219 protein-coding genes, 6 tRNA genes and 1 pseudogene (2 of these 226 running past the window's edge) are annotated in these 230686 nt (G+C 58.1%); 155 read left to right on the forward strand and 71 right to left on the reverse strand.

The features are described 5' to 3' along the window. Positions 1-743: the 5' portion of a 3-methyl-2-oxobutanoate hydroxymethyltransferase gene (gene panB / locus AADH44_RS05890; protein ID WP_341954694.1), read on the reverse strand. Its footprint begins 88 nt before the window's first position; the window shows 743 of its 831 coding nt (coding positions 1-743); its start codon is at positions 741-743; its stop codon lies beyond the left edge, outside the window. A gap of 151 nt (positions 744-894) precedes the next feature. Here panB and glnA (AADH44_RS05895) point away from each other — a divergent pair, with 151 nt between their 5' ends. After that, complete coding sequence (glnA, locus tag AADH44_RS05895; protein ID WP_341954926.1) at positions 895-2232, forward strand: type I glutamate--ammonia ligase; 1338 nt, start codon at positions 895-897, stop codon at positions 2230-2232. 16 nt (positions 2233-2248) lie between these two features. Next, entirely contained in the window at positions 2249-5179 is a 2931-nt protein-coding gene (locus AADH44_RS05900) for a bifunctional [glutamine synthetase] adenylyltransferase/[glutamine synthetase]-adenylyl-L-tyrosine phosphorylase (RefSeq protein WP_341954695.1), read from the forward strand. An 84-nt stretch (positions 5180-5263) separates the two neighbouring features. Here AADH44_RS05900 and glnA (AADH44_RS05905) read toward each other — a convergent pair whose 3' ends face one another. Then, on the reverse strand, positions 5264-6700 hold the full coding sequence (glnA, locus tag AADH44_RS05905; RefSeq protein WP_341954697.1) for a type I glutamate--ammonia ligase: 1437 nt from the start codon (positions 6698-6700) through the stop codon (positions 5264-5266). A 136-nt stretch (positions 6701-6836) separates the two neighbouring features. Between glnA (AADH44_RS05905) and AADH44_RS05910 the strand changes: the two genes are divergently transcribed. Continuing rightward, positions 6837-7241, forward strand: a complete 405-nt coding sequence (locus AADH44_RS05910) for an RDD family protein (RefSeq protein WP_341954698.1) — start codon at positions 6837-6839, stop codon at positions 7239-7241. A 31-nt stretch (positions 7242-7272) separates the two neighbouring features. Here AADH44_RS05910 and AADH44_RS05915 read toward each other — a convergent pair whose 3' ends face one another. Beyond that, entirely contained in the window at positions 7273-7989 is a 717-nt protein-coding gene (locus tag AADH44_RS05915; protein ID WP_341954699.1) for a DUF4191 domain-containing protein, read from the reverse strand. Between the two features lie 180 nt (positions 7990-8169). On the opposite strand from AADH44_RS05915, the gene AADH44_RS05920 reads away from it, so the two are divergent. Beyond that, positions 8170-9687, forward strand: coding sequence for a hypothetical protein (locus tag AADH44_RS05920; RefSeq protein WP_341954701.1), 1518 nt, complete (start codon positions 8170-8172; stop codon positions 9685-9687). Between the two features lie 10 nt (positions 9688-9697). Here the strand turns inward: AADH44_RS05920 and AADH44_RS05925 are convergent, their stop codons facing one another. The 3 genes from AADH44_RS05925 to AADH44_RS05935 form a co-directional block, all read right to left on the reverse strand. Further along, positions 9698-11308: a 2-oxo acid dehydrogenase subunit E2 gene (locus AADH44_RS05925; protein WP_341954703.1), complete on the reverse strand. Its 1611-nt coding sequence runs from the start codon at positions 11306-11308 to the stop codon at positions 9698-9700. Between the two features lie 60 nt (positions 11309-11368). After that, positions 11369-12742: a dihydrolipoyl dehydrogenase gene (gene lpdA / locus AADH44_RS05930; RefSeq protein ID WP_341954704.1), complete on the reverse strand. Its 1374-nt coding sequence runs from the start codon at positions 12740-12742 to the stop codon at positions 11369-11371. A 97-nt stretch (positions 12743-12839) separates the two neighbouring features. Beyond that, positions 12840-14327 (reverse strand): leucyl aminopeptidase, encoded by a 1488-nt coding sequence (locus AADH44_RS05935; RefSeq protein ID WP_341954706.1) that lies wholly within the window; start codon positions 14325-14327, stop codon positions 12840-12842. A 101-nt stretch (positions 14328-14428) separates the two neighbouring features. Between AADH44_RS05935 and AADH44_RS05940 the strand changes: the two genes are divergently transcribed. From AADH44_RS05940 to AADH44_RS05950, 3 genes are all read left to right on the forward strand, one after another. Further along, positions 14429-15364, forward strand: coding sequence for a PAC2 family protein (locus tag AADH44_RS05940; protein WP_341954708.1), 936 nt, complete (start codon positions 14429-14431; stop codon positions 15362-15364). Positions 15365-15505: 141 nt separating this feature from the next. Next, entirely contained in the window at positions 15506-16885 is a 1380-nt protein-coding gene (locus AADH44_RS05945) for an RNA polymerase sigma factor (protein ID WP_341954710.1), read from the forward strand. Positions 16886-16892: 7 nt separating this feature from the next. Further along, positions 16893-17597, forward strand: coding sequence for a coenzyme F420-0:L-glutamate ligase (locus tag AADH44_RS05950; RefSeq protein ID WP_341954711.1), 705 nt, complete (start codon positions 16893-16895; stop codon positions 17595-17597). Positions 17598-17614: 17 nt separating this feature from the next. Here AADH44_RS05950 and AADH44_RS05955 read toward each other — a convergent pair whose 3' ends face one another. Continuing rightward, the gene (locus AADH44_RS05955) at positions 17615-18616 is read right to left on the reverse strand and encodes a sugar-transfer associated ATP-grasp domain-containing protein (RefSeq protein WP_341954713.1); all 1002 of its coding nucleotides are present in this window, start codon (positions 18614-18616) and stop codon (positions 17615-17617) included. 61 nt (positions 18617-18677) lie between these two features. After that, positions 18678-18908: a hypothetical protein gene (locus AADH44_RS05960; RefSeq protein WP_341954714.1), complete on the reverse strand. Its 231-nt coding sequence runs from the start codon at positions 18906-18908 to the stop codon at positions 18678-18680. A 215-nt stretch (positions 18909-19123) separates the two neighbouring features. Here AADH44_RS05960 and AADH44_RS05965 point away from each other — a divergent pair, with 215 nt between their 5' ends. After that, positions 19124-21202: a DNA topoisomerase IV subunit B gene (locus AADH44_RS05965; protein ID WP_341954715.1), complete on the forward strand. Its 2079-nt coding sequence runs from the start codon at positions 19124-19126 to the stop codon at positions 21200-21202. A gap of 24 nt (positions 21203-21226) precedes the next feature. Here the strand turns inward: AADH44_RS05965 and AADH44_RS05970 are convergent, their stop codons facing one another. Next, positions 21227-23686 carry a DNA topoisomerase IV subunit A gene (locus tag AADH44_RS05970; RefSeq protein WP_341954716.1) on the reverse strand — a complete coding sequence of 820 codons (2460 nt, stop codon included), beginning with the start codon at positions 23684-23686 and terminating at the stop codon, positions 21227-21229. Positions 23687-23698: 12 nt separating this feature from the next. Between AADH44_RS05970 and AADH44_RS05975 the strand changes: the two genes are divergently transcribed. After that, positions 23699-24838 (forward strand): alkaline phosphatase family protein, encoded by a 1140-nt coding sequence (locus AADH44_RS05975; protein WP_341954717.1) that lies wholly within the window; start codon positions 23699-23701, stop codon positions 24836-24838. 77 nt (positions 24839-24915) lie between these two features. Here the strand turns inward: AADH44_RS05975 and sepH are convergent, their stop codons facing one another. Next, positions 24916-25932, reverse strand: a complete 1017-nt coding sequence (gene sepH / locus AADH44_RS05980; protein WP_341954719.1) for a septation protein SepH — start codon at positions 25930-25932, stop codon at positions 24916-24918. 200 nt (positions 25933-26132) lie between these two features. On the opposite strand from sepH, the gene AADH44_RS05985 reads away from it, so the two are divergent. Beyond that, positions 26133-26426 (forward strand): DUF4193 domain-containing protein, encoded by a 294-nt coding sequence (locus AADH44_RS05985; protein ID WP_040800223.1) that lies wholly within the window; start codon positions 26133-26135, stop codon positions 26424-26426. Here AADH44_RS05985 and AADH44_RS05990 read toward each other — a convergent pair. Further along, on the reverse strand, positions 26401-26856 hold the full coding sequence (locus AADH44_RS05990; protein WP_341954721.1) for a DUF3093 domain-containing protein: 456 nt from the start codon (positions 26854-26856) through the stop codon (positions 26401-26403). The two genes, AADH44_RS05985 and AADH44_RS05990, sit on opposite strands and share 26 nt — an antisense overlap. Before the next feature lie 69 nt (positions 26857-26925). On the opposite strand from AADH44_RS05990, the gene dut reads away from it, so the two are divergent. From dut to dxs, 5 genes are all read left to right on the forward strand, one after another. Further along, positions 26926-27390 (forward strand): dUTP diphosphatase, encoded by a 465-nt coding sequence (dut, locus tag AADH44_RS05995; RefSeq protein ID WP_341954723.1) that lies wholly within the window; start codon positions 26926-26928, stop codon positions 27388-27390. Further along, positions 27387-27998 carry a DUF3710 domain-containing protein gene (locus tag AADH44_RS06000; RefSeq protein ID WP_341954725.1) on the forward strand — a complete coding sequence of 204 codons (612 nt, stop codon included), beginning with the start codon at positions 27387-27389 and terminating at the stop codon, positions 27996-27998. Before dut ends, AADH44_RS06000 begins: the two co-directional genes overlap by 4 nt. Then, positions 27995-28726, forward strand: coding sequence for a DUF3159 domain-containing protein (locus tag AADH44_RS06005; RefSeq protein WP_341954727.1), 732 nt, complete (start codon positions 27995-27997; stop codon positions 28724-28726). The genes AADH44_RS06000 and AADH44_RS06005 overlap by 4 nt, the downstream gene beginning before the upstream one ends. Before the next feature lie 175 nt (positions 28727-28901). Beyond that, a complete protein-coding gene (locus tag AADH44_RS06010; protein WP_341954729.1) occupies positions 28902-31718 on the forward strand; it encodes an aconitate hydratase in 2817 nt (938 codons plus the stop codon). Between the two features lie 141 nt (positions 31719-31859). Next, a complete protein-coding gene (gene dxs, locus AADH44_RS06015) occupies positions 31860-33818 on the forward strand; it encodes a 1-deoxy-D-xylulose-5-phosphate synthase (protein WP_341954730.1) in 1959 nt (652 codons plus the stop codon). Between the two features lie 105 nt (positions 33819-33923). Here dxs and AADH44_RS06020 read toward each other — a convergent pair whose 3' ends face one another. The 4 genes from AADH44_RS06020 to AADH44_RS06035 form a co-directional block, all read right to left on the reverse strand. Beyond that, on the reverse strand, positions 33924-36047 hold the full coding sequence (locus AADH44_RS06020) for a 3-hydroxyacyl-CoA dehydrogenase NAD-binding domain-containing protein (RefSeq protein ID WP_341954732.1): 2124 nt from the start codon (positions 36045-36047) through the stop codon (positions 33924-33926). A gap of 2 nt (positions 36048-36049) precedes the next feature. Next, a complete protein-coding gene (locus AADH44_RS06025) occupies positions 36050-37246 on the reverse strand; it encodes a thiolase family protein (protein ID WP_341954733.1) in 1197 nt (398 codons plus the stop codon). Between the two features lie 78 nt (positions 37247-37324). Continuing rightward, a complete protein-coding gene (locus AADH44_RS06030; protein ID WP_341954735.1) occupies positions 37325-38581 on the reverse strand; it encodes an HRDC domain-containing protein in 1257 nt (418 codons plus the stop codon). Then, complete coding sequence (locus tag AADH44_RS06035; protein ID WP_341954736.1) at positions 38574-39170, reverse strand: DUF3000 domain-containing protein; 597 nt, start codon at positions 39168-39170, stop codon at positions 38574-38576. Before AADH44_RS06035 ends, AADH44_RS06030 begins: the two co-directional genes overlap by 8 nt. Before the next feature lie 79 nt (positions 39171-39249). Here AADH44_RS06035 and AADH44_RS06040 point away from each other — a divergent pair, with 79 nt between their 5' ends. After that, on the forward strand, positions 39250-40461 hold the full coding sequence (locus tag AADH44_RS06040; RefSeq protein WP_341954739.1) for an alpha/beta fold hydrolase: 1212 nt from the start codon (positions 39250-39252) through the stop codon (positions 40459-40461). On the opposite strand, the gene AADH44_RS06045 is transcribed toward AADH44_RS06040, so the two are convergent. Both AADH44_RS06045 and AADH44_RS06050 read right to left on the reverse strand, forming a co-directional pair. Next, positions 40458-40895 (reverse strand): SufE family protein, encoded by a 438-nt coding sequence (locus AADH44_RS06045; RefSeq protein WP_341954741.1) that lies wholly within the window; start codon positions 40893-40895, stop codon positions 40458-40460. The genes AADH44_RS06040 and AADH44_RS06045 overlap by 4 nt on opposite strands. Before the next feature lie 9 nt (positions 40896-40904). Next, positions 40905-41804 (reverse strand): sulfurtransferase, encoded by a 900-nt coding sequence (locus tag AADH44_RS06050; RefSeq protein ID WP_341954742.1) that lies wholly within the window; start codon positions 41802-41804, stop codon positions 40905-40907. A 139-nt stretch (positions 41805-41943) separates the two neighbouring features. Here AADH44_RS06050 and zapE point away from each other — a divergent pair, with 139 nt between their 5' ends. Both zapE and AADH44_RS06060 read left to right on the forward strand, forming a co-directional pair. After that, positions 41944-42954, forward strand: coding sequence for a cell division protein ZapE (gene zapE / locus AADH44_RS06055; protein ID WP_341954743.1), 1011 nt, complete (start codon positions 41944-41946; stop codon positions 42952-42954). Between the two features lie 413 nt (positions 42955-43367). Then, positions 43368-44162 carry an ammonium transporter gene (locus AADH44_RS06060; RefSeq protein WP_341954744.1) on the forward strand — a complete coding sequence of 265 codons (795 nt, stop codon included), beginning with the start codon at positions 43368-43370 and terminating at the stop codon, positions 44160-44162. Here AADH44_RS06060 and AADH44_RS06065 read toward each other — a convergent pair. Both AADH44_RS06065 and AADH44_RS06070 read right to left on the reverse strand, forming a co-directional pair. Then, positions 44088-44918: an EI24 domain-containing protein gene (locus AADH44_RS06065; protein WP_341954746.1), complete on the reverse strand. Its 831-nt coding sequence runs from the start codon at positions 44916-44918 to the stop codon at positions 44088-44090. The genes AADH44_RS06060 and AADH44_RS06065 overlap by 75 nt on opposite strands. 105 nt (positions 44919-45023) lie before the next feature. Beyond that, positions 45024-45096 (reverse strand) — tRNA-Val (locus AADH44_RS06070). Positions 45097-45211: 115 nt separating this feature from the next. On the opposite strand from AADH44_RS06070, the gene AADH44_RS06075 reads away from it, so the two are divergent. From AADH44_RS06075 to AADH44_RS06150, 16 genes are all read left to right on the forward strand, one after another. Continuing rightward, positions 45212-45283, forward strand: a tRNA-Gly gene (locus AADH44_RS06075). A gap of 40 nt (positions 45284-45323) precedes the next feature. Next, a tRNA-Cys gene (locus AADH44_RS06080) sits at positions 45324-45394 on the forward strand. A gap of 31 nt (positions 45395-45425) precedes the next feature. After that, positions 45426-45497 (forward strand) — tRNA-Val (locus AADH44_RS06085). Positions 45498-45652: 155 nt separating this feature from the next. After that, entirely contained in the window at positions 45653-47566 is a 1914-nt protein-coding gene (gene thrS, locus AADH44_RS06090) for a threonine--tRNA ligase (protein ID WP_341954927.1), read from the forward strand. A gap of 3 nt (positions 47567-47569) precedes the next feature. Beyond that, entirely contained in the window at positions 47570-48133 is a 564-nt protein-coding gene (locus AADH44_RS06095; protein WP_341954747.1) for an HIT domain-containing protein, read from the forward strand. A 51-nt stretch (positions 48134-48184) separates the two neighbouring features. After that, positions 48185-49087 (forward strand): pyridoxal 5'-phosphate synthase lyase subunit PdxS, encoded by a 903-nt coding sequence (gene pdxS, locus AADH44_RS06100; RefSeq protein ID WP_341954749.1) that lies wholly within the window; start codon positions 48185-48187, stop codon positions 49085-49087. Further along, entirely contained in the window at positions 49038-49688 is a 651-nt protein-coding gene (gene pdxT / locus AADH44_RS06105; RefSeq protein WP_341954751.1) for a pyridoxal 5'-phosphate synthase glutaminase subunit PdxT, read from the forward strand. The genes pdxS and pdxT overlap by 50 nt, the downstream gene beginning before the upstream one ends. Positions 49689-49706: 18 nt before the next feature. Next, positions 49707-50321 (forward strand): hypothetical protein, encoded by a 615-nt coding sequence (locus tag AADH44_RS06110; protein ID WP_341954753.1) that lies wholly within the window; start codon positions 49707-49709, stop codon positions 50319-50321. Between the two features lie 51 nt (positions 50322-50372). Further along, a complete protein-coding gene (locus AADH44_RS06115; protein ID WP_341954755.1) occupies positions 50373-51131 on the forward strand; it encodes a YebC/PmpR family DNA-binding transcriptional regulator in 759 nt (252 codons plus the stop codon). A gap of 9 nt (positions 51132-51140) precedes the next feature. Further along, positions 51141-51740, forward strand: coding sequence for a crossover junction endodeoxyribonuclease RuvC (ruvC, locus tag AADH44_RS06120; protein ID WP_341954929.1), 600 nt, complete (start codon positions 51141-51143; stop codon positions 51738-51740). Further along, complete coding sequence (gene ruvA / locus AADH44_RS06125) at positions 51737-52354, forward strand: Holliday junction branch migration protein RuvA (protein ID WP_341954757.1); 618 nt, start codon at positions 51737-51739, stop codon at positions 52352-52354. Before ruvC ends, ruvA begins: the two co-directional genes overlap by 4 nt. Further along, on the forward strand, positions 52354-53385 hold the full coding sequence (ruvB, locus tag AADH44_RS06130; protein WP_341954758.1) for a Holliday junction branch migration DNA helicase RuvB: 1032 nt from the start codon (positions 52354-52356) through the stop codon (positions 53383-53385). Before ruvA ends, ruvB begins: the two co-directional genes overlap by 1 nt. A 64-nt stretch (positions 53386-53449) precedes the next feature. Next, complete coding sequence (locus AADH44_RS06135; protein ID WP_341954760.1) at positions 53450-53887, forward strand: preprotein translocase subunit YajC; 438 nt, start codon at positions 53450-53452, stop codon at positions 53885-53887. A gap of 91 nt (positions 53888-53978) precedes the next feature. Further along, complete coding sequence (gene secD, locus AADH44_RS06140; RefSeq protein ID WP_341954762.1) at positions 53979-55724, forward strand: protein translocase subunit SecD; 1746 nt, start codon at positions 53979-53981, stop codon at positions 55722-55724. After that, complete coding sequence (gene secF, locus AADH44_RS06145) at positions 55724-56740, forward strand: protein translocase subunit SecF (RefSeq protein ID WP_341954763.1); 1017 nt, start codon at positions 55724-55726, stop codon at positions 56738-56740. The genes secD and secF overlap by 1 nt, the downstream gene beginning before the upstream one ends. 112 nt (positions 56741-56852) lie before the next feature. Continuing rightward, on the forward strand, positions 56853-59099 hold the full coding sequence (locus AADH44_RS06150; RefSeq protein WP_341954764.1) for a bifunctional (p)ppGpp synthetase/guanosine-3',5'-bis(diphosphate) 3'-pyrophosphohydrolase: 2247 nt from the start codon (positions 56853-56855) through the stop codon (positions 59097-59099). Here AADH44_RS06150 and AADH44_RS06155 read toward each other — a convergent pair. The 3 genes from AADH44_RS06155 to AADH44_RS06165 all read right to left on the reverse strand — a co-directional run bounded on the left by AADH44_RS06155 (position 59078) and on the right by AADH44_RS06165 (position 61866). Next, positions 59078-59668, reverse strand: a complete 591-nt coding sequence (locus AADH44_RS06155) for a hypothetical protein (RefSeq protein ID WP_341954766.1) — start codon at positions 59666-59668, stop codon at positions 59078-59080. The genes AADH44_RS06150 and AADH44_RS06155 overlap by 22 nt on opposite strands. An 82-nt stretch (positions 59669-59750) precedes the next feature. Next, positions 59751-60980 carry a DUF349 domain-containing protein gene (locus AADH44_RS06160; RefSeq protein WP_341954768.1) on the reverse strand — a complete coding sequence of 410 codons (1230 nt, stop codon included), beginning with the start codon at positions 60978-60980 and terminating at the stop codon, positions 59751-59753. Positions 60981-61065: 85 nt separating this feature from the next. Then, entirely contained in the window at positions 61066-61866 is an 801-nt protein-coding gene (locus AADH44_RS06165) for a peptidylprolyl isomerase (protein ID WP_341954769.1), read from the reverse strand. Between the two features lie 152 nt (positions 61867-62018). On the opposite strand from AADH44_RS06165, the gene AADH44_RS06170 reads away from it, so the two are divergent. The 44 genes from AADH44_RS06170 (at position 62019) to pyk (ending at position 108762) form a co-directional block, all read left to right on the forward strand. Continuing rightward, entirely contained in the window at positions 62019-63350 is a 1332-nt protein-coding gene (locus tag AADH44_RS06170) for a replication-associated recombination protein A (protein ID WP_341954771.1), read from the forward strand. A gap of 254 nt (positions 63351-63604) precedes the next feature. Continuing rightward, positions 63605-64234, forward strand: coding sequence for a 30S ribosomal protein S4 (gene rpsD, locus AADH44_RS06175; RefSeq protein ID WP_341954773.1), 630 nt, complete (start codon positions 63605-63607; stop codon positions 64232-64234). A gap of 117 nt (positions 64235-64351) precedes the next feature. Beyond that, complete coding sequence (locus AADH44_RS06180) at positions 64352-64714, forward strand: DUF948 domain-containing protein (protein WP_341954775.1); 363 nt, start codon at positions 64352-64354, stop codon at positions 64712-64714. A gap of 68 nt (positions 64715-64782) precedes the next feature. Then, positions 64783-65010 (forward strand): hypothetical protein, encoded by a 228-nt coding sequence (locus AADH44_RS06185; RefSeq protein WP_341954777.1) that lies wholly within the window; start codon positions 64783-64785, stop codon positions 65008-65010. 46 nt (positions 65011-65056) lie between these two features. Continuing rightward, the gene (gene alaS, locus AADH44_RS06190) at positions 65057-67711 is read left to right on the forward strand and encodes an alanine--tRNA ligase (RefSeq protein WP_341954779.1); all 2655 of its coding nucleotides are present in this window, start codon (positions 65057-65059) and stop codon (positions 67709-67711) included. Positions 67712-67714: 3 nt separating this feature from the next. Further along, a complete protein-coding gene (gene ruvX, locus AADH44_RS06195; protein ID WP_341954781.1) occupies positions 67715-68176 on the forward strand; it encodes a Holliday junction resolvase RuvX in 462 nt (153 codons plus the stop codon). A gap of 3 nt (positions 68177-68179) precedes the next feature. After that, positions 68180-69505: an endolytic transglycosylase MltG gene (gene mltG / locus AADH44_RS06200; protein WP_341954783.1), complete on the forward strand. Its 1326-nt coding sequence runs from the start codon at positions 68180-68182 to the stop codon at positions 69503-69505. A gap of 20 nt (positions 69506-69525) precedes the next feature. After that, on the forward strand, positions 69526-70383 hold the full coding sequence (locus tag AADH44_RS06205; RefSeq protein ID WP_341954785.1) for a shikimate dehydrogenase: 858 nt from the start codon (positions 69526-69528) through the stop codon (positions 70381-70383). Positions 70384-70448: 65 nt separating this feature from the next. Beyond that, entirely contained in the window at positions 70449-71654 is a 1206-nt protein-coding gene (aroC, locus tag AADH44_RS06210; RefSeq protein WP_341954787.1) for a chorismate synthase, read from the forward strand. Further along, positions 71644-72153 (forward strand): shikimate kinase, encoded by a 510-nt coding sequence (locus AADH44_RS06215; protein WP_341954789.1) that lies wholly within the window; start codon positions 71644-71646, stop codon positions 72151-72153. Before aroC ends, AADH44_RS06215 begins: the two co-directional genes overlap by 11 nt. Beyond that, positions 72150-73229 (forward strand): 3-dehydroquinate synthase, encoded by a 1080-nt coding sequence (gene aroB / locus AADH44_RS06220; protein ID WP_341954791.1) that lies wholly within the window; start codon positions 72150-72152, stop codon positions 73227-73229. Before AADH44_RS06215 ends, aroB begins: the two co-directional genes overlap by 4 nt. A 28-nt stretch (positions 73230-73257) precedes the next feature. Further along, complete coding sequence (locus AADH44_RS06225) at positions 73258-73713, forward strand: type II 3-dehydroquinate dehydratase (protein WP_341954792.1); 456 nt, start codon at positions 73258-73260, stop codon at positions 73711-73713. Positions 73714-73784: 71 nt separating this feature from the next. Next, on the forward strand, positions 73785-74348 hold the full coding sequence (efp, locus tag AADH44_RS06230; RefSeq protein WP_341954794.1) for an elongation factor P: 564 nt from the start codon (positions 73785-73787) through the stop codon (positions 74346-74348). Beyond that, on the forward strand, positions 74349-74762 hold the full coding sequence (nusB, locus tag AADH44_RS06235) for a transcription antitermination factor NusB (RefSeq protein ID WP_341954796.1): 414 nt from the start codon (positions 74349-74351) through the stop codon (positions 74760-74762). Between the two features lie 121 nt (positions 74763-74883). Then, positions 74884-75411 carry a bifunctional pyr operon transcriptional regulator/uracil phosphoribosyltransferase PyrR gene (gene pyrR, locus AADH44_RS06240; RefSeq protein ID WP_341954797.1) on the forward strand — a complete coding sequence of 176 codons (528 nt, stop codon included), beginning with the start codon at positions 74884-74886 and terminating at the stop codon, positions 75409-75411. Beyond that, positions 75408-76355 (forward strand): aspartate carbamoyltransferase catalytic subunit, encoded by a 948-nt coding sequence (locus AADH44_RS06245; protein ID WP_341954799.1) that lies wholly within the window; start codon positions 75408-75410, stop codon positions 76353-76355. The genes pyrR and AADH44_RS06245 overlap by 4 nt, the downstream gene beginning before the upstream one ends. A 58-nt stretch (positions 76356-76413) precedes the next feature. After that, a complete protein-coding gene (locus AADH44_RS06250) occupies positions 76414-77739 on the forward strand; it encodes a dihydroorotase (protein WP_341954801.1) in 1326 nt (441 codons plus the stop codon). Further along, entirely contained in the window at positions 77732-78226 is a 495-nt protein-coding gene (locus AADH44_RS06255; RefSeq protein ID WP_341954803.1) for a hypothetical protein, read from the forward strand. The genes AADH44_RS06250 and AADH44_RS06255 overlap by 8 nt, the downstream gene beginning before the upstream one ends. Next, positions 78223-79362, forward strand: a complete 1140-nt coding sequence (carA, locus tag AADH44_RS06260; RefSeq protein ID WP_341954805.1) for a glutamine-hydrolyzing carbamoyl-phosphate synthase small subunit — start codon at positions 78223-78225, stop codon at positions 79360-79362. The genes AADH44_RS06255 and carA overlap by 4 nt, the downstream gene beginning before the upstream one ends. After that, a complete protein-coding gene (gene carB, locus AADH44_RS06265) occupies positions 79362-82676 on the forward strand; it encodes a carbamoyl-phosphate synthase large subunit (RefSeq protein WP_341954807.1) in 3315 nt (1104 codons plus the stop codon). The genes carA and carB overlap by 1 nt, the downstream gene beginning before the upstream one ends. Continuing rightward, complete coding sequence (gene pyrF, locus AADH44_RS06270; protein ID WP_341954809.1) at positions 82669-83511, forward strand: orotidine-5'-phosphate decarboxylase; 843 nt, start codon at positions 82669-82671, stop codon at positions 83509-83511. The genes carB and pyrF overlap by 8 nt, the downstream gene beginning before the upstream one ends. Beyond that, entirely contained in the window at positions 83511-84440 is a 930-nt protein-coding gene (gmk, locus tag AADH44_RS06275; RefSeq protein WP_341954811.1) for a guanylate kinase, read from the forward strand. The genes pyrF and gmk overlap by 1 nt, the downstream gene beginning before the upstream one ends. Then, entirely contained in the window at positions 84433-84693 is a 261-nt protein-coding gene (gene rpoZ, locus AADH44_RS06280) for a DNA-directed RNA polymerase subunit omega (protein ID WP_341954813.1), read from the forward strand. Before gmk ends, rpoZ begins: the two co-directional genes overlap by 8 nt. An 11-nt stretch (positions 84694-84704) precedes the next feature. Further along, the gene (coaBC, locus tag AADH44_RS06285) at positions 84705-85904 is read left to right on the forward strand and encodes a bifunctional phosphopantothenoylcysteine decarboxylase/phosphopantothenate--cysteine ligase CoaBC (protein WP_341954815.1); all 1200 of its coding nucleotides are present in this window, start codon (positions 84705-84707) and stop codon (positions 85902-85904) included. 29 nt (positions 85905-85933) lie between these two features. Beyond that, the gene (metK, locus tag AADH44_RS06290; protein ID WP_341954817.1) at positions 85934-87130 is read left to right on the forward strand and encodes a methionine adenosyltransferase; all 1197 of its coding nucleotides are present in this window, start codon (positions 85934-85936) and stop codon (positions 87128-87130) included. Positions 87131-87132: 2 nt separating this feature from the next. Further along, positions 87133-89109 carry a primosomal protein N' gene (locus AADH44_RS06295; RefSeq protein ID WP_341954819.1) on the forward strand — a complete coding sequence of 659 codons (1977 nt, stop codon included), beginning with the start codon at positions 87133-87135 and terminating at the stop codon, positions 89107-89109. Positions 89110-89163: 54 nt separating this feature from the next. After that, positions 89164-90084: a methionyl-tRNA formyltransferase gene (gene fmt / locus AADH44_RS06300; RefSeq protein ID WP_341954931.1), complete on the forward strand. Its 921-nt coding sequence runs from the start codon at positions 89164-89166 to the stop codon at positions 90082-90084. Beyond that, positions 90081-91445: a transcription antitermination factor NusB gene (locus AADH44_RS06305; RefSeq protein ID WP_341954821.1), complete on the forward strand. Its 1365-nt coding sequence runs from the start codon at positions 90081-90083 to the stop codon at positions 91443-91445. Before fmt ends, AADH44_RS06305 begins: the two co-directional genes overlap by 4 nt. A 13-nt stretch (positions 91446-91458) precedes the next feature. Continuing rightward, positions 91459-92121 (forward strand): ribulose-phosphate 3-epimerase, encoded by a 663-nt coding sequence (gene rpe, locus AADH44_RS06310; protein WP_341954823.1) that lies wholly within the window; start codon positions 91459-91461, stop codon positions 92119-92121. A 36-nt stretch (positions 92122-92157) separates the two neighbouring features. Next, positions 92158-92532: an FKBP-type peptidyl-prolyl cis-trans isomerase gene (locus AADH44_RS06315; RefSeq protein ID WP_341954825.1), complete on the forward strand. Its 375-nt coding sequence runs from the start codon at positions 92158-92160 to the stop codon at positions 92530-92532. 61 nt (positions 92533-92593) lie between these two features. Beyond that, a complete protein-coding gene (locus AADH44_RS06320; RefSeq protein ID WP_341954827.1) occupies positions 92594-92857 on the forward strand; it encodes a phosphoribosyl-ATP diphosphatase in 264 nt (87 codons plus the stop codon). Between the two features lie 43 nt (positions 92858-92900). Further along, the gene (gene hisG, locus AADH44_RS06325; RefSeq protein ID WP_341954829.1) at positions 92901-93743 is read left to right on the forward strand and encodes an ATP phosphoribosyltransferase; all 843 of its coding nucleotides are present in this window, start codon (positions 92901-92903) and stop codon (positions 93741-93743) included. A 2-nt stretch (positions 93744-93745) separates the two neighbouring features. Continuing rightward, positions 93746-94498 carry an imidazole glycerol phosphate synthase subunit HisF gene (gene hisF, locus AADH44_RS06330; protein ID WP_341954831.1) on the forward strand — a complete coding sequence of 251 codons (753 nt, stop codon included), beginning with the start codon at positions 93746-93748 and terminating at the stop codon, positions 94496-94498. Next, positions 94495-94872, forward strand: a complete 378-nt coding sequence (gene hisI, locus AADH44_RS06335; RefSeq protein ID WP_341954832.1) for a phosphoribosyl-AMP cyclohydrolase — start codon at positions 94495-94497, stop codon at positions 94870-94872. The genes hisF and hisI overlap by 4 nt, the downstream gene beginning before the upstream one ends. Continuing rightward, positions 94865-96391 (forward strand): anthranilate synthase component I, encoded by a 1527-nt coding sequence (locus AADH44_RS06340; RefSeq protein ID WP_341954833.1) that lies wholly within the window; start codon positions 94865-94867, stop codon positions 96389-96391. The genes hisI and AADH44_RS06340 overlap by 8 nt, the downstream gene beginning before the upstream one ends. Further along, positions 96388-96957, forward strand: coding sequence for a Trp biosynthesis-associated membrane protein (locus tag AADH44_RS06345; protein ID WP_341954834.1), 570 nt, complete (start codon positions 96388-96390; stop codon positions 96955-96957). Before AADH44_RS06340 ends, AADH44_RS06345 begins: the two co-directional genes overlap by 4 nt. 60 nt (positions 96958-97017) lie before the next feature. Next, complete coding sequence (locus AADH44_RS06350) at positions 97018-97248, forward strand: DUF6704 family protein (protein ID WP_341954835.1); 231 nt, start codon at positions 97018-97020, stop codon at positions 97246-97248. A 1-nt stretch (position 97249) separates the two neighbouring features. Then, on the forward strand, positions 97250-98020 hold the full coding sequence (gene trpC, locus AADH44_RS06355) for an indole-3-glycerol phosphate synthase TrpC (RefSeq protein WP_341954837.1): 771 nt from the start codon (positions 97250-97252) through the stop codon (positions 98018-98020). Beyond that, on the forward strand, positions 98020-99249 hold the full coding sequence (gene trpB / locus AADH44_RS06360; RefSeq protein WP_341954838.1) for a tryptophan synthase subunit beta: 1230 nt from the start codon (positions 98020-98022) through the stop codon (positions 99247-99249). Before trpC ends, trpB begins: the two co-directional genes overlap by 1 nt. Further along, positions 99249-100031, forward strand: coding sequence for a tryptophan synthase subunit alpha (gene trpA / locus AADH44_RS06365; RefSeq protein ID WP_341954839.1), 783 nt, complete (start codon positions 99249-99251; stop codon positions 100029-100031). The genes trpB and trpA overlap by 1 nt, the downstream gene beginning before the upstream one ends. An 84-nt stretch (positions 100032-100115) precedes the next feature. Further along, entirely contained in the window at positions 100116-101147 is a 1032-nt protein-coding gene (gene lgt, locus AADH44_RS06370; RefSeq protein WP_341954933.1) for a prolipoprotein diacylglyceryl transferase, read from the forward strand. A 71-nt stretch (positions 101148-101218) separates the two neighbouring features. Then, a complete protein-coding gene (gene gltB, locus AADH44_RS06375; protein WP_341954841.1) occupies positions 101219-105793 on the forward strand; it encodes a glutamate synthase large subunit in 4575 nt (1524 codons plus the stop codon). Further along, on the forward strand, positions 105786-107243 hold the full coding sequence (locus AADH44_RS06380; protein WP_341954843.1) for a glutamate synthase subunit beta: 1458 nt from the start codon (positions 105786-105788) through the stop codon (positions 107241-107243). Before gltB ends, AADH44_RS06380 begins: the two co-directional genes overlap by 8 nt. 73 nt (positions 107244-107316) lie before the next feature. After that, the gene (pyk, locus tag AADH44_RS06385; protein ID WP_341954845.1) at positions 107317-108762 is read left to right on the forward strand and encodes a pyruvate kinase; all 1446 of its coding nucleotides are present in this window, start codon (positions 107317-107319) and stop codon (positions 108760-108762) included. Positions 108763-108884: 122 nt separating this feature from the next. Here the strand turns inward: pyk and AADH44_RS06390 are convergent. Then, a tRNA-Leu gene (locus AADH44_RS06390) sits at positions 108885-108967 on the reverse strand. A 39-nt stretch (positions 108968-109006) separates the two neighbouring features. On the opposite strand from AADH44_RS06390, the gene AADH44_RS06395 reads away from it, so the two are divergent. Next, complete coding sequence (locus AADH44_RS06395; protein ID WP_341954847.1) at positions 109007-109612, forward strand: response regulator; 606 nt, start codon at positions 109007-109009, stop codon at positions 109610-109612. 58 nt (positions 109613-109670) lie between these two features. Here the strand turns inward: AADH44_RS06395 and AADH44_RS06400 are convergent, their stop codons facing one another. Next, a complete protein-coding gene (locus AADH44_RS06400) occupies positions 109671-110102 on the reverse strand; it encodes a hotdog fold thioesterase (protein WP_341954934.1) in 432 nt (143 codons plus the stop codon). 59 nt (positions 110103-110161) lie between these two features. Between AADH44_RS06400 and polA the strand changes: the two genes are divergently transcribed. The 4 genes from polA (at position 110162) to rpsA (ending at position 116596) form a co-directional block, all read left to right on the forward strand. Next, positions 110162-112828, forward strand: coding sequence for a DNA polymerase I (gene polA / locus AADH44_RS06405; protein ID WP_341954849.1), 2667 nt, complete (start codon positions 110162-110164; stop codon positions 112826-112828). A gap of 47 nt (positions 112829-112875) precedes the next feature. Beyond that, positions 112876-113142, forward strand: coding sequence for an HPr family phosphocarrier protein (locus AADH44_RS06410; RefSeq protein WP_341954851.1), 267 nt, complete (start codon positions 112876-112878; stop codon positions 113140-113142). 46 nt (positions 113143-113188) lie between these two features. Continuing rightward, positions 113189-114907, forward strand: coding sequence for a DUF885 domain-containing protein (locus AADH44_RS06415; protein ID WP_341954852.1), 1719 nt, complete (start codon positions 113189-113191; stop codon positions 114905-114907). 222 nt (positions 114908-115129) lie between these two features. Beyond that, positions 115130-116596 (forward strand): 30S ribosomal protein S1, encoded by a 1467-nt coding sequence (rpsA, locus tag AADH44_RS06420; protein ID WP_341954854.1) that lies wholly within the window; start codon positions 115130-115132, stop codon positions 116594-116596. A 165-nt stretch (positions 116597-116761) separates the two neighbouring features. On the opposite strand, the gene AADH44_RS06425 is transcribed toward rpsA, so the two are convergent. Continuing rightward, the gene (locus tag AADH44_RS06425; RefSeq protein WP_341954856.1) at positions 116762-117352 is read right to left on the reverse strand and encodes a DUF4126 domain-containing protein; all 591 of its coding nucleotides are present in this window, start codon (positions 117350-117352) and stop codon (positions 116762-116764) included. Positions 117353-117391: 39 nt separating this feature from the next. Between AADH44_RS06425 and coaE the strand changes: the two genes are divergently transcribed. Both coaE and uvrB read left to right on the forward strand, forming a co-directional pair. Beyond that, positions 117392-118009, forward strand: coding sequence for a dephospho-CoA kinase (gene coaE, locus AADH44_RS06430; RefSeq protein ID WP_341954857.1), 618 nt, complete (start codon positions 117392-117394; stop codon positions 118007-118009). A gap of 34 nt (positions 118010-118043) precedes the next feature. Further along, on the forward strand, positions 118044-120116 hold the full coding sequence (gene uvrB / locus AADH44_RS06435) for an excinuclease ABC subunit UvrB (protein ID WP_341954859.1): 2073 nt from the start codon (positions 118044-118046) through the stop codon (positions 120114-120116). A gap of 10 nt (positions 120117-120126) precedes the next feature. Here uvrB and AADH44_RS06440 read toward each other — a convergent pair whose 3' ends face one another. Further along, on the reverse strand, positions 120127-121179 hold the full coding sequence (locus AADH44_RS06440) for a glycosyltransferase (protein ID WP_341954861.1): 1053 nt from the start codon (positions 121177-121179) through the stop codon (positions 120127-120129). Positions 121180-121246: 67 nt separating this feature from the next. On the opposite strand from AADH44_RS06440, the gene uvrA reads away from it, so the two are divergent. The 10 genes from uvrA (at position 121247) to AADH44_RS06490 (ending at position 132586) form a co-directional block, all read left to right on the forward strand. Further along, entirely contained in the window at positions 121247-124120 is a 2874-nt protein-coding gene (gene uvrA / locus AADH44_RS06445) for an excinuclease ABC subunit UvrA (protein ID WP_341954863.1), read from the forward strand. A gap of 72 nt (positions 124121-124192) precedes the next feature. Further along, entirely contained in the window at positions 124193-126115 is a 1923-nt protein-coding gene (uvrC, locus tag AADH44_RS06450; RefSeq protein WP_341954865.1) for an excinuclease ABC subunit UvrC, read from the forward strand. Between the two features lie 12 nt (positions 126116-126127). Next, positions 126128-127003, forward strand: coding sequence for an RNase adapter RapZ (gene rapZ / locus AADH44_RS06455; RefSeq protein ID WP_341954866.1), 876 nt, complete (start codon positions 126128-126130; stop codon positions 127001-127003). Between the two features lie 45 nt (positions 127004-127048). Further along, entirely contained in the window at positions 127049-128029 is a 981-nt protein-coding gene (gene whiA, locus AADH44_RS06460; RefSeq protein WP_341954867.1) for a DNA-binding protein WhiA, read from the forward strand. Between the two features lie 108 nt (positions 128030-128137). Next, entirely contained in the window at positions 128138-128764 is a 627-nt protein-coding gene (locus tag AADH44_RS06465; protein ID WP_341954868.1) for a superoxide dismutase, read from the forward strand. A 108-nt stretch (positions 128765-128872) separates the two neighbouring features. Then, entirely contained in the window at positions 128873-129880 is a 1008-nt protein-coding gene (gene gap, locus AADH44_RS06470; RefSeq protein ID WP_341954870.1) for a type I glyceraldehyde-3-phosphate dehydrogenase, read from the forward strand. A gap of 12 nt (positions 129881-129892) precedes the next feature. After that, the gene (locus tag AADH44_RS06475; RefSeq protein WP_341954873.1) at positions 129893-131110 is read left to right on the forward strand and encodes a phosphoglycerate kinase; all 1218 of its coding nucleotides are present in this window, start codon (positions 129893-129895) and stop codon (positions 131108-131110) included. Next, positions 131098-131895: a triose-phosphate isomerase gene (gene tpiA, locus AADH44_RS06480; protein ID WP_341954875.1), complete on the forward strand. Its 798-nt coding sequence runs from the start codon at positions 131098-131100 to the stop codon at positions 131893-131895. The genes AADH44_RS06475 and tpiA overlap by 13 nt, the downstream gene beginning before the upstream one ends. Before the next feature lie 46 nt (positions 131896-131941). Then, positions 131942-132190, forward strand: coding sequence for a preprotein translocase subunit SecG (gene secG / locus AADH44_RS06485; RefSeq protein ID WP_010202547.1), 249 nt, complete (start codon positions 131942-131944; stop codon positions 132188-132190). Positions 132191-132223: 33 nt separating this feature from the next. After that, positions 132224-132586, forward strand: coding sequence for an RNA polymerase-binding protein RbpA (locus tag AADH44_RS06490; RefSeq protein ID WP_341954877.1), 363 nt, complete (start codon positions 132224-132226; stop codon positions 132584-132586). Positions 132587-132667: 81 nt separating this feature from the next. On the opposite strand, the gene pgl is transcribed toward AADH44_RS06490, so the two are convergent. Genes pgl through tkt form a run of 6 tightly spaced genes read right to left on the reverse strand, consistent with a single transcriptional unit; the run spans position 132668 to position 140840 of the window. Next, positions 132668-133471 (reverse strand): 6-phosphogluconolactonase, encoded by an 804-nt coding sequence (gene pgl / locus AADH44_RS06495; protein WP_341954879.1) that lies wholly within the window; start codon positions 133469-133471, stop codon positions 132668-132670. Continuing rightward, complete coding sequence (locus AADH44_RS06500; protein WP_341954881.1) at positions 133468-134442, reverse strand: glucose-6-phosphate dehydrogenase assembly protein OpcA; 975 nt, start codon at positions 134440-134442, stop codon at positions 133468-133470. Before AADH44_RS06500 ends, pgl begins: the two co-directional genes overlap by 4 nt. Further along, a complete protein-coding gene (zwf, locus tag AADH44_RS06505) occupies positions 134439-135980 on the reverse strand; it encodes a glucose-6-phosphate dehydrogenase (protein WP_341954883.1) in 1542 nt (513 codons plus the stop codon). The genes AADH44_RS06500 and zwf overlap by 4 nt, the downstream gene beginning before the upstream one ends. A 35-nt stretch (positions 135981-136015) precedes the next feature. After that, complete coding sequence (locus AADH44_RS06510; protein ID WP_341954885.1) at positions 136016-137614, reverse strand: glucose-6-phosphate isomerase; 1599 nt, start codon at positions 137612-137614, stop codon at positions 136016-136018. Beyond that, positions 137611-138723 carry a transaldolase gene (gene tal, locus AADH44_RS06515; RefSeq protein ID WP_341954887.1) on the reverse strand — a complete coding sequence of 371 codons (1113 nt, stop codon included), beginning with the start codon at positions 138721-138723 and terminating at the stop codon, positions 137611-137613. The genes AADH44_RS06510 and tal overlap by 4 nt, the downstream gene beginning before the upstream one ends. 23 nt (positions 138724-138746) lie before the next feature. Beyond that, positions 138747-140840, reverse strand: a complete 2094-nt coding sequence (tkt, locus tag AADH44_RS06520) for a transketolase (protein WP_341954889.1) — start codon at positions 140838-140840, stop codon at positions 138747-138749. A 236-nt stretch (positions 140841-141076) separates the two neighbouring features. On the opposite strand from tkt, the gene AADH44_RS06525 reads away from it, so the two are divergent. After that, a complete protein-coding gene (locus tag AADH44_RS06525; protein WP_341951875.1) occupies positions 141077-141997 on the forward strand; it encodes a heme o synthase in 921 nt (306 codons plus the stop codon). Positions 141998-142012: 15 nt separating this feature from the next. On the opposite strand, the gene AADH44_RS06530 is transcribed toward AADH44_RS06525, so the two are convergent. Continuing rightward, a complete protein-coding gene (locus AADH44_RS06530) occupies positions 142013-142954 on the reverse strand; it encodes a COX15/CtaA family protein (RefSeq protein WP_341951876.1) in 942 nt (313 codons plus the stop codon). 247 nt (positions 142955-143201) lie between these two features. On the opposite strand from AADH44_RS06530, the gene sufB reads away from it, so the two are divergent. Genes sufB through AADH44_RS06555 form a run of 5 tightly spaced genes read left to right on the forward strand, consistent with a single transcriptional unit; the run spans position 143202 to position 147275 of the window. Continuing rightward, positions 143202-144620 carry a Fe-S cluster assembly protein SufB gene (gene sufB / locus AADH44_RS06535; protein ID WP_341951877.1) on the forward strand — a complete coding sequence of 473 codons (1419 nt, stop codon included), beginning with the start codon at positions 143202-143204 and terminating at the stop codon, positions 144618-144620. Next, positions 144621-145808: a Fe-S cluster assembly protein SufD gene (gene sufD, locus AADH44_RS06540; RefSeq protein WP_341951878.1), complete on the forward strand. Its 1188-nt coding sequence runs from the start codon at positions 144621-144623 to the stop codon at positions 145806-145808. Beyond that, a complete protein-coding gene (locus AADH44_RS06545) occupies positions 145805-146140 on the forward strand; it encodes a non-heme iron oxygenase ferredoxin subunit (RefSeq protein WP_341951879.1) in 336 nt (111 codons plus the stop codon). Before sufD ends, AADH44_RS06545 begins: the two co-directional genes overlap by 4 nt. A gap of 36 nt (positions 146141-146176) precedes the next feature. Next, positions 146177-146941, forward strand: a complete 765-nt coding sequence (gene sufC / locus AADH44_RS06550; protein WP_341951880.1) for a Fe-S cluster assembly ATPase SufC — start codon at positions 146177-146179, stop codon at positions 146939-146941. A 4-nt stretch (positions 146942-146945) separates the two neighbouring features. Further along, complete coding sequence (locus tag AADH44_RS06555; RefSeq protein ID WP_341951881.1) at positions 146946-147275, forward strand: metal-sulfur cluster assembly factor; 330 nt, start codon at positions 146946-146948, stop codon at positions 147273-147275. Between the two features lie 45 nt (positions 147276-147320). On the opposite strand, the gene AADH44_RS06560 is transcribed toward AADH44_RS06555, so the two are convergent. Then, a complete protein-coding gene (locus tag AADH44_RS06560) occupies positions 147321-147506 on the reverse strand; it encodes a hypothetical protein (RefSeq protein WP_341951883.1) in 186 nt (61 codons plus the stop codon). 160 nt (positions 147507-147666) lie between these two features. Here AADH44_RS06560 and AADH44_RS06565 point away from each other — a divergent pair, with 160 nt between their 5' ends. After that, positions 147667-149265 (forward strand): ABC-F family ATP-binding cassette domain-containing protein, encoded by a 1599-nt coding sequence (locus AADH44_RS06565; RefSeq protein ID WP_341954935.1) that lies wholly within the window; start codon positions 147667-147669, stop codon positions 149263-149265. 41 nt (positions 149266-149306) lie between these two features. Here AADH44_RS06565 and AADH44_RS06570 read toward each other — a convergent pair whose 3' ends face one another. From AADH44_RS06570 to AADH44_RS06580, 3 genes are read right to left on the reverse strand one after another with little or no spacing between them, the layout of a single operon-like run. Next, positions 149307-150143: an SURF1 family protein gene (locus AADH44_RS06570; protein ID WP_341951884.1), complete on the reverse strand. Its 837-nt coding sequence runs from the start codon at positions 150141-150143 to the stop codon at positions 149307-149309. After that, positions 150140-150382, reverse strand: coding sequence for a hypothetical protein (locus AADH44_RS06575; protein ID WP_341951885.1), 243 nt, complete (start codon positions 150380-150382; stop codon positions 150140-150142). Before AADH44_RS06575 ends, AADH44_RS06570 begins: the two co-directional genes overlap by 4 nt. Next, positions 150379-150681 (reverse strand): DUF3099 domain-containing protein, encoded by a 303-nt coding sequence (locus tag AADH44_RS06580; protein ID WP_341951886.1) that lies wholly within the window; start codon positions 150679-150681, stop codon positions 150379-150381. The genes AADH44_RS06575 and AADH44_RS06580 overlap by 4 nt, the downstream gene beginning before the upstream one ends. Before the next feature lie 70 nt (positions 150682-150751). Here AADH44_RS06580 and fabG point away from each other — a divergent pair, with 70 nt between their 5' ends. Next, positions 150752-151474, forward strand: coding sequence for a 3-oxoacyl-[acyl-carrier-protein] reductase (gene fabG, locus AADH44_RS06585; protein ID WP_341951887.1), 723 nt, complete (start codon positions 150752-150754; stop codon positions 151472-151474). A gap of 32 nt (positions 151475-151506) precedes the next feature. Here the strand turns inward: fabG and serB are convergent, their stop codons facing one another. Further along, positions 151507-152145 carry a phosphoserine phosphatase SerB gene (gene serB, locus AADH44_RS06590; protein ID WP_341951888.1) on the reverse strand — a complete coding sequence of 213 codons (639 nt, stop codon included), beginning with the start codon at positions 152143-152145 and terminating at the stop codon, positions 151507-151509. A 128-nt stretch (positions 152146-152273) separates the two neighbouring features. On the opposite strand from serB, the gene AADH44_RS06595 reads away from it, so the two are divergent. Both AADH44_RS06595 and AADH44_RS06600 read left to right on the forward strand, forming a co-directional pair. Further along, on the forward strand, positions 152274-153056 hold the full coding sequence (locus AADH44_RS06595) for an ABC transporter ATP-binding protein (protein ID WP_341951889.1): 783 nt from the start codon (positions 152274-152276) through the stop codon (positions 153054-153056). A 75-nt stretch (positions 153057-153131) separates the two neighbouring features. After that, positions 153132-153383 carry a type B 50S ribosomal protein L31 gene (locus AADH44_RS06600; RefSeq protein ID WP_341951890.1) on the forward strand — a complete coding sequence of 84 codons (252 nt, stop codon included), beginning with the start codon at positions 153132-153134 and terminating at the stop codon, positions 153381-153383. Between the two features lie 117 nt (positions 153384-153500). On the opposite strand, the gene AADH44_RS06605 is transcribed toward AADH44_RS06600, so the two are convergent. Next, on the reverse strand, positions 153501-154199 hold the full coding sequence (locus tag AADH44_RS06605; RefSeq protein ID WP_341954936.1) for a 3'-5' exonuclease: 699 nt from the start codon (positions 154197-154199) through the stop codon (positions 153501-153503). 130 nt (positions 154200-154329) lie between these two features. Between AADH44_RS06605 and AADH44_RS06610 the strand changes: the two genes are divergently transcribed. Together AADH44_RS06610 and AADH44_RS06615 are read left to right on the forward strand one after the other, a co-directional pair. Continuing rightward, on the forward strand, positions 154330-155241 hold the full coding sequence (locus tag AADH44_RS06610; protein WP_341951891.1) for an alpha/beta hydrolase: 912 nt from the start codon (positions 154330-154332) through the stop codon (positions 155239-155241). After that, positions 155238-156323 (forward strand): glycosyltransferase family 1 protein, encoded by a 1086-nt coding sequence (locus tag AADH44_RS06615; protein ID WP_341951893.1) that lies wholly within the window; start codon positions 155238-155240, stop codon positions 156321-156323. Before AADH44_RS06610 ends, AADH44_RS06615 begins: the two co-directional genes overlap by 4 nt. 22 nt (positions 156324-156345) lie before the next feature. On the opposite strand, the gene AADH44_RS06620 is transcribed toward AADH44_RS06615, so the two are convergent. Beyond that, entirely contained in the window at positions 156346-156978 is a 633-nt protein-coding gene (locus AADH44_RS06620) for a histidine phosphatase family protein (RefSeq protein ID WP_341951894.1), read from the reverse strand. A gap of 46 nt (positions 156979-157024) precedes the next feature. Continuing rightward, positions 157025-157855 (reverse strand): Sir2 family NAD-dependent protein deacetylase, encoded by an 831-nt coding sequence (locus AADH44_RS06625; protein ID WP_341951895.1) that lies wholly within the window; start codon positions 157853-157855, stop codon positions 157025-157027. A gap of 83 nt (positions 157856-157938) precedes the next feature. On the opposite strand from AADH44_RS06625, the gene AADH44_RS06630 reads away from it, so the two are divergent. From AADH44_RS06630 to AADH44_RS06640, 3 genes are all read left to right on the forward strand, one after another. Then, on the forward strand, positions 157939-158742 hold the full coding sequence (locus tag AADH44_RS06630) for an RNA methyltransferase (protein ID WP_341951897.1): 804 nt from the start codon (positions 157939-157941) through the stop codon (positions 158740-158742). Between the two features lie 34 nt (positions 158743-158776). After that, complete coding sequence (locus tag AADH44_RS06635) at positions 158777-160003, forward strand: D-alanyl-D-alanine carboxypeptidase (protein WP_341951898.1); 1227 nt, start codon at positions 158777-158779, stop codon at positions 160001-160003. A 110-nt stretch (positions 160004-160113) separates the two neighbouring features. Further along, the gene (locus AADH44_RS06640) at positions 160114-161220 is read left to right on the forward strand and encodes an acyl-CoA desaturase (RefSeq protein WP_341951899.1); all 1107 of its coding nucleotides are present in this window, start codon (positions 160114-160116) and stop codon (positions 161218-161220) included. Positions 161221-161286: 66 nt separating this feature from the next. On the opposite strand, the gene AADH44_RS06645 is transcribed toward AADH44_RS06640, so the two are convergent. Next, positions 161287-162048, reverse strand: a complete 762-nt coding sequence (locus AADH44_RS06645) for an SGNH/GDSL hydrolase family protein (protein ID WP_341951900.1) — start codon at positions 162046-162048, stop codon at positions 161287-161289. Between the two features lie 151 nt (positions 162049-162199). Between AADH44_RS06645 and AADH44_RS06650 the strand changes: the two genes are divergently transcribed. From AADH44_RS06650 to AADH44_RS06660, 3 genes are all read left to right on the forward strand, one after another. Beyond that, entirely contained in the window at positions 162200-162463 is a 264-nt protein-coding gene (locus AADH44_RS06650; RefSeq protein ID WP_341951901.1) for a GlsB/YeaQ/YmgE family stress response membrane protein, read from the forward strand. Between the two features lie 142 nt (positions 162464-162605). Beyond that, entirely contained in the window at positions 162606-163853 is a 1248-nt protein-coding gene (gene dinB, locus AADH44_RS06655; protein WP_341951903.1) for a DNA polymerase IV, read from the forward strand. 69 nt (positions 163854-163922) lie between these two features. After that, complete coding sequence (locus AADH44_RS06660) at positions 163923-165692, forward strand: DEAD/DEAH box helicase (RefSeq protein WP_341951904.1); 1770 nt, start codon at positions 163923-163925, stop codon at positions 165690-165692. Between the two features lie 115 nt (positions 165693-165807). Here the strand turns inward: AADH44_RS06660 and AADH44_RS06665 are convergent, their stop codons facing one another. From AADH44_RS06665 to AADH44_RS06680, 4 genes are all read right to left on the reverse strand, one after another. Then, positions 165808-166011: a cold-shock protein gene (locus tag AADH44_RS06665; protein ID WP_009772173.1), complete on the reverse strand. Its 204-nt coding sequence runs from the start codon at positions 166009-166011 to the stop codon at positions 165808-165810. 155 nt (positions 166012-166166) lie between these two features. After that, the gene (locus AADH44_RS06670) at positions 166167-169610 is read right to left on the reverse strand and encodes an error-prone DNA polymerase (RefSeq protein ID WP_341951906.1); all 3444 of its coding nucleotides are present in this window, start codon (positions 169608-169610) and stop codon (positions 166167-166169) included. Between the two features lie 27 nt (positions 169611-169637). Beyond that, positions 169638-171242, reverse strand: a complete 1605-nt coding sequence (locus AADH44_RS06675) for a DNA polymerase Y family protein (RefSeq protein WP_341951907.1) — start codon at positions 171240-171242, stop codon at positions 169638-169640. Further along, the gene (locus tag AADH44_RS06680; protein WP_341951909.1) at positions 171239-171961 is read right to left on the reverse strand and encodes a hypothetical protein; all 723 of its coding nucleotides are present in this window, start codon (positions 171959-171961) and stop codon (positions 171239-171241) included. Before AADH44_RS06680 ends, AADH44_RS06675 begins: the two co-directional genes overlap by 4 nt. A gap of 171 nt (positions 171962-172132) precedes the next feature. On the opposite strand from AADH44_RS06680, the gene AADH44_RS06685 reads away from it, so the two are divergent. The 3 genes from AADH44_RS06685 to AADH44_RS06695 all read left to right on the forward strand — a co-directional run bounded on the left by AADH44_RS06685 (position 172133) and on the right by AADH44_RS06695 (position 174876). Next, positions 172133-173164, forward strand: a complete 1032-nt coding sequence (locus AADH44_RS06685) for an ATP-binding cassette domain-containing protein (protein WP_341951910.1) — start codon at positions 172133-172135, stop codon at positions 173162-173164. Further along, positions 173161-174006, forward strand: a complete 846-nt coding sequence (locus AADH44_RS06690) for an ABC transporter permease (RefSeq protein WP_341951912.1) — start codon at positions 173161-173163, stop codon at positions 174004-174006. The genes AADH44_RS06685 and AADH44_RS06690 overlap by 4 nt, the downstream gene beginning before the upstream one ends. Before the next feature lie 156 nt (positions 174007-174162). Next, the gene (locus AADH44_RS06695) at positions 174163-174876 is read left to right on the forward strand and encodes a GDSL-type esterase/lipase family protein (protein WP_341951913.1); all 714 of its coding nucleotides are present in this window, start codon (positions 174163-174165) and stop codon (positions 174874-174876) included. Between the two features lie 32 nt (positions 174877-174908). Here the strand turns inward: AADH44_RS06695 and AADH44_RS06700 are convergent, their stop codons facing one another. Then, the gene (locus tag AADH44_RS06700) at positions 174909-175607 is read right to left on the reverse strand and encodes a LysR family transcriptional regulator substrate-binding protein (RefSeq protein WP_341951916.1); all 699 of its coding nucleotides are present in this window, start codon (positions 175605-175607) and stop codon (positions 174909-174911) included. Between the two features lie 37 nt (positions 175608-175644). Between AADH44_RS06700 and AADH44_RS06705 the strand changes: the two genes are divergently transcribed. From AADH44_RS06705 to AADH44_RS06725, 5 genes are all read left to right on the forward strand, one after another. Beyond that, on the forward strand, positions 175645-176007 hold the full coding sequence (locus AADH44_RS06705) for a DUF5997 family protein (RefSeq protein ID WP_341954938.1): 363 nt from the start codon (positions 175645-175647) through the stop codon (positions 176005-176007). A 122-nt stretch (positions 176008-176129) separates the two neighbouring features. Beyond that, positions 176130-177293, forward strand: coding sequence for a GAF domain-containing protein (locus AADH44_RS06710; RefSeq protein ID WP_341951918.1), 1164 nt, complete (start codon positions 176130-176132; stop codon positions 177291-177293). Between the two features lie 51 nt (positions 177294-177344). Then, complete coding sequence (locus tag AADH44_RS06715; RefSeq protein WP_341951919.1) at positions 177345-178094, forward strand: DarT ssDNA thymidine ADP-ribosyltransferase family protein; 750 nt, start codon at positions 177345-177347, stop codon at positions 178092-178094. A gap of 21 nt (positions 178095-178115) precedes the next feature. After that, a complete protein-coding gene (locus AADH44_RS06720; RefSeq protein ID WP_341951920.1) occupies positions 178116-179435 on the forward strand; it encodes a GNAT family N-acetyltransferase in 1320 nt (439 codons plus the stop codon). Positions 179436-179495: 60 nt separating this feature from the next. Continuing rightward, positions 179496-180794 (forward strand): M18 family aminopeptidase, encoded by a 1299-nt coding sequence (locus tag AADH44_RS06725; protein ID WP_341951921.1) that lies wholly within the window; start codon positions 179496-179498, stop codon positions 180792-180794. Between the two features lie 58 nt (positions 180795-180852). Here the strand turns inward: AADH44_RS06725 and AADH44_RS06730 are convergent, their stop codons facing one another. Together AADH44_RS06730 and AADH44_RS06735 are read right to left on the reverse strand one after the other, a co-directional pair. Continuing rightward, the gene (locus AADH44_RS06730) at positions 180853-181605 is read right to left on the reverse strand and encodes a ZIP family zinc transporter (protein WP_341951923.1); all 753 of its coding nucleotides are present in this window, start codon (positions 181603-181605) and stop codon (positions 180853-180855) included. A gap of 106 nt (positions 181606-181711) precedes the next feature. Continuing rightward, positions 181712-182176, reverse strand: a pseudogene (locus AADH44_RS06735) (RNase H family protein); the annotation flags it as partial. 126 nt (positions 182177-182302) lie between these two features. Here AADH44_RS06735 and AADH44_RS06740 point away from each other — a divergent pair. The 3 genes from AADH44_RS06740 (at position 182303) to AADH44_RS06750 (ending at position 184999) form a co-directional block, all read left to right on the forward strand. After that, a complete protein-coding gene (locus tag AADH44_RS06740) occupies positions 182303-183076 on the forward strand; it encodes an ABC transporter ATP-binding protein (protein ID WP_341951925.1) in 774 nt (257 codons plus the stop codon). Next, a complete protein-coding gene (locus AADH44_RS06745; protein ID WP_341951926.1) occupies positions 183058-184629 on the forward strand; it encodes a transporter in 1572 nt (523 codons plus the stop codon). Before AADH44_RS06740 ends, AADH44_RS06745 begins: the two co-directional genes overlap by 19 nt. Positions 184630-184699: 70 nt before the next feature. Next, a complete protein-coding gene (locus AADH44_RS06750; RefSeq protein WP_341951928.1) occupies positions 184700-184999 on the forward strand; it encodes a hypothetical protein in 300 nt (99 codons plus the stop codon). A gap of 4 nt (positions 185000-185003) precedes the next feature. Here AADH44_RS06750 and AADH44_RS06755 read toward each other — a convergent pair whose 3' ends face one another. Further along, on the reverse strand, positions 185004-185288 hold the full coding sequence (locus AADH44_RS06755; RefSeq protein ID WP_341951930.1) for a GNAT family N-acetyltransferase: 285 nt from the start codon (positions 185286-185288) through the stop codon (positions 185004-185006). 9 nt (positions 185289-185297) lie between these two features. Continuing rightward, entirely contained in the window at positions 185298-185783 is a 486-nt protein-coding gene (locus AADH44_RS06760) for a glutathione peroxidase (protein ID WP_341951931.1), read from the reverse strand. Between the two features lie 121 nt (positions 185784-185904). Here AADH44_RS06760 and AADH44_RS06765 point away from each other — a divergent pair, with 121 nt between their 5' ends. The 3 genes from AADH44_RS06765 (at position 185905) to AADH44_RS06775 (ending at position 188982) form a co-directional block, all read left to right on the forward strand. Continuing rightward, positions 185905-186858: a DnaJ domain-containing protein gene (locus tag AADH44_RS06765; RefSeq protein WP_341951932.1), complete on the forward strand. Its 954-nt coding sequence runs from the start codon at positions 185905-185907 to the stop codon at positions 186856-186858. Positions 186859-186958: 100 nt separating this feature from the next. Then, on the forward strand, positions 186959-188227 hold the full coding sequence (locus AADH44_RS06770) for an amino acid permease (protein ID WP_341951933.1): 1269 nt from the start codon (positions 186959-186961) through the stop codon (positions 188225-188227). Between the two features lie 38 nt (positions 188228-188265). Continuing rightward, positions 188266-188982 (forward strand): endonuclease/exonuclease/phosphatase family protein, encoded by a 717-nt coding sequence (locus tag AADH44_RS06775; RefSeq protein WP_341954939.1) that lies wholly within the window; start codon positions 188266-188268, stop codon positions 188980-188982. A 26-nt stretch (positions 188983-189008) separates the two neighbouring features. Here AADH44_RS06775 and AADH44_RS06780 read toward each other — a convergent pair whose 3' ends face one another. From AADH44_RS06780 to AADH44_RS06790, 3 genes are all read right to left on the reverse strand, one after another. Then, positions 189009-190475: a SulP family inorganic anion transporter gene (locus tag AADH44_RS06780; RefSeq protein WP_341951934.1), complete on the reverse strand. Its 1467-nt coding sequence runs from the start codon at positions 190473-190475 to the stop codon at positions 189009-189011. 274 nt (positions 190476-190749) lie between these two features. Beyond that, positions 190750-192450 (reverse strand): AarF/UbiB family protein, encoded by a 1701-nt coding sequence (locus tag AADH44_RS06785; RefSeq protein WP_341951935.1) that lies wholly within the window; start codon positions 192448-192450, stop codon positions 190750-190752. A gap of 37 nt (positions 192451-192487) precedes the next feature. Then, positions 192488-193054, reverse strand: a complete 567-nt coding sequence (locus AADH44_RS06790) for a PadR family transcriptional regulator (protein ID WP_341951936.1) — start codon at positions 193052-193054, stop codon at positions 192488-192490. Between AADH44_RS06790 and AADH44_RS06795 the strand changes: the two genes are divergently transcribed. Next, on the forward strand, positions 193053-193217 hold the full coding sequence (locus AADH44_RS06795) for a hypothetical protein (RefSeq protein WP_341951937.1): 165 nt from the start codon (positions 193053-193055) through the stop codon (positions 193215-193217). The genes AADH44_RS06790 and AADH44_RS06795 overlap by 2 nt on opposite strands. 132 nt (positions 193218-193349) lie before the next feature. Here the strand turns inward: AADH44_RS06795 and AADH44_RS06800 are convergent, their stop codons facing one another. The 3 genes from AADH44_RS06800 to AADH44_RS06810 form a co-directional block, all read right to left on the reverse strand. Further along, on the reverse strand, positions 193350-193661 hold the full coding sequence (locus AADH44_RS06800; RefSeq protein ID WP_341951938.1) for a DUF998 domain-containing protein: 312 nt from the start codon (positions 193659-193661) through the stop codon (positions 193350-193352). A gap of 34 nt (positions 193662-193695) precedes the next feature. Further along, a complete protein-coding gene (locus AADH44_RS06805; protein ID WP_341951939.1) occupies positions 193696-193827 on the reverse strand; it encodes a hypothetical protein in 132 nt (43 codons plus the stop codon). A gap of 250 nt (positions 193828-194077) precedes the next feature. Further along, positions 194078-194161 (reverse strand) — tRNA-Leu (locus AADH44_RS06810). 152 nt (positions 194162-194313) lie between these two features. On the opposite strand from AADH44_RS06810, the gene AADH44_RS06815 reads away from it, so the two are divergent. Next, on the forward strand, positions 194314-195645 hold the full coding sequence (locus AADH44_RS06815; protein WP_341951940.1) for a M20/M25/M40 family metallo-hydrolase: 1332 nt from the start codon (positions 194314-194316) through the stop codon (positions 195643-195645). Positions 195646-195669: 24 nt separating this feature from the next. Next, positions 195670-196521 carry an undecaprenyl-diphosphate phosphatase gene (locus AADH44_RS06820; protein ID WP_341951942.1) on the forward strand — a complete coding sequence of 284 codons (852 nt, stop codon included), beginning with the start codon at positions 195670-195672 and terminating at the stop codon, positions 196519-196521. Positions 196522-196573: 52 nt separating this feature from the next. On the opposite strand, the gene AADH44_RS06825 is transcribed toward AADH44_RS06820, so the two are convergent. Beyond that, positions 196574-197509 carry a PAC2 family protein gene (locus AADH44_RS06825; RefSeq protein WP_341951943.1) on the reverse strand — a complete coding sequence of 312 codons (936 nt, stop codon included), beginning with the start codon at positions 197507-197509 and terminating at the stop codon, positions 196574-196576. 65 nt (positions 197510-197574) lie between these two features. Here AADH44_RS06825 and AADH44_RS06830 point away from each other — a divergent pair, with 65 nt between their 5' ends. From AADH44_RS06830 to AADH44_RS06885, 12 genes are all read left to right on the forward strand, one after another. Beyond that, the gene (locus AADH44_RS06830; protein ID WP_341951945.1) at positions 197575-198246 is read left to right on the forward strand and encodes an HAD family phosphatase; all 672 of its coding nucleotides are present in this window, start codon (positions 197575-197577) and stop codon (positions 198244-198246) included. Next, positions 198243-199229, forward strand: coding sequence for a tRNA (adenine-N1)-methyltransferase (locus AADH44_RS06835; RefSeq protein ID WP_341951946.1), 987 nt, complete (start codon positions 198243-198245; stop codon positions 199227-199229). Before AADH44_RS06830 ends, AADH44_RS06835 begins: the two co-directional genes overlap by 4 nt. 10 nt (positions 199230-199239) lie before the next feature. After that, complete coding sequence (locus AADH44_RS06840; RefSeq protein WP_341951947.1) at positions 199240-200241, forward strand: FKBP-type peptidyl-prolyl cis-trans isomerase; 1002 nt, start codon at positions 199240-199242, stop codon at positions 200239-200241. Positions 200242-200288: 47 nt separating this feature from the next. Next, entirely contained in the window at positions 200289-201272 is a 984-nt protein-coding gene (locus tag AADH44_RS06845) for a WYL domain-containing protein (RefSeq protein ID WP_341951948.1), read from the forward strand. Then, on the forward strand, positions 201265-202248 hold the full coding sequence (locus tag AADH44_RS06850) for a WYL domain-containing protein (RefSeq protein WP_341951949.1): 984 nt from the start codon (positions 201265-201267) through the stop codon (positions 202246-202248). The genes AADH44_RS06845 and AADH44_RS06850 overlap by 8 nt, the downstream gene beginning before the upstream one ends. Before the next feature lie 8 nt (positions 202249-202256). Next, entirely contained in the window at positions 202257-202604 is a 348-nt protein-coding gene (locus AADH44_RS06855) for a hypothetical protein (RefSeq protein WP_341951950.1), read from the forward strand. After that, the gene (locus tag AADH44_RS06860; RefSeq protein ID WP_341951951.1) at positions 202605-202976 is read left to right on the forward strand and encodes a hypothetical protein; all 372 of its coding nucleotides are present in this window, start codon (positions 202605-202607) and stop codon (positions 202974-202976) included. It begins immediately after the preceding gene. A gap of 77 nt (positions 202977-203053) precedes the next feature. Then, positions 203054-203281 (forward strand): Sec-independent protein translocase subunit TatA, encoded by a 228-nt coding sequence (tatA, locus tag AADH44_RS06865; RefSeq protein ID WP_341951952.1) that lies wholly within the window; start codon positions 203054-203056, stop codon positions 203279-203281. A gap of 51 nt (positions 203282-203332) precedes the next feature. Further along, on the forward strand, positions 203333-204091 hold the full coding sequence (gene tatC, locus AADH44_RS06870; protein WP_341954941.1) for a twin-arginine translocase subunit TatC: 759 nt from the start codon (positions 203333-203335) through the stop codon (positions 204089-204091). Between the two features lie 55 nt (positions 204092-204146). Then, positions 204147-206579: a DEAD/DEAH box helicase gene (locus AADH44_RS06875; protein WP_341951953.1), complete on the forward strand. Its 2433-nt coding sequence runs from the start codon at positions 204147-204149 to the stop codon at positions 206577-206579. A gap of 9 nt (positions 206580-206588) precedes the next feature. Further along, positions 206589-208157: an apolipoprotein N-acyltransferase gene (gene lnt, locus AADH44_RS06880; RefSeq protein ID WP_341951955.1), complete on the forward strand. Its 1569-nt coding sequence runs from the start codon at positions 206589-206591 to the stop codon at positions 208155-208157. After that, complete coding sequence (locus AADH44_RS06885) at positions 208150-208875, forward strand: polyprenol monophosphomannose synthase (protein WP_341951957.1); 726 nt, start codon at positions 208150-208152, stop codon at positions 208873-208875. Before lnt ends, AADH44_RS06885 begins: the two co-directional genes overlap by 8 nt. Here AADH44_RS06885 and AADH44_RS06890 read toward each other — a convergent pair. The 4 genes from AADH44_RS06890 to AADH44_RS06905 all read right to left on the reverse strand — a co-directional run bounded on the left by AADH44_RS06890 (position 208872) and on the right by AADH44_RS06905 (position 211621). Beyond that, entirely contained in the window at positions 208872-209237 is a 366-nt protein-coding gene (locus AADH44_RS06890; protein ID WP_341951958.1) for an RNA polymerase-binding protein RbpA, read from the reverse strand. The two genes, AADH44_RS06885 and AADH44_RS06890, sit on opposite strands and share 4 nt — an antisense overlap. A 128-nt stretch (positions 209238-209365) precedes the next feature. Further along, a complete protein-coding gene (locus tag AADH44_RS06895; RefSeq protein WP_341951959.1) occupies positions 209366-210163 on the reverse strand; it encodes a glycerophosphodiester phosphodiesterase family protein in 798 nt (265 codons plus the stop codon). After that, complete coding sequence (locus AADH44_RS06900) at positions 210138-211052, reverse strand: SPFH domain-containing protein (RefSeq protein ID WP_341951960.1); 915 nt, start codon at positions 211050-211052, stop codon at positions 210138-210140. Before AADH44_RS06900 ends, AADH44_RS06895 begins: the two co-directional genes overlap by 26 nt. Beyond that, the gene (locus tag AADH44_RS06905; protein WP_341951961.1) at positions 211049-211621 is read right to left on the reverse strand and encodes an NfeD family protein; all 573 of its coding nucleotides are present in this window, start codon (positions 211619-211621) and stop codon (positions 211049-211051) included. Before AADH44_RS06905 ends, AADH44_RS06900 begins: the two co-directional genes overlap by 4 nt. 54 nt (positions 211622-211675) lie before the next feature. Between AADH44_RS06905 and AADH44_RS06910 the strand changes: the two genes are divergently transcribed. From AADH44_RS06910 to AADH44_RS06920, 3 genes are read left to right on the forward strand one after another with little or no spacing between them, the layout of a single operon-like run. Next, entirely contained in the window at positions 211676-212452 is a 777-nt protein-coding gene (locus AADH44_RS06910) for an SDR family oxidoreductase (protein ID WP_341951963.1), read from the forward strand. A 10-nt stretch (positions 212453-212462) separates the two neighbouring features. After that, on the forward strand, positions 212463-212918 hold the full coding sequence (locus tag AADH44_RS06915) for an NUDIX domain-containing protein (RefSeq protein ID WP_341951965.1): 456 nt from the start codon (positions 212463-212465) through the stop codon (positions 212916-212918). Beyond that, the gene (locus AADH44_RS06920) at positions 212915-213400 is read left to right on the forward strand and encodes a heme-binding protein (RefSeq protein ID WP_341951967.1); all 486 of its coding nucleotides are present in this window, start codon (positions 212915-212917) and stop codon (positions 213398-213400) included. Before AADH44_RS06915 ends, AADH44_RS06920 begins: the two co-directional genes overlap by 4 nt. Before the next feature lie 682 nt (positions 213401-214082). Here the strand turns inward: AADH44_RS06920 and AADH44_RS06925 are convergent. Next, entirely contained in the window at positions 214083-214865 is a 783-nt protein-coding gene (locus AADH44_RS06925; RefSeq protein WP_341951969.1) for an SDR family oxidoreductase, read from the reverse strand. Between the two features lie 550 nt (positions 214866-215415). On the opposite strand from AADH44_RS06925, the gene AADH44_RS06930 reads away from it, so the two are divergent. The 10 genes from AADH44_RS06930 (at position 215416) to AADH44_RS06975 (ending at position 223370) form a co-directional block, all read left to right on the forward strand. Then, positions 215416-215658 (forward strand): hypothetical protein, encoded by a 243-nt coding sequence (locus AADH44_RS06930; RefSeq protein ID WP_341951970.1) that lies wholly within the window; start codon positions 215416-215418, stop codon positions 215656-215658. Between the two features lie 720 nt (positions 215659-216378). Further along, a complete protein-coding gene (locus AADH44_RS06935; RefSeq protein ID WP_341954943.1) occupies positions 216379-218307 on the forward strand; it encodes a heavy metal translocating P-type ATPase in 1929 nt (642 codons plus the stop codon). 36 nt (positions 218308-218343) lie between these two features. Then, positions 218344-218850 (forward strand): DUF6153 family protein, encoded by a 507-nt coding sequence (locus AADH44_RS06940; protein WP_341951971.1) that lies wholly within the window; start codon positions 218344-218346, stop codon positions 218848-218850. Between the two features lie 90 nt (positions 218851-218940). Beyond that, a complete protein-coding gene (locus AADH44_RS06945; protein ID WP_341951972.1) occupies positions 218941-219531 on the forward strand; it encodes a DUF305 domain-containing protein in 591 nt (196 codons plus the stop codon). Positions 219532-219603: 72 nt separating this feature from the next. Then, complete coding sequence (locus AADH44_RS06950; protein ID WP_341951973.1) at positions 219604-220479, forward strand: hypothetical protein; 876 nt, start codon at positions 219604-219606, stop codon at positions 220477-220479. A 46-nt stretch (positions 220480-220525) separates the two neighbouring features. After that, positions 220526-221800, forward strand: a complete 1275-nt coding sequence (locus AADH44_RS06955; RefSeq protein ID WP_341951974.1) for an APC family permease — start codon at positions 220526-220528, stop codon at positions 221798-221800. Between the two features lie 14 nt (positions 221801-221814). After that, positions 221815-222123: a metalloregulator ArsR/SmtB family transcription factor gene (locus tag AADH44_RS06960; protein ID WP_341951977.1), complete on the forward strand. Its 309-nt coding sequence runs from the start codon at positions 221815-221817 to the stop codon at positions 222121-222123. Further along, a complete protein-coding gene (locus tag AADH44_RS06965; RefSeq protein WP_341951978.1) occupies positions 222123-222413 on the forward strand; it encodes a hypothetical protein in 291 nt (96 codons plus the stop codon). The genes AADH44_RS06960 and AADH44_RS06965 overlap by 1 nt, the downstream gene beginning before the upstream one ends. Then, a complete protein-coding gene (locus AADH44_RS06970; protein ID WP_341951979.1) occupies positions 222379-222786 on the forward strand; it encodes a hypothetical protein in 408 nt (135 codons plus the stop codon). Before AADH44_RS06965 ends, AADH44_RS06970 begins: the two co-directional genes overlap by 35 nt. Beyond that, positions 222780-223370, forward strand: coding sequence for an MFS transporter (locus tag AADH44_RS06975; RefSeq protein ID WP_341951980.1), 591 nt, complete (start codon positions 222780-222782; stop codon positions 223368-223370). The genes AADH44_RS06970 and AADH44_RS06975 overlap by 7 nt, the downstream gene beginning before the upstream one ends. A gap of 296 nt (positions 223371-223666) precedes the next feature. Here the strand turns inward: AADH44_RS06975 and AADH44_RS06980 are convergent, their stop codons facing one another. The 8 genes in view from AADH44_RS06980 to AADH44_RS07015 are tightly spaced (at most 53 nt apart) and all read right to left on the reverse strand, a layout consistent with a single transcriptional unit that may run on beyond the window. Beyond that, entirely contained in the window at positions 223667-225259 is a 1593-nt protein-coding gene (locus tag AADH44_RS06980) for an ABC transporter substrate-binding protein (RefSeq protein WP_341951981.1), read from the reverse strand. A 26-nt stretch (positions 225260-225285) separates the two neighbouring features. After that, complete coding sequence (locus AADH44_RS06985) at positions 225286-226092, reverse strand: alpha/beta fold hydrolase (protein ID WP_341951982.1); 807 nt, start codon at positions 226090-226092, stop codon at positions 225286-225288. Further along, positions 226092-226910: an ATP-binding cassette domain-containing protein gene (locus AADH44_RS06990; protein ID WP_341951983.1), complete on the reverse strand. Its 819-nt coding sequence runs from the start codon at positions 226908-226910 to the stop codon at positions 226092-226094. The genes AADH44_RS06985 and AADH44_RS06990 overlap by 1 nt, the downstream gene beginning before the upstream one ends. Beyond that, positions 226903-227805: an ABC transporter ATP-binding protein gene (locus tag AADH44_RS06995; protein ID WP_341951984.1), complete on the reverse strand. Its 903-nt coding sequence runs from the start codon at positions 227803-227805 to the stop codon at positions 226903-226905. Before AADH44_RS06995 ends, AADH44_RS06990 begins: the two co-directional genes overlap by 8 nt. Next, entirely contained in the window at positions 227802-228617 is an 816-nt protein-coding gene (locus AADH44_RS07000) for an ABC transporter permease (RefSeq protein WP_341951985.1), read from the reverse strand. Before AADH44_RS07000 ends, AADH44_RS06995 begins: the two co-directional genes overlap by 4 nt. A gap of 53 nt (positions 228618-228670) precedes the next feature. Next, complete coding sequence (locus AADH44_RS07005; RefSeq protein ID WP_341951986.1) at positions 228671-229630, reverse strand: ABC transporter permease; 960 nt, start codon at positions 229628-229630, stop codon at positions 228671-228673. Continuing rightward, complete coding sequence (locus AADH44_RS07010) at positions 229627-230376, reverse strand: FCD domain-containing protein (RefSeq protein ID WP_341951987.1); 750 nt, start codon at positions 230374-230376, stop codon at positions 229627-229629. Before AADH44_RS07010 ends, AADH44_RS07005 begins: the two co-directional genes overlap by 4 nt. Beyond that, positions 230373-230686, reverse strand: partial view of a M20/M25/M40 family metallo-hydrolase gene (locus tag AADH44_RS07015; RefSeq protein WP_341951988.1) — the 3' portion only. Its footprint extends 961 nt past the window's final position; 314 of the gene's 1275 nt are visible here — the last part of the coding sequence; its start codon lies beyond the right edge, outside the window; it ends in the stop codon at positions 230373-230375. The genes AADH44_RS07010 and AADH44_RS07015 overlap by 4 nt, the downstream gene beginning before the upstream one ends.

Consider the following 230686-nt stretch of genomic DNA (forward strand, 5'->3'; position numbering starts at 1 on the left):
TCGGCGTACTGTTTGACGAACTTAGGGATGCGTCCCTTGGTGAGCCCGGCCCAATCTGTCCATACCAGTAGCTGGCCATCGACGTGAGGACCTGCGCCGACACCAATTGTCGGAATCCGAAGTGCCTCAGTCACCTTGGCCGCAGCCTCCGCAGGCACCATCTCGAGCACGACGGCGAATGCGCCGGCCTCTTCCACGGCATGGGCATCCGCAAGCAACTGCTCGAGCTGGTCGCCGCGACCCTGGATAACGTGGCCGCCAAGACCGTGTTCGCTCTGCGGCGTGAAGCCAATGTGGGCCATCAACGGGATGCCAGCATCCACGATGCGACGGATTTGTTCGGCGCTTCGAACGCCGCCCTCAAGCTTCACTGCGTGCGCGCCAGTTTCTTTCATGAAACGGAACGCGGTGTGCAGAGCTTCATCTGGCCCAGTTTCGTAAGAACCGAACGGAAGGTCCGCAACAACAAACGCGCGCGTGACAGCCCCGGCCACAGCCCGAGTCAGAGGGATCAAGTCGTCGATTGTGACCGGGAGAGTCGTGTCGTAGCCATAGACATTGTTTCCGGCAGAGTCGCCGACGAGCAAAAAATCGATGCCCGATTCATCAAAAATTCCCGCAGTCAACTGGTCATAACTGGTGAGTCCAACAATCTTGATCCCATTCTCTTTTGCCGTCTGAAAATGGCGAGTGCGGACACGTTTGAGGTTTGCTTGCGCGGCAGCAGCGGCTGGGTCAGTCATAGTCGCCAGTCTAACGACTCGGATGCAGCGGATGATTGGTTCAGCGCGACGGCGCGTGCGCTGCATTGAGGCTTCAGAGGAAGTAGCCTAAGAAGGGCATAATCGAGGTCGCGAACCAGCGACACGGAACGGATCGAGGGACTCTATGTCAATGGACAAGCAGCGTGATTTCGTTCTTCGTACAATCGAAGAGCGCGGAATCAAGTTCGTTCGACTCTGGTTTACCGACGTCGTAGGAACGCTCAAGAGCGTTGCTGTTGCTCCTGCCGAAATCGAGGGCGCATTCGCCGAGGGTCTTGGCTTTGATGGCTCAGCCATTGAGGGCTTTACTCGTGCCTATGAAGCAGACATGCTCGCGCATCCCGATCCCACAACTTTTCAAATTTTGCCATGGCGCGGAGAAATTGATCCAACGGCACGGATGTTCTGTGACATCACGACGCCAGATGGACAGCCGGCAGCATCCGATCCTCGCAACGTGCTGAAGCGCGCGCTGGCGAAGGCAGCCGACCGGGGATTCACCTTCTACACCCACCCCGAGATCGAGTTCTACCTGCTCAAGTCGAGCAAGCTCAAGAATGGCAGCCCCCAGCCCGTCGACTCCGCAGGATTCTTCGACAACGTTCCCGGAGGCACTGCGCATGACTTCCGTCGTCGTTCGGTGCGGATGCTCGAAGATCTCGGGATCTCTGTCGAGTTCAGCCATCACGAGTCCGGCCCAGGACAAAACGAGATTGACCTCCGCTATGCCGACGCGTTGACCACCGCCGACAACATCATGACGTTCCGCACCGTGATCAAAGAGGTCGCAATCGAGCAGGGCGTGTACGCAACGTTTATGCCAAAACCGATGTCTGGCCAGCCAGGGTCGGGAATGCACACCCACATGTCGCTCTTCGAGGGCGACCAGAACGCCTTCTACGATGCCAGCGGGCACTACCAGCTTTCGAAGATCGGTCGTCATTTCATGGCGGGCGTACTCAAGCACGCCCCTGAGATCACCGCAGTCACGAACCAATTCGTGAACTCCTACAAGCGCCTCTGGGGCGGGGACGAAGCGCCCAGTTTCGTCACGTGGGGTCACAACAATCGTTCGGCGCTCATTCGAGTTCCGCTGTACAAGCCAGGAAAAGGGCAAAGCGCACGAATTGAATACCGCGCGCTTGATTCCGCGGCGAACCCCTACTTGGCGTACTCGCTGCTACTTGCGGCAGGCCTCAAAGGCATTGAGGAAGGCTATGAGCTTCCCCTTGAAGCGGAGGATGCCGTCGGCGAGCTTTCGGAGCATGAGCGTCGTGCGCTTGGCTACGAGCAGCTGCCTTCGAACCTCAATCATGCCCTCAGCATCATGGAAAACTCGGAGCTCGTCGCCGAAACGCTCGGCGAACAAGTGTTCAACTACGTGCTGCTTAACAAGCGTCGCGAGTGGAAGGCATACCGGGCACAGGTCACGCCATACGAGCTGGAGAGCAGCCTAGAGATTCTCTAAAGGTTTCGGTCTACTTATGTCTAGGTCTCCGTACACTCTGACCGAACTCGCCAAGCTCGGCTTTGTAGAGTTGGGTGAGGCACGCGAGCGGCTCGTTGCGCTCAATCGGCCCGAAGTACCGCGCCTTTTTGCGCGAGCAGCAGACCCGGATCAAGCCTTGCGGCTGCTTCTGTCACTCTCGGAGTCAGTTCCAGAGAAGCTTGAGCCGATTCTTGAAAGCGAAGACGCTGCCGTGCGGCTCGTGCAGATTCTGGGCGCATCCTCGGGCTTAGGGGACTACTTCGTTCGGCACCCGCAAGAATTGGATGCATTACGTTCGCCTATTGCAGGCCCATCTGCGCCCGAAGAGTATGTTTCCGTGCTCGCAGAGGCTACGGATGGGCTTGAGGACGAGGACGCATGGGTGGCCCTGCGCATCCGGTATCGACGCGAGCTAGCCAAACTGACGGGATGGGATCTCGCTCAAGAAGACCCACTTTCCGCCGTCGACCGAGTGTCTATGGCGCTGGCAGATCTCGCCGGTGCTGCACTCGAAGCGTCGCTGAGTATCGCGCGCCGCACCGTTAACTTTCCGGCGTCCGACGTTGCTGCTACCAGACTCGCCATTATCGGAATGGGCAAGGCGGGAGCCCGTGAACTGAACTACGTGTCGGATGTTGACGTCATCTTTGTTACGGAGCCCGACGGTATCGATGCCGATCGTGCAGTCGACATCGCCACCAGTCTTGCTGTGCAGACCATGCGAGGAATCAACGACCTCACCCTCGAGCCAGGGTTGTGGGAAGTCGACGCAAATCTTCGTCCCGAGGGCAAGGATGGTGCGCTGGTCCGCACACTCGAATCACATATTGCCTACTATGAGCGTTGGGCTGACAGTTGGGAGTTCCAGGCACTCCTCAAGGCGCGCCCGATTGCTGGCGATCAAGATTTGGGTGCGCGTTACGTTGCCGGCGTGGCCCCGATGGTGTGGTCGAGTGCATCTCGCGAGAACTTTGTTGCGTCAGTTCAGCGGATGCGCGAGCGCGTAACCGAGAACATTCCGCCCGACGAGCGTGACGTTCAACTCAAGTTGGGCCGTGGCGGCCTGCGCGATATCGAATTCACCGTGCAATTGCTTCAACTAGTGCACGGGCAAAATGATGAACACGTGCGGCAAACTTCGAGCCTGCGCGCACTAATTGCACTGGCTGAGCAGGGCTACATTGGCCGCACCGAGGCGGGGGAGTTTGCCCGCGACTACCGCTTCTTGCGGTTGCTGGAACACCGAATTCAGCTGTCGCGATTGCGACGCACCCACATAATGCCTCGGGATTCCGATGATCTTCGTGTTCTCGCCCGAGCAACGGGTGTGGCCAAGAGCGCAAGCGATCTGACAGAGCAGTGGCAGCGAACGAAGATTGCCGTTCGTCGATTGCATGAGCGTTTGTTCTATCGACCACTCTTGTCGGCGGTTGCAGCACTTCCCGACGAGGGACTCGCGCTTTCCAGCGATCAGGCCGCTGCGCGACTTGCCGCGATTGGTTTCCTCGACCCCAAGGGAGCGCTGGCGCATATTGCAGCGCTCACCGGGGGAGTCAGCCGCAGAGCGACTGTTCAGAAGACTCTCTTGCCTGTCATGCTGCAGTGGTTCTCCGATGGCGCTGACCCTGACTACGGGCTGCTCGCGTTCCGTCGGCTCAGTGAAGCTCTCGGCGAGGCGTACTGGTTCTTGCGAATGCTGCGTGATTCCTCAGGTGCGGCCGAGCGACTCACCCACGTGCTGTCAGCATCCAAGTATGTCGGTGGGCTCTTTGAGCGGATTCCCGAAGCTGCAGCGTGGCTGGAGTCAGAACAGGAGCTGCGCCCGCGGTCAGCAGACGTGCTTCGTGATGAGTCTCGCGCCATTGTTTCTCGGCACCGAGGCGATGAGGAGGCTGCAGCAGCGGCACTTCGAACAGCGAGACGCCGTGAAATGCTGCGACTTGCTCTCGGATCGATCCTCGGCGTTACCTCAATTCAGGAGTTGGGTCGTGGTTTGAGCGATGTTACGACCACAATTCTTGAGGGCGCGCTGCGGGTGCTGCGGCCAGAGCCAGATGGCATCGAGTTCGGCGTTATTGCGATGGGCCGCTACGGTGGCGCAGAGTCAGGCTTCGGTTCAGATACTGACGTCATGTATGTCTATCGTGCGATCGATGCTGCCAGTGAAGATGCCTCGAAGCGTGCTGAATCGATCGTCAAAGGCTTGAAACGCATCACCGAAGACGTGAAACTGCCGTTGGATCTGGATCTCGATCTGCGCCCCGAGGGAAAGAATGGGGCAATTGTGCGCTCGTTGGACTCCTATGAGGCCTACTACAAACGTTGGTCGCTGACGTGGGAGGCACAGGCACTGTTGCGTGCGCGCGGCGTAGCGGGCGACCAGACGCTTCTGAGGGACTTTGAGACTCTCGCCAACCGGGTGAGATATCCGGAGGCGATTTCGCCCCAGGATGTGCGAGAAGTGAAGCGGATCAAAGCTAGGGTGGAATCTGAACGACTTCCGCAAGCAGCAGACCCGTCGCGACATCTCAAGTTGGGCCGCGGTTCGCTGAGCGACGTGGAATGGTTTGTGCAATTGCTTCAGCTGCAGCACGGCGCTCGTGTTGCGGGGCTTCGCACTACCTCGACGCTGGACGCGCTAGACGCTGCGGTGGCAGAGAAACTGGTGATCGCGTCAGACGCTGCCCGACTCCGTGAAGCATGGATTTTGGCTTCCCGGGCGCGCTCGGCGATCACGTTGTGGACGTCGAAAACGTCTGATGTGCTCCCCACCGACCGATTACAGCTTGAAGGAATTTCGCGGATGCTGGAGTACCCACCGAGATCGGCAAGCAAGCTCGAAGAAGACTACCTTCGTGCGACTCGACGCGCCAGACGCGTGTTCGAGCGTCGCTTCTACGGTGTCACAAACGCTGTGCGCTCCTAGCCGTGCGTTGACGGGGTTTCGATGCTGAACGCAGTTCGGGCCGCACCCCGAAGGATGCGGCCCGAATCAGTGCTCTGTTAGCGCTTAGACGCCGAAGTACAGTTCGTACTCGTACGGGTGCGGGCGCTGTGCGAATGGAAGCAGTTCGTTCGTACGCTTGTAGTCGATCCAGGTTTCGATGAGGTCCTTGGTGAAGACGTTGCCTTCCATGAGGAACTCGTGGTCAGCCTCGAGCGCTACGAGTGCTTCCTCGAGCGACGCGGGAACCTGAGGAATCAGGCGTGCCTCTTCGGGGGGCAACTCGTAGAGGTCCTTGTCAACGGGCTCGTGCGGCTCAATCTTGTTCTTGATGCCGTCGAGGCCAGCCATGAGCTGGGCCGCGAACGCGAGGTAAGGGTTACCCGATGCGTCCGGTGCACGGAACTCGATTCGCTTTGCCTTGGGGTTCGTTCCGGTAATCGGGATGCGAATGGAAGCGGAACGGTTTCCTGCCGAGTACACGAGGTTCACGGGTGCTTCGAATCCAGGAATCAAGCGGCGGTACGAGTTGACGGTCGGGTTGGTGAACGCGAGCACAGCAGGGGCGTGCTTGAGCAGTCCACCGATGTACCAGCGAGCGGTGTCGCTGAGTCCGCCGTAGCCCTTTTCGTCGTAGAACAAAGGGACGCCGTCGTTCCACAGTGACTGGTGGGTGTGCATTCCTGAACCGTTATCGCCAAAGAGCGGCTTCGGCATGAACGTTGCGGTCTTGCCCCACTCGTTGGCCGTGTTCTTAACGATGTACTTGAACTTCAGGATGTCGTCACCGGCGTGAACGAGGGTGTCGAATTTGTAGTTGATTTCTCCCTGACCCGCTGTGCCCACTTCGTGGTGGCTGCGCTCAACGTCGAGTCCAACCTGAATCAGCTTCATGACGATGTCGTCACGCATATCCGCATGCTGGTCAACGGGAGAAACGGGGAAGTAGCCACCCTTGAAGGGAGTCTTGTTGGCGAGGTTTCCGCCTTCCTCAACGCGACCCGTATTCCATGCACCTTCGCTGGAGTCGACCTCGAAGAAGCTCTTGTTGGCCTTCACTTCGTAGCGCACGTCATCGAAGATGTAGAACTCGGCTTCGGAGGCAAAGAAAGCTGTGTCGGCGATACCGGTCGACGTAAGGTACTTCTCGGCCTTCTTGGCAACTTGGCGCGGGTCGCGAGCGTAGATCTCGCCGTTGCGGGGGTTGTAGATGTCAAAGATGATGATGAGGGTGCGCTCGACACGGAAAGGGTCAACGTACGCGGTGCTGACGTCGGGAATCAGTTGCAGGTCCGACTCATGAATTGACTGAAAACCTCGCATGGAGGAACCGTCGAAGAGTTGACCTACGGAAAAGAAGTCTTCGTCGACGGTGGCGGCGGGAATGTTGAAGTGCTGCTGAATACCAGGAAGATCAGTAAACCGGATGTCGAGAAACTTCACGTCTGTGTCCTTGATAAATGCAAGAACCTCAGACGAATTGGCAAACTTCGGATGAGACATTGAGTGGAACTCCCAGGGGTTCATTGGCGATCGGCTGTCGTTACAACCACCTCTAAGAGTACAGAACCCGAGTTTCGCAAGCATCACCGGATTGTTTCCGGCGTGTTACATGCGCCAAATTCGGTAGGCTGAGGCAGTGAATCAGCAGCTAAACTCGAACGACCAGTGGCCGGGCAAACACATCGGACTTCCCGCGGAAGGCCCGCGCTCGATTGCACGACTGGGCCGACGGCTTGTTGCCCTCGCTATCGATTGGGCTTTCGCTGTCGTCGTATCGATTGCGTTCTTTGACTATGACGCTCTCGCTACTCTTGCAGTGTTTGTCACAGCACAGACCGTATTGCTCATCACCGCGAACGGAAGTTTCGGCCACCTCATCATGGGGATGCGAGTTGTTCCGCTCGCCGGCGGATCGCTGAGTTTCTGGCGCCCTATCGTGCGTACTCTGCTCATGGCGATCGTTATCCCTGCCGTGATTTGGGATGCTGATCAGCGCGGAATGCACGATCGGCTCGCTGGGACTCTGCTCGTTCGTCGGTAGCGCAAGACGACGCGAGCGAATAGCCTGCGTTCTAGGCGCGTTGTGAGCGCTGCGCGCGAGCCTTCATTGGGTCAATTCCCTTGGGAATTGGCAGGCCGTTCTTGTCGAGCGAGGTCAGGCGGTTCGAGATAGCAAGAATCTCGGGCTTGCGGAGAAGGTTCTTGAGGCGACCGAGAGTCGGTGCCAGCTTGTGCAGTGCCACCGATTCAGCATCGGGCCCTACGTAGATGAAGTGCACCGGCACATTCGGCAAAAACCGCACCAGCTTGCGCCGCTCGTCTTCGAGCATCTTCTGAGTTCGGCTTCGGGGGCCTTCGCCAATCAAGGCGATTCCACCTTTGCCTACAGCACGGTAGACCGCATCCTGAGTTTTCGGGCTGATCGCCACGGGCATTTCACTTGCGGTCCATCCGCGTCGCAGCGAACTTTTCAAGACGGCGCCGACGGCACCGGGCTGCCCTGCAATTTGCGAGTAAGCTGCGCGCTCTGCGCGGCGTCCTAAGACGATCAGGAACGCGAGGAGACCTGCCATTACACCAGAGACGATGTAGAGCACGAAGCCCAAGACGTTGCCAGCAGAGACCAGGAATGCAAGTGCGAGCCCTACAAAGATCGGGAGCAGGAATGCAAGCAAGAAGAACCAAATCGCGAGGTTGTCGTACCGCCTCGTCATCTGGAAAACCTGGTACATCTGCTTGATGCGGCCGGGTTCTTTCGGAGCCTTCTTCGTCTTTTCTCTGCGTGCCATGCTTCTAGGATACGGCCTCAAGGCCGAAGCTGAATTCCCGAGTTGAGTCGGCACCTCAATCGCGACGCTTCCGCACCGGCGCTCAGTGCACTTCGCCTACACGGCTCAGTGAATCGGGGTAGTTTCCACAGCTCGCTAGCCAGTCGGAGCTCGTTCTCGCGGGCAGCCCAAGATTGGACTGTGACTGATGACACTGTGGTTGGATACCGGACGGTTCGTGCTCTGAGCGAGAGTGCGCGAGCCCGCGTGATTTTGGTACACACTCACCACCCAGACCACAATGATGTCTTCAGTGAGCGCGCAGCCTCGGTGCAGCCCGACAAACGCATCCCGCCGGTGATCCGCGCTATAAAGCGGTTCGCGATCGGTACCGCAACCAAACAGGTGCTTAATGAGGTCGATTGCCTATCGCGTGCTGTCGGGGAACACATCGCAGTCATAGACGACCTTGCTGCTGCTATCGATGACTCGCCGATCCTTGTCTTGCGGTGGGCTGGAGCAGGCTCTCTTCGACGCCTGTTGCGTGAACGGCGTTCGTTGCGGCCTGGTGAAGCGATCACCATCATTGCACCGCTAGTTGGTGCGTTGACCCGCGCCCATGGGGCGGGAGTTGCGATTGGAGAAGTGAACGTGGATGCCGTGCACTTTGACGATACCGGTCGGCCTTTCTTTACTGACTTTGGTGGGGCGCAACTGTGGGCCACTATTCCAACGCCCGCGCAATTGCAGCACGATGAGGCTTTCCGCGACGACAGGCGTCAGTTTGCAACTCTCGCAAATAGCGTGCTCGCGGCGGTTCATGTGGATCGGGAGGGACTGCGAGTGGTTCGCGGGCTGAGCGACTGGCTTAGTGAGGAAGCAAACACCAGCGTGCCTGATTGGGATCAACAGGTTGAGCGACGTTTATTCGGCATTGGGGCGCCAGAACCTCTGCGGCTGACCGCAGCTAAAACTGATGTCGCCACGGAAACACAGAATGCGCCGCGGTTGATCGCGACGACTGACAACACCGGGGTAGCACGAGCGTCTGCTGAGGCGCGCTCCGTACTTGCTTTGCCGCCGTGGTTGGACAGCCACATTGCTGACGCTGTGCGTAGTGCGCGATTGAGTCTTGCACGCTGGTTTCGCGGCATAGCTGCGTGGTGTCGTACTGTGCGTGTGCGAACGTGGGTGATTGCCGCGATCGGGCTAATTTGCATGCTGGCGGCAGGCACAATCATCGTGGCTGAGGCGGTAGATGGCGAAGATCCGCTGATCACGTCGCCGCTGTCGTCGGAGTCATTGCCGGAGTCGGAGTCATTGCCGGAGTCGGAGTCCATGTCGGGGGCTGAACACCTGCCCTCGAACGCGCCTGATTCTCTCGAGGTGCTCCCGAACGATCCTGTACTCGCCTTGCCCGTGCTCCTCAAGACCAGGTATGGGTGTCTGCGGGATCTCTCCGTGGTGTGTCTGGAGTCAGTTTCTCCCGTGGGCACGCCAGCATATTCCAGCGATACCGCCATCGTTGACGCGATTCTTGCCGGCGGCGAACTGCCGACAGAAGCCCTGTTCGATGCAGCGTCAAGTGTCGAGCTGCAACAGCTCGGCGATAGCGTTCTCTTTGAGTTTGTCGACGCGGACATAGGCAAACCGGCCTCGATCCTTCTGGTGAAGGGCGAGGCCGGTTGGCGAATCAGGAGCTATACGCTGCCGGAGTGATCCGTGTCGGCTAGATGCCTAGCTTGTCAGCGAAGTCGCCACCTTCGAGGCGTTTCTTCATGTCTACAAGGAAGCGAGCTGCATCGGCGCCGTCCACAATGCGGTGGTCGTAGCTGAGAGCTAGGTAGACCATTGAACGGATTCCGATTGAGTCACCGTTCGCGTCGCTGATAACAACAGGTTTCTTGGTGACGATTCCCGTTCCGAGGATGGCTGACTGCGGCAGGAACACGATCGGAGTGTCGAACAGTGCGCCGCGCGAACCAGTGTTGGTTAGCGTGAAGGTTCCGCCCGAAAGCTCGTCAGGCGTGAGTTTGTTATCGCGAGTGCGCTGCGCAAGATCGGCAATCTGTGCGGCAAGTCCAGCCAGATCGAGAGCTGCGGCATCGCGGATAACCGGCGTGAGGAGTCCACGCTCGGTGTCGACAGCAATACTGATGTTCTCGTGAGGCGGGTACACGATCGAGTTGTCTTCGATCGTCGCATTGATAATCGGATTCGAGGTGAGCGCTTCTGCTGCGGCAAGGGCAAAGAATGGCAAGAACGAAAGCTTCGTTCCGGTCTTCTCAAGGAATTTGTCTTTCACCGAATTGCGGAAGTTCGCAACAGCTGTGACGTCGACTTCGACAACCGAAGTGAGCTGTGCAGATGACTGCATCGAGATGACGGCACGCTCTGCGATTACCTTGCGCAGTCGCGACATCGGCACTGTCGTGCCGCGAAGTGGTGAAACCTCGCGGGCAGCGGGCGCGGTGGGCGCCGCATCGGGCGTTTCGGTACTTGAGGCTTTCTCGCTAGCTTCGAGCACATCCTGCTTACGAATTCGACCCCCGACACCGGTGCCGGTGATTGTGCTCAGGTCAACACCACGCTCGTTGGCAAGCTTGCGAACGAGAGGGGTGAGGTACGCGGCCTGAGAGTCGTCAGAATCTGAGTCGTCAGAATCTGAGTCGTCGGATTCTGAATCCTCAGATTCTGAGTCGTGTGCGTCGGACTCTGCGCTAGTCTCCGACGGAGCTTCTTCTGCCGCAGGCGCAGCAGGCTCGGTCGCTTCTGCTGGAGCGTTTTCGGTCTCAGCAGCAGGAGCTTCCTCAGGTGCTGGAGCCTCGGTCGAGGGAGTTTCAGCGGCAGGCGCAGAAGCAGCCTCGGCTGAGGCAGGGGCATCCTCTTCTGCCGGAGCCGCTGCGGGCTCTTCGGTTGCAGGAGTAGAAGACTCTTCGACCGGGGTGGAAGCCGCCGGGGCGGAAGCCTCCGGAGTGGGCTCAGCTTCAGCAGCGGGGGCTGCTTCAGGCTCCGCAGGTGCAGCAGCTTCAGGTTCGACAGCTTCAGGTTCGGAAGCGGCGGGCTCGCTCTCGGCGGCAGGAGCGGCATCTGAGCCACCCGATCCGTCGCCGATTCGTACCAGCGCAGTGCCCACTTCAACTGTCTCGTCTTCGGCAACCAAAATCTCTTCGATGACACCGGCGACGGGAGAAGGAATCTCCGTGTCGACCTTGTCCGTCGAGACTTCGAGCAGGGGCTCGTCGACCTCTACACGCTCGCCGACTTGCTTCAGCCAGCGGGTCACCGTGCCCTCGGTGACACTCTCGCCGAGTGCCGGAAGGTTAACGGATTCGCTCATCAGTACTGCTCCTTTGTGATGCTTGTCATCAATAGCTTAGTTCCGTGGTTGAGGCGGAGCCTATACCGCGTGAAGCGGCTTTCCTGCCAGCGCGAGGAATGCCTCGCCGAGGGCCTCATTTTGAGTGGGGTGTGCGTGTAGCAGCGGTGTGATGTCTTCTGGATGTGCTTCCCAGTTGACGATGAGCTGTGCTTCACCAATCTGTTCCCCTACGCGTGCGCCAATCATGTGCACACCAACGACGGGGCCATCGACAACGCGAACGACCTTGATCGATCCTGCGGTGCCAAGAATGGAGCTCTTACCGTTTCCGCTGAGGTTGTAGTCGTAGGCCTTGACGTTGTCCGCGCCATGGAGTTCGACTGCTTTGGCTTCGGTGAGGCCGATCGATGCAACCTCAGGGTCGCTGTAGGTGACTTTGGGGATGTGCAGGTCGTCGATCACGATTGGCTTGAGGCCTGCGATCTCTTCCGCAACAAAGATTCCTTGCTGGAATCCACGGTGCGCGAGCTGCAGGCCGGGAACGATGTCGCCCACGGCGTAGACGCCGGCAATGTTGGTTGCGAGCCGATCGTTAGTCACGACGAAGCCGCGATCCATCTCGACGCCGACCTCTTCGAATCCGAGGCCGGCAGTTGATGGGCCGCGGCCGACTGCAACCAGAAGAAGCTCAGCTTCGACGGTTTCACCATTTTCGAGAGTAACGACCACGCCATCGTCGTTCTGTTCGACGCTCTTGAATCGCACGCCGGTGTGAAAGTTGATGCCACGTCGGCGGAAAGCGCGCTCGAACTGCTTGCTTACCGATTCGTCTTCGGCAGGAACAAGGTGGGGGAGACCTTCGATGATCGTCACGTCGGTTCCCCAGCTCTTCCAGACGCTGGAGAACTCGACGCCGATTACGCCACCGCCGAGAACGGCAACTTTTTTCGGTACGAAGTCGAGCTCAAGGGCCTGTTCAGAGGTGATCACGCGGCCGCCGATCTCGAGGCCGGGAAGCGAACGTGAGTACGAACCCGTCGCAAGAATCACGTTCTTACCGATAACATTCTCTTCGCCGACCTGAACCGTGTTGGGGGCGACCAGTTTGCCTTCGCCCTCGATAACGGTGATTCCGCGCATCTTGATGAGGCCCTGGAGTCCCTTGTATTTGCTGGCAACGATATCTTGGCGGTATTTCGTAACGTCGGCAATATCGATGCCCTCAAGGGTGCTCTTTACGCCGTACTTGGCTGCTTCCCGAGTCACGTCAGCAACTTCGGCCGAGTGGAGAAGAGCCTTGGTCGGGATGCAACCGACGTGGAGACAGGTGCCGCCAAGCTTGCCTTTCTCGATCAAACCGACGGTCATGCCTAGTTCAGAGGCGCGCAACGCAGCTGCGTAGCCGCCGCTTCCTCCACCAAGAACGACAAGGTCAAAATTTTGCTCAGCCAATACAGCAGCTCCTCTGTAAGGAAAATGTTCGCCGGCCCGCAGAGTTTGTTACGGTGCGACCGGATGGTGCGGAAAAAACCCGCATAAAAAAACCTTACTACGGTCGAGAAAATTCCTCGGCCAGTTCAATGAGTGTTCGAACTCCGATTCCGGTAGCGCCCTTGCCGACATAGCCCCAGCCGCCGCCGCGATTATCGGACGGACCAGCGATATCAATGTGTGCCCACGGAATCGTCTCGGAGCTGTCCGATCGCTTTCCGACAAAGTCCTTGAGGAAGGCCGCGGCGATAAGCATGCCGCCAGCAGTATTACCGGCCTTGATGTTTGCGATGTCGGCGATGTCCGATGCGAGCATGGGGCGCAGCTCAGGACTGATGGGCATTGGCCAGAAAGGCTCCCCCACCCGATCCGCGACCGCAACGACTTGGTTCACAAGCTCCTTATCGCCCATTGTGCCGGCGTAGCGGTTGCCCAGGGCGACAACGGCCGCTCCCGTGAGCGTCGCGATGTCGACAATTGCGTCAGGGTTTTCTTCGCTCGCAGCGACAAGTCCGTCAGCCATAACGAGTCGGCCTTCAGCATCAGTATTCAATACTTCGACGGTCTTGCCTCCGCGAATGGTCAGTACATCGTTCGGACGAATTGCGGTTCCTGATGGCATGTTCTCAGCGAGGCAGAGCCACGCCGTGAGACGCACCTTGGTGCCGAGCTTTGCGCATGCTTCGATCACGGACATCACTGTTGCTGCGCCGCTCATGTCGAACTTCATGCCGATCATGCCGAGACCTGGTTTTAGCGAAAGGCCTCCCGAATCGAAAGTGATTCCCTTGCCAACTAGTGCTAGGTGCTTGGCGGCGCCAGCGGGGGTGTAGCTGAGTTTCACGAGACGTGGACCTCGGCTCGATCCTTGACCGACACCGAGGATGCCGCCATACCCGCCTTCTTCGAGTTCCGTTTCCGCAAGAACTTCGACCTCTACATTGTCGAGCGCAGCAAGTTCGCTAGCGCGATCAGCAAAGGTCGCAGGATAAAGCTCGCGAGGTGCCTCGTTGACAAGATCGCGAGTTACGTGCGTTGCGTGCGCAATGATCGTGGCCCGCTCGATCAGTGCAGCATCATCCACCGGGCTCAGGACGGTGATTGAAGTGGCGGGGCTCTTGGATGCTTCGGGCTTAGTCGAGCGGTACGCGTCATAGGAGTACGCCCCGATTGCTGCGCCTTCGAGCGCCGCAAGGGTGTCGTCGCGTGAGTCGATTCCGAACGCGAACGCGATGTGTGCGGCTCCGCGCAACTGGCGTGCAGCTGATCCGGCGGCGTAGCGAACGACCTCCGGGGTAAGTTCAGTGTCGCCGAGACCGATGAAGGCTACCGAGGGCGCTGAAATACCGGATGCGGGGATGCGGTAGAGCTCGTCTTGAGCGCCGGTTGCGCCAACGATGCTTAGCGCGTCCGCGAATGGTGCGAGAGCGGCAGAGGTGTCGACCAGTTGGGGTCCAGATTCTGTCTTCACCACCCCGATGACGAGTACGTCGGTTTCGATCTGGGAGGCGGAAAGGGTGGACAAATGCAGCGTAGCAACGGTCATCTCCCCATGTTATCGAGCATCCGCCTGCATGTTCGCTAGCAGCTTGACGTTGTGGGTGGTAAACCTCAGGATGCGAGCGTGCACGCGATTAGAGTTGGACTATGCGAGATCCAGCCGGCCTATATGACATCGTGACCGATGTCGTTGCGGTGCCGCGCGGTCTCCCGCTCGTCGCGGGCCTTACCGGGTTTGCCGATGCGGGTGGAGCGGTCAGCCAGCTCAGCCAGTACCTTCTCGATACTCTCGAACGCACAGTTGTTGCGTCGTTCGACAACGATGCGCTGCTTGACTATCGTGCGCGCCGCCCGACGATCTATTTTGATCAAGATCATTTGAGCGACTACCGCCCGGCCAAACTTGAGCTGTATTTGGCGAAGGACGAGCTGGGACAACCCTTCTTGCTCCTCACGGGATACGAGCCAGACTTCCAATGGGAGCGGTTCTCGGCTGCTGTCTTGAGGCTCGTCGAAAAATTCGACGTGAAGTCCACGACGTGGGTTCATGCGATCCCGATGCCTGTGCCGCACACGAGAACTATCGGCGTGACCGTTAGCGGAAATCGCAGTGAGCTGATCGACTCGTTGTCTGTGTGGAAACCACATACTCAGGTGCCAGCGAACGCAATGCATCTGATCGAATATCGCCTGCAGGAGCTGGGGCATCCGACCGCCGGATTCGTTTTGCTCATTCCCCATTATCTGGCCGATACTGAATGGCCGACCGCGGCCGTTGCGGCGCTCGAGAGCGTTAGCGCAGCAACGGGCTTGATCTTCCCCACAGACAGACTTCGTGAAGAAGGCCGCGAGTTTCTGGCAAAGATCGACTCTCAAGTCGAAAGCAACCAAGAACTTGCGCGGCTAGTGGGCACCCTCGAAGAGCGCCACGACAACTACATGGAACAGAACCCCATGCGGTCGCCGTTAACAGATGAGGATGGCGAACTGCCGTCTGCCGACGAAATAGCGGCAGAACTTCAAAAGTTCCTTGCAATTAGGCGTGCTGGCGACGACAACAGCAACCCGGGACTGCCTCTCTAGCTCTGGTGTTTAACACCCAAAAAGCGTGGCATACTAGTAGTAAGACCCGGTCTTGTTCTAGATCCGTTTTGCCTTGTGCAGCGTATTCAGATACTTGACATGGGTCTTAGTACTGCCCGAAAACCTCGGAAAGGTGTTCACATGGCTACCCGAACTAAGGCTGCGGAGTCCGTAACCGCAACAACAAAGGCTCCTGCTAAGGCAGCGGCACGCACGAAAGCCGCCGACGCGGTAGACGAGGCGACTACAGCGGCAGAAGGCGCCGTGAGCACAGCGAAAAAGCCAGCAGCCAAGAAGCCAACAACCAAAAAGGCAGCGACGACGAAGTCGACCGCCGAATCGGCCACGGCAAAGAAGGCAGCTGCAGTCACAAAGCCTGCGGTTGCGAAGGCGCCCGCCAAGGCCAAAGCGCCGGCGAAGTCCAGAAAGGCCGTCGCTGCATCCGCTGTAGAAGTCGTCGAGGCTGACGGCAACGAGGAGCCGAAAGACGAAGACCAAGAAGAAAAGTCGACAAGCAAAGACGAAGCACTGCCCACAGGCGCACTTGTACTTTCCCTCGTAGACGACGAAGACGACGTTCCTGTTTACTCGGCTGCAATCACCGGTGCTACCGCTGACCCGGTGAAGGACTACCTAAAGCAGATCGGTAAAGTCGCACTGCTCAACGCAGCTCAAGAAGTTGAGCTTGCCATGCGAATCGAAGCTGGACTGTTTGCCGAAGACAAGCTTGCGGCTATGGCGCCCGCCGAAGTTCGCTCGACCCTCGGTCGTGAGCTTCAATGGGTTGCCAAAGACGGTCAGCGCGCAAAGAGCCACTTGCTCGGTGCGAACCTTCGACTTGTCGTATCGCTCGCTAAGCGCTACACCGGTCGTGGAATGCAGTTCCTCGACCTGATCCAAGAAGGAAACTTGGGCCTCATCCGTGCTGTCGAAAAATTCGACTACACCAAGGGTTTCAAGTTCTCTACATACGCCACGTGGTGGATCCGCCAGGCAATCACCCGGGCCATGGCCGACCAGGCCCGTACGATTCGTATTCCCGTGCACATGGTTGAGGTAATCAACAAGCTCGCTCGTGTGCAGCGCCAAATGCTTCAAGACTTAGGTCGCGAACCCACCCCAGAAGAGCTGTCTCGCGAACTGGATATGACTCCTGAAAAGGTAGTCGAGGTTCAGAAGTACGGTCGCGAACCCATCTCGCTTCACACCCCGCTTGGCGAAGACGGCGACAGCGAATTCGGTGACCTAATTGAGGACACCGAGGCTGTCGTACCGGCTGATGCGGTGGGCTTCACGATGCTGCAGAAGCAGCTCGAGAGCCTGCTCGACTCGCTCTCCGAACGCGAGGCGGGAGTAATCCGCATGCGCTTCGGACTGGGCGATGGAATGCCCAAGACCCTTGACCAGATTGGTGACACGTTCGGTGTAACTCGCGAACGTATCCGTCAAATCGAGTCCAAGACGATGGCCAAACTGCGCCACCCGTCACGCTCACAGTCACTGCGCGACTACCTCGAATAGGCCAACAATGGGTGCTGAAGCAAACGCTGGTAAGAGTCTCACCGTCGAAATTGACGGAGCCGTTTTTGAACGACTTCCTATCAAGACTCGACTGGTGGTTCGCGACGACGACATCGTCCAAGTGGTGTCGGAGTATGCAAAGGATGTCGTGCGCGATGGCGATATTCTCTTCGTCACCGAAAAAATCGTCGGGATTACGCAGGGCCGTGCATATCCGATTGACGAGATCACGCCACGCAAACTTGCGACAACACTCTCGAAGTACGTCACCAAGACCTCGCATGGTATTGGACTAGGCATGCCAGAGACCATGGAAATGGCTCTGCGCGAATGCGGCACCCCACGCATTCTTTTCGCAGCGGCAGTCGCTGCGGTAACCAAGGCTGTCGGGCGACGTGGCGACTTCTACCGCATCGCTGGACCCAAGGCTCGTGCGATTGACGGACCCACCAAAAACACGATCCCGCCGTACGATTCCCACGTTGTGCTTGGCCCGGCGCGGCCGAACGGTGTCGCTAGCGATATCGCTCAGGCGCTCGGCGGATCGATCACAGTCGCCGTTGTCGATATTAATGACTTCGGTGGCAACATCCTGGGGTCCACTGACAAATCTACCAATGGTCTAGTGCTGCGAGTACTGAAAGACAACCCCTTGGGGCAAGATCATCAGAGCACTCCGCTCGGCGTAATCCGTCACGCAACACAGGCCTAGTTGGCTAGGTCAGCTCGCTAGAAGTCGATGATTTCACGGAACTTGGGCAATAGCCCTGTCTTGATTCCGGTGAGGCTGGGCTTCATTTGAAAGACACCAGTGTTGTAGTTGCCTTCGATGATGGCGGGGCCGGTCGTGGAGATTGCGATGTCCCAACCGACGTAAGGAATCTGCGGAATAATCCGGGCCACTGTGTCGAGCGTGCTTAGTACCTCGTCATACAGCGGAACGTGAAAGCCGACGATGGGCGTACCCGTTTGCGGATGTTCGGTGAACGTGTTGGCGAATTTATCGAACGCTCCGTAAGGGGCGATGCCTGTCTTCTCGTCAAGCACGGTGTACATGCCTCCGCGACCATAGTTGTCGACGTCGGCACCGTTGCCCATCCGCAGCACAGCCTCGAGCACGTGCACGTCGCTGCCGTCAAAAAAGGTGATCATCCGGAGCGAGTTGACACTCGTTGGGCACAGGGCTGACATACCGGCGTGCTGCTGGATGAACGCCTCAACGAGAAATTGGCGGTTATCTATGAGCTGGCGATACAGGGCGTGCCCATCAGCGAGTTCGTCGCCGGAATGTTTTTCGATACCCGCGCCACTCATGCTGTCGACAACTTTGACCATGATTGGATCATGTAAGCCGACAAACGCCACGAATTCTGCTTCGCTCGCTGTTCTTAGATCAAGCCATTCGCGACCGAGCCATTCGTTGAACGTTGCATTAAACGTTGGCTTGTCGTAAAAGCGTTCTCGAAAATCGCGCTGGTTGTACTTCACGACGATTGAGTTCGCGTTTCCGCTCGTAATCCATGTGCGCCGTTCAGCACGGCTCAGCGCGGTGAACTCGAATTCCTCATAGTCGAGGTAACCAGCTTGATAAACCAGAGAGCACCACACCATGTCGAGCAAAATGAGAACTACCGGGGTGCCGCTTCGTCGGCTAATGGCGCGTGCAACGGACAACATGTTCGAGACATCGAGCGAAACAAGACGTGACACGTAGTGTCGGATGCGCTTCACAGTTCTCCTACGAAGGTCACACCGACACGCGTGCCGGCAATGAGCTAACTAGCTGACGATGCTAAACGGTGCGTCCAGCACTCAGGCGGCTCGTCTCGTCGACCCAATTCAGAGCGGTAGGGAAAAGCTTTTCCTTGAACTTGGCTCCATGATGGGCACAAAAGAGGAGATCGCCGCTCGCGAGTGTCGCGCGAATGTATGCTTGCGCGCCACAACTATCACAGCGATCGAGCGCCGTGAGGGTGTAGTCCATCTCATCGACTGTGGTGTCTTCTGTTGCAATGTTCGACATGGCCTACTCCTTCTTGCTTGCGGTCGTTAATCCGTACACCTATACAAGCATGCGGACCTGCAGATTGTTCCTATATCGCAGGCATTTCGCTCAGCGCGTATCAGAACGGATCAACTCCAGCATGCCGCGGCCGATGGGTGTTGATGAGCGGCAATGTCGTTCGAAGAACGTAGTCTTAACTCCGGTCTTCCGTCGTCAAACCCTAGGAGCGCATCATGGCGAGCTCTGACTATTCAGCCCGTCACCTCTCAGTTCTTGAGGGGCTCGAAGCTGTTCGCAAGCGTCCAGGAATGTACATCGGTTCAACCGATTCACGCGGTCTCATGCACTGCCTCTGGGAGATCATCGATAACTCAGTCGACGAGGCCCTCGATGGGCACGGCTCGGAGATCAGCGTAATATTGCACGCCGACGAGAGCGTTGAGGTTCGTGACCAGGCACGCGGCATCCCGGTCGACATTGAACCCAAGACGGGGCTCTCGGGGGTCGAAGTTGTTTTCACGAAGCTCCACGCTGGCGGAAAATTTGGTTCCGGTTCTTATGCAGCATCCGGTGGACTCCACGGCGTTGGTGCCTCAGTGGTTAACGCACTCTCAGAACGACTCGACGTTGAAGTTGACCGTGATGGCAAAACCTGGGCCATGTCGTTTCATCGCGGAGAGCCAGGAACGTTCGCCGATACCGGCGAACCCACACCTGATGCGCCATTCACGCCCTTCGTGTCCGGCAGCGAACTGCGAGTAGTGGGAAAAGTTCCCAAGGCGCGAACAGGAACCCGCGTTCGCTACTGGGCTGACCGCCAAATTTTCACTAAGGGTGCCGCATTCCAATCAGACGGACTGATTGATCGACTGCGTCAAACTGCATTCCTGGTGCCCAACCTCACGCTGAACGTTTCTGATGAACGCGGCGATGAGCCTCGCCGCGAGAGTTTTGCGTTCGAGGGAGGAATCTCTGAATTCGTTGAACACCTCGCTATCGACCCGCCGATTACTGACACATGGCGGCTCACAGGTGCTGGGGGATTCACCGAGAGCGTCCCCGTTCTCCAAGAGAACGGCCACATGGTTTCGACCGAAGTCTCGCGAGACTGTGTGGTAGATGTCGCTCTGCGCTGGGGTACCGGCTACGAAACGATTGTCAAAAGTTTTGTTAACATCATCGCAACGCCCAAGGGGGGAACTCACTTGGCCGGCTTCGAGCAGAGCCTTCTCAAATTTTTGCGTTCGGAGACAGAGAAGAACGCGCGTCGGTTGAAGCTTGGCAATGACAAGCTCGACAAAGACGATGTGCTTGCTGGACTCACCGTCGTTCTAACCGTGCGCTTGCCCGAACCGCAGTTTGAGGGTCAGACTAAGGAAATCTTGGGAACGCCAGCAGTTCGTGCGATCGTCGCGAAAGTCATTGGGGCAGCTCTCGCCGAAAAGTTTTCGTCAACGAAACGGGACGACAAGGCACAGTCTTCGCTAGTGCTCGACAAGGTTGTTGCCGAAATGAAGTCGCGCATTTCTGCCCGCGCACACAAAGAGACCCAGCGCCGCAAAAACGCACTAGAGAGTTCGAGTTTGCCGGCAAAACTCGTGGATTGCCGCTCCAACGATGTCGCAAACAGTGAGCTGTTCATTGTGGAAGGTGATTCAGCGCTCGGAACAGCAAAACTGGGTCGCGATAGCGAATACCAAGCCCTTTTGCCCATTCGAGGCAAGATCCTCAACGTTCAAAAAGCATCCATTAGTGACATGCTGTCGAACGCTGAATGCGCGTCGATCATTCAAGTGATTGGGGCGGGTTCAGGGCGAAGCTTCGACCTCTCGACTGCTCGCTACGGCAAAGTCATCATCATGGCCGATGCCGACGTTGACGGCGCCCACATTCGCACCCTATTGCTCACTCTTTTCTTCCGCTACATGCCTGACATGATCCGGGATGGTCGCGTGTACGCGGCAGTTCCGCCACTGCATCGGGTCGTTGTAATGAACCCCGGTTCGAAGCCGAACGAGACGATCTACACCTATTCCGAGAAGGAACTCAACGCAGTTCTGACCGGACTCAAGAAGTCAGGCAAGCGCTACCAGGATCCTATTCAGCGTTACAAGGGTCTGGGTGAGATGGACGCCGACCAGTTGGCGATCACCACCATGGACCGCAATAACCGAGTGCTTCGCCGCGTGAATATTTCCGATGCCGAACAGGCCGGATTAGTCTTCGAACTGCTCATGGGCAACGAGGTCGCCCCGCGCAAGGAATTCATCATTCAGGGGCAGGGCCTCGACCGCGACCGTATCGACATCTAGGGGCTCGGTTGAGTTGCACCGCAGCTATGGGGTAGTCCCTATTGAGCCGATCACGCTGTCGAGAGGGGCTCCAGAGGCATCACGTTTACCTAGTTCGGTCGGTAGTTGGCGAACGACGCCATCGGGCGCTACAGCGGTTGCAGGAGCCGCTCCGACCCAACCCAGAGTCAGCACGTCTTCGCCCTTGAGCAGTGAGTGTGCACGCACACCACCGGTGCCGCGGCCCTTTGCTGGGAACTGATCGAATTCGCTGACCTTTGCCCGCCCAGGATCGGTGCCGGCAATTGTCCCGCTCGAACCAGAAACTGTGACCGCGACCGTATCTGAGCCAGGGGCGACGGAGTCGAAGAAGATCACACTGGCACCGGCATCCATTCGAATGCCGGCCATTCCGCCGGCGCTGAGTCCTTGAGGGCGTACAGACGATGCGACAAAGTGAAGCAATTGGGCATTTGACGTAATGAATGTCAGCTCATCGCCGTCGCTGCTGTGTGCTGCACCCACTAATTCGTCGCCGTTCTTGAGAGCAATGACCTCAAAGTCAGGCCGCGACGGCCATGAGCCAGGAGTGACCCGCTTCACAGTGCCCTGTCGTGTTCCCAAGGCGATCGGTTGATCGCTTTCGAGGGAGACAAGCGCCAATACTTTTTCTTTACTATCGATCGCCAAGTACTCGTTGATCTTCGCGCCAGCGCCTAACTGCACAGAGCTTGATGGCACGTTTGGAAGCTCCATTGCCGTAAACCGGATGAGGCGGCCGCGATTGGTTATCGCTCCGACTTCGGTGCGGCTGGTCGTTGTCACGCGCGAACGAATCGCGTCATGCTTTGACCGACGCGGGGCGGCAAGTACGGTCTCACCCTCGGCGATGCCGACACGGATTACACGGCCCGTGGTAGAAAGCAATATCACACACGGCTCATCAACAATCTCGAGGACGGGCAAGTTCTTTCGTGCAGCCGAACGTGATGTTGTTGCGAGGGATGCCGGTGCCTCTGTCAGCAGGGTGCGACGCGGCGTTCCGAATTTCTCGGCAACGTCTTCGAGCTCATCAGACACGAGAGCTCGAATCAGTGTGTCGTCGGCGAGTAATGCTTCGAGACGTGCGATCTCTGCGCGCAACTTGTCGGCCTCGGCTTCAAGCTCAATTCTGCTGAACTTGGTCAGGCGGCGCAGTCGGAGTTCAAGAATGTACTCGGCCTGAAGTTCGCTCAGGTCAAAAACGTCGCGCAGTCGAGTGCGCGCCTGATCGCTGTCGTCGCTCTGGCGAATAACTTGGATGACTTCATCGATGTCGACAATAGCGACGAGCAGTCCTTCAACCAGGTGCAACCGCTCGCGGTGCTTCATCAGACGGAATGTGCTTCGCCGCGTAACGACCTGGAGCCGATGCTTGAGGAACACTTCCAGCAGTGACTTAAGGCCGAGCGTCTGGGGACGACCATCGACGAGGGTGACCGCGTTGATACTGAAATTATCTTCTAGGGGAGTGAGTCGATAGAGCTGCTCGAGTACGGCATCCGGGCTGAAGCCGGTTTTGATTCCGATGACGAGTCTCAAGCCGTGGTTGCGGTCGGTGAGATCAGTGACGTCAGAGATGCCAACAATCTTCTTCGCGTTAACACCATCTTTAATCTTCTCGATGACGCGCTCGGGACCAACCAGGTAGGGGAGCTCGGTTACGACGAGACCCATCTTGCGCGCGGTAATGGACTCGACCGACACTTTCGCTCGCGTCTTGAATGCGCCGCGACCGTTTGCGTAGGCGTCTTTGACTCCGGCAAGGCCAATGATCTTGCCCCCGGTCGGAAGGTCGGGGCCGGGAACGAACTGCATGAGTTCTTCGAGTGAGGCGTCAGGATTCGATAGCAAGTGCCGTGCGGCGCCGACTACCTCAATGAGGTTGTGCGGTGCCATATTTGTGGCCATTCCGACGGCAATTCCGCTTGCTCCATTGACGAGCAAGTTGGGGAACGCGGCAGGAAGCACCTCAGGCTGAGTGGTCGAATTGTCGTAGTTCGGTACGAAGTCGACAACATCTTCGTCGAGGTTATCTGTCATCGCGATCGCTGACGCCTGCAAGCGCGCCTCGGTATAGCGCGGGGCAGCCGGCCCGTCATCCAATGACCCAAAATTGCCGTGACCATCAATCAGCGGGACCCGCAGAATGAAGCTCTGGGTCAATCGCACCATCGCGTCGTAAATGGAGGCGTCGCCGTGGGGGTGCAGCTTTCCCATCACATCGCCGACAACACGCGAGGACTTCACGTGGCCCCGCTCGGGACGCAGTCCCATCTCACTCATCTGGTACAGGATGCGGCGTTGAACGGGCTTCAGACCGTCGCGTGCGTCGGGAAGAGCGCGCGAATAAATCACGGAGTACGCATACTCCAAGAACGATCCCTGCATTTCGGTCGTTACATCGATGTCTTCAATGCGTTCGCCGGCGGGGGAGTCTGGGGTGGGTTTCGTGGGAGTAGCCATAGGATTGACCTAATGTTACCGGCGCTCAACCCAGACTCAGCGAACCTTACCGATGTGTTGTCAAGTTCACTTCAGGCAATCGAGGGTGGCTCTAATCGCTTGGGCTTGCCGCCGGTCAAGCATGCCGTCGTGTTGCTGGTTGACGGACTGGGAGCGCATAGTCTTAAAGCTCGCTCGGGTCATGCTCGCACTCTGAGCTCGGCGTTCTTCAAGAACTCTGTAATTCAGTCAGGATTTCCCACCACAACAGCGTCGGCGATCGCTAGTCTCACTACAGGCGCCCGGGCCGGTCAGCATGGGCTGGTTGGCTATAGCGCACTCGATACTGTCAATGACCGCGTTCTCAATCAGCTTTCTGGATGGGATGCTCGGCTTGACCCTGCAGTGTGGCAGAGGACTTCAACGATCTTCGAACGCGCTACTGCACGTGGGCACACCGCTGTGGCCGTTGGTGCGGCGCGGTACCGAGACTCCGGGTTCACACGAGCAGTGTTGCGCGGAGCGAAGTACATCGCGGCAGGATCGTTGGCCGAACGGCTGCGCGCAGCGGTCGCGGTTGCCGAAACGAGCGACGCGGCATCCCTCACCTATGTTTATGCGCCAGAGCTTGACATGGCCGGTCACGCTCATGGTTGGCAATCACCCCAGTGGACGCATGCGCTTGAAGCGCTTGATGCGGCACTGGCGGGTGTTGTCGGCCACCTTGCCGATGACCAAGGGATGCTGGTCACCGCTGATCATGGAATGGTCGACGTTCCGGCTCACTCACACGTGCTGTTTGATACTGCCCCAGAACTGCTCATCGGGGTGCGACACATTGCTGGCGAACCGCGGTGTATCCAGCTTCATCTCGAACCGAGCTTGGGCGCGGACGAACGATCGCGCGTACTCGATCGCTGGCAGGTCGCAGAGGGCCATCGCTCGTGGGTCGTCAGTCGTGAGGACGCGATCACCGCGGGCTGGTTTGGAGAAGTCAACCAGGATGTCGCGCCGCGCATCGGAGATATCATTGTCGCGGCGCGCAAGGCAATTGCCTACTACGATTCGCGCTCACTAAACGATCACGGTCGACTCATGATCGGTCAGCATGGTTCATGGTCAGATGACGAGCTGCGCGTTCCTCTGCTGCGGTTCGGGTCGTACGCCGGATAGCACGGCACGCGACGCGGCGTCGCCCGGGGGCTGGGGCGGACTGTGCGGCTTTGCTGCGCCTAGGGTGTTTTAGACCCTTAGGCGGGGTCGTCGTCTGGCTTAGTGCCAAAGACGATGTCGTCCCAACTGGGCATCGCTACGCGGCGTCGCCGCGACTTCGAGGTCGTTTGCGGCGCTGTGATCTGAGGCGGTGCGGGAGCATCGCGGCGCTCATCAGCAGTCGGAGGGTCGAGGAGTCGCATTGACGGCTCGGAGTTAGTTGACGCCGACTCATTGTCATCGGCATCGGCATCGTCGAAACTGGCGGGCTCGCGTTCGCCACGGCGGCGGCGCAGCGCGTCCAGGAGGTCCGCGGTTTGGTTGCCCACTCCGGCCTCTGCGGTGCGGTCGCGCATGACCGGAAGCTCTGCTGGTCGAATCGGTTCGGGTTCGTCGTCGAGATCGTCAATGTCAAAGGCTCCGCTATCGAAGCGAGCCGCGTCTGTTGTGTGTTCAGCCGATGCCACCGCGCGAAGCCGCGGAATCAGTGCTCCGCTGGATTCACCCTGCTGAGAGAGAGTCTTGGCTTCGTTATTGAGGGGAACTAGCGACTGGCGTTTGGGATCGAATTGCCAGCGAGCATCATGATCGATCTCGCTGGCGGTGAACGCGAGCTTAACGATCCAGCCAGTCTCCGGCTCTTTCCAGCTTGCCCACCGCTCGTCTGCGGCGCGCAACTCAAGCAAACGCTCTCGAATCGCAGAGCCGAATGTGCGTGACGATGTGAGCGAATCAGTCTCGCCGGCGACGTGAACGGGAACGCCGAGAGCAGATTCAATGACGAACTCACGCTCCGCCATCACGGGGCCTTCAAATCGAAGAATATATTCGAGATCAGCACCGGTGACGCTTGCGACATCTTGTGCCGACATTCCGGCACGGATATGCGCTTGAATTTCGCGGGGAGCCAGTTTGGTGGCTGCCCCAATGGCGCCTCGACTTTGCCGGAGGCGCGACTGCAGCACGCTGTCGACGGCGAGGCGGTACTGCGTTCCATTAGTGCCTGAGACGATCAGTGCACCGTCTTGTACTTCGACTACCCGAAGGTCTTCCATAGTGAACTTCTCCAGCCCTGACGATTCCGCTTCAGGATCGCACGGACTGACCCTGAAACGTGGGAATAACACGCCCCCGATAACAGTTGTCACAGGCGCTGCACAGTGATGCAGATTCGGCGGTTTGCAATTCGGCTAGCTTTCATGCAAACTGTGGCCGCCGATTCCGGTGATTCAACGTAAAAAAGAAGTGGATGGGCATGGCCACCGACTACGACGCACCTCGTAAGACCGACGACGACTCCGAGTCGATCGAAGCTCTTAAAGAGCGTGTTCCTGACAAGATGTCGGGCTCGGTTGATGTCGAGGATTCAGATAACCCGGCGAACTTTGAACTCGCAGGGGCAGACCTTTCTGACCTTGACCTCGACGTTGTTGTTCTGCCTCCTCAGGCCGACGAATTTACTTGCGTAAGTTGCTTCCTTGTGAAGCACCGCTCGCAGGTAGACCACAACACCAAGCTCGGCGCTATTTGTCTGGAGTGCGCAGCTTAGACTTCGCAATTGCTTCAGCAAGCAACTCGGGAGTGCGACTCGACAGCAACCAATATGGTGTCGGGTCGCCCTCATCGACGACCTCGAGTTTTGCGACCGGTGAAACCCAGCCGCGAATCATTAGCCAGGCACGCGCATCAAGCCGCTGCCCTCGTTCGAGAGTCGCTTCGGCACCGTCGAATGTAGAAACCGCGCCGATTATTGAGAGCGGCAGCCGAGCCTTTCCTGCGCGTAGTTCATTTTCATCAACTTCGATTGTTGGCGCCGTCGACAAGAGGAACAACACGATTCCTCCGTACAGCACGGCAGCGGTGACGTAGCCCGCCACGATGTTGATCGGCATGAAGACCAGGATGCTCGCGGGGATGACGAGTGCGGTGCTGATGTATAGCCAGGCTGTCGGCCACAAGCGTTCACGGTAGATAGTCACCCATCTATTACACACTGCTTTTCGGTACACCGTTTCGAGGTCCCTACCGATCTGGACTAACCTCGACTCGTGATTGACAACGTAGAGGTGCTCATCGCTGGAGGGCAAGTGCCCGCCTATGCGCATCCGGGTGACGCGGGAGCCGATCTGTATTCAGCGGGCCACTACACCCTGCCCCCCGGTCAACGTGACACGATTGCTACTGGTGTCTCAGTCGCGCTTCCCGACGGATACGTCGCTTTTGTCGTACCCCGGAGTGGTTTGGCGGCACGACATGGCATCACCATCGTCAATAGTCCTGGAACAGTTGACGCCGGCTACCGAGGCGAAATCTTCGTTACCCTACTAAACACTGACGCGGCATCCACGTTCGAGATCGAGCCGGGGGATAGGATCGCTCAATTGATCGTTATGCCGGTGTCCCGTGCGCGCTTCATCCCCGTTTCGACACTTCCCGGCAGTCATCGCGGTGAGTCGGGCTTTGGCTCGACGGGATACCGCGCAGATTCAACCCAACAAGGAGCTACTTCGTGAGCGACAGCACTGAATCTCTTGAACCCCAAGATCACCCCAAGTCCGCACCGGAAAATCGTGCAAGCGAGGGCCCACTCGATGAAAGCGAAGCCAACGCGGTTCGTCCCTATGTTGACCTGGGCGGCGTAAAGATTTTGCCGCGTCAAGAACTTCACTTGCGTCTCGAGATTGAGGAGGCGAGCAAGCGCGTTGTTGCGGTCGGTCTTGACTATTCGGGCTCAACATTGCAGATTCAGCCGTTTGCTGCCCCGCGCTCGAGTGGCCTCTGGCATGAAATCCGTCAGCAGATTATCGACCAGGTGCACACTCAGGGGGGAACAACCAAAGTCTCTGAGGGTCCTTTCGGGCCAGAGGTTTTTGCTGAAATCCCCGTCGCGGGCGGCAAGTCAGACGAGAAGCGCATCGCGCGTTTTGTTGGCGTCGATGGCCCACGGTGGTTCTTGCGCGGCGTCATCGCCGGTGAGGCGCTCACTAACGCGGATGCCGCAACCAAGGTTGAAGACCTGTTCCGATCCATCGTGGTTGTTCGAGGTAACACGCCTATGCCCCCGCGCGATCTGATCCCGCTTCACGTGCCAGCAACGGGTGAGAAAGAATCTCAGGCGTGAGTTCAGCCGACGAGTCTTCGATTTCGGCCAGCGATGAGCCGCCGCAGGGAGATCCTTCCGTTCGGGACGCGTTGATGTCTGCTGCGCGCCGCTCGGCGGTCGGTCACGTGGCGCCGGGGGAGACTCCGACCGCGGGGGCGCTGTTAGCAGCGATGGGAGGAATTCGCGGACTCGTCGAATCGATTCTGCCCGGGTTGAGTTTTCTGGTCATTTTCACTCTGACTCAGCAGCTTGTGGTGTCAGTTGTCGCCCCTGTCATTGTGGCCGTGGGGTTCGTCGCTGTCCGCCTGATTTCTCGGACACCGGTGTCGTCGGCGCTCGTGGGGGTGCTCGGTGTTGCGCTCTCGGCCGGTTTGGCGCTCATAACCGGGCGCGCTGAAGACAACTTCTTACTTGGGTTCGTTATTAATGGGGCGTTCTTGACCGCAATAGTCATCAGTCTGATAGCTCGAAGACCTCTAGTGGGGGTTATCGCTACGCTGCTGGTACCTGAGGCCAATGATTGGCGCGAGGACAAGGCAAAGTTTTATGTCGCGCTGATTGCGACGCTCGTCTGGGCGGGCATGTTCGCGTTGCGGCTTGCGATCGAGCTTCCGCTGTACTTTGCCGAAGCAACGCAGGCTCTTGCCACGATGAAGTTGCTATTGGGCGTTCCGCTCTATGCGGGTGTGCTCTGGGTGACGTGGTTGTTGATGCGTGCCGCGTACGGTAGACGGGCATCCGACTAGTTCGTCACCGTCGCGACTCTGCCGTCGGGCATGGATGGTGTACATTTATCTTGACGTCAAGATACTTTTGACCTCATTCGCGGTTCACAAACTGTGATTCAGCCTTAGGCTTACCTTGCTGGATGCAGCACACGCTCCGCGCAAGGATTGAAGAACCGTAGCAAGGGAGATGACAGTGTCGACAGTCAATAGTTTTGGGTCGAAAGACACCCTCACCGTCGGAGCAACCGACTACGAGGTGTTCCGCATCGACAAAGTGGCGGGATACGAAAAGCTGCCATTCAGCCTCAAGGTTTTGCTTGAGAACCTGTTGCGTACTGAAGATGGCAAGAACGTCACCGCCGCTCACATCACGTCGCTCAGTTCGTGGGTTCCCACGGCGGAGCCAGACACCGAGATCCAGTTCACTCCGGCACGAGTCGTTATGCAGGACTTCACGGGAGTCCCGTGCATCGTAGACCTCGCCACCATGCGTGAAGCAGTTGCCGAGCTTGGGGGAGACCCCACCAAGATCAACCCTCTGGCGCCGGCCGAGCTTGTTATTGACCATTCTGTCATTGCCGACCTTTTCGGCTCCGAGGATGCGCTCGAGCGCAACGTCGAGCTGGAATACCAGCGCAATGGTGAGCGCTACCAGTTCCTTCGCTGGGGCCAGTCCGCCTTCGACGACTTCAAAGTCGTTCCTCCCGGAACCGGAATTGTTCACCAAGTGAACATTGAACACCTCGCGCGCGTCACGTACACGCGTGAAGTCAACGGCAAGACTCGCGCTTTCCCTGACACCCTCGTCGGCACCGATTCGCACACCACAATGGTCAACGGCCTCGGTGTTCTTGGATGGGGCGTTGGCGGCATCGAGGCTGAGGCCGCGATGCTTGGTCAGCCCGTCTCGATGCTCATCCCTAAGGTTGTCGGCTTCAAGCTGAGCGGATCAATCCCCGCCGGCGTCACCGCTACTGACGTCGTTCTCACGATCACCCAGATGCTCCGCTGGCACGGTGTCGTCGGCAAGTTTGTGGAGTTCTACGGTGAAGGCGTCGGCGCAGTGCCACTCGCCAACCGCGCCACCATCGGAAACATGAGTCCCGAGTTCGGATCCACCGCCGCAATGTTCCCGATCGACGACGTGACCCTCGACTACCTGCGCCTCACTGGCCGCAGCGAAGAGCAAGTCAATCTCGTTGAAGCGTACTCAAAGCTTCAGGCCCTCTGGCACGACCCCAGTGTTGAGCCCAACTACAGCGAGTACCTTGAGCTCGACCTCGGGACTGTTGTTCCTTCGATCGCCGGACCCAAGCGTCCGCAAGACCGTGTCGAGCTGACCAATGCAAAGAGCCAGTTTGAGATCGATCTTAACAACTATGCATCGACGGATCACTCCAAGGTCGATGCCGCAGTTGAAGGAACATTCCCGGCATCCGACCCCATTGGCCTGACGCCACAGGACGAAGATTCAGCGCACGAGCGTTCGCACAGTCACTCCAGTCACGCGCCATCCACCGCCTCGAAGCCCACCTCGGTAAGTGTTGATGGCGGAGACTCCTTCACGATCGATCACGGCGCGGTTGCGATCGCGGCGATCACGTCGTGCACCAACACGTCGAATCCGTCCGTGATGCTCGCTGCTGGTCTTCTGGCCCGTAACGCTGCAGCAAAGGGATTGAAATCGAAGCCGTGGGTCAAGACCACGCTGGCGCCTGGCTCAAAGGTAGTCACCGACTACTACGAGAAGTCTGGGTTGAACGTCTCGCTTGAGGCACTCGGCTTCTATACCGTCGGTTATGGCTGCACCACGTGTATCGGTAACTCCGGACCGCTAGAAGACGAGATTTCCGCCGCGATCAACGAGAACGATCTCGCCGTCACAGCTGTTCTCTCCGGTAACCGCAACTTCGAGGGTCGCATCAACCCTGACGTGAAGATGAACTACCTCGCCAGCCCGCCACTGGTTATTGCTTACGCTCTTGCCGGATCGATGAACTTCGACTTCGATAATGACGCACTCGGTCAAGACCAGGAAGGCAACGATGTCTTCTTGAAGGACATCTGGCCTGACGCATCCGAAGTTCAGGCCACGATTGACTCGTCAATTGACCGTGACATGTTCATCCACGAATACGCCGGTGTGTTTGATGGCGACGAGCGCTGGCGGAACCTACCGACGCCGACCGGGTCCACTTTTGAGTGGGACGATGAGTCGACCTACGTTCGCAAGCCTCCGTACTTTGACGGCATGACCATGGAGATTACGCCGGTCACCTCGATCACGGGGGCCCGCGTTCTTGCAAAACTCGGCGACTCCGTGACGACTGACCACATCAGCCCTGCTGGTTCAATCAAGGGCGATAGCCCGGCCGGTCTCTACTTGGCTGAGCACGGCATCGACCGTAAGGACTTCAACTCCTACGGTTCGCGTCGGGGAAACCACGAGGTCATGATTCGTGGAACCTTTGCGAATATTCGCCTCAGGAACCAACTGCTCGATGGCGTTGAGGGCGGCTACACGCGGGACTTCACGACGCCGGATGCCGCACAGTCGTTCATTTACGACGCAGCTCAGAACTACGCGGCACAGAACACTCCGCTCGTCGTACTCGGTGGCAAAGAGTACGGATCCGGCTCTTCGCGTGACTGGGCGGCAAAGGGCACCAGTTTGCTCGGCGTCAAGGCGGTCATTTGCGAGAGCTTTGAGCGTATTCACCGCTCGAACCTGATCGGCATGGGCGTTCTTCCCCTGCAGTTCCCTGAGGGAGAGTCCTGGGAATCGTTGGGTCTCGACGGAACTGAGAGCATCAGCATCTCAGGTGTCGAAGAACTTAACAACGATCTCATTCCGAGCACCCTGCACGTAGTAGCCGAGCCGACTGCGCACTCGCCTAAGGGCAAGTCGACGGTGGAGTTCGATGCGAAACTGCGCATCGACACCCCCGGTGAAGCGGACTACTACCGCAACGGCGGCATCCTGCAGTACGTTCTGCGCTCACTGGTCTAGCTAGCAGCGCAGCCAGAAGGCGCGTGGTGCAAGTGATGACTTTCACCACGCGCCTGCTGCGTGCGCTGAGCGGTGATTACGCCACCTCAGATCCTCGTGCACAATTGTCAGCATGCCAGCGAAGAAGCCTAGACTGAGGGAATGAACTTACTCGAGGGAATCAACAGTCCCCGAGATCTTGACGGTCTCTCCACCCCGCAGCTTGTCGAGTTAGCCCAAGAGATCCGCGAGTTTCTGATCGAAAACGTCTCTCGAACCGGCGGACATTTGGGCCCCAACTTGGGAGTGGTCGAGCTGACAACGGCTATCCACCGGGTCTTCGACTCGCCGCGTGATGCCATCGTCTTCGACACCGGCCACCAGAGCTATGTTCACAAGATCCTTACTGGCCGAAAGGACTTCTCGAAGTTGCGCTCTGAAGGCGGACTCGCCGGGTACCCGCAGCGTTCCGAATCTGAGCATGACATCGTCGAAAGTTCTCACGCTTCTAGTTCGCTGTCTTGGGCCGACGGTATTTCGCGAGCCTTCGAGATGACAGGCCAGGGGGACCGCCACGTTGTCGCCGTCGTCGGCGATGGTGCACTTACCGGCGGCATGACGTGGGAGGCGCTCAACAACATCAGCGACGACAACAGTCGCAACCTGATAATTGTTGTCAATGACAATGGCCGCTCCTACGCACCCACAATTGGTGGAATGGCCCATTTTTTGAATAGCGTGCGAACTCGCCGTTCGTACCGTTCGCTGTACAGCTCAAGCCAGCGATTCTTCGGAGCTTTCGGTGGACCGGGGCGCGCACTGTATCGCGGTATTCGGGGTGGCACACACGGATTCCTCTCTCGATTCAGCAACAATGAGGCCCTCTATTCGAATCTTGATATCAAGTACTTGGGCCCGGTTGATGGCCACGACATCGGTGCGCTGAACGAAGTGCTTGAACAGGCTAAGTCGTATGGTGCGCCCGTAATTGTGCACGCGATTACCGAAAAGGGCCGCGGCTACGAGCCGGCACTGTCGGATGTTGCAGATCAGTTCCACGCCGTCGGCCAGATTGATCCGATCACCGGGGAGCCCGTTCAATCGGGTGGAGCTGCATCATGGACGTCAGTGTTCTCTCAGGAGGTTGTCACCCTTGCAGACGAAAACCCCCGCCTAGTGGGGATTACTGCCGCGATGCTGCGCCCCACGGGGCTCCACCTCTTTGCCGAAAAGTATCCGGAACGCGTTCATGATGTCGGTATCGCAGAACAGCATGCTGTTACCTCTGCCGCAGGGCTGGCATTCGGAGGTTTGCATCCTGTCGTTGCGCTCTACGCCACCTTCATCAATCGTGCGTTCGACCAGGTGCTCATGGATGTCGCGCTGCACCGCGCCGGGGTCACTTTTGTTCTAGACCGCGCGGGTGTCACAGGCCCTGATGGCGCAAGTCATCATGGTATGTGGGATCTCGCCCTGCTTCAGGTGGTTCCGAACATCAGGATTGCTGCACCTCGAGACGCTGAGCGACTGCGTGAGGAGCTGCGGGAGGCCGTCGCTGTTGATGATGGGCCGACGGTAATTCGCTTCGCCAAAGGCACTGTGGGAACCGAATACGATTCTGTCCGTCGCACCGACGACGGTGTGGATGTGCTCCGCGAGGATGACCAGCATGATGTGCTCATCGTTACGGTTGGCTCGATGGCTAAGACTGGTCTTCAAGTTGCAGAACTTCTTGCAGCGCAGGGCATTGGAGCAACAGTGATTGACCCGCGATGGGTCGTTCCGGTTGCGCAGAGTGTGATCGATTTCTCGGCACAGTACCGAATAGTGATCACGATCGAAGACGGCATTCGAGTTGGGGGAATCGGCACCCGAATTCGCCAAGATATGCGGGCACAGGGCGTCGATACTGCGGTCAACGAACTCGGTTTGCCGGCAGAGTTCCTCGACCATGGCAGTCGCGACTACGTGCTCGAGAAGGCAGGGCTCACGCCTCAACACATCGCTCGCGATGTGGTTGCCCAGGTGCTCGGGAGCAAAATTCCTATTGCGCGACCGCTGAGTGACATCGACTCGCAGCCGCAGCCGCAGCCGCATCCGCTTTCCGCCAAACGAGGATAGCGCGCGACGCCCTAACGGACTGACCGACCAACAGCGAAAGGGCCGGCCCAGATACTATCTGGACCGGCCCTTTCGCTGTTGATGTACGGTGCTAACGCGGGATTCCTAGTGGACTCCGCGAATCTGCGGATCGTGGAAGGTTCCTCCGAACGCGCGTTCGGAAGCTCCCGCACGATCGAGATACGGGGTGACACCACCCATCTGGAAGGGGTAACCGGCGCCGAGAATGAGACACAGGTCGATATCTTCCGCAGCGGCGACGACGCTGTCTTCCAGCATGCGATGAATCTCGTCGGCAAGACCATCTTCGATGCGGATCTGAAGCTCCTCTGCCGTCATGGGCGACTTTCCACCCTTGACGATCTCGACAGCCTTCTTCGAAATGCCCTTTGACTTACCCTTGCTGTCACGGTCGAAAATGAAACCCAGTTCAGCGAGTTTGTGCAGATTCTTGCTTTCGAAGAACCGCTCGGGAAATGCTGCGTGATGAGTGTCGAGCACGTGTGCTCCGACCTTGAGGCCGACGAGTTCGAGAAGCTCGAAAGGGGTCATCGGTAGCCCAAATGGACGAGTCGACTCCTCGACAACCTCAAACGGCGTTCCTGTGTCTACGGCGTGCATCGCCTCGCCCAAGACCTTCGCAAGAATACGGTTAACGACAAAACCTGGGGTGTCCGTCGTGATGACAGCGTTCTTACGCAGATTCTTTGCTGTGACCATTGCCGTTGACAGCGTCTGATCGTTTGTGTGCGGAGTCTTTACGACTTCAATGAGCGGCATTACGGCCACTGGGTTGAAGAAGTGGAAACCGACGAGGCGCTCGGGGTGTTTGAGCTGTGCACCGATCTGCTCAACCGACAACGATGACGTGTTCGTTGCCAGGATTGCCTCATCAGAAATGTACTGTTCCACCTCGGCGAACACTGCCTGTTTGGCCGTGAGCTCCTCAAAGATCGCTTCGATGACCCAGTCACAGTCGCCGAAGTCAGCCTTGTCGGTCGTGCCAGTGACAAGCGCCTTGAGCCGGTTCGTGTCATCGGATGACAATCGTCCCTTCTCGTGCAGTTTGTCGATCTCCGCATGGATGGCGGCAACACCGGCATCTGTGGCGGCTTGATCTAGGTCGGTGATGACCACCGGCACCTGTAAGCGACGCACAAAGAGCAGCGCGAACTGGCGAGCCATCAGACCGGCACCAATGACGCCGACCTTCGTGACGGTGCGGGCAAGTTCCTTGTCTGGCGCTCCGGCAGGTCGTTTTGCTCGCTTCTGCACGAGGTTGAATGCATAGATGCTCGCCTGGAACTGATCTCCGGAGATCATTTCTGCCAGAGCGTTGTCTTCAGCTTCGAAGCCGGTCTTCTTATCCGTGTTCTTTGCTGCCTTGAGCAGGGCAAGCGCAGCGTAAGGCGACTTGGCGACGCGGCCGATTCGGTTGGCAAGCATTTTCTCTGCGATGCCGATCGCAACATCCCACTTGACGGTACGTTCGATTTTGCCAGGCTCGTTCTTGCGCTTTACCTTTGTGGTGCCGGAGATGACATCGTCTGCCCAGCGCACTGAGTCCTCGAGGAAGTTGGCTGGCCCGAACATCGCGTCAGCGATACCGAGTTCGAAGGCCTCAGGGCCTTTGAGCATCCGGTTGTTCTTGAGAGGATTTTCGATGACGACCTTGAGAGCATTCTCGATGCCGATCAGGTTCGGCAGTAACCAGGCGCCGCCCCACCCGGGAATGAGACCAAGGAAGACCTCGGGAAGAGCTAACGCGGGAACCGAACTATCGATAGTGCGGTAGTCGGCGTTAAGTGGAACTTCCACGCCGCCACCGAGTGCAAGCCCGTTGATGAACACGAACGACGGAACGCCGAGGTCACTAAGCTTTCCGAGTGACCAGTGACCGAGCTGCGCCATCTGTTTGCCGGTCTCACGATCCGGGATTTCGCTGACCTTCGAAAGATCAGCGCCGGCAGCAAAGATGAACGGTTTACCGGTAACGGCGACACCGTGGATTTCGCCTGCGGTTGCCCGCTCCTTTTGCTCATCGAGCACTCGTGCAAACTCCAACAGGGTTGCAGGACCGAGAGTGTTAGGTCGGGTGTGATCCTTCCCGTTGTCGAGGGTGATAAGCGCAAGTGTGCGCCCCTGCGACAGCGGTACATCCCGCACAAAAGAGTGAGTGATGACTTCGTCTTTGGACAGGTCAGCCAGACGTGCAAACTGCTGGGTCATTGTTACTTTGCTCCCTTGTAGTTGGGGTTCTCCCAGATAACGGAACCACCCTGGCCAAGACCGACACACATGGCGGTAAGTCCATAGCGCACCTCAGGGTGCTGTTCGAACTGGGCAGCGAGCTGAATCATGAGCCGCACACCGGATGACGCCAATGGGTGGCCCATCGCGATTGCGCCGCCCCACTGGTTGACGCGGGGGTCTTCATCATCGATTCCGAAGTGGTCAAGGAGCGAAAGCACCTGCACAGCAAAAGCCTCGTTGAGCTCGAAGAGGCCAATGTCGTCCATCGAGAGTCCAGCCTTGCGGAGTGCCTTCTCAGTTGACGGAATTGGGCCAATGCCCATGATCTCGGGTTCCACACCGGCATAGGCGAAACTGACCATACGCATCTTGGGCGTCAAACCGAACTCGCGTGCGGCATCCCCGCTCGCAATGATGCTTGCCGTTGCGCCATCGTTCAGCCCCGATGCGTTGCCGGCTGTGATTCGGCCGTGGGGGCGAAATGGCGTCTTGAGTCCCGCGAGACCGTCAAGAGTTGTTTCGGGGCGGAGACCTTCGTCGCGCGTTGCCATTCCCCAACCGGCGGCGCTCTTTATCGCAACGGAGATCAGATCAGGCTGGATGTTGTTTGCTTCGTAGGCGGCCGTCGCGCGCTGCTGGCTGCGCAGAGCGAAGGCATCGGAACGCGCCTTCGTGAGGTGAGGGAACCGATCATGCAGCTTCTCTGCCGTGTTGCCCATATTGAGGGCTTCGGGGTCGACGATCTTTTCGGCGACGAAACGAGGGTTGGGGTCGACGCCCGAACCCATTGGGTGATGACCCATGTGCTCTACGCCGCCGGCAATCGTCAGATCATAAGCACCAAAGGCGATTCCGCCAGCCACGTTAGTGACGGCAGTCATCGCGCCAGCACACATGCGGTCAATGGCGTAACCAGGAACCGACGTTGGCAGTCCTGCGAGAAGTGCTGCGCTTCGGCCGATCGTGAGGCCCTGATCGCCTGTCTGGGTGGTTGCAGCGATAGCAACTTCATCAAAGCGATCTTTGGGAATCTGGGGGTTACGTTCCAGTAGTCCGATCATCGCCTTGACGACGAGGTCATCAGCCCTGGTATTCCAGAACATGCCCTTCTCGCCAGCACGTCCAAATGGAGTACGGACTCCATCTACGAATACAATCTCGGTTTCCTTGGCCACAATGCCTCCACTAAATCCTTGGATGTAGCACTGATCCTAGGCGGCCAAGTTTTGGGCTGAGGAATCCTTTGACTGTTCCTACGAATCGGCCTCGCCGGACTCCTCCGGCGTTTGGCTAGCTTCGACAAAGGCTTGGGCGATTGACTGTGCAGAAACGTCAATTTGCCATTGCCGTGCACCTAGGCTCTCAAGTGCTTCAGAGACGCTTTGTGGCGTGATGTCAGTTGGTGGTGTCCATGAAACTCGCCTCAAGTAATCGGGCGTCAGTAGATTCTCGATCGGGATCGACAACTCTTCGGAGTGCTCGCTCATCACCGCACGAGCAGCTTTAAGTCGAAGGTCGGCTTCTGGGTTCTTGTCTGACCACACTCGCGGCGGCGGAAGAGCATCGCTTGCGACTCGAGATGCCGGGATGTCTGTGGAGGCGAGGCCGCTTTGGATCGCATTCCACCAACGATCAATTTGGGTGCGACTCGCGCGCCCGCTGAATTCCTTCAGCACAGAAAGCTGACGTTTGGTCTCCGGAAGCACGCGCGCAGCGGCAAGGAGTGCAGAATCGGGAACCAACCGACCGGGGGCAGTGTCGACTTCTTGAGCGTAAGTGTCCCGAGCTAGCCACAGTTCACGCGCAACCGCGAGATTCTTGCCGCCGCGAATGGAGTGCACACCACTGAGTCGACGCCACGGTTCTGAGCGCACATTGCTGAGATCTCGTACCAACACAGAGTCAAACTCTTGTTGAGCAATTTCGTGCTTATTTGCTGAGTCAAGCAGCTCGCCCAGAGCTTCGCGGAGATCGACAAGTAGCTCCACATCGAGGGCTGCGTACACCAGCCAGGGCTGCGGAAGGGGACGCGTTGACCAATCCGCCGACGAGTGTTCCTTAGCAAGGTGGATCCCGAGGAGATGTTCAACGACCGTGCCAAGCCCGACCCGGGGAAGTCCAGCAAGACGCGCGCCGAGCTCGGTGTCGAACAGCCGAGTGGGATGCAGCCCGACTTCACGCAGACAGGTCAGATCTTGCGTGGCTGCGTGCAAGATCCATTCTTCGTCGGCAATAATATCGTTGAGTTCGCCGAAATCGCCTATCGCTGGTGGATCGAACAAGAAGGTTCCTGCGCCTCGCCGGAAGATTTGGATCAGGTATGCGCGTTGCGAATAGCGATAGCCGCTCGCGCGTTCGGCGTCGATAGCGATGGGACCGCGGCCCTCGGCGATAGTCGCGACAGCGGCGCGGTAGTCGTCCCAGTCATCAATGACGATAACGGGCTCATGAGGGGCTTGGGTGGCGTGCAACTCGCCCTCAGGGTCTGCACTTTCGGATGCGCTACTCACGTCCAACTTTATGGGCCGACAATAGGGTGACTCCTTCAATCGCGGGTGGTAGTCCAGCTAACATGCAGACCAGTTCACTCCAGCCTTCCACATGTGCGGACATGCTGAGATCTTTGGGGCTCCACGATGCTCGCAATTCAATCTGTGCACCGTCAGGCTGAGACTCTAGTTCGCCGAATCCCGTGGACAGTATGCGGGTCGCGGTGCCAGACACTTGATCGTAGGTAGCGCCGCGGCTGTCTAATGCGTCAGTGAGCCACGACCACGTGACTGCACTGAGGAACGGATCGACGCCGATTTCTGGTTCTAGGGGAGCTTGCGCAAAACAAATGATTCGGAACGCGCTGTTCCACGCATCCGGAACTTCTGGGTCGTAAAGGAGAACGAAACGACCAGTGCCAAAATCTGAGTCTTCCCCGTGGCGTGCTGGCGTGACATCCGCAGCAAGAGCAAACGACCACGGAGCGATCTCAGAAGGAGCGGTAATCTCGGTCACAGCCAACTCAGAACGCAAGACTGCGCCACGAACGGACTCAACCGCTGACGCGAATGCCGCGGGTGGGGTTGGTCCAGCTGGCGAATCGGGCACGACAGAAGATTAGGCTTTAGGCGAACGATCGCTGGTGAGGCACGCCGAACGATGGCGGCTGCGAGACGGAGGTAGTTGGATGCGGGAAGCAAGGAACGTGCGCATCATCGTCGGAGTGCTCAGCGGCATTGCTATCGGCGCTGCAGCAATTGGTACGATCGGGCTCGCACTAGCCGCAGCGCTTTCAGTGCTCTTAGCCCGACGGTTCGTCACCCCGCCGGGGCGTGCCGAAAGCGGATTACGTGTGCTGGCGGTGGGAGAATCGACGATCGTTCTCTCTGGATCGGTTGAGAGTCGAGCACCGGGCCGTTTCAGTCTGTGGTTTGCCGACGAGACAGGGCACGCTCGCATTGGCGCCGTGATCTCTCAGAGTGCCAAGTGGGTTGCTCGTGAATTGCTCACGGTGACACCAGGGCCGCCAGTTGCTGGCGACAATGCTCGCACCAGCGGATGGTTCTATTTGAGTCCCGCTGACTTAGGCCTCGATTTCGCTGATGTCGTCATCGACACTGAGCTAGGTCCGGCGCCTGCGTGGTTGGTGCCGGCTGCGCAACCCCATTCTACGTGGGCAATTCATGTTCACGGTCGTGGCGTCCAACGCCCGGAGACGCTGCGAGCATTGAGCGAATTCTACGATGCAGGGGTGACTTCGCTCTCGGTGTCGTATCGAAACGACACGGAGGCACCAGATTCCGCCGACCGACGTTATGGCCTAGGCACGACCGAGTATCGCGATGTCGATTCTGCTATTACTTTTGCGCGCGCGGCCGGCGCGAAGCGCATCGTCTTGATGGGGTGGTCAATGGGCGGCGCGACAGTGCTTCAAACACTCATGCGATCTGCCAACCGAGACATGATTATTGGGCTGGTGCTCGATTCGCCGGTCGTTGCCTGGGGACCGACCATTGAAATGCACGGCACTATTAACCATATTCCGACGCGTATTCAACACGCGGCTCAGACGGTTCTGGGTAGTGAGCAAGCACAACTTCTTGTGGGCATCGCTAATCCGGTTGATCTGTCTGCGATGAACTTTATTGAGCGCGCTGCAGAGCTGGACAGGCCCATCCTGCTCATGCACAGCACACATGACGCCTACGTCCCAGTCGAGCCGTCCCGTATGTTGGCAGACCTGCGCCCAGACATCGTGACCTACGAAGAGTTTGATACGGCGGGTCATACGAGACTGTGGAATTACGACAGCGAACGCTGGCTCGGCGCGATTCGTGCTTGGCTGAGCATCCACGTTGGCGACGTGGCTGCCGACGAGCCTGTCGGGGATGTTGGCTAAGTGAGGCTCTTAAGGCGAATCTGACGTTTTGCTCGTGCGAGCATCCCCGTCATTCCCCGCAGGCGTAGCGGGCTGACTGCTTTGGCAAGGCCAAGTGATTGAGGAAAGTCATCTGACAGTTCCAATACCTCCTGCGTGCTGAGACCAGAAAGCCCTTGCGCCAATATTGACGCGAAGCCTCGCGTAGTCGGTGCCTCGGGAGGTGCGGTTGCGTACATGTGCACGGTGTCGTTTTCAACCTCAATGAAGATGAAGACGGGGGACTGGCACTCTTCGACCCGTTCGAACAAATCTGGATGATCCCGGTAGCGTTCCGGCAGCTCCGGCAGCTCGTTCGAAAATTCGAGGAGAAGCTGCAGCCGATCCCGCAGCTGGAGGTCCAAAAAATCGTCGCGAATTTCGGCCAACTGGGTCGGGATCTGCTGCTCACTCATCGGTTAAGTCTAACGCGAAGGAACCTCTCCCGGCTCGGTGCCTATGACGATGGGAACAGCGACCAAGGAACCCCATTCGGTCCACGATCCGTCGTAGTTGCGCACGTTCTCGAAGCCCATGAGGTAGTTAAGTACGAACCAGGTGTGGCTTGAGCGCTCACCGATGCGGCAGTAGGCGACGATCTCGTCACCATCCTTCAGCCCTGCACCAGTGCGGTAGATGTCATTCAGTTCGCTGAGGGGTCGGAAGGTTCCGTCGTCGGCGACAGCCTTCGACCATGGCACGCTCTGAGCGCTGGGAATGTGACCGGCTCGCAGTGCACCTTCTTCGGGGTACGCGGGAGCAGTGGTGCGCTCTCCGCTGTACTCCTCTGGGGAACGAACATCGATTAGCGGGTTACCGAGGTGAGTGAGCACATCGTCACGGAACGCACGAATTGTGGAGTCATTGCGCTCGACGATCGGGTACTCAGTGGCTGCGGGCGTTGGAACATCGAGTGTGTACTCTCGACCATCCGCTTCCCATTTGGCGCGGCCGCCATCGAGCAAGCGAACGTCGTCATGGCCGAAGAGGGTGAACACCCATAGGGCATACGCAGCCCACCAGTTGGTCTTGTCTCCATAGATGACGACCGTGGTGTCACGCGAAATACCGCTGCGCGACATGAGCTCGGCAAAAGCTTCGCCGTCAATATAGTCACGAGTCACAGGATCGTTGAGGTCCGTATGCCAGTCAATTTTCACGGCACCGCGGATGTGTCCGGTCTCGTAGAGCAGAACGTCTTCATCGGATTCAACGACAACCAGTCCAGGGCTCTCGAGGCGTGCTTCAAGCCAGTCCACAGAGACCAGTCGTTCAGGGTTGGAGAACTCAACGAATTGAGGGGCCGGGTCGCGTTCGATAGTCATAGCTACCTCCGATTAGTGGATGAAAAACTGGTGCGGACTTCAAACTAAGCTTGATTAGTCCCTTGCCCAAGAAAATTACGCACTCGCCGCTGATTACACCGCGTTGCCGTAAGACTGCGAAACATAACCGAGGCTGAGAATGAGCGCTACCGCGCCGACGACTCCTGAGCGTCTAGTCGATCGTATCCCGTCGTTGACCGGAGCGCAGATGCTCGCCGAACTTGTGCCTCCGCGCCAGTTCACCGAAGCGACTCTCGATTCGTATCGGCCAGACCGCGACTACCCATCTCAGGGCGCTGCTGTTGCCGCTATACGCAACTTTTCGGCAAACCCGAGACAGGGTGGGCTCTTCTCGCGCAAGAAGACTCCCGTAGCTAAGCCTGGGGTGTACTTCGATGGAGGGTTCGGTGTCGGCAAGACTCATTTGCTCGCAGCGCTCTGGCACCAGATGCCGGGTAGAAAATATTTCGGCACCTTCATTGAGTACACAGCCCTTGTTGGCGCGCTCGGGTACGCACAAGCCGTCCACCTATTGAAGGGTGCATCGCTCGTCTGCATTGACGAATTTGAGCTCGACGATCCGGGCGATACGCGCCTGATCTCTCGACTGTTGTCGGAGCTCGTTGCCTCCGGGGCGAAAATTGCGGCAACGTCGAATACGCCGCCAAATGCGCTCGGCGAAGGTCGTTTTGCCGCTCAAGACTTCTTGAGAGAGATCGACTCGCTCGCCGCCAAATTCGAAACTCTTCGTATCGATGGGCTTGACTACCGACGCCGCGACACGGGTGCACACGCCATCGCGGTTGATAGTGCTGCTGCTGCGGTCGCTGCGGTCGCTGGCACGGTAACTCTTGATTCGTTCGACGAGGTTCTGAAGCATCTTTCCGGGGTGCATCCCTCCCGCTACGTCAAACTGGTTGAGGGCATCGATGCGATCGGAATGACGGGCGTACATCCATTCAAGAACCAGACGGATGCACTGCGATTTGTCGCATTCGTCGACCGACTCTATGACGCTCAGGTTCGCATCTACGCAGAGGGAACACCGCTCGACGATGTATTCCCCGACGACATGCTTGCGGGCGGCTACAGCAAGAAGTACCTGCGTGCTGTTTCTCGACTTATCGCCCTAACCTCGAACAATAGCTAGACCACATCAGCACTGACTAGACCACATCAGCGATAACGGGGGGTCAGATGCGCGCTACGGCGGGTGGTTCTCGGCATATCCATTGTGTATGTGCTCGTTGAGGCATAAGACTGGTTGGGGGGAGGTTCACTGTGGCGGAAGAGTTCACGGCGGCGACCATTGGGGTGATTGCTCTTGCGGTTCTGCTGACTGCGCTAATCGTGTTGTACGCCCCCATATTGCCCGCTGCCTCGTGGACGCGAATCATGACAGAGTCCCTGGGATGCGCAGCTCCCGGCGTAGCTGCTTGGCTGCTACTTGGGCCGATCATATCGACGGGCCTGAGGGGCGTCATGATGCCGTCACTAGCGCTACTCGGGGGAATCTGTTGCTATCTGGTGACTCTAGTGGCCCGAAGCGCGGGGGCTTCGTTCGTGCGCAGCATAATCTATGGCTGCATTTGGGCGGTGGGTGTGTTTGTTCCGACTGCGGTGCGCACGTTTGAACCCTTCGGCACGATCGCCGCCCCCGGGCTGAGTCCCATTGATCACGGAGGCGCTCTAGTGATGAGCGTCGCCGTCGGAGCAGCCATGTTTGCCGTTCTGGTCGTGGAGCGAAAGTCTCTGATCCGCGGCGCTCGAATGTCTGTACCGGCCCCTGTGGGCGTTGTCGCCTTGGTCATGGTCGTTCTGTCGTGGATCGGATGGCTGGTTGGCGCTGAGTTTGCCATTGATGATGTTGCAGCACCCATCATCGTTAACGGTGCAGTGAGCTCGATTGCGGGTGCTGTCGGCTGGGTCGCAGTGCAGTTGATCAGCCATGGTGTGATCAGTCTCAGGTCTCTCGCCGGGGGGCTCGTCAGCGGTTTGATCGCGGTAACTGCAGGTGCTCCGCTTTTCACTCCAGTCTCGGCGGCAGTTGCCGGTCTGATCGCCGGCGGCGTTGCGTGTGTCTTCACTGTGCGGCGTGGCTCGCCGCTGGGCAATCAGTTGCGCTTTCTTGTTAACACACATTTGCTCGGAGGCAGCCTCGGTGTCATGTCCTTGGGAATCCTGGCGACTGGTTCAGGATTTCTTTTCACCGGTCAAACAGCGGTATTCCAGGAGCAGCTTCTGAGCGTTGTTGCAACCGCGAGCTGGTCATTTGTGTTTTCGTCAGGCTGCTGGTGGTTGCTCAGCAAGGTTGGCAGGGACATCCGGGTAGGCAGGGTCCGAGTCTTCGCCGAGTAGTGATCGCGTGAGCAGAGTTGCCCCGGCCACCGCGGCGGGCATCGCGATCACGGCGCCGAACGGTATAAGGAATACGAGGTAGGTGGCTGCGCCTAGTCCGAGAGATTTTGCTCGTGACGCCCTGAGCACGCGCCGCCGGGCCGTGAGGTGCATCCCTCGCGACTCACAGGGAATGTTGGCAAGCTCGACCACCAGGAGCCAACCACCCAGGAGGGCACCGGCCATGGCGGCCACAATCGAGCCAGCGACGGGGATGAACCCGACTGCGAATACTAGGAGTGCTAGGCCGATCGTGGGAAACAGGAGCCGTAGCCCTTCACCCAAACCGCGGCGCGCGTCCTTCCAGAACCCTGGAGGGTCGGGCGCGGCAGGGGCCCCGTGACGCGTGTCCACGTGGCCAGCTATTTTGCGATAGAAGACATCCCCAATCATCAGGGTCACTGTCGTGTAGGTGTTCACGATGATCAGGATGCTCGCTAAGAGCAGAGCTAACCCAGCAGCGAAGCGGATTGCAGCCCGGGGAAGTTCATCCCAGTCGTTAGCGAAAGGGGTGACGAAGGTAGCTATGGGCTCGATGGTCACGATGAGAGTGACAAAGAAGGCAATCGCAACCGCTCCAACAATGGCCGCTGGAATCATTCCCAGAAACATCAAGCGCGGGGCTGTGACCCAGATGTGAAAACCACGGAACAGGAAACCTACGCCTGCAAAAAAATCCCGAAGTGGCGTTGCCTTGTCGGCGTGCGTTGCGTGCATGAAACAAGGGTAGCGGCTGCAGAATTGCGCACTGTCGATCACAATATTCGGAAGAAGAGCACGGAAAGGACCGAGACTTTGCAATGACTGTGAGAGGGTGCGAAGTGGGCGATACCGGACTCGAACCGATGACCTCTTCCGTGTGAAGGAAGCGCGCTACCAACTGCGCCAATCGCCCGCAAAGCAATCTTCGCATATCTTCGCGACACGCTCGCGACCGAATTGGCTCTCAGCGTAGACTTCGTATACAGTCATCTAGCACGCGAAAACGGGTAACCGAAGCGAGTGCAAATGCGGATGTGGCGCAGTGGTAGCGCATCACCTTGCCAAGGTGAGGGTCGCGAGTTCGAATCTCGTCATCCGCTCGAGTGAGAAGTGTCAGCCTCGCTGGCTCTTCTCATGTGCGGTGGAGTGGCCGAGAGGCGAGGCAGCGGCCTGCAAAGCCGTATACGCGGGTTCAAATCCCGTCTCCACCTCGGTAACTAGTGAGTATTAAATAAATAGCATGAGCGATTGGCGCAGCGGTAGCGCGCTTCCCTGACACGGAAGAGGTCGCTGGTTCGATCCCAGTATCGCTCACTCGAAACAGCCCGGCATTAGCCGGGTTTTTTCGTTTAACTCCTGCCCGCCCTTGCTCGAGCCCGAGTGTGAAATTACGGGTGTACGATCGCCGCTAAAGTTGTTCTGTGAGTAAGACTGGATTTGAGCTGTACACCGACCGCAACGTCGTCGCTATGCGCGTTAATGGCGAGCTGAAAGATCTCGCCGCGACAGTTACCGATACGGATGAAGTTGAGGCTGTCACTATTGACTCGCCTGATGGGCTCAACATCCTTCGCCACTCGGCAGCCCATGTGGCGGCTCAGGCGATCCAAACAATCAACCCTGAGGCGAAACTCGGTATTGGTCCTCCCATCACTGATGGCTTCTACTACGATTTCGACGTTGAAGAGCCGTTTACGCCCGAAGATCTCAAGGCGATCACCAAGGCGATGGATCGCATCATCCGTCAGGGGCAACGTTTTCAGCGTCGCGTCGTGACGGAGGCGGAAGCTCGAGCAGAGCTCGCTAGCGAGCCGTACAAGCTTGAATTGATCGGTCTCAAGGGTTCGGTCGGCGAAGGCGATTCAGATGGCGACAACGAATCAGTTGAGGTCGGCGGTACCGAACTGACGATCTATGACAACGTCGACGGCAAGACCGGCGAGGTCTACTGGAAAGATCTGTGCCGCGGACCCCACCTGCCAAACACTCGGATGATCGGCAACGGCTGGTCCCTGACTCGCACCGCCGCCGCCTACTGGCGCGGTTCAGAGAAGAACAAGCAGCTTCAGCGGGTCTACGGTACTGCGTGGCCCACTAAAGATGAACTTCGCGAATATCAGGCGCGTCAAGAAGAGGCACTCAAGCGCGATCACCGCAAGCTCGGTGCTGAGCTTGATCTTTTTTCGTTCCCTGACGAAATTGGTTCAGGACTAGCGGTATTCCACCCTAAGGGCGGCATCATCCGTCATGAGATGGAGGACTACTCGCGCAAGCGTCATCTGCAGGAGGGCTATTCCTTCGTCAACACGCCTCACATCACTAAAGAGGCGCTGTTCGAGACTTCTGGACACCTCGCTTGGTACAAAGACGGCATGTTCCCTCCGATGCACCTCGATGAGGCACGCAACGAGGAAGGCGAAATCACTCGCCAAGGTGCTGACTACTACCTCAAGCCCATGAACTGCCCGATGCACATCCTCATCTACCGTTCGAGTGGACGCTCGTACCGTGACCTACCGATGCGCCTCTTCGAATTCGGTACGGTCTACCGCAACGAGAAGTCCGGCGTTATTCACGGCCTGACTCGTGTTCGTGGACTCACGATGGATGACGCTCACATTTTCACCACGAAGGAGGGGATGAAGGAGGAACTCAGTAAGACTCTCAACTTCGTGCTCTCGCTGTTGCGGGATTACGGCCTCACCGATTTCTATCTCGAGTTGTCGACGAAAGATCCCGAGAAGTACGTCGGCGACGACGATATCTGGGATGAAGCGACACAGACACTCGCCGAGGTTGGTGCTGAGTCCGGACTTGAACTGGTACCAGATCCAGGCGGAGCCGCATTCTATGGCCCCAAGATTTCGGTACAGGCACGCGATGCCATCGGCCGTACGTGGCAGATGTCAACGGTGCAGCTCGATTTCAATCTTCCCGAGAGATTCGATCTCGAATACACGGCTGCGGATGGCTCACGCCAACGTCCGGTGATGATTCATCGCGCACTATTTGGGTCAATTGAGCGATTCTTTGGAGTGCTCACCGAGCACTATGCCGGCGCGTTCCCCGTGTGGCTGTCGCCCGTTCAGGTTGTCGGAATTCCGGTCGCTGAAGCGTACGAAGAGTACTTGGGCGGCGTCATCGACCAACTCAAGACTCTCGGCGTACGGGCCGAACTTGACGCATCCAGCGAACGGATGCAGAAGAAAATTCGCACTCACACTAAGTCGAAGGTTCCGTTCCAGCTGATCGCAGGTGAACAGGATCAAGCGGCAGGTTCTGTGAGTTTCCGCTTCCGAGACGGGAGCCAGGAGAACGGTATTCCGATCGCGGATGCTGTCGCCCGCATTACTGATGCGATAGCGACTCGAGCGCAGGTTTAGCTCGTGCGCGATTACGACGGTTCAGAACTCCCTTCGGGGGAGTCGAGTAACGACTTTGCCGCAGTACCAGATTCTTTTCAGCGACTCTGGACGCCTCACCGAATTGCCTACATTATGGATCAGACTCAGCCTGAGAAAGATGATTGCCCGTTCTGTGTCGCGCCAAGTTTGGATGATGAAAAAGCGCTCATCGTTGCTCGCGGCACGCATGCGTACGTGCTTCTGAACCTCTTCCCGTACAACAGTGGCCACCTGCTGGTGTGTCCGTACCGCCATGTCGCCCTCTACGACGAGGCGACGGATGACGAGGTCGCGGAGATCGCGTCGCTAACGCAAACAGCGATGCGAGTTCTTCGGGAAACGTCAAAATCACACGGCTTCAATATCGGCATGAATCAGGGTGTTCTCGCGGGCGCGGGGATTGCGAACCACTTGCATCAGCATGTCGTTCCCCGGTGGGCAACAGACTCGAACTTTTTCCCGATCGTCGCTGGAACGAAGGCTATTCCCCGTCTTCTTGGTGAGGTGCGAGACGAGCTCGCACAGGCGTGGCCGACAAACCACTGAGTCTAAATTGGCTGCATTCTTTGCAGCTTTCCCGCCGTAGATTTAATAACTATGAGCGAGAACACATCATCAAACGAATCGGGCACGAGCCGCGTCAAGCGCGGACTCGCTGAAATGCTCAAGGGTGGCGTCATTATGGACGTCGTCAACGCAGAACAAGCGAAGATCGCTGAAGACGCTGGCGCGGTTGCAGTCATGGCTCTTGAGCGAGTTCCTGCCGACATCCGCTCGCAAGGGGGCGTAGCCCGAATGAGCGACCCAGACCTGATCGATGGAATCATCGACGCTGTTTCGATTCCGGTCATGGCTAAGGCCCGCATCGGTCACTTTGTCGAGGCACAGATTCTTCAAGCACTCAAGGTTGACTACATTGACGAGTCCGAAGTGCTGAGCCCTGCTGACTACGTCAACCACATTGACAAGTGGAACTTCGATGTCCCCTTCGTGTGTGGGGCAACCAACCTGGGGGAGGCCCTCCGTCGGATCACCGAGGGTGCCGCAATGATTCGCTCGAAGGGAGAGGCTGGTACCGGTGATGTTTCTGAAGCGACCAAGCACATCCGCACCATTAAGGGTCAAATCAACGAACTTCGTTCGAAGAGCGCTGATGAGCTGTATGTTGCCGCAAAAGAGCTTCAGGCTCCGTACGAACTCGTTCGCGAGATTGCTGAGACAGGAAAGCTTCCTGTCGTACTCTTTACCGCTGGTGGAGTCGCGACTCCTGCTGACGCGGCATTGATGATGCAACTCGGAGCTGACGGAGTCTTCGTTGGCTCGGGAATCTTCAAGTCAGGAAACCCGGCTCAGCGTGCGGCGGCAATCGTGAAGGCGACTACCTTCTTCGATGACCCCAGTGTGCTCGCTGCAGCCTCCCGTGGACTTGGTGAGGCCATGGTTGGGATCAATGTCTCCGATCTCGCTGCTCCCCACCGTCTCTCTGAACGTGGCTGGTAGTCCAAACGTCGATCAACTCCCCATCGGGGTTCTTGCTCTTCAGGGTGATTTTCGTGAGCACATGCATGTGCTCCAGCAGTTGGGCGAAATCGCAATAGCGGTTAAAACGCCCCAACAGTTGGAGCACATCGCAGGCCTCATCATCCCCGGTGGCGAGTCCAGCGTGATCGATAAATTGTCTCGCCTCTACGGGCTCGCTGAGCCAATCCGCTCGGCCATAGCCGCAGGTCTGCCGGTGTACGGAACCTGCGCTGGACTGATTATGCTCGCTGACACCGTGCTCGATGCGATTGAGGGGCAACAGTCCTTTGGTGGTCTCGACGTGGCGGTGAGGCGCAACGCTTTTGGCTCGCAAACCGAATCTTTCGAAACTAACCTCACGGTCCCCGAGCTGGGAGAACTGCCCATGACGGCAGTGTTTATCCGAGCTCCCATCGTCGAGTCTATGGGGTCTCAGGTCCGGGCACTCGCTACCCTCGACGACGGCCGTATTGTCGCCGTCGAGCAGGGCAAACTCATGGGCACGTCATTTCATCCCGAGATCACGGGCGACACCCGTTTTCACGAGTATTTCGTATCCCGAGTGCGCAGCACCAACTAGTTCCTGCATCATGGGTGGATGCAACTGTACGCAGATCACGCTCCGCGCCGAGCCCGCCAATTGACCGGAGACATCGTCGCATTGGTATTCATCGTTGTATGGATCGCACTTGGTGTGTGGGTTTACCAATTAATAGCGGCTTTTCAGCAGCTGGGAATCCAGATGCAGGAGGCCGGAGCCGGATTCAAATCGACGATGGTCGAACTGGGGGATACCCTCGGCTCGGTCCCACTGATCGGCACCGGCATCCGCGTTCCTTTTGATGGCGCGAGCGATGCCGGCGCCGCGCTCGAGAATGCCGGTCAAAGTCAGCAAGATACCGTGCTCGCTACCGCGACCTCGGTAGGCCTACTCATTGCATTAGTTCCCATCGTCATGATCCTTCTGTTGTGGTTGCTGCCCCGTCTACGGTTTGCGCGTCAAGCAACCGAAGCGAAAAACCTACTAAGCTCACCTGGCGGTGCGGATCTGCTCGCTCTGCGCGCGCTATCAACCCACAACCTCGGGCAACTTGCCGAGATCGCACCAGACGCAGTATCGCTCTGGAGAGCTGGCGATCCCGCGACCGTCGCGCGGCTCGCTCAACTGCAGTTACGTTCGCTCGGCGTTCGTAGCGCGCTAGTGGACCAGTAGCGCGGGGATTCGCGCAGGCAGACAGCCGTCTCGCCCGTTAGAATGGTGCGTATGTCAGGGCATTCTAAATGGGCAACGACCAAGCACAAGAAGGCGATTATTGATTCTCGCCGCGCGAAATCATTCGCGAAACTGATCAAGAATATCGAGGTTGCCGCCAAGATCGGTGGAGCTGATCTCGCTGGCAACCCCACTCTTGTCGATGCCATTCAGAAGGCAAAGAAGACATCGGTTCCTAACGACAACATCGACCGTGCCGTCAAGCGTGGTTCTGGTCAGCTCGGTGACGCTATCGAGTACCTGAACATCATGTATGAAGGCTACGGACCCAATGGTGTTGCACTCATGGTCGAGTGTCTTACAGACAACAAGAACCGTGCTGCTGCGGATGTTCGCACGATCATGAGCCGCAACGGCGGATCGCTCGCAGACCCAGGCAGTGTTGCCTACAACTTCGAACGCAAAGGCGTCATCTCGATCGCTCAAGTCGACGGCGTCACTGAAGACGACATCCTGCTGGCTGTGTTGGACGCCGGCGCTGAAGAAGTCAAGAACCACGGCGAAGGTTTTGAAGTAATCACCGACACCGCTCACCTTGTTCAGTCTCGCGAAGCTCTGCAGGCTGCAGGAATCGACTATGACTCGTCAGAAGCGGAGTTCGTGCCGCACCTCACCATCGAAGTCGATGCTGATACGGCGCGCAAGGTTTTCCGACTTATCGATGCGCTTGAAGAGTCCGATGATGTTCAGAACATCTACTCGAACTTCGACATCACGCCTGAGGTGCAGGCAGAACTCGACGAGGACTAGTCGATGGCGCTGCGCGTAATCGGGATCGACCCCGGGCTTACGCGGTGCGGCATCGGAGTTGTCGATGTCGGGGCAGACCGGCGCGCAACCCTGGTGCACGTTGATGTAGTTCGTACGCCACCCGAAATGGCGCTCGAAGAGCGGTTACTGCTCGTCGGAGCAGGTATTGATGCAGTCATCGCGGAATTTGCACCGCAGCAGCTCGCCCTCGAGCGTGTCTTTGCACAACTCAACGTCAGCACGGTCATGGGCACAGCGCAGGCTAGCGGAGTCGCAATGTTTGTTGCGGCGCAGCGAGGCATTTCGGTCACGCTCCATACGCCCACTGAAGTGAAACTAGCGATCACCGGCTATGGCGGTGCAGACAAAAAGCAGGTCGGCGCGATGGTCGCGCGCGTTCTTGGACTTTCTGAAGCACCCAAGCCAGCAGATGCTGCGGACGCCTGCGCTCTCGCCATTTGCGGAGCATGGAAGGGGGCATCTTCTCTGCCGAGTCGATCTCGCACAGGGTCCGAACAAGCACCTGTTCGACCGTCACCCTTGACGCCTGCCCAGGAGGCGTGGCGGTCAGCTGAGAAGTCGGCGGGTGCTCGTAGGCTGAACCTATGATTTCTTCCCTTCGTGGCACCGTTCTCGCCGCGGCAGGGACCTCGATCGTTATCGAGGTTGGGGGAGTCGGCCTCTCTGTTAGCGTCACCCCCGAGCACGCACTCGCTGTTCGAATAGGCGCGGAGACGCAGATTAACACCGCACTTATTGTGCGCGAAGACGACCTTTCGCTCTACGGATTTCGAACTGCAGACGAGCTTGACGTGTTCACCCTTTTGCGCGGAGTCACCGGAGTCGGGCCCAAGAGCGCAATGGGAGTTCTCGCTGCGCTCGCACCCGATGACATCGCCCGTGCGGTTGCCGAAGAGAATGACTCTGCGTTTCGCAAGGTATCGGGCATCGGACCGAAGACTGCGAAACTTATCGTGCTGAATCTGACGGGCAAACTTTTCGTTACCGCACCTCAGCGAGGCGCCGCCCCCGTTGTTTCCACGCCGGTGTCCGAAAGCGTGTCGATGGCGCTTCAGGGTCTCGGCTGGTCGGAGAAGCTTGCCCGACCTGCCGCTGAGGCTGCGTTCCGCGAAGCTGCCGACGCAGAAAAGGGTAATACTCAGGCGGTCCTGCGGCGTGCGTTGATTCTCGTCGGTTCTCAAGCGATAAACGGTGGTTCATAGTGTCTGAAAACGATGAGGTCGTGGCCAACTCTGCGGTTGAGTCTGACGCGGAGCTAGCATTCGAAGGTGCTCTTCGACCGAAATCTCTTGCAGAATTCGTAGGGCAAACCAAGGTTCGAGGTCAACTGCAGTTGCTCCTGCGAGCTGCAGCAATGCAAAATCGCAGTGCAGATCACATCCTGTTGGCCGGGCCTCCCGGTCTCGGAAAGACGACCTTGGCGATGATCGTCGCCCACGAGAGTAATCGTCCGCTGCGCATGTCGAGTGGTCCAGCGATACAGCACGCGGGTGACCTCGCGGCCGTTTTGTCGTCGCTCCTTCCCGGAGAAGTCCTATTCATCGACGAGATTCATCGGATGGCACGCTCGGCTGAAGAGATGCTTTACCTCGCGATGGAAGATTTTCGCGTCGACATCATGGTGGGCAAGGGAGCTGGAGCGACATCCATCCCGCTCGATATCGCACCGTTCACACTTGTCGGTGCCACGACCCGTTCGGGTTTGTTGCCCAATCCGCTTCGCGATCGTTTCGGTTTTACCGCTCACCTCGAGTTTTATGATGAACCAGAGCTTGAACAGGTACTCGTTCGCGCAGCAGCAATGCTTGAACTAGATATCGAAAGTGAAGCAATCGCAGAGATTGCCGGTCGTTGCCGGGGAACGCCGCGAATCGCGAACCGACTGCTCCGGCGCGTACGTGACTTCGCACTCGTTAACGACATCCCCGCGTCTCGGGATGCGGTGCGTGCGGCCCTAGAACTCTACGATGTAGACGAGCGGGGTCTTGATCGCCTTGACCGTGCCGTTATGCAGACCGTCTTGACCCGCTTCGATGGGGGACCAGTCGGCCTCAGTACCTTGGCGGTATCTGTCGGCGAAGAAGCAGAGACCGTCGAGGCAGTTGTCGAACCATTCCTTGTGCGAGTTGGCCTCTTGTCCCGCACCCCACGCGGCAGAGTTGCTACTAGAGCAGCATGGGAACACTTCGGAATGGCTGAACGCAATTCGACTCTATTCAGTGATGAACTATAGTTTTACTGGCTTATCACGCGCCTCAGCTTGAGCGCCAGGCCCACAGACCACCGAAAGGTACCTCATGGATCCTCTTTCTATTGCGATGCTCGCCATCCTCGGCGTGCTCATTTTCTTCATGTTCCGCAACAGCCGCAAACGCAAAGCTCAGATGGCTGAGCTTCGCGACCAGATGGTTCCTGGGGTCGAAGTTATGACCAACTTCGGACTCTTCGGAACGCTCGTCACCAACGACACCGTTGCAAACTCGGCCGAAATCGAAATCAGCAAGGGCGTCATCGTCAAGGTGCACAGCCAAACACTCGCGAAAGTCGTCGTTGAAGAAACGACAGAGGAAGGTGCTCCTCGTTCAGTTGAAGAAGCAATGGAGATCGCCAACCGCGAAGCCGCGGAACGCGAAGGTGGCACCGCTGATTCGACCGTTGATGCGAAGCCAGAATTTGGCGAGCTGTCAGATACGAAGCCTGCGACCTCGACTGAGTCAAAAAAGGCGTCCGAGTAACCCACTAGTGTTGAGAGTCGCCCCTCCCGAGGGCGAGTGTCCAACGGCGTGCGTTTCTGCACTGCTCTGTTAAGAAAGCTGAGTCAAATAGGTGGCAAGAACTACCCCTGTGAAAAACGCGTGGCGAGCCATTGTGTGGCTCACAGCAATCACGGTGGGGCTCACCGTTTTGATCGGTGCTGGCTCCATATTCGGTGCGGCATCGTGGGCTCCGAAGCTCGCTCTAGACCTTGAGGGTGGAACGCAAATCGTTCTTTCCCCTCAGCTTGAGAGTGGGCAGACGGTGTCTGCTGAGCAGTTAACCCAGGCGGTCTCGATCATCCGTGATCGTGTCGACGCGAGCGGTGTGGCTGAGGCTGAGGTGACTACTCAGGGCGCAAGCAATGTCGTGGTTTCGATACCGGGCGTTCCTGACGAAGAGACGCTAAACCGCATCCAGTCGTCAGCAAAACTTGAGTTCCGCCCCGTTCTTTACACTGAGGTTTCCTCGTCTGCGAGCGCCGAGCCCACTCCTGCGCCAACAGATGGTGCAGTTACGCCGGATGGCGAACCAGCAACGGCTACCCCAGAGCCGACACTCGCGACTACCCCGACCGCAGCTCCGACTGACCCCAGCGACCTCAACTGGATCACTGAAGCGCTGTTCGACGAGTACAGCAACTTCGACTGTGCATCACTAGACAGCTTCAGCGTGGCCCCGGCAGCGGAGCCGCTCATCACCTGTGACTCGGATGGTGCGTTCAAGTACATTCTTGGTCCAGTCGAGGTTGAGGGCAGCACGATCACCGACGCTAGTAGCGGCTTGATCACAAGCTCGCAGGGCGTCAGTACTGGACAGTGGGGCGTGTTCCCCACCTTCAACGACGAAGGCACGAAAGACGTCGCAGCGATGACGACACGGCTCTTCGGCTTTGACCAGACTGACCCACGCAACCGATTTGGCATCGTGCTCGATGGGCGTGTTATTTCGGCGCCGACCACTCAGGGCATCATTACAGGTGGTAACCCTCAGATCTCTGGTTCATTCACTCAAGACACGGCAAAAGTTCTTGCTGATCAACTGAAGTTTGGCGCACTGCCAATCGGCTTTGAAGTGCAGAGCAACGAGACGATCTCCGCGACGCTGGGCACAACTCAGCTCAATTCTGGTCTGATCGCCGGATTGATCGGTCTGCTCTTGGTCGTCATCTATTCACTCTTCCAATACCGTCTTCTTGGTTTGGTTACGGTTGCTTCGCTCATCGTCGCCGGTGTTCTCACGTACCTCGTGATTGCTTATCTTTCCTGGCGTCACGGCTACCGGTTGTCACTTGCGGGTGTCGCTGGACTAATCGTGGCAATTGGTTTCACCGCCGACTCCTTCATCGTCTACTTTGAGCGAATTCGAGATGAGCTCCGCGATGGTCGGTCATTGACGGGGGCGGTCGAGGCGGGCTGGAAGCGCGCTCTCCGCACGATCTTCGCGGCAAAGGCAGTCAACTTGCTCTCCGCTGTTGTGCTTTTCGTGCTCGCTGTAGGAAACGTCCGTGGCTTCGCCTTGACTCTGGGAATCACTACCGTCATCGACGTTCTTGTCGTTGTGCTCTTCACCCACCCAATGTTGCAACTGTTGGCCACGACCAGGTTCTTCGCCAGTGGACACCCCATTAGTGGCCTTGATCCCAAGGCTCTGGGCGCTGTCTACCGCGGTCGTGCACAGTTCCGCACACCGGTTGCCACCAAGGGCACGGCAGGCGCTAGCCGAGAGGCAGCGCGGCGCCAAACTATTGCTGAACGAAAAGCTGTTGAGATGGCGGGAAGCGCCAAAGATTCCAGCTCAGATGGAAAGGAATCCTGATGGCTAGCTTCTCGAAGTTCGGCAACGACCTCTACACCGGTGAACTATCGGTGAACTTCATCGGCCGCCGCCGAGTGTGGTACATCCTTGCGGCAGTATTGCTCGTTATATCGATCGTTGTTCCCGCACTCCGGGGTGGCTACGTTTTCGGCATCGAATTCACTGGCGGCTCGCAGTTTCAAATTGATTCGGTAGAAGCTCTCGCAAGCCCAGACACGAGTGCGGAAGCGCAAAACTTGGCCAGTGACACCGTAACTGGTGTTGTTGCCGATGCTGCCCCTAAGGTCACTGTCGTCGGCACCAATTCTCTGAGAGTTCAAACTGAACAGCTCGAGTCCGATCAGTCGAACGCTGTACGCGACGCACTCGCCGGTGCGTTCAATGTCGACAATGATCAAGTGGCGGCGTCGTTTGTTGGCCCCTCCTGGGGTGCCGACATCACCAGTTCGGCTCTTCGCGCTTTGCTCGTGTTCATCGCGCTTGCCGCGATCATGATGGCGATCTACTTCCGTACCTGGAAGATGTCGATCGCCGCGATGATTGCTCTGCTCCATGACATTGTGATCACCGCCGGCGTCTACGGAATCTTCGGGTTCGAGATCACCCCATCTGCAGTCATTGGCTTTTTGACAATTCTCGGCTTCTCGCTGTACGACACAGTGGTCGTATTCGATAAGATTCGTGAGAACACGTCAGAAGATGGTTCTGAGTCTCGACGTACGTTCTCGGAGTCAGTCAACTTGGCTGTCAACCAGACTCTAGTTCGGTCGATTAACACGGGAGTTGTTGCGGCCCTGCCCGTTGCCGCAATTCTCTTCATCGGTGCCTACGTTCTCGGGGCAGGCACGTTACGCGATATTGCGCTCGCGCTCTTCATCGGAATCTTGGTCGGTACCTACTCGACCATCTTCATTGCCGCACCGCTTTACGCTCAGTTCCGAGAGAACGAGCCAGACATCCTCAGCCGGACCAAACGGTTGACAGCGGCGCGTGCCGTAGAGAAGGACCGCAAGTAGTCAGCACGAGCGGACGCGTGTTCACGCGTCCGCTGAGCAGTGCGCACCGGCGAAACGCTGCGGTCATGACTATGTCGTCACGCGACCTAGAATTGTTCTGGGAGGTAGCGGAATGAGTGAATCACCACAGTCGTCTGCCTCGTTCCGAGCGCTATTGCCTCGGATTTTCTCTCGAGCACAGCCTGCGGGCGCGGTTGAGAATCTTCTGCGTACGGTAAAGACCCATCACCCCAAAGCAAACCTAGCTCTCATTGAGCGTGCTTATGCTGCCGCATTCCGTGCGCACGATGGCCAGAAGCGCAAGAGCGGTGAGCCATACATCACGCACCCGGTCGCGGTTGCACAGATTCTCGCGGATCTTGGCATTGGTGAAAAGACCATCGCTGCGGCCCTGTTACACGACACAGTAGAAGACACTGCCTATTCGCTCGATGAACTGCGCGTTGAGTTCGGCGATGAGATTGCCATGCTGGTCGATGGCGTGACCAAGCTCGACAAGGTCAAATACGGCGATAGCGCGCAGGCAGAAACCGTGCGCAAGATGATCGTCGCGATGTCGAAAGACATTCGTGTTCTCGTCATTAAGTTGGCCGACCGCCTCCACAATGCCCGAACCTGGGGCTTCGTACCGCAGGAGTCGGCGGCGCGAAAAGCACAAGAGACGCTTGAGATCTACGCTCCGCTCGCACACCGTTTGGGTATCCAAGCGATCAAGATCGAACTTGAAGACCTTTCTTTCGCGGTCTTGCATCCCAAGCTCTATGTCGAGATCGACAGCCTAGTTACTAAGCGTTCGCCCATGCGCGACGAGTTCGTGAAGGAAGTTATTGCATCAGTCAATGACGACCTCAAAACTTCGCGGATCAAGGGAACCGTGGCTGGTCGCCCCAAACAGTATTACTCGATCTACCAAAAGATGATCCTCCGCGGTCGCGAATTCGATGAGATCTACGATCTGGTTGGGATTCGAGTGCTCGTGAACTCTGTTCGCGACTGCTATGCAGTTCTCGGATCTATTCATGCGCGTTGGAACCCGATTCCTGGTCGATTCAAGGACTACATCGCGACTCCTAAATTCAATCTTTACCAATCTCTACATACAACGGTCATTGGTCCTCAAGGACGAGCAGTCGAGATCCAGATTCGAACCAATGAGATGCATCACCGGGCCGAATTCGGGGTGGCAGCACATTGGAAGTATAAGGATCGTAGTGCGGGCAAGGTGGCTGACTCGGGCCCCGTGGATAACGATATGGCGTGGCTCGCCCACATCACAGACTGGCAGGCTGAAACTTCCGACCCCGGTGAATTCCTTGAATCATTGCGATTCGAGATAGGTGCGAAGGAGGTTTATGTCTTCACGCCTCAGGGGAAGGTCATTGGGCTTCCCGCGGGCGCTACCCCCGTCGATTTTGCATACGCGGTCCACACTGAGATCGGGCATCGCACGATGGGTGCCAAAGTCAACGGTCGTCTTGTCCCATTGGAGACGGAGCTCACGAGTGGTGAGTCAGTCGAAGTGTTCACGTCGAAGAGTCCTGATGCGGCTCCGAGCCAGGACTGGCTTAGTTTTGTCAAGAGCACTCGTGCTCGCAATAAGATCCGTGCGTGGTTTACAAAAGAGCGTCGTGACGAAGCTATCGAGCAGGGCAAGGATGCCATTGCTCGGGCGATGCGCAAGCAGAACATGCCGCTGCAGAAGCTTATGAGCCAAGAATCCTTCGCAGATCTGGCCGCGACAATGCGGTACGAAGACGTGTCGGCGCTGTATGCAGCAGTCGGCGAGGGGCACGTTTCGACGCAGTCTGTGATCGAGAAGCTTCTCGCTTCCTTGAGTTCTGGCACGGAAGAGGATGAGGTCGACCTCACTTTCCCGTCGCAGGGAAAACTGCGCCCGTACAAGCATTCAGACTCGGGAATTCTTGTTCGCGGTGCACCGGATATCTTGGTCAAGCTGGCTCGTTGTTGCACCCCGGTCCCGGGGGATGCGGTCGTTGGCTTCGTCACGCGCGGCGCCGGTGTTTCGGTTCACCGCGCGGATTGCAAGAACGTGCAGTCACTCCTTGACGAGCCTGAGCGCATGATCGATGTCGAGTGGGCACCTACGTCTAAGAGCTTGTTCCTTGTGCAGATTCAGGTTGAAGCTCTTGACCGAGCTGGGCTGCTGTCAGATATTACAAAGGTGCTGAGCGAAACGCACGTGAACATCCTGTCTGCAACGGTGAACACGTCGACAAACCGCCTTGCGATCAGCAAGTTTGTGTTTGAGATGGGCGACACTACTCATCTCGACCGGGTCCTCAACGCTGTGCGGCGAGTCGACGCTGTCTACGACGTTTACCGCGTCAACAGCGGATAGTCTGCTGTCGCCTTCGTTTGGTTCGCGCAGACGTGCGCTAGACGCTCAAGAGCGATTCGTTTCTGCGGCAAGTTCCTCCGCGCCCTAAGAGAGTCAGAGCATGCGGCGTAGTCCAGCCTGCCGTCTGTCATCAGAGTGGTGACTGCGTGAGTCTCGCTGACGCCGAAGCTCTCGCAGAATCTCAGCAGGTCTAGGACGGTGCGAAGCCGCGAGGTCACGCTGACTCCTGCAACGGTGTCAATCTCCTCTGGGGAAATTACCACTTCGCGCAGGAGCGCATTGAGGCTCGGTTGAGGCCGAGTTCGCGCTCCGATCGCGACGCACAACTGGTGCCGACTCGGGGGGTTGATTAGCGCGCCCCACACCCACGCGGCACTCATTCGTTCGGCGATTATTCGTGCGTCAAGAACTAATCCGAGCGCGCGTGCACGCAAGTGGATGGTATCGAACTCGTCGATCGAGCAGAAGCATTGATCAAGAGCGTAGAGCTCTCCATCGAGGGCGGCGCACTGCAGCTCGACTAAGGGAAGATCGAGTGCACTGAGCACGGGAGGAAGTCGTGGGGTCATTCCTCTATGGTGCAGTCGTGCTAACACCAATGGTTCGTTCGCGCCAGTTCAGTGGAGAAACCGGCTGCCTGTGGACAGACTTCTACTTGAGTGCGCCGAGCCATGCCTTGCGCGCATCAAGCGCGTCTTTAGCCGCCGCGATTTTCTTCGCGTCGCCGGTTGCCTGCGCTTGAGCAAGTTCGGACTCGAGCTTGGCGATTGCTTCGTTGAGCTGGCCCAAGAATCCTTCGGAACGTTCTTGGCGTTCAGGATTGCTTTTGTTCCAGTGGTCTTCATCGAGCTTGCGCACGGCAGTCTCGATTTTGCGCAGGCGGTCCTCGGCGACCTTGATTTTGTCGCGGGGAACCTTGCCGATTTCGTCCCAACGCTTCTGGATCGAAAGCAGCGTCTTTTTTGCCTGAGCGCGGTCTGTTGCGGCCACGAGTGGCTCTGCCTCGTCGAGCAGCGCCTTCTTCAGTTCCCAGTTCGCGGTGAACTCGACGTCGTCCTGAGCATCGATTTCCGACTTTGCGGCGTAGAGCACATCACCGGCCTGCTTGAACTTTGCCCACAGAGCGTCGTCAAACTTTTTGCCAGCGCGGCCAGCGGCCTTCCACCGATCGAGTAGGCGGCGGTAGGTAGGGATGGCGTCAGCGCCCTGCGACATCAAGGTTTCAGCTTCGTCAACAAGGGCCTGTTTATCAGCGCGTGCCTGCTTGTGGGAAGAGTCAAGCTCGGCAAAAAAGGCACGTCGATGAGTATCAATGGTGCTGCGGGCGGCTCGGAACCGCTTCCACAGTTCGTTGGCTTCTGCCTTGGGAAGGCGAGGACCATCCGCTTGATGCGCCTTCCAGCGAGCAAAAATGTCATCGATCTGCGCTGTAACTTGCTTCCACTGCGCCTTTGCAGGATCGGCGGCCGCGAGAGTCTCGGCTTCAACCACCAGCGCGGTGCGCGTGGCAATCGCTTCTCCGAGCGCAACCTTGGCTTCTTCGCTCTGCTTTTCGGTGAGCTCAGTTACTGAGCCACCCAGGGCCTCCACGCGCACGCTGAGCGCCGCGAGATCTCCGACGGCGTTAGCGGTAGCAATTGACTGGTTGAGGGCGCCGATTGCCTTCGAGACGTCGGCGGCGGGAGCGCCATTCTTTACACGCTGTTCGAGCAGCGTTACTTGGCCTGCTAGCTCGTGGTACTTCCGTGTGAAGTAGGCCAACGCTTCTTCGGGCGTTCCATCGGGGTATTGACCGACAGCGCGTTCGCCTTCTGCTTCGCGTACAAAGACGGTACCCGTCTCATCGACGCGTCCCCACTCGTTCTGCTCGTGTGTAGCCAATTACTTCACCTTGCTGGTTATGCCGGAAGCCGCTGCCCGGGTAAACCCAAGCTTAGGACAACCACGCTTATGGTCGTTGACGCTGTTACTGGATCGTGAAGCCCGTGATGCTTGTGGCAATCACCGGGGCCCCATCTTCGGCATCGTCGACGATGCCTCCAGCGATGATCTCGGATTGCAAAGCATCGAGACCAGAAACGACCGAGCCGACAATGCTGTAGCCGCCGGCGGCGTCGTCAGGGATTATTGCATCGTCAAAAACGATGAAGAATTGTCGTCCATTGGAGAACGCGTTGTTGCCAGTGCGCGCCATCGCGATTGTGCCCGCAGGGTAGAAACCACCAACTCCCGCGTTTTCGACTGGCCCGTAGGCATAGTCGGGGTCGCTCGCGCCCGTTCCGTCAAGCGAGCCGCACTGGATGAGTCCAGCATTGTCCGTTTTCACGAGTCGGTGGCAGGTTGTTCCTGCGTAATAGTCGGAAGAAATGGAATCAACAATAGAGGCGACGGCTTGGGGCGCTGCAGCTCCATCGAGTTCGATTCCGAGCGCAACGTCGTTGAGAGTGAGTTCGCCGGTCCAGATGCGGCCCTCGGAAACAGATGCATCTGGCACGTCACCGATGTTCTCTTGTACTGGAGCAGAAGCGGAGGGATCTGGTGTAAACGACGGTGTTGGTTCTGGTGTTCCGGGGCCAGCGCTGAAGTAGAACACTTGAGCGGTCGCCACGAGAGCAATGACGACGAGTCCGACGCCTACCGAGAGAAGGTTGTCCCGCTTGCGTCGCGCAAGAGAGTTCTCATGGACGGTGTTACGAGCAGAGTAGTGGCGCAGGCGTTCCCGAGCGTCTCGTTGCTCGCGTGAATGCTTCTTGCTGGATGCCACCATTACTCCTTGAAGAATTGCGGATTTTGCCGCGGTCGTAGGAACGCCACACTGAACCTTACGGTCTCGTGCGAATCTCAACCAAACGCCACGGCGTTAGGTGTCTGGGCCCGAGCGCTGCGCTTGAGATCTGTGCAGGCTATTACGATTGAGCTATGGATGCTTCCGCGACTCTGTACAGCGGGGCCACGCCGCTTGCCGTGCGTATGCGTCCGCTGGCACTTGATGAGATTGTCGGGCAGAAGCACTTACTTAAGCGCGGTTCGCCCCTGATGAGTCTCGCGACGGATGTCGAGGGTAGTCACGGTTCGGCATCCATTATTTTGTGGGGTCCGCCCGGCACGGGGAAGACGACGATTGCCAAAGCCATAGCGCGGGGATCGCAGCGTAAGTTCGTGGAGCTCTCCGCGGTTTCGGCCGGTGTGCGGGATGTTCGCCAAACGATGGACGAGGCCCTCAGCGCACGAGATTTGTATGGCGTCTCTACTGTGCTATTTCTCGACGAGATTCATCGGTTCACGAAGGCCCAGCAGGATGCTCTTCTTCCCGGTGTCGAAAACGGTTGGGTAATCCTGATCGCGGCGACCACCGAAAATCCATCGTTCTCGGTGATTTCCCCATTGCTGTCTCGATCGCTGCTCTTGACGCTCAATCAGCTTGACGATGATGACCTAGGGGAGTTGATCGATCGTGCCGTGAGTGACGACCGCGGTCTCAAGGACGCGGTAGTTCTCGAACCAGAAGCGCGCGCGTTGCTCGTTCGGCTGTCGTCGGGTGACGCTCGTCGCGCACTGACCGCTCTTGAAGCGTCCGCAGTGTCAGCAGCTAACGATGACAACGCGAAGACACCCGCGGTCGTGACGGCTGAGCATGTCGCCAACGCGGCAGATCGAGCCCTGTTGCGCTATGACCGTCAGGGCGACGAGCACTACGACGTTATTAGCGCGTTCATTAAGTCTGTGCGCGGCTCTGATGTTGATGCTGCGTTGCACTACTTGGCAAGGATGATTGAGGCAGGCGAGGATCCGCGATACATCGCTCGGCGCGTGATCATCAGTGCTGCTGAAGATGTGGGCATTGCTGACCCGCAGGCGCTTGTGCTTGCTGTGGCCGCTGCAGACGCTGTGCAGCTCATTGGCATGCCCGAAGGTCGTATTCCGTTGGCAGAAGCTGTTGTGTATCTGGCAACAGCCCCGAAGTCGAATGCTGCCTACGTGGCGTTGGATGCGGCGATTGCCGACGTTCGTGCTGGCAAGATTGGCCGTGTGCCAAAGCCCCTTCGTGATGCCCACTATCCGGGCGCGAAGCGATTGGGCCACGGTAAGGGCTACCGGTACTCTCACGATTCGGAGTTTGGCGTTGTTGCGCAGCAGTATTTGCCCGATGTGCTGAAGGGCACGGAGTACTACTCGCCGACCAACAACGGAAATGAGCGTGAAGTTTCGGCGCGTTTGGCCAAGTTGCGCGAAATCATCCATGGCGACTAGCGTTCTCGACCTGAATGCGGCGATCAGTGCGGCATCCTGCCCTCACAAGAGTCGTGCCGTGTTAGAGTTATGCGTCCCATCGATACGGTTTCGGCGCGCGGCTGCAATGAAACCGAATATCGCGGAGCAAAGGTCTGTAGCCGACCAGTCTCCATTGGGCCATCCCTCTTCTTTCTTCTGGTGTGTTGTGTACGCGCGTTCGCGTGCGAGTAATCACCAGAGTGTTCTTACTTGAATCAATCGAAAAGGATCTTGTGTCTACTAAGTCACGTACTCGCAGCAAGACTCGCCTCTCGCGCGCACTGGGCATCGCCCTCACGCCGAAGGCCGCAAAGTACCTAGAAAAGCGTCCCTATGCTCCTGGTGAGCACGGCCGCACCAGGCGCAAGCAGGACAGTGACTACGCTGTTCGTCTGCGGGAGAAGCAGCGCCTTCGCGCCCAGTACGGAATTCGCGAAGCTCAGCTGAAGATTCAGTTCGAAGAGGCTCGCAAGACTGCCGGTTTGACCGGTGAGAACTTGGTTGAGCAGCTCGAAATGCGTCTTGACGCTCTGCTCGTTCGTTCGGCTATTGCTCGCACGACCGCTCAGGCTCGTCAAATGATCGTTCACCGCCACATCTTGGTTGACGGCCAGCTCGTCGACCGTCCGTCGTTCCGCGTTAAGCCCGGACAGCTCATGCACGTCAAGGCTCGCAGTGAGGGAATGGAAATCTTCCAAGTCGCCGCCGCTGGTGGACACGTGGATGTTCTTCCGAAGACTCCTGGCTACCTTGAGGTAGAAATCGACAAGCTCCAGGCACGACTCGTGCGTCGCCCGAAGCGCGCCGAAGTACCGGTGACCTGTGAAGTTCAGCTCGTTGTTGAGTACTACGCAGCACGCTAACTAACGTACAAAGGGCCGGGGCTTTTGCCTCGGCCCTTTTTCGTTTTCGGCGGCATGTCGGTGCGATTGTCGAATAGCGTGTAACCACCACTTGTTCTGAGACTGATCGGAGTAGCCATGACTGGCGGAGATATTGCAGGGCTCATTGCGGCAGGAGTGTTCGCAATTCTCGTCGGGTTGCTTGCCGTTCCCCTGCTCAAGCTGGGGCGGGTATTCGACGAGACCAGCTCGGCTATCCGTGGGGTGAGTGACAATCTCGACCCCATGCTCACGGAGGCGACATCCACAATTTCTGAGACCAATCGGCAGTTGGCTCGAGTCGACGCGATCACCCGCAACGTCGAAGAAACGACGGGCAACGTCTCAGCACTAGTTGCGCTTGCCGCGGCAACCGTTGGCGGTCCACTGATCAAGATCGCCGGTCTCAGTGCTGGAGTGCGCGCGGCACTGTTGGCCATTCGTCCGAAGCGCCGTCGCTGAGTCACTCACAGCGCCTAAGCTAGTACGGTTCGCGTAACCATCTTGCACCCCAATCTGAAGGAGAAATTATGAAAGGCGCAGTTCTTTTCGTTGTAGGAATTGCCGTCGGTTTCGTGGCAGCACATCAGGTTGCTAAGACTCCCGAAGGCAAGCAGTTTTTCTCGGATATTGATAGCAAGGCTCGGGAATTCACCGGTGCTGTCGTTGACGGATATCGCGAACGTGAAGCAGAGCTTCGCGCCGCTGTCGGCGATGCCGAAGAGGCGCTCTCTGAATTTTCGCAGCGTTCCAAGTAAGACAATCAGGGCCCTCGGGCCGCAATATTGAGTTCCCGGGGATCCCATGCAGACCGCAGACATTCAGAACCGTTGGCTGACCTATTTTGGCGAGCGTGGTCACACCATCGTTCCTTCAGCATCACTCGTCAGCGATGACCCGACGCTGCTGTTTACCGTCGCGGGCATGGTTCCTTTCGTTCCTTACCTCACCGGACTCGTTCCGGCACCGTTTGATCGTGCCACGAGCGTGCAGAAGTGCATCCGAACCCTCGATATCGAAGAAGTAGGAAAGACACCTCGCCACGGAACCTTTTTCCAGATGAATGGAAACTTTTCGTTCGGTGATTACTTCAAAAAGGAAGCAATTCAATTCGCTTGGGAGTTTCTGACCCTTCCGGAAGCTGACGGGGGGCTCGGGTTCCTGCCCGAAGATCTCTGGGTAACGGTGTACGACGACGATGACGACGCCGTCGCCTACTGGAAAGAGACAGCAGGTCTGCCCGATGAGCGTATCCAGCGACTGGGCATGGACTCCAACTACTGGTCGACCGGCCAGCCAGGTCCCGCCGGGCCTTGTTCCGAAATTTTCTTTGACCGAGGACCAGCGTATGGAGCTGACGGTGGACCTGCAACCGACGACGACCGCTACGTCGAAATCTGGAACCTCGTCTTCATGCAGTACCTCCGTGGAGAGGGCAAGGGCAAAGACTTCTCGATCCTCGGCGAACTTCCCAAGCAGAATATTGACACTGGCATGGGCTTGGAGCGCGTAGCATTCCTCAAGCAAGGCGTCGAGAACATGTACGAGATCGACCAGGTTCGGCCGGTGCTCGATAAAGCCGCAGAACTTTCTGGTCGCACGTATGGTGCCGATCACGAAGCGGATGTTCGACTCCGCGTAGTTGCTGACCATGTGCGATCAAGCCTCATGCTCATCGCCGACGGCGTCACACCGAGCAACGAAGGTCGCGGATACGTTCTGCGCCGACTTTTGCGTCGCACGGTGCGCGCGATGCGCCTACTCGGCGTTGAAGGCACGACGTTCGCTGAACTGTTCCCGGAGTCTCGAGATGCGATGAAGGCTGCGTATCCTGAGGTTGAGAAGGACTACGATCGCATTTCTCGCGTCGTGCTCGCCGAAGAAGACACCTTCATGCGTACCCTCGCCAGCGGCACCACGATCCTCGACACGGCTGTTGAGCAGACCAAACAATCCGGTGCTTCTGAACTGCCCAGCGACACTGCGTTCCTGCTGCACGACACGTTCGGATTCCCGATCGACCTCACTCTCGAAATGGCTGCAGAAGCCGGGCTCTCAGTGAACCGCGAAGCTTTCGACACCCTGATGAAGCAGCAGCGTGATCGGGCGAAGGCTGACGCTGGTTCCAAGAAACAATTCCTCGCCGACCTTTCCGTCTATGGTGCGTTCCGTGCATTCGGCGAAACAACCTTCACCGGATACGAAAACCTCGAAACTGACTCAAGCGTGATCGGGATCATCGTTGACGGCGTCTCAGTGACACGGGCGACGTCCGGGCAGATCGCTGAAATCATCCTCGCGGAAACGTCCCTCTACGCCGAGTCCGGCGGTCAAGAGGCAGACGCCGGCGCGATTGTTGGCGCCAGCTACCACCTTGAAGTTCTCGATGTTCAACGTCCGGTAAAGGGACTCATCAGTCACAAGGTCCAAGTAACGGCTGGCGAGGTAGGAGTCGGGGATCCGGCCACCGCGCTCGTGGATGCCGAATGGCGCCGTGGAGCGACCCAGGCGCACTCAGCGACCCATGTCATCCATGCTGCCCTGCGTCAGATTCTGGGTAAGGATGCTCACCAGTCTGGTTCGTATAACAAGGCCGGCTACATGCGCTTGGACTTCTCGTGGTCGCAGGCGCTGTCGGCCGAAACCAAATCTGAGATTGAAGAAGTTGCCAACACTGCGGTGCGCGACAATTTCGAGGTCACCACCAGGATCATGGCACTCGATGACGCCAAAGATTTGGGCGCAATGGCCCTTTTCGGTGAAAAGTATGGCGACACTGTGCGCGTTGTCGAAATCGGTGGGCCATGGTCGCTCGAACTTTGTGCAGGCACTCACGTTGGCCGCTCCTCCGAAATTGGATTGATTTCGCTTGTTGGTGAGTCGTCAGTCGGCTCCTCAAACCGTCGCGTTGAGTCACTCGTGGGTATGAATGCGTTCCGCAACTTTGCCGCAGAACGCGCCATCGTTTCCGAATTGACCACCAACTTGAAGACGCCGCGTGAGCAGCTGCCAGACCGTATTGCGGAACTCATGGCGAATCTGAAGTCGGCGGAGCGCAAGATTGCCCAACTCGAAGCTGGCCAGTTGTCTCTGCGCGTTCCAGCTCTCGTTGACACGGCTCAGGTGCTGGGCTCGGTGAAGGCGGTAGTTGAGAATGTCGGCGAACTTCCTTCGACTGACGACCTTCGTGGGCTTGTGCAGTCAGTTCGAGAGCGACTCGGTTCGGAAGCAGCCGTTGTAGCTTTGGCGGCGACAATCGGCGATAAACCCGCAGTGATCGTCGCAACGAATGATGCATCTCGTGCCCACGGCTTTGCTGCTGGTGCACTTGCTAAAGCCGCGGCCAGTGTGCTCGGTGGCGGTGGCGGAGGCAAGCCAGACATTGCCCAGGGCGGTGGCGCTAATCCAGCAGCTATCCCTGATGCACTTGCGCTCATTACGTCGACCCTCACGGCGTAGCCCATGCGATCGGGTACTCGACTCGGTGTTGACGTCGGAAAGGTGCGCGTAGGCGTTGCACGTAGCGACCCGCAGGGGATGCTTGCGACTCCGGTAGAGACAGTTCAGCGTGCCGACGCTAGCGTGCAGAAAGTTCTTGCCATCGCGGCGGAACACGACGCCGTCGAGCTTGTTGTTGGTCTCCCGATCGCGCTGTCCGGTCGCGACACCGCGTCGACGGGAGACGCGCGAGACTTTGCACAGCAGCTTGCTGACGAATCTGAGCTGCCCGTGCGGCTCGTTGACGAACGGATGACCACGATGAGCGCCAATTCTGCGCTGCGGGCGTCCGGTCGCAACGCTAAGAACTCTCGTTCGGTCGTCGATCAGGTTGCGGCCGTTATAATTTTGCAACACGCCCTCGACTTCGAGCGTTCGGCGGCCACGCCGCCAGGAGAGCTCGTCGAACCGACGCTAGGATCCTGAACTATGGCTGATGAACCGAACTGGGACGATATCTTCGGCGATCAGCCAGAAGAAAACAAACCCAAGTCAGCCCGGGCTGCAGCCTCGCACGGCACGGAGCCCACTGGGGCGTCCTCGACTCACACCCCCGCGGGCGAACAGCCGATGACGCGTCGCGAGGCGCGTGAGGCTCACGAGTCTCGCAACTCGCGCCGATCACAGAACTCCGTCGCAGTCGAGAGCGATCCTTCCGCGCCGCCTCCACCTCGTCGTAAGCGCCGCCTGTGGCTGATCATTGGGCTTCCGATCCTCCTTCTTATCTTGGCCGGCGCAGCGGTTTCGGCCTTTGCCTGGATCAACTACGAAGAAAAGATCCGCGAAGTTCTCGGTTGGGAGCTGACCAATGACTTCGAAGGTTCCGGCAACGGGGAAGAGATTGTCGTTACCGTCAACTCCGGAGATATCGGGTCAGATATCGCTCGCAGCCTCCATGACGCGGGCGTGACGATGAGCTTCACTGCGTTCTACAATTTATTGCTTGCACAGGAGAACGATCCAGCGTTCTACCCCGGCAACTATGCGCTGCAGGGGGAGATGAGCGCACAGTCAGCTCTCGATGCACTACTCGATCCCGCAAATAAGGTCACCGATCGCCTCTTGATCACCGAGGGCACCACTCTGCCGGATGCGTTGGAGATCATTTCTGAAACTACCGGGATTGCTTTGGCGGATGTGCAGTCGGCATCTGAAGATCTCGCCCACTTTGGGCTTCCTGCCGAGGCGATCAGTCTTGAGGGTTACCTCTTCCCGGCAACCTACGAACTAGACGGCGATCAAGACCCCTACGTGGTGCTCGATCTCATGGTCAACACGATGTACGAGAAGTTGGATGCCGCAGGTGTTGCTGTTGAGGATCGCTACAGAATTCTCACGATGGCTGCGCTCGTTCAGCGCGAGGCTGGCCCGAACACCGACGACTTCTACAAGATTTCTCGTGTGTTTTATAACCGCCTAGACCAAGGAATACTGCTTCAGTCTGATGCAACGGTCGCCTACGGTACCGGAAATCTTCACACGGTGTGGACGACGGATTCCGAACGTGCCGACGCGAGCAACCCTTACAACACGTACGCAAACCCCGGTTTGCCGGTCGGCCCCATCGGGCTCCCCGGCGAATTGGCGATCGATGCTGCGATTAACCCTGCCGCGGGGGATTGGCTGTTCTTCGTGCCGATCAATCTCGCGACGGGCGAAACAGTCTTTTCTACAAACGTTGACGACCACGAAGCTGCGGCTCAACGCCTGCGTGACTGGTGCGCAGAGAGTGAAGAGAATGGCAGCTATTGCTAGTCAGTTCTGATAGCGCTGCGGTGACCTCTGATCGATCGAAGCTCGCTGTTCTCGGCTTCCCTATCTCACACTCGCTGAGCCCTGTCATCCATCGCGCCGCCTATGAGACGCTCGGCTTTGACTGGCAGTACGACGCCGTTGAACTGTCGGAAGAGTCGTTACCAGCGTTCCTGAGCGCCCTAGATGGGCGATGGCGCGGACTATCTTTGACGATGCCTCTCAAGCGTGACGTCGTGCCGCTGCTCGACTGGGCTGACCCGCTTGTCGCGCTCGTCGGCGGCGCTAACACGGTTCTGGTCACCGATGAGGGCCTTCAGGGGTACAACACCGATGTTGAAGGTGCGATGCGCAGTTTTCTCGACGCGGGACTCTCACGTTTGGAATCGGTATGGATTGTGGGGGCTGGAGCCACCGCCGCTTCCTTGCTGGTGGCATCCATCCGGTTGGGAGCGGCCCGGATTGAAATCATCGCGCGCACTCCGGCAAAGGCACAACCCCTGAAGGAGCTCGGCGAATCTCTCGGAGCGCGCGTCGTGGTGCGGCAGTGGTATGAACCACCGTCGTCGACCGAGATGCCATCAGCAATCATCACGACCGTTCCTGGTGGAGCGATGGACTTGGAGTTCGACGAGAGTGTGCGCACCGCAGTTGCCCTGTTCGATGTTGCCTACGACCCGTGGCCCAGCGAGGTTGCGAAGAGTTGGATGGCCGTCGGAGGCACCGTGATTTCGGGTCATGATCTCCTGATTAACCAGGCCATCGCTCAAGTGCGCATTTTTGCCTCGGGCTCACCGGATACTCCGCTTGCCGGTGAAGCTGACGCAATTGATGCGATGCGCGCCGCGATCGAGCCTTCACCAGACCACGACCACTCCTGATCGAGCCACGTGGGGTGCGTCTGCCGGGGAGAAAGTCGCTCTCGCTCGTGTGGGAGGATTGAGGCATGCTTCGATGGTTAACGGCCGGTGAATCGCACGGTCCAGAATTGGTCGCAATTCTTGAGGGGATGCCTTCCGGCGTGCCGATCTCTCCTGAACAGATTCAGGCTGATCTGGTGCGCCGCACACTCGGCTATGGGCGAGGCGCTCGCATGAAGTTTGAGCAAGATGAGCTAACGCTGAGTGCTGGAATTCGTTTTGGCGCCACCATGGGCAGTCCGGTCGCCCTGCGAATTGGCAATACTGAGTGGCCGCGCTGGGTTGATGTCATGAGCCCCGTTCCTGTTGATCCTGAAACGCTGCCCAAGGGCCGTGGTGCCGCTCTCACCCGTCCGCGCCCTGGCCACGCCGACCTCACGGGCATGCAGAAGTACGACTTCTCCGAATCTCGCAACGTCTTGGAGCGTGCGAGTGCCCGCGAAACCGCCGCACGTGTTGCGCTCGGCGCGGTAGCCCGGGCATTCCTCGACGGCCTGGGTATCCATCTTGTGAGCCACACCCTGGCGATCGGAACGGTGCGTGCCCCAGAAGGCAGTGCGTTGCCAACGCCCGGGGATGTCGCGACACTGGATGCTGATCCCTTACGGTGCTTTGATCCGGAGACCTCACAGCGCATGGTGGCTGAAGTCGATCTGGCCCACGAGGATGGTGACACTCTGGGTGGCGTTGTGGAGGTACTCGCCTACGGGTTGCCACCGGGGCTTGGCTCGTACACTCACTGGGATCGCCGTCTTGATGCGCAGCTCTCTGCCGCTCTGATGGGCATCCAAGCCATTAAGGGCGTAGAGGTTGGGGATGGTTTTGAGACTGCCGCCCGCCGCGGCTCTGTCGCGCACGATGAACTCGTTCATTCCCCTGACGGTATTTCTCGCGAGAGCGATCGTGCCGGCGGCATCGAGGGAGGGATGACGACCGGTACTGTGCTCCGTGTTCGCGCTGCGATGAAACCAATTTCGACTGTTCCTCGGGCTCTGCGCACTGTTGATATTGCGACGGGTGAAGCAGCAGTTGCGCATCACCAACGTTCTGATGTGTGCGCTGTGCCTGCTGCTGGCGTTGTGGCAGAAGCGATGGTTGCGCTCACGCTTGCCAACTCTGTGCTTGAGAAGTTCGGCGGCGACTCGCTTGGCGAGACCAAGCGAAACCTTGAGGCCTATCTCGCAGCGATCCCCGAGGCATTGCAGACAACACGGGCGACCTATGATCAATGACGGCGGAGCGATCGTTGTCATCATTGGGGCGCCAGGGTCGGGCAAGACGCGTGCAGGCAAGAGACTGGCAAAGATTCTGGACTCTCCGCTGATCGACACTGACAAGGTTGTCGTGGCGTCGCATGGTCCGATCCCGGAACTTTTTGCTGAATTCGGCGAAGAGTACTTTCGCGAGCGAGAGCGCGAAGCAGTTGCCGATGCGCTTCTTCAACCGGCAGTTGTCACCCTCGGCGGGGGAGCCGTGCTCAATGCTGAGACGCGTGCGGATCTTGCATCGCACCGCGTTGTCCAACTGACGATGTCACCGGCCGCGGCACGGCTCCGAATTGCCGGAAGCCGCAGGCCGCTGGCCAAGAATGCGGACGAGTGGCAAAAACTTGTCTCAGCGCGGCAGCCGATTTACGACGAGCTGTCATCCCTCACAATCGATACGTCGCTCATGCCGATGGAAAAAGTTGCGCGCGAAATCGCCGACTGGCTAGGAAATCAACAACAATGACGAGTGAAACTACGGTAATCCCTGTCGCAGGAACCAACCCGTACGAAGTGCTGATCGGACGTGGGCTGCTGTCGAAGCTCAACGAACAGCTGGGTACCCGTGTGGCAAAGGTGCTCATCATTCACCCACCGACGCTCGGCGCCCGAGCCAATGCGCTCCGAGAGTCACTGTCTGAGCGGTACGAAGTGCTGCTTGCCGAAGTTCCCGATGCTGAGGATGCGAAGCGCATCGAGGTCGCCGCATTCTGCTGGCAAATCATGGGACAGACCGACTTCACCCGCACGGATGCCGTGATCGGTTTCGGTGGCGGTGCAGCGACCGATCTTGCAGGCTTTGTTGCTGCAACGTGGTTGCGTGGCGTGAAGCTTATTCAGTGCCCGACAAGTGTCGCGGGCATGGTTGATGCTGCGGTCGGTGGAAAGACCGGAATCAACACCGCCGAGGGTAAGAACCTTGTGGGAGCGTTTTACGCCCCGAGCGCGGTCATTGCCGACCTCGATGTGCTGGAGGATCTTCCCCGCAACGAGATTTTGGCCGGTTTTGCTGAGATCGTTAAGTGCGGTTTTATTGGTGCACCAGAGATTCTTGACATCATCGAAGCCGATGTCGACAAGGTCACCGACCCGCACTCCGCGGAGTTTCGGAGGGTTGTTGAGTTGTCCATCGGGCTCAAGGCTCGAGTCGTTGGCGAAGACTTCACCGAGACTGGGCCTCGCGAGATTTTGAACTACGGCCACACGTTGGGCCACGCCATCGAGCACGCCGAACGTTACCGTTGGCGCCACGGGGCTGCGGTCTCCGTCGGAATGGTGTTTGCTGCGGAATTGGCGCACCTTGCTGGCTCTTTGAGTTCCGAGGTTGTCGATCGGCATCGCAGTATCCTGCAGTCGCTGAGTCTGCCGATTGACTATCCGCTTGGCCGGTGGAACACACTTTTGGCGACGATGCAGCGCGACAAGAAGGCGCGAGCCGGGATGATCCGGTTTGTGGTGCTCGACTCGGTTGGCCGCCCGACGATGCTCAACGGCCCAGACGAAGCGATGCTGTATTCGGCTTACCAAGAAGTCGGGGTCTAGCGGGCGGCTGCCTCGCTAGAGTGGAGCGGTGACTACAGTACTCATCCTTAACGGGCCCAACCTCGGTCGGCTTGGCAGCAGAGAGCCCGACGTTTACGGCGGTGGAACCCTCGTTGAGCTTCAAGCCGCTCTTGCGGCTCACGCAGCCGAGCTCCCGAATGCTTCCGCTGTTTCGCTAGATTTTCGGCAGACCGATAGCGAGACCGAACTCATTTCGTGGTTGCATGAAGCCGTCGACTCAGCATTGCCGGTGATTATGAACCCTGCTGCGTTCACTCACTACTCTTATGCGTTGCGGGATGCTGCGGCTCAAGTGACCAGTGCGGGACTCACGCTTGTGGAGGTTCACATTACCAACCCGCACGCGCGTGAAGAGTTTCGCCATACGAGCGTTATTTCCGGCGTTGCGACCGGTGTGATTGCAGGATTCGGTTTCGAGTCCTACATTCTCGGCCTCGACGCAGTTGCTCGACGACTCAGTTAGACTCGAATGTCGCATTTGTGTTCTTCGCGACCGAACCGCGCATGTGCTCGTCAACAGAAACGGATTTACGTATGGCCTCTACCGCTGACATCAAGAACGGCGTCGTTCTCAACATGGACGGTGGTTTGTGGACCGTAATCGAGTTCCAACACGTCAAGCCTGGCAAGGGCGGTGCGTTCGTCCGTACCAAGGTTAAGAATGTGCGCACCGGCAAGACCGTCGACCGCACGTTCAACGCTGGTGCAAAGATCGAGACTGAGACTGTTGACCGCTCGGACTTCCAATACCTGTACAAGGATGGCGAGAATTTCGTCTTCATGAACACGAGCGACTTCGACCAAATCACGTTGAGCGCTGCCGCTGTGGGCGAAGCCGCGAATTTCATGCTCGAAAATCAGAACGTCACTATCGCACTGCACAATAGCGAGCCGCTCTATGTGGAACTCCCCGCATCCGTGGTTCTGGAAATCACCTACACGGAGCCTGGACTTCAAGGCGACCGTTCGACCGGTGGCAGCAAGCCCGCCACAGTAGAGACTGGCTACCAGATTCAGGTTCCGCTGTTCCTAGAACAGGGCACCCGCGTGAAGGTTGACACCCGGGACGGCAGCTACCTCGGTCGCGTGAACGACTAAATGGGGGCACGCAGCAAGGCGCGTAAGCGCGCGCTTGACCTTATGTATGGCGCCGACGTTCGTGGCGAGAGCATTAACGAAGCGTTGGCAACAGAGTCATCGCGAGCTATGAACGATCCCGCCCGGGCCACCTCATGGGCCTATGCCCAGCAAGTTGTCGTGGGAATCACCCAACACGGTGACGAGATCGACGAGCTCATCGAAACCTACTCGCAGGGGTGGCCGCTTAATCGGATGCCCGCTGTAGACCGCGCTCTGCTGCGCATCGGTCTGTGGGAGATTTTGTATAACGACGAGATTCCGGCCGGCGTTGCGATTTCCGAAGCAGTGGAATCTGCCAAGATCCATTCGACCGAAGACTCCGCCGGCTTCATCAATGGTTTACTCGGTCGAATCGCTGCCAGCAACGAATAGTTAGCCCGTTTGTGACGTAGCGTTACGCACTTGCGTGACGCTACGTTGCAGCGAGCGATGTATAGTCGGTGAAACAGATTTCCTTTAACTTCCGTCCTGAGAGACGGGGAAGGAGGTCAGAATGCCTGTACGCACTGTGCTGCAGCATGCTGATATCACTCGAGCGTTGACTCGTATTTCCCACGAAATTCTTGAGTCCAATCGCGGTTCAGACGATCTTGTCATCTTGGGTATCCCGACTCGAGGTGTCACATTGGCGAGGCGCATCGCTTCGATCATCCATTCAGTGGATGCCGCCGTCATTGCTGCTGGCGCCCTTGACGTCACGATGTATCGCGATGATCTCGCTCAGAACCCCACGAGGGCAACCGGGCCAACCGACATCCCGCACGGTGGCATCGACGGTAAGACTGTCGTACTCGTCGATGACGTGCTGTACTCGGGGCGCACTATCCGTGCTGCTCTCGACGCACTAGGCGATCTCGGTCGTCCCCGAGCGGTGCGATTGGCCGTACTCGTTGACCGTGGTCACCGAGAGTTCCCGATTCGTGCCGACTTCGTGGGCAAGAACCTACCGAGCTCAATGCATGAGCGTATCAACGTGCGTCTTGAAGAGATCGACGGAAACGACGAGGTGACAATCGGATGAGACACCTACTAACTACGCAGGGCTTGCCCCGAGATGAAGCGATAGCGATTCTCGACGTCGCCGAAGACATGGCCGCTGTGGGCGAACGTGAGGTCAAAAAGCTTCCGACGCTACGTGGCAAAACTGTCATCAATCTGTTCTTTGAAGACTCAACCCGCACCCGGATCTCTTTTGAGGCAGCAGCGAAACGACTGAGCGCCGACGTCATCAACTTCGCCGCCAAGGGGTCGAGCGTGTCGAAAGGAGAGAACCTGAAAGACACCGCTCAAACGCTCGCTGCGATGGGTGCTGACGCGGTTGTCGTGCGGCACTGGGCATCCGGTGCTCCTAAAATTCTTGCCGATAGCGGCTGGATCGATGCCGGCATTGTGAATGCGGGCGACGGCACGCACGAGCATCCCACTCAAGCATTGCTTGATGCTTTTACAATTCGTCGCCGACTTCATGGCTCCGCTTCTCGCGGTCGCGATCTTGATGGTGTGAGTGTCACGATTGTCGGTGACATCGTGCACTCGCGAGTTGCTCGATCTAATGTGTGGCTACTGACCACCCTGGGGGCAGACGTGACGCTCGTTGCGCCGGCAACCCTTCTGCCCGTAAACCTCAGCGGATGGCCTGTTGAGGTCTCGTATGACCTCGATCACGCCATCACACGACGCCCTGACGTCATCATGATGTTGCGGGTGCAAAGCGAAAGAATGGCCGCCGCGTTTTTTCCCAATGCACGCGAATACTCCAAGCAGTGGGGGCTCAACGACGAACGGATGCGGGCACTTCCAGCAAGTAGCATGGTTATGCACCCTGGGCCGATGAACCGCGGCCTTGAAATCTCTGCCGCAGCCGCAGATTCGCCCCAATCGACAGTGCTCGAACAGGTAGCGAATGGCGTCTCAGTGAGAATGTCGGTGCTGTATCACTTGCTGTCCGGAGCTGTGGAGCGGTGAGCGCAGAACTAGCCGCTGCCACCCCTGAAGGCGTGTCAATACTGAGAAGAGGGCTCTCGTGAGTATCAGAATCGTCAACGCAACCCTGCCCAACGGCGACCGTGCCGATTTCACGATTGATCGTGGAGTATTCACTGACGCCAGCCCTGTGGACCGAACGATCGATGCCTCGGGGTTGCAGGCCCTGCCGGGTCTCGTAGACCTACACACCCATTTGCGCGAGCCAGGATTTGAGCAGAGCGAAACTGTGCTGTCTGGCAGTCGCGCCGCAGCCATGGGTGGGTTTACCGCCGTCTTCGCGATGGCGAATACGATGCCGGTGCAAGACACTGCCGGAGTGGTCGAGCAGGTCCAGTCATTGGGAGACGCCCACGGGTACGCCACAGTTCGTCCGATCGGCGCCGTTACCGAGGGGCTGGCCGGAACAAAACTCTCTGAGATCGGGGCCATGGCAAATTCCCGGGCCGGAGTCCGCGTGTTCTCCGACGACGGCAAGTGCGTTCACAATGCCCTTCTCATGCGCCGTGCACTTGAATACGTGAAAACCTTTGACGGAGTGGTCGCCCAGCACGCGCAAGAACCGACACTGACGGTTGATGCTCAAATGAACGAGGGCGCCGTATCGAGCGAACTCGGTCTCGCCGGATGGCCCGCCGTCGCCGAGGAGTCGATCATCGCCCGCGATGTACTTCTCTCCGAACATGTCGGTGCGAGACTGCACATCTGCCACCTTTCTACCGCTGGCTCGGTCGACGTCATCCGATGGGCCAAAGCCCGCGGCATCGCAGTGACGGCAGAAGTCACGCCGCATCACCTACTTCTGACGGAAGAACTTGTGCGTGGCTACGATGCTCGCTTCAAAGTAAATCCGCCGCTGCGACGTGACGAGGATGTGCACGCCCTGCGTGCAGCTCTCGCTGACGGAACTATCGACATCGTCGCGACCGATCACGCACCACACCCACCCGAGGCGAAAGAATGCTCATGGGCTGAGGCCGCCTTCGGCATGGTCGGCCTTGAGTCTGCCCTCAACGTCGTTCAGGAGGCGGTCGTCGACACCGGCCAACTGACCTGGGCCGACGTTGCTCGTGTGCTCTCGCAGACTCCGGCACAGATCGGGCGCCTCGACGGCTACTCCACCCCATTCGCGGTTGGCTCAGCAGCGAACCTCGTGCTCATTGATCCGAGCGCGCGATCAACATTCAGCACCGAATCGTTGAGAGGCAAAAGCACGAACTCGCCGTACTTGGGGCGCACGCTCCCCGGTCGAGTCATCAGCACCATCCACAATGGGTACGAAACGGTTCGGGATGGTGAACTTGTCGAGACCGACGAGGTTGCCCACAACGCTCGGCTCGCGTCAGCGGAGGCCAACAATGTCTAAAGATGTTTCTACCCTGATTGTGATCGGCCTCGTAGTACTGCTTCTTGGACTGATGGTGGCCGGCTGGTACGCGCGCAAGCGTCGCCAATCGCACATCGGTGTGCCGCTGCAGCCCCCAGCAGACCTCCCTAGCGAACACCCCAGTTTCAGCGGAAAGTACGTGTCAACAACGCTCGGCTGTGATCAGCTCAATCGGGTTGCCGTTCACAGCCTCGGGTTCCGCGGAAATTGCACAATCGAAGTTCATCCGGCCGGTGTTGCGGTGTTCCGTGCGGGCGAACGAGATATCTGGATCCCTCGCGACGACGTGCGAGGAATCGCACGTGCAACGTGGACTATCGACCGTGTGGTCGAAAAGAACGGATTGCAGATGATCGAGTGGACGCTCGATGGCACTGCAGTCGACAGCTATTTCCGAATGGACGACCCCGAGGCCTGCGAAAAGGTGCTCGCCGGTGTTGTTGGCAATGAAAGGGAGTCTCAATGACCTTTGACGCAGCAGTACTCGTACTGGAAGATGGCACACGCTATCTCGGACAGGCCTACGGCGCCCGCGGACAGCGACTCGGCGAAGTGGTGTTCGCGACCGGAATGACCGGCTACCAAGAGACGATTACCGACCCCAGTTATGCAGGCCAGATTGTCGTTATGACGGCGCCGCACATCGGCAACACCGGCGTCAACGACGAAGATTCAGAGTCGTCACGAATCTGGGTCTCCGGCTTTGTCGTCCGCGACGCCAGCCGTATCGTCTCAAACTTCCGTGCAAACGGATCCTTGGATGATCAGCTGACCGAGCAGAGCGTTGTGGGTATCAGCGGTGTCGATACTCGCGCAATCACCCGCCGCTTGCGCGATTCTGGCTCAATGCGTGGCGGCATCTTCTCGGGCACCGACGCGGAACTGAGCAACGACGAGCAGCTTGCACTTGTGCGGGATGCAGCCCAGATGGCAGGTCGCAGCCTGTCATCAGAGGTATCCACCCCAGTGGCGTACGTCGTAGCGTCGACTGTGGCGAGTATTGGCCGCCTGGCAGTTCTCGACCTCGGGGTCAAGACGTCGACGGTCAACTATCTCGCAGCACGTGGATTTGAGGTGCACGTTCTGCCTCAGACCGTGACATTCGACGAACTACTCGCGATCGACCCGGTCGCAGTCTTCTACTCGAATGGTCCCGGCGACCCCTCAGCATCCGATGCCCATGTTGCACTCCTCACTCAGGTGCTCAAGAAGGGGCTGCCATTCTTCGGCATTTGCTTCGGCAACCAACTGCTGGGTCGTGCCCTCGGCTATGGCACCTACAAGCTGCCCTTCGGCCACCGCGGAATCAACCAACCCGTCATCGACGTGCAGACCCTGCGTACAGAGATAACTTCCCACAACCACGGTTTCGCGGTTGACGCTCCAGTCGGCGAGATCAGCCAGTCACCCGCCGGTTTCGGGCGCGTTGAGGTAAGCCACGTTAACCTCAACGACAATGTCGTCGAGGGCCTCCGCGCGCTCGACATTCCTGCCTTCTCCGTGCAGTATCACCCCGAGGCGGCCGCTGGACCGCACGATGCCAACTACCTTTTCGACAGGTTCCGCGACCTTGTTCTCGAGAACGCAAAGGACAGCAAGTAATGCCCAAGAGACAAGATATTTCATCGATACTGGTTATCGGCTCTGGCCCGATCGTTATCGGTCAGGCAGCGGAGTTCGACTACTCAGGAACGCAAGCGTGCCGCGTATTGCGCGAGGAGGGCATCCGCGTCATCCTCGTCAACTCAAACCCGGCGACGATCATGACTGACCCTGACTTTGCTGATGCGACGTACATCGAACCCATCACTTGGGAGGTTATCGAGACAATCATTGCCAAGGAGCGTCCGGATGCCCTGTTGCCCACTCTCGGCGGTCAAACGGCCCTCAACGCGGCCATCGAGCTCGACGCTCACGGCATCCTTGAGAAGTACAACGTTGAACTAATCGGTGCCAATCTGGAAGCCATCAACAAGGGTGAGGACCGCCAGATCTTCAAGCAACTGGTGCTTGATTGCGGTGCGGATGTCGCAAAGTCTCACATTGCTACCACCGTTGCTGAGGCGGTCGACTTTGCTGAGGATCTCGGCTACCCGCTGGTAATTCGACCCTCGTTCACGATGGGCGGTCTCGGGTCTGGTTTCGCCTACACCCGCGAAGAACTCGTACGGATGGTGACCGACGGACTGCACCAGAGTCCCACCACTTCGGTACTTCTCGAAGAGAGCATTCTGGGCTGGAAAGAGTATGAGCTCGAGCTCATGCGCGACACCGCAGACAACACCGTGGTCGTGTGTTCGATCGAAAATGTGGATCCTGTCGGCGTTCACACCGGTGATTCGATCACGGTTGCTCCGGCGCTGACACTTACTGACCGCGAATATCAGAACCTGCGCAACATTGGCATCGACATTATTCGCGCGGTGGGCGTCGATACCGGCGGATGCAACATCCAGTTCGCGATCGACCCCGCCAATGGGCGCGTGATTGTCATTGAGATGAACCCGCGAGTGTCGCGCTCAAGCGCATTGGCATCGAAGGCGACAGGCTTCCCGATCGCGAAGATCGCGGCAAAGCTGGCGATCGGTTACCGACTCGACGAAATTCCGAACGACATCACGAAGGTCACGCCGGCAAGCTTCGAGCCAACTCTCGACTATGTCGTCGTGAAGGTTCCGCGCTTCGCGTTCGAAAAGTTCCCTGCAGCCGACACGCGCCTCACGACAACCATGAAGTCGGTTGGTGAGGCCATGGCGATCGGCCGCAACTACTCGACAGCGCTGCAGAAGGCGCTCCGCTCGCTCGAAAAACGCGACTCAAGCTTCCACTGGAACGGTGCCGTCGGTGACAAGACAGAATTGCTCGCGCTCTCGTCGATTGCCACTGATGGTCGCATCATCACTGTGCAGCAGGCGATGCGTGCCGGGGCGACAACCGAGGAGGTCTTCGACGCCACCAAGATTGATCCATGGTTCATCGATCAGATTGCGCTCATCAATGAAGTAGCGGCCGATATTGCCGATGCTCCAGCGCTGACTGCCGCGCTGCTGACCCACGCAAAAAATCACGGATTCAGCGATGTCCAGATCGCTGACATTCGTGGTCTCTCTGAAACCGAAGTTCGCGAACTGCGCTGGAGTCTTAACGTGCGGCCCGTATTCAAGACGGTCGACACGTGCGCGGGGGAGTTCCCTGCGCTAACGCCGTACCACTATTCAAGCTACGACTCCGAGACCGAGGTAGCGCCGAGCGACAAGCGGAAGGTCGTCATTCTGGGCTCCGGCCCGAACCGCATCGGTCAGGGTATTGAGTTTGACTACTCGTGCGTGCACGCGTCGTTCGCTCTCTCGGCTGCAGGCTACGAGACAATCATGATCAACTGCAACCCGGAGACTGTCTCGACTGACTATGACACGAGCGATCGTTTGTACTTTGAACCGCTTACACTCGAAGACGTGCTGGAGATCATCCACGCGGAGAGCACGAGCGGCGAACTTATGGGAGTCATTGTTCAGCTCGGTGGCCAGACCGCTCTTGGGCTTGCGCAGGGTTTGAAGGATGCTGGCGTTCCGATTCTCGGAACAACTCCGGAGGCAATCGACCTTGCCGAGGAACGCGGACTGTTCTCTGCGATTCTTGACAACGCTGGACTTCTCGCTCCCAAGAACGGCACCGCCACTAATCAAGCTGAAGCGACCGAGATCGCCGAGAACATCGGGTATCCGGTGCTCGTTCGTCCTTCACACGTTCTCGGTGGCCGCGGCATGGAGATCGTCTACGACACCGAGGCTCTCGCTGACTACTTTGCTCGGGTTCGCGATGTCGTGATCATTTCCGAAACGTCGCCGCTTCTGGTCGACCGTTTCTTGGATGACGCAATCGAGATCGATATCGACGCTCTCTACGACGGTACCGAGTTGTATGTTGGCGGAATCATGGAGCACATCGAGGAGGCCGGTATCCATTCCGGCGACTCGGCATGCACCCTTCCTCCGGTAACGCTGGGGCGAGATGTGCTCAAGCGTGTCCGCGAGGCGACACTGGCAATCGCCGAGGGGGTCGGAGTGCGTGGCCTGCTGAACGTGCAGTTCGCGATTGGCCAGGGCATCCTCTACGTGCTCGAAGCCAACCCGCGCGCTAGTCGCACTGTGCCGTTCGTGTCGAAGGCCCTCGGTATCCCGCTGGCGAAGGCTGCTGCGCTTGTGATGGTGGGCTCCAGCATCCGTTCGCTCGTTGATAGTGGGCTACTTCCCATTCTTGATGGTTCGAACGTGCCAGCGACATCGCCCGTATCGGTTAAAGAGGCTGTGCTTCCGTTCAAGCGTTTCCGCACCGTTGAGGGCAACGTTGTCGACTCGGTTCTTGGCCCGGAGATGCGCTCCACTGGCGAAGTCATGGGCATCGATTCCAACTTCCCGAAAGCGTTCGCAAAAAGTCAAGAAGCTGCGTACGGCGGTTTGCCCGATAGTGGCACCGTATTTGTTTCGGTTGCTGACCGTGACAAGCGTGCGGTGATCCTGCCGGTTTTGCGCCTCAGTCAGCTAGGATTCACCATCCTCGCCACAGACGGAACGGCCGAGATTTTGGCTCGCAACGGCATTGAAGCTCACGTGGTCCGCAAGTACTTTATGGGCCAAGAGGTCGATGCTGACGAGCCGTCGATTGTTGAGCTCATCAACGAAGGCAAGGTGGATGTTGTCATCAATACGCCGAGTGGACGAAGCGCTCGTGCGGATGGCTACGAAATTCGCACAGCGACCGTGGCGGCGGACAAGCCAATCTTTACGACCATCGCGCAACTCGCCGCCGCCGTGGCATCGTTCGAAGCGATTCGAGATGGCTTCGATGTGCGGTCGCTTCAGGATTACGCGCTTGATCGTGCAGCGGAACTCGAGAAGGTAGCAAACAATGCCTAGTTTTGCGTCCCGACTAGCCGCCACCTTTGAGGAGTATGGCGGCGTCTGTATGGGCATCGACCCGCATCCTTTCTTGCTCGAAAGTTGGGGACTATCTAACGACGTTCACGGTGTTCGCGAATTCACGTTGCGTGCAGTGGATGCCGCAGCAGGCAACGTAGGAATGATCAAGCCGCAGGTGGCCTTCTTCGAACGCTTCGGTTCTGCCGGGTATGCGGTGCTCGAGGAGTCGTTCGCCTTGGCGCGTTCGGCAGGACTGCTGGTGATCGCGGATGTGAAGCGCGGCGATCTTTCGTCGTCTGTTGAGGCCTATGGTCAGGCTTGGCTCACGCCGGGATCGCCATTGGAAGCGGATGCAATGACTGCGGTTGCGTATCAGGGTGTGTCGGAGTTATCCGGGCCCGTGGAACTCGCGAGAGCGTCAGGCAAGGGCATTTTTGTCCTTGCGGCCACCTCGAATGCTTCGGCCTACAGCATCCAGTCTGCGCGTATTGTTGAGGGCGAACACGAGGGTGCCACGGTGGCGGCAAGCATTGTTCGTGATGTTCGTGCCCTGAATTCAGAGGTCGGCCTCGGGTCGTTTGGTGTGGTTGTCGGTGCCACAGTAAATGTTGCTGACTTTGGCATGCGCGGTGAAGAATTGATTGACCTGCCGGTATTGGCGCCGGGATTCGGCGCGCAGGGAGCCCAGGTCGAGCAGGCGCGCGAGTTATACGGTGCCGCTGTTGCGAACACGATTGTCACCGTGTCGCGAAGCGTTCTCCAAGAGGGATCGAGCCAGATTCCGTCGGAACTGCGTTCTTTGCGCGAACAACTCCGTGAGCAGGTGCGCTGATGGGTCCTCGTCCGGAGCCCCCAGAGGTTGATCGTGCTGCTGCGTCACGTGCTGCGGTAGCCGCTCGCCGCGCTCGAGCTTCCGTCAAACGTGAAGTCGCTGAGCGCGCACGAACCGCGTTGAGCGTTGCGCGCACGGGGTGGTCGACTCCCGAAAGCCCTGAAGCACGATTGTTGGTGCGCGAACTTTTGCTCAGTGTGCCATCCCTCGGCCCGACCAGAGTAGAAAGTATCATGGATGAGCTCGCGATTGCGGAGCGCAAACGCGTTGGCGGCCTGGGTTCGAAGCAACGTGATCGACTTGCCGCGTACCTTGCGGATCGCCAGGGCCCTGAGCCGACACGCCTCGTGGTGCTAGCTGGCCCGACTGCAGTTGGCAAAGGAACGGTTTCGAGCTACATCCGGGAGAATCATCCGGATGTCTTGCTCAGCGTTTCTGCGACAACGCGAAAACCTCGACCGGGGGAGATCGACGGAGTTCACTACTATTTCGTCAGTGACGACCGGTTCGATGAGATGATCGCCGACAATGAGTTGCTTGAATGGGCTGTGGTGCACAATTCTTACCGGTACGGCACGCCACGCCCGCCGATCGATGCTGCTCTTGCAGAAGGCAAACGCGTTTTGCTCGAGATCGACCTGCAAGGTGCGCGCTCCGTACGCAGCGTAATGCCCGAAGCTCTATTGGTGTTCTTGTTGCCGCCAACGTGGGAAGAATTGGTGCGTCGATTGATCGGTCGTGGCACCGAAGATGCTGCCGAACAGGCTCGCAGATTAGAGACCGCAAAGGTCGAATTGGCGGCTCAAGAAGAGTTCGATGTGAAGGTCGTGAACACAGAAGTAAGCCGAGCGGCTCAAGAAGTCGTAGAATTGATGGATGCGCCCGCTGGCGCGACCACTTCCGACTCCAAGGAGCACTCCAATGGCTGACAAGAACTCGGGCATCATTGATCCCCCCATCGACGAACTGTTGACGAAGGTCGACTCGAAGTACCAGCTCGTAATCTTTGCATCCAAGCGGGCTCGGCAGATCAACGACTACTACGCAGACCTCCACGAGGGAAGCCTGTTCGACAACGTCGGACCACTCGTTGACTCGACGATTGAAGACAAGCCACTCTCCGTTGCTCTTCGCGAGATCAACGAAAACAAGCTCGAGCTCAAGCGACTCAGCGGCGAATAGAACCAACTTCGGTGACCGCGCTCAACGTAGTTGTCGGCATTTCTGGCGGAATCGCTGCCTACAAGGCGGTTACCGTTGTGCGCCAACTCGTGCTCGCGGGGCACGACGTTCACGTCGTCGCTACGAGCAACGCTCTGCGTTTTATCGGCTTGCCGACGCTTGAGGCAGTGAGCCGCAACCCGGTCAACACCGATATTTACGAGGGTGTTGATGAGGTTCGCCACGTCGCGGTCGGAAAGGCTGCCAACCTCATCATCGTTGCTCCCGCGACCGCTAACACGATAGCCAAAATGGCGACTGGCCAAGCAAGCGACTTTCTGGGCAACACAATTTTGGCGAGCAGTGCGCCTATTCTGATTGCTCCCGCGATGCACACCGAAATGTGGCAGAACGTGGCCACCGTGGCCAATATTGAGACGCTACGGTCCCGTGGCATCCAGATTATTGGCCCAGAGTCAGGTCCGTTAACGGGCCGTGACAGTGGCCCAGGTCGGATGTCTGAGCCGAGCGATATTGTTGCCGCCGCACTAAACATGGTGGCCTCCGCTCGCGATCTTGCTGGCCGCACGGTACTGGTCACCGCGGGTGGCACCCGTGAGCCTCTTGATCCTGTGCGATTTATCGGCAATCGTTCGAGCGGAAAGCAAGGTGTTGCTGTCGCGACTGCTGCTGCCGCGCGTGGCGCATCGGTGATTCTGATCGGTGCCAACCTTGAGGTTCCGGCACCAGCAGGCGTTCGGGTTGTCGAAGTGAGCACCACGCTTGAGCTGCAAAAGGCAGTCGTGGCTGAATCAGCCTCAGCAGATCTCGTAGTTATGGCCGCTGCCGTTGCCGACTATCGGCCGGCAGAGACTGCGCAAACCAAGATCAAGAAGCGCAGCGATTCGAGCACGCTTGAGCTTCGGCTCGAAGAGAACCCCGACATCCTGCGTGGGCTGTCGACGAACCGTTCGCGCGATCAGGTGATTGTGGGGTTCGCGGCAGAGACTGAACCCGACGACGATGTGCTTCTGCAGCTAGGTCGCGCCAAGATCTCACGCAAGGGCTGTGATTTTCTTGTTCTCAACCGTGTGGGCTGGACCGAAGGCTTCGCCTCGGACCGTAACACTGTCGTCGTGATTGACACGGCCGGAGATAGAGTGGGCGAGGCAAGCGGAAGCAAGTTGTCGGTGGCCCACCGCATTCTGGATCTTGTGTTCGCAGCCCGCTGACATCCATTCATCACTACCGGAGACGGCTTATGACTTCGCCCCTGCGCACCTTCACCTCGGAGTCTGTTACCGAGGGACACCCCGACAAGATCTGCGATCAGATCAGTGACAGCATCTTGGATGCTCTGCTTGAGGAAGACCCCCATGCGCGCGTTGCGGTAGAGACTCTCGTCACCACCGGTCTTGTCCATGTTGCTGGCGAGGTTACGACATCTGGTTATGCCGACATTCCCGCTATCGTTCGGGATCGTATTTCTGAGATCGGGTACAACTCCTCGGCTGTCGGCTTTGATGGCCGGTCATGTGGTGTGTCGATTTCTATTGGTGCGCAGTCACCAGACATCGCGCAGGGCGTTGACGTTGCGCTGGAGACCCGTGAGGGACACTCCAGCGACAAGCTTGACGTTCTCGGTGCCGGTGATCAGGGCGTGATGTTTGGTTACGCGACGAACGAAACTCCTCAGCTGATGCCAGCACCGGTGTGGTTTGCGCATCGGATGGCAGAACGACTCGCTGAGGTTCGCAAGCTTGGTCTGGTCGACTATTTGCGCCCCGATGGCAAAACTCAGGTCACGGTCGGGTATGAGGGCTCAGTTCCGCGCAGTATTGAGACTGTTGTCTTGTCGACCCAACATTCACCCCATATCTCGACCCCACAATTGCGTGACGAGATCGAAGAGCTCGTGGTTCGTCCGATCGTCGAGAGCTCGGGCCTTGATCTGTCGAACCTGCAAGCCATTGTGAATCCGAGCGGTCGCTTCGAAATTGGCGGCCCGCAGGGCGACGCTGGAGTCACTGGGCGCAAGGTTATTGTCGACACCTACGGTGGAGCATCCCGTCACGGCGGTGGCGCATTCAGCGGCAAAGACCCATCGAAGGTTGACCGTTCGGCTACGTATGCCATGCGGTGGGTCGCAAAGAACGCTGTGGCTGCGGGGCTTGCCGATCGCCTCGAAATCCAAATCGCGTACGCAATCGGTCGCGCTGCACCGGTGAGCCTCTATGTGGAAACTTTCGGCACGGGACACGTTTCCGACGAAGCCATTCTGGGCGCGATTCATGAGGTGTTCGATCTACGACCCGGAGCCATCATCCGCGATTTAGATCTTTTGCGCCCCATCTATGCGAAGACAGCCACCTATGGTCATTTCGGTCGTGACTTGCCCGAGTTCACCTGGGAACGACTCGACCGCGTTGAGGCTCTTCGCAGGGCCGCTGGACTCTAGAGATGACGGAAGCATCCATCGCACGGGTGCTCATTGACTCACCGCTGCCGCAACTCGACAGGCTTTTCGACTACGCCATTCCTGAAAAGCTTCGTGGTGAAGCGCGGGCCGGCGTGCGGGTCAAAGCTCCGCTGAAGACTCTCGGCCGCCTAGTCGAGGGATGGATCGTCGAACTTACCGACACGGTGGGCTTCGCAGGCAAGCTGAGCGAGCTCGATTCGGTTATCTCTCCTTTCCCTGTGCTCGCTCCAGAAATCTGGACGCTTGCTCGCACTGCGGCAGATCGCGCCGCGGGCAATGCCGCGGATGTGTTGCGTCTCGGAATCCCCAAGAGACACGCTCGGGCCGAGAAGTCTCTTCCCGGCACCACGTCGACGTCACCGGTGCATCTAGGTTCACCGCTAACGGTCAGCTATTTCGATGCGGGCTCCGTCACCACCCTTCTCGCGGAGAACAGGCGGGCGGCAATGTCCGCTCCGACTGGAGTTGTTGAAGTCTCGCCGGGCAAATGGGTCGGTCGATGGGCGGTAACCATGGCTGAGTTAGCTTCCCAGACCCTTGCTCGCGGATCGACAGCAATTCTTGCCACGCCCGACTTTCGGGATCAGGAACAACTCGAAGCCGCAGTAGCCGCGCTCATCCCGGAGGATCGAACTCTTCGTCTCGATGCACGCCAGAGCGTCCAGCGTCGCTATGGAAACTTCTTGCGAACGCACGATGGCACTGCATACGTAATCATCGGCAACAGGTCGGCCGTCTACGCCCCAGCGACGCAGTTGGGCCTCATCGCGGTCTGGGACGACGGCGATTCGCTGTATAGCGAGAACCTCTCGCCATACATCCACACGCGAGACGCTGCATTGCTCCGCCAAGAGCAACAGAAGTGCGCGCTCGTATTCATGAGCCATTCACGCAGCACAGAAGTGCAGCGTCTTGTTGAGGTCGGATGGCTTGCCGCTATGAGTCCGGGAGGGATTCGTCCGCCGAAGGTCATACCGTCCGCCAATCAGGTCAGCCAGGATCGGCTTGCCGCAATTGCCCGCATCCCGTCGTCAGCCTGGAAGGCAGCGCGAGCAGGTCTCGATGAAGGCCCAGTTCTCGTACAGGTATCGCGTCCCGGTTATGCGCCACGACTTGCGTGTGCCGATTGTGCGCATACGGCGCGCTGTACAACCTGTGCCGGACCGCTTGCGCAACGCTCCGCATCCTCGACACCGAGCTGTGTTTGGTGTGGAGCCTTGGCGGTGAAGTGGCAGTGTCGTGAATGTGACGGCACTCGTCTTCGGATGGTCGGTTCGGGCAGCGCCCGCACTGCCGATGAACTGGGTCGCGCTTTCCCGGGATATCGCGTAATCGTCGCCGACGGAGATCATCAGGTCACTACAGTCTCATCGGAGCCGTCCCTCGTGATTGCAACACGGGGTGCGGAACCTGTCGCAGCGGGTGGCTATCGTGCGGTGCTTCTGCTTGACGGTGCGGGCATGCTGACCCGTGAAAGTTTGCGTGTGTCTGAGGATTGTCTCCGCTGGTGGTCGAATGCGATTGCGTTGGCGGCTGACGGTGCGCCAGCGGTGATCGTTGGTGTGGGCGGATCTCTTGCGACGGCGCTCGTCACATGGCGTCAGGAAGATTTTGCCAGCACTGAGCTTGCCGACCGCCGAGAGCTGCGGTTTCCGCCGGCAATCCGTGTCGCCACGCTCACCGGCAAGGTCGCACTTATCACGGATGCGCTTCAGCGGTTGCCAGTTGAGCCGCTGGATGTATTGGGCCCCGTAGATCTTCCCGATGGTGTCGTTCGAACGATAATCCGGTTCGACTACAAAGCTGGTGCGGCAGTCGCAGAACAGCTCAAGGCACTGGTCGTTGCAGCGACGACGGTGTCGCGGAGCAACCGCAAACCCGGAATGCCGAGAGCCAGTCAGCCGGCGCCGGGCTTGCGTGTTCACCTTGACGATCTTGAGCCCTTTGTCGATCTGTAGACGCGCTGTGCGAACCCGGACGCAATTTCGCGAGAGAATTGGGGAATGACTTCCTTGCGACTTCTCTTTGCCGGTAGCCCCGAGGTAGCTCTTCCCAGTCTCGACGCACTGCTGGAGAGTCATCACGACGTCGTCGGAGTGCTCACGCGCACCGATTCTGCTCAGGGTCGCCGCCGAGTGATGACTCCCACTCCCGTTGCCGCGCGAGCTGAGCAAGCCGGTCGTGAAATCATTCGGGCAAACCGTGTCGATGACGCGGCTAGTGAGGCGATCGATGCTCTCTCTGTTGATCTTGGAGTGATCGTCGCGTACGGCGGGCTAGTCCCGAAACGCGTGCTCGCCATCCCGCGCCTGGGCTGGATAAACCTCCACTTTTCCCTGCTGCCACGGTGGCGCGGAGCAGCACCAGTTCAACGATCCATCATGGCCGGGGACATGGTCACTGGCGCTACTGTTTTTCAACTCGTGGAAGAGCTCGATGCGGGCGACATTTTCGCCACAATGACGGCGCCGATCGGGGCTCAGCAGACGGCAGGAGCGCTACTGAAGCAACTCTCCTTCTCTGGCGCAGGCCTGCTTTCAGGGGTGGTCGATTCGTTGGCCGAGGGAAGCGCGCGGGCCGTGCCGCAGTCGGGAGAAGTCACCCTTGCGCCAAAACTATCCCTCGATGACGGTAATATCGACTGGTCTCAGCCGGCGTTAGAGGTACACAATCAGATCCGGGGCGTCACACCTGAGCCCGGTGCATCGACACAGGTCGCTGGCAAGAGACTCAAAGTTCTTGAGGCAGCGATTGCGCGCGAAACACCTGCCCTCCCTGTCGGGCGTATCGACTTCGTCAGCAAAAAGGTCTTTGTCGGCACCGCAACAGAACCAATCGAGCTTCTTCGGGTGCACCCTGAAGGGCGGAATGCAATGGATGCCGCAGCCTGGTGGCGCGGCCTGAATTCAGAATCAGAGGTGGTGGCTTCGTGAGCTACGCACAGTCAGCCCGGCGAGTCGCGCTCGATGTCATCATGGCGGTGCGCGAGTCGGATGCCTACGCCAATCTGCTCCTTCCTGTGCATCTTGAGCGCGCGAAACTGTCGACGGCTGATGCTGGCCTAGCGACTGAGCTCACCTATGGAACCCTGCGTATGCAGGGCTACTACGATGCTGTGATTGAGCAGGCGGCCGGACGCGCAGTTTCGAAGATCGATCCTCCAGTGCTTGACGTTTTGCGGCTCGCGACGCATCAATTGTTGTCGATGCGTGTTCCCTCGCATGCCGCTGTCGACGAGTCAGTTCGTTTGGCGAAGACGATCGGCTCACGCTCGGCAGTGGGATTCGTGAACGCTGTTTTGCGCGCAATCACGAAGCATGAACCTGAGGTGTGGCGCGAGCGTGTCATTGGTGCCGCAGGCTCGGGCGAAGAGGCCCTTGCGCTGGGGTATTCGCATCCGCTCTGGGTGGCGCGGGCATTCCGGCAAGTTTTGGTCGCCGAGGGTCGTGAAGCTGAGCTTGAGAGCCTGTTGGCCGCAGACAATGTTCCAGCCCGCGTTTCTGTTGCCGCCCTACCGGGGTTCGCGGATGCCACACAGATCGATGTGACTCGTGCCGAGTATTCGCCGATCGGTGGCACCCTTCGCGAGGGCGATCCCGGCAAGAACGCAGCAGTTGCTTCGGGACGTGCCCGCGTTCAAGATGAGGGCTCGCAGTTGGCGGCGTTGGCGTTGAGCCGAGCTCGTCCGATTGTGGCGGGGGAGTCGTGGCTCGACATGTGCGCTGGGCCCGGAGGTAAAGCTGCGCTTCTTGCTGCCGAAGCGCTCATAGGAGGCGCTCAGCTGACGGCCAATGAACTCATTCCTGCTCGCGCGAAGCTCGTGCGCAATGCTCTCGCTGTGTTTGATTCCCCTCCCGAGGTTTGGGAGAAAGATGGCGTCGAGATCGGCAACGAGCATCCGGAGGAGTTCGATCGAATCCTGCTTGATGCGCCCTGCACAGGCTTGGGAGCACTGCGCCGTCGCCCCGAGGCGCGCTGGCGTAAGCAGCCGAGTGATGTGGCACAGCTTGGTGCACTGCAGACGGCGCTGCTTCGCTCCGCATTGGATGCGCTCAAGCCGGGTGGGGTAGTCGCCTACGTCACGTGCTCTCCACATGCTGCCGAAACTAAGGCGATCGTAGGTTCAGTTCTTCGCAAGGTTGCCGGCGTCTCCAAAATGGACACGCCAGCGGTACTGAGAGAAATCGCCGTGCACGAACTCGACATGCCGGAAGCGAGCCACGTGCAGTTGTGGCCACATCGCCACGGCACCGATGCAATGTTCATTCAGCTGCTCGTGAAGGCTGACTCCTAGATAGGCTCACGGTATGTCTGTACGCATTAGCCCCAGTATTCTCGCTGCCGATTTCGTGAATCTCGAACGTGATATTTCGCGGATCTCGAACGCTGATCTCGTGCATGTCGATATCATGGACAACCACTTCGTTCCCAACCTCACGTTCGGGTTGCAGATGACGGAACGCATTCAGCAGGTCTCTCCGATTCCCCTTGATGTGCACCTCATGATCGACAATCCGGAACGCTGGGCTCCGCAATACGCCGACTTGGGTGCGTTCGCGGTCACTTTTCATGCCGAAGCAGCGACAGATGCTGTTGCGCTGGCCCGCACACTGCGGTCACAGGGCACTCGCGCAGGTATCGCGGTGAAGCCAGGCACGGCAATCGAGCCGTATCTTGAACTGCTGGAAGAGTTTGATCAGGTGCTGGTCATGACCGTCGAGCCCGGGTTCGGCGGCCAGAGTTTCATGGAAGAAACGATGCCGAAGCTTCGCCAACTCCGCGAGCTAGTCGACAAACGAGGGCTAGATGTGTGGCTCGAGGTCGATGGGGGTGTTGACGATCGTACGATCGAGATCGCAGCGGCGGCCGGCGCCGACACATTTGTCGCGGGTTCGTCCGTCTACCGTGGAGCTGATCCTTCTCTTCGAGTCACCGATTTGCGCGAACGCGCGAGCGCTCACCGTCATTAGTCAGCTCGCAGCTATCTCGTCTGGTTGACTAGTCACATGAGCGATTCAGGAAAAACAAAGCCAGAGGTCGAGTTCTACGAGGGCCCAGCGCCCACTGAACTCGTCATTATCGATATTGAAGAAGGAACCGGAGCGGAAGCATCCGCCGGCGCAACCGTTGACGTTCACTATTTGGGCGTGGATTTCGAGTCGGGCGAAGAGTTCGACTCCTCCTGGAGCCGGGGGCAGTCCATCAACTTCCCCCTCACCTCGCTCATCAGCGGGTGGCAAGAAGGCATCCCGGGCATGAAGGTTGGCGGACGTCGTCAACTCATTTGCCCGCCTCACCTGGCCTACGGACCGGCAGGCGGAGGGCACCAGTTGTCTGGTCGCACCTTGACCTTCGTGATCGATCTTCTCGGTACGAACTAGGCAGGCGTTAGCTTCGTGTAAAACGGCGAGGGACCGCCCTTCGGGGCGGTACCCTTGACGTGTGAAAGACTTCGACGCACTTTTTGCAGAACTGAGCCGCAAAGCGATAGACCGCCCGGCAGACTCAGGTTCGGTTGCCCTGCTCGATGCTGGGGTGCACTCGATTGGCAAGAAGATCGTCGAGGAGGCCGCCGAAGTATGGATGGCCGCCGAGTTTCAATCTGACGAAGAAACTGCAGAAGAAATTTCGCAGCTTATTTACCACCTTCAGGTTCTGATGGTCGCCAAGGGGCTAACTCCCGAGGACGTGTGGCGACATCTGTGACGCCAACACCCACCCTTTTCGCGCGAACTGACTGAGAGTTGACATGTTAAGAGTTGCAGTGCCCAATAAGGGTTCACTGAGCGATACCGCCTCTGAAATGCTCTATGAGGCCGGCTATGCTGGTCGGCGGGATCCCCGCGCACTGAACGTGCGTGATGAACGCAATGATGTTGAATTCTTCTACCTTCGTCCCCGAGACATCGCTACCTACGTTGGCTCGGGCGCGCTTGATGTCGGGATCACCGGTCGGGATTTGCTCCTCGATTCCCAATCGCCCGCGGTGGAGATTTCGAGCCTCGATTTTGGGGGATCGACCTTTCGCTTTGCGGGCACCCCGGGGCGCTTCACCGAACTCGCTGACCTCAACGGTGTGCGGGTGGCAACGAGCTATGCAGGACTAGTTGGCGCGTTTCTCGAGCGCAACGGCGTAAAGGCCACGCTCGTCAGCCTGGATGGTGCGGTTGAGTCCGCGATCCGACTCGGCGTTGCGGATGCCGTGGCCGACGTGGTGTCGACAGGGTCAACTCTCCGCGCACAGGGCCTCGAAATTTTCGGCCCTGTCATCCTCGATTCCACGGCCGTACTCATTAGCTCGGGCACCGCAGCCCGAGACGGCGTCGCCACCCTTCAGCGCCGGCTGCAGGGTGTTCTTGTTGCTCGCCAGTTTGTGTTGATCGACTACGACATCCCAGTTCGCCTCCTTGAGGCAGCAACGAAAGTGACTCCCGGAATCGAAAGCCCGACTGTTTCGCCACTGCAAGATCCGGAGTGGGTCGCCGTGCGATCGATGGTTCGTCGCACCGACACCAACCACGTCATGGACGAGCTCTACGCCGTTGGCGCACGTGCAATTCTCGTCAGCACAATTCACGCAGCGAGAATCTAGTCGTGGCTGTCGCTGTTCGGGTCATTCCGTGCCTCGACGTCGCTGACGGTCGCGTCGTCAAGGGCGTCAACTTCAAGGATCTTCGTGATGCGGGCGACCCCGTTGGATTAGCTCGTATGTACTACGAGCAGGGTGCCGATGAAATTACCTTCCTTGACGTCACCGCGACCGTCGAGGATCGCGCAACGATGTACGACGTCGTGCGCTCGGCCGCAGAACAGATCTTTATCCCCTTGACGGTTGGCGGCGGAGTCCGCGAACCCGACGACGTCTCTAAGCTGCTCGCCCACGGCGCGGATAAAGTTGGGGTCAACAGCGCGGCACTCGCACGACCGCAACTCATCGACGACATTGCTCAACGGTTTGGTGCTCAAGTTCTGGTACTGAGCCTCGATATCAAGCGGCGCGGCGATGGCTGGATCGTCACTACCCACGGCGGTCGCACAGAAACCGACCGCGATGCGCTCGAATGGGCGAAAGAAGCGATGGAACGCGGCGCAGGGGAACTTCTCGTCAACTCGATTGATGCAGACGGAACCAAGCAGGGTTTCGACCTCGAACTAGTCTCGGCGATCAGCGAGTTTGCCACCGTGCCTATCATCGCCAGTGGCGGCGCAGGTGCGGTTGAGCATTTTGCGCCAGCAATCGCGGCCGGCGCGGATGCCGTGCTCGCCGCCTCCGTATTCCACAGCCGTCAACTGACAGTTGGCGAAGTCAAAGAGTCCCTTCGAAGTCATGGATTGGTTACGCGATGAGCGACGAACTCACCCTTGCAACGATTAGCGATGTTCTTGAGCGGGCACAGTTTGCGTCGGATGGTTTGCTTCCGGCGATCATTCAGCAGTGGGACACCAAGGAGGTGCTCATGTTGGGCTACATGAACGCTGAAGCACTCACCAGAACGCTGACGGAAGGCCGAGTTACCTTCTACAGCCGGAGCCGCCAAGAACTGTGGCGCAAGGGCGACACCAGTGGGCACCGCCAGTATGTGCGAACGGCCGCTTTGGACTGCGATCGCGATGCTCTACTCGTGGGCGTCGAACAGGTTGGGCCAGCGTGCCATACGGGTGCTCACTCCTGCTTCGAGGTTGACCCGCTCGTTCCGCTTCAGGGGTTCTCCCATGAATAGCACCACAGATCACGCGGAGTTCGAGCAACTTGTTTCAGCAGGCAATCGCGTCATTCCGGTCATCCGCCAAGTATTTGCGGACGGTGAGACACCCGTCGGCATTTATCGCAAGCTCGCTCAAGCCAAGCCAGGAACATTTCTTCTCGAGTCGGCAGGGCAGGGCGGCATCTGGTCGCGTTTCTCGTTTGTGGGAGTCGCCAGCTTTGGCGTGCTCACACACCGCGAAGACAGCGTTGAGTGGATCGACTACGGACTATCGCGAGAGAGAGTGCTCGGCGACGACTGCCCAACGGCACCGCTAGACGCGCTTGCGCACCTCAACGAACGGTGGAAGACCCCGAGGGTTGCTGGTCATCCGCCTCTCACCGGAGGGCTCGTCGGCTTTATCGGCTGGGAGGCAGTCCGTCAGCTGGAGGACTTGCCGGATGCTCCGCCTGCTGACTTTGACGTTCCGAGTCAGGCACTGAGTTTCGTCTCCGATCTCGTGGTTCTCGATCATCGCAATGGCACGGTGTTGCTTATTTCGACTACGCTCAATGACGGAAATCTCGACGCCGCCACGATGTGGACAGAGGCACAGTCGCGACTGGATGTGCTGCAGGCGGGGCTGGCCCGACCAACCGAGGCCTTTTTGGCTGACGTCGATATTGAGATCGAACCATTACCAATCGCGCGCACTACGCCAGAGCAATACGCGGATGCCATCGCGCGCTCTAAGGAGTTCATCCGTGATGGCGATGTCTTCCAGGTTGTAATTTCGCAGCGTTTCGATCACGAACTCAGCGCGAGCCCACTCGACGTCTATCGCGTACTCCGAACGCTCAACCCCTCGCCGTACATGTATCTGCTGTCGCTTGTCGACGTCGATGGTCGCCCGTATTCGATTGTCGGGGCAAGCCCCGAGGCGCTCGTTAAGGTTTCGCAGAAACGTGTGCACATGCATCCGATTGCCGGATCGCGCCCCCGTGGCGTCGATACCGAGCACGATCTCGAACTGGCCGAAGAGCTGCTCGCCGACACTAAAGAGCGTGCAGAACACCTTATGCTCGTCGATTTAGCTCGTAACGATCTCCTTAAGGTCTGCACACCAGGAACGGTTGCTGTGACTGAGTTCATGCAGGTGGAGAGGTTCAGCCATATCATGCACCTGGTGTCGTCAGTAGAGGGCGATCTCTTGCCTGCTGCATCAGCTGTGGATGTGTTCCGTGCGACCTTCCCGGCAGGGACTCTCTCCGGGGCGCCCAAGCCTCGTGCTCTCGAGATTATCGATGAACTCGAACCTGCTCAGCGCGGTGTTTACGGGGGAGTTGTTGGTTACTTCGACTTCGCCGGCGATGCTGACTTAGCAATCGCGATCCGCACTGTCACCATCGTGGATGGAGTGGCGCGCGTGCAGGCGGGCGCTGGACTAGTAGCCGATTCCGACCCCGCAGCGGAGCACCAAGAGGCTAAGAACAAAGCTGCCGCTCCGCTCCGCGCGGTTGCGGTAGCGAACGCGATGCGGCGGCTGACGTCATGATTTTTAAGCGTTCACGGCTTATTGTGCTGGCTGGCCTTGTGCTCCTCGGTGCAACAGTGATGCTGTCATGGACGCAGACGTGGTTCACGATCGTCGTCAACGACGGCACCGCCGTTGACGTTCTCGGCAGCGATGCTGTCGGGTCGCTTGCGGCCCTTGCGCTAGCTGTGTTTGCACTGGTCGCTGCGCTCAGTTTGTCCTCGGTAATAGTGCGCAGAGTTCTTGGCGTTGTCGCTGCGGGCGTCGGCGGCGCGGTCATTCTTGTCACCCAGTCGGCGTTGGAAGACCCGCTGCGAGCATCCAGCTCGCTGATTACCGAGGCCACAGGAATCAGTGGCGCGCAGTCACTTCGTGGGCTGGTTGACGTTGTCAGCGTCAGCGGGTGGCCTGTACCCGCGATCGTTGGCGGTGGACTGATCGTTGTCATCGGGCTGTTTGCGACATTTTCGGCCCATCGTTGGCCAGTTGCGACCAAGAAGTATGATCGCGCGACGACGGTAGTAGCCGACGATCCCGCCTCGCAATGGGATGCTCAGAGCAGAGGAATCGATCCAACCGCCGACTGAGTGGCGCAACTGCGGGCGTTACTCCCGCTAGAATTTAAGATCAGCAAAGAATGGAGCCTGATGAGTACTGATACTGACCCCGGCCATGGAAATTCTCCGGCAGCATGGACCGCCGTGGTCATCATGTTGGTCGCGTTCGTAATCGGAACCTTCGCCTTCTGGTTCGTTGTGCCGTGGCTAGTATTTGCCTCGGCTGGCCTCGTCGTCGTGGGATTGATTGTCGGTTTGGTGCTGAGCAAGCTTGGCTACGGCGTCGGTGGCGACAAGCTCACCGCCGAGCCCCACAACTAGAGTGCTCTCCGACTTAGTCGACGGCGCGCTCGAAGATGCCGCCGTTCGTCGTGAATCAGTCAGCCTCGTCGATATAGAGCGGGCCGCTTCTGAAGCCCTTCCCGCTCTAGATGCCCTTGAGGCTCTGTCGCCGCGGGAATGCGTGCACATCATTGCCGAAGTCAAGCGATCGAGCCCCTCGAGGGGTGCTCTCGCCGAGATCAGCGATCCTGCATCGCTCGCGTTGTCTTACCAAACCGGTGGGGCGAGCGCAATCAGCGTCCTCACTGAGCAGCGTCGGTTTGGCGGTTCGCTTGAGGACCTCATTAGCGTGAAGTCGGTTGTTCGCCTTCCTGTGCTGCGCAAAGATTTTATTGCTGAGCCGTACCAGGTTTTCGAGGCTCGCGCTGCGGGTGCAGATCTTGTACTGCTTATCGTCGCGGCGCTCGATCAACGCACTCTCTCGACGCTGTATAACTTGATCATTGAGCTCGGCATGACTCCGCTGGTGGAAACTCATTCTGCTGACGAGGTTTCTCGCGCTCTGGATGTCGGAGCAAGCTTGGTGGGCGTCAACGCGCGAAACCTGAGCACCTTCGAACTCGACCAAAACCTGTTTGGTGAACTAGCCGATCAGATCCCTAGCGGTGTAATCCGCATTGCGGAATCGGCCGTGAAGTCTGCGGCTGATGTCGCCCACTATCGGAAGGCAGGCGCCGACGTGGTTCTCGTAGGCGAAGCACTCGTCACTGGTGACCCTATTGCCACCCTTCAAGAATTTTTGGACTGCTGATGCTGAGAGATGAACTGGGCCCATATTTCGGAGAGTTCGGTGGACGCTTTGTTCCCGAATCGCTGATCGCTGCTCTTGATGAGCTCGACGCCGCATACAACGAAGCTAAAAACGATCCCTCGTTCCAAGCGGAACTCGCGGAACTCCATCGGAGCTACACCGGTCGACCGTCCATCATTACCGAGGTTCCGCGCTTTGCGGAACACGCTGGTGGGGCGCGCATCATCCTTAAACGCGAAGATCTCAACCACACCGGCTCTCACAAGATCAACAACGTTCTCGGTCAGGCGCTGCTCGCCCGCCGTCTCGGCAAGACTCGTTTGATCGCTGAGACTGGCGCAGGTCAACACGGTGTTGCCACCGCTACGGCTGCTGCACTCTTCGGCATGTCCTGCGTCGTTTACATGGGCGAGGTGGATACCGAGCGCCAGGCCTTGAACGTCGCTCGAATGCGTCTTCTCGGCGCCGAGGTTATTCCCGTGACGGCTGGGTCGCGCACTCTCAAGGACGCAATCAACGAAGCGCTGCGCGACTGGGTCGCCGATGTTGAAGACACTCACTACCTCCTGGGCACCGTTGCTGGCCCGCATCCGTTCCCTGTCATGGTGCGCGACTTTCACAAGGTCATCGGTGACGAAGCTCGCGAGCAGGTTCTCACGCTCACTGGTGCGCTTCCGACGGCGATTGCTGCGTGTGTTGGCGGCGGCAGCAATGCGATGGGAATCTTTCACGCGTTCCTTGACGATCCCGATGTTGCGCTCTACGGTTTCGAGGCCGGTGGCGAAGGCCACCTCACTGAACGCCATGCTGCGACGCTTACTCGGGGTCGTCCCGGCGTTCTTCACGGTGCTCGCAGCTACTTGCTGCAAGACGACGATGGTCAGACTGTTGAGTCACACTCGATCTCTGCTGGTCTCGACTATCCCGGTGTCGGCCCCGAGCATTCGTGGCTCAAAGATATCGGCCGCGCCAACTATGTGCCCATCACGGATGCCGAAGCGATGGATGCCCTTCGCCTCTTGAGCAGAACCGAAGGAATTATTCCGGCGATTGAGTCTGCCCACGCATTGGCTGGGGCCCTCAACCTGGGAAAGCAACTTGGACCCGATTCGGTGATTTTGGTGAACCTGAGTGGCCGTGGTGATAAAGACATGGAAACTGCAGCGGAATACTTTGACCTGATTGACGCTGCGGCCTCAGACGCTCACGTTGGCGCTGAGGAGAAATGATGAGTGCTGTAGAAGACACCATCATCCAAGCGAATCGTGACCGTTCGGGCGCGCTCATTGGGTATCTGCCCGTGGGATTCCCGACGATTGCTGACAGCATCGACGCCGCAGTAGCTCTCGCTGAGAATGGCGTTGACGTCATTGAACTCGGGTTGCCATACTCTGACCCCGTGATGGATGGTCCGGCTATTCAGAAGGCGACGCAGGTCGCACTCGCCAATGGATTCCGACTTCAGGACGGTTTTGATGCTGTCGCTGAGATCACTTCGCGAGTATCAGCTCCCGTCCTCCTGATGAGCTATTGGAATCCCATCATGCAGTTCGGTGTTGACCGATTTGCCGATTATCTCGCGGCTGCCGGGGGAGCCGGAATTATCACGCCTGACCTCGTTAGCGATGAGGCGGGGGAGTGGATCGCCGCGTCTGAGCGCACTGGCCTTGATCGTGTGTTCTTGGCTGCACCGTCATCTAGTGACGAACGACTGGTTCGCGCCGTAGAGGCAAGTACTGGTTTCGTCTACGCAGTATCCACTATGGGTATCACTGGCGCGAGGTCCGACGTCGACAGCGCTGCGAAGGCCCTTGTTGCTCGCCTTCGTGAGGCCGGTTCTACTAACGCATGTGTCGGTCTCGGTATTTCCACTGCCGACCAGGTTCGTGAAGTTCTTAGCTATGCCGATGGCGCAATCGTCGGCTCAGTATTCGTTAGTGCTCTGGCGACCGGCGGTGTGAGCGCGGTTGCGAAAACGGCCGCGGCCCTTTCCACCGGTACGCTTGCCTAGTCGCAGTCCAGAAAGGTGACCGTCTTGTCATTAGTGCCCCTCAGTATCCCGAGCCCCCCTGATTCCTGGTCAACGCTCGCTACAATCCCGTTCGGGCAATGGTTGAGCGGTTTGGGGGTCAACCCCAATCAGGCAATCGTCATTCATACGTACGCAATTTGCATCATGATCGGAATCATTGCGGCGACGTGGCTGACATCGCGCCGGCTCACGAGCCGTGGCGCTGAGCCCGGCGTCGTGCTCGACATCATCATTTGGGCTGTGCCTCTCGGTTTGGTCGGTGCACGTTTGTATCACGTTTTCACTCACCCCAGTGACTACTTCTATGAGGGCGCCGACCCGTGGGAAATCATCCGCATCTGGAACGGAGGCAATGCCATTTTCGGATCGTTGATTGGTGGCGCTGTCGGTGCCTACATCGGCGCTCGCATGACAGGCATCCGTTTCTGGAGCTTCGCGGATGCGCTCGCCCCCGGCATGCTTTTGGCTCAAGCCATCGGCCGGCTGGGCAACTACTTCAACCATGAGCTTTTCGGTCAGCCGACCGATCTACCGTGGGGTCTCGAAATTGAGTCCGGTAACTCGGCGATCCCTGTGGGATTGCCCGTTGACACGCTCTTTCATCCGACGTTCCTTTATGAAATGGTGTGGAACGTTGTCGGTATTGTGTTCTTGCTCACAATGGAGCGCCAGTACGGCTTCGTCAAGAAGCACGTCCTCGGTCTCAACCTTCCTGTCTTCACCGCCACCGGCCCGATCCGCCTGCAGTGGGGCAAGGTTTGGGCTCTGTACATGATCTGGTACGGGATCGGGCGCGTCTGGTTCGAATCTATCCGTATCGACCCGAGTGAGGTCTACTTGGGACTTCGCGTCAATGTCTGGGGAGCGATCTTCGCGATAGCTCTCGGCGTGATCCTGTTCATCGTGCAGTCCCGTCGCCATGTCGGTGTCGAACGCAGCGCCTACGTCGATGGTCACCGGTGGACCGCCGATGGTGTTGTAAACTCCGAGGAAACATATTCCGAGCATGACATTGTCGTCAACGCTGCCGAGGAGCCCGCTCCTGTCACTGCTCCGAAAGAGTCCGCCACAAGCGGCCACACCCCTCAGGCCTAAATCCGGCACTGAATTGTCTCTGGGCCATAGAAGTCCCTCTCCGCACCAGTAATACGTGAGGACGGTACGGCATGGCTGTTACCCCACCCTTTGAACGCTTTGGTTCGATCCCGGCAGCTGCAGGGATGTACGACCCAGCCAATGAGAAAGATGCTTGTGGTCTCGCGATGGTGGCGACGCTTCGGGGCACTCCCGGGCACGACATCATTACGACCGCGCTTGAGGCGCTGCGAAACCTAGAGCACCGTGGTGCCGTCGGTTCCGATGCGGGCACCGGCGATGGTGCGGGAATCATGACGCAGATTCCGGACGCCTTCTTCCGTGATGTTGTCGACTTTGAGTTGCCGAGCAATGGCCGTTATGCCGTCGGTAACGTCTTTCTGCCGATTGACAGCACGGCCCGCCATGAGGTCAAGGCAGGCATTGAGAAGCTCGCAGAAGAAGAGGACCTCACGGTCTTGGGTTGGCGCGATGTCCCCATCCAGCCCGAGGAATTGGGCGCTCTCGCTCGCGGAGCTATGCCCGCGATTGAGCAGCTATTCCTGCAGTCCAAGCGCGTCGATTTAAAGGGCACGCTTCGCGGCATCCACCTTGATCGCCAGACCTACCGTTTGCGCAAGCGCGCCGAACGTGAACTTCACGTGTATTTTCCTTCGCTATCGTGTCGAACCATCACCTATAAAGGGATGGTGACGACGCTTCAGCTGGAGCCGTTCTATCCTGACCTCTCTGACGAGCGCTTCGCGTCGAAGCTCGCGCTCGTTCACTCCCGCTACTCAACCAATACATTTCCGTCTTGGCCGCTGGCCCAGCCGTTCCGGATGGTCGCCCACAACGGTGAAATCAACACTGTTCAGGGCAACCGCAACTGGATGCGCGCACGCCAGTCGCAGCTTGAATCAGCCGTGTTCGGGGACATCACCGACATTCTGCCCGTCAACACTCCGGGAGCGAGTGATTCTGCATCGTTCGATGAGGTTGTTGAACTTCTCAGTCTTGCTGGGCGCCCGCTGCCGCACGCGATGATGATGATGGTTCCTGAGGCTTACGAGAACCAGGTCGACGCAGATCCGCGACGTCGCGCGTTCTACGAGTACCACTCGATGCTCATGGAGCCGTGGGATGGCCCGGCTGCGCTGGTCTTTACTGACGGTTCGCTCGTTGGCGCGACGCTTGACCGCAATGGTCTGCGCCCCGGCCGCTACCTTGTCACCGATGACGGCCTTGTCGTGCTCGCGAGCGAAATCGGTGTGTTCGACGTTGAGCCGACCAAGGTGGTTCGAAAAGGTCGCCTACGCCCGGGCAAGATGTTCCTTGTTGATACTCAGGCGGGACGTCTGATTGAGGATGATGAGATCAAGGCCGAGCTTGCCGCATCACAGCCCTGGGCTGAGTGGCTTGAGAGCGGACGCATTGCTCTTGAGGAGCTGCCCGAGCGCGAGCACATTGTTCACACTCCGGCATCGGTTACTCGCCGTCAGCGCACCTTCGGCTATACCGAGGAAGAAGTGCGCATCCTCATCGAGCCTATGTCGCGGTTGGGCGCAGAGCCTCTCGGCGCGATGGGTTCAGACACCCCCATAGCGGTCTTGTCTGAGCGACCACGGTTGCTTTTTGACTACTTCACTCAGCAATTCGCTCAGGTGACCAACCCACCGCTCGACTCGATCCGCGAAGCGGTTGTTACGTCGATGCGTTTGGGCGTTGGCCCACAGCGCAACCTACTATCGGCCACTCCGGAGCACGCCAAGCAGGTCGCTCTGCCCTTCCCGGTAATCGACAACGATGAACTCGCTAAGATCCAGCACATCGAACCTCATCCGGGATCGCGACTCGCGAGAACCATCAAGGGCCTCTATCGGGTCGATGCTGGTCCTTCTGCAATGGAAGCCCGCTTGGCGTCAATGTGCGCCGAGGCTGACGCGGCGATTGCGGATGGGGCAGAGTTCATCGTGCTGTCGGATCGCGATTCCAACAAAGATTTGGCACCGATTCCCTCGTTGCTCATGCTAGCGACGGTGCATCATCACCTCATCAGGCAGCAGGATCGGATGAAGGTTGGTCTGATCGTTGAGGCCGGTGACGTTCGTGAGGTTCATCACGTTGCGCTCCTCGTGGGCTATGGCGCATCAGCGATCAATCCGTATTTGGCGATGGAAACTGCCGAAGAGCTCGTACGCAATGGCACAATAACCGAGGTGAGCGCCGAGAAAGCGGTTCGCAATCTCATTACGGCACTCGGCAAGGGTGTCTTGAAGATCATGTCCAAAATGGGTATTTCGGTGGTGAGTTCCTACGCCGGCGCTCAGGCCTTCGAAGCTGTTGGGCTTTCCCAGGCGTTCGTCGACCAGTACTTCACGGGAACAAAGAGCATTCTGGGTGGCGTCAGTCTCGATGCAATCGCTCGCGAGAATGCTGCCCGGCATACGGCCGCCTACCCCGAGGACCGTGCTCCAACCGTGCACGAACGACTCAACACGGGTGGCGAATACCAGTGGCGACGCGATGGCCCGCCTCACTTGTTCAACCCTGAGACAGTTTTCAAGCTGCAGCACTCGACACGGACGCGTCGCTACGACATTTTCCGCGAGTACACGTCGAAGGTCGACGAGCAAGCAGAAAACCTCATGACATTGCGTGGTCTGTTTAAGTTCACGACCGAGGGACGCGAATCAGTACCGATCGACGAGGTTGAGTCTGTCGCGAGCATCGTGAAGCGTTTTAGCACTGGGGCGATGAGCTACGGCTCAATCAGCAAAGAAGCTCACGAAACGCTTGCGATAGCGATGAACCAGCTGGGAGCACGGTCGAACACCGGTGAAGGCGGCGAGGACGTTGAGCGACTGCTCGACCCCGCCCGTCGCAGTGCAATCAAGCAGGTTGCATCGGGCCGCTTCGGGGTTACGAGCATGTACTTGACTCATGCCGACGACATCCAGATCAAGATGGCTCAAGGAGCTAAGCCTGGTGAGGGCGGTCAGCTGCCCGCAAGCAAGGTCTATCCGTGGATCGCACGAACTCGCCACGGCACACCAGGGGTCGGCCTCATTTCGCCGCCGCCGCACCACGACATCTACTCGATCGAAGACCTCAAACAACTGATCTTCGACCTCAAACGTTCGAACCCCTCCGCTCGAGTGCACGTCAAGCTTGTGAGCCAAAAGGGTATCGGGGCGGTGGCGGCTGGTGTGACTAAGGCTAAAGCCGATGTCGTGTTGGTTTCGGGCCACGATGGTGGCACGGGTGCAAGCCCACTCAACTCCCTTAAGCATGCGGGTACGCCGTGGGAGATTGGCCTAGCGGAAACTCAACAGACCCTCATGCTCAACGGAATGCGTGACCGTGTGGTCGTGCAGGTCGATGGGCAAATGAAGACGGGGCGTGACGTCATCATTGGCGCGCTTCTGGGCGCCGAAGAGTACGGGTTCGCGACAGCGCCTCTCGTGGTGTCTGGTTGCATCCTGATGCGAGTCTGTCACCTGGATACGTGTCCGGTGGGTGTTGCCACTCAGAACCCTGAATTACGGGAGCGATTCACGGGCAAGCCTGAATTCATCGTCAACTTTTTCGAGTTCTTGGCTCAAGAAGTTCGCGAATACTTGGCGGAGCTGGGGTTCCGCACCCTCGGTGAAGCAATCGGTCACAGCGAACTGCTCGACATGAACCGAGCGATCTCACACTGGAAGACCGACGGGCTCGACCTTTCTCCGATCTTTGACGGGCCGGAATTCGCGGCCGACGAGCCTCGCACACAGTCGGTGGCTCAAGACCATGAGCTAGCTGAGCACTTCGACCAGAAGCTCATCGAATTGAGCCACGACGCGTTAGTCAATAAGACGTCGGTCGAGATTGATCTTCCCGTGCGCAATACCGACCGCGCGGTTGGCACCATGCTCGGCCACGAAGTCACTGTCCGACATGGCGAGCATGGTCTTCCGACTGACACAATCACGATCACCCTCCACGGCTCCGCTGGGCAGTCGCTCGGCGCGTTCGTTCCCTCGGGTATTTCGCTGAAGCTTTATGGCGACAGCAACGACTACGTCGGTAAGGGTCTCTCTGGTGGTTCCGTCGTTGTGCGACCTGACCTGTCGAGTGTTTTTGCTGCAGAGAACAATGTGATCGCGGGTAACGTTATTGGCTACGGTGCGACCAGCGGCAGCATCTTCATCCGAGGCAAGGTGGGCGAGCGTTTCATGGTGCGAAACTCGGGCGCTACCGCAATTGCTGAAGGCGTTGGCGACCATGCGCTTGAGTACATGACCGGTGGTCTTGTCCTCATTCTCGGCACGACGGGCCGAAACCTTGGCGCGGGAATGTCTGGAGGAACCGCCTACATTCACGAGTTACGCGAAGAGCGCGTCAATGGTGAATCGTTGAGCACAGGCGAATTAGTGCTGTCCGAACTCGGCAGCGCTGACGTTGAGATAGTCAAAGATCTGCTTGAGCGTCATCATCTAGAAACAGGGTCTGTCGTCGCTGAGCGAATGCTCGCTGACATGGACGCGACGGCAACCAAGTTCACCAAGGTCACACCGCGCGACTACGCGGCCGTGATCCAGACTCGAGCAACAGCATTGGCCGAAGGACTCGACCCCGATGGGGATGTTACTTGGGCGCGAATTAAGGAGGTAACGGGTGGCTGATCCCCAGGGATTCCTCAAGGTACAAGAGCGTGAACTCCCCACACGACGCCCGGTCAGTCTGCGACTGATGGATTTCAAAGAGGTCTATGAACAGCAAGAGTCGGGTCAGTTGGCGCGACAAGCCGGTCGCTGCATGGATTGCGGCGTCCCGTTTTGTCATCAGGGTTGCCCACTGGGCAATCTGATCCCCGAGTGGAACGACCTCATGCGCCGCGGTGAAAGCGCTGAAGCAATTGAGCGTTTGCACGCAACGAACAACTTTCCCGAATTCACGGGCCGGCTGTGCCCAGCTCCCTGCGAGAGTTCCTGCGTGCTCGGAATCAACCAGCCCGCAGTCACGATTAAGCAGATCGAAGTCTCGATCATCGATCAGGCATTCGCTGACGGCAACGTCACACCGCATCCGCCCGAGCGTTTGACAGGGAAGACTGTCGCGGTCGTCGGTTCCGGACCTGCCGGTTTGGCCGCAGCGCAGCAGCTGACTCGTGCAGGGCACACCGTCGCAGTGTTCGAGCGTGAGGACCGCATTGGTGGACTTCTTCGCTACGGCATCCCCGACTTCAAGATGGAAAAGCGCCACATCGAATTGCGTATTGCGCAGATGCAAGCAGAGGGAACGCGATTCCGTGCTGGAGTCACCATTGGTGTCGACATCTCGTGGAATGATCTTCGTTCACGTTACGATGCCGTCGTCGTGGCAACGGGTGCGACCGTTCCTCGCGACCTGCCGATTCCTGGCCGTGATTCCCTCGGCGTGCACTTCGCCATGGAATACCTAGTTCAGTCGAATAAGGCTGTCGCAGGTGATTCCGTCAGCGAGCAAGTGACAGCCGAAGGCAAGCACGTCGTCGTTCTTGGTGGAGGCGACACCGGTGCTGACTGCATCGGCACTGCACACCGGCAGGGTGCCCTCTCGGTAACGAACCTTGCGATTGGCGTTCAGCCGCCCGCAGAGCGCCCCGAACACCAGCCGTGGCCACTCACTCCAACTCTCTTCGAGGTGTCGAGCGCTCACGAAGAGGGCGGCGAGCGCCTGTACCTGGCTTCGACCATCGAATTCGTGACAAACACCGTTGGCGAAGTTCGTTCGATCAAGGTCGCTGAAACTGAGTTTGCCGATGGTCACCGAGTGCCGAAGGCGGGCACGGAGCGCGAGATTCCGGCAGACCTCGTGCTTCTCGCGATGGGGTTCACCGGTCCAGAAACTGACACTCTCGACACGCAGCTTCCGTTGGCATCGGATGACCGTGGCAATCTCATACGGGATTCTGACTACCAGAGCGAAACCCCCGGCGTGTACGTTGTCGGGGATGCGGGTCGTGGTCAGTCGCTAATTGTGTGGGCTATCGCTGAGGGTAGGGCTGCGGCATCCGCTGTAGATCGCTACCTTGAGGGGGAGACGCAGCTGCCGTTCCCCGTTTCCCCTACCGACCGCGGTATGACCGTCTAACTGTTCCACCACCACCACCACCACCACCACCACCACCACCACCACCACCACCACTAAATCGTCAAAGGAAGTTATGAGACGCGCAAAAATCGTCGCGACACTCGGCCCGGCTACATCGAGCTACGAGAACATCAGGGCAATCGTCGATGCAGGTGTCGATGTTGCTCGCATGAACCTCAGCCATGGAACCTATGCGGTTCACGAAGAGGTGTACGCAAACGTGCGTCGCGCCGCAGAGGATGCTGGCCGTGCCGTCGCAGTAATGGTCGACCTCCAAGGCCCCAAGATTCGTCTCGGCAAGTTCGAGGACGGCCCCTATGAACTCGCTGTTGGCGACATTTTCACGATTACGACCGACGACATCGTGGGCAATCGCGAAATCTGCGGAACGACCTTCAAGGGTCTCCCTCATGATGTTGCTCCTGGTGATTTCTTGCTGATCGACGATGGCAAGGTGAAAGTCAAGGTGGTCAGCTCGACCGACACGGCGGTCACCACTGAGGTGGTTGTTGCCGGCGCCGTCTCGAACAACAAGGGCATCAACCTGCCGGGTGTTGCCGTGAACGTTCCAGCACTCTCTGAGAAGGATGAGGACGACCTCCGTTGGGGTCTGAAGCTTGGTGCCGACCTCATCGCTCTGTCGTTCGTGCGAAACGCCGACGACATCGTGCGGGTGCACGAGATCATGGATGAGGAGGGTCGCCGAGTTCCTGTCATCGCCAAGATTGAGAAGCCACAGGCCGTTGACCATCTCGAAGCGATCATTGACGCCTTCGACTCGATCATGGTTGCGCGCGGTGACCTCGGTGTTGAATTACCGCTCGAGGCCGTCCCGATCGTTCAGAAGCGCACTGTTGAGTTGGCTCGTCGCATGGCGAAGCCCGTTATTGTTGCGACACAGATGCTTGAGTCGATGATTTCCAGCCCTGTGCCCACGCGCGCTGAGACCTCCGACGTCGCCAACGCGATTTTGGATGGCGCTGACGCCGTCATGCTCAGTGGTGAAACGAGCGTGGGGGAGTATCCCGTGATCACGGTTCAGACGATGGCGAAGATTGTGGCTTCCACTGAGGAACACGGTCTGGACCGTATTGCTGAGCTGGGAACGAAGCCAAGGACTCAGGGTGGGGCGATCACTCTCGCCGCGGCCGAAGTTGCGGCGTTTGTTGAAGCCAAATATGTGTGCGTGTTTACCGAATCGGGTGATTCAGCGCGCCGGATGTCGCGACTGCGGTTCCGCATTCCGATGAAAGCGTTCACCCCTAGCCCAGAGATTCAACGCCGGATGGCACTGATCTGGGGGATCGAAACTTTCATCGTTGATCGCGTTACTCATACCGATGAGATGTATCGACAGGTTGACGAAGTGTTGCTTGATCAGAAGCTGGCGGAAATCGGCGACAAGGTCGTCGTAATTTCCGGTTCCCCTCCGGGAATTTCCGGATCGACGAATGACTTGCGAGTGCACATCATCGGAGATGCAATTAACGCGAAGGCTCCCGTGTGGGCTACTAATTAGCCTCTAGCGAGCTAATTAGTGAGACTATGTCGGCGCTGAACCTCACGGTTAGCGCCGACATAGTCGCTAATCTGTGAAGAGATTGGGGCGATACCGCCCATCAGTTCAGGATCATCAGGTTGTGCCGGATGTGGGACTCGAACCCACACGTCCTTTCGAACAAAGCATTTTGAGTGCTCCGCGTCTACCATTCCGCCAATCCGGCTGACTACAACGATGAATAGAATACCGTAGGCTTGCTGGCGTGACTGACCAAAACACCAATCAAACTGCTCCTCGCCGCGTCGTCGTTGCCGAAGATGAGTCGCTCATCCGCATGGACATCGTAGAGATCCTCCGTGATGCTGGCTTTGAGGTTGTCGGTGAAGCTGGTGATGGCGAAACGGCTGTCGCCCTAGCGACTGAACTGCGCCCCGACTTGGTCATCATGGATGTCAAGATGCCTCAGCTTGATGGCATCTCGGCCGCTGAGCGACTGAGCGCCAACCACATCGCGCCTGTGGTTCTTCTCACCGCATTTAGCCAGAAGGAACTCGTAGAGCGGGCCTCTGAGGCGGGAGCTTTAGCGTATGTCGTTAAGCCATTCACGCCAAGCGACTTGCTCCCCGCGATCGAGATTGCGCTGAGCCGATATGCACAGATCATTACTCTCGAAGCCGAAGTCAGCGATCTGGTCGAGCGTTTTGAGACCCGCAAGCTTGTTGATCGCGCTAAGGGTCTACTGAACGAGAAGATGGGCCTCAGCGAGCCCGATGCTTTCCGTTGGATTCAGAAGGCATCCATGGATCGTCGGCTGACGATGCACGACGTGTCCCAGGCGATCATCGACCAGCTGAGCGCCAAGAAGTAGAGCACTGACCTTCGCCGGCGTCGCCCTACGACGCCGCGCTGTGAAGCCCCGTGCCTTGCTACGCGGTGTGGCGATCTTTGAGGATGTTCGTAATGCGAACCGTTGATAGTCGACGGTCTTGCTCGTCCCGGATCACAATCTCGTGAGTTGCCAAAGTTCGGCTCAGCGCGATGGCGGTGCACGTAGCGGTGACGATTCCCGAGCGCGTTGCGCGGGTGTGAGTCGCATTCACTTCGATACCCATGGCGACTCTTCCGGGACCAGCATGAATAGCTGAAGAGATTGATCCCAGTGATTCACCGAGAACGACATGCGCGCCCCCGTGCAAGATGCCGATTACTTGGGTATTGCCCTCAACAGGCATTGTGGCAACCGAGCGATCTGCGCTGAGTTCCAAGAATTTGATACCCATCTTGCGGGTCAGCGCACCTCCTCCTGACTCAATGAGACGTGCCACGAGTTCAGGATCGAGGTCTTCGGGATACTTCACAGAGGTGCCCTTCACGCTAAGTCGTTCCGGCTGTCAGCAGCCCCGGCTAGGCTGGCTGCGTGTCGGATAATCAAAAGCCTACCCTCATGATCATCGACGGCCACTCGTTGGCCTTCCGAGCGTTTTATGCGCTTCCGGTCGATAGTTTTCAGAACCGCGAGGGGCAACACACCAATGCCATCCACGGCTTCCTGTCGATGCTCATTTCGCTACTTCAGAATGAGAAACCCACGCATTTAGCGGTCGCCTTCGATATTTCTCGGTATTCATTCCGCACGAGGGAGTATCCGGAATACAAGGGGACTCGTGGCGAGACGCCTCCAGAATTTGTCGGTCAGATACCTCTGCTCGAAGAAGCTCTCACAGCGATGGGCGTGCAGACGCTGAGCAAGGAAGACTACGAAGCCGACGACATCCTCGCGACCCTGGCGCATGAGGGCGCAACGAACGGCTACCGGGTCCTCGTTGTTTCTGGTGACCGTGACGCCATCCAGATGGTCAACGACGATGTGATGCTGCTGTATCCCAATGCTCGCGGCGTTTCCGAGTTGAAGCGCTACGACCGCGACGCAGTCTTTGAACGCTATGGCGTGGAACCCCACCAGTATCCGGATGTTGCTGCTCTGGTTGGTGAGACAAGTGACAACCTCATCGGCGTCGACAAAGTGGGCGAGAAGACCGCGGTCAAGTGGGTCAATCTCTACGGGTCACTTGACGAAGTGCTTGCTCATGCCGATGAGATCAAGGGCGTTGTCGGTCAAAATTTGCGCGACCAAATGGATCGGGCTGTGCGCAATCGCAAGCTCAACCACTTGCTCACCAACGTTGAGCTTCCTGTCTCTGTCGGCGATCTTGACCGCCGTCCGATTAATGAGGCTGCCGTTCAGGAAGTCTTTGATCGTTTGCAGTTCAAGACTCTCCTTCAGCGTGTTCTTAAAATCGCGGCGGCTGAGCGCGGCGACGAGCCAACCACTTCCGCTCCCGTCGATACTGCTGCCTCTGTTCCGGTAGTGCGCACCATGGTGGATGAAGAGCTCGCCAAGTGGATCGATACAAACAGCGTTCACGGCACGAAGCCGCTTGGACTTACGCTCGCAATCGTCGATGGCACCGTGACAGGGCTTGGGTTAGCGACACCATCCGAAACTGCCTTCGTGCCGTGGGCTGCCGAACGGCTCGATTACGTTGCGCTCACCGAGTGGTTGGGCAGCGATGCACCGAAGTTCATGCACTCGGCCAAAGCCCAACTCAAGCTCGCTTCAGCAAATGGTCTCACCATCGCAGGAGTTGCGTTCGACACGATGCTCGCAGCGTGGGTGCTCAAGCCCAGCGGCAAGCCCGAGGAGCTAGAAGCTCAGGTCTACAACTACCTCGGCGAAACGATTGAGCAGAGTGACCCCAATCAACTGGTGCCAGAAACAGAGGCGTTGAGTCCGGCAACCATGTCTTGGTATGTAGTGCGCGTCGCTGAATATCTTGCTGGGCGGCTCGATGAAGGCTCGCTCGGTGTGCTGACTGACATTGAGATGCCGCTCGTTCCGGTATTTGCTCAGATGGAGCGCACAGGCATCGCCGTGAATCGGCAATTGCTTCACGATCTCAGCACTTCATTGTCAGAAACGGCGGCCGAAGTCGCACGCAACGCGTTTGAGGTAATCGGGCGCGAAATTAATTTGGGCAGCCCCAAGCAGTTACAAGATGTGCTGTTTACGCAACTGGAGATGCCCAAAACCCGTTCGAACAAGACCGGATATTCAACGGATGCTGCCAGCCTGACTGACTTGCAAGAACAGGCACCACATCCATTCCTTGATCTGCTGCTCAAGCACAGGGATGCCACCAAGCTCGTTCAGATCATCACCGGCATCGAGAAGGCGATCGATGAATCCGGCCGCGTGCACACTACCTACGAGCAAGCAGGATCGAGCACCGGACGCATCGCATCGAATGATCCCAACCTCCAGAATGTGCCGGTCAAGACGGCCACGGGGCGCCAGATCCGTTCTGCGTTTGAGGCGGGTGCAGGATTTGAGACGCTGTTAACTGCCGACTATTCGCAAATCGAGATGCGAATCATGGCTCATTTGTCGGGAGACGAGGGTCTCATCCAGGCATTCAATGAGGGGGAAGACCTGCATCGGTTTGTCGGTTCCCGCATCTTCGGCGTCGAACCTGCCGATGTCACTTCCGAAATGCGCACGAAGGTTAAGGCGATGTCCTACGGGCTGGCCTATGGGCTCAGCGCCTTTGGACTCAGCAAGCAACTCCGCATCGAAACCAGCGAAGCGAAGGCGTTGATGACCGACTATTTTGCTCGATTCGGTGCTGTTCGCGAGTATCTGCGCAACGTTGTTGAGCAGGCACGAGTTGATGGCTACACGACCACTATCTTCGGCCGACGCCGCCCGTTTGGCGATCTCAATTCGAAGAACCGCGTATTGCGAGATAATGCTGAACGCCAGGCGTTAAACTCTCCCATTCAGGGTTCGGCAGCAGACATCCTCAAAATCGCAATGTTGCAGATAGACGCAGATATTCATTCAGAGGGCCTTAAATCGCGGATGCTGCTCCAGGTTCATGACGAACTCGTCTTCGAAATCGCTGGGGGAGAACTCGAGCGAATGACTACTATTGTTCATGAGCGGATGTCAGGAGCGGCGACGCTTTCCGTTCCCTTGGACGTTCAAATAGGAACCGGGCACAACTGGGATTCCGCAGCCCACTAGGCCCAACGATCACCACAGAGGGCCATAACCGCCGCGAAGGAGTCGACATGACGAGCAGAACCGTAACGATCGGATCGAAAGTCGGGCTGCATGCTCGACCTGCGTCCATATTTGCCCAGGCAGTCGGCACTTGTGGGGTGACGGTGATGCTCACTGACTCTTCAGACAAGACTGTCAATGCGGCGAGCATCCTGAGTGTGCTCTCGATGGGGATTGAATTCGGTGACACTGTGACGCTCACATCCGACGACGATGATGCGGATACTGCGCTCGATTCACTTGCTGAATTGCTTGCCAGCGAACTAGACAACTAACGCGTCAACTAGCGAGACCACTCGACACAGAGAGAGTCAGACGACGATGTCAGATTCGAAGCCGCAAGCCGAAAGTACTGAATCCAACAGCACACGCGAGGCCACTCCGATCGACGAGATTGCCGAGGATTGGGTAGAAACGCTTGCGGAGCTTAATCCCGCCATTGCCACGTGGATTGGTTTGCCAGGGGATCACTCGGGCTATGCCGATTATTCTCCTGACGGCCACGCTCGCATGATAGCTGCCACTCGTGATGTGCTGGCGCGTTTAGAGGCTGCAAGAGTTGCCGACGACGTTGATCTCGTCACGAAGACAGAGATGGTTTCGACCTTGCGGCTTAACCTTGAGTCCAACACTGCCGGCTTGTGGATGCGCGATCTCAACAACTTGGCAAGCCCCCCTCAAGACATTCGCGGCGTGCTAGACCTCATGCCCACTGCGTCGGGTGACGACTGGTCGGTAATCGCTGATCGGTTGCACAACATTCCGGCGGCCATCGATGGGTACATCGCTACGCTTCGTGAGGGGATCGATCAGGCCGTCGTGCCGGCTCAGCGTCAGGTTGCCGAGGTTATCGCTCAGGCGAAGCAGATTTCGGCATCCGGAGGCTTCTTTGATGATTTTATTGTGGGAGCGCTGACTCTCGCCAGTGACGACTCCGCGCTTGAGAGTGCTCTCAATCACGGGGCTGCTGTGGCGGCCACGAGTTTCCAGAAACTAGAAGAATTCTTGCGAACAGAGCTTGCACCGAGGGCAACGACGGAAGATGCAGTTGGCCGTGACCTTTATGCGCTCCAATCCCAGAGTTTTCTCGGCGCGAAGATCGATCTTGATGAGACCTACGAGTGGGGCATCGAGGAACTAGCCCGGATGACCCGGGAGCAAGAAGCCATTGCTCGCGAGATCAAGCCGGGGGCGACGGTTGCCGAAGCAATCGAGCATCTCGACTCAGATCCGGCGCGAACATTACACGGCACCGAAGCCCTGCGCGAATGGATGCAGAAGCTCAGCGACGACGCAATCACGGCACTGGCGGGCACCCACTTTGATATCGCAGAACCGATGCGTGCACTTGAATGCATGATCGCTCCGACACACGACGGCATCATCTACTACACGGGGCCGAGTGACGACTTCTCGCGCCCAGGACGTATGTGGTGGTCGGTGCCCGAGTCGGTAACTGAATTCACGACCTGGCGTGAAGCCACGACGGTGTATCACGAGGGTGTGCCTGGTCATCACCTGCAGATCGCGCAGGCGGTATACAACCGCGATCAACTCAACAGGTACCGTCGGCAGTTGGCTGGTTCGTCTGGTCACGCCGAGGGCTGGGCGCTATATGCGGAACGGTTCATGAGCGAACTGGGTTTTCTCGATGACCCGGCCGACCGTTTTGGCATGCTTGACGGCCAACGGATGCGTGCTGCGCGCGTTGTGCTCGATATCGGAGTGCATTTGGGCAAGCCCAAGCTTGACGGCACGGGTGTCTGGGACTGGGATTACGCGCTTGACTTCATGACGAGCAACGTCACCCTCGATCCTGCGAACGTTCGATTCGAAGTCAACCGCTACTTTGGGTGGCCAGGACAAGCGCCATCGTACAAAGTCGGGCAGCGTATTTGGGAAGAGCTGCGAGATGAATGTAAGGCTCGCGAGGGTGCGGCTTTCGATCTGCGGGCATTCCATCATCGCGCACTGAACGTTGGGGGAGTAGGACTCGATACCCTGCGAACCGCCCTCTTGGCTCCGTACGGGCACGGCTAACATTAACGGCGACTCTTCTCGCACGTGTGGCCAGCAACTTCGCGGTCTAACGGTGGAAACACCGCTCATCACGGGTTGGTTTTCCCGCACATGAGGCGCTAGGCTGGAGTGTCGCTAATGCGACTTCTTATTCGCCTGCCTTCGGCGATCACAAATCAACAATACGCCGTCGGCCCAATTATGCGCTTCTTGAAGTGCAACCCATACCGGAGCTACTACTACATGACAATCGCAACGACCGACAAGGCACCCAAGCAGGTCGCCATCAATGACATTGGATCTGCTGAAGATTTTCTCGCCGCGGTCGAAAAGACGCTGAAGTTCTTCAACGATGGTGACCTTATCGAAGGTACCGTCGTAAAAATCGATCGTGACGAGGTTCTCCTCGACGTTGGTTACAAGACCGAGGGCGTAATCCCCTCCCGTGAGCTTTCCATCAAGCACGACGTTGACCCCACTGAGGTTGTTAACGTTGGCGACACCGTTGAGGCACTTGTACTTCAGAAGGAAGACAAAGAAGGCCGCCTCATCCTGTCCAAGAAGCGCGCACAGTACGAGCGTGCCTGGGGCGACGTCGAACTGATCAAGGAATCGGATGGCGTTGTCACCGGTTCAGTCATCGAAGTTGTCAAGGGTGGACTCATCGTTGACATCGGACTTCGTGGATTCCTCCCCGCATCGCTCATCGAGCTGCGTCGCGTTCGTGACCTCACGCCGTACCTCGGCCAAGAGATCGAAGCCAAGATCCTCGAACTCGACAAGAACCGTAACAACGTTGTTCTGTCGCGTCGCGCCCTTCTTGAAGAGACCCAGTCGGCTAGCCGCACCTCGTTCCTCAACAACTTGGCCAAGGGTCAGGTTCGCAAGGGCGTCGTTTCCTCTATCGTTAACTTCGGTGCGTTCGTTGACCTCGGCGGCGTCGACGGCCTCGTTCACGTTTCTGAGCTCTCGTGGAAGCACATCGAGCACGCTTCAGAAGTCGTTGAAGTTGGCCAAGAAGTCACCGTTGAGATTCTTGAGGTTGACCTCGAGCGCGAGCGTGTGTCGCTGTCACTCAAGGCAACTCAGGAAGACCCATGGCAGGTATTCGCCCGCACCCACGCAATCGGACAGGTTGCGCCCGGTAAGGTCACCAAGCTCGTTCCGTTCGGTGCGTTCGTTCGCGTCGCAGACGGCATCGAGGGTCTCGTGCACATCTCTGAACTGTCGGGCAAGCACGTTGAGCTCGCAGAACAGGTTGTTTCGGTTGGCGACGAGGTATTCGTCAAGGTCATCGACATCGATCTCGAGCGTCGTCGCATCTCGCTGAGCCTCAAGCAGGCTAACGAGGGCGTAGACCCCGAAGGCACCGAGTTCGACCCGGCGCTCTACGGAATGCTCACCGAGTACGACGACCAGGGCAACTACAAGTACCCCGATGGATTCGACCCTGAAACCAACGAATGGAAAGAGGGCTTCGAGTCACAGCGCGAGAAGTGGGAGCAGGACTACGCTGCCGCCCAGGCGCGTTGGGAACTGCACAAGAAGCAGGTTACCGCTGCAGCGATTCAGGAAGAGTCGATCAGCAGTGCACCCGCCGGAGCATCCTCGTTCTCGAACGACGACGCTGCATCGAGTGCTGGCTCGGGAACGCTTGCAGACGACGAGACTCTCGCCGCACTTCGCGAGAAGCTTTCGGGCAACAACTAGTTCCTAGTTGAACGTTTGTGGCCAGTCTCCTCCGGGAGGCTGGCCACAGTCAGTTAACGGTAGTTGTTGTTCCCGTGCAGCGATCGAACACGGTGTGCAGAGCGCGAGCACCTGTCGAAGCACATTTTCCGGTGACAGGCACGGGGCTGTAGACGCTGAGGGACGCTACTGTCGCGCAAGTCGTGCACGCCGAGAGCGCCGAATGCGCAGCACGACGAGGGCGACTAAACCGATAAGCACGATGAATCCAACCACCGGCACGAGCAGCGCCATGAAGCTCAACAGCACACTGCTGACGTCTTCGGCGGCACTCACTACAGGAGCTGCCATACCTGCAGTTGCAGCGTTGAGTGCAGGACGGGCAAGCATTTTGGCGGTGTGGGTAGCAAAGGCGAGAACGACGCCGATAGCAACAGGAACCCACGCGTTTGAGGTGAAGAAAGCGGCGGGATCGGTCACTACTGCAGTCTCTGACGCAGCACCGGTACCGAATGCGATACCTCCCGCTGCGGGCCGCACGACACTCTGGATCCAGTCGTTGATGGAATCCACCACCGGGACCTTGTCTGCGACAATTTCGACGATGAGGAGCAAGCCAAGTACCCCGAGCACCCATGGGTTCTCGAGCCAAACCCACGCGGCTGGCAGCTCTACGAAGGTGAAGACTCGCCCAGCGAGCCCCAAAATCAACAGCGGAATGTAGGCATTGAGCCCGGCCGCGACAGCCAGGCCACTACCGGTAAGCACCTCAAGCATCCGGAGTTCCTTTCAACACGCTGAGGCTAGCATTAGAGGATGCACTTAATAGCGCTCACCGGCGGTATCGCGTCAGGTAAATCGACGGTTGCGCGTCGTTGGCAGGAACACGGGGCAGTTGTTGTCGATGCGGATGCTTTGGCTCGTGAAGTTGTCGAGCCCGGTTCTCCGGTGCTCAACGCGATCGCGATCCGTTTCGGGCCCGAGATGCTTTCTCCCGATGGTTCCCTGAACAGAGCAGCCCTCGGTGCGATGATTTTTGGCGATGCCCAAGCTCGGCAAGCGCTTAACGGGATTACCCATCCCGCTATCAGCCGACTCGCACAGCGTCGTTTCGACGAGGCTGAGCGCAATGACGCGGAGGCGATTGTCGTCTACGACATCCCCTTGCTGGTTGAATCTGCCCAATCGTTGGATCGATTCGAGGCAGTTATCACCGTGGAGGCAGAGCCTGAGGTTCGCGTACAACGGCTGATTGATCACCGGGGGATGGCGAGGGACGAAGCGAAGGGTCGCGTGTTATCGCAAGCTTCGTCGGACGAGCGTCGGGCGGTTGCTGACTTTGTTATTGATGCGAGTGGCTCACTTGCCGATACACAGAATCGAGCGGATGCGGTCTGGTCATCACTCTCGGAGCGGTTGCGCTGTCGGCTCTAATCAAGTTGTCAGTGCGCGTGTTTAGACTTGAGTAATGCAACCAACTCGCTCAGTGCGTCCGTTTGAGGTGATCAGTGAGTACTCGCCTTCTGGAGATCAGCCGGAGGCGATCAAGCAACTCGCCCAGCGCATCAATGCGGGCGAGACCGATGTTGTTCTGCTGGGTGCTACCGGAACGGGAAAGTCCGCGACGACAGCCTGGCTGATTGAGCAAGTGCAGCGTCCCACGCTCATCATGTCGCACAACAAAACTCTTGCAGCGCAACTGGCAAATGAGTTCCGTGACCTCATGCCAAACAACGCGGTCGAGTACTTTGTCTCCTACTACGATTACTATCAGCCTGAGGCCTACATTCCTCAGACGGATACGTTCATCGAAAAGGATTCTTCGGTCAACGCCGAGGTCGAACGTCTCCGCCACTCCACGACCAACTCTCTACTGAGCCGCCGTGACACTGTCGTTGTTTCCACTGTGTCGAGCATTTACGGATTAGGTGCCGCAGAGTCTTACTTAGAGGCCATGATCGCGCTCCAAGTAGGAATGCGTATCGATCGTGAAACACTTATCCGCAAGTTTGTCGGCATGCAATACCAACGAAATGACTACGACTTCTCGCGCGGAAACTTCCGTGTGCGTGGCGACACGATCGAGATCATCCCTGTTTACGAAGAGCTTGCCATCCGTATCGAAATGTTCGGTGACGAGATTGAGGCACTATATTCACTGCATCCGCTCACCGGCGAAATCGTCAAGAAGATGGATGCGGTCTCCGTATTCCCCGGCACTCACTACTCAGCGAGCCCGGAAACGATCAAGCGTGCGATCGTCTCTATCCAAGAAGAGCTTGCTGAACGTCTTGGCGTGCTTGAACGTCAGGGAAAGCTCCTTGAAGCGCAGCGGCTGCGGATGCGCACAACCTTTGACATCGAGATGATGGAGCAGATTGGTTTTTGCAACGGCATCGAGAACTATTCACTCCACATGGATGGTCGCCAGCCTGGGGAGCCGCCAAGCTGTTTGCTCGACTACTTCCCGGAGGATTTTCTCGTCGTCATCGATGAGTCGCACGTCACCGTGCCACAAATTGGAGCGATGTATGAGGGCGACGCATCGCGAAAGCGCACGCTCGTCGAGCACGGATTCCGACTGCCGAGCGCACTCGATAATCGTCCCCTCAAGTGGGAAGAGTTTTTAGACCGTGTTGGGCAAAAAATCTACCTTTCGGCTACGCCCGGAAAGTACGAGCTCGGCATTACCGACTCAATTGTTGAGCAGGTCATCCGCCCCACTGGTTTGATCGACCCACAGATCGTGGTCAAGCCATCGAAGGGACAAATAGACGATCTCCTTGAGCAGATCACGATGCGCGTGGAGAAAAACGAACGCATTCTGGTGACAACGCTGACGAAGAAGATGGCCGAGGAGCTTACCGAGTTCCTCTCAGAGCACGGTGTACGAGTCCGCTACCTTCATGCCGACGTCGACACTCTGCGTCGGGTCGAACTTCTCACTGAACTTCGTCAGGGTGTGTACGACGTTCTCGTTGGTATCAACCTGCTCCGCGAGGGTCTCGACCTTCCCGAAGTCTCGCTTGTCGCCATTCTCGATGCCGACAAAGAAGGCTTTTTGCGTTCGTCGACCTCGCTCATTCAGACCATCGGTCGTGCCGCCCGAAATGTCTCCGGCGAAGTTCACATGTATGCGGATGTCGTCACTCGCTCCATGCAGTTCGCGATCGATGAGACTGATCGGCGCCGCGAGAAGCAGGTCGCCTACAACACCGAGCACGGCATTGACCCTCAGCCACTTCGTAAAAAGATCGCCGATATAACCGACGCATTGCTCCGTGAGGGCGCTGATACGGCTGAACTGCTCTCCAGCCGCAACAGAGGAGGCAAGAAGCGTGCTCCCACACCGAATCTTTCGCACGAAGGCATAGCGGCCACCGGCGGAAACGATCTTGAGCAGATCATTTCGGACCTCAACGAGCAAATGCTGCAGGCAGCATCCGAATTGAAGTTCGAACTCGCAGCGAGACTGCGCGACGAGGTTCAAGACCTCAAGAAGGAGTTACGGCAAATGGAGCAGGCCGGCCATTTGCGCTAGCGGCACGTTCTCACGCGAGTGATTCGTGAAGCTCAACCATTGCTCGCGACACCGGCATCGCGTCGAAAGCCAGCGCGGTCTCTCGAGCTGCTCGTCGACGGCTCTCTACCGATTTCTCGCTGAACACCGCAACCGCGTGCACAATCTGAGCCGGGTCAGCGTCCGTAGTCACACCGCTACCATCACGAAAGTCAAAGCTGTGATCAGTGCTTCCGGTCATTATTACCGGCGTACCGGATGCTAAAGCCTCTATCGCTACAGCGTGGCCGGCACTGCCATCGACAGTCACAAGAGCAAAGTCGGCGGTTGCAAAAACTTCAGAGCGTTCAGAGAGCGAGAGACCACGGGCACTCAAAAACTGTACGGGGAGTCCGTGCGCGCTTCGCTCAAGGCGAGAACGCAAGGGTCCGTCGCCAAGGACCACGAGATGAACATCTGTGCCGTCGTCAGTGAGTTCTCGAATCGCATCAATCGCTAGCGACACCGACCCTGCAGCGGTGAGGGGGGCAGCGCACACCACAATGAGATCTGCACCGCTGGTGTCACGGAGAGTTGAGTTGTGCCGCAGTGGGGTAAAAATCTCGAGGTCTACCACTGGCCGCATCATCACTATATTTGCGGAAGCGCACTGTGCAGGCGTGAACGTTGCGCTGTGGATGCCACACACCACACGATCGTAGTTTTCCCAAGACTTATTGGTGGCCAAGTCTGCGGCCACATCGTCGGCGAACAACACCGCAGGCACGTGGTTCTCTCTGGCCCAGACTCCAAGCTGACGAAAGCTGAGTCGATCAGCAACTTCTAAGCGGTCAGGAACTAACCGATCGAGTGCGCGACGAATGGCGAATGGGATCCGGACGAATCCCCTCCGCAGCGCTGCCCCGCGTGCGGGAACAGTAACGACAGTTCCGTACTCAGTCCAGGCCACTGATGCGACCGTTCCTGGCACGATAACGGAGAATTCGTGGCCCGCGGCTCGATAGGCGATACCGCGTGTTCGAACTGCGCTCGACGGCGAAAGCGCCGACGCAGAAAAGAAACTGGTCACATGGACGATATGCATATGTCTATTATCGCGCGCATCGGGCAAACGTTCAGGCAATGTCAGTGGTCTCCGTAGAATAGTAAGAGTGACTACTGCACAGTCGATCCCCAATTCTCACCTCAGCGTCCGCGGCGCTCGAGTTCACAATCTTAAGAATGTAGACCTCGAAATACCCCGCGATTCTCTCGTCGTCTTCACCGGGCTTTCTGGTTCTGGCAAATCGAGCCTCGCGTTCGACACAATCTTTGCTGAAGGTCAGCGCCGCTACGTTGAGTCGCTTTCCGCGTACGCCCGTCAGTTTCTCGGACAGGTTGACCGCCCTGATGTCGACTTCATCGAAGGACTTAGCCCGGCTGTTTCCATCGACCAGAAGTCGACGAACCGCAACCCTCGTTCCACCGTGGGAACGATCACAGAAATCTACGACTACATGCGTCTCTTGTGGGCACGTATCGGCGTGCCACACTGTGCTGTCTGTGGCGAGAAGATTGAACGTCAATCAGTTCAACAAATCGCGGACCAGCTCATGAAGTTAGAGAGCGGCACCCGCTACCAGGTAGTCAGCCCGGTTGTCTCGCAGAAGAAGGGTGAATTTGTCGACCTCTTCGCCGAGCTCGCATCTGGTGGATACTCACGAGCGATCGTCGACGGCGTCGTCGCGCAGTTGAGCGACCCGCCCAAGCTTAAAAAGCAGTACAAGCATGATATTTCTGTTGTCGTAGATCGGCTTGTTGCCAATGACGACATTCTCACGCGTCTTACTGATTCCCTTGAAACGGCACTCCGACTTACTGACGGCACCGTTGCCATCAACTTTGTTGACGAAGAGGGAGATGCTGCCTGGCGCTCATTCTCCGAGAAATTGTCTTGTCCGAACAATCACCCCATCCAACTCACCGAAATCGAACCGCGAACGTTCTCTTTTAATGCTCCTTTCGGGGCTTGCCCGGAATGCTCTGGTCTGGGTACTCGCATGTCGATCGATGCAGATCTTCTCATCGCCGACGATTCGGTCAGCTTGTCAGAGGGGGCAATCCTGCCGTGGACTAACTCTGGAAAGGGCCTCTACAACTACTTCGAGAAACTCCTCGGTGGCTTAGCGCAGGATCTGGACTTCTCTCTTGACACACCGTGGGGAGAATTGCCTGAAGATGCTCGTGACGCAATTCTCACGGGCAACAATTTCAAAGTTTCCGTCAAGTGGAAGAATCGCTTCGGTCGGGAGATGAAGTATTCGACCGGATTCGAGGGGGTAATTCCCTACATCGAGCGCAAATATCTCGAAGCTGAGACTGACGTACAGCGCCAACGGCATGCGGCTTATTTGCGTGAGATTCCGTGTCCGGTGTGCCACGGAAAGCGACTCAAACCAGAAGTGCTCGCCGTGACTGTCGCTGACCGCAACATTTCTGACATTTGTGAGCTGAGCCTCATCGATGCCTACGATTTTATGAATCGCATCACCCTCTCCGAGCGCGATGCTCGCATCGCAGCTCAGGTGCTGCGAGAGATTCGCCTTCGACTTGAGTTCCTCGTCGAGGTCGGATTGAGCTATCTCAATCTTGCTCGCGCGGCGGCAACTTTGAGCGGTGGCGAAGCGCAGCGCATCCGGCTCGCGACCCAAATTGGTTCCGGTCTCACTGGCGTTCTCTACGTGCTGGATGAGCCAAGCATCGGCCTCCACCAGCGTGACAATCGTCGATTGATCGAAACGCTCGTCAAGCTGAAAAACCTCGGTAACACGCTCATTGTCGTTGAGCACGACGAAGACACTATTCGAACAGCAGACTGGATCGTCGATATCGGGCCGGGCGCAGGGGAGCATGGCGGTGAGGTCGTTCACTCCGGTTCGTACGTTGACCTGCTGAAGAACACCAAGTCGATTACCGCTGACTATTTGTCGGGACGCAAAGCGATTGAGACGCCCAAAAAACGTCGACCGGTAGACCGTGAACGTCAGATTACTGTCGAGGGTGCGAAAGCAAACAATCTACAAAATGTGACAGTGAAGTTCCCACTCGGAACGTTTACCGCCGTCACCGGAGTCAGTGGGTCGGGCAAGTCGAGCCTGGTCAACGACATCCTCTACAAAGTGCTCGCGAACGAACTCAATGGTGCCCGGCAAATCCCGGGAAAGCACACTCGGGTTACTGGTCTTGAGAACCTCGACAAGGTTGTGCACGTTGACCAGAATCCGATCGGGCGCACTCCTCGGTCAAACCCCGCAACGTACACGGGAGTATTCGACAAGATCCGCACGCTTTTCTCTGAAACTGGAGATGCGAAGGCACGCGGCTACCTTCCCGGCCGCTTTAGCTTCAACGTGAAGGGTGGCCGCTGCGAGAACTGCTCAGGCGATGGCACTATCAAGATTGAAATGAACTTTCTACCCGACGTATACGTCGCCTGCGAGGTGTGTGGGGGCGCTCGTTACAACCGCGACACGCTTGCCGTCAAGTACAAATCAAAGAATATCGCTGAAGTACTCGACATGCCCATCAGCGAAGCCGCTGAGTTCTTTGAGGCGATCTCAAGCATCCATCGCTACCTCAAGACACTTGAAGAGGTGGGACTCGGCTATGTGCGTCTCGGTCAGAGTGCAACCACACTCTCTGGTGGCGAAGCCCAGCGCGTAAAGCTCGCTACAGAGCTACAGAAGCGATCGATGGGGCGCAGCATTTACGTACTTGATGAACCAACAACGGGCTTGCATTTCGAGGATGTCCGCAAGCTGCTTTTGGTTCTCAACGGTTTGGTAGACAAGGGAAACACAGTGATTGTGATTGAACACAATCTGGATGTGATTAAGTCTGCAGATTGGCTCATCGATCTTGGGCCTGAAGGTGGCGCTGGGGGTGGTGAGCTCCTGTTCACGGGCACGCCGGAGAAGCTTGCGAAGGTGAAAGATAGCCACACTGGTCAGTTCCTCGCAGAGGTTCTTAGCGGCAATCGTGTCTAGCAAAAGAACAGTTGTCTAGTGTGATGACTGTATCTGGCGCAGAGCCGGTCTCGAAGCGCGAAGGGAAACAGGATGACAAAGACCGTCAGTTGGCGTCCCCGCGCCGGTGACATTCCTTCAGAGCCTGGCGTCTATCGGTTCACCGATGATCGCAAGCGGGTTCTCTATGTCGGCAAAGCGAAAAATTTGCGTTCTCGCCTGAGCAACTATTTTGCGCCATTGTCTTCGCTGCACGAGCGAACTCGCAGAATGGTGCTCTCCGCTACCAACGTTGAGTGGACGATCGTCGGCAACGATTTCGAAGCACTGCAGCTGGAATACACGTGGATCAAGGAATTCGACCCGCCATTCAACGTCCAATATAAGGACGACAAGTCTTATCCCTATCTCGCTCTCACTATGGGCGACGCAGTTCCTCGCGTGTTGGTGACTCGCAACCGCAATTTGCCGAATGCTCGTTACTTTGGTCCCTATTCTCGAGCGTGGGCGATTCGAGACACCGTGGATGTCATGCTCAAGGCATTCCCCATGCGCAGCTGCTCACAATCCGTATACAAGCGAGCGCAACAGACGGGGCGTCCATGCCTCCTTGGTGATATCGGAAAGTGTGCGGCCCCCTGTGTGGGCCGAGTGACGCTCGAAGAACACAAGTCGATTGCCGTCGACTTTGCCTCGTTCATGGCAGGCAATGACTCGCGGATGCTCAACTCGATCCGTGAGCGTATGACTCACGCCGCAGCTACTCAAGACTACGAGTCGGCCGCGCGGTATCGGGATCAGATCGGTGCGATGGAGACAGCACTCGCGAAGAATCAAATAGTCTTATCGGAAGATGTCGATGCAGACTTTTTCGGTATCGCGCATGACGAACTCGCTGCCGCAGTGCAACAGTTCGTTGTACGTGGTGGTCGAATCCGTGGGGTGCGGGGCTGGGTTGTAGACAAAGAGCTCGACGTCGATCTCGGTGGCCTAGTGGAGTCTGTGCTTCAGAATGCTTACGACGATACGTCCCCTCCACGGGACGTTTTGGTACCGGCATTGCCCGAGGACAGCACAGCACTTGAGGAGTGGTTGGCGCAACGCAGGGGCTTGGGCGCTCGAGTGCGCTTGCATGTGGCTAAGCGGGGGGAGAAGGCTGCACTCGCACAGACGGTCGAGACAAACGCCAAAAATGCGTTGATGCTCTACAAGTCAAAGCGCAGTGGTGATTTCGTCGCACGCTCTCAGGCACTTGCCGATATTCAAGAGGCGCTGGGTATGTCTGAAGCCCCACTCCGCATGGAGTGTTTCGATGTCTCGCATTTGTCAGGAACTAACGTCGTCGCCTCGATGGTGGTGTTCGAGGACGGCTTGCCGAAGAAACAACACTATCGACGGTTCAACATCGCGGAAACCACTGACGATACGGACTCCATTTACCAAGTGCTCAAGCGCCGGCTCGCCTATCTTGCGGCGGGTGCAACGGTCCCCGATGCTGCCGCCGCGGCGTCCGACGCCGACGGTGCCGAGCAGGGTGAGTCTCACGAGCTACCCGCGGCGACGACGAAATTCGCGTATCCACCGCAATTGCTTCTTGTCGATGGGGGCCAGCCTCAGGTTTCCGCTGCTCAAAGGGCGCTTGAAGAATCTGGAGTCTCGGGTATCCAGCTCGCCGGAATCGCGAAACGGCTCGAAGAGATCTGGCTGCCCAACTCAGACTTTCCCGTCATCCTTCCTCGCAACAGCGATGCGCTTTTTCTGATCCAACGACTGCGAGATGAAGCTCACCGCTTCGCGATCACCCACCAGCGACAGCGGCGTTCGAAAGATGTTTCGTCAGTTCTTGCGACAGTGCCGGGGCTAGGACCATCGCGGATCAAGGCTCTTCTTCAGCATTTTGGGTCTGTAGCCCGACTCCGCGCGGCCTCTGCTGTGGAGATCATCGAAGTCCCCGGGATCGGAGCTTCGACCGCGGAAGCAATCATCGAGAAGCTGGGCCAACCAGACCTCAGGTAGTCTGAGCACACCATGAAACCCGCTACCGAACAGCAAGAGATGCTCATCGTTACCGGCATGTCAGGTGCAGGGCGATCAACTGTTGGCAACGCTCTCGAAGACCTCGGTTGGTATGTCGTCGACAACCTCCCACCCCAAATGCTTCTTCCTTTAGTCGACTTAGCGCACCGCGCAGGAGATTCCCTTCCCCGCGTAGCCGCCGTTATCGACGTGCGCGGGGGAAAACTTTTCTCTGACGCGCAAGAGGCGATTGAATCGTTGCGGGGATCGACGTCGCTCAGAGTGCTGTTCCTTGATGCTGAGGACGCGGCGTTGGTTCGTCGCTTCGAGCAAGTGCGGCGGCCGCATCCCCTTCAAGAGGAGGGCACTCCGCTCGATGGGATTGCCGCGGAGCGCACTCGAATGGCTGAGATTCGTGCTAGCAGCGACATCATCATCGACACGACTGATCTCAACATCCACCAGCTTGCAACAACCATCATCGAGAAGTTTTCTGCGGAGAACGATGCCGGTTTGCGTATTACTATTGAGAGCTTCGGATTTAAGTATGGCCTTCCAGCAGACGCCGATATGGTTGCTGACTGCAGGTTCTTGCCCAATCCTTTTTGGGTACCTGAACTCAAAGCGCTTGACGGACTTGATGAACGAGTGCGCGCATACGTGGTCGGGGCAACCGGAGCGCAAGAGTTCATTGCAGACTACGCACGAGCTCTTGAACCAGTTTTCGCCGGGTATCAGCGCGAGAATAAACGACACGCAACGATCGCGATCGGTTGTACCGGTGGCAAACATCGGTCAGTCGCAGTCGCAGAAGAACTGTCGGCCATTCTGAGTGGATTGCCCGGAGTAGCCGTCAGCATTAAACATCGGGATCGCGGACGAGAGTAGATTGCTCGTCCATGAAGACCACCATCGTGGAAGGAAGGCCAGTTAGTGGCATTAACTGCTGAAGTAAAAGACGAACTGGCACGAATTCAGTTGGGCAAGACCACCGAGCGCGCGGCTGAACTAGCGACAATTTTGCGCTTCTCGGGCGGATTGCACCTGATTTCGGGACGCATCGCCGTCGAGTCTGAATTGGAGACTGAGATTCTCGCGCGTCGGGTGCGACGTGACATCGCCGAGCTCTACGGCGTGCGCTCTGAAGTGTCGCGTGTGGCATCTTCTGGGGGTCGCCGCTCAAACAATCTTTTGGTTCGCGTTCTTGAGGGGGGAGAGACCCTCGCCCGCCAGACGGGACTTTTGGATGCTCGACGCCGACCGATTCGTGGGCTACCCAACCGCGTGACTACCGGTGGTCGAGGTGAACTCGCTGCCGTCTGGCGCGGTGCGTTTCTGGCTGCCGGATCACTCACCGATCCTGGGCGTTCCGCTGCTCTCGAGGTCATCTGCCCGGGCAACGAAGCAGCAATGGCGCTTGTCGGCGCAGCAGGCCGTCTGCGTGTAGCTGCAAAAGCGCGCGAGGTGCGCGGTGTGCACCGAGTTGTTGTCCGCGACGGTGAGGCCATCAGCGCAATGCTCACCATCATGGGGGCGCAAACCACGGTTGTTAGCTGGAACGAACTGCGTCAGCGTCGCGAAGTACGAGCGACAGCAAATCGATTGGTGAACTTCGATGACGCGAATCTGCGCCGATCCGCGCAGGCTGCGGTCGCTGCGTGTTCGCGAGTCGAACGTGCGCTTGAAATTTTGGGTGACGACGTGCCCAAGCATCTTCGGTACGCGGGCGAACTGCGGTTGAGCCACCGCGATTCAAGTCTCGACGAGCTTGGCCACCATGCCGACCCGCCGATGACCAAGGATGCTGTTGCCGGGCGCATTCGACGACTGCTTGCAATGGCAGATAAGCGAGCCAGCGACCTCGGAGTACCAGGAACTGAAGCAAACCTGCCCACCGAGTTGGAGGAAGCTTAGCGTTCGATGCATGCGACACGAGTGTCGTATGCACGTGGTTAGACTGGAAGTAATCGCCTGCTTGTGCTTGCCAGCCCCGCAGGCTTCAAGATTCTAGGAGGATTTCCGATGGCTGAATACACCCTTCCCGAACTTTCATACGACTACTCGGCGCTTGAGCCAAGCATCAGCGCCACAATCATGGAGCTGCACCACAGCAAGCACCATCAGGCATACGTCACCGGTGCAAATGCCGCAATCGCGGGTCTGGCTGAAGCCCGTGACTCTGGAGATCTTTCAAACGTCAACAAGCTTGAGAAAGACCTCGCCTTCAACCTCGGTGGACATGTCAATCACTCTGTCTTTTGGACAAATATGTCGCCTAATGGTGGAGACAAGCCGACGGGTGACCTCGAGAGCGCGATCAACGACCACTTCGGATCGTTCGATAAGTTCACCGCGCACTTCACTGCAACAGCAATGGGAGTGCAGGGTTCAGGCTGGGCCGTTCTGGCATGGGACTCCATGGGAGAACGCCTCATCATCGTTCAGTTCTTCGACCAGCAGGGCAACCTTCCTGCCGGCATCGTGCCGCTGTTGATGCTCGATGTCTGGGAGCACGCGTACTACCTTGACTACAAGAACGTGCGTGCTGACTATGTCAAGGCGTTCTGGAACATCGTTGACTGGGCTAACGTCCACGACCGCTTCAGCGCAGCGCGCTCGAAGACAAACGGTCTCCTGCTACTCTCGTAGCGGCATCGTGGCCGGGTTAGGCCCCGGCTTTAGCCCTGTCTCCGCTAAATGCATTACCCCACCACTACAGCACGACGCGTCGTAGACGCCTGATTTTCTGGAGCAACAGTGAGCGTAAAAATCGGTATTAATGGTTTCGGTCGCATTGGTCGCAACTTTTTTCGAGCGGCTATGGCCAAGGACAGCAACATTGAAATCGTTGCCGTCAATGACCTCACGGACAACAAAACTCTCGCTCATCTCCTCAAGTACGACACCATCACGGGTCGGCTAGACGCTGAAGTTACCTTTGACGACGAGCAGATCGTCGTTGACGGCACGGCAATAAAGGTGTTCGCCGAGCGTGACCCCTCGAACCTGCCTTGGGGCGATTTGGGCGTTGACATTGTGATCGAGTCAACCGGCCACTTCACTAAGTCTGTTGATGCTTCTCAGCACATTGCTGCGGGTGCCAAAAAGGTTATTGTTTCGGCTCCTGCAACGGGCGATGGCGTCGCAACTGTGGTCCTCGGAGTTAACGAGGGAGACTACGACCCCGCCGTGCACCACATCATCTCGAACGCGTCGTGTACTACCAACTGCCTTGCGCCGTTGGCAAAGGTATTCATGGACAACTTCGGCATCGACACCGGATTCATGACGACGGTTCACGCATACACCGCAGACCAGAACCTTCAGGACGGGCCACACAGGGATCTACGACGGGCTCGCGCCGCCGCACAGAACGTGATCCCCACGTCGACTGGTGCGGCCAAGGCGCTGGGCGTGGTAATTCCTGAGCTGGTCGGAAAGTTGGATGGCTACGCCTTGCGCGTTCCCGTGATCACGGGATCGATCACCGACCTCACGATCACAACGTCATCTGAGGTGACCGTCGAACAGGTCAATGCCGCGTACAAGGCTGCTGCTGAGGGTCCGCTTAAGGGCATCCTCAAGTACACCGAAGACGAGATCGTATCCAGCGACATCGTTGGCGACCCCCACTCGTCGATCTTTGACGCGGGACTCACCAAGGTCATCGGTAACCAGGTCAAGGTTGCGTCGTGGTACGACAACGAGTGGGGATACTCCAACCGCCTCGTAGACATCGCAGAGTACGTCGGCGAACGTCTCTAGCCCGCGACGAATATGAGCCTCAGAACTCTTTCCGCGCTATCGGATCTCCGTGGTAAGCGCGTCATCGTGCGTTGCGACCTGAACGTGCCTCTCAAAGACGGCCGAATTACGGACGATGGCAGAATTCGCGCTTCGCTGCCGACCCTTAACGCGCTCATTAACGAGGGTGCACGTGTCGTTATCGTGTCGCACTTGGGCCGGCCCAATGGCGAACCAGATGCGCAGTACAGCTTGGAACCGGTCGCACAGCGGCTTTCGGAGCTTCTCGGTAAGGCTGTCGTGTTCGCCAAGGACAGCGTTGGTCACGCGGCAGAGCAAGCCGTTGCCGAGCTCGAAGACTGCGGCGTAGCGCTACTAGAGAATCTGAGATTCAATTCAGGTGAAACATCCAAGTCAGAGACGAAACGCGAAGAGTTTGCTAGCAAACTCGCTCGCTTTGGCGACGCGTTCGTCTCTGACGGTTTCGGTGTCGTTCACCGCAAGCAAGCTAGCGTTTTCGAACTAGCAAAAATTTTGCCCAGCGCAGCCGGATTGCTTATCGAGACCGAACTCGACGTTCTCGAACGCTTGACGGTAACGCCTGAGCGACCGTACACGGTGGTACTAGGCGGGTCCAAGGTATCCGACAAGCTCGATGTCATCGGATCCCTTCTCCCACGCGTAGATTCACTCCTCGTCGGTGGGGGGATGCTCTTCACCTTCCTGGCCGCTCAGGGGCACAAAGTTGGTGCGAGCTTGCTCGAGACAGATCAGCTTGAGACGGTCACGAAATATCTCGCGCAGGCGAAGGAGCTCGGTGTCGAGATCATTCTCCCCTCCGATGTCGTCGTAGCCGAGTCGTTCGGTCCTGATGCCGCCCACGTTGTGACGGCTGCCGATCAGATCGAGAGCACTAAGTTTGGTTCCGCTGGAATTGGCCTCGATATCGGCCCCGAAACCGCAGCACGATTTGCCGATGTCATTCGAGCATCTAGGACGGTGTTCTGGAATGGCCCCATGGGCGTTTTTGAATTCCCCGCGTTTGCTGCTGGAACATTAGCGATCGCCAAGGCATTGACTGAGACTGAAGGATTCGGAGTAGTCGGTGGAGGCGACTCTGCTGCTGCCGTTCGAGCACTAGGTTTTGACGACGACCAATTTGGTCACATTTCTACGGGTGGTGGAGCGAGCCTTGAGTTCCTCGAAGGTAAGCCGCTCCCCGGACTGGAGGTCCTCGGATGGCAAATTTGAAGCGTGTTCCCCTGATCGCGGGCAACTGGAAGATGAATCTTGACCATCTCCAGTCGATCGCCTTCGTACAGAAGCTCGCCTGGACGCTTAACGATGCACATCATGATTTTGGTGTCGCGGGCGCCGAAGTAGCTGTGTTCCCACCCTTTACTGATCTCCGGTCGGTGCAGACGCTCGTTGCGGCAGACAAGCTTGACGTCCGTTTCGGTGGTCAAGACCTTTCGGAGCACGAGTCTGGTGCGTTCACGGGCGAAATCTCGGGGGCATTCCTTGCCGCGCTCAACTGCCGCTACGTATTGGTGGGCCACTCAGAGCGTCGCACGATGCACGGGGAGAATGACGAACAGCTATCGCGCAAGGTTGCGGCGGCGCTTAAGCACGGTGTGATTCCAGTACTTTGCGTCGGTGAAACTGCTGACGACCTCGAACAGCATGGTCCTAGCGCTGTGCCAGTAGCGCAGCTCAGGGCTGGACTGGCGGGCATCTCTGGTTCGCCCGAGATTGTCGTGGCCTACGAACCTGTTTGGGCAATCGGCTCGGGAAAGGCGGCAACGCCCGAGCAGGCTGAACAGGTTGCTGGCCGGCTTCGTGAGACCTTAGCGGAAGTGCTCGGTGATGATGTTGCAGCGGCGACTCGGATTCTCTACGGCGGTTCGGTAAAGTCGACGAACATTGCTAGCTTGATGCGAGAGCCCAATATTGATGGTGCTCTTGTCGGCGGCGCGAGTCTCGATGTTGCTGAATTTGCCAGCATTTCGCGCTTCTCCAAGCACGTCGGCACCTAGACGTTATACTGTTCGAGGCCTGTACGGCCTGTTCGAAAGGTTCTTTGTGGAAATTCTCCAGGTTGTGTTGCAGGTCTTGCTCGGTATTACGAGCTTGTTGCTCACACTTCTTATCTTGCTTCACCGTGGTCGCGGTGGAGGCCTCTCCGATATGTTCGGTGGGGGAGTAACGTCCAACCTCGGTGCATCGGGTGTTGCTGAACGCAACTTGAACCGCATCACGGTGATCCTCGGAGTCGTGTGGATCAGCTGCATCGTTGTTCTTGGACTCATCACCAAGTTTGACGGCGCGTAAATAACCTCCAGCCTCACGAGACAAGGGAACATAGTGGCATCAGGCGGTAGTGCAATTCGCGGATCGCGCGTTGGCGCGGGTCCCATGGGCGAACAAGATCGTGGCTTTCATGCCGAGCGCATTCAGGTTTCCTACTGGGATGCGTTGGGCAATGAGACGGTGCGTTTCTTTGCGGCCAACCTTCCCGACGAGGAGATCCCCGAGACGATAGATTGCCCGTCGTCCGGGCTTCCTGCTGGCCGCGATAAGGAGAACCCTCCTTCGGTGGCAAAGCTCGAGCCATACAAGACTCATCTTGCCTATGTAAAAGAGCGCCGTAGTGACGACGAGGCAGCTGAATTGCTTGAAGAAGCACTCGTGCAGCTGCGCACTCGTCGAGGAACAGCTGGTTCCTAACGGATTGCGCTTGTTGTAAAAAACTTCGAGTGAGTGGCCCCAACCGAATCGGTTGCGGCCACTCACTGAGTTAACGCGTGGCTAGTGTTCGTCGGTCGAGTCTGCGCTCGTCCAGAACTCTCCTGGATCGATCAGGGAGTCGGGAACCTGTGCCGCGGCATCCGAGTCCACAAAGAACAGAGTCTTACGGCGCCCCTCAAGCCCTGCGGCCGGCACCTCGTTGTAGCTGGCTCCGGCTAACGTCAGGCCCAGAGCCGATGCCTTGTCGCTACCGGCAACCACAGCCCAGATGCGCACTGATGAGTTGAGCACCGGCAGGGTCAAGCTGAGTCGCTCGATCGGTGGCTTGGGGGAGTTGCGAACTGCGATGACCGTGCGTTCCGTCTCCCGAATTCCTTCGCGTTCGGGGAAGAGGGACGCGATATGTCCGTCGGGCCCGACACCGAGAAAAACGATGTCGAAATTGGGGTACTTGCCAGAACGTGCGGCGTGGCTCAACAACTCTTGCGTGTAGGACTCTGCCGCGTCATCCAGGCTAACCCCGGCATCTGATGAGGCAAAGGGATGGACTCGTGCGGGGTCTACTGCCACGTGGTCAAGCAATGCCTCTCGTGCTTGCACATCGTTGCGCTCAGCGTCGCCCGCAGGCAACCACCGCTCGTCGCCCCACCAGAAGTTGACCCGCGACCAGTCGACCGCGTCACGCTTGGGGGAACCGTTGATCGCTTCAAGGACTGCTTGGCCCATTGTCCCACCGGTGAGCACCACAGTCGCTTCATCGAACTCTGAGATGATGTGTGGAACCTTCGAGAGAAACCGCTTTGCTACGGCCTTGGCCAGCTCTGGCTTGGTCGAATGGACTATCGCTCGTCGCTCGTTGCTCACTTAATTTTCGCTTTCGTTGAGGCACCATCGTGCGCGCCAGTGATCTCGCTTACCCCTCTGCGCACGACGTCGCCGAAGAGGCTGTCGGGGTCAAGGCGTCGCAATTCTTCAGCCAGGCAATCCCTCAGGCTTCGTCGAGGCATCGAGATGTCATGGACCGGCTGATCGGGCTGCGTCAACGTAGCAATGCTGGCGGCGTTGCGCTCCAACCGAATCGTGCCCGACTTGCGCTCGAGAACTACCGAGTGAATTCCGGTGGGCACGGGAGAGCCGTCGGTGACGTGCAGAGACACCGCGACTTCGAGCTGCATCTGCAGCCAGGCCGCGAGCAGCAGCGTCGAGGGCGAGTCCGCAGCGCCACTGACAGAGACCGCGGTGATCGACTCGTAAGGAGGCTGATCGAGTACTGCCGCGAGCTGGGCACGCCATAGTGTCAATCTGGTCCACGCAAAGTCGGTGTCTCCGGGCACATACGTTCTGCACATCCGGTGCATTGCTTCGAGCGGATTAGCGCTAGCAGCTGCATCGGTAATCCGTCGCTGAGCGATGCGGCCGAGGGGAGACTCTGACGCGTTCGCAGGAGCCTCACCGGGCCACCAGGCCACAACGGGAGCGTCAGGCAGCAGCAACCCTGTTACCAGACTCTCCTGATCGAGAGCGGCGTCTCCGTGGGCTGTGACAACAATGACCTCGCTCGCTCCAGCATCGCCGCCGACTCGAATTTGCGCATCAACACGCGGCTCGTCGTCGCGCGTGGTTGTGGAGGTATTTGTCGAGACGACCAGCACACGCATCGGGTGCTCGCGTGAGGCATCGTTGGCTGCGGCGATTGCTTCTTCTTCGTTGCCCATTTCAGTGGCGATCACCAGTGTTAGCACACGGCCAAGCGCGACGGCGCCGCCATCCTCACGGATCCGAACGAGCGCCTTCGAAATCTTGGCCGAAGTTGTGTTCGGCAAATCTACGATCATGGTCGTCTCCACACTCGTCCATCGCGCTCCATGAGGTCATCCGCAGACTGTGGACCCCAAGTTCCGGGCCGATACTGCTCGGGCGCTCCCTGAGTTTCCCAGAACTCCTCGATAGGATCCAGAATTTTCCAGCTCAATTCGACCTCTTCATGTCGCGGGAAGAGCGGAGGGTCGCCAAGCAGCACATCAAGGATGAGTCGCTCATATGCTTCAGGACTCGCTTCGGTGAACGCGTGACCGTATCCGAAGTCCATCGTGACGTCACGCACGTGCATTTCTGCACCGGGCACCTTAGATCCGAAGCGAATCGTCACACCCTCATCGGGCTGCACACGAATTACGAGGGCGTTCTGCCCGAGGGCTGATGTGCGACTCTCTTCAAAAAGGTACTGTGGCGCGCGCTTGAACACGACGGCAATCTCGGTGACACGGCGCCCTAGGCGCTTGCCTGCTCGCAGGTAGAACGGCACCCCTGCCCAGCGTCGCGTTCCGATGTCGAGCCGAATCGCTGCATACGTTTCCGTGGTCGAATCTGGGTTCATACCCTCTTCTTCGAGGAAGCCGTCGACCTTCTCTCCGCCCTGCCAGCCGCCCGCGTACTGGCCTCTGGCGGTGTGCGTGGAGAGATTTTGTGGCAGCCGAACTGCCGAGAGCACTTTCTCCTTCTCAGCGCGCAGGTCAGCGGGATCGAACGAGACCGGCTCCTCCATAGCTGTGAGGGCAAGAAGCTGCAGGAGATGATTCTGGATGACGTCGCGGGCAGCGCCGATGCCGTCGTAGTAGCCGGCACGGCCACCAACCCCGATGTCTTCAGCCATCGTGATTTGCACATGATCGACGTGGTGTGAGTTCCACAGGGGTTCGTAGAGCTGATTGGCAAAGCGTAGCGCCAGAATATTCTGCACCGTTTCTTTGCCGAGGTAGTGGTCAATGCGGAAAACGCTGTCGGGGGGGAAAACGGACTCCACGACATCGTTGAGCTCACGAGCAGTCTTCAGGTCGCTACCGAAGGGCTTCTCGATAACGACTCGACGCCATTGCCCGTCGCTTTGCTTGGCGAGGCCCGAGTTGCGAAGTTGTTCGGTGACCTGAGGAAACGACTTCGGTGGAATCGACAGGTAGAACGCGTGGTTGCCCATCGTTCCGCGTTCGATATCGAGCTCATTAAGCGTTGACTTTAAGCGTTCGAAAGCGTCCGCGTCGTCAAATTCACCTTGAACGAAGCGGATGCCCTGCGCTAGTTGCTTCCACACATCTTCGTCGAAAGGCGTTCGCGCATACTGCTTGACTGCGTCGTGGACGACCTTCTCGAAATCTTGATTTTCCCATTCGCGTCGCGCAAAACCGACGAGTGCGAAACCTGGGGGAAGCAGCCCCCGATTGGCAAGATCGTAGACCGCAGGCATCAGTTTTTTACGCGAAAGGTCGCCGGTTACGCCGAATATCACGAGCCCACTTGGGCCAGCTATGCGGTTGAGCCTGCGGTCAGAACTCAACCGCAGTGGGTTAAAGTCGGCGCTGATTTCAACGGGGGACATGCTTCTCCTCTGTGTGCAGCACTAGAGTGCGGCAGCTATCCGATCGCGTTGAGCAGCAATGGCAACGAAACTTTGGGGTTCGTGACCGTCAAACTCAATACTGGTCGACCGTGTTCGGCAAGAACACTGGCGTCGCCGGCTGCCTGTGCGCGGATGAATTGTCCGAATGTGAATGGACGGTCAGGGATGTGAAGATCGGTATCTTCGACCGTAATGATCTGTAGGAACACACCAATTGCGGGGCCACCCTTGTGGAATTGTCCCGTGGAGTGCAAGAAGCGAGGACCCCACCCGAAGGTGACGGGGCGCTTGGTCCGTGCAGCCGCACGTTCACGGATCTCAGCCAACTCGGGATACGCGATGCGGTCGGCGTAGGCCTGAATCGCAACATAACCGTCATCATCGAGGTACGAAAAAAGTGATGAGATCACTCCGGCAAGGTCGCTGCTATCGCCCACGATGTCGTCAGCGCCGCGGACCTCGATGTCTCCGACAGTGAATGCGGGGGCCTTAGGCGGAACGGGGTTGTCGATAAGCTCTCGAGCGGCAACCTTGGCTGCTTCAACATCCGGCTGGTCAAACGGGTTGATTCCGAGGATCCGCCCCGCGACTACTGTCGCGTATTCCCACAGGAGAAGTTGTCCGCCAAGCGAACCCGCAATCTCGATTTCTCCGTCAACAACCTCTTTTGTGTCGTCCCAGTCACCAACCAAACGGACAATCTGCAGGTCGTCGAGTTCTTCTGCAATCTCGGGGGAATCGGTTTTTAGAACAACGGGAAGGAGTCCCTTGCCCAGCTTGCCCGTTGACTCGGCAATAAGCTGCTCTGCCCAATCGCCGAAACCAAGAATGTGTGTGCCATCGGTGACAATGCCGAGCTTATCTTTGAGCGGGTCAGTTCCGGCGATTGCTGCGCCTAGGATCAACCCAGGATTGTGTCGCTCATCAACGGCAAGTTCAACCATCACGGCTTCTGCCTCATCCAGAAGCTCGTTGAGGTCGACGCCAGCGAGACCAGACGGTACGAGACCGAATGCGGTCAGCGCAGAATAGCGACCACCCACGTTGGGATCTGCATTGAATACGCGGTAGCCAGTTTCGCGAGCAGCGACGTCCATCGGCGAACCAGGATCAGTCACAATTACGATTCGTTCACGCGGGTCGATTCCGGCATCAGTGAAGTACTTTTCGTAGATGCGTTTCTGAGAGTCTGTCTCAAGGGTGGAGCCGGATTTTGACGAAATGATCACGGCAGTAGTTGCTAAACGGTCGCCGAGAGCGCTCAGCACCTGAGCGGGATCGGTGGAGTCCAACACGGTGAGTTCGACGCCATAGGTGCGCGTGATCACCTCGGGGGCGAGCGAAGAGCCGCCCATCCCGCCGAGAACAAAGTGATTGACGCCATCCGAGCGAAGCTTGTCTCGAAGCACATAAATGTCGTGGACAAGCGGGCGGCCGACGGAAACGGCCTCAACCCACCCGAGTCGCTTTGCGGACTCTTCTTCAGCCTCTGGGCCCCACAGTGTGGCGTCGCCGCCAGTGATGCGGCTGGCAACCAGATCGTTGACGAGCTGCGGAACGATTCTTTCCACAGCTTCGGCCGCAGCACCAGAAACGGCGAGCTTGACACTCATTTTGCGGCCTCAAGCGCTGCCGAAACAGTATCGAGCAGTTCGTTCCACGAGACGATGAACTTCTCGACGCCCTCTTTTTCGAGCAACTCGGTGACTTCGTCGTACGAGATCCCCAAAGCGTTCAATGCGTCCAAGGTGATGTTTGCTGCGTCGTAGTTTGCAGTTACCTGTTCGCCAGAAATTACCCCGTGATCGAAGGTTGCCTCGAGGGTCTTCTCGGGCATGGTGTTTACCGTTTCTCCGACCGCGAGCTCCGTGACGTACAAGGTGTCGGGCAGGCTCGGGTCCTTCACGCCGGTCGAAGCCCACAGGGGGCGCTGCTTGTTGGCGCCAGCGGCAATCAATGCCCGAGCGCGCTCAGTCGAGAAAGCGGCGTTGTATACCTGATATGCGAGGCGAGCGTTAGCGACACCCGCCTTGCTCTTGAGCGACTTGGCATCGTCGGTACCGATAGCGTCGAGACGCTTGTCGATCTCAGTATCTACACGTGACACGAAGAATGACGCAACCGAGTGGATCTTCGAGAGATCATGACCGGCGGCCTGCGCCTTCTCGAGTCCAATCAGGTAAGCCTCAATGACGTCGCGGTGGCGCGCGAGGCTGAAAATAAGTGTGACGTTGACGCTGATGCCAGCAGCAATGGTCTCTGTGATCGCTTCAAGGCCCTCAACGGTCGCGGGGATCTTGATCATCGCGTTCTCGCGGGCAACCTTTGCCCACAACTGCTGTGCCTGGGCAATGGTGCCTGCGGCATCGTGTGCGAGCCCTGGCTCCACCTCGATCGACACCCGGCCATCGCGACCGCCGGTCGCGTCGTACACGGGGCGGAAAATGTCGCTAGCGGAAGCAACATCGTCGGTAGTGATCTCGAATACAGCTTCAGTCACCGTCTTGCCTGCAGCAGCAAGACCAGCAACCTGTTCGTCGTACGCTTCGCCCTTGGCCAAAGCCGACGCGAAGATTGTGGGGTTGGTTGTGACGCCAACAACGTTGCGAGACTCGATCAGCGACTCCAAGCCTCCCGAGTTGATGCGTTCGCGCGACAGATCGTCAAGCCAAATACTCACTCCGAGATTCGAGAGTGCAGTGGTGGGTGTTTCGTTTGTCATTCTTGTCTCCTTTTTCGAAATGCCTAGACGGCATCCAAAGAATCGCGTGCGGCGGCCACTACGGCCTCGGTGGTGATGCCAAACTTGCGGAACAGAGTCTTGTAGTCGGCAGAAGCGCCGAAGTGTTCGATCGAGACACTGCGGCCAGCGTCGCCAACATAGTTACGCCATCCAACCGAAAGGCCTGCCTCGACGGATACTCGTGCACGCACTGTAGAAGGCAATACTGACTCTCGGTATTCCTCTGACTGCTCTTCAAACCACTCGAGGCTGGGAGCAGAAACGACGCGGGCGTTAATGCCGTCGGCGGCAAGCGCCTCACGCGCTTCCACTGCAAGCTGAACTTCAGAGCCCGTAGCGATAAGGATTACATCGGGATCACCATTTCGTGCCTCGGCGAGCACATACGCTCCACGAGCGACATTCGAGGCCGCAGCGAATGTGTCACCGCTGGCCTCTGCGTCACCACGCTCGAATACGGGAACGTTCTGGCGCGTGAGTGCGATTCCTGCAGGGCCATTGTGGCGCTCAAGAATCGTTTTCCAGGCCCAGGCCGTTTCATTTGCGTCAGCGGGACGAACAACATCGAGACCCGGAATCATGCGGAGGCTTGCGAGCTGCTCGATTGGCTGGTGAGTAGGGCCATCTTCTCCGAGCGCAACCGAATCATGGGTCCAGACAAAGATTGACGGCACCGCCATGAGTGCGGCCAAACGCACCGCCGGACGCATGTAGTCGCTGAATATGAGGAACGTGCCGCCGAACGCGCGGGTGTTTCCGTGCAGAACAATGCCATTGATGATCGCGCCCATGGCGTGCTCACGGATGCCGAAGTGCAGCACACGTCCGTATTCGTTGCCGCTCCACTCTCCGGTCGAATGCTCGCTAGGGATGAATGAGGCAGCACCGGCGATGGTCGTGAGGTTCGATTCTGCGAGGTCGGCCGAGCCGCCCCATAGCTCGGGGATGATCGCGCCGAGGGCCCCGAGCACCTTCCCACTTGCGGCGCGAGTGGAAACATCCTTGCCTGCCTCGAATTCAGGCAGTGCTTCCTCGATGCCCTCGGGAAGTTTGCCCGAAAGAACCCGATCAAGAAGCTGCTTGCGCTCTGGATTTGTTGCACTCCACTGATCGAAACTCTTAGTCCATTCCTCGCGCTGCTGCTTGCCGCGCGTCACGGCCTTGCGCGTATGGTCGATGACGTCAGGGTCGACGACGAAGCTCTGCTCAGGGTCGAAGCCGAGGACTCGCTTAGTTGCAGCGAGTTCGTCTGCACCAAGTGCCGATCCGTGGATCTTGCCCGTGTTCTGCTTATGGGGTGCAGGCCAACCGATGATCGTGCGCAGGATGATGAGCGACGGCTGATCGGTAACTGCCTTCGCATCTTCAATAGCCGCATTAAGTGCTTCGACGTCTTCGACGTATTCGCCGGTCTTCTTCCAGTCGACAACTTGAACATGCCAGTTGTACGCTTCGTAGCGCTTGTGAACATCCTCGGTAAAGGCGATGTTGGTGTCGTCCTCGATCGAAATCTGATTGCTGTCGTAGATGGCAATCAAGTTGCCAAGCTGTTGGTGACCGGCGAGCGAGGATGCTTCTGAGGAGACGCCCTCCTGCAGGTCGCCATCACCAGCAATCACGTAGATGAAATGGTCGAAGGGGCTCTGCCCTGCTTCGGCCTCGGGATCAAAGAGCCCGCGCTCATAGCGAGCCGCGTAGGCGAAGCCAACGGATGAGGCGATTCCCTGTCCGAGAGGCCCGGTTGTGATCTCGACGCCCTTAGTATGGCCGTACTCCGGGTGGCCAGGGGTGAGAGAGCCCCAGGTGCGAAGCGCCTTGAGGTCATCGAGCTCGAGTCCGTAGCCGCCGAGGTACAACTGCACGTACTGAGTAAGCGAGCTGTGGCCTACGGAGAGAATGAAGCGATCGCGCCCCAACCACTTGTCGTCGCTTGGGTCGCGACGCATCACTTTCTGAAAGAGAAGATAGGCGGCTGGCGCCAAACTCATCGCGGTTCCGGGATGTCCGTTACCTACCTTCTCGACAGCATCAGCCGCAAGAATTCGAGCAGTATCTACTGCTTTGTTGTCGATGTGATCCCAGTGAAAAGCTGCCATGAGAATAATGACCCTTCTGCAAGCGAAGTGCCCTACCGCGAACGATTGGGGCACATGAACAACCCGCCACGCGACATCATTGGCTCGGTCAGTGGATCTACCCAGCTGCGCGAACGCAGCAGAAGGGTGTGGCCACCGACAGGCGGGCACCCCAAGTATAGGGAACCGAGCAGGTGAACGCCGCCTTGCTACGTTCACGGTCGGCGCAAATTCTGCAGCGGCTTAGAATCGTAGGTATGGATGTCACTATGGAAGCCCGAACGCAGCACGAACGCATCGGCATCCTCCGCAAGGTTCGCGCGTACGTCGCGCTCACAAAACCCCGCGTCATTGAGCTTCTGCTCGTCACGACCGTACCCGTGATGGTGCTTGCCGCGAACGGAATCCCGAACCTCTGGTTGGTATTAGCTACGCTCGTCGGGGGAATTCTCAGTGCGTCGTCGGCAAACGCATTTAATTGCTACATCGACCGTGACATTGATCGTGTGATGGCGCGTACGAAGAATCGACCTCTCGTCACTGGGGAGTTGACCGACCGGGAAGCGCTCATTTTCGCCTGGCTCTCCGGTGTAGGTTCGGTCGTTTGGCTTGGATTGCTTACCAATTGGCTTGCTGCTGGTTTGTCGCTTTTCGCGATTCTCTTCTACGTCTTTGTCTACACACTGTTACTCAAACGTCGAACGCCACAGAACATTATTTGGGGCGGCATCGCCGGCTGCATGCCTGTTCTCATCGGATGGGCTGCAGTCACAGGAGACCTGTCATGGGCCGCGTTCGTTCTCTTCGTTATCGTGTTCCTCTGGACGCCCCCGCACTATTGGCCACTCTCAATGAAATACCGCGCGGAATACCAATCGGTGGGTGTTCCGATGCTCGCAGTTGTGCGTGGCCGTGCTGCCGTCGGCCTGCAGGTCATCTTGTATGCCTGGGCGACAGTGGTGTGTTCGTTGCTACTTATTCCCGTGGCAGACATGGGTATTGTCTACACCGTTGTCGCTGCTGCGAGCGGCGCCTGGTTCATCATTGAGTCGCACCACCTGTATGCGACGGCGATTCGCCATGGCGAGGTCAAGGCGATGCGTGTCTTCCACAGCTCGATCAGCTATCTGACGCTCGTCTTCCTCGCGGTCGGTATTGACCCGCTTCTCCCGTTCTAGGGGCAGATCCACAGGTTAGCGGACAGCTACCGCTTCATCAGAGATGACCGACCGCTCTTGCGTGTCTGTTGTTGACCGCAGCGAAAGCACGACAACGGTCATTGCTGCAGCGATAGCGCAGGCAATGACCATATGGATCCCGACCAGCAGAATCGGTAGTCCGGTCCGAGACTGAATGACGCCAACAAGAGCTTGAACAATCTCGAGTGCAAGCAGAAGAATCGCAAAATTCATGATTCTGCGGTGACCTTTGATCACAAGAATAACCACAAGCAGAAGAGTTGCCGCAATTAGTGCGTAGCCGGGCCAGCTGTGGACGTGTTGCAAAATATTGGCATCAAGTCCATTGCGAGCGGACCCATCGTCGCCAGCATGCGGGCCAGCTCCGGTTGTGAGAATTCCGGCGACCACGGTCACCCCGACCAAGAGGCTCGTCACGTGGGTAAGAATGACGATGGGACGCGAGACCTCCCGTTGCACGCCTAGGGGACCTGTCCACACCTTATAGACAAGCGCAGCGCTTACAGCAACGAGAATGGCCGAGATAGCGAAATGGACTCCGACGATGCTCGGGTCCAGTTGCACGCGCACCGAGAGGCCACCGATGAGCCCCTGGAGAACGGTGCCGCCCAGAATGATAAGTGCGAGTGACATTAGGTCACGACGCTCGCGCCGCAGACGGACGAGCATCAGGACCATCAGTATTGCGACAAACCCAACAAGGATTGACAACAAACGGTTGCCGAACTCAATCGCACCGTGCAACCCCATCTCAGGAGTGGCCACTAGCGAGGCGTCGGTGCACAGCGGCCAGGTCGGGCATCCAAGTCCCGAGCCGGTGAGGCGCACGGCGCCACCCGTGGCAACGATCAGAATCTGGATCACCAGTGAAGTTACTGCAAAAAAACGCACCCGCGCGCTCACAGACTGGGGCAATCGTGCGATAACGGCGTTCACAGCCGCACCTCCTGTTATTTCGGGCTTCTGCCTGTAGAATGGTTCGTGTTCAGGAACACAGCCCATGCCGGGAAGTCAATGATGACAGCGAGGTGATGCCTTGCTTGTCCTGTTTCAGTCTAAGTTCGCCGGCGGAGTTTTTTCGCCACCGCGTATGTGAACCTCATGAAATAATCCCGGCAAAGTGCTGTGTCACGGAATGCCAAAGCAGCCACCTTGGTTGATAGGGGTAAGAAACGAGGTACCAATGTCCGACGTGCTGATTGATCGTCCGGAACTCAACGGCTTAGGCCAGTACGAGTTCGGCTGGGCCGACTCCGACGTTGCGGGAGCCTCTGCACGACGGGGCATCAACGAAGAAGTCGTCCGCGACATCTCAACGCTGAAGAACGAGCCCGAATCGATGCTGAAGAAGCGTCTCAAGGGTCTAGAACTCTTCGGCCGCAAGCCAATGCCAAAATGGGGTGCAGACCTCTCCGGTATTGACTTCGACAACATCAAATACTTTGTTCGTTCCACGGAGAAGCAAGCTCAAACTTGGGAAGACCTCCCCGCCGACATTCGGGACACCTACGAAAAGTTGGGCATCCCCGAGGCAGAGCGCAATCGTCTCGTCTCCGGCGTTGCCGCTCAGTACGAGTCTGAAGTCGTCTTCCATTCGATCAATGCGGAGCTGGAAGCAAAGGGTGTCATTTTCATGGACACCGACACTGCTCTGCGCGAGCACCCCGAGTTCTTCGACGAGTACTTTGGCGCGGTGATCCCCGCTGGAGACAACAAGTTTGCCGCCTTGAACACCGCAGTCTGGTCGGGTGGCTCATTCGTTTACGTTCCTAAGGGCGTTCACGTCGAGATTCCCCTGCAGGCTTACTTCCGCATCAACACGGAGAACATGGGCCAGTTTGAGCGCACACTGATCATTGCTGACGAGGGCTCATACGTTCACTACATCGAGGGATGCACAGCTCCGATCTACAAATCCGACTCGCTTCACTCCGCCGTCGTCGAAATCATCGTGAAAAAGAACGCCCGCGTTCGTTACACGACGATTCAAAACTGGTCAAACAACGTTTACAACTTGGTGACCAAACGCGCCATCGCCCATGAAGGCGCAACCATGGAGTGGATCGATGGAAACATCGGCTCCAAGGTGACCATGAAATATCCGTCGATCTACCTCGTCGGCGAGCACGCGAAGGGAGAAACCCTCTCAGTCGCGTTCGCCGGCCCCGGTCAGCACCAGGACGCTGGCGCAAAGATGATTCACATGGCGCCATACACAACGTCGTCGATTGTCTCGAAGTCAGTTGCTCGAGGCGGAGGACGTGCCGGCTATCGGGGCGAAGTGCGTGTGGATGAGAAAGCTCATCACGCCGCCAATACCGTGCGCTGTGACGCACTCTTAGTAGACACAATTTCACGGTCAGACACGTACCCGTCGATTGATATTCGAGTCGATGATGTTCAACTGGGCCACGAAGCAACCGTTTCGAAGGTGAGCGCCGAGCAACTCTTCTACCTCCAGTCACGTGGAATGGAAGAAGACGAAGCGATGGCGATGATCGTTCGAGGATTCATCGAACCCATTGCGCGCGAACTGCCCATGGAGTATGCCTTCGAACTCAATAAGCTCATCGAACTGAGCATGGAAGGATCCGTCGGCTAAATGACCGTCGTTACACCAGAACAACATGGACTCAAAGCTCACAGCGATGGTGGATGGGATGCCGAAGACAAGAACTTCGTTCCGGTTCAGACGCGTTCCGCGCGCCCCAAGTCGTTTGAGCACGCGGATTTTGCTCCGGTAACCGGAATAGAAGCTGAGTGGAAGCTCACGCCAGTAAAGCTCATTAAGCCTCTGCTTGATGATGCCCTCAATGGTGCGAATTACCCGTTCGAAGTGGACGCGCCCGACGGCGTAGTCGTGGAATGGATTTCTCGGGAAGACAAGCGAATCGCGTCTGCCGGTGCTCCTGAAGAGCGGGCATCCGCAAATGCGTGGACAAACTTCGAGCAGGCGCTGGCAATCACCGTTACCGGCGAAGAGCACGTAACACTGCGCTTGACTCGCACGGAGCTCGGAAGTGCAGCACGCGGAGCTCACACAATTATCACCGCGCGACCGCACAGCAACAGCACGATCATCATCGAATCGTCTGGCGAAGCCCTTCTCAGTGAGAATGTTGAAATCGTCGTCGAAGAGGGTGCCACCCTCAACGTTGTGAACGTTCAGGACTGGAACGACGACGCTATCCACCTTGCAAGCCACTTCGTGCAGGTTGGCCGCGATGCGCACCTCAAGCACACGATCGTGTCGCTCGGTGGCAAAGTTGTTCGAGTCAACCCCTCCGTGCACCTCTCTGGAGAAGGCTCCGACGGTGAGCTCAACGGCCTGTACTTCGCAGACAAGGGTCAGCACCTTGAACAGCGCGTCTACATGCACCATAAGGCAGCGAATACGCGCGGCCGTGTGAACTACAAGGGTGCGCTTCAGGGTGAAGGCGCGCGCACCGTTTGGGTGGGCGATGTACTCATCGGACGCGAGGGTGCGGGCACCGACAGCTACGAACAGAACCGCAATCTGGTTCTCACCGAAGGTACCCGCGCGGATTCGATCCCGAACCTCGAAATTGAGACGGGTGATATCCAGGGTGCAGGTCACGCGAGCGCAACTGGTCGCTTTGACGACGAGCAGCTCTTTTACCTGCAGGCTCGGGGAATTACCGAAGTAGAAGCTCGTCGACTAGTAGTTATTGGGTTCCTCGCCGAGATTGTGCAAAAAGTCGGTGACGTGCAACTAGAGGCTCGTCTCACGTCAGCTATCGAATCTGAGTTGGAAGGAACCCTCTCGTGACCGCTCAGCGTGTCTGTGCAGTCGACGAACTGGAGCCGAACAAGGCCTACCGGGTGGAGCTCGAGGGCACCGCGATCGCCATTGTTAAAGACTCCGCCGGAGAGGTGCACGCCATTGGCGACACCTGCACCCACGGAGATATTTCGCTCGCCGAAGGGTTTGTTGAAGACGGTGCGATCGAGTGCTGGGCACACGGTTCGCTGTTTTCCCTCGACACCGGAAAGCCATTGAGCCTGCCTGCCTATGAACCTGTACCGGTCTTTGTAGTGAAGATCGACGACGACGGCGGGGTCCACATCGACCCCGAGAAGACCGTCGCCATCGAGGGCTAAACGCCCTCCTCACGAGACCATTAAGGAAAGAAACCAATGTTAGTATTGTCAGTTAAAGATTTGCACGTAAGTGTCGAAACCGAGCAGGGTACCAAAAACATCCTCAAGGGTGTCAACCTCACGATCAACCAGGGCGAGATCCACGCGATCATGGGACCAAATGGTTCGGGAAAGTCCACTCTTGCCTACACAATCGCGGGACACCCCAAGTACCACGTCGAGAGCGGGTCGGTAACGCTCGACGGTGAAGAGGTTCTCGACATGAGCATTGATGCGCGTGCCCGTGCAGGTCTCTTCTTGGCTATGCAGTACCCCGTAGAAATTCCTGGGGTCAAGGTTGCCGACTTCCTTCGCACCGCAAAAACGGCGCTGAGCGGCGAGGCGCCCGCGCTCCGCCCGTGGATCAAAGAAGTTAACTCCTCCATGAAGGCCCTGCGCATGGACAAGGCCTTCTCTGACCGCAATGTCAACGAGGGCTTCTCCGGTGGAGAGAAGAAGCGTAACGAGATTTTGCAGCTTGAACTTCTGAAGCCACGCTTCGCAATTTTGGACGAAACCGACTCAGGGCTCGACGTTGACGCTCTCAAGACCGTTTCTGAGGGTGTGAACCGCGCACATGAGTCGACCGGCCTCGGCTTGCTCCTGATTACTCATTACACCCGCATTTTGCGGTACATCAAACCGGACTTCGTGCACGTTTTCGTTGACGGCCGCGTTGCTGAAGAGGGCGGCCCCGACCTTGCAGATCGCCTAGAGAACGAAGGCTATGATCGATTTTTGACCGACACGAGCGTAGCCTAAGCGTATGTCTACAGTTTTGGCCCCCGCGCTCTTCGACGAAGTTGAAGAGGCACTAAAGGATGTTGTTGACCCCGAGCTAGGCGTTAACATCGTGGATCTAGGTCTGATCTACGACTTGAGCTGGGATCCCGAGAATAATGCGCTCATCATCAGTATGACGCTCACCTCAGCTGGCTGCCCATTGACGGATGTCATTGAAGAACAGATCGCGCAGTCGCTCGACAATGTTGTAGATGCCTTCAGAATCAACTGGGTGTGGATGCCCCCGTGGGGCCCCGAAAAGATTACTGACGATGGTCGCGACATGATGCGCGCGCTAGGTTTCTCAATCTAACTGGGCGCCTCGCCAGACTAGATCCCGACCTAGTCAAATCGGTTCCTAGCGGGCCTCCGGTTCGATGGGACTATTACACAGCACTGCTCTCGAACTCAACGAGAGCAAGGCCGAAGCATTGATGATTTTGATGGATGCTCCGATCAAGAATGGCGTAACACCCGATCCAACAACCCTCAAGGTGAGATCCCAGCCGCGATCAGCACGCAACCCAACGATGCCCGCGGACACGATGATTCCACTGATGAGACCGCCACTAGCGCCGCAGTACACGCGGAATCCGGAGCTTGGAAATCTGCGACTGCACTGCGCAGCCAACGCTAGGAAGTAGACTAGTTGGTTGGTGCTGTCGCGCGTGACCCCCCTAACCCCCAGATTTGGATGTTTTCCCTTGCTTGCTGTGCATGACCTCGAGTTGCGCGTTGGCGCACGCATGCTGATGCAAGGCGTCAATTTTAGAGTAGATCATGGCGACAAGATCGGCCTGGTAGGCCGAAACGGTGCGGGAAAGACAACGCTCACCAAGACGCTCGCTGGCGAGCTCGAGTCCACCGGCGGCTCCATCGAGCGCTCGGGCGAGATCGGCTACCTTCCTCAGGACCCCCGCTCAGGAAATCCAGAAGATCTCGCGCGCACACGAATTCTCGACGCGCGAGGTTTAGGCAGTATTGTCCTGAAAATGCGTCAAGCACAAGACGAAATGGGCAGCAGTGACCCTGAAGTCAGCGGCGCAGCAATGGACCGGTACGGCAAACTGGATGATCGTTTCCTCTCACTGGGCGGCTACGCAGCCGAAGCAGAAGCGGCATCAATCGCGAGCAATCTGAGCCTTCCCGACCGCATCCTCGATCAGCCGTTGTCAACGCTTTCCGGTGGCCAGCGCCGCAGGATCGAGCTCGCTCGAATCCTGTTCTCGGGCGCAGACACCATGCTTCTTGATGAACCAACCAACCACCTCGATGCCGACTCCGTGGTGTGGCTCCGCGAATTCCTCAAAAACTTCAGCGGCGGTCTGATCGTGATCAGCCACGATGTTGAACTTGTCGAGGACACCGTCAACAAAGTGTTTTATTTGGATGCTAACCGTCAGCAGATCGACCAGTACAACATGGGCTGGAAGCACTACTTGCGTCAGCGTCAGTCCGATGAAGAACGCCGCAAAAAGGAGCGCGCCAACGCCGAGAAGAAGGCGAGCACGCTGCAAGCGCAGGCAGCCAAATTTGGCGCTAAAGCATCCAAAGCTGCATCTGCTCACCAGATGGTAGCGCGAGCAGAAAAGCTTCTCGCCGGTCTTGATGATGTGCGCACTAGCGATCGCGTCGCAGCTCTTCGCTTCCCCGATCCGGCTCCCTGCGGTCGAACACCGCTCATGGGCTTCAATCTCAGCAAGAGTTACGGCTCGCTAGAGATCTTTACCTCGGTCGATCTTGCGATCGACCGAGGCTCCAAGGTGGTAATTCTGGGGTTCAACGGTGCAGGAAAGACCACACTCTTGCGGATGCTCGCCGGCGTCGATGAGCCCGATACGGGTCATATCGAGCCTGGCCACGGACTCCGCATCGGTTACTACGCTCAGGAACACGAAACGATTGATGTCAAGCGTTCAGTGCTCGAAAATATGGTGTCGTCCTCCCCTCATATCACCGAGATGGAAGCGCGCCGTGTACTCGGATCGTTCCTGTTCACCGGTGACGACTCAGCAAAGCCCGCTGGCGTTCTCTCTGGAGGCGAAAAAACTAGGCTCGCTCTTGCCATGATTGTGGTCAGTGGTGCGAACGTGCTTCTTCTCGATGAGCCCACTAACAACTTGGATCCCGCGAGCCGTGAAGAGATTCTGGGCGCTCTAGCAAACTACAAGGGTGCCGTAGTGCTCGTGAGCCATGATGAGGGCGCAGTTGAAGCGCTCAATCCAGAGCGGGTTCTTATTCTGCCTGACGGCATCGAGGACCACTGGAACAAGGATTACGCAGACCTCATCTCCTTGGCCTAGCTCGGCGTCTACGAAGTGAACGCAACTCTTGGGCACCTCAGCTAGGCATCAAGAATGGCGTCTTCGATCTCGGCATCGGTGGGGCCACGGTCTTCCGCCTTGCGCTTGCGCTTTTCCGCGCGCTCGCGTTCAACGGGATCAGCTTCGTTAATGAGTCGATATTCTTGGCGAATAGCCCACCCGAGTCCTATGAATGCGAGCACACCAAACGCGACCCATTGGAACGCATAGGACAGGTGTGCGCCCTCGTCGAGCAGTGGCTTCGGGTAGGCGATGGGCATGTCGGCGACGCTGGGAAATTCAGAAGCCAAGATCCCGTATCCGCCAATGTAGGTCGGTTCGTCAAGAATTTCCGCGACTCTCGGTAAGTGGATTGTGGCCACCTGGCCCACCGGCGCTGACCGCCCCTGAACCGTCGGCTCGCTGGGCTTGAGTCGCACCACGATATCGATGCGTCCGGTTGGGGGAGTGGGGACCGCATCTGGGGTATCTTGGCTGTTGCCCGCGGGCACCCATCCTCGATCGACAACGAGAACACGACCGCTATCAAGCTGGAAGGGAACAAGTACTTCAAATCCGGGCTGCCCAGAGTACGGGCGCCCCCGAACCAAGAGCTGTTCGGATTCTCTGTACTGGCCGCTGACGGCCACTGACACCCACTTGTTGTCGACGTCAAACTCGTCGAGCTTTGGCATCACGTTTTCGAGTTGCTGAGGCTCGGCATCCCAATTTTCACTGACACGAGCTACCTCGGCGGCAGCTTCTTCGCGCCGATCAAATTGCCATTGTGAGAGAAACACACATCCAATGGCAAAAGCGATGACCAGGGCTAAATATCCGAACCATCGCTGTGAGAACGCAAAGCGCCACTTCTTCATTGTGCAGCTCCGTCCGGCACGACGGTTGCCGGGTGCGCGAGATCGCTAACGATCACGGGGAAGCCTCTCGTTGAGAGGTACTCAGTGAGATAGTCGACGTGCTCCTCGCACGCCAGCCAGATTTTCACTCGATCATGACCGTGGATGCGCGGATTTCGCCAATTGACGTTCCAGTGGGCATCCAACAAGCATCCTGCTCGCGAGCACCGTGACGTTGCCGGGCCGCTCTCGCCAATCACCGATGTGCCTCGTCAGGAGCACTCGACATGGTGGACGAACTGGCCGAACCTAAGGCCAGCTGCCCGGGAGCATCTACGGTACCCGAGCGGGATGTGGTGACATTCGCAAGCACCACAGCGACGTAAGGGAGCACAATGGCGCCGAGAATCGGCAAGACGAGCCACCACCCCGTAACAAAGACGCAGAGGATGACACAGACAACTCTGACTGCCATCGCAATCGAGTAGTGAAGCGCGCGTCGCCGGCGCTCATCATCGGGCCGCTCGGGGAGCGAAGTGATCGACTCAGGACTTTTCATGGGCTTTCTTAGGTTGCCGAGGAAGGTATCCCTAGCCTACGCCGCTGTTCACGACGATATGCTGGGAACCATGAGCAGTACAGCACCCGAATCACGGATCGTTCTTGTTACTGGAGGCAACCGCGGCATCGGCCGTGCTATCGCTGAAGAGTTTGTCGCCCAGGGGCACAAGGTTGCCGTTACGGCACGCTCGGGTTCAGGGCCAGAGGGCACGCTCACTGTCGTCGCCGACGTCACCGATGCTGCGAGTATCGATGCAGCATTTACCGAGGTCGAGTCAAAACTCGGTCCAGTAGAGGTTGTGGTAGCGAATGCGGGAATCACGCGTGACATGTTGCTCATGCGCATGAGCGACGACGATTTCACTCAAGTGATCGACACCAACCTCTCCGGCGCGTTCCGGGTCGTCAAGCGGGCCTCAAAAGCGATGATGAAGGCACGATTCGGCCGCATTATTCTCGTATCGAGCGTTGTCGGGCTGCTCGGATCTGCCGGCCAAGTCAACTACTCGGCATCAAAGAGCGGCCTCATCGGACTCGCTCGATCATTGACCCGTGAATTGGGCAGCAGAGGAATCACTGCAAACGTCGTAGCTCCCGGCTTCATCGAGACTGACATGACCGCTGCACTTCCCCCTGAGCAGCAGGATGCCTACCTCCAACAAATACCTGCCAGTCGCTTCGCCAAGCCACAAGAGGTTGCAAAGGCAATCGCGTGGCTCGCTAGCGATGACGCAGCGTATATTTCAGGCGCAGTGATCCCGGTCGACGGCGGCCTGGGGATGGGGCACTAGAGAGCGATCAGCGACAAGCGCGGTATGAATAGCTAACTTCGCAGTCCTAGTAGGGGCAACAGTGCGCTGAGGTCGCGCGTGTCAATCTGCACGTCTGCTGTGGCACGCACAATCGGCTTCGCTGTGATTCCGATCGAGAGGGCAGCTGCCTCCATCATGAGCAGATCGTTCGCGCCATCGCCGACGGCGATTGTTGCGGAGAGGGGAGTATCTGAGTCACGCGCCCACTCACGTAGCGCATCTGCCTTGGCCTGGGCATCAATAACTGCGCCGACAAGCTTGCCGGTCAGTTTTCCGTCACGGACCTCGAGGCGATTCGCACGTGCATAGCTCAACCCGAGTGAGTGGGCTAGCGGATCAAGAAGTTCATGGAACCCGCCGGAAACAGCGGCCACGCAACCACCAGCAGCGATAACCGCAGCGATCATTTCCTGGGCACCGTGCGTCACCCGGATGTCGCGCCGGCTCTCCTCCAGAACCGACACAGGCAGACCTGTGAGAGTTTCTACTCTCGACCTCAGGCTCTGCTCAAAGTCGAGTTCACCATTCATGGCTCGCGTGGTGATGTCGGCTACCTCGGGTTCAGACCCCGCATAAGCGGCTAGCAACTCAATAACCTCGTTCTCGATTAGAGTGGAATCGACATCGAGAACCACGAGAAATTTTGCCAAAACGTGCGCCTTTCGTGCGACAGCTGTGGTCGTGTTGGGTCGGAAACGCACGACGCCGAATGCCAGACTATCGGGATCACACGAGTGGCTTACACGTTCAGTGGTCTGAGCGAATAGGATAGGTGATCATGGCTAGTGTCCTCACCTTTTCTGATGTATCCGTTACTCGCAACGGCACCACGATCCTCGACTCGATTTCGTGGAGCGCGCAAGCATCCGACCGGTGGGTGATTTTGGGACCCAACGGCGCAGGAAAGACCACACTGCTGCAATTAGCTGCCGCGCAAATTCACCCGAGTTCTGGTGAGGTCATTGTTCTTGAGAGCAAGCTTGGTTCCGCTGACGTGTTTGATGTTCGTCCGCGGATCGGTTTCGCGTCGACAGCGCTTGCGCGTCGTGTGCCCAATAATGAACGAGTCATCGATGTGGTGCTTACCGCCGCGTACTCCGTTACTGGTCGCTGGAACGAGCAGTACGAGAAGGTCGATCTTCGCCGTGCGCGCCGTGTTCTTGCTGAGTGGAGCCTTTCGCACTTAGAAGACCGTCGTTTTGGTGAACTGAGTGATGGTGAGCAGAAGCGTGTTCAGATCGCTCGCTCAGTGATGACTGACCCAGAGTTGTTGTTGTTGGATGAGCCGGCAGCAAGTCTCGACCTTGGTGCGCGCGAAGAGCTCGTTCAGCTATTGAGCGGCTACGCGAAGGCCGAGAGCGCTCCAGCGATCGTTATGGTCACCCACCACGTGGAAGAGATTCCTCAGGGATTTACGCACGCGCTCATTATCACCGAGGGCACAGTGCATAGCGCCGGTAAGATTGATGACGTTGTTACGTCAGAAAACTTGAGTGCCGCGTTTGGACTTGAGCTTGTCATCACTAAAGACGCCGGCCGCTACACCGCGCGAGCCGCCTAAACCTCTGATACGCTTGTGTGTCGGTCCGCGTGACCGCCATCGTCTTTCTTTTAATCCAGAACCCAGGGAAATCCAATGAAGTCCGAGACCCACCCCACCTACATGCCCATCGTTTTTCGCGACCTCGCGTCGGGCTCCACGTTCCTCACGCGTTCAACGGTGACGAGCGTGAAGACGATCGAGTGGGAAGACGGCAACACCTACCCGGTAATCGACGTCGAGATCTCCTCTGAGTCGCACCCGTTCTACACGGGCAAGCAGCGCATCATGGACTCCGCCGGCCGTGTTGAGAAGTTCAAGAACCGTTACAAGGGCTTCGGCAACTAGTAACACCGTATTTTTCACTGAAGGCGACCGGAATACCGGTCGCCTGCGGTGGCTAACCTTCAGTCGTTAAGACCGGTGCTGAAGCAGACTGAGTGGGGGGAGGATGTTCACGCTCGGCTACTGCGGGATCGACCGGACAGGCCATTCGCCGTTCGCCACAAAGCTGTGATCTCCCTTCGATGAGCGCATGTAGTCCTGAAAACTTGCCGCTTGGTCGGAGTACCACTGACGCTGACGATCGTGGAGTTCTGAGAACGGGATGCTGAGCTCATCCGTAAACTTCGCCAGCAGCGCTTGAGCGACACGGGCGGCCGCAATCGCATCAGAACCAGCATCATGGGCATCTTCGAGCGCAACGCCGTAAAGCCCTGACGTTACCTCGAGAGTGCGCTTTCCGCGCCGGTAACGATCAACCGCCTTATCGATTACGAGCGGATCGATAACAAAGTACGGTTCTGCGAGCCCATCGATCGAATACCGACGGCACTCACGGTCGAGAAGCGAGAGATCGTAGGGAGCGTTGTAGACAACGAGAGGGATACCCAAGGCACAGGTGACCTTGAGCGCTTGCACGATCTCGGCCACAACAAGTGCTGCCTGACGGCCCTCTGCGCGCGCGCGTTCGGTCGAAATGCCGTGAATCGCTGCGGCGCCCTCAGGGATGTCGACTCCGGGATCTGCCAGCCAGTCCCACCGCGAAACAACGATGCCAGAGGCGTCGACTATCGCGATGCATGCGGAAACGATGCGGCTAGTTTCGACGTCGACGCCGGTGGTCTCTAGATCGAAAGTGGCGAGAGTGCCCGAGATGCTCATGACCTCAGCGTAGGCGGACGCACTGACAGCCGGAACACGGCTCGCGGAAGTCACCGCGGCACGCTGCATTGTTGGCGGCACGACACACCAGATGTCAGCAACTCTCTGGCGACTGCCTAGAATTGTTCGAATGAGACCAGCATCGCCTTATGGAGCACTGCTCGACGAGAACCCGGCGAGACACTCCACGATTGACGTGCTCGGGGCCTCGACTCACTACTGGGAATACGGCCCCGCAGATGCGGAAATCGTTCTTGTACTGGTGCACGGTTTTCGTGGAGACCACCATGGCCTCGAGGCGATTTGCGCGCATATCCGTGGCATCCGCATCATCAGCCCTGATCTGCCGGGATTCGGTGAGTCCGCGCCCCTCAACGGCCATGAGCACAACATCAACGGTTATGCACTCTGGTTGGAGGCTTTCGTTGGGTCACTCGGGCTCAGCGGTCGCGCAATTTTGCTCGGCCACTCCTTTGGCTCAATTGTCGTCGCCGCGGCCATAGCCCGCGGTCTCGCGACGCCCCAACTGATCTTAATCAACCCCATCGCGGCACCAGCACTTGCTGGCCCAAACGCGATTCTCAGCAAGATCACGCTCGGGTTTTACCGCCTAGCACGCGCTCTCCCGCAGGCAATTGGGGCACCACTACTCAGCAATTGGATCGCCGTGCGAGTGATGAGTCTCGCAATGGTGAAAACTCGCGACCCTGAGCTTCGACGTTGGGTGCACCAACAACACCACACTTATTTCAGCAGCTACGCGAACCGCGACAGCCTACTTGAAGGTTTCGAAGCATCTATCGGCTCAGATGTCAGCATGTTCGCGGAGCAAATTTCAGTGCCAACGTTGCTGATTGGGGCGCGAAATGACCCCATCAGTCCCGAACCGGCACAGGAACGGTTGGGGAAACTGATTCCACACGCCCAGCTTGAGATTTTCGACAATGTCGGCCACCTCATCCACTATGAGCGGCCGCGGGAAGCAGCCCAACTCATTGTTTCGTTCCTTAATGCGGGAACAGTTGCGGAGTCCACTCAATGAAGATCGTCTTTGATTGCCGCTACACACGAATTGGCCGACACGATGGAATTAGTCGCTACGGTTCCCGACTTGTAGAAGAGCTGAGCAAGCTACACCCGGTGACCATGCTGATCTCCGACAAGCATCAACTGGAAATGCTTCCCGATCTCCCTTGGGAGCTCGCAACCTCGCCCACGGCTGCCAGCGAGCCTTGGGTCGCACTGCAGGTTAACAAGCTTAACCCCGACGTCGTGTTCACCCCCATGCAGACTATGGGGCCGTTCGGCCGCAACTACGCGCTCGTCACCACCGTTCATGATTTGATTTACTACAAGCACCGCACGCCGCCCCACAACCTGCCCTGGCCAGTCCGGGTGCTGTGGCGCATCTACCACCTCACGTGGGCCTTCCAGCGGGCGCTGCTGAACCGTGCCGACGCACATGTCACTGACTCGCACACGACTCGAGATCAGATGCTCGAACACCGACTCACCAAGAAGCCGATCACGGTCGTCACGCTGGGCACAGACAGCTCTGAGGAGCATGCTGTGCGCACGGTTCCGACCTCACGGGAACTCGTCTACATGGGTTCCTACATGCCATACAAGAATGTTGAGTTAATCGCGCGCGCGCTCCATGATCTGCCCGGCTACACACTTCATCTGATGAGTCGGGCGGATGACGATGTAAAAGCTTGCTTGAACGAACTCGCTCCTGAGTCGAGCCTAATCTTCCACGATGGAGCAAGCGACGAGGTGTATGCCGAAACATTGTCGCGCGCAACAGCACTCGTGTCTGCGTCGCGGGACGAGGGGTTCGGGCTTCCGCAAATTGAAGCGATGGTGCTCGGTACGCCCGTGTTGCTCAGCGATACTCCGATCTTCCGCGAAATTTCCGGCCCGGCCGGCGGATATTTTAGTCCGGATGAGCCAGCGGAACTTGTGCGTGAAGTCAGAGCACTCGAAGACCCTGCAGTGTGGCAGTCGCGGTCAACAGCCGCACGCACCCGATCCGCGAACTTCACGTGGGCCCATGGCGCCGCTACGCTTTCTCAGGCGCTCCAAGATGCCGTCACCGCGCGCGAACGATCGCACAAGAAGTGACGTGCCCGAGCAGCGCACTGAACTACTGAGTCGATGCCTCTCGGCGCGCAATAGCGTTCTGCGCATCGAAGGGCTCGCCGCCGATGTTTTCTGACTCGGCTTCGATGGGGTCGTCGAAATTGATCAGGCGAAGAGTTCCATCGTCATGCCGAAAGCTGTGAACTGATCCATTAACGATCGGGGTTCGCCGTCGTTCCGGGGCAACAGCGGCCAAGATCGCAGCGATAACGCCACCATGAGCCACAACGATCACAGACTTTCCATGGTTTTCTTCGGCCAGCTGCACGAGGGCCGGGAGGGCCCGTTCGATTACTGCTTCTCGTGATTCGCGGCCCGGTACTTCGGTGTCTCCTGGATACAGTTCATCGACTTCGGCAGCTGTTCGCCCTTCGGCATCGCCGTAGTTGCGTTCTGCGACTGCGGTCAGGGGGAGCGGGGCAGTGAGACCAACCTGGCCGGCGATGATTTGTGCCGTCTCCATGGCCCGAGAAAGTGGGCTGGTGAAGATTCCATCCCACTGGCGTCGAGAGAGCAACTCTCCAGTGGTCTTTGCTTGCGCCTGACCAGTCGAGTTCAGCGGAATATCGCTGCTGCCCTGAATACGTCGTTCACGATTCCAGTTGGTTTCACCGTGGCGCACGAGGTAGATAAACACGAAACTCCATTCGATAGCAGCACACCCATTCGTGCCGTACGAGCCATTAGTCGCTAAGCCGGTCCAACAAATCACAGAGAACTATGGATGCTCCGCCGTCAATCTTAACGTCGGCTCGCCGATCAGCTTTCGTCGTTCCACGGTTGATGATAATCATGGGAATGTGCTTGCGCAGCGCACGCTCAATGAGACGGATTCCGGAGTTTACGACGAGCGAAGAGCCTGCGACGATAAGCGCGTCCGACTGATCCACGAGTGACGAAGCGAGCTGGAATTTTCTTGTGGGTACAAACTCACCGAAGAAAACGACATCCGGCTTCAAGACACCGCCACACACCGTGCAGTCCGGGATCACGAAGGAATCGACGTCATGAACCTCTGCGTCGCCATCAGGGTTGAGCGTGTGTGACTCTGACTCTTCGAGCCACGGGTTGAGTTCGGATATTCGTTGAGCAAGCGGAGTGCGGGCGTAATACTGGCCGCACCGCAGGCAGCGCGCCCTGTCAATGCTGCCGTGAACATCCACGACTCGGGTTGAGCCGGCTCGCAAGTGCAATCCGTCAACGTTTTGAGTGATAACCCCGTTGCTGAGCCCTCGACGTTCAAACTCGGCGAGGGCAGCATGACCGTCGTTGGGGGCGGATGCGGCAAACCGCTTCCAGCCCAAGTGGCTTCCCGCCCAATAACGTTTGCGATAGTCTGCTGCGCTCTGAAACTGCTGAAACGTCATTGGATTACGCACCGCGGCACCCTCGCCGCGATAATCGGGAATACCGGAATCGGTGCTGATGCCAGCACCCGTGAGCACGCTAATGAGCTTTCCGTTGAGTAGCTCTGCAGCACGGTCGATATCGTTGCTGCCGTTTTGTGTCTGCACCCTTCCAGAGTAGACACTGCTAGCAGCACAATTGCCGAGTCGAGATTCTCTTGGCCGCGAATTTGCACAGTTGGGAACACATAGTGAACGTCGTCCGGGTCACCGAGCTCTCCGATCCGCGGTTGAGCGACTTCGCCAACCTCACCGATGTCGCACTCCGGCGCCGAACTGAGCCCGAGGGTGGACTCTACATCGCCGAGTCGTCGAAAGTTATTGCTCGTGCTCTGCGTGCGGGCCATATCCCGCGCGCAGTTCTTGTTCTCGAGCAATGGCTCGACGATGTCGCAGAACTGCTCGGTGACGCTGACACCCCGGTCTATGTGGGGGAGTCAGCGCTGCTTGAACAGCTCACTGGTTTCAATCTTCACCGCGGTGCTCTGGCATCGATGCACCGGCCGCCTTTGCGCTCGGTTGCAGAATTGATTGAGGGTGCTCGTCGTGTCGTCATTCTTGAAGACATTGTTGACCACACGAATGTGGGCGCCGTGTTCCGTTCCGCTGCCGCGCTCGGAGCTGATGCCGTGCTCATCACACCACGCTGTGCCGATCCGCTTTACCGCCGCAGCGTGAGGGTAAGCATGGGCACCGTGCTCCAAGTTCCTTGGACTCGAATTCCGAACTGGCCAGCGGACGCGCAGCAACTGAAGGCTGCTGGGTTCCATCTCGCGGCACTAGCACTGAGCGAGAACGCCATCGATCTCGACACCTTCGCCGCAAACGCGCCCGAACGGGTTGCACTGGTTCTCGGCACAGAAGGCGATGGTTTGTCACGTCAAACCATTGATGCGGCTGACAGCGTGGTAAAGATCCCGATGATGCACGGAGTGGACTCGCTGAACGTCGCCGCCGCCAGCGCGGTCGGTATGTACACATTGCGCGTGCGCTAGCGCTCAATCGCGACGAAACTGTTAGCGTTATGCGGTGCCGCTGACTCAACGACAAACCTTTCGTCGCCGTCGCATTGTTGTCTTCTCTGCCGTCGGAGTTGCGCTAGCAACGGCGTTCTACTTGCCGATGACGCTGCTTGCACCTCTTGCCGAGGTGTCTGCCACCGTGATAGCGCCGGCCACGCCTGAACTCGCCGAGCCTGAACTTATGTTCCCGAGTTACGGTGCCTCCGCGATCGCAGACATCGATCGACCTGGTGTGCTCGCCCACGCAGGCAGTGACGACGCATTGCCCATTGCCTCCATCACGAAGGTCATCACGGCGCTCGTCGTGCTTGATGCGAAGCCGCTTGGAGCAGATGAAGCGGGGCCGACGATCACGTTCGGGCCGGCGGATCTCGACTACTACTACGCCCAACAGGCGCAGTATGGCCTCGTGTGGCCGGTGTTCGATGGCCAGACGCTGTCTCAACGCGAGGTCATGAATGTCGTTCTCCTTGCGTCAGCAAACAACTATTCTCAGTCGCTCGCACGGTGGGCATATGGCTCAGACGAAGCTTTTGTAGCAGCGGCAGCGAAGTGGCTCAGTGCGAACGGGCTTGAGGACACGACGCTGACCGAAGCATCGGGCATCCAAGCGACAAACAAGAGCACCGCGCAAGACCTGACCAAGCTCGCACGGCTCGCGATCAGTAGTCCGGTCGTGGCCGCCATTGTGTCAACGCCATCAACAGAAGTTCCGGGGCTAGGAACAGTGAGCAACCGCAACCAACTGCTCGGCATCGATGGCGTAGACGGGATCAAAACGGGAACACTTGACGACGATTGGGCTTGCCTACTTTTTTCTACAGACGTCACAATCGGTGAGGAGACCAAGACTCTTGTTGGCGTGGTAATCGGAGGGCCGGATCATCCGACAATCGCGGCTGCCATCCGTGCGCTGATCAAGGATGCGACGGAGGGCTATAACGAAGTGACCCTCGCGAGAGCCGGTGAAGAGTTTGCCGAATACGACACGCCCTGGGGCGACGACACCAGCGCGATAGCTTCCGACACTGTGACGCGCGTCGTTTGGGGATACGACAAGATCACATTGACGGTGGATGCCGACCCGATGCGGCTGACAGGTGCGGGCACGAGCGCGGGAGTCGTTCATGTTCTCATTGGCACAGAATCCATCGATATTCCGCTGGAGTTTAGTGAAGAAGTTGACGATCCTGGACCGTGGTGGCGACTCACAAACCCTCAGATATTGTTTTAGTTGCCGAATAGACACGCCGCTCACAGGCTCTCGCGATAGAGTGGAATGCATCCAGAGCATAAGCTCGTATGTCACATGACTGGGAAGTCATTCGAAATTTCTGAGGTCACGTGAGTAGTTCTCTCTCAGCCGATCCTGCACGTGTAATAAAGACCGGTCCACGCGGTGTTGGTAACCCGATCAGCGAATTCGCCGCGCTGCTGCGCACTGTGCGCGAAGCCGGTCTTCTGCGTCGCAGTAGAACTTTTTACATCATCACTTTTGCCGTGATTACGCTTGCCATGGTTGCAGCGTGGTTCGGTTTCGCGATGCTCGCAGGTACCTGGTACGTGCTACTTATCGCCGCTGCCATGGGCATCATTTTCACGCAGTATGCGTTCCTGACTCATGAGCTCGCTCATCGGCAGGTGTTCGATTCCAGCAAGCTCAATGACACTCTTGGGCGCCTTATGTCTGACCTCGTGGTGGGTATTAGCTACGCCTGGTGGATGAACAAGCACTCGCGTCATCACGCAAACCCCAACACGGTGGATAAAGACCCCGATATCGAGACCGACTTCATCATTTTCCAGAAAGAGAAGGCTGTCGGCCTCAAGGGAGTCACCAAGTTCATGGCCAACCGCCAGGGCTACCTGTTCTTCCCCGCACTCCTCCTTGAAGGGTTCAACCTCCATTCGCACGCCTTCCAAGAGGTGTTCAACCTCAAGAAGAAGGTAGATAAGCGCGCACTCGAAATCGTGCTTCTGCTTGTTCGCAACATCGGTTACCTCGCCGTCGTCTTCACGTTCTTGCCCGTGGGCATGGCATTCGCTTTCCTCGCAGTCCAGATGGGAATTTTCGGCCTGTATATGGGGGCGTCGTTCGCTCCGAACCACAAGGGGATGCCGATTCTGCCCAAGGGCTCGAAAGTTGACTACCTGCGTCGTCAAGTGCTCACGAGCCGCAACATTCGCAGTGGTCACTTCATGAACCACTTCATGGGCGGTTTGAACTACCAGATCGAACATCACTTGTTCCCGACTATGCCTCGCCCGCATTTGCGTCGCGCTGCAGGGATGGTCAAGGAGTACTGCAAGACCAAGGGCATCAAATACACCGAGGTCGGCCTTGTCACCTCCTACGGCATCGTGATTCGCCACCTCAATGAGGTCGGGCTTGGGGCCGACGGTGACCCGTTCGATTGCCCCGCAGCGGGTCGAACCGGCTACACCGGCTAAAACAGCCTCGCGCTAGACGCTAAAGGGCCTCTACCGAGTTGGTAGAGGCCCTTTAGCGTCGCGTTTCTAGAAACCTGGCCGCTTAGCCGTGACGTTGTCACCTGAAGACTCATGACGAATACGCCGCAGCACCCAAGGCATAAGGTGTTCGCGTGCCCAGCCGATGTCTTCCACCCGGGCTCGACGCCAACGCCGAGGTGGTAGGGGCTCTGGCTTGAAAGGCTCGAGATCATTCGGCACATTCAGCGACTGGAGCACCATGCGGGCAACCGTGTGATGGCCGACGGCGGAGAAGTGAAGCCGGTCCGGCGCCCACATGCGCTGATCCGCAAGCTCGCGCAACGACCACATGTCGGCGACGATCGCGTCGTGCCGCTGTGCTATTGCACGGATGTTCTCGTTATAGATTGCTACCTTTCCGCGCATACGGTTCAGCACGGGCGTCATCCCGATATCGGGACCCGTAAACAGCACGACTGTAGCGCCATCGCGACGTAAGCCCGCAACCAGTGCCTCAACGCGGTGAGCGACCTCATCGGGGTCTGAACCAGGGCGGATGATGTCGTTGCCTCCCGCGGAGACACTAATGAGGTCGGGCTTGAGCTCCAACGCCGCCTCAAGCTGCTCGGCGTGAACTTGGTTCAGCAAGCGACCTCGGATCGCAAGGTTTGCGTAGGCAAAGCCATCTTTGTCGTGGCCGAGCACCTCAGCGACACGGTCTGCCCACCCTCGATTGCCGCCAGGCAAGTCCGGTTCGGGGTCACCGATTCCTTCGGTAAATGAGTCTCCAATTGCGACGTAGCGGGTCCACGGATGTAGTTCTTGCATCTCTCTAGCTTCTCTCAGATTCCACATGTGCGTTACCTGAATAATATCTGCGAGCCACCTGTATAGCTTTGACCCCCGATTGGGGGCATGATTAGGTCTAATGATGGTTTTCACACAGGAAACCTCTTAACAACCGTTTGGAGAACGCACAATGGGAATCATTGGTTGGATCGTACTGGGACTCATCGCCGGCGCTATCGCTAAGGCAATTCTGCCAGGACGCCAGGCTGGCGGTTGGATCGCGACACTGATTCTTGGTGTCGTCGGAGCACTTGTTGGTGGCTTCATTGGAGGCGCCATCTTCGGAGTCGGACTCGAAGAGTTCTTCTCCATCGAGACGTGGTTAGTCGCCATCGGCGGCTCGGTACTCGTGCTGTTCATTTATGGACTGGTCACGCGCGGCTCACGTCGCTAACTCTTTAACGGCATGACGGGCGGCACACTGTGGTGTGTCGCCCGTTGTCGTTAACACGAAACTCAGCTAGTTCCCTCATGCTTGGCGTCTTTGGAAGAACAATCGGCGGCGCACAGTCAGAGGCTCCTGAGACAATAGATACATGGGCAAGCAAGACGGACTGACGCGGCACGTTTCCGCCATAGACGTCGATGACAGCACCGCGACCATCCTGCACGTAGACATGGATGCTTTCTTTGCCTCAGTCGAACTGCTCGATCATCCAGAGCTCATCGGAAAGCCTGTAATCGTCGGCCACAACTCAACTCGCTCGGTAGTCACGGCCGCAACGTATGAAGCACGCAAGTACGGTGTGAACTCGGCCATGCCGATGGCGCTGGCACTGCGCCGCTGCCCACGGGCCATCGTGCTCGAACCGCACTTCGAGCGCTATCAGTACTTCTCTGCGAGAGTTTTCGAGATTTGCGATGAGCTCACACCCAAGGTCGAACGCTTGGGCATCGATGAGGCATTTCTGGATGTCGCTGGTGCTCGCGGAATTTATGGCTCGCCGAGGGAGGTCGCAGCACTGCTGCGCGCGCGGGTGCTCGCTGAGACTGGCCTCGTCTGCTCGGTGGGTGCTGCGGCATCCAAATATGTCGCCAAAGTTGCGTCGGGCTTGTCTAAGCCAGATGGACTGCTGGTAATTCCTGCCGACAAGACGACTGGGTTTCTGCACCCCTTACCCATTTCCGCGTTGTGGGGGGTCGGTGGCAAGACTGCGGAGATTCTTCAGCAAAGAGGATTCTCGACCATCGCCGATATTGCTCATGCCGATCGCGTGTCGTTGACTCGTGCGGTGGGGGAGGCGAGCGCAGTAAAGCTGCACAATCTGGCATGGGGTAATGATCAGCGTGACGTCGTGGAGCGCCCGGCTGAAAAAAGCATGGGACACGAGACGACGTTTGAATATGACGTACTCGACGCCGATGAGATTCGCCGTGAGCTATTGAGGCTGTCGGGAAGGGTTGCTATCCGACTGCGTGCCGCCGGGATGGTCGCTCGCACTGTCGTTCTGAAATTGCGGTTCGAAAATTTCAGCACAGTGACTCGTTCGCGCACGCTTCCTGAACCAACCGACCTGGGTCGCACCCTGTACGAAACGGTTCGCGGCATTTACGAGGAGTTTGCGGCCGAGGGACGCCCCGTGCGCCTGGTGGGAGTGCGCGGTGAACAATTGGCGGAACCCGGCGGCACGATGGTGAGCCTGTGGGACACCACAGATGGCTGGCGTAATGCAGAAGAGGCGATGGAGGCCGCGTCAGCACGTTTCGGGCGCGGAGCAATTGGCCCGGCCCGGCTCTTAGGTGCTGAGCGTTCGGAGCGTCCGCGACTCGGTCAACGCGATTAACCCCCGCCCGGCGCCAAACTCCCCAGGAGCAGCCATCATTGTCAGTCAGAAACGGTAAAGTCTTATCAAGTGAGCACTCCATTGCCTGGCCCCACCGTGGGCACGTTTGCGGCGGAACATCTCTCACCGTCGTACCCTGAACGAGCCGCCAGAGGCACCGCATCCAAGCTTCGAGCCTGGCAGGCAGAAGCCCTTGACCTGTATTTCGAGCGTGAGCCGCAAGATTTTCTTGCAGCGGCAACCCCCGGTGCAGGCAAGACCACTTTCGCACTGCGCCTGGCTGTAGAGCTCATCGCCCGACGCGTCATCGACCGCGTTACCGTTGTTGCGCCCACCGACCACCTCAAACGGCAATGGGCCGATGCGGCCGATCGTGTCGGGCTGCGCCTCAATCCAGGATTCTCCAACGGTGATTTCTGGGGCGGGCGCCGGTTCAACGGAATCGCTGTCACCTACGCACAGGTCGCGATGAAAGCCTCCCTACATCAGGAGATCACCGACTCGGCACGCACCCTGGTGATTCTCGACGAAGTGCATCACGGGGGCGATGCTCTCAGCTGGGGCGACGCGATTCACCAAGCATTTGGCCGAGCAACCCGTCGACTCTCCCTCACCGGAACACCCTTCCGCAGCGACACCGCCCCGATTCCCTTCGTCACCTACGCACCCGACAGCAAAGGTATCCGCACTTCGGTCACCGACTACAGCTACGGTTACGGCAGAGCTCTCGGCGATGGAGTCGTGCGCCCGGTCATGTTCATGGCCTATGCAGGCAAAATGCGTTGGCGCACCCGGATGGGCGACGAAATGGAAGCGCGTCTCGGCGAAGGCGACACCAAAGATGTCACCTCCCAGGCGTGGCGCACCGCTCTCGACCCCAAAGGTGAATGGATGTCGGCCGTGCTGCGAGCAGCCGACCGTCGCCTCAGCGAAGTGAGACACTCCATCCCGGATGCCGGCGGACTCGTCATTGCCACCGACCAGATCGCTGCCCGCGCCTATGCTGGGCTCATTAAGGAGATCACGGGGGAGTCAGCAACGATTGTGCTTTCTGATGAGAAGGAGTCCTCCTCGCGAATTGAGAAGTTCGCTGCGAGCGACAGCCGGTGGATGGTTGCCGTGCGCATGGTGTCCGAAGGCGTCGATGTTCCACGGCTTGCAGTCGGAGTGTACGCGACGTCAGCGTCTACGCCGCTCTATTTTGCGCAGGCTGTTGGCCGGTTCGTGCGCGTACGCCGTCGCGGAGAGACCGCCTCGATTTTCTTACCCAGCGTGCCATCACTGATGCTTCTCGCAGAGAAACTGGAGCAAGAACGCGACCACGCGCTCGATCGTGACAGCGCAAAAGATGAACTGCTCGACGACAGCCTTCTTGACAGCGAAAACCGTGAAGAGAAAACGAGCGACGAGCTTGCTGACGAGTTCATTTGGGAAGCAATTGAGTCAGATGCGAACTTTGACCGGGTGCTCTTCGATGGCAACGAATTTGGTTTTGCGGCGGAAACCGGTAGCGACGAAGAACTCGACTTCATTGGATTGCCGGGCATTCTAGAACCCGAACAGGTGCGCGAACTGCTTCTGCAGCGGCAGAAACGCCAGTCTCGTCGCGCCGAAAGCAAACCCAAAGCAGACCGACCACAGCCGCTCTACCGCACGCTCAAAGAACAACGAACACTGCTGAACAACCTTGTGGGTCGACGCGCAAAACTTTCCAGCGAGCCACACGGACTCATTCACGCTGAACTGCGCCGAGTGTGCGGTGGGCCTGCGGTCGCACAGGCCACGGTGACTCAACTGCAGACGCGCATCGACTACCTCAGCAAGAGCATGCATTCCTAGCGAGGAAGCCCTGAATCCCGGCGAATGCTCGATGCTCAGCTCGCTGCACACCACTTGTTAACAAGAAAACGCCCCGGCATAGGACCGGGGCGTTCTCGTTACTGAACTATCAAGATCAGATGGGGCGGATGTTCTCCGCCTGGGGTCCCTTGGGACCCTGTGTGATGTCAAACTCAACCTTTTGGTTCTCGTCGAGCGACTTGTAGCCATTTGTTGCGATGGCCGAGTAGTGGGCGAACACATCAGGACTTCCGTCCTCGGGGGCGATGAAGCCAAAGCCCTTTTCTGCGTTGAACCACTTGACGGTACCTAGTGCCATTTAAAACTCCTCCAGGAGCGTTCTTTCAGGCCCCGACAGTCGAGGCCGCATCCATGCCTTGTATAGAACATGAACGATTCCATAAGGCTATATCAGTATGGCGCTGCATGTGTCATGTATTTCGTAAAAGTCACACAACGGTAATGAACTGGTCACTAATGGAAATCACGCGACTGAGTGTGGGGGAGCCCTGAAAGCGGCTCAAAACGGTCCGCGAGCACATTAATGACGCCATCCTCTGACCGCTCAATAATGCCACGGACAATCAGCGCAGCACTGTCACGAGCGATCCTGCGATACCGCCCCCACACGCCAACGCTGCAGATCACGTTAATCAGACCGGTTTCATCTTCGATATTCATGAAGGTGATGCCGCTGGCTGTTGCCGGACGCTGCCGGTGAGTGACAACCCCACCAATTTCGATGCGACGCCCCGACTCAGTAACAGTCAGTTCGGCGGCAGACAGCACCCCACGGTGAGTCAGCGCCTCCCTCAGATGCATCACAGGATGGCTCTCTGGCGAGATTCCTGTTGCCCACAGATCAGCCATCAGCTCATCAAACTCGGTCGCTAGAGAAAATAGCGGCGGCTGCACAACAACCATGCTGTTGGGCAGATACTCTTCACGATCGTGCGCAGCATTGCCCGCATTCCACAGCGCCTCGCGACGCGTGAGGCCCATACCGTCGAAAGCGCCCGCTGCAGCCAACGCTTCCAACTGTTTCGTCGTGAGCCCGACACGACGCACTAGATCATTCATCGAAACGAACTCACCCGAATCACGCTCAGCCACAATTTTCTCGGCGACAGTAGTGCCGATGCCCCTCACTTCATCCAAACCAAGACGCACAGCAAAAGCGCCATCCCGGCGATGATCATCAGTATCGAAAGGGGACGAGCGATTAAAGGGGCCGACCGGAGGCTGCTCGTGATCTACACAGCGATCGTTTCCCGTAGGAGCTGTGCTCTGAGAATGCTGCTCAAGCCCAGCAAAGACACCAGAGCGTTGGATGTCAGGGCCACGCACCTGCACACCATGACGCCGAGCATCCGCAACCAGAGACTGCGGAGAATAGAACCCCATCGGTTGGGCACGCAGCAGAGCCGCAAGAAATGCGGCGGGGTAGTGAAGCCGAATCCATGCACTGGCATAGACGAGCAGACCGAAGCTGAGGGCGTGGCTTTCGGCAAAACCAAAACCAGCAAACGCTTGAATACTCTCGTAAATGCGATCGGCATCCTCCCCAATGATTCCGTTGCTCGCCATTCCCGCATAAAGCTTCGAGCGCAGCTTATCGATGCGTTCAATGCCCCGCTTAGAGCCCATAGCGCGCCGGAGCAGATCGGCATCATCGGCAGAGCAACCACCCACGGCCACCGCGATCTGCATCAACTGCTCTTGAAAAATCGGCACACCCAGAGTGCGCTCAAGAGGCTCAACCAGATTGGGATGCAGGTAGGTAATCGGATCAACCCCCATCTTGCGGCGCACATAGGGGTGCACAGCCCCACCCTGAATCGGTCCGGGCCGCACCAGCGCGATCTCCACCACCAAGTGATAAAACTCCCGCGGTTGCAAGCGCGGCAGCAACCCCATTTGGGCGCGACTCTCTACCTGAAAAACACCAACGGCATCCGCTCGACACAACTGGTCGTAGACACCCTGCTCTTCGGCTGGGATCGTGGCGAGATCCCAGCGTTCGCCCAGTGCCTCATCAACGAGATCGAAACTGTATTGCATGGCCGAGAGGATTCCGAGGCCGAGCAGGTCGAACTTGACCAGACCCATCCACGCGCAATCATCCTTATCCCACTGCACCACCGTGCGTTTTTCTTTACGCGCATGCTCGATCGGCACCACTTCACCGACCGGCCGCTGCGTCAACACCATTCCGCCAGAATGGATGCCCAAATGACGCGGAAACTTCATCACCTGCTGAGCAAGTTCCAGCACCGAGTCGGGGATATCGTGGTCGATTCCCGAGACTTCAGAACCCCACCGTTCCATTTGCTTCGACCACGCATCTTGCTGGCCCGAACTATAGCCCAGGGCTTTCGCCATATCGCGCACGGCAAATCGAGGACGGTACTGGATGACGTTCGCCACCTGTGCCGCATTTTCTCGCCCGTAGCGCTCGAAGACGTATTGAATGACCTCCTCTCGACGTTCAGAATCAAAATCGACATCGATGTCGGGTTCTTCTTCCCGCATCGCCGATATGAACCGTTCAAAGGGAAGCTTGTACCGGATCGGATCAACCGCCGTGATTTTAAGGAGATAGCAAACCACCGAACTTGCTGCCGAGCCTCGACCCTGACACAAGATTCCACGCCCTCGAGCAAACGACACAATGTCGTGCACGATCAAGAAATAGCCCGCAAAGTTTTTCTCCTCAATGACATCGAGTTCACGTTGGATGCGGGCCCGATTTGTATCAGAGAGTTCGATCGCGCGGTCGGCAACCCCCGCCCATGTCAGTTCACGGAGCCAACTCGCCGGCGTGTGCCCATCAGGAACATCCTGATCGGGGAGAGCTGGCTTCGCCTGCCTCAACTCAAACACCGCCTCGTCGGCAACTTGGACAGTCGCCGCCACCGCCCCCGGGTAGCGGACAAAGCGCGCAGCCATTTCGGCACCCGACCTTAAATGTGCTGTGCCTGCAGCGGGGAGCCAGCCATCCATCTCATCGAGGCTGCGCCGCGCACGCACAGCAGAGACCGCTGAATGTAAATGGTGCTGGCGGGGTGTTGCATAGTGAGCGTTAGAGGTAGCAACCACACGAAGACCTCGCTCAACAGCAAGAGAGTGAAGGGCATCGTTGTACGCCGAATCGAGGGGGTACCCCTGATCAAAGAGTTCGACAATCACGGCGTCACGGCCAAAGAGTTCACACAGCTGGTCGAGTTCGTGGCCTGCAGCCACCATCGATTCGCGCGAGGGTGCTGAATTGGGTTGCGGATCGCAGAGCGCTCGACGCACAGCCCCCTTGCGGCATCCCGTCAGCACAAACCAGTGCCCTCCTGCCAGCTCAGCCAACTCATGCAGGTCATATTTCGGGCGACCCTTTTCTCCGCCCGCGAGCTGGGCGCGCGTAATGGCCAGCGCCAGCCGGTGATATCCCTCCTCTTTGCGGGCAAGCACAAGCAGGTGGTCACCTTCTGGATCGGCATTGCCCGCCTGTTGCCCGGTGAGGCCCAGAGAAAGCTCCGCACCAAACAGGGTAGAAAGCCCCAACTCGGCTGCAGCTTCAGCCATCCGCACTATGCCGTACAGCCCGTCATGGTCGGTAAGCGCAAGAGCAGTAAGCCCCAATCGGGCAGCCTCTTCTGCCAGTTTCTCTGGCATGCTCGCGCCATCAAGAAAACTGAAACTTGAGTGAACATGGAGCTCGGCATAGGGCACAACATCACCGGCGGGTGCGGATGCTGCCTCCGCGCCGTTCGGAGGCTCGCTCGGTGCAATATAGGGAGCGCGCTTGCTCGACACCAGAGACAGGGCACGCCCGTCACCGGCCTCACCTATCGGCGTTACCGAACCAAAGCCCGACAGCGTGCGCTCCAATTGGCGCCACGGAATCGGCGGATTAGACCACGCCATGGCACACACCAACCAATCGCAGACCCATTAGTCGTACCTTGCTTCGGCCCACCAGCCGCCGTCATCGAGCACCAGCAACCACGCGCATCCGGTATCGTCAACGGCTTGAAAACGCCACGAGCGGCCCGACGACTCTGCATCCCACCAGCGCTCAGTTAGCGGCCATGGTCCTGCCCATGCCGTGAGTGTTCGTGAGCGAGAATCGCTGGTTGCGAAACGTGCGGGCGCCGCAGCAACATGACCACGGTCATCCACTGAAACGAGGTTACCGTCGTGAGCGAAAACGTGCACGGCATGACGCGACGAAAAAACTGTTCCCGGTAACGGAGCGGGCAACGATCCTGGCCACGGACGCTGCACCGAACGCTCATCCACGCTGCGATCACCCCACGCTGTGAGTTGCTGTCGCGACTGCAGGGTGCGCCCACCCTGCACATTTGGCATGAGCACAGCACCGTGACCGAGCATGCTCTGCACTCGAGAAAGGCCGTGGTGGATGCGTGGCTCAAGCCCCGAACCCCACAACCCTGTTTCATGGTTGCCGATCGCATCCACCGTTTCGGGCACAATGCGCACCCGGCTGATTCCTGAGCTTAATCCCGCCTCGATAAGGCCGGAACCCTGCACTTGCCAACGCACCCGATCAACAACATCGCTGGCGGTGAACGACCGCGGATGCAACCACACGCGTTCGGCAATTTCGCCAGACTCGGAATCAAGTTCAATACGAATCGCAGTGGTCACCAGTTGGGTGCGAACCAATGCCTCAATAAAGTCATCGGCTCGACTGCGAATACTGAAAGCAACCTGATCAACCCTGTCGAGAGCCGGCTCGAAATCGATCACGACATCGAGATCGAGTGGAGGTGTACGGGCGATAAAAGCTTGAGGGTCGCGACCGCTCGCCAGTGAATGCAATCGAGCTCCGAGCTCTCCAAAGCGAGTGCGCACATCCGTGTGTCCGAGCTGCGCAAAATCGCCAAGAGTGGAGATACCCAGCTTTATCAGCAGCGTCACAATCTGAGGCTCCTCAAGCAGAGCGATCGATAATGGTGCCAAAAATTCTGCAGATTCCCTAACAGGAACGAGCCGCGCATGCCCAGCTCGAGAACGAGGATCTGCCCTCACAGTGCTGCGCGCAGCATGTACTGCAGTGAAGAGAGCATCAGCAACGCCCACCCGCGCATCAGAGGCAGCAATCTCGTTGACCCGATCGATGACTGTGAGCGCAGCAGCCTTTTCACCGCCGTAATACTGTGCGGCTCCGCGCACCCGCACAGCGCACATACCTGGGCGGAGAAGTTGCACGCCAGGAATCAGCTCTTCTATGCCAGCAATGACCGGTTCGAATGCGCGATTATCGAGGGCGGGATCGTAGGCGCGATCAATCAGCCCGGGAAACCTCGACTGCGCCTCCCTCAGCCTCAGCCCACGGCTGATCCCTTCAGCGCGGGCGGAGGCAGAAGCAGCAAAAACGAGACCCTTCTCAGTGAGCACGAGCGGGGCATCCGCCGACAGTTTCTCGTGTTGTCTGGCCGCAACCACAGGCCAATCGGGGCACCAAAGCACGAGAACACGGGGGAGAGGCGGGTGTGACGCCGGGAGCGCACCGGAGAGCGGAGCGGAAGTCATGCTGACACCCTGTGAGGCAGCACAGTCAGTTCAGGCCTAGCTGTCTCATGATCGTTATAGGCCCGAATAGTTTCTGAAGAATCAGGCAACCACAATCGGGCGCTGCGAGGTCGTGCAGCACTTTTGCTCGTAACGGTGACTGTTGCTTCGCGTGCCGCTAAGTGTCCGTGCCCTTCGCCGATGCCATGCCACCGACTTTCGCCCAACGAAACCATTGCCTCGCTTTGCGGCCACGAGCCCATCATGAGCAACGTAGATTTGCGTTGCCGAAGCCGAGAAGCAAGCCGGGCCACAGCAGAATCGGATGCGCGTGTCGGCGGCCGAGCAACCACCACATCGACAACATCGGCAATCGCAGCAGTAACAGCCAGCCACTGATCCCCCGGATGCGGAACCAGCACCAACCTTTCAAGATCAATCCCGAACCGTGCGGCAGCTTCAATGCCGAACTCGGGCACCCCAATAACCGCGCACCATGACCCTGCCGCAGACGGTGGTGCGAGCAACGCCATTAGCAGCATCATTGAGTTGTCTATCGAATAGACGTTGCCCTGCTGCAACCCCCCACCGGGCAGTAGCTTCCCGATAGCCGGGTGGGTAGGAATAAGTTGTGTCTTGAGCGTGCGTGACTGCATCTGACTGATGCGGGATTGTAGTTCAGCCACCCGGTCTGTCGCTGCACGGTCTGGAGCTGTACTGGCTGGAGGCGCACTGTCCATAGGCGCACTGTCCATAGGCGCGCTCGATAGCGCTTCAGCGATTGCTGAAATGGCGTGAGCGGAGACAGGGGACACCTGTTCATATTCGAACATATGTTCGACTGTGTCAATTGCATGCGACATTCATCGGCGTGTCTTTGTGATGTCGGGGGCATGCTTTACCGTTACCTCGTGACTTTTATCGAAGCAGTGGAACTCAGAAAGACTTACACGCCCAAAGGGGCCGCTCCGGTTCACGCGCTTGACGGCCTTGATCTTGTCGTTCCGCAAGGCACCGTCACGGCTCTACTGGGGCCGAATGGCGCAGGAAAGACGACAACGGTGAAGGTGCTCACAACACTTATTCGCCCCGATTCCGGCAGCGCGACAATCGATGGAATTGATGTGATCGCTTCGCCTGAACACATCCGTCCGATGATTGGCGTGTCTGGCCAATACGCTGCCGTAGACGAAAACCTCACCGGCTTTGAGAACCTTGACATGGTCGGGCGTCTTTATCACCTTGGGGCCAAACAGTCTCGTGATCGAGCGCGCGAACTCATTAATATTTTCGACCTTACCGAAGCACAAAACCGCCCGGTCAAAGGTTTCTCTGGTGGCATGCGACGGCGTATCGACCTCGCTGGTGCCCTTGTCATGCGGCCTCCTGTGCTCTTTCTTGATGAGCCAACTACTGGCCTCGACCCACGCAGCCGCATCGGAATGTGGGAGATCATCACGACGCTAGTGGGGGAGGGCACGACAGTGCTCCTCACTACCCAATACCTCGAAGAGGCTGATCAGCTCGCTGACAGCATCTCGGTGATCGACGACGGCAAAGTCATTGCCAAAGGAACCTCAGATGAGCTCAAAGCGTCGATCGGCGGCCAGCGTGTTGAGGTGAGTTTGGTTTCTACGGATGACTCGGCTGTCGCCCATGAAATCCTCACCCGTTTCGGCACAACTAAACCTGCCGTGAGCCTAGACGGCCGCGGACTCACGGTTAACGCAGAAGATGCCCCCGCCGCGCTGCAGCTCATTCTTAGCGAGTTCGCCCAGCGTGGTGTGCAGCTTTATGACGCGGGAATGCGCAGACCAACGCTTGACGATGTGTTCTTGAAACTGACGGGCCACACAGCAAGCACCGATGATTCCGAGAACAATGACTCGAGCTCATCGACATCTACGCAAAAGGCAACATCGGCACAGAAAGCACAGCAATGACCACCTCGGTTCGCGAAAAGACGCCGTACCCGACCACATCATCCCCCCTTATGGCATGGCTTAGTGATGGGTGGATCACCACTCGGCGCAACCTCATTAAGATCAAGCGGGTTCCCGATATCTTGGTGTTCACCACACTTCAGCCCATCATGTTCGTGCTGTTGTTTACTTATGTTTACGCCGGGGTAATCGACATTCCGGGCAGCACGTACACCGAGTTCATCATGGCGGGCATTTTTGCCCAGACGGTGGTCTTCGGCTCCACCTACTCGGGATCTGCCATGGCACAGGATCTCAAGGATGGAATTATCGACCGCTTTCGTACTCTGCCGATGAGTTCGTCTGCCGTGTTGGTGGGGCGCACTAACGGTGACCTTCTCATCAACTCGATTTCTATGGTCGTCATGATGACCACGGGACTCATTGTGGGGTGGCGCATTAATTCGAGCCCGCTTGAGGCCCTGGCCGCGATCGCCCTCCTGTTGCTCTTCGCTTATGCGTTGTCCTGGGTTATGGCTTTCATCGGAATGAGTGTGCGCAGTCCTGAAGTGATCAACAATGTCTCGTTCTTGGTGCTGTTCCCCCTCACCTTCATTTCGAACGCATTTGTCCCTGCCGAAACGCTACCTACGCCGTTGAGGGTCTTTGCCGAACTCAACCCGGTGTCTGCTCTCGTGCAGGCCGCTCGTGAGCTCTTCGGCAACACTCCGGCCGGTTCGGCACAGTCCGATGTATGGTCGCAGCAGCATCCCGTGCTCACCGTGCTCATCGGGATAGTGCTGATGTTGGCAATTTTCGTGCCGCTGGCAGTGCGTAAGTTTGCGAGCATCAGCACACGCTAAGTAACAGCTCACCAGGGCGATGCTCGTTTCCCTCTAGGAACGAGACAGTCGCAGTGTTAGAATCCGAACAATTAGAGCTGCCACTCCCGCCGGGGTTCTTAACGTCGCGACTACCCAGCGACCCACTCCGACATCGCCCGAAACGGAGTCCGACAGATGTTCGCCACCGTAGGTCATATCGCCATGAAGTCATTCATGCTTTTGTGGCTTTATACATCTCCGCATTCATGGCGGGGGCTCCCTACGCCAGAACCCGGGCCTCCCGTTGTCGTCGATGGGCCCAAACCGCAGCGCGTGCTTGTGTGCGGGTCAGGAATTGTCGTCGGATACGGGGTTGCGTCGTATGAACTCGCACTCGGCGGATCGCTCGCTCGCTCGCTTTCAACTCTCACCGGTCGCGGTGCCGAAGTTTCCACGATCGCTGGCCCGAGGATGGCCACACAAGCAGCGAAGTCCCGGTTGAAGGCTGAGGTACTCGACGGACTGGATGCGGTGGTTCTCTCTTTCGGGACCTTCGACTTGCTCTCTTTTTTGCCCGCCAACGTTTGGGGACGAGGAATGAGCGAACTCGTCGACTCGGTTCTTGCACAGTCACAATCGCAAACCCAAGTATTTATTATGAATTGCACGGCCCCGAAGATGTCGAAGTTCCCTTCGTCATACCGACGTCATCTACTCCGCCTTACCTCCGCATACAACGATGAAATTCGGTCGCTCGTCCAGCGACGCGATCGTGTCCACCAGATCAATTTCGCACCCAAGCCAGAGGATGCCGAGGCCGTTGCGGGCCGGCAGAGCTATCGCACGTGGGCTGAACAAATTGCACCAGATATTGCGGAGGAACTCCGCGGTCACACTACTGGCGACTAATTCACGATTGGTGAGTTCTCACGCTTCTTCGTCTAGCGTTTGCGTGGGCGCTGCGGACGTCGAACTTTTCCCTGTGGATACTTCCCCCGGGGCTGAGCCCGGTTTGGGCGTGTTTGTTTTTGTGCCGATACTGTCGCTTGGTCGGCTTCAGAAGCAGCTCCAGTAGGTTCTGAGCTACTGGCCGTGCCGCGAGAACTTCGAGCGGTGCGACCGCGAACAATTCCGATGAATTCTTCAACGTGGGGATCAACAGAACCGTCGCGCCAGGCCACAGCAACGTGCCACTCTGGACCGTCGTCGACCAGTTTTGCCGTCACATCTCGCCGCACCAGTGCTCTTGCCACCGCTTGAGGCATTACAGCCACTCCGACATTTGCCGCTACTAGTTCAGTCGCGGCCCGCCAGTCTCCGGGAAGCTGATTCTCTTTGCTGAGTTCAGCCATCACGACGGACGTTCGCGTGGCAAAGGAGTGATCTTTGGGCACAACAACAACTGCACGTTCCGTGTACAGGGGGATGGCTGCCAGGGGACGATCGCCATCGACGTCGCGGTCGATCGGAAGACGAACGATGGCGATATCAGCGACTCCGCTCCGCAGCATCCTGAGCGCTTCGTCCTGCTCTGATGCAACGAGCTCTAGGCCAACGTCAACGAGCCGTTCATGCCATACACGCGCCCATTTACCCGGAGTCGCACCGAGAACAAAGGCCACTGTGAATGATGAAGGCATAGGTTCAGGTTAGTCTTGGGTCGTGCCAGTTCAGACCATGAAACCCGCGACAGCCGCCAAGAAGCTTGGCATTTATTTGCCAGCTACCCCACAAGAGTTTCGCGACTCCGAGATCAGCCGCGAAGAACTTGCGGCGTTGCTTGAGTCACCGCCCGAATGGTTGGCTCAGCTGCGACGTGAAGGTCCGCATCCTCGGCAGGTAGTAGCCCAGAAACTGGGCGTCTCAACCTCAGGGCTAGCACGAGCTGGTGCGCCCGACGTGATGACGAGTTCGGAGATCAAAGCTCTCTTAGTAGAGATGCCCCAATGGCTCGTTGAGGAGCGTTCTGTGCACGCCGCAGTCAACGAAGAGAATGCTCGCATCAAGTCAGAGCGTGCCATCAAAGCCGCGGGAAAATAGTTCCTAGTTTTCCTCAAACTACCTAGTGCTGAAAAGTTTTCAGGTCTATACTCTGTAGGTTGAGTGCGTCCGTGTCTGGACGTTCGGGTGGGAATTGATTGTTACGTCGCTATGCTGCGCTTTTGGCGTGGCCAATTGTCGCGCTGTGGCTTGCGGTCGTTCCGCAGACGTGGCGCACACTTGTTGTACCAGCTGATGAGCCGCGCGCCGAAGCAGTGGGACCTGATCCCGACCGTGTTCTCCTTCTCGGCTCAGGCAAGTCAGCCGGCTTCGGTGTTCACACTCACGAACTCGGCCTCGGCGGTCATCTCGCCCGCGAGCTTGCGGCTCTGACTAAACGTGGCTGCAGCGTTGACATAGTCTCTGATCCGACGATGTCTGCCACAGATATTGGAGTCGTCATTGGATGGGCCCGCTTAGATAAATTCGACGCCCTCGTACTCACTCTCGGGGGAGCCGACACCATTCGGATGCGCTCGCTTTTCGCCTGGCGACGTGAGGTAAGAGCGCTGCTCGACACCATCGAGGAAATTGGTGGAGGAACATTGCGGAGTTTCATCCTGGGAATCGCCCCAGCAGACGGATTGCTTTCGCTTCCCGCGCCACTGCTGCGTATCGTCAACGTCAATATCGCGTACTTCAACACCATGACCGAACGCATGTGTGCAGAGCGCCCCGGAGTAACTTTTGTGCCAGTGACACCTCCAGCCGGAAGTGCGTTTGCGCCGTTTGAAAGCCGCACGTATAAGCATTGGGCTCGCGAGCTCGCCCCCGCTGTCGCAGCGCACCTCGCACACGTTGCTGTTCCGCCTCCGCCGGGCACGGCAGCAAACCAGAAATCCACGGCATTCGATGGTTCAGCACTCAGGGCGAAGCCTGTGTCGACCACACTGAATGAAATCACGCACTCGGCTCGGTTGCTTTTGAACACGAACGGTGCAGCCATCACATTTCACGACGAGCACGCGCACTGGTTCACGTCGACCTCGGGAGTCGCTGATATTGAGCGCGACGAAGCAGGGATATTCTGCAGCGCAGCATTCACGGGTCTCGGTCTCGTAGTTCGTGAAGACACGTTTCACGATAAGAGCCTTTCAGATCATCCGTGGGTGGTGCGAGGTCCGCGAATTCGGTTTTATGCCGGGTATCCGATTTCCGCCAGCAACGGTGACGCTATTGGTGCTCTTTGCGTCTTCGACACGGAGCCGCGCACATTTGATTCAAGTCACGAATCCCTGCTTCGCGAACTTGCTCTGCGGGTAGAGTCGGCGATACAGCACCGATAATTGCCGTACCTTGGGTACGGAGGTCATTTCTGAACTCCGAGAGAGGACCCAATGAGTGGCACCGAATGCATCCACGGCTTCGAGAATCAATTGTGCGATTCCTGCTTCCCTAAGGCTGTCCCCGTTAAGCCTGTAACGCGTGCAACAACCACATCTCGCGCTAAGCGCGTACCGGGCGCACCCCGAGCGTCTGCCAACAAATTGCCAGCACTCGCCGACCAGCGGGTCTATCACGTGACCCACATTAGTAATCTTGAGAACATCCTGCGCACGGGCCAGCTCGTTGCAGCGGCGCAGATCGACACCACAATCTTGGATGTTAGCTCTCCACTCACTCGGGAACTCCGCGGTACCGCGTCGCTCAGCACAGGGGAGTCGGTCGACCGCTACGTGCCCTTCAGCCTCGTTCCGGAATCAAACTCCTGGCGTGAGCTGCGCAGTGGCGCAGCTGAGCCTCGCTGGTCGGATGCCGCCCGCACCGTTTCATCAACAGACTTCGTTTTCTTAGTCACCACTATTCGAGCGCTCGGTGATGAAGCGGTTCTTGCAGACGGAGACGCGGCAGCAAGCCTCACTCGGTTCGCAACCGATGAAGACACCATGAAGAGAATGTTGGGCAACCTGCGTGCGGATGAGCTCACCGACGATGCCGAAGTTCTGATTCATGGCTCCTTCGCGTTTGACGAGGTGCAACTCGTGGGCGTTGCGAGCGACCGTGCCCGCGATCGCGTGAAGGAATTGCTTGACGCTGCGTCCTTTGCCACAAAGGTGGCGGTCTACCCGCCATGGTTCATTCAGTAGGGTTCGCGGTAGCGTTGATGCATGACGAACGACTTCGCTAAGCACCCTGTTGATGAATCTTCAGCCGCGTCAATAGCTGAGAGCGGACTGCGCTACGGTCTTGTCGATACCTCCGATCGAGAATCTTTCGCTGCTTGGTTTCAGGCCGATTCGCGTGGATTTCACGGCCCAATCATGTCGAAAGAGCAGGTTGATTCAAGTTTCGCGGGTGTGACCTACCGCCGGACCGTTGGGGTGTGGGATGAAACTTTGGTTGTGCCTGAAACGCCGGTAGCAACAACAAGTTCCTGGACAGAACAGTTGTCAGTGCCGGGAGGTCGCACTATCGATGCCTGGGCGATTAGTTCTGTCACGGTTTCCCCAACGCACCGACGCCGAGGAATTGCGCGGTCGCTTCTCGAGGGTGAGTTACGATCTGCGGCCGACATGGGCCTACCGATGGCAATGCTGACGGTCTCAGAGTCGACAATCTATGGTCGCTTCGGTTTCGGACCAGCAGTTTTTGGCGCCGACCTCTCAATAGACACTAAACGCGCGAGATTCGTTTCCACGGAGCGTCGCGGCAGGCTTCAACCGGTGTCACCGGCTGAATTCAGTAGCGAAGTCTCGCAGATTTTTGAGCGCATTCGCATACTGAGCCCTGGACAGATCAAGGTCTGGCCACTGCGGTGGGATCAGATTGGGGGTCTGGCACCGGGTGACGACGACTACACGAAGAAAACTCGTGTCGTGAGGTTCGACGACGATAGTGGGACTCCTCGGGGATTCGTCGTCTACCGCGTGTCGGGTGGAGAGGGCGACTTGACCAGTCACACGCTGACAGTTGACTACCTTCTCGCGGAAAGCGACGAAGCCTACGAGGCCCTGTGGCGTTTCGTTCTTGAGGTTGACCTAGTACGCGAGGTGAAGGCGGAACTCCGTTCGGTGGACGAGCCACTGTTGTGGCACCTCATCGACAGGCGTGCTGTGACGGCTACGCCGATTGATCATTTGTGGCTTCGAATCCTTGATATACCAGTGTCGCTATCCGCGCGCCGCTATTCAGGGGCTGCGCGCATCGGATTCGATGTTTCGGATACTCTCGGCTTCGCTCAGGGGAGCTTTCTGCTGGAGACGGACGACTCTGGCGTGCCCCTAGTCTCCTGCGTCGAAGAGTTCCCTCCCGACACAGCCACGGTTGCCCTGTCTGTCAATGAACTCAGTTCCCTGTATCTCGGGGGAGTGACCACCGCCCCTTTGGTCGCTGCCGGGCGGATCCGTGAGCTCACTGATGGCGCTGCGGCAACTATCGAGCGCACATTCCATTCGCCCGTCACGCCCTGGTTGAGTGTCTGGTTCTAGCCGACCCTGATTCGTAGGGCGGCGAGATGGATGCTCAACTAACAGTGCGAGAATTGACGCATGACTGCCGCCGTTGACCACGTCCATGATCTCGCTAACTTCGTTTCCGCATCGCCATCGTCGTTTCATGCGGTAGAAGAGGCCGCTCGTCGCCTTCGCGAGGCCGGCTTTAGCGAGCTCCACGAGGCGGATGACTGGAATGGTGCTCGCACGCGTAAAGCTGCAAAGTATTTCGTGATTCGCGACGGTGCGATCGCAGCGTGGATCCAGCCGACCAAAGCAACCGCAACGACTCCCTTTCGCATCCTCGGCGCTCACACAGATTCGCCGAGTTTCAAGCTCAAACCAAAACCAAGCACGGGCAGCGAAGGGATGCTGCAGGCTGGTGTCGAAGTTTATGGTGGCCCGCTGCTGAACTCGTGGCTCGACCGCGAGCTTGAGTTGGCAGGCCGAATCATCTTCAGCGATGGAACCACAGAGTTGGTGCGCACCGGACCTCTGTTGCGGTTTCCGCAGCTCGCGGTGCATCTTGATCGCAAAGTCAATGACGGCTTGACCCTGAAACGCCAGATGCACATGAATCCGGTCCTTGGATTGGGCGAGCAAGGAGATGCCGATCTGCTTGAGCACCTCGCGTCGCTTCTCTCCTCGGAGTCGTCCCAGCGTTCCGCCGCCGACATCGATGGCTACGACATCGTTGTTGCCGATACCGCCGCCCCCGCCGTGTTCGGGCTTGATGAGAAGCTGTTTGCCTCAGGTCGACTCGACAATCTTTCATCGGTTCATGCCGGTCTCGTCGCGCTCATCGGTCTCACTACCAAGCTTGACCACATTCCCGTGTTCGTAGCTTTCGATCATGAAGAGGTTGGTTCGGCTACCCGCTCGGGTGCCGCAGGCCCGTTCCTCGCTGACCTCCTTGCGCGCATTGGTGGCGGGTTAGGTGGCACCGACACCGACCGGATGCGTGCCGTGGCCAATTCGTGGTGCCTTTCATCAGACGCGGGTCACGCCGCGCACCCCAACTACCCAGAACGTCACGATCCCGCGAATCGCCCTCGTCTCGGTGGGGGCCCGTTGCTCAAAATCAATGCGAATCAGCGCTACGCCACCGACGGCGTTGGCGCAGCAGAATGGGCCCGCGCCTGCCGCCAAGCCAGCGTCAAATACCAAGAGTTCGTCTCGAGCAACGACATGCCGTGTGGCTCAACGATTGGTCCGATCACAGCGACCCGTCTCGGTATCCGCACAATCGATGTGGGCCTACCGTTGCTGTCAATGCATTCAGCTCGTGAAATGTGTGGTGTGGCCGATCCGATCGCGCTGAGCAACGCAATTGCGGCGTTCTTTTCTCCGGCCTAGAACGCGCTGATACCCGGTTCGCTGACCCGGCTAGATGAGGGGCCTGAACGCTCTTGTGCTAGCCGAGTTCGTGAAGCGCGAATGCGGTGAGGAAGCCGACGGTAACGATCAGTCCAGTAATCGTTCTGTCGCGCGCGAATGCTTCCGGAATCATTGTGTTTGACAGCATCGCGAGGATGGCCCCGGCAGCGACGCTAGTGACGAATGCGACCGTCGACTGACTCGCGCTTGCGAGCGCGAAGGTGCCCACCATTGCGGCGATTCCGCTCGCGACTGCGATTCCTCCCCAGACACTGAACACGTATTTTGCTGACCGCCCTGACTGCTTCATCCCGGCTGATGCCGAGAGGCCTTCAGGCACGTTCGAAAGGCCGAATGCGATGAGAAGTGCCATGCTCACGCCTCCGGTTGCCACGACGCTGAGCCCGAGAACAAGAGACTCGGGGATGCCGTCAAAGAGCGCCCCAATTGCAATAGCTGTGCCGCTGCCCTGCTTCTCGTTCTCAGAGGATTGCAGCGCCGTGGATCGTTTGCGGTGTTGCGCACCGTATCGAGAAAGGATGGCGTCAGCGATCACAAAGAGGATTGCTCCGGCAAGGCATCCCGCGATGGTCGCGGTGACGCCACCTCCGTCTTTGGCTTCTTGCACGAGCTCGTAGGCGAGCGTTGAGAGCAGCACGCCGGCTCCGAATGCCATAATTCCGGCGGTGACGGATCCTGGTACTTTCACAAACCATGACACGAGCGCTCCGACTACCAGCATGGTGCCCGATACAAATGCGGCCCCACCAGCGATCAGAAAGTCGGGCATGGGGTGAATCCTTTCGGAACTGCGGGGAGAGCGACTAGAAAAGCGGCGTTGATCCGTCGGTTGCGCCGTCAAGGCGTGCGCTGCGGAGAGCGGAATCGCTGATTGCGGCACCGGGGAACCCTGGGCCTGTCGGACATTCGCTGCCACGCTGGAACGCTTCTGCGGCCCCGCGGGCACGCACATCAGCCGCTTCGTTGAGGGGATGCCCTACGTGACCGCGCACCCATTCGAAACGGTAGCGTCGTCCGACGATTGCCTCGTCGATGTCTTTAAGGAGATCAACATTCATCACCGGCTTGCCATCACCCTTTCGCCAGCCCTTCTTCTTCCACCCGGGCATCCACTTGGTTACAGAATTAATCACATATTGGCTGTCGCAGAGAATCAGCAGATCGTCATCGATGTGTGCAGTGGAACGAAAGAGTTGCAGGACCGCCATAAGCTCGCCCTGGTTATTAGTCGCATGATCCCACCCACCTGCTGCCCAAGTTTTATCGTCGACGTACCACGCCCATCCGGCGGGCCCGGGGTTGCCGAGTGCTGATCCATCGGCAGCAGCAGTAATCGTCATAACAGCCTTTCATCTGTGCATGCAGTGCCGCCGTACCGCGCAGCCCTTCGACTCTAGTAGCTGCACATCGTCACAGATTCTGATGTGCAGCACACTATGAGCACCATTCGGTTTTAGGCTAGTGCTGTGCCCGATGCCAAAACTCTCTCGCCAGCCCTAGAAATCACAGGACTTACTAAACGATTTGGCGACAAGCTCGCGGTGAATTCTGTCGACCTTGTTGTTCCACGCGGATCCTTTTTTGGCCTAGTCGGCCCGAATGGCGCGGGAAAGACCACAACACTCTCGATGGCTACAGGGCTGCTCCGCCCCGACTCAGGCACCGTGTCGGTGCACGGTCTCGACGTCTGGACCAATCTTGTGGAGTCGAAAAAGCGTATCGGTGTGCTGAGTGACGGTGTGCGCCTATTTGATCGTCTCACTGGCTTGCAACTGGTGACCTACGCCGGTCTCTTGAGCGGAATGGATCGCGCAGTGGTCGCGGAACGTGCTGCCGACCTGCTTGACGTGTTCGATCTCGTGGCCGCCAGCGGAACGCTTGTAGTTGATTACTCCGCGGGCATGACAAAGAAGATCGCTCTCGCCTGCGCCCTGATCCATGCACCTCAAGTACTCGTGCTCGATGAACCGTTCGAATCCGTCGACCCTGTCTCCGGGGCAAACATTCGCGACATTCTGCACGGTTTCGTCGAATCTGGTGGAACGGTGATCGTCTCGAGCCACGCGATGGACTTAGTGCAGCGAATGTGCGATCACGTCGCCGTCATCGCGGACGGGCGAGTTCTTGTATCCGGAACCACAGACGAAGTACGGGGAGACTCCACCCTCGAAGACCGCTTTGTCGAACTGGTCGGCGGACGACGCCACGGAAAGGGCCCGGAATGGTTGCGCATCTCGTAAGGCTGCGCTTTCGACTGCTCCTCAACGGGCTCAGTCGCAGTCCGTGGCAAGCAGTCGCGGTCGTTCTCGGCACACTCTATGCGGTATTTCTCCTATTCTTGGCAGTAGTCGGACTCTTCACGATGAGTTTTGCGCCTGATGAAGTTGGCCGCACCGTGAGCGTGCTCGGCGGCGCAGTCTTGGTGCTCGGATGGACCGTGTTGCCCCTATTGAGTTCCGGCATCGACGAAACTGTTGAGCCCGCGAAGCTCGCCGTGTTCCCTATTCCCCTCAACACACTCGTGCTCGCCCTCGCCGTCAGCGGGCTCTTGGGGGTTCCCGGAATCGTCACCACGTTGGCCACCTTCGCGACGAGCCTAATCTGGTGGCAAACACCGATAATTGCAGTCGTCGCCGTTGCGTGTGGGGCTGTCGGTGCTGCGACCTGCATTGTCGGATCCCGGATGCTCGCAGCACTGACAGTTCGAATCTCAAGTGGTCGCCGCGCCCGCGAAGCAAAGACAGTATTGGTCCTCATCCCGCTGATTCTGCTTGGTCCGGCAATTTTGGGTGTTTCGTCGCTCTTTCGCGAGTTCTCAGACGTATTCCCGACTATTGCCGGCGTCGTCGCGTGGACCCCAATCGGTGCTATTTGGGCGGTGCCCGGCGACCTCGCTCTGGGTAACCCTGGTGAAGCGGCACTTCATGCTCTGACCGGACTTGCAACACTCACGCTCGCAGTGTTCGTGTGGCGTTGGGCAATCGATCGTGCGCTCGAACGCCCAGCGCACTCGACAACTAGCGCCAGCTCTCACCGCGGTCTCGGCTGGTTCCGGGTGTTTCCTGGTACCCCGAGCGGCGCAGTGGCTGCACGCGCTCTTACTTACTGGATTCGTGATCCCCGATACACCCAGTCCCTCATTAGCGTTCCGCTCGTGCCCACGTTGGTATTTTTCTACAGCGGTGCCAGCGGAGACCTTAGCGGTCTGCTTTTTGTTGGGCCGATTGTTGCTGTGCTTCTCGGCATGTCGATCTATACAGACGTCTCCTACGACAACACCGCGTTCAGTCTGCATTTACAGACTGGAGTAAGTGGCCAAGCAGACCGGTGGGGGAGAGTGGTTGGCGTGTCCGTTTTTGCAATTCCGGTCACGATCATCCTTACCGTGGCCAGCGTGTGGGTTAGTGACAGCTGGGAACGCCTTGCGGGTTTGCTGGGAATTTCACTTGGCCTGCTGCTGACTGGGCTAGCGCTCTCTTCGGTGGTCTCCGGCCGGTTTGCTTTCTCCGTGCCCGCCCCCGGGGATAACCCATTCAAGTCACGTCCCGGAGGGGGTTTCACTCTCATGCTCTCTATGTTCGCCTCGTGGACGGCGCTAGCAATTTTGTCGCTGCCCGAGATGATCGTGGCACTGCTCGGTTTTGCGACCGATCAACCGCTACTCGGATGGATAGCGCTGCTGCTCGGAATAGGCCTCGGTGCGGCGCTGCTGGTCATCGGTGTTCGTTGGGGCGGAAAGATTCTCGATCAGCGCGGCGCCGAACTCTTAGTTCAGCTTCAGCGACAGAAATAGACCCCCGCATTGTGACAGCGCGTACAGCTAGGCGGCGTAGTTTTCAGTCATGAACGATGACCCCACTAAAATGCGGAATCAACCGGCGTTAACCACCACTTCGGGCAACAGCTGGCTCATTGTCGGCGCGCTATTCGCAGCCATCACGATAGCGACGCTTGTTGCGCTGGCGCTGCTGCCTCCAGCCGGACTGGCATTCATTTCAATCGTGGTGATTGTGACGCTCTATCTGGCGATGCTCATCGTCAGGTTCGTCGTGCACGGTCGCAAGCGTCGCCTGAGGCTCATAGCCGCATGCTTTTTGACCATTGCGCTCGTCGGCCTCAGTTCCGTGATTGCCATTGCGGCAGTGAACTGGGCACAATTTTAAGGAGCTAGCGAGAAAGCAAATCTGCGCGTAACGGATTCGCCTCGAACCACTCGGCGACGTACCAGCACATTGGCAGAACTCGCTTCGAGGAGTTCAACTCAACGTCGTCCATCGCGAATGTGACGAGATCTGCCGCATAGCCTTTACCGCGGTGGTCTGGCTGCGTGTAGGTGTGAGTAAAAGAAATCGAACCGTCGTTAGATCGGTATTCCGCAACGGCGACGAGAGTGCCATCAACATTCATCACGTAGCGGTTCGAGTCTGCTTCGTGAACAAATTGGGTGGTCATCCCTCTAGCCTAGGCCGGGAGAGCAGCCTCTATTGCACGGACGATGGCGGGATCATCCGGAACTGTCGTTGGTCGAAAGCGGTGCACTTGGTTGTCGGGGGTGACCAAGAATTTTTCGAAGTTCCAGGTCACGCGCCCGGCTTTGCCGGTGCGGTCTGGTGTCTTTTTGAGTTCCGCATAGAGCGGGTGCGCCGACTTGCCGTTGAGCTTCGCCTTCTCGAACATGGGAAAGGTGACGCCCCATGTTGTTGAACAGTATTCTTTGATCGCATCTTCAGTGCTCAGCTCCTGCAAAAACTGATTACTCGGAAAGCCCAATACCGCGAATCCACGTTCGCCATACGTTTTCTGCAACTGCTCAAGCTGTTCGTACTGCGGAGCGAGACCGCACCGCGAAGCGACGTTCACGATCAACACGACTTTGTCGCGAAAATCGGCGAGAGACGTTGTGGTGCCGTCAATGGTGGTCAAGGGGATGTTGCGGAGTTCAGTCACGCAATCAGGCTACGCCCGCAGGCTGGGCACCCGCCTGTGACATCCCGAAGGTTGACAGGGAGATTCGGTAGTGTTGACCTTTCACCCGTCACCGCGTCAGTCGCCCTGCGAAAGCGAGTCCATGCCCGATAGTCCCCTATCAGCGAGTGCCTACGAGGTTCTCGGTGTAGAGGCCTCGGCTAGCGATGCCGAGCTGAAGAAGGCATTTCGGCGGGCGCTTCGCGAGACCCACCCCGACACAGGGGGAGACCCCGAGCGCTTTGCCGCGGTGCAGCACGCGTGGGATCGCGTAGGTACTCCAGAGAAACGGCGCGGCTACGATTCCGGCGCTGCTTCACGCTCTCGTAATTCTCGCTCCAGTGAATCAGGTGCGGCTAGTTCGCCCTTTGCTGCGAGGGGTGCCTCGCAGGCTCGTGAGGACTCTCGCCCTCGAGCTCGAGCCTATGGACACCCGGGCGGATGGCGCCGGGAGCGTTTTCTCGAGAGCATGCGCGAATGGGTTGGGCGAGGTGTCGCGCTCGATGACCCCTACGATCCGGCGCTCGTACGGAGTGCGCCGCGGGAGATCCGCCGCACACTCGCTGATGCACTCGCCGAAGAGGCAACCGCCCGCACTGTCAGCACGCTCGGTATTGGCTTCACTATCTGGCATGATGTCGCCACCGGGAGCCCTGACCGCAAGATCGATCACGTCGTGCTCGGACCGACCGGGTTGTTTGCGATCCTCTCTGAAGACTTCGGCGGCCCTGTAAAGGTTCGTCGTGGCGAACTTATCGGCCCCGACGTTCAGCCAGAGAAGCCCATGCATGAGCTGACTTCACGAGCAAAGTCGCTCAGTCGACAGCTCAAGGTAGCGTTCACGTGCTTCGTGATTGTTGTTCCTGATGATTCCCTTGCTCAACCGCAAGTGCCACTCGGATCGGCGCGCGGACAGCCGACAATGGTGGTGCGCCAGAGCGTTCTCGCTCACCTTCTGCGTACCGGACCAGAAGTATCCCGCAGCCGCCACATCGGCGGCAACGAACTCTTCGACGTTCGTACCAGGCTCAGCAATGGAATTACTTTCGTCGAATAGCTGTTCCAGCGTCTGACGTTCTGCCGATGGTCAACAGCCGTTCACCCCAAGCCGGTGTCGTGCGCCGACGTCACGCACACGCCGGGAGTAGGGTGAACCCGTGAAGACGAACGCCACGCTTCCTCGGCGAGTGAACACGTTCGACGCCACCATGATTGGTCTTGGATCAATGATCGGTGCCGGGGTGTTCGCGGCTTTTGTGCCCGCCGTTCAGGCCGCAGGGGCCGGGCTCCTCATTGGTCTCGGTATAGCCGCAGTTGTTGCGTGGTGCAACGCCGCAGCTTCCGCGCAGCTCGCCGCAGTGTATCCAGTCGCCGGCGGAACGTATGCGTACGGACGCGAGCGACTTGGTCCTTGGTGGGGCTTTTTCGCCGGATGGTCGTTTCTTGTCGGAAAAACTGCAAGTTGCGCCGCGATGGCCCTCGTATTCGCCGCGTATGTGGCGCCTGTTGGATGGGAGAAGCCGATCGCTATCGTGGCGGTCGTCGCACTAACGATAGTGAACCTTCTCGGCGTAACGCGCACGGCATTGGCGACAAAAATCATCGTGATCTTTGTGGTCCTTGTACTCGTTGGTGTTCTGGTCGCAGCAGTAAGCTCACCCTCATTGGGAGCGCACGCGATCACTTTCGCGGGCGACGTCAGTCTTTACGGAATCCTTCAGTCAGCGGGACTGCTCTTCTTCGCGTTTGCCGGATACGCCCGGATAGCGACGCTAGGTGAAGAAGTTATCGACCCTCAGCGGGCGATTCCTCGAGCAATCATGTTCGCCCTAGCCATCACTGCTGTGCTTTACCTCGCGTTGGGCGTGGTCATGCTCTCTGTGCTCGGAGGGGACGGTCTGGCGCAGTCGCAGGCGCCTGTTGCTGATCTGTTGGAGGCCGCTGGTTGGGGTTCGGCTTCCAGGCTTGTTGCGATAACCGCCGGTGTCGCCTCTCTCGGGGCTCTCTTGGCGCTGATGGCAGGAATCGGTCGCACGGCGTTCGCCATGTCGCGAAACGATGATGTGCCGCGCTGGCTGGGAGCCGTGCATCCAAAGTTTTCTGTGCCGTATCGGGCCGAGCTGGTTCTTGCGTTCGTCGTGATCGCAATTGTGTCAGTAGCCGACCTGCGTGGCGCAATCGCTTTCTCATCGTTTGGTGTTCTGCTCTACTACTTTGTGGCGAACGTCGCTGCCTTCACTCAGCCGGTAACACAGCGACGGGTACCGCGATTTATCAACGTGTTGGGCGCCACTGGATGTTTAGTGCTCGTAGTAACGGTTCCACTTGTTGGTATCGCGGTTGGGGTGCTCATTCTGATACTAGGGATTCCTGTGCGTTTGTTGTCCAACCGACAATCTGGCGCACTTTCCGATCTTGGCGCATAAGCTGGTTCTCTCTTAAGGAAGAGGTATTTGGATTCGTGATTCGCGTAATTAGCTACAACCTTCGTAAAAACAAGGCTGCCACAGAGTTGGCCGCACTCGCAGAAACGACTGATTTGGACGCCCTGTGCCTTCAAGAGGTCATAGCTTCTGAGCTTCCTACCGAGATTGGTGATTTGCATCTTGCAGATTCGACCAAAAACAACAGGCTCGGGCTTGCCGTCTACTATCGGCGCGAACGCTATGAGCAGACCGCGAGCCAGGCATTTGAGCTCAAGAAGTCGCTTCATGATCGAGTCTTCACGCCGACCCCCGAACGTCTTGTTGGCTCTCGGTTAGTCGACCGCGATTCTGGCGAGGAGCTGGTTTTAGCGTCATTCCATGCCGCGCCGCTCACCGCGCTCAATTCGTTACGTCGTAATCAAATCAAGGCAGCACACGAACTTTTGCAGACCCTCGGTTCGGGCGCACCGATTCTTATGGTCGGGGACTACAACTATCCGCTGTTTAAAGACGGACTAACCCAACGCGTAAAGAAGACGGGCTACGACCTTTCGCTCAGCGATCGCATGACCTACACGAATTACAAATTTTTCCGCGGTCATTTCGATTTCGTCACCTCGCAGGGGTTTACGATCGAGGGCGTAGAGACCCTCACCCGTGGAGCGTCTGATCATTTGCCGATCTTGGTAAGCGCCGAATACGGGACCACCAACACACACCATTCCACGATGTCAGCGGAGCCACTCGCAAGCTAGACGGTGGCGTACCAACAGTCGTTGAGTTAGCCTTCGCCGCCCAAGTTACCGGCGAGACGCTCGTGCATGTATTGGCTGGCTTCGTTGAGGCCGATAAGAACCACGCGCTTTCCGTGGCGCTCATACTTGGTCGTGATCGCATCAAGTGCCGCAACCGTTGATGCATCCCAAATGTGCGAGTTCGACATGTCGATGATGACCCGATCGGGGTCATCTGAATACTCGAACTGGGTCGTCAAGTCGTTACTGGAAGCAAAGAAAAGTTCGCCGTTCACACGGTAGTAGGCGGTCGGAACCGTCTCGTCCTCGGGTAGCGTGCGCTCGACTGTTGCAAAGTGTGCGACGCGACGGGCGAAAGCGACCATCGCAACGACGACACCGACGAGCACGCCAATGGCGAGGTTGTGGGTCACAACGACAACCACAACGGTGGCAACCATGACGACCGTCTCGCTCAACGGCATCCGCTTGAGAGTTGACAACTGCACGCTGTGCCAGTTGAAGGTAGAGACCGCAACAATGATCATTACGGCAACGAGCGCGGCCATGGGGATGATCGCAACGATGTCTCCTAGGACAACAACCAGGATGAGCAAGAAGATGCCTGCCAAGAAGGTCGAGATGCGAGTGCGGGCACCCGATGCCTTCACGTTGATCATCGTCTGACCGATCATCGCGCATCCGCCCATTCCGCCGAACAGCCCCGAAAGCACATTCGCAACACCTTGACCCCAGGCTTCACGCGTCTTGCGTGAGTGGGTGTCGGTGATGTCGTCAACGAGCTTGGCGGTGAGGAGCGACTCGAGGAGGCCAACGAGCGCCATCGCGAGTGCGAACGGTCCAATGATGGAGAGCGTCTCCCACGTGAGGGGAACGTTCGGGATAAACAGTTCGGGAAGGCTACGGGGGAGTTCGCCCTGATCACCGACGGTGGGCACTGCGATTGCCATTGTCACGGTCGCGAGAGTGATTAACACAATTGCAACCAGAGGTGCGGGGATAATCTTCGTGAAGCGAGGCATCAGCACCATGATGATGAGTCCGATACCAACGAGCGGATAAACCATCCACGGCACGTTAATGAGCTGCGGTAATTGCGCCATGAAGATCAGTATTGCGAGTGAGTTCACGAAGCCGAGCATGACGCTGCGGGGAATGAACCGCATGAGTTTGGCTACGCCTAGCACTCCCATAATCACCTGGAGAAGTCCGCCCAGGATTACGGTGGCGATGAAGTAGTCCATGCCATATTCGCGCGCTACCGGGGCAATCACTAGTGCAATCGCGCCCGTAGCCGCGGTGATCATCGCTGGTCTGCCACCGAGAAATGCGATCGATACGGCCATCACGAATGAGGAAAACAGCCCAACCCTCGGGTCGACACCCGCGATGATCGAGAACGAAATCGCCTCAGGGATAAGGGCCAATGCAACCACAAGGCCAGCCAGAATCTCGCGGGTGAGGAGGCGCGGCGTGCGGAGTGCCGTGAGCACAGAGGGATCTGCGCGATAACGATTAGGACGTGGGGTTTGAGCAATGGCGATAATTATCTCCTGCGAAAAGCGCCACACCGGGGCGCGGTTTACTAAATGATTGAGGAGCCTAGGCGCGAGATGCGCGCGGCTGAAGGCCGGCGACAATGCCGACTGAGACCAGGAATAGCCTAGCTAGACAAGAGCGGGCGACAACACCATGTGGCTGGGTCCTCTACCACGATAGCGGATCGCATAGATTCTTGGGTGACTCTCAGGCTGCGAGGAGCCGAATCTAGAGCAGGCGCGCCCGACTAAAAATCCCCGAGAACAGCGCGTGAGTGAGGGGGAGTGCCGAGATGACCATCAGCACAGTCCCCACTGTCGGGTCTGTTGGCCTCAACAGAATTCCGCCGATGAGCAGCGCGGTAAAGAGGATCGCAGACAGCACTCGGCGTGCAAGTTGTTCGATTACTCGGAGGCGCTTATCCGCTCCCGGGGTCTCTACGGTGAGCTGACCGCGTTGCATAAGAGTGGCGACGCTCTCCAACTGCTGAGGCAATCGCAGCAAGAGTCCGGCAGACGACAACGCTTGCTTGGCAAACTCCTTGACAGTGCCGCCGCCTTCGTCAATTGCGAGCCGCTGGGCGAAGGGTTCGATTGCTGTCCACACGTTGTAGGCGGAGTTGAGGTTACTGGCCACACCAGACGTTACAGAGACGGCACGGATGATCAGAAGAAAGTTCTCGGGGAGTTGGAATGGCATCGTGCGCACGACTTCACTGAATTCGTTGCCAAATGCGCGGAATTCCTGCGGGTCAACTTGTTGAAGTTCGGTGAAGCCCATTCCACCGAAGCGGTCGAAGAGTTCACCCATCGCCCGTTCGAGGGGGGCAGTTTCTGCGGTGCGCAACAGGATTCCCATATCGCGCACGCTGGCCACGAGTCCCGGTGCATCTCGTGCCGCCGCGGCAATGATGAGTCGCTGTAAGCCTCGGCTGAGGTTTTCGGGTACTTCACCCATCATCCCGAAGTCGATGAACGTGAGTGTCCACGCGGGAGTGCTGGGGTCCGGCCTATCCGGGATTGCGGGCGTGACAAAAATGTTCCCGGGATGCGGGTCGGCATGAAAGAAGCGATGCATGAAGAGCTGTTCGAACATTGCGCGCGACAGCTCGTCGGCAACTTCTGAGGGGTCGATCCCGGCTGCTTCTAGGCGCGAGAGGTCGTTGATCTTGATCGCGGTGGCGTCGGAGAGCGTCAAGACTCGTCGAGTCGTCCGTTCCCAGACGACTTCCGGTGCCTGAACTCGAGGGTCGTCGGCGAAGTTCGCGGCGAAACGTTCCGCGTTGCTTCCCTCGTTGAGGTAGTCAATCTCGCGCAGGCTGATGACAGCGAACTCTTCGAGAAGCGCCGGAAGGTCAACTCGGCGCGAAATGAAGCGAACGCGACTCAGCCAGCGGGCGACCCGACGAAGCGCAGAGAGGTCAACCTCGATGATTTCGGCAATCCCGGGTCGCTGAACTTTGACAACAACATCACTGAACCCCACATCGGTGGCGTCAGATGGCATGAGACGAGCGCGGTGCACTTGTCCGAAGGATGCCGCGGCGATGGGATTCGAGTCGAAGAACTCGTAGGCACGCTCAAGGGGAAGTGCGAGTTCATGTTCAGCACTCCCACGAATGAGGGCGAAATCGACTGCGGGAACTTCATCCTGCAGCCCCTCAAGTTCGCGGGTGATCTCCGAAGGCAGCACGTCAAGGCGTGAGGACATGAACTGTCCTACCTTGATCATGAGGCCGCCGAGATCGACCGCGAGCGTGTGGAAGTGGCGTGCGATGTGCGCTGCGCGAGCCAGACGTCGTCGAGCAGCGATGCGCTCAAGGCCGAAGCGCGGTAGTACAAGTTCGAACCACCATTCGAGAACCATGTACCGGGCAGCGAAACGCAGGATCCGACGGTAGCGGGCGCGCAGCTGTCTGGTGTCGGTCATCGATTCTCCCTAGTGCCGACTGTGCGGCTGCCTCTGTTCAGTCTTGCGCGAGGATTGCGTACAGTTTACGACGCGCATCGGTGACAACCGCGACGGCTTCGTCAACCTGCTCGGGACTGCCGTTGCGCATGATAGGAATTACCGCCTCAGCCAGCTTGGCTGCGGCGTGGGGGAGTGCAGTGGGGCGCGACGATTCGCGCGATCCCGAGTCCTCCCACGGAGCTGGGCGACTCGACTTCACTTCGTCGTGTCCCTTCTCTGTGAGCGTGTACGTCTTCTTGCCGTCAGCCTCGTGTGCTTCGATGAGGCCTTCATCGGCGAGCAACTGAAGTGTGGGGTACACCGAGCCGGGGCTGGGCTTCCAGGCGCCATGGCTGCGCTTCTCGATCTCATGGATGATCTGGTAGCCATGCATTGACTCTTCGGCCAAGAGGGAAAGAATGGCAACGCGAACATCCCCGCGCCCCATTCGTGGAGCTACCCGGCGGTCAAATTCTGTGCGCATGTTGTCGAATGCGTCCCACAGACCTTGGCCCGCGTTGTCGAATGCGTCTGCGAACGAGCGGCGAGAGTTTCGTCCACCGGTTCCGAATGAGTTGTTCATGCTGATCCTCCACTCTGTAGATAAGGGCCAGGGCGGCCCTGCCGATACTCAACGATACATCGTTAATACCTTCGTCGACGGAGATTTCAGCGAATTAGCAGCGATCGTTGCTGCGTGGGTCAGTCGCGTCAGACGCATCGTGCGCATGGGACGCAGTAAGTGAAAACAATCGAATGCCGACCATTGCCATCCACATCAATGAGGACCACATCGCAGCCCGCTGAACCAGCCCCAGTGAAGCCTCCATCAGACCAACCGCAATGATCGGTCCCGAGACAAGTGCCACCAAGCCCAGCTAGAAAGAGACAACCTGCGCAGTCATGCCAAACCGTCCGTCCGTGCGGAACACGAACGCTGAAAGCATCGCGGCGACAGGGAGCCCGATCGCTCTAGGCGCGCTGAAGACGCCGTGGAGCTGCCCCGAGACGGTGACATCGACACAACCTGCGTCGCACGGGAAGAATCCCACAACAACCATCCCGACTCCGGCGATGGAAAGAGAAACAACAGCAAGCACCTTGACCCAGCCACCCCGCAACAAGGTTGCGTACGCGATGGCAAAAGCGAGAATGCACAACCCGAGCAACACGAATCCGGCCACATTCATGACAGTGCCTTGGGGCGCGTTAACAGCACCGAGTTCACTTTGCGTGTCGCGAATCGCGATCGTAACCCGCCCACATCACGCCCAACACGATCGTGAGCACGATGAAGAACACCACACCGAGAGCAGCCACCAGCGCCAGTAACCGCCCAGCAGCCATGGCCGGCATCAATCGACCTTTCATGTTGAGGCATCGCTCCGAAGCTCGCATTCCAACAGGATGGCACCGAAACCGTGAGTTCTGCCGTGCCACGCACCTGAAACAGTCGCCGTCTCCCTAGTGCGAGCGAAGCTTTGTCCACGCCAAGCATCTTCGTTAGTACGTGCCCTCATCGAGACAAGAAAAGGTCGACACCCAAATAGATCTGGGTGTCGACCTTTTCTTTCAACTACCGATTCGGTGTCCGAATCTTTCACTGTGCGCGAAGGGGGACTTGAACCCCCACGCCCTTACGGGCACTAGCACCTCAAGCTAGCGCGTCTACCAATTCCGCCATCCGCGCGCATCAGCGGCGCTACAAGAGCACCGCCGAGATAAGAGAATAGCATCAATTCTGAACACAATTCGACGCACCCCATCGTCGCGATTGCGGGCGACCGATCTGCTCTACCGTGGCGTGCAGATTTTTCCCGGTCAGACGGCTAGCGTTGGCTTATGACTTCTGAGCCTTCTCTCGAGCGCACCGCTCAAATCGCGCAAGATCTCATCCGTCTCGACACCACGAACTACGGTGAGGGTCGCTCGAACGGCGAAACTGATGCCGCCGAATACTTGGGGGCGCTGCTCGATGAGATGGGGTTAACCACCCAATACTTTGATGCCGCGACCGGCCGCACGACGGTTGTTGCTCGTGTTGAGGGGAGCTACGACACCGAGTCGTCAGCACCCCACGCGAAAGAACGCCCGGCACTGATCCTGCACGGCCACACGGATGTTGTGCCCGCCGACCCACAAAACTGGTCAGTCGATCCGTTCGGGGGAATCATTCGCGACGGACTCCTGTGGGGCCGCGGGGCCGTAGACATGAAGAACATGGATGCCATGATCATCACGGCGCTCGGCGACATCTTGGAGGCAGGAAAGCGCCCGGCACGAGACCTCATCATCGCCTTCTTCTCTGACGAAGAAAATGGTGGCGAGTTCGGTTCACACTTCATGGTCGACCACCATGCCGATGTTTTTGACGGTGCCACGGAAGCAATTAGCGAGGTCGGTGGATATTCGGTAGATCTCCAGGGCCAGCGCGCCTACCTGTTGCAGACCGGCGAGAAAGCTCTGGTGTGGATCAAGCTCACCGCCCGGGGCATGGCGGCCCACGGCTCACGCGTGATCAACAACAACGCTGTTACGAAACTTGCTGAGGCGGTCGCAATCTTGGGCCGCCAAGAGTGGCCCGTGCGTCTCACCGATACAACGACGCTCCTCATCTCTGAGCTGTCGCGCATCCTCAAAATCGATCCAGAGGTGGTTGGGCCAGATGAGCTAATTCTTGCCACAGGCACCGCCTCCGGCTTCCTGCAGGCCACGTTGCGTACGACGAGCAACCCAACGCTGTTGAAGGCCGGCTACAAGCACAACGTGATTCCGGACATCGCTGAGGCACTAGTCGACATCCGCACCCTGCCAGGGGAGGAGGACGATGTTCTCGCGCAGGTGCGTGCGCTGCTGCCCGATGAGATCGAGATCGAGATCATGCACCGCGATATCGGTCTCGAGACGAGTTTTGATGGCCCGTTGGTCGACGCGATGATCGGCAGCCTCAATGTCTTCGATCCTGGAGCTCCTGTGTTGCCGTATTTGATGTCTGGCGGCACCGACAACAAAGCTCTCAAGCGTCTCGACATCACCGGGTACGGATTCGCGCCCCTGCAGTTGCCGCCGGAGATCGACTTTCCCGGCATGTTCCACGGTGTTGATGAACGAGTCCCGCTAGACGCACTAGTCTTTGGCAGGCAGGTCTTGGGTGACCTGCTTCTCAAGTACTAATTCTCAGCTGACCGGGAGCGCTTCATGGGGTTTATCGAGGCCATTATTTTGGGGCTTGTTCAGGGCCTTACCGAATTTTTACCTATCTCGTCGAGCGCCCACCTGCGCATCATGGGGGAGTTCCTGCCCTCCGCAAGTGATCCGGGCGCGACATTCACCGCAATAACCCAGATTGGCACCGAACTGGCAGTCATCCTGTATTTCCGCAGAGATATTGCGCGCATCCTGACCCGGTGGTTTCAACAGTTCCGTAAGACGACAAGTGCACACCGAGAATCGATTACTGGCAGCGATCCGGATGTTCGGCTTGGCTGGCTCGTAATCATCGGCACGGTGCCCATCGTGCTTGTCGGCTATTTCGCCCAGGAGTACATCAGGTCAACATTCCGCTCGCTCTGGTTGGTGGCGACCGTGCTGATCGTGTTTGGCATCATTCTGGGGATCGCCGATTACCTCGGAAAGCGCACGCGCTCAATTGAGCAGATGAGCTACGGCCACGGCATCGCGATAGGTCTCGCACAAGTGCTTGCACTCGTTCCCGGGGTCTCCCGCTCCGGCTCAACGATGACGGCCGGACTTGCCCTCGGCTACACCCGACCTGCGGCAGCACGCTTCGGGTTCCTGCTCGCTATTCCCGCTGTCTTCGGCAGCGGCCTTTACGAACTCGTCCACAGCTTCGGCCAAACCGACGAACCCTTCACCTATGCAGAAACGGCAGTTGCAACCGTGATCGCGTTTATCGTGGGCTACGGAGTGATTGCCGCTCTGATGCGCTACATCGAGAAGCGTTCATTCTTGCCGTTCGTGATCTATCGCGTTTTGCTTGGAGCGACACTCTATGTGCTGCTCGCGACCAACGTCATCCAGCCTTTGTAGACAGCATGCTGATGCGCGGGCGTCGCAACAGCAGATCCGTGGCGACGGGAGACTAGTCCTTGCCCCGCCACGGCTCATCGCCGGCTGAGCCCGGATCGGGCTTGTCATCGCCGCGACGAAGGTACTTCTCAAACTCCTGAGCAATAGCCTCCCCACTGGCTTCGGGGGAGTCGACGGTGTCGCGGGCCCGTTCCAACTGTTCGATGTACGACGACATGTCATCATCTTCGCCCGCGAGCGCGTCGATGCCGGTTTCCCAGTCGCTGGCCTCGCTCACGAGGTCGCCTCGCGGAATCACGACATCCACAATTTCTTCGAGCTTGTCGATGATTGCCAGAGTCGCCTTCGGCGAAGGCGCGTTGTGTACATAGTGCGGAACGGAGGCCCAGATCGACATCGTCGTGATTCCCGCCGACTCGGCAGCCTGGCCCAGCACCGAGAGGATGCCCACGGGGCCTTCGTAGTTGCTTCGCTCAATCTCCAGCGCGGTACGCACTGCAGGGTTTTCGCTTGACGTGAATACCGAAATCGGTCGAGTGTGGGGTACATCGGCAAGCATCGCACCAAGAAACACGATCGATGTGATGCCGTTATCAACGATGGTGTCGAGGATTTCCCGTGTGAACGCTTTCCACGACCGGGACGGCTCAGTGCCCAAGAGCAAGTAAATGTTTGACTTATTGTTAGCGCTCAACTGCAACTCTGCATCAGCGGCAATACTCTCGGGGCGCACTGTATTGGGTTGCGAGGGGCCGTAAATGGTGACTGATGGCCACGTCAACGTTCGGTTACCGTCGTCGTCGTAGGCAACGATCGGTCGATTGAACTGGTAGTCGAAGTAGTCTTCGGGGTCGACTTCGGCGATGGGGTAGACGTCTAACTGTTCCTTGAGGGATCTGACGGCGCCACTGGCCGCTTCTCCGGCGTCATTCCACCCCTCGAAGGCGACGACCAAGAGTCGTCCGTTCGTGAATGGGGTGTTAGTCACAGGTCTCCTTTGGATCGAGTGCCACGAATGTCACTAACTCAAGGATAGAACTACGATGGTGCGTTGTGACTCACTCCACTCCGGCTGCCGTTCTCTGGGACATGGATGGCACCCTCATAAACTCCGAACCGTACTGGATTTCTGCCGAAATAGACGTCGTTGAGTCCTTTGGCGGTGAGTGGACGCACGATGATGCAATGGCTGTTGTTGGCAGCGGTCTCTTCATTTCTGCTCGCGCGATGCAAGCCAAAGGCGTTCAGCTCGATGAGAATGCCATTGTTGATGCGTTAACTGAACGTGTGATGGCTCAACTGTGTGACTCTGGCATCCCTTGGCGTCCGGGTGCACGTGAGTTGTTGCGTGAGCTGCGCACAGCGGCTATTCCTACGGCTCTCGTCACGATGTCGATCGGCCGAATGGCGCATCACGTCGTCAACAACCTCGGGTTCGACGGCTTCGACGCTGTGATCTCGGGAGACGACGTTAAGAACCCGAAGCCGCATCCTGAGCCCTACCGAGCGGGTGCCGCGGCTCTGGGCGTGCAGACTGCTGACTGTGTCGCAATCGAAGATTCACCTCCGGGCGCCACATCGGCGTTTACTGCTGGAGCGACTGTGGTGGGTGTTCCGTTTATGGTGGAGATTCCGGAAGGCCTGACTCACGCGCTCTGGCCAACCCTCGACGGGCGCACGCTCGAACATCTGTCAGAACTTCATGCAAAGGTAGCCACTCGATGAGCGACGTATTCCGACGACAGAGCGGTCCATTCCGCATAGGGGATCGCGTTCAACTGACCGGACCAAAAGGCCGACTGAATACGGTCACGCTTGAGCCCGGAGGAGCGTTTCACACCCACCGCGGCGTACTGAGCCACGACGTCATCATCGGACTTCCGGATGCCAGTGTCGTCACCTGTTCCAACGGAATCGAATATTTGGCGATGCGGCCGCTGCTCACCGACTTCGTCATGTCGATGCCGCGCGGTGCTGCAATCATTTACCCAAAGGATGCAGCCCAGATCATTGGGCAAGCCGACATCTTTCCCGGTGCTCACGTGGTCGAGGCGGGTGTCGGATCTGGGGCGCTATCGCTGTGGCTGCTGCGCGCGATCGGGCCCAGTGGAAGGTTGAGCTCTTTCGAGCGCCGCGAGGAGTTCTCCGAGATCGCCCAGTCCAACGTGGAAGCTTTTCTCGGAGCGAAGCCAGAGAATTGGTCAGTAATTGTTGGCGACCTGCAGGAACAGCTGCCAGCATCCGTGGTGGCTGGCTCTGTTGACCGCGTTGTGTTGGACATGCTCGCGCCGTGGGAGTGCATTGCGGAATGTGCTGACGCGCTCACGCCCGGTGGCGTCGTGCTCTGCTACATCGCGACGGTCACCCAGTTGTCGCGCGTGGCCGAGGCCATCCGCGCAACCGGGCTATTCACCGACCCAGACTCCAGCGAAACAATTGTGCGCGGTTGGCACGTTGAGGGGCTAGCCGTTCGTCCCGATCATCGCATGGTTGGCCATACCGGATTCTTGATGACGGCACGCCGTTTAGCGCCCGGTTCGGTTTTGCCGGAGCTCAAGCGCCGCGCATCCAAAACAGACTTCAGTGACGAGGATGTTGAAATCTGGACGCCGGGTGCACTGGGAGAGCGCAGTACGAGTTCAAAGCGGCTGCGAAAGACTGCACGAGAAGCGAAAGCCGCGGCAGAGGCCGCGTCTTCTGACCGGTAGAGTGTTGGCGATGTCTGTGTCGAAGAAAAGAGTGTTTGTGCAGAAGCTTGCAGTAGTGGTCCTGAGCGCCGGAGTCGTTGTTTCCTTGACCGGTTGCGCCAATGGCCCGTTCGATCTTTCAGCGTGTGACCCCATCTTCACCTCGGGCAGCAATTCCGCTCTCGTGAGCGCCGACGGAAAGCTCAGCGCTGACCCGGAGGCTGAATTTCCCACCCCGCTCATCGCTGACCGTGTGGAGAGCCAGACGGTCGTGGCTGGCGATGGCGAGCAGGTCGGCCATGGCGACGTCGCCACCCTGCAGATCACAATTTACAATGGAGAAACCGGCGAACAGCTCATTTCTACCGGGCACGACACCGCTGGATTGCGAGTTCCCGTCGTTGAGCGTGAGCCTCGCTTCGGTGAGATCGCGCAGTGTGCCACCGTCGGATCACGCATCGTGACCGTGGGAACGGCCGGCGAAATCTTGGGCGCAGACAACATCGCTCAGAACCAACTTCCGGTGACGGAGACTGACACCATCGTCATGGTCAGCGACATAGAGACTCGCTACCCTGGCAAAGCGACCGGCGCGAACCAGGTACCACCCGCAGGGCTCCCCGCAGTGGTGTTGGCACCGAACGGTCAGCCAGGGTTCACATTCCCGGGAACCGATGCCCCAACGGAACTTAAGATTGCAACGCTCAAGGTCGGCTCTGGCCAGACTGTGGCCGAGGGTGACCTTGCTGTGATGCACGTCAGCGGCATTGAGTGGGACGCAGACGCAACGTTTACGAACAGTTGGGAAGAAGCTGGCGTTCCTGGAACCTACCTCGCCCAGAGCAGTGAAACGTCAGAGAAAGGGCTACCACCCGGACTTGCCGAAGCACTGATCGGCCAAAAGGTCGGGTCGCAAGTTCTTGTTGTGCTTCCCCCCGCGGTGGGATTTGCTCCGGGAACGGAACCGAACGGCGTGACCAGCGGCTCGACTCTGGTGTTCGTCTTCGACATTCTGGGAATCCAAGAGCAGTAAACGTTCACTACGACACGGCCGGGTGTCAGAGACATAGGATTTGACTCGTGCCAGTACCTAAAGTTCCCAACGAGGAACGACTGTTTAGCTTGGTATTAGCCTTGCTGTCTTCTGAGGCGGGGTTGACGAAGAGCGAAATCTTGTCGACCGTGCAGGGATACCGTCAGCGTTTCGTGCACTCCGGCGATAATTCCAACCTTGAGCGCCAATTCGAACGCGATAAGGATGATGTTCGCGAACTCGGAGTTCCGCTTGAGACAATTGAGTCTCCAGAACAGGCCGGCAACAATCACAACCTGCGCTATCGCATCCCGCGTGCCGATTACGAACTTCCCGACGACATCAGCTTCTCTGCCGAAGAATCGACTCTTCTCGGTTTGGCGGCAATGGTGTGGCGCGAGGGTTCTCTTTCCGAAGAGTCACGGCGGGCGATGGTTAAACTGCGTTCGCTTGGCGTTGCTACCGCCGAGCCCGTGTTGAGCTACGCGCCTCAACTACGGGTGCGCGAGGAGTCATTTGAGCCACTCCGCTCAGCACTCGACAAAAAGGTGTTGGTCACGTTTGACTACCTCAAACCGGGGGAGCAGTCATCCACCCAGCGCACTGTTGCGCCTCTCGCACTTGTGCAGCATCAGGGCAGGTGGCACCTTTACGCGAAGGATCCCGAGACCGATCGATTCAAGACGTTCTTGCTTCGCCGCATTGTGAGCGCTGTGCGGGCGAGCAAGAAACCGTTTGATGAATCGACAGTGGATGCTGCTGCGCGCGCCTTGGCGGAGCTCGAAGCGGTCTGGCAATCCAATGTTGCTGTGGTGCAGGTTGAGCCGGGTACCGATGCCGCCACTCGATTGAGCAAGCGACGTGGTGCCGCGACAAATCCAACTACCGATCTTGAACTGCACTTCACTGACCTTAATATTTTTGCTGATGAGCTGGCTAGTTTCGGGCCCGAGGTGCTTGTGGTTTCCCCTCCCGTGCTTCGCTCTGCGGTCATTGAGCGCCTGACCAGAACGGCGGCAGACCATGGCTAAGAAAGCCCAACCTCTGCGTGCGCAAGACAAGCTGGTGTATTTGCTCGCACTGGTTCCCTATTTGATGGATCACGACCGCGTGAGCGTGTCGGAGGCTGCAGCCCATTTTGGTGTTCCTGCGCAGCAGATTCGGGATGCCGTGCGACTGATCGCGGTTTCTGGAATTCCTGGTGAGACAGCCACGTATCAAGACAGCGATCTTTTCGATATTGCCTGGGATGATTTCGAAGACAACGATCAGATCGTGCTCACGCACATGGTCGCAATCGATGATTCGCCACGGTTCTCTGCTCGGGAGGCATCGGCCCTGATCGCGGGGTTGCAGTACCTTTCTGGTTTGCCCGAGCATGCTGACCGTGCCGCGATTGCCTCATTAATGTCGAAGCTTTCTCGTGGAGCATCCGCGCAGCCCACCGCTGTGGGCGTTGAGGCGAGTGATCTCGATGAGACGATGGCGCTCATTCGCGAGTCTGTCGCGGCGGGAACCCAAATTGAGTTTGACTACCGCAATTCGCGTGGCGAGTCCGAGCGGCGCCGTATCGATCCTTTGCGCGTCGAATCGGTGGATGCGGATTGGTATGTTCGCGGATGGTGCCACTCGCGCGAGGACGTGCGAACGTTCCGCCTTGACCGTATTTCCCAGCCCACCATGACGTCGGAACCCATCACTCGCACCGCTGCCGACGTGAGCCTTCCGGAAACTCTGTTTGATGCGTCACCCGGGGATATCGCGGTCACGATCGATGTTGTGGAAAGTGGAGTCCCTCTACTGGGCGACTATGTGGCAGACGACGCCACGGTCGTTCCCTCGGGCGATCGAGTTCGCACGACTGTTCTAGTTCCGCATTTTCATGGGCTGAAGCGACTCGTTGCCGGCCTTCCTGGCGTGGTTTCCGTTGTTGCTCCTGCCGAAGCTCGCGCTACCGCTGCTCTGTGGGCTCGCGCTGGCGCGGATCGCTACACGGATCGGTCATAGGTGGTGCTGTGATCGCGTGGTGGGGTTGGGTTCTCATTTGGGTTGGCCTTGTGCTTGCCCTCCTGCTGGTGCTTGCCTTTCTTGCGTTCACCCTCTTCCGCAAGGCCATGGCGCTGATGCACGAACTTTCTGCGGTGGTTGACAAGACTTCCGCACTTGATGTGGATTTCTCGGAGCTCAGCAAGCCGCAAATTGCGGTGTTGGCTGAGATGACCCAGATTCGTGCACAGCATGAGGCTCAGCAGGGTCGACGAGCCGAAGTGAAGCTCGCACGTCACGAGCGCCGTATTGCGCGTGCGAAGCGCATCATCACACGTGATGCGAGCACCGCGCAGTGGCCAGAGGGCTGGTCCTAGATGGGTTGGCTGTTCGCTGTCGGTCTACTGTTTCTCGTTCTGCTCTGGACAGCAACGCGGTTACGTCGCCGATCAATCCGAGCGATATTGCTCACCAGCGGGGCCCAAACGTCAGGGACGAGCAGCCTTTATCGCCGCGGTCGTCGCAGTCCCCGCATTGCGGTGCGCTATACCGACAACTCCGGTACTCAGCGCGTCGCGGTGAAAGCGCTCGTTAGTGCCGGAGACACGGAGTTACTCAAGAAGCCTGCCGTCGTTCTCTACCATCCGAAGCGTTCCGGTCGGTCTGACTATGTGCTGCTCGGTTTCGGCGAATACCCCCAACGTTGGTTTCCGGTGGAGTTCGTCGAAGACCGCACACCGGGCAACTAGCCGAAGACTGTCCGGCAATTCAAAGCGAAGCTGGGTATGATTGGTTCACGCAGCCTTCGATAGTTAAGGAAGTTTTCATGTTCGGCAATGCTCTCAGCGGTTGGCACCTGATCATTCTTTTGGTCGTCATCCTCCTGCTTTTTGGTGCACCGAAACTTCCCGGGCTTGCGCGCAGTCTTGGCCAGTCAATGCGTATCTTCCGCAGTGAGGTTAAGACAATGAAAGACGAGAACAGTTCTGACTCCGCGACCGACGATTCGACTGATTCGGCGGATTCGAACAGCACTACGCCTCCTAAGCCCTAACCGGGTATGGCAGTGCGCGCCGAGAGGTGGCGTTCTAAGGGCGACGAACGGATGTCGCTCGGCGAACATCTCGTAGAACTCAAGAAACGGCTGTTCATTTCAGGGATAGCGATTCTGGTCACCGCAGTGGTTGGATTCATTTTTGCTGACTTCTTCATAAGTGCGTTGCGTGCTCCAATTACGAATATTGCTGAGTCGACGGGGCGAGGCGCAGCCCTTAACTACGACGCCGTCACGCAAGCTTTCGACATCCGGATGCAGATCGCCTTTACCGTGGCTATCGTTGCCGCGAGCCCGATCTGGCTGTACCAGGTGTGGGCGTTTCTCGTACCGGGTCTTGTCCGCAAAGAACGACAGTATGCGATCGGTTTTCTCGCGACAGCGATTCCACTATTTCTCGCCGGCTGTGCAGCGGGCTGGTACGTCATGCCTAACATCATCACTCTTATGCTGGGATTCGCGGGTGAGGAGGATCTCTCGAACCTCAACGCGAAGTACTACTACGACTTCATAGTGAAGTTGCTGCTCGCCGTGGGAATCGCCTTCGTGGTTCCGGTGTTTGTTGTTCTGTTGAACTTCGTTGGGGTGCTATCCGCACAGGCGATCCTGAAGGGCTGGCGAATTGCAATTCTGACGATCTGCGTCTTCACCGCAATCGCCACCCCCGCCGCAGATGTCATCTCGATGTTTTTGCTGGCGATCCCCATGATTGTGCTCTATTTCATTGCCGCCCTCATCGCTTGGCTCCATGATCGTCGAGCCGCTAAACGCGCGGCAAAGATTGATGCGGAGGTAGGCGCAGACGTCTAGCCTGATACCGCGCATGCTGCACCCGCCTCTGCTGCTACCGCTTAGGCTGTAGTGAATGAGTGATCTGTCTCCCGCCGAACGCTTCGCTGCGGCTAAGAAGCGTCGCGGATACCCCGTGCTCGAAGCTTTCCGTGCCAGCCAGCGGTTCGATCTCGATGAGTTTCAATTGTCGGCCTGCCACGTCGTCGAGGATGACAAGAGCGTCTTGGTCGCAGCGCCAACCGGTGCAGGCAAGACCATCATCGCCGAGTTCGCAATCTATCGGGCAATGCAGCTCAATGGCCCCAAGGTGTTTTACACCGCCCCGATGAAGGCGCTCAGCAATCAGAAGTTCCAAGAACTTGTCACCGAGTACGGCCCCGAAAATGTGGGTTTGTTGACGGGCGATACCAACGTCAATGCCGGTGCCCGCATCGTTGTCATGACGACCGAAGTATTGCGCAATATGCTGTACGCCAAATCAGATCTGCTGCGAAACCTCAGCACTGTCGTGATGGATGAAGTTCACTTCCTGGGTGATCGCTTCCGCGGTGCTGTGTGGGAAGAGGTGATCATCCACCTTCCTGACGATGTTCGCATGGTGTCTCTCAGTGCCACCGTCTCGAACGCTGAAGAGTTTGGCGACTGGCTGCAGGCCGTTCGCGGTGACACAGAAGTTATCGTCTCTGAAGAGCGTCCAGTGCCCCTAGAGCAGCATGTTCTCGTCGCTAGCAAGCTCGTTGACCTCTTTGACTCGTCCGGGCTCGCCGCCACTAACCGGGTGAACCCTGAACTCGTCCAAATGGCACGATTCGGCGGCCGAAACTTGAGCGCACGGCAACGTAAAGACAGCGGACGCTACCAAGCGCGTGGAGGTCGGCCGGCTCGCACTCGAATGGATCGCGCCGATGTTGTCGCGATGCTTGCATCTAAGAATCTTGTGCCTGCAATTTTCTTCATTTTCAGTCGCATGGGCTGCGATCAGGCGGTGAACCAGGTTCTTCGTGCCGGTGTTCGCCTCACGACGGTGCAGGAGCGTGATGAGATCCGAGAAATTGTGGAAGCCCGCTGCCGCACCTTGCTCGATGAGGACCTTGCCGTTCTTGGCTATTGGGAGTGGCTGAATGGCCTAGAACGTGGCGTTGCTGCGCATCACGCCGGGATGCTCCCCGCTTTCAAAGAGGTCGTCGAGGAGCTCTTCCAGAAGAAGCTCGTCAAAGCTGTCTTTGCGACCGAGACTCTTGCTCTGGGCATCAATATGCCAGCGCGCACTGTCGTGCTGGAAAAACTCGAGAAGTTCAATGGTGAGGCTCGCGTTCCGATTACTCCGGGGGAGTACACGCAACTTACCGGTCGCGCAGGCCGCCGCGGCATCGACGTCGAGGGCCATTCGGTCATCCAGTGGGTCGACGGCCTGGATCCTCAGGCAGTGGCAGCACTTGCATCGCGCCGCACCTACCCGCTGAATTCAAGCTTCACCCCGACCTACAACATGGCGGTAAACCTGATCGAATTATTTGGTCGGGAGCACACGCGCGAGATCTTGGAGTCGAGCTTCGCGCAGTTCCAGGCAGACCGTGCTGTGGTCGATCTCGCACGCAAGGTTCGTTCTCAGAAGAGCTCGCTCGAGGGCTACGAGAAATCGATGCAATGCCATCTGGGCGACTTTGGTGAGTATTCCCGCATCCGTCGTGAATTGAATGACCTCGAGAAGAAAGCCCAACCAAAGAACGATCCGAGCCAGCGGGCCGAGCGCGAGCGACGCCAACGCAAGCTTGCCGACCTGCGTCGCCAGATGCGCAAACACGACTGTCATGCCTGCACCGAGCGTGAAACTCACGCTCGGTGGGCGGAGCGGTGGTGGCGTCTCAAGCGGGAGACAGATCAGCTGAGCCGTCAGATTCAGAACCGCACGGGAGCTGTGGCAAAAATTTTCGATCGCGTTACTGATGTGCTGACGCAGCTCAAATACATTGAACCGGGCGCCAACGGCGAGATGACCCTCAATGAGCACGGCCGAATACTGCGACGTATTTATGGCGAACGTGATTTGCTCGTGGCCGAATGTCTTCGTCACGGCTTCTGGAAGGATCTGGACGCTGCATCAATGGCGGCGATGGCAACCACGCTCGTCTATGAACCGCGTCGCGATGAAGGGGATCTCAGCGACCGCTACCTCCCACGCGGGCCATTTCGCGAAGCGTTCGACAAGACCTCCACCCTGTGGGCGAAACTGGACGACCTCGAACGAGATAATCGTCTTCCCGGGAGCCAGCCGCTGTCTACCGGACTTTCGCTTGCGATGTACCGGTGGGCGAACGGCGCCAACCTCGACTCAGTGCTCGACTTGGCCGACATGGCAGCTGGCGACTTTGTACGCTCCACGAAGCAGGCAATCGATCTCCTCGACCAGCTCTCGGTAGTCGCCGACGGTGATGTCGGTCGAGCGGCACGCAAGGCGCTCGACAGCATCCGTCGGGGAATCGTTGCTTACAGTTCTGTCGCTTAGGCTCAACGAGTGATAATTCACAAACCCGTCGCTGTGTTGCCCCTCTGGGCAGCAGCCATTACGGCACTTGCTGCTGGCCCGATACTGGATGCGGGATTCCCTGATAAGGGTGTGTGGCCGATAACTTTCCTCGGCATCGCACTCGTCTTGATCGCTGCGCGCGGGAGAAATGTCGGCGGTGCGCTGCTCATTGGCTTCCTCGCCGGTGCTGCATTCTATTTCACACATATTCAATGGGCATCGCTGTTCTTGGGCCCAGTGCCCATGTCTGCGCTGTCGATTCTTGAAGCACTTTTCTTTGCCGTCGGAACCCTCGCAATCACTTTGGCGTATCGATGGCTGCCTCGCGTGTTCGGCCCGGGGTGGGGCTCCACGATTGGGCTGGCGATTGTTGTCGCGGGCTTATGGACAGCACGCGAGGCGTGGGCGAGCGTATGGCCGTACGGCGGTTTCGCGTGGGGCCGGGTTGCGCAATCTCAGTCAGAGAGCCCCCTCGCGGAGCTTTTCTCCTGGCTGGGCATTTCTGGCGTCAGCTTTGTGATGGTTCTTGTGGTCGCGCTTTCCTTGGCTGCGATCGAGTATTCGTGGCTGCACTACCGTGAACTTCCCCTCGATGAGCGGTCACAGCATGTGTCGCGAGCGTTGAGAACAGCATTCGTTCCGGTCGCTGTGTTCACGCTCCTGGTAAACGTTCCGACATGGTCTGTCGTTACGGAGGGGTCCCTTCGTGTTGGCGCGGTGCAAGGAAACGGCAAAGCCGGATATTTTGATAAGCGCGAGCGTGGAGACCTACTCGACGCACAACTTAAGGCGACTCAACCGCTCTATGGCGAGGACCTCGATCTGGTCGTGTGGCCCGAGGGCGGCACAGATGTTTCACCGCTGAACAATACGTACGCCGCCTCCGCGTTCGACTATGTCACTGAGCAAGCAGGTGCCCCGCTCATCTCCGGTGACATCACGGAACGTGACGGCAATATCTACAACAGCCAAATCTTCTGGAAGCCCGGGGACGGTGTCGTAGATATCTACGACAAGCGCCACCCTATTCCGTTCGGCGAATATGTTCCGAATCGCGACTTTTGGGCGCAGTTTGCGCCTGATCTCATCGGACTGATTGCCCGTGATTACACGATTGGCGCCACCGATATGGTGTTCGACGTCAACGATGTCATCGTTGGTGTAAACATTTGCTTCGACATTGTCGATGATCAAATTCTTACTGAGTCAGTCGAGCAGGGTGCGCAAGTCATCATCGCGTCATCCAACAACGCCGACTTTGGGCGCACCGATGAGAGTGCCCAGCAGCTGGCGACAGCGCGGATTCGAGCATTAGAGCTCGGGCGGAGCGTCGTCAACATCTCGACGGTTGGTCTGAGTGCGATCATCGCCCCCGACGGATCTACGATTGCCGAATTACCCTGGTATACCGCCGCAGCGATGATCGAAGATGTTCCGTTGAGCAGCACCATCACCCCCGCCGTTCTGTGGGGTCGCGAACTTGAATGGCTTGTTTCAGGAATCGGACTCGGCGCGCTTATCGTCGCAGCACTAGCTGGACGGAGAAACAATGCCTAACGTTGTCGTAGTCGTGCCCACCTATAACGAGATTGAAAACATTTCCTCAATCGTCGGTCGACTCAGGCAGGCAGTGCCACGAGCTCACGTGCTCATAGTTGACGACTCGAGCCCCGACGGCACGGGGGAGCGGGCCGACAAGCTTGCCGCAACAGATCCTGGCATCTCTGTGCTGCATCGCGCAAAAAAGGAGGGCCTAGGAAAGGCATACCTTGCCGGTTTCACGCTCGCTCTCGACCGCGGTTATGACTACATTGTAGAAATTGACGCTGACGGTTCACACGATCCCACAGATCTTCCCGCCATGATCAAGCTGGCGAAAGCAGGAAACGATTTGGTGATTGGTTCACGCTGGGTCGACGGCGGGTCGGTGAAGAATTGGCCCTGGTTTCGGCACAGTGTTTCGCGAGCAGGTAACGCCTACGCGCGTGCAGTCCTCGGGTCAGACATCAGGGATCTCACTGCGGGTTACCGAGTATTTAGAGCCAGCGCGCTACAAGAGCTTGGTCTAGAGGGTGTCTCGTCGCAGGGGTACTGCTTCCAAGTGGAGCTTGCCTGGACCTTGGAACGTGCGGGCTACCGAGTGGTAGAGCATCCGATCACATTCGTTGAGCGTTCTACAGGACGGTCAAAAATGCATGCAGGAATTGTTGCAGAGGCACTGCTCAGGGTCACCGGTTGGGGGCTGTCGGCGACCCTGAAAACAGTACGTCGTTAAGCGCCGATCTTCTGCTGACCCCGACGGGCCCGCAGGAAGTCGAGACGCTCCTGAAGAAGTTCTTCTAGTTCGGGGCGCGTGCGACGTTCGAGAAGCATGTCCCAATGACTACGGGGAGTCTTGACGTCAACTAGGTCGAGCTCGACGAGTTCACCTTCGCTATCGAGCAGTGTTCCTTCTTGACCAGTCTTGGCATCGTGCCACTGCTGGGGAACCTCGGCGTCGGACGAAAACATCACTTCGAACGTGTTGCCGTCGGCTGCCTTATATGTGCTCTTTTTCCGCGGGGAAAACTCGACACCCTCTTCGCTCTGTAGGCTCTGGGTTCCAAGTCTCATGCCGCGCAAGCTGCGATCTGCCATCGTGTGGCCTCCTTCAATTCGCGGTCTCTACAAGTAATAGACCCTCTTGCTGAACGAATGCTTCCAAGCGCGCAGTGTTCACAGTGAGTTGTCAGTCTTTGACAACATTTTCGCTGCTAAGACGTGGATTATGCACAGCCGGGTTGGGCGCGCGAGGCCACGACTTCGAGGGCCAGATCTGCTCGGTCGGTGACGATTCCATCGACGCCGAGATCGAGCAAGTGACGCATTCGCTGCGGTTCATTAATCGTCCATACATGCATCTCGAGTCCGAGATCGTGTACACGGTGAATCACCCGCTGAGTGGTCACCCGCAACCCTAGCGCTTTCTCGGGCACTTGGATGGCGACGAGGCCGTTGAGCGCGCGACGCACAGCTGGCGAAATGCCTGTTTTGGCACCGAGCAATGCCAGCAAGAAACGCCCCGCTGATGCTGAACTCGCCACGCCCGGCAGCTCTAGTGCTGTTGCGGCCCGGCGTTTCTCATCAAATGAGGTCACCAGCACGCGATCAGTTGCCCAAATATCTTGGATAGCGCGCACGGTCGGCGACACCGCTCCTCGAGATTTCACGTCGATGTTGAATCGTGTCTCCGGGAACGCATCGAGAGCTTCAGGAAGGGAGCAGAAGCCTTGACCATTGCCCAGGTCGATTCGTCGCAGTTCCGCCATGGTGAGCTGCTCGACCTTGAGATCTCGGCCGGCGACGCGCACGAGGCTGGGGTCGTGAGCGACGACGGCGACACCATCGAGGCTCGCATGAACATCTGTCTCGATGTAGTGCGCCCCGGCTGCTATGGCCTTCGCGAAGGCAAGCATCGTGTTCTCGGGGGCCTCGACCGCAAGCCCTCGGTGCGCGAGCACGCGGGGGCCTGCGGGGGAGAGGTAAGAGGAGTTGGCGCTAGCGCCCGACTGGTCCTTTGCCACTAAAGAATCCTTCACCAATACCCTTGAGCGCTTCCGTCAGTTCAGACGGAATGATCCACATCTTGTTGTTATCACCGTTTGCAATCTTAGGCAGCGTCTGGAGGTATTCGTACGCCAGAAGCTTCGGGTCGGGATCGCCCTCGTGGATCGCGGCGAAGACCGTCTTGATGGCAGCGGCTTCACCGTCGGCACGAAGCACGGCAGCTTTGGCCTGACCTTCGGCTTCGAGGATCGCAGCCTGACGTGAACCTTCGGCTTCGAGGATCGCAGCCTGCTTGGTTCCTTCGGCCGTGAGGATCTGCGCACGGCGGTCACGCTCGGCACGCATCTGCTTCTCCATCGAGTCCTGAATTGACAGGGGTGGATCGATCGCTTTGAGTTCAACGCGTCCGACGCGGATGCCCCACTTGCCGGTCGCTTCATCGAGTACGACGCGCAATTGCGAGTTGATGTTGTCGCGGCTGGTGAGCGCCTCTTCGAGGTTCAGCCCACCGACGACGTTTCGCAGTGTTGTGGTGGTCAGTTGCTCGACGGCACCCAAGTAGTTGCCGATTTCATAGGTCGCGGCACGAGCATCCGTGACTTGGAAGAATACGACGGTGTCGATGGAGACGACGAGGTTATCCTCTGTGATGACAGGCTGCGGCGGGAACGAGACGACTTGTTCACGCAGGTCGAGGAGTGGCAGCATTCGGTCAATGAACGGCACGAGGATGTTGAGTCCCGGCAGAAGCGTCTTGCGATACTTTCCCAGGCGTTCGACAACTCCTGCGCGGGCTTGCGGAACAATGCGAATCGCACGGAACAGGGTCGCGATTACAAATAGGGCGAGAACTACGAGGAGTATCACCACGAAGATCTGGCCTATGAAGCCAGCGGGATCAATCACTTTTCTTCCTTTCTCGGCGGCTTTGTGGTCGCTCGAGGCTCGGCGGTACGGGGTTCGGATGGTTCAGGAACGACGACAGCGATGGCGCCTTCGATTGCGGCAACGGCAACGCGTTCGCCGACGGGGATTGCGGATGCGGGGGAGCGGTCGTCGATGCGTGCGGTCCAGGTTTCGCCGTTGTCGAGCTTGACTTCGCCAACTCCGTTCGCGAATGCGCCGGTTACACGTCCGCCGAGTTCGTAGAGTGCGTCGACATTACTTTTCGCCGGATCTGCGCCTTTCTCAAGGTTCATCAAAAGCACCGGACGAATAGTGAAAATAAGCAGACCCGAGAAGGCTGCCGCCAGAGCGATCTGCAGCCACCACGGACCACCGAGGAGGTTGGTTCCGAGCCCACCGATCAGCGTTCCGGCAGCGATCATGAGGAAGGTGAACTCAAGCGTGAGTACTTCGATCACGATGAACAGCACAACAAGGGCAAGCCACAGGATCCACAAGTATTGGGTTAGATCAACGAGCATTGTGCTGGCGCCCTTCATCGTTGCGCAGTTCAACAAATCTTCATTCATGACGCTAGCACCTACATCACTGCGCGGCGGCGGTTCGACCGCTAAAGTCGTAGCGTGAATAGCGAAACTTTGAACCCTCTGACAGCCCACTCGCTCGATGGCGCTCGCGCGCTTATTACCGGCTCATCGCGGGGGATTGGTGCCGACACTGCCGCCTATTTTGCGCAGGCCGGCGCACGCGTTGCGATCAACTACCGCAACAAGGAGGCTCGCGCGCTCAAGTTAGTGGCCCAGCTCAATGAGACCGACGGTTCGGCAATTGCTATAGGCGCTGACCTCACCGACCCTGAGAGCGTTTCAGCGTTGTTCGAGACCGTGAAGTCTGAGTTCGGTGGCTTAGATATATTGGTGCTGAATGCATCCGGTGGCATGGAAGGGGGCATGGCTGAGGATTACGCCATGAAGCTCAACCGTGACGCGCAGGTCAACTTTTTGACGACGATGTTGCCGCTGCTGCACGAAGGGTCGCGCGTGGTCTTTGTGACGAGCCACCAGGCACATTTCATTCGCACCGTCGACACGATGCCTGAGTACGTACCGGTTGCCCTCAGTAAGCGTGCTGGTGAGGATGCTCTGCGCGAGTTGATCCCGGAGCTTGACGCCAAGGGCATCAGTTTCGTTGTTGTCTCGGGCGACATGATCGAGGGAACAATCACGGCAACGCTGCTCCAACGCGCAAACCCCGGTGCCATTGAGGCTCGCAAGGAGGCCGCTGGCCGCCTGTACAACGTGGGTGAGTTTGCGGCCGAAGTCGCTTCCGCCGCCGTTGAGCCGATCCCAGAAAACAACACGCGCTACGTCGGCGACGTTTCTGACTTCCTCAATAGGTAACGAGTTTCGGATGCCGGTGAACCGGGCCACCAGCCGCGTACTGCTGTTCGATCGTGATCAGCGTGTCTTGCTCTTCCTCACGAAAGCACCAGACACAACTGGCGTTGCACGCTGGTTGACGCCCGGTGGAGGTGTCGATCCGGGGGAGTCGCACCATGAGGCTGCTGTGCGTGAGCTGCAGGAAGAGACAGGGCTCGTGCTGGCGGACCTAGGCGCTCCGGTGTGGTCGCACGACTTTGAGGTCGGGTGGGATGCCGCCGACCATGACACTGGTCATGCCGTTTTCTACCGAGCGGAGACGGATGCGTTCGAGCCGTCTGATGCGCTGTGGACCGATGATGAGCACGTCGACGTTCTTGCGCATCGCTGGTGGACGCTCGACGAGCTCGCCGCCACAACCGACCGGTATGAGCCGACTGAGCTCGTCAGTGTGGTTCGCGCACAGCTTGAGGAGATGAACCGATGAGCCGAGCCTTTCCTGAGTACGCGGTGGCCGACCTTGAGTATCTCAACTCGGTCGACTGCGGGCCGATGACTAATGACGACGCTGTCGCGCTCGGATTGGTCGCCATACAAGTCATCAAAGAATGGGACCTGAATCTGGCCGTCGAGATAGTCCTCGGCGACGATGTGGTGTTCCGAGCGAAACTGAAGTCGACGAATACCGACAATGACCCGTGGCTCGCCGGTAAGGCCTCGACAGCGACACGATTCGGTGAGCCATCGCTCCTAGTGAAGTTGCGCCATCTTGATGCGGGTACGCCTTTCGAAGAGCGAACAGATGTCGAGCACGACAGATTCAAGGCTCACGGTGGATCCATTCCGCTGCGCGTTGATGGTGCGGTCGTGGGCACCCTTACGATGTCGGGGGAGCCGGATGCAGTCGATCACGAAGCCGCCGCCGAAGCGCTGAAGCGCTTCGTGGATAGTCGAAACCCGAACTCCTAGGCCGCTGTCGCGGAGAGGGAGAGCGCGGCCGCCATCCGCATCGGGTCAATTTATTTGATACATTCTCATAAAAAGGGTGTAGCCTGTAGTGGTGGGTCGAATTCAGCGCCAGACGCCACGACTATTCACTTGACGAGCGATCTGCCCGGGGGAGCCGCATCAGTGATCTAGACACCTAGGCGATCGCGGCGTTCACGGCCACAGCCGCTATGGCGGTCACCGGCGGCAGAAAACAGCACCATTGATGCGCCGCAGACAGCAGCCCGGTAAATACCGCCGATGATTTCGTTATGTCAGCTACGCCAGATCTGTTGAGTTCGACACGGGAAACGAGCTTGTAATGGCGATCAGCACCAATGCGGGTGAATCACACGATGCATCTCATCGTGACGAACTCGAAATTGGTATCCGATAATGCACATTATGTCAGTTAATCGAGTGCGTAACTATCACCGCTCAGTTGAACGTGCCGCTCTCACCGCAGGTGCTATTCCAGCGGCTGGAACCATTCATCTCTGCATAGATTGTCTGTGCGCGGTTATACAGCGCCGAAAGCTGTCTGGCACGAGTACTGGCTATGAGTCACCAAGGCGCCTGCCTTGTGAACACAGTCCACGAAACCACGACGAGTAAGAGAACGGGAGCGAGCGGTTCCATATGCCGCCCACTCCCCTGCATCGACTTAGTACTTGTAGGACTGTCCTCCATCGATGGGAAGGACCGTCGCATTGACGTAGCTTGCGTCGTCGCTCAAAAGGAACGCAACAACCGCAGCGATCTCGGGGGCCTCACCGAACCGTTTGGTGGGGTTTCCCTGAATGAACTGCTGCGCGGCGCCACGCGGATCCTCAGCATCAAGTTGCTTCATCGAGTTCTCCACCATTGGTGTCCAAATTGCGCCAGGGGCAATTGCGTTGATTCGGATGCCAAACTCCGCGTACTCCACCCCGGAGTTGCGGGTCAAGCCGACCACACCGTGCTTCGCCGCTGCGTAGCCGGACTGATTACCGATGCCACGGATTCCGCCGACACTCGCGGTGTTAACGACCATCCCAGATCCCTGTTCATGCATCACCTTGAGGACCTTCTCGAGCCCGAGAAAGACGCCGCGCAAATTGATTGCGAGGACCTTATCGAACTCGGCGGCAGTGTAGTTTTCAGTGCGGTTCTGCTTGCCCTCGATGCCAGCGTTATTGAAAAAGCCGTCAATACGACCGAACCGCGCGACCGTCTCCGAGACATAGCGATCGACATCCTCTTCTTGGGAAACATCGGCGACGACGGTGAGGATGTCGACATTGGGAACAACTTCCGAGATAGCACTCACGGAATCAGCCAAACCACTCTCGGAAATATCGACGAGTGCAAGCTTTGCGCCCTCCGTCGCGAGACGAACGGCAGCCGCGCGACCGAGGCCCGACCCTCCACCAGTAATGAGAACGACACGATCTGAGAAGCGATTCATGATTAACCTTTCGAGTTGATTCGCCGTTCGAAAGAATTTTCGCGGCGCTGGGGTCGTGCGGGTTAGCCTGTCCGACGCACTACGTCGGCTCAAAAAGTCAGATGCCATGCGTCAAAACGTTAGACAATCGTTAGCATACATTCGCTCACTGTGTGGATTCTTTCAAGCGCGTCCGCGTGACAGCTGCACACACCGCGAGAATCTTCGCGGCCCGACTCGTCCGCGAGTCGTTTTCTCGATCGCGCCCCGTAGCTTTGAGGCGGCGGAGGACCGAGGCCTAGGTTTTCGATGGTCAGTCGATATTTCACCTATTCGCAATCCTCGCCGAGAACTTCAGCAGCTACCCATGACGTGTCGAATGTGATCAGAAATGCGTATGCTCTTCCTCTTTGCATCGCAGTGTCCCGCAGCGCATAATGTTCGACATGAGCGGAGGAGTCACCGAATCTCAGCAGGCCAGCGGTTGTTTTGCGGCATCGAGCGTCGGACCCGTCGGCTGGCTCTGCCACCCCAGCAGCAATCGTCTCAGCAGATTTGCGAGAGGCTCCTTGTGTTCTTAACCATTGCGGTGATATTCGTTGTTTCCGCTGTGCTCGAGCTCATTGAGCCCGCAACCGACGTCGCACCTCTGTGGGCCGTCGCTGGCTGTGTACTTCTCGGTGCTGCCGCGTTCACTGTTCTCGACAGAACGGTAAAGAAGAAGCTGGGGTCCAATAGTGGCGGTGGGCTCCTCGCCGTAATTACCCTCGACGGGATCCCAGAGAACTTGGCCCTCGGAGTAGCGCTCATCTGAGCGGGCCCACTTCAGGTTGCTTCACTTTCCGCTGCGGCCTTGGCCGGCAACCCTCTCCTTGCAGGAGTGCCGGATCCAGCGTTGGGTTTAATCCGACGCGTCGCGGGCGGCGCGGTCACTGCCTCGCTAGCCACTGAAGTGTTCCCGAAGGCATTCAAAGAAGACAAATACATGACAGGTATAGCGGCCGCTTTGGGTTTCGTGCTGGCAATTGGACTGGACCAGTTGGGCAAGATCACCGCACTCGTCGCAAGTCGCGCCTTTCGGCTCCGTCGCAACGATGCCCTCCGCCCACCGAACTACGTAATGAGCGAATGCGGAAAATACTCTAGGGGGGTATGGTGTTTATGAGTGGCTGCGCCCAAGTTTCCGCAGCTACCAAGGCCCTCGAGTCGGTTACTCTGTCGTTGCTCAGTGACTATTGGGGCCACTGCGTCGCAGCGGCACGATAGGTGGGCGGCAGCGTCGCAACTCAAAAGATCCGCGAAGCCGACGAAGCAATAGCCGGCGTAGTGCATTCCTGACCAAAATTTTAGGGAGGCTCCCATGAGCCATCACGAAGACACTGGCAAGACCTCCACGGCTGCGCCCAACGATGCACACTCAGAACACCACGCAATGACCGGTGAGACCACCACGACTTCGAAATCTCAGCACCAGCACGACGGACACGCTGGCCATAGCGATCACGTTGCAAAATTTCGGCGGCTCTTCTGGATAATGATGATCGTCGCCGTTCCTGTGGTCGTCTTTTCGCCAATGTTTGCAATGCTGCTCGGGTACTCACTCCCCGATACAGCATTGGTCACGTGGGTCTCCCCCGTACTAGGAACGGCCATGTATGTGTGGGGCGGTTCACCATTTCTCACTGGCGCGGTAAGCGAACTGCGCAGCAGACAACCAGGAATGATGCTCCTCATTGCGCTAGCAATCACCGTCGCTTTTATCGCATCATGGGGTGCCAGCCTAGGAATTCTCGACCATGAACTCGACTTCTGGTGGGAGCTAGCACTCCTCATTGTGATCATGCTGCTCGGGCACTGGATCGAAATGCGATCCCTAGCGCAGACAACGTCGGCGTTAGATTCGCTTGCTGCACTCATCCCCGATGAGGCCGAACGGGTTGACGGTGAGCAGACGGTAACCGTTGCGCCAGCAGAACTGCGAGTTGGCGATATCGTGGTCGTTCGACCGGGCGGCCGCGTTCCCGCCGATGGTCGAGTGGTTCAAGGCTCGGCCAGTATGGACGAGTCCATGATCACCGGCGAATCCCGTCCTGTCCGTCGCAGTGAAGGTGACGCTGTTGTCGCCGGCACCGTAGCCACTGACTCAGGCGTGCGGGTCGAGATCACCGCTGTTGGCGATGACACAACGCTTGCGGGCATCCAGAAACTGGTGTCTGAAGCACAAAGCTCGTCGTCGCGGGCTCAACGGATTGCTGATCGCGCAGCGGCCTGGCTCTTCTGGTTCGCACTCGGATCTGGAGTGATAACTGCAATGGTGTGGACAGCACTAGGTCTGCCAGATGCTGCTGTTGTACGCACAATCACCGTGCTCGTCATCGCCTGCCCGCACGCCCTCGGTCTCGCAATTCCGCTGGTTGTGTCGATCTCCACTGAACGAGCAGCTAAGGCCGGAGTACTGGTGAAAGATCGGTTGGCTCTAGAAAGTATGCGCACGATCGATACGGTGATCTTCGACAAGACCGGCACCCTCACCAAAGGCACCCCCGCCGTGACCGCTATCGAACCCACAGGCGACTTCGATGCGAACGAGCTTCTCGCATGGGCGGCCGCCGCCGAGTCCGACTCGGAACACCCCCTTGCGAAAGCGATAGTCGCCGCAGCTCACGAACGCGAATTATCCGTGCCCGCTTCGAGCGACTTTGAGTCATCTCCCGCAGTGGGGGTGCGTGCTCGTGTTGCTGACCGCAGTGTGCAAGTTGGTGGCCCCTACCTCCTCGAGCAAGAAGGCGGTTCTGAACTGCCAGTCACCGCAGAATGGGCAGAGCAGGGAGCAATCATCCTCCACGTCTTGGTCGACGGAAAGGTCGCCGGAGCTTTCCGGCTCGCAGACGAAGTGCGCCCTGAGTCACGAGAGGCCATCGCGGCACTCCACGATCGGAATGTTCGCGTCGTTATGATCACTGGCGATGCGGAAGCGGTCGCATCCTCCGTCGCCAAAGAACTCGGTATCGATCAGTACTTTGCAGGAGTACGACCCGAAGATAAAGCCATCAACGTGAAACAGCTACAATCAGAGGGGCAGAAGGTTGCCATGGTCGGCGACGGCGTCAACGATGCACCAGCGCTTGCTCAGGCGGATGTCGGGATCGCTATTGGAGCGGGCACCGACGTCGCTATCGCCTCGGCGGGTGTGATCCTTGCTAGCGATGATCCTCGCTCTGTGGTGTCAGTAATCGAGCTCTCTCGCGCGTCGTACCGAAAGATGAAGCAGAACCTTTGGTGGGCGGCCGGATACAACATCATCTCCGTTCCGTTGGCCGCCGGGATCCTGGCACCAATCGGATTTATCTTGCCGATGTCGGTCGGCGCCATCCTCATGTCACTATCCACGATTGTTGTCGCACTGAACGCCCAGACGCTGCGGCGGCTCAATCTGAGTCCCGAGAGATTCACCAGCCAGTAACGGCAAGCGGGACGTAGGCTAGGTCGAGGAGAACCCATGTCACAGGTCATTGCTGCGCGATACTTTCGCGGTGCTGAGCATGTTCGCGAACTGCGCGCAATGTTCGAGCGCAACTCGGCGAGCCCACGCCCCGGCAGTCTCAATCGAGCGTTGCGAACAAGCATCCTGCTGATCCTCACCGTGGCGGTCATCATCGGAATTCTGGCAATGCATTCGTTTGCCTCGGCCACACCGCACACCAACACCGTGATGACTGCCGATAGCGCGACCATGAGCGCCGGGTCACATCATGAGCCCCTCGAAGTAGCGAACGCGATCTCTGGTCCCGACTGCCTAGGCTGCTCCGAAGACATGTCGATGGCACTCATGTGGTGCGTGTTCGCTCTCCTCACCGCAAGTCTGCTGCTGGCCGCACCCCGACTGTTGACCGGATGGCCCCGGCAAGCAACCCGACTCCTCTCCTTCGCCGCATCGCCTCAACGCCACGTTGGGCAGCCACCGCGAGCCCCCTCCCTGAACGTTCTCTGTATTAGTCGCACGTGATCTGGGCTTTGTCGACTCATCGTCGACATGCCTTGCGCCCGATCTTTCTGGTCGTGCGCCTATCACCGACCAATTAGGAGAACCACAACCATGAATATTCGAGTTGCGGCCACGACCGCTATGGCCTTAACAGCGCTACTCGCCCTCACCGGATGCACTGCTGCGATGACCCAAACAGGCCAGTCCCCCGCTTCCGGCCCGACAGACTCTGTACTAGTTACGGATGCAAACAATGCTGACGTCATGTTCACAGTCATGATGATTCCGCACCACGAGCAAGCGGTCGAGATGGCCGACATGCTTATCGCGAAGAATGGAGTCGACGACCAGGTGCTCGCCCTCGCCGAGGACATCAAAGCCGCGCAGGGTCCCGAGATCACACTGATGAGTGGCTGGCTGGATGACTGGGGCATCGACAGCGAATCCGGTATGGCAGGGATGAACCACGGCGACGGGATGATGACCGACACCGACATGTCTGACCTCGAATCCGCCACCGGCGACGAAGCATCCCGCCTGTTTCTGGAACAAATGATTGTGCACCATGAAGGGGCAATCGATATGGCCCTGGTGGAAGCTGAAGGCGGGCAAAACACGGAAGTGTTGGCTCTCGCACAGCAAATCATTGACGCACAGACTGCGGAGATCACCGTCATGCGGGACATCCTCAGCACCTTGTAACCTCCGGATGGCTCGCCGTCTAGCGAGGGCGGGCCATCCCCTCCACACTCTCTGTCACGAAGGACATTCACCATGCTTTCCTCTTCACGTCGGCTTCTGTCCGGCATAATTTTTGGCCTCTCACTACCCATTGCTGTTACGGCGTGCACGTCAGCACCGGCGGGCTCCCCCTCCGAACCGCTGGCGATTCAGCACATCCACGACGTAGCGTTCAGCACCGACAACACACTCCTTGTCGGCTCTCATGACGGCGTCTACGAGGTAAACCTTGACACCGGCGACACCGGGCTTGTCGGAGACGTCGCATTTGATGCGATGGGGTTAGCCGCCCAGGGCGACACCATTTTCGTCTCAGGACACCCCGGAACACAGAATCATGATGCGTTCACCGCACCGCACATCGGTATCGTGATGCACGACTCGGCTGCCGGCTGGGAGCAAGTCTCTTTAGCTGGAGTTACCGACTTCCATAACCTCAGCACCACTCCCGCGGATCCGGAGCTGATCGTCGGGCTCCCCTCCGACAGGCCTGTGCTGTTGCGCAGCGTTGACGGGGGACGAACGTTCATTGAAGCATCGCCATTGACCGCCCGTGATGTCAGCATCGATAGTGCCGATCCGACGCTGCTGACCGCTACAACCTCGGAGGGACTTGTTGTCAGCCGCGACGGCGGCGACACTTTCTCGCCACTGTCAGGACCGACATTGATTGTTATCGCACCGGATGCCACACGGCAGGCCGGGATAGTCGGAATTGCACCCGATGGCGAGCTCTGGGTCGGGTCTGCGGAGGCCGAGGCCGTATGGACTTCAGCCGGTGTCGTCATGGGAGGCGCAGCGGCCATCGCTATGAGCGACGATGGCGTTATCGCTGTCGCTGGCGAGAGCGGCGTTGTCATCACTCGTGACGGAGGCACAACGTGGACTACCGTCATTTCTGCAGAATAGTTGTCACTGCCCGCCCCACACGAGTCACGGATGGAAAGGAAAAGGCATGCCTAATCGCACGGATAAAATCTCGTTGACGGGATCCATCTCCCTCGGCACTGGTGTAATGATTGGCGCGGGGATCTTCGCACTTGTCGGTCAGGTCGCCGAATTCGCGGGAGATTTCTTCCCGCTCGCCTTCCTCCTCGGTGCAATCGTCGCTGCGATCAGTTCCTACTCCTATGTTCGCTATTCCAGCGTGAACCCATCCTCTGGTGGCATTGCCATGCTGCTCAAGGATGCGTATGGCCCGGGTATAGCGGCTGGGTCGTTCTCCCTGTTCATGTATGTCTCGATGGTGGTGGCAGAGAGCCTCCTAGCGAGAACTTTCGGCACCTACTTGCTTCGACCGTTTGGGCTCCAAGACTCTGTGATTCTCGTTCCCGTGTTGGGTGTCGCCGCAATCGTTGTGGCCGCCATCGTCAACTTGATCGGCAACACGCTCGTAGAACGTTCCGCGATGATCACCGCGGTGTTGAAGATTATGGGAATTGCCGTCCTCGCGATCGCGGGTCTCATTGGTGTCGCCGCTGTTGGCGATGGATTCCTTGCACAGTCAACGGGTGATCCACTCGATGTCGTCGGTCTTCTTGCTGGCACTACACTGTGTGTGCTCGCCTACAAAGGCTTCACTACCATCACCAATCAGGGTGATGACATTCGTGACCCAAAACGCAACATTGCACGCTCAATTCTGATTTCGCTCGCCATCTGCACCGTTCTTTACTTACTCATCACCGTGGCTGTGAGTTCCAGTATCGGCGGGCAGGGCGCGGTCGATGCCCGCAACTATGCGTTGGCCCAGGCTGCAGAACCGTTCTTTGGCGCATGGGGCGTTGGAATCACGGTTGCGATAGCCGTAGTCGCCACCCTCTCCGGTCTACTCGCCAGTCTCTACTCGGTGTCTCGGCTCTACGAGATGCTGCAGAACATGCATCAGGCCCCGTCCCTGCCACAATCTGTGCGCCATCAGCCGATGATCATCACCGCTGTGCTCGCAATCCTTGTCACGGTTTTTCTTGACCTCAGCCAGATCGCATCGATGGGTGTCTTCCTGTACTTGTCGATGGATATGGCTGTGCAGTGGGGCGTTATTCGTCACCTTCGGTCAAAAATTGAGGCCCGCATTTGGCTCCCGATGCTGACCATCGTGCTCGATTTGGCGATTCTGATCCCATTCACGATCCTCAAGGTTCAGAGCGATCTCTTCACCGTCATAGTCGCAGCGGTGGTTGCGGCCGCCATAGTTATCGCGCAGGTCGTGACGGTCCGGACTCTGTAGAGCTCGCGGTCGAAGTGTTATCGATGCTCACTGCTGCGACGCGTGTGCGGATCATTCTCGCTCTGCGGGAAGAAGAGCTCTCTGTGAATCACCTCGCTGATATCGTCCAGAAATCGCCGGCACCAGTGTCGCAGCACTTAGCGAAACTGCGACTAGCGAGGATCGTACTCATCCGTCAGGAGGGAATGAAAAACTTCTATTGGCTGGCAAACGAGCATGCGCGCAAACTGGTAACTGAGGCGGTCTTCCAAGCTGAGCACTCATTGAGCAGTGATCCGGCACACCACTGCGCCGCAAACCCCGCCTTTTCCGCGGATCGCTAGTGCTGAAAGTACTGCGCAACCTTACGTACGCGAAACTGTTTTCCGCACAAGTGATCGCGCTACTCGGAACCGGCTTGCTCACAGTCGCCTTGGGCTTACTCGCATTCGACCTAGCGGGTGACGCGGCCGGTGCGGTTTTGGGCACCGCATTGACGATCAAAATGGTCGCCTACGTTGGGGTCGCTCCACTCAGTGCAGCGATCGTCGATCGGATGCCCAAGAAGGCGGTTCTCGTAACTGCAGACGCGGTGCGGGGTGGTGATTGCGCTCATGTTGCCCTTTGTCACTGAAACCTGGCAAATTTATCTGCTGGTCTTCGTTTTGCAATCCGCACCGGCTACGTTCACTCCTGCCTTCCCATCCCTGATCCCTGCCGTGTTTGTGAGATCGCGGGCATATCCTCAAGCGCTGTCACTGTCGCGTCTGGCCTACGATTTTGAATCGCAATTGAGCCCACTGAGTGCGGCAGCGCTGCTCACGGTGGTCAGCTATAACAACCTCTTTGTGGGCACGGCAATCGGGTTCGCCGGATCCGCGACACTCGTGCTGGCGTCACGAATCCCCGTTCGCGCCGAGGAGCCAGTTTCGACGACGCTCTGGCAGCGACTCCCCCTCGGCCTAAAGATTTTTGCCCGCACAATACGCTGCGTTTCCTCTTGCTGACCAACGTGGTCGTTGCCGCGGGAACCGCCATCGTTCTCGTCAACTCCGTCGTTTACGCTCGCAGCGTTTTCGAGCTCGGCGGCTCGGCTCTCGCAATCATGCTGGCCTTTTTCGGCGTTGGATCATTGCTGATTGCACTCAACATTCCCCCGCTCGTAGAACGTTTCGGAGTGATCCGTACAATTATCACCAGCACGTTGCTAATCACGATTGGGCTGAGCGCTGCGGTCATCGTCACTGCAGTCGCCGCCCCTTCTTCGAGCGGATGGGGTTGGCTTCTGGCAACGTGGATGATGCTCGGGATGGGTACGTCTCTCGTCAACACCCCGTCGTCTCGACTGCTAGCGGATGCCTCAACACCCGCTAATCGCAACCTCGTCTATACGGCACAGTTCGCGCTCTCGCACGCCTGCTTCCTTGTCACTTATCCCATCGCGGGATTGATTGGTGCCAGTAGCCTCACGCTCGCAGTTCTCGTGCTGTTAGCCGTCGCAGTAGTCACGACCGTCAGCGCAACAGCATTCGCTTTCGCGCACAGACTGCGCCACACAAGTGAACAGTCTGCAGCCGCTACGGCCGGCTGACCCCGGCGCGAATGGTTTCACTAAGGCAGGAAGACCCCATCTCCCGACAAAAGCAGCTCTGACTCCGCCATATAGTATTCGGTCGCTTCTCGGAAGCCTGAAGAGGTTGCCCCGTCGTTTTGCCTCTGTGCAAAATCGATGTGTCATCGCTGACGGTGAAACGGTGAGTGGAATGGTGTTCCACGATGGGTGAAGCATCCTGTTCTTGTGCCCGAATCTAAGAAACCGCGATGCGGTGGTGTTCCGGTGCGGTTCACCGGAACACCACCGCAGGTCTTGCTTAGTCGAACCTTGTGCTACTGGGTGAAGCCAATGTCCTCCATATGCAGGCTCAGGGTCGGTGTGATGACCGAACCGGAAACCTTGTTACTCATCAGGTAATTGAGAGTCTCATAGTGCGTGAACACCAGAGGAGCCGCCTCAGTAACCTGCGCCCGGATCTGCGCGTATAGGTCTGCGCGCTCCGTGTCATCCGTGCTTGTGGCTGCCTTCTCGATGAGAGTGTCAACAGCCGGATCGGAGTAACCTGTCGTGTTAATCGGGCCGCCTGACTTAATTACAAGTGAATAGAAGTTGTCCGGATCGATGGTGCGCTCTTGGTAGGCACTAGTGATCTGGTAGTCGCCGGAAACGAAAGAGTCGTACCAGACAGAAACATCGACGGCCTTAATCGTCATGTCTACGCCGATAGCCTTCAACTGGTCACGAACAACCTGGCCGGTCTTGAGCAGCTCGGGGTACTGCGACAGCCCAAGGTACTCAACGGTCAACCCATCTGCGTAGCCGGCTTCAGCCAAGAGTTCCTTTGCGCGTACAGTATCTGGGGTCGCCCCGAAGATTCCAGTTTCGTCGTACCAGCTGGAGCCCGTCGGCACCTCTTGAAGTCCGAGCTCCCCCGTGCCAAGGTACGCGACATCACGGATGTCTGAACGATCGATCGCCAATGCGATTGCCTGACGAACTCGCACGTCATCGAAGGGTGCCGCTGTGGTGTTCAGGGCGAGGAAGTCCGGAATACCAGCCACGGCACTCGTCACATAGGTGAACCTCGGGTCGTGCTTCAGCGCTTCTACTTGCTGGAGCGGGACGGCATCCGCCCAGTCGATTTCGCCCGCAGAAAGAGCGTCGATTCGGCTCTGGTCCACCGGAAGGAACCGGTAGGTCACCGAGTCGAGGTGAGGAAGCCCCGCCTTGAAGTAGCTCTGATTCTTTTCAACCGTGATGTGATCACCCTGAACCCACTCAACAAACTGGAACGGACCGGTGCCCACGGGGTTGCGGGCAGGATCACTACTTTCGATCGCTTTCTTGTTAACGATCTGACCATTTGTGGCGAGGTTAGTCAGAAACGGACCGAATGGCGCCTTCAGATGAAAGACCACTGTCGCGGAATCGACAGCGTCGACCGAGTCAATCTGCTCGTAGAGACCGGCGTAAGCACTTGCGGTTGCCGGGTCGAGAATGCGATCGAATGTGTACTTCACGTCTTCGGAGCTGAACTGCTCACCATTGTGGAACGTGGCATTTGTGACTAGGTCAAACGTCCAGGTGGTCGGATCGTCCTGAGTCCACGTGGTCGCAAGATCACCGACAAAGTCGCCGGAAGCATCGACGTCGATGAGCTTACTGAAGATGCCCTCATACACCTGAGCTCCTGTATAGATGGACGATGTGGCCGGATCGAGAACGTCGGGCTCCCCGGTCAGGGCGGCGCGCAGGTCGCCACCATCTTTAATCGCTGCGGCACCTCCGTCTGCACTATTGGGGTCGCTCTGAGCGCAAGCTGTGAGAACCAGTGCTGCAGACATGAGAGCGGCCGCGAGCACAGTTGCTTTGGCTTTGTGATGGCGGCGAGGCCGCTCTTCCTTCGGGTGCTGTGTGATGCGCATGAGATCTTCTTCCTTTGTCGATTGCGCTAGCTGGATACGGAATTGAGGAATGCGATAAACGCGGAATTGAAGGGGTCCGGGCTTTCCCACAAGCAGGCGTGCCCGCCCGGGACTGTCTTCCAGTCGGAGCCTGGAATTGCCTGCTGCAACTTCTTCGACAGGCGAACCGGGATGAGAATGTCTTCTTCGCCGGCCAGCACTAGCGTGGGCATGGTGACGTTGCCGATCCGGTCGAGTGCGTCGTGCTTCTGAATCACGGCGAGCTGGGACAGGTAGGCGCCCAAAGACATGTCAAGTGAGGCCATGGCTTCACCAAATTCGGCTGCGTCCTCCGGACGTTCTTCGAAGAACGTACCGGTAAAGGCCCAGAGCGCGACGTCCCTCATCACGAACGGAACGCCAAGCCCCTGTGCAAGATCGCCCCACATTCCGAACATGTTCTGGCAAAAGCCGTCTGCTTTGCCGTAGGTGCACCCCAGGGTGAGCGAGGCCAAGTCATCGGCATAGGCGAGCGCATACTCCTGCGCGATCATTCCCCCCATTGACACCCCCATGAGGTGGAACTTAGTGAACCCGAGCAGATCGACGAGAGCTTTCGCGTCATCTGCAAGCATCCGTGAGCTGTACGGTCCGGCTGGCTTGTCCGACTTGCCGATGCCACGGTTGTCGAAACGCAGAACACGGTAACCGTCCTCCACGAGTGCGGGTACCTGGAAGTCCCACGACTCGAGATCGTCGGCGAGCCCGTTGATGAGCACAACGGAACCCTTCCCGGTCTCTTCGCCATCGATCTGGTAGTTGATAGTTATTCCGTTAACTTGTGCCTGTGGCATTAGCTCTCCTTTGCTGGGTGGGTCGGATCGAGGCTGCTAGCTGGACGCGGGATCGCGCTCAAAAGCGTTTGGGTGTACTCGTGCACGGGATGATTCATTACGGCCTCGGTCTCACCGGTCTCCACGATGCGGCCGTGCAGCATAACCGCGACCTCGTCACTGACGTGCTTGACTACGCCCAGGTCGTGGGTGATGAACACTGAAGCAACACCAAGGTCATCCTGGAGGTCGCGAAACAGGTTGAGGATTTGAGCCTGCACGCTCATGTCGAGCGCGCTGACCGGCTCATCGGCGATGATCAGTTCCGGCTCGCTGGCGAGCGCCGCGGCTATGGCAACGCGTTGACGTTGCCCGCCGGAAAGGTTCGTCGGGGGGCGGCTCGCGAGCGCGGGATCCAAACCGACTCGATGAAAGAGCTCGAGTGTGCGCTTTTCACGATCCGCAGGAGTTCCTATGCGGTAGCTATCGAGCGATTCACGCACGCTGCGTCCAACAGACCATCGAGGATCCAGGCTTCCGTAAGGGTCCTGAAACACCGGCTGGACGCGTCGACGAAAGGCTGCGAGCGCGCGTCGTGAGAGGCCCTGGACCTCAACGCCTTCGAAAAGGATAGAACCAGCATCCGGTTTAGTCAGTCCAAGTATGCAACGCCCTAGGCTACTCTTACCGCTCCCTGACTCACCTACGAGACCAAGTGTCTGACCGCGCTGCACGGTGATCGACACATTGTCGAGTGCGTGCACATGGGTGCGGCTCCACGGCAATCCGCCTGTTGTGTACGTCTTGTATAGGCCCTCGACGTGCAGTAGATCAGTCATGATTTGAGTCCTCGCTGAGATGAGTTCCCGTCGCCGTGCGTTCGGCCGCTTGCAGACTCTCCACACTCCACTTCGCCGGGATGACCGGCAACCGGGTACCGCGCGGAACAGTGGTCGGGTTTGCCGCAAGCAGCGCGCGGGTATAAGGGTGTTGCGGAGAGGAAAACAGTTCCGCTGCAGTTGCAACCTCGAGCAGTTCACCCCCGTACATCACGCCGACCCGATCGCACGCTTGGGCAACAACATCGAGGTCGTGTGTGATGAGCAGCACCGTCGTGTCATGGTCGCGACGCATCTTGTCGATGAGCTGAAGCACCTGTGCTTGAATGGTGACGTCGAGTGCTGTGGTCGGCTCATCAGCGATGAGCAGCTTCGGTCGGTTAGCGAGAGCCGCCGCGATGACGACGCGTTGACGCATCCCGCCAGAGAGTCGATGTGGTGCGTCACGGTATCGTGTGGTCGCGTCAACGATTCCTACCTCGGTCATGAGTTCGATTGCGCGTGCCTTCGCGGCGCGCCTGCTGATCTTCGAGTGTGCTCGAATGGCTTCCGCCACTTGGTCGCCGACCGGCCAAGTCGGATCAAGGCTGGCTGACGCATCCTGGAAGATCATCGAAGCCTCGCGACCTCGCATCTGACGCAGTTCGTCGTCGCCGAGGCCGACAACGTCGCGGCCATTCACCCGGATTCTGCCGGTCACAGACGCGTTGGCGGGCAGCAACCCCATTACCGCGTTGGCCAGTGTGCTCTTCCCGCTACCACTTTCTCCGACAATGCCGAAAATCTCTCCCGAGCGAAGCTCAAGGGATACCCCAGCAACCGCAGGCTTTACTTCGTGATCACCATGACCTGCAAAGCTCACAGCGACGTCGCCTAACGACAGGATTGAGCTCATTCTGCAACCCCTTTGGGGTCAAAGGCTCGACGGATGCCCTCGCCAAGGAAAGTGAAGCCGAGCACCGCGACAACTATCGCAACACCGGGAAAGATTTCGACCCAGGGTGCTTGAATGAGGACATCACGACCGTCCGCAAGCATCCCACCAAGCGATGGCGTCGGCGGTTGAGTTCCGAGCCCAAGGAAGCTGAGGCCAGCCTCAAGCTGAATAGCGAATGCGCTGAGCACCGACGCTTGAACGATCACCGGCCCCAGCGCGTTCGGTGCGACGTGCCCAAACAACACACGAATGTGACTTGCACCGCGCGCTCGCGCGCCAGCCACGTAGTCGTTTCTAGTCACCACTAGGGTGCTGGCGCGCATGACACGGGCGAGGATAGGCAAGTAGATGACCGCGATAGCGAGCGCTGCTACCGTGCTTCCTGGGCCAAGAATGGCGATGAACGTTATGGCCATGAGCATGGCGGGGAGCACAAGAATCATGTCGAGTCCGCGTGAAATGGTGGTGTCAATCCAGCGGCCAAAGTATCCAGCAAGAAGACCAAGCGGAATCGCAATGACGGTGGACACGAGCACCGCAGATACTGACACGAGGAGGCTGACTCGCAACCCAAAGAGTACGCGGCTCAGTACATCGCGCCCCAGAACATCTGACCCGAACGGGTACTCCCAATTCGGTGCGCCCAGTACCCGGTCCACAACAACCGTTTCGGGGTCATGGGGCGCAATCAGCGGTGCAGCAATTGCGATGACCGCAAGAGCGACGAGGATGCCGAGACCAATGATTACGAGGCGCGACGAAGCACTCATTGGGCTAAGGTTCCTGATTCGGGATGAAACGTTGGGCGTTTTTGCTGTGGTGATCATGTCGCAGCACCATCTCCGATTCGAGAGTCGAGTCGCGCAACGATGAGGTCAGTAACCAGGGAGATCACGATGAAAATTGTGGCGATCGCCAAGACACCAACCTGAACTGTCGGATAGTTGCGTTGATTGATTGCTGTGACGACGAGTCGCCCGACGCCAGGGAGGGCAAACAGAGTCTCGATGATGATTGCCCCGCCAAGCAGCACACCTACTTGAATGCCGATGACGGTCACGATGGTTGGGCCAGCATTGCGCAAAGCGTGTCCGAGGACGATTCGATTGGTCTTGATACCCTTCGCGCGAAGGAAAGTAACGAACGGGCGGCCTAGGACGGAGGCAACTGAACTCCGTGTTGTCCGCAGGATGTAGGCAGCTTCCCCGACAGCAAGCGTCAGGACTGGCAGAATCATATAGCGCAGGTTTTCCAATGGGTCGACCGCGAATGGCACGTAGCCAGACGGCGGAAGGATGGCTAGCGTTCCTGCAAAGACGAGCACCAACATGATTCCCAACCAAAAATCGGGAATGCTTATGCCGAAAACTACGAACCCTTCCGTTAATCGCTTGACCCAGCGAGATCCGTTCGCAGCGAGGACTCCGAGAGGCACACCAACAATCACTGCGAGAAGCATGGAGAGGCCCGCAAGCTCGAGAGTGACAGGGAGTCGTTGCGCCAGCAGTTCCGCTAAGGGAGCGTGGCTGACTATGTCGGTGCCTAGATCGCCGCGCAAGAGTGCCCCGGCCCAGTCTGTGTACTGGACGAAGAGGCTCTGGTCCAAGCCTAGTTGACGACGGAGTTCGATCACGTTCTCTTCGGTAGCTCTGAATCCGAGCATGGTGCGAACCGGGTCGCCGGGGACGAGCCGGATCATCAAGAAGACGACAATACTCATGACGAAGAGCACCGGAATAGTTAAGAGCACCCGGCGAAGCGCAAACAAAAGTTGACCGCTCATGTCGTGGCTCCCGGACTCTCCTGCTTTGCGCGCTGAACTAGCGATCGGATGAGGTCCTCCGAAAGCGTGAAGTGGCGTGCGGCGATATCTGCAGCCTCGTCGGGGCGCCCTTCGGTAACAGCGGACACGAGCTCCTGATGCTGTGTTATCGCTTTTCGGCGAACCTCGTCGGTATAGGGCTCTGCACCGAGGTTGAGGCTGACACGGGTACGGAAGCTCACAGAGATCTCTACGAGCATCGCGTTGTGCGTCGCCTGCGCGATCGCTAGGTGCAAACTGCTGTCGGCGCTTCGGGAGGCGTCGTGGTCGGTGGCAGCAAGATATTCCTCTAGAGCGGCGGCGATCTTCTCACGATCGTTGTCGGTGCAACGTTCAGCAGCGGTACGCGCAATCAACGGTTCAACAAGCGTGCGCGCGTCAAATAGTTGCTCAAATTCGTCCCAGTTTGGTACGAGGTGACGGTTGACATGTTCCGCGGATCCTGGCCCCCAGTTCGCGAGAACGAAGTATCCCCCATTGCGCCCGCGCCTGACCTCCACATATCCGGTGTCGGTCAGTTGCTTGAGAGCTTCACGAACTGAGGTCCGCGACACCCCAAGCATGGTTGCTAGTTCCCGCTCAGTCGGAAGCTGCTGGTTGGGGACGTAAAGGCCGAGCGCTACCGCAGTCACAAGTCGGTCAACGACATCGTCTGCGATATGACGGGTCGTAATGGGTGCGCCGAAGCTCGGCATTTGGCTGGTCATACGAGCTCACCCGCTCCGGTAAATCTGGAAAGCAGGAAGCGGGCCAGCGTTTTCGCAGCGTCCACGATGCTCTGAAGCTCAACAGATTCGTCTATGCCGTGCATGTCGTACGCTACGGCGCCGAAGCACACGGCAGGGGTGTGGAAGTGGTTCAGATAGATTCGCGCATCCGTGGTGCTACCCAGTGTGAAGGGTTTGGGTTTAGTTCCATGGGCATCCATGTGCGCGGCGGTCAGGTCGCGGACAAGAGGCGCGTCGGCATCCAACAGATAGCCTTCCGCACGGAACCCGGTCAGGGTCACCGTTGGCT

The sequence above is a fragment of the Salinibacterium sp. TMP30 genome (assembly GCF_038397785.1).
Classification (GTDB): Bacteria; Actinomycetota; Actinomycetes; order Actinomycetales; family Microbacteriaceae; genus Rhodoglobus.

Excerpts from the sequence above, each read along its gene's own strand:
- glnA (WP_341954926.1), top strand. The coding sequence starts at position 895 with ATGGACAAGCAGCGTGATTTCGTTCTTCGTACAATCGAAGAGCGCGGA.
- AADH44_RS05900 (WP_341954695.1), top strand. The coding sequence starts at position 2,249 with ATGTCTAGGTCTCCGTACACTCTGACCGAACTCGCCAAGCTCGGCTTT.
- glnA (WP_341954697.1), bottom strand. The coding sequence starts at position 6,700 with ATGTCTCATCCGAAGTTTGCCAATTCGTCTGAGGTTCTTGCATTTATC.
- AADH44_RS05915 (WP_341954699.1), bottom strand. The coding sequence starts at position 7,989 with ATGGCACGCAGAGAAAAGACGAAGAAGGCTCCGAAAGAACCCGGCCGC.
- AADH44_RS05925 (WP_341954703.1), bottom strand. The coding sequence starts at position 11,308 with ATGAGCGAATCCGTTAACCTTCCGGCACTCGGCGAGAGTGTCACCGAG.
- AADH44_RS05935 (WP_341954706.1), bottom strand. The coding sequence starts at position 14,327 with ATGACCGTTGCTACGCTGCATTTGTCCACCCTTTCCGCCTCCCAGATC.
- AADH44_RS05940 (WP_341954708.1), top strand. The coding sequence starts at position 14,429 with ATGCGAGATCCAGCCGGCCTATATGACATCGTGACCGATGTCGTTGCG.
- AADH44_RS05945 (WP_341954710.1), top strand. The coding sequence starts at position 15,506 with ATGGCTACCCGAACTAAGGCTGCGGAGTCCGTAACCGCAACAACAAAG.
- AADH44_RS05950 (WP_341954711.1), top strand. The coding sequence starts at position 16,893 with ATGGGTGCTGAAGCAAACGCTGGTAAGAGTCTCACCGTCGAAATTGAC.
- AADH44_RS05960 (WP_341954714.1), bottom strand. The coding sequence starts at position 18,908 with ATGTCGAACATTGCAACAGAAGACACCACAGTCGATGAGATGGACTAC.
- AADH44_RS05965 (WP_341954715.1), top strand. The coding sequence starts at position 19,124 with ATGGCGAGCTCTGACTATTCAGCCCGTCACCTCTCAGTTCTTGAGGGG.
- AADH44_RS05970 (WP_341954716.1), bottom strand. The coding sequence starts at position 23,686 with ATGGCTACTCCCACGAAACCCACCCCAGACTCCCCCGCCGGCGAACGC.
- AADH44_RS05975 (WP_341954717.1), top strand. The coding sequence starts at position 23,699 with ATGTTACCGGCGCTCAACCCAGACTCAGCGAACCTTACCGATGTGTTG.
- sepH (WP_341954719.1), bottom strand. The coding sequence starts at position 25,932 with ATGGAAGACCTTCGGGTAGTCGAAGTACAAGACGGTGCACTGATCGTC.
- AADH44_RS05985 (WP_040800223.1), top strand. The coding sequence starts at position 26,133 with ATGGCCACCGACTACGACGCACCTCGTAAGACCGACGACGACTCCGAG.
- dxs (WP_341954730.1), top strand. The coding sequence starts at position 31,860 with ATGAACTTACTCGAGGGAATCAACAGTCCCCGAGATCTTGACGGTCTC.
- AADH44_RS06020 (WP_341954732.1), bottom strand. The coding sequence starts at position 36,047 with ATGACCCAGCAGTTTGCACGTCTGGCTGACCTGTCCAAAGACGAAGTC.
- AADH44_RS06040 (WP_341954739.1), top strand. The coding sequence starts at position 39,250 with ATGCGGGAAGCAAGGAACGTGCGCATCATCGTCGGAGTGCTCAGCGGC.
- AADH44_RS06045 (WP_341954741.1), bottom strand. The coding sequence starts at position 40,895 with ATGAGTGAGCAGCAGATCCCGACCCAGTTGGCCGAAATTCGCGACGAT.
- AADH44_RS06050 (WP_341954742.1), bottom strand. The coding sequence starts at position 41,804 with ATGACTATCGAACGCGACCCGGCCCCTCAATTCGTTGAGTTCTCCAAC.
- zapE (WP_341954743.1), top strand. The coding sequence starts at position 41,944 with ATGAGCGCTACCGCGCCGACGACTCCTGAGCGTCTAGTCGATCGTATC.
- AADH44_RS06065 (WP_341954746.1), bottom strand. The coding sequence starts at position 44,918 with ATGCACGCAACGCACGCCGACAAGGCAACGCCACTTCGGGATTTTTTT.
- thrS (WP_341954927.1), top strand. The coding sequence starts at position 45,653 with ATGCGCGTTAATGGCGAGCTGAAAGATCTCGCCGCGACAGTTACCGAT.
- pdxS (WP_341954749.1), top strand. The coding sequence starts at position 48,185 with ATGAGCGAGAACACATCATCAAACGAATCGGGCACGAGCCGCGTCAAG.
- pdxT (WP_341954751.1), top strand. The coding sequence starts at position 49,038 with ATGTCTCCGATCTCGCTGCTCCCCACCGTCTCTCTGAACGTGGCTGGT.
- AADH44_RS06110 (WP_341954753.1), top strand. The coding sequence starts at position 49,707 with ATGCAACTGTACGCAGATCACGCTCCGCGCCGAGCCCGCCAATTGACC.
- AADH44_RS06115 (WP_341954755.1), top strand. The coding sequence starts at position 50,373 with ATGTCAGGGCATTCTAAATGGGCAACGACCAAGCACAAGAAGGCGATT.
- ruvA (WP_341954757.1), top strand. The coding sequence starts at position 51,737 with ATGATTTCTTCCCTTCGTGGCACCGTTCTCGCCGCGGCAGGGACCTCG.
- AADH44_RS06135 (WP_341954760.1), top strand. The coding sequence starts at position 53,450 with ATGGATCCTCTTTCTATTGCGATGCTCGCCATCCTCGGCGTGCTCATT.
- secF (WP_341954763.1), top strand. The coding sequence starts at position 55,724 with ATGGCTAGCTTCTCGAAGTTCGGCAACGACCTCTACACCGGTGAACTA.
- AADH44_RS06150 (WP_341954764.1), top strand. The coding sequence starts at position 56,853 with ATGAGTGAATCACCACAGTCGTCTGCCTCGTTCCGAGCGCTATTGCCT.
- AADH44_RS06155 (WP_341954766.1), bottom strand. The coding sequence starts at position 59,668 with ATGACCCCACGACTTCCTCCCGTGCTCAGTGCACTCGATCTTCCCTTA.
- AADH44_RS06165 (WP_341954769.1), bottom strand. The coding sequence starts at position 61,866 with ATGGTGGCATCCAGCAAGAAGCATTCACGCGAGCAACGAGACGCTCGG.
- AADH44_RS06170 (WP_341954771.1), top strand. The coding sequence starts at position 62,019 with ATGGATGCTTCCGCGACTCTGTACAGCGGGGCCACGCCGCTTGCCGTG.
- AADH44_RS06180 (WP_341954775.1), top strand. The coding sequence starts at position 64,352 with ATGACTGGCGGAGATATTGCAGGGCTCATTGCGGCAGGAGTGTTCGCA.
- AADH44_RS06185 (WP_341954777.1), top strand. The coding sequence starts at position 64,783 with ATGAAAGGCGCAGTTCTTTTCGTTGTAGGAATTGCCGTCGGTTTCGTG.
- alaS (WP_341954779.1), top strand. The coding sequence starts at position 65,057 with ATGCAGACCGCAGACATTCAGAACCGTTGGCTGACCTATTTTGGCGAG.
- ruvX (WP_341954781.1), top strand. The coding sequence starts at position 67,715 with ATGCGATCGGGTACTCGACTCGGTGTTGACGTCGGAAAGGTGCGCGTA.
- mltG (WP_341954783.1), top strand. The coding sequence starts at position 68,180 with ATGGCTGATGAACCGAACTGGGACGATATCTTCGGCGATCAGCCAGAA.
- aroC (WP_341954787.1), top strand. The coding sequence starts at position 70,449 with ATGCTTCGATGGTTAACGGCCGGTGAATCGCACGGTCCAGAATTGGTC.
- AADH44_RS06215 (WP_341954789.1), top strand. The coding sequence starts at position 71,644 with ATGATCAATGACGGCGGAGCGATCGTTGTCATCATTGGGGCGCCAGGG.
- aroB (WP_341954791.1), top strand. The coding sequence starts at position 72,150 with ATGACGAGTGAAACTACGGTAATCCCTGTCGCAGGAACCAACCCGTAC.
- efp (WP_341954794.1), top strand. The coding sequence starts at position 73,785 with ATGGCCTCTACCGCTGACATCAAGAACGGCGTCGTTCTCAACATGGAC.
- nusB (WP_341954796.1), top strand. The coding sequence starts at position 74,349 with ATGGGGGCACGCAGCAAGGCGCGTAAGCGCGCGCTTGACCTTATGTAT.
- pyrR (WP_341954797.1), top strand. The coding sequence starts at position 74,884 with ATGCCTGTACGCACTGTGCTGCAGCATGCTGATATCACTCGAGCGTTG.
- AADH44_RS06245 (WP_341954799.1), top strand. The coding sequence starts at position 75,408 with ATGAGACACCTACTAACTACGCAGGGCTTGCCCCGAGATGAAGCGATA.
- AADH44_RS06255 (WP_341954803.1), top strand. The coding sequence starts at position 77,732 with ATGTCTAAAGATGTTTCTACCCTGATTGTGATCGGCCTCGTAGTACTG.
- carA (WP_341954805.1), top strand. The coding sequence starts at position 78,223 with ATGACCTTTGACGCAGCAGTACTCGTACTGGAAGATGGCACACGCTAT.
- carB (WP_341954807.1), top strand. The coding sequence starts at position 79,362 with ATGCCCAAGAGACAAGATATTTCATCGATACTGGTTATCGGCTCTGGC.
- pyrF (WP_341954809.1), top strand. The coding sequence starts at position 82,669 with ATGCCTAGTTTTGCGTCCCGACTAGCCGCCACCTTTGAGGAGTATGGC.
- gmk (WP_341954811.1), top strand. The coding sequence starts at position 83,511 with ATGGGTCCTCGTCCGGAGCCCCCAGAGGTTGATCGTGCTGCTGCGTCA.
- rpoZ (WP_341954813.1), top strand. The coding sequence starts at position 84,433 with ATGGCTGACAAGAACTCGGGCATCATTGATCCCCCCATCGACGAACTG.
- metK (WP_341954817.1), top strand. The coding sequence starts at position 85,934 with ATGACTTCGCCCCTGCGCACCTTCACCTCGGAGTCTGTTACCGAGGGA.
- AADH44_RS06295 (WP_341954819.1), top strand. The coding sequence starts at position 87,133 with ATGACGGAAGCATCCATCGCACGGGTGCTCATTGACTCACCGCTGCCG.
- rpe (WP_341954823.1), top strand. The coding sequence starts at position 91,459 with ATGTCTGTACGCATTAGCCCCAGTATTCTCGCTGCCGATTTCGTGAAT.
- AADH44_RS06315 (WP_341954825.1), top strand. The coding sequence starts at position 92,158 with ATGAGCGATTCAGGAAAAACAAAGCCAGAGGTCGAGTTCTACGAGGGC.
- hisG (WP_341954829.1), top strand. The coding sequence starts at position 92,901 with ATGTTAAGAGTTGCAGTGCCCAATAAGGGTTCACTGAGCGATACCGCC.
- hisI (WP_341954832.1), top strand. The coding sequence starts at position 94,495 with ATGAGCGACGAACTCACCCTTGCAACGATTAGCGATGTTCTTGAGCGG.
- AADH44_RS06340 (WP_341954833.1), top strand. The coding sequence starts at position 94,865 with ATGAATAGCACCACAGATCACGCGGAGTTCGAGCAACTTGTTTCAGCA.
- AADH44_RS06345 (WP_341954834.1), top strand. The coding sequence starts at position 96,388 with ATGATTTTTAAGCGTTCACGGCTTATTGTGCTGGCTGGCCTTGTGCTC.
- AADH44_RS06350 (WP_341954835.1), top strand. The coding sequence starts at position 97,018 with ATGAGTACTGATACTGACCCCGGCCATGGAAATTCTCCGGCAGCATGG.
- trpB (WP_341954838.1), top strand. The coding sequence starts at position 98,020 with ATGCTGAGAGATGAACTGGGCCCATATTTCGGAGAGTTCGGTGGACGC.
- trpA (WP_341954839.1), top strand. The coding sequence starts at position 99,249 with ATGAGTGCTGTAGAAGACACCATCATCCAAGCGAATCGTGACCGTTCG.
- gltB (WP_341954841.1), top strand. The coding sequence starts at position 101,219 with ATGGCTGTTACCCCACCCTTTGAACGCTTTGGTTCGATCCCGGCAGCT.
- pyk (WP_341954845.1), top strand. The coding sequence starts at position 107,317 with ATGAGACGCGCAAAAATCGTCGCGACACTCGGCCCGGCTACATCGAGC.
- AADH44_RS06410 (WP_341954851.1), top strand. The coding sequence starts at position 112,876 with ATGACGAGCAGAACCGTAACGATCGGATCGAAAGTCGGGCTGCATGCT.
- AADH44_RS06415 (WP_341954852.1), top strand. The coding sequence starts at position 113,189 with ATGTCAGATTCGAAGCCGCAAGCCGAAAGTACTGAATCCAACAGCACA.
- rpsA (WP_341954854.1), top strand. The coding sequence starts at position 115,130 with ATGACAATCGCAACGACCGACAAGGCACCCAAGCAGGTCGCCATCAAT.
- AADH44_RS06425 (WP_341954856.1), bottom strand. The coding sequence starts at position 117,352 with ATGCTTGAGGTGCTTACCGGTAGTGGCCTGGCTGTCGCGGCCGGGCTC.
- coaE (WP_341954857.1), top strand. The coding sequence starts at position 117,392 with ATGCACTTAATAGCGCTCACCGGCGGTATCGCGTCAGGTAAATCGACG.
- uvrB (WP_341954859.1), top strand. The coding sequence starts at position 118,044 with ATGCAACCAACTCGCTCAGTGCGTCCGTTTGAGGTGATCAGTGAGTAC.
- AADH44_RS06440 (WP_341954861.1), bottom strand. The coding sequence starts at position 121,179 with ATGCATATCGTCCATGTGACCAGTTTCTTTTCTGCGTCGGCGCTTTCG.
- uvrC (WP_341954865.1), top strand. The coding sequence starts at position 124,193 with ATGACAAAGACCGTCAGTTGGCGTCCCCGCGCCGGTGACATTCCTTCA.
- rapZ (WP_341954866.1), top strand. The coding sequence starts at position 126,128 with ATGAAACCCGCTACCGAACAGCAAGAGATGCTCATCGTTACCGGCATG.
- AADH44_RS06465 (WP_341954868.1), top strand. The coding sequence starts at position 128,138 with ATGGCTGAATACACCCTTCCCGAACTTTCATACGACTACTCGGCGCTT.
- AADH44_RS06475 (WP_341954873.1), top strand. The coding sequence starts at position 129,893 with ATGAGCCTCAGAACTCTTTCCGCGCTATCGGATCTCCGTGGTAAGCGC.
- tpiA (WP_341954875.1), top strand. The coding sequence starts at position 131,098 with ATGGCAAATTTGAAGCGTGTTCCCCTGATCGCGGGCAACTGGAAGATG.
- AADH44_RS06500 (WP_341954881.1), bottom strand. The coding sequence starts at position 134,442 with ATGATCGTAGATTTGCCGAACACAACTTCGGCCAAGATTTCGAAGGCG.
- zwf (WP_341954883.1), bottom strand. The coding sequence starts at position 135,980 with ATGTCCCCCGTTGAAATCAGCGCCGACTTTAACCCACTGCGGTTGAGT.
- AADH44_RS06510 (WP_341954885.1), bottom strand. The coding sequence starts at position 137,614 with ATGAGTGTCAAGCTCGCCGTTTCTGGTGCTGCGGCCGAAGCTGTGGAA.
- tal (WP_341954887.1), bottom strand. The coding sequence starts at position 138,723 with ATGACAAACGAAACACCCACCACTGCACTCTCGAATCTCGGAGTGAGT.
- tkt (WP_341954889.1), bottom strand. The coding sequence starts at position 140,840 with ATGGCAGCTTTTCACTGGGATCACATCGACAACAAAGCAGTAGATACT.
- AADH44_RS06525 (WP_341951875.1), top strand. The coding sequence starts at position 141,077 with ATGGATGTCACTATGGAAGCCCGAACGCAGCACGAACGCATCGGCATC.
- sufB (WP_341951877.1), top strand. The coding sequence starts at position 143,202 with ATGTCCGACGTGCTGATTGATCGTCCGGAACTCAACGGCTTAGGCCAG.
- sufD (WP_341951878.1), top strand. The coding sequence starts at position 144,621 with ATGACCGTCGTTACACCAGAACAACATGGACTCAAAGCTCACAGCGAT.
- sufC (WP_341951880.1), top strand. The coding sequence starts at position 146,177 with ATGTTAGTATTGTCAGTTAAAGATTTGCACGTAAGTGTCGAAACCGAG.
- AADH44_RS06555 (WP_341951881.1), top strand. The coding sequence starts at position 146,946 with ATGTCTACAGTTTTGGCCCCCGCGCTCTTCGACGAAGTTGAAGAGGCA.
- AADH44_RS06570 (WP_341951884.1), bottom strand. The coding sequence starts at position 150,143 with ATGAAGAAGTGGCGCTTTGCGTTCTCACAGCGATGGTTCGGATATTTA.
- AADH44_RS06580 (WP_341951886.1), bottom strand. The coding sequence starts at position 150,681 with ATGAAAAGTCCTGAGTCGATCACTTCGCTCCCCGAGCGGCCCGATGAT.
- fabG (WP_341951887.1), top strand. The coding sequence starts at position 150,752 with ATGAGCAGTACAGCACCCGAATCACGGATCGTTCTTGTTACTGGAGGC.
- AADH44_RS06595 (WP_341951889.1), top strand. The coding sequence starts at position 152,274 with ATGGCTAGTGTCCTCACCTTTTCTGATGTATCCGTTACTCGCAACGGC.
- AADH44_RS06600 (WP_341951890.1), top strand. The coding sequence starts at position 153,132 with ATGAAGTCCGAGACCCACCCCACCTACATGCCCATCGTTTTTCGCGAC.
- AADH44_RS06605 (WP_341954936.1), bottom strand. The coding sequence starts at position 154,199 with ATGAGCATCTCGGGCACTCTCGCCACTTTCGATCTAGAGACCACCGGC.
- AADH44_RS06610 (WP_341951891.1), top strand. The coding sequence starts at position 154,330 with ATGAGACCAGCATCGCCTTATGGAGCACTGCTCGACGAGAACCCGGCG.
- AADH44_RS06615 (WP_341951893.1), top strand. The coding sequence starts at position 155,238 with ATGAAGATCGTCTTTGATTGCCGCTACACACGAATTGGCCGACACGAT.
- AADH44_RS06645 (WP_341951900.1), bottom strand. The coding sequence starts at position 162,048 with ATGCAAGAACTACATCCGTGGACCCGCTACGTCGCAATTGGAGACTCA.
- AADH44_RS06650 (WP_341951901.1), top strand. The coding sequence starts at position 162,200 with ATGGGAATCATTGGTTGGATCGTACTGGGACTCATCGCCGGCGCTATC.
- dinB (WP_341951903.1), top strand. The coding sequence starts at position 162,606 with ATGGGCAAGCAAGACGGACTGACGCGGCACGTTTCCGCCATAGACGTC.
- AADH44_RS06665 (WP_009772173.1), bottom strand. The coding sequence starts at position 166,011 with ATGGCACTAGGTACCGTCAAGTGGTTCAACGCAGAAAAGGGCTTTGGC.
- AADH44_RS06670 (WP_341951906.1), bottom strand. The coding sequence starts at position 169,610 with ATGGCGTGGTCTAATCCGCCGATTCCGTGGCGCCAATTGGAGCGCACG.
- AADH44_RS06675 (WP_341951907.1), bottom strand. The coding sequence starts at position 171,242 with ATGACTTCCGCTCCGCTCTCCGGTGCGCTCCCGGCGTCACACCCGCCT.
- AADH44_RS06680 (WP_341951909.1), bottom strand. The coding sequence starts at position 171,961 with ATGGACAGTGCGCCTCCAGCCAGTACAGCTCCAGACCGTGCAGCGACA.
- AADH44_RS06690 (WP_341951912.1), top strand. The coding sequence starts at position 173,161 with ATGACCACCTCGGTTCGCGAAAAGACGCCGTACCCGACCACATCATCC.
- AADH44_RS06695 (WP_341951913.1), top strand. The coding sequence starts at position 174,163 with ATGTTCGCCACCGTAGGTCATATCGCCATGAAGTCATTCATGCTTTTG.
- AADH44_RS06700 (WP_341951916.1), bottom strand. The coding sequence starts at position 175,607 with ATGCCTTCATCATTCACAGTGGCCTTTGTTCTCGGTGCGACTCCGGGT.
- AADH44_RS06705 (WP_341954938.1), top strand. The coding sequence starts at position 175,645 with ATGAAACCCGCGACAGCCGCCAAGAAGCTTGGCATTTATTTGCCAGCT.
- AADH44_RS06715 (WP_341951919.1), top strand. The coding sequence starts at position 177,345 with ATGAGTGGCACCGAATGCATCCACGGCTTCGAGAATCAATTGTGCGAT.
- AADH44_RS06720 (WP_341951920.1), top strand. The coding sequence starts at position 178,116 with ATGACGAACGACTTCGCTAAGCACCCTGTTGATGAATCTTCAGCCGCG.
- AADH44_RS06725 (WP_341951921.1), top strand. The coding sequence starts at position 179,496 with ATGACTGCCGCCGTTGACCACGTCCATGATCTCGCTAACTTCGTTTCC.
- AADH44_RS06730 (WP_341951923.1), bottom strand. The coding sequence starts at position 181,605 with ATGCCCGACTTTCTGATCGCTGGTGGGGCCGCATTTGTATCGGGCACC.
- AADH44_RS06745 (WP_341951926.1), top strand. The coding sequence starts at position 183,058 with ATGGTTGCGCATCTCGTAAGGCTGCGCTTTCGACTGCTCCTCAACGGG.
- AADH44_RS06750 (WP_341951928.1), top strand. The coding sequence starts at position 184,700 with ATGCGGAATCAACCGGCGTTAACCACCACTTCGGGCAACAGCTGGCTC.
- AADH44_RS06755 (WP_341951930.1), bottom strand. The coding sequence starts at position 185,288 with ATGACCACCCAATTTGTTCACGAAGCAGACTCGAACCGCTACGTGATG.
- AADH44_RS06765 (WP_341951932.1), top strand. The coding sequence starts at position 185,905 with ATGCCCGATAGTCCCCTATCAGCGAGTGCCTACGAGGTTCTCGGTGTA.
- AADH44_RS06785 (WP_341951935.1), bottom strand. The coding sequence starts at position 192,450 with ATGACCGACACCAGACAGCTGCGCGCCCGCTACCGTCGGATCCTGCGT.
- AADH44_RS06795 (WP_341951937.1), top strand. The coding sequence starts at position 193,053 with ATGCTGATCCTCCACTCTGTAGATAAGGGCCAGGGCGGCCCTGCCGAT.
- AADH44_RS06790 (WP_341951936.1), bottom strand. The coding sequence starts at position 193,054 with ATGAACAACTCATTCGGAACCGGTGGACGAAACTCTCGCCGCTCGTTC.
- AADH44_RS06800 (WP_341951938.1), bottom strand. The coding sequence starts at position 193,661 with ATGAATGTGGCCGGATTCGTGTTGCTCGGGTTGTGCATTCTCGCTTTT.
- AADH44_RS06805 (WP_341951939.1), bottom strand. The coding sequence starts at position 193,827 with ATGCCGGCCATGGCTGCTGGGCGGTTACTGGCGCTGGTGGCTGCTCTC.
- AADH44_RS06815 (WP_341951940.1), top strand. The coding sequence starts at position 194,314 with ATGACTTCTGAGCCTTCTCTCGAGCGCACCGCTCAAATCGCGCAAGAT.
- AADH44_RS06820 (WP_341951942.1), top strand. The coding sequence starts at position 195,670 with ATGGGGTTTATCGAGGCCATTATTTTGGGGCTTGTTCAGGGCCTTACC.
- AADH44_RS06835 (WP_341951946.1), top strand. The coding sequence starts at position 198,243 with ATGAGCGACGTATTCCGACGACAGAGCGGTCCATTCCGCATAGGGGAT.
- AADH44_RS06840 (WP_341951947.1), top strand. The coding sequence starts at position 199,240 with ATGTCTGTGTCGAAGAAAAGAGTGTTTGTGCAGAAGCTTGCAGTAGTG.
- AADH44_RS06850 (WP_341951949.1), top strand. The coding sequence starts at position 201,265 with ATGGCTAAGAAAGCCCAACCTCTGCGTGCGCAAGACAAGCTGGTGTAT.
- AADH44_RS06860 (WP_341951951.1), top strand. The coding sequence starts at position 202,605 with ATGGGTTGGCTGTTCGCTGTCGGTCTACTGTTTCTCGTTCTGCTCTGG.
- tatA (WP_341951952.1), top strand. The coding sequence starts at position 203,054 with ATGTTCGGCAATGCTCTCAGCGGTTGGCACCTGATCATTCTTTTGGTC.
- tatC (WP_341954941.1), top strand. The coding sequence starts at position 203,333 with ATGTCGCTCGGCGAACATCTCGTAGAACTCAAGAAACGGCTGTTCATT.
- AADH44_RS06875 (WP_341951953.1), top strand. The coding sequence starts at position 204,147 with ATGAGTGATCTGTCTCCCGCCGAACGCTTCGCTGCGGCTAAGAAGCGT.
- AADH44_RS06885 (WP_341951957.1), top strand. The coding sequence starts at position 208,150 with ATGCCTAACGTTGTCGTAGTCGTGCCCACCTATAACGAGATTGAAAAC.
- AADH44_RS06890 (WP_341951958.1), bottom strand. The coding sequence starts at position 209,237 with ATGGCAGATCGCAGCTTGCGCGGCATGAGACTTGGAACCCAGAGCCTA.
- AADH44_RS06905 (WP_341951961.1), bottom strand. The coding sequence starts at position 211,621 with ATGAATGAAGATTTGTTGAACTGCGCAACGATGAAGGGCGCCAGCACA.
- AADH44_RS06915 (WP_341951965.1), top strand. The coding sequence starts at position 212,463 with ATGCCGGTGAACCGGGCCACCAGCCGCGTACTGCTGTTCGATCGTGAT.
- AADH44_RS06920 (WP_341951967.1), top strand. The coding sequence starts at position 212,915 with ATGAGCCGAGCCTTTCCTGAGTACGCGGTGGCCGACCTTGAGTATCTC.
- AADH44_RS06925 (WP_341951969.1), bottom strand. The coding sequence starts at position 214,865 with ATGAATCGCTTCTCAGATCGTGTCGTTCTCATTACTGGTGGAGGGTCG.
- AADH44_RS06935 (WP_341954943.1), top strand. The coding sequence starts at position 216,379 with ATGATGATCGTCGCCGTTCCTGTGGTCGTCTTTTCGCCAATGTTTGCA.
- AADH44_RS06940 (WP_341951971.1), top strand. The coding sequence starts at position 218,344 with ATGTCACAGGTCATTGCTGCGCGATACTTTCGCGGTGCTGAGCATGTT.
- AADH44_RS06945 (WP_341951972.1), top strand. The coding sequence starts at position 218,941 with ATGAATATTCGAGTTGCGGCCACGACCGCTATGGCCTTAACAGCGCTA.
- AADH44_RS06950 (WP_341951973.1), top strand. The coding sequence starts at position 219,604 with ATGCTTTCCTCTTCACGTCGGCTTCTGTCCGGCATAATTTTTGGCCTC.
- AADH44_RS06955 (WP_341951974.1), top strand. The coding sequence starts at position 220,526 with ATGCCTAATCGCACGGATAAAATCTCGTTGACGGGATCCATCTCCCTC.
- AADH44_RS06980 (WP_341951981.1), bottom strand. The coding sequence starts at position 225,259 with ATGCGCATCACACAGCACCCGAAGGAAGAGCGGCCTCGCCGCCATCAC.
- AADH44_RS06985 (WP_341951982.1), bottom strand. The coding sequence starts at position 226,092 with ATGCCACAGGCACAAGTTAACGGAATAACTATCAACTACCAGATCGAT.
- AADH44_RS06990 (WP_341951983.1), bottom strand. The coding sequence starts at position 226,910 with ATGACTGATCTACTGCACGTCGAGGGCCTATACAAGACGTACACAACA.
- AADH44_RS06995 (WP_341951984.1), bottom strand. The coding sequence starts at position 227,805 with ATGAGCTCAATCCTGTCGTTAGGCGACGTCGCTGTGAGCTTTGCAGGT.
- AADH44_RS07000 (WP_341951985.1), bottom strand. The coding sequence starts at position 228,617 with ATGAGTGCTTCGTCGCGCCTCGTAATCATTGGTCTCGGCATCCTCGTC.
- AADH44_RS07005 (WP_341951986.1), bottom strand. The coding sequence starts at position 229,630 with ATGAGCGGTCAACTTTTGTTTGCGCTTCGCCGGGTGCTCTTAACTATT.
- AADH44_RS07010 (WP_341951987.1), bottom strand. The coding sequence starts at position 230,376 with ATGACCAGCCAAATGCCGAGCTTCGGCGCACCCATTACGACCCGTCAT.